Genomic DNA, 230,686 nt, shown 5'->3' with positions numbered 1-230,686 from the left:
TTTCTCCCTGGCTGCCGGATCGAGCACGCTCGTCTTTATCGGCTCCACCGCCCACCAGGGCCGCCCACCGTCCTGCCCCCGGGCGTGCGCCCCGCCCGGCACCGCCAGCTTGCCGCTCGCCAGGAGCCCGAGCGCGGTGCCGAGTCCAGCCAAGCGCCCGAGTACCCGCCGCCGGGTGAGCGCCGGACCCGCTCCGGCCGGCGGCGCGAGCGCCCGCAGTTCGCTCGCCAGCGCCAGCCCCCGCCGCACCCCGAGCAGCCGCACCAGCTGGAGCACGAGCCGCCGCCCGGTGTACGCCTGTAGGCGGTCACCAGCGACCGCGAGCAGCACCGGCTCCCAGGGCGCCTCCGGCCCCAGTGCCCGCTCGCGCCAGGCAGCGACCGCTGGGTCGCGCAGGCTCCGCGCTGCGAGCCGTCCACCGCCCAACGCCACGACCCGCTCGGCGATGGCGCGGCAGCGCCCGCAGGCTCCGTCGGAGGCCAGTATCCACTGCAGATGCACACCTCCTTCGCGGTGTCCGGTTCCCGCACCGGGAGTGTCGCCAGCGGTCGGGTGCAGCGACCAGTCTCCTTTGGACGACACTGCTGTCGTCCGGCGGCGCGTGCCGCGTCGGCCCGGCCCGCTCAGGGTGGGAGCAAGCCGCGCTGGCGGGCTGCCTCGACCACTGGACCCCGTCCCGCGGGGACACCGAGCTCGAGGGCGAGCCGCCGCACCCGCGCCTTGACCGTCGCCGGTGTCACTCCCATCCGGGCAGCGATCGCTGCGTAGGTGAGGTCCCACTCGGCCAGGAGCGGCAGGAGCCGCTGCTCCACCGGACTGAGCCGCGGACGCCCCACCTGCTCCCGCCACAGCGCGGCCAGCTGGGCAGCCGCTGTCGGCCCGGCGACCGGGAGCGGGCTCTGCGTCAGGAGCGCGGCCACCGCGGGCACCGCTGCCCGGTCGAGATCGACCCAGGTGAGGACGCCACGCAGGGGCAACCCCGCGTCGAGCAGCGCCGCGAGGAGCTGGGCGGGAAGTGCGTGGGCCAGGAGCACGCTCGGAGCCCGCTGGACCAGCCCTCTCAGCCCTGGGTCGAGCTGCTCGCGCAGGAGACCGGCCCCGAGGAGGACCAGGTCGGGCTGCCAGGTGACGCCGAGCTGCGCGGCGGTGGCAGGGTTGCCGGCCAGCTGGACGGCCGTGATTCCCGGGCAGCGGGCCAGCTGGGCAGCCAGGTCCTGCCAGCCGAGCGCGTCGTCCGGGACGAGCAGGATACGCGCCATGCGGCGTCCCTTCAGGACAGTCGGTCGGTCGACCGAAGGATAGCACCTGCACTGCCGATCCGGCAAACGGAATCGACCGTGTTCTGGCCGCCGATCGTTCCAGGGGCAGGAGCGGAGTGACCACGGATGGCCTGCCGCGCGGAGCGAGCGTATCGAGGAAGACGCGCAACGCGGCTCGCCAGCTCGGGGACGCCGGCGCTCGCCCCTCAGTCGCGGCCGGTCTCCAGCGCAGTCGCACGCTCGCCTGGTTCGACCGGCGGCAGTGCTCGGCTGACCCAGGCGACCGTCGCCGCCAGCGCCAGCCCGATCGCGAGGAACGGCGCGTGGAGCCCCAGCGCGGCCGCGAGCGCCGTGCCGACCAAGGGGCCCACGAAAGCTCCCAGCGACGAGGCGGTCGTCGTGAACCCGTAGACGGTCCCCCGCCGCTCTTCGGGTGTCAGGCGCGCGACCAGGGCGTTCGCGGTCGGTAGCATGCCGCCGGAAGCGATACCGAAGAGTGCCTGCAGCACGATGACCTGCCAGACCTGGGTCGTCAGGCCGAGCGGCAGGAACGTCGCCGCCGCCAGCGCGCCGCTCGCGACCAGCAACGGTCGCTGGCCGATCCGGTCGCTCAGCCGACCGAGCCCGACCGACGCGACCGCGCTGGTGACGCCGCTCACCCCCATCGCCAGCCCAGCCAGGGAGTTGACGGCTTGCGAACCGCGCGCCAGCTGCTCGACGAGGAGCGGGACGATCGGTTGCAGCGCCATGCTGGCTGCCCGCAAGGCGAACAGGCTGACGACGATCCCGAGCAGTGCTGGTGCCAGCAACAGCCGCCAGGTCTCGCTGCCCGCCGCGCGCTGGCCGGTGCGCCGGGGTGGCGGCTCGAACCGCTCTTCGACGAGGAAGAAGACGAGCAGTGCCGAGACGAGGAGGAGGCTCCCGGCCAGGGCGAAGGTCGCCCGGTAGCCGATCTGGTCGGCCAGCACCCCACCGATCAGTGGGCCGATCGCTGATCCCGAGAAGACGGCCATCTGCATCAGGCCCAGTCCGAAGCCGAGCCGCTCCTTCGGGACGGTCGAGGCGGCCAGCGTCGTCGACGCGGTGACCGTGCCGGTGAAGCCTCCCTCGATGAGCCGCAGGACGAAGAGCTGCCACGGGCTCGTGGCCAGTGCCATCAGGCCGATCGTGAGCGACCCAGCTGCCATCGCCCGCAGGACCATCAGCTTGCGGCCGTAGCGGTCGGCCAGCGCGCCCCACAGCGGCGCGGTGATCGCCATCACCGCGGCGCCCCCGGCATTGATCGCCCCGGCCCAGAGGACCTGCGATCGGAGATCGCGCGCACCGAGTTCGGCGATGAAGAACGGTAGGAAGGGTGTCCGCAGGCTGAACCCGATGATCGTCAGCGTTTGCGCGAGCCAGAGTGCCGCGAGTGTCCGCTGCCAGTTCGGGGCACCGCCTGATGCCGCGCTCCCTGCTGGCGCGCTCGTGCCTGGTCGCACTGTCTCCCGTACTCCCCTCAGCACACCCGGCAGGCTCGCTGCCGGGCTGGCCAGGGGTCAGTCTACGCCGCTTCAGTGGTGTCCGCTACCGTCCACCGGCGCCATCGCCGCGGGGTCGCTGGCTGGTGGCCGGTCGGGAAGCCTGCCGTACCGCCAGCGATAGTAGTGCTGTCCGACGTTGCCGAACTCGACGCGCCAGCCGGGTGGGTTGTCCGGCGTGTAGGTGAGGCAACGACGCTCGAAGCACTGCACGAGGACGTCTCGCTCGACTCCGCCGACCTTGGCGCGCGTCCAGTACGCCTCGGTGATCGGGAAGCCGGTGACGGCGAAGAGTGGCGAGAACAACTGGTCGGTCTGGAACGCTCCGTCCGCATAGACGGTGTCCCGGCGTTGGAGGAAGTCCCAGAACACCGAGGCGATCCGGTGCCCGGTTTCCGGTACGAGCGGACCGGCGCGCACGCCGTACTGGGCCAGGCGCTCCTCGCTCCCGATCCGTCCTGCCCGGTCGATCGTCTGCACGACTGGCTCGCCCTCGTCGAGCGGCGGTGCGGCCAGTACCGTCGCCAGGGTGGCGTAGGTCGGTCCCGTCGGGTCGTCGGGATCACCGGCGACCGGCACGGTCGCCGGCTGGAGGCGCACGAAGGTCGCGTCGCCGACCTGCATGAGGCCGGTGCTGAGTTCTTTCGCCAGGAGTCCCGACGTCACCGCCCAGGGATCGCTCGGCGGTCGGTCAGGGTCGGTGAGCTCGAGCCGCGCCTTGTCGAAGTAGGCGACCGCGCGCGTTCCGGCGCGCGTCTCCTGGTACGGCTCGCGGCCGAGCGCGAAGGCGCTGGGGCCCCACACCCACGAGCGGGTCGCCTGCCCGGCTGCCACTGGGAGGTCGGCCCGTTGCCAGGCCTGGGCGAAGCGGCGCACCACCGCGCGCTCGACCGCTCCGCTCGCCGAGAGCAGCCCGCTCCCAGCGCCCGGTTGACCGGGCGGGTCGAGCGGCTGGGCGGTTTCGCGCAGCGCCTGGCGCACCCACTCGACGCTGCTGTCCGGCGCGACCGAGCGGACCAGGGCTGCGGCCGCACTGACGATCGGTGCGGCGAACGAGGTGCCGGTGCGTGGCTGCCAGCCGGGTTCCTGGCCGTCCCAGCTGGTCGTCAGCACGTTCTCGGCCGGTGCGACGAGGTCCACGCGCGTCAAGCGCGACGTGAAGCTCGCCAGCCGCTTGCCGTCCGCCGTCGCGCCTCCGACCGCGATCACCTCCGGGTAGCTGGCCGGGAAGGTGACCGCGTCCGGCGAGTTGCCGGCTGCTGCGACCACGACGATCCCCTGCTCGTATGCTTGCTCGATCGCGTGCTCGAGCGCAGCGCTCGGTGTATCGGCACCGAGGCTCAGGTTGATGACCTGCGCTCCGCGTTCCATCGCACCGTACACGGCCTCGGCGATCAGGAAGGAGCTGGCGCCGATCTGGTCGCCGACCTTGAGCGGCAGGAGGCGCACGCCCGGTGCGCCACCGGCGATACCCTGACCGTTCACGGCCGCAGCGATGATCCCCGCCACCGCCGTCCCGTGCCCGGCCTCGTCGTCCGGATCATCGTCACGGTGCAGGTAGTCGTATCCCGGAAGCAGCTTCCCAGCCAGGTCGGGATGGGACGCTGCGACGCCGGAATCGATCACCGCCACCACGACGTCCGCGCGGCCGATCGTGTCGTCCCAGGCACGTGGGAAACCGCTGACCGTGAGCCAGCTCTGCTGCGCGACGAGCGGTTCGCTCGGCATCCACTGGTAGGTCAACTGGACAGCCGGCTCGAGGTACCGCACGCCGGGTGACTGGAGCAGCCGTGCCACCCACTCGGCCGCGCGAGCTCGGTCGGCAAAGCGCAGGCGCCACCACGTGCCGTCCGGTGCGATCGGCTCCTGGTCGGCCGGTACGCGCGCCAGGCACGCGGCATACAGTCCACTGGCGCGCTCGACCGGACATCGGAGCGGGTCGATCGCGACTGCCCAGTCGAGTGCGGACGGTGCGGCGCGTGCAGCGGGTTCTGCCCTGGTCGGCCCCGGGTTGCCGAGCGGGCTCGCTGCAACGAGGAGAAGCACGACCCACACCAGGAGCCTGGCCACCGGCGTTCGCCTGGCTCGTTCCCGCTGGCCGTTTCGTATCACGCGCTTCGTGCTCCCGAGCGAAGGCAACGCGTCGCCGCTCTCAGTGCGTACCGAAGAGCCGGTCGCCAGCATCACCCAGCCCCGGCACGATGAAGCCACGGTCGTCCAGCCGCTCGTCGAGCGCTGCCAGGTAGATGCGGACGTCCGGGTCGGCATCGAGCAAGTGCTGGACCCCGTACGGTGCACCGATGATGCCGAGGAACGAGATCGGCCCGTCGTAGGTCTGCCGCAGGAGTTGCACTGTCGCCACTGCCGAGCCGCCGGTCGCCAGCATCGGGTCGACGATCACCACGTGGCGCAGCACGTCGAAGCGGCCGGGGAGCTTCTTGTAGTAGATGGTCGAGCGCAGTGTCTCCTCGTCACGCCGCGCACCCACGAGATAGATCGGTGCTGCCGGGATGAGTTGCCGCACCGGTGCGAGCATCCCGAGCCCTGCCCGCAGGATCGCTAGTACCGCCAGCCCGGCGCGGATCGCGCCGCCATCCGCTTCCTCACCGGTCGGCGAGGGGACGCGGAACGTTTCCAGCGGTTCGGCACGCAGTGCTTCATAGAGCAAAAAGCGCGTCAGCTCGTGGAGGACGCGCTCGAACTCGGCCGGCGGCGTCCGCTCGTCCCGGGCGACCGTCAAGAGTGCCGTCACCACAGGATGGCCGAGAACGGTGAGGCGTGGTTGTCCGAGCACGTCCTCGCGCCTCGGCTGCGGCACGCCACGCATCGGTGTCGGGTGAACGAGCTGCTCAGCCATGCGATACCCCCTCGTGCCCGCTGCTCCCCATCCATCGCCAGCCTGCACCGGCTTCGTGCGCCTTGGCCCCGGCAAGTCGCCTCTTGGGGCTCGAGTATAACGCCAGCCACCGCCCGGGTGGCAGCCGGTCACTGTTCCCTGGGACGCCAGCGCCTCGACGCGCTGCCACAGCATGGGTCAGCCGTCGCTTGTCACTATCCCAGTCGCATCGTCTGCTCGGTCGCGCCGGACGCACTACGGTATCGCTCGGGCGACCACGCACTCGTTCCGCCTGGCCGGGCGGCTGGACAGCGCACCCTCCTCTCCGCTACGATCGCTGCCGAGGTTCGTGATACGAGCGAGGATCGAGGCGATGGCTGCCCGGCCGGTTGCACAGGTGCCGTCGACCGACAAGCCCGAACAGGTGGCTGATCGCGAGGAGACCGAACAGTTGCTCGCGGCCGTAGCCGAACGGGTCGACGAACTCCGCCAGCAGCGGTTCGCCGGTGAGGATCCCGTCGTTGTCCCCAAGCGCGTGCGGCGGGTGACCGATGCGCTGCGTGAGGGAGCGATCGCCGCCCTGGTCGCCGAACGGCTCGGCGCGCTCCTCCGGCTTGACCAGAAGCTGCTGGCACCGGCCGAGGATCTCGCGCGTGACGAACTGGCGAGCGCCTACCGCTTCCTCGCCGTCTGGGATCTTCGGGCGGCCGCGGATGCGCTCGAGCGGGCCGCTCGCCTGGCACGGTTCCCCGAAAACCAGCAGCGGGTAGCGCTCGGCTGGGCGCTCCACCGGCTCGTCAGCGACCTCCTTTCGCTCGTTCCCGGCGAGGACAGTGACAAGAAGAAGCAGCGGTCGCTTCCGGCTGTCCGGATCGTGCGCGACCTTCTCGTGACGCTCGACCAGATCCCGCCAGCCGAACGCGAGTTCTACGCTGCCGAAGCGGAACGGCTCGGGAATGCCTGGCGCGAGGCTGCCGAGGACGATCGTACCTGGTGCGTCTGGGCGCTCCTGCGGGCGCGTGTCGCCTTGATCCGGGGTGAAGGGACGGAGACGGTGCTCTCCTGGCTCCTCCGGCTGGCCAGCCGGGCCGGGCTCGACGCAGCGGACGACGATCCGGACGGGCTGGGTACGCTCGTGCGCCGGGCGCGGGCTGTCTTCGCGCTGCTCGCTGGTACTGTCGAGGACGAGGAGTTCCGGCAGCTGTCGAGTGCAGCCTCTCCGCGCGATCTCTTCCGCGCGCTCGTCGCTGCGCTCACGGCTGCGTGGGGCGAGGACGCGCTGGCCGCCACCCACCGCTTCGCGCTCGCGCTCTACGTGCCGGAAATGGCGCCGGCCAGGGAGGCCGCCGATGGCTGACGATACGATCCGCCCGGTGGACGACCGGACGCTCGCAGCCTGGCGTCGACTCCAGACCGCGCCCGGCCAACCCCAGTGGCTCGATGTCCCGCTTCTCGTCGAGCGGCTCGACGACGCCAGCGATCGCCGCGCGATCGTGCTGCGGGCGATGACCGAAGAGCAGCGCCCGCTCGGTCTCTGCGCTGTCTACACCAACGAGTGGTATCCCGGCTGCCCGGCGACCAACCCCTTCTCGCACTACTTCCCGGTGCTCTGGCATGTCCTCGAGGCGCGCCGGCTCCGCGGCATCACCGAACCGCTCCGTCTCCAGGTGCTCAAGGCGGTCTGGGCGGTGTTCCCGAGTGGGTTGCGGCGCGTGGTGTTGCTCAAGTTCATCGTCGCACCCGAGTACACCGTCACCGGCAGTCTCGTCGAGCAGCTCTACAACTGCCCTCTCCAGGTCTTTTTCCAGCGTTTCTTCGGGCTGCCGCGCGACTACCGTGAGCGCACCTCGCAGCCGAGCGATATCCGCGGCCGGGCGATCCATGCCGGCTACCGTCGCGCTCTCTCGACCTATCTCGTGACGGGTGACGCGCAGGGTGCAGCCGAAGCGTATCGCGATGGCGTCTGGAACGAGTGGACGCGGTCGATGCAGGTGCTGCTCTCCCTCAAGGAAACGCGGGATGGTGGCGTGCCGAAGGACGTGCGCACCTCGTTCGCTGCCGCTGGCACGATCTTGGAACAGATCACGAGCCTCGCCACGACCGGTGAGCCGGAGGTCGATCTCTACTTCGAGCGGCTCTTCTACTCCGCTACTCGGGGCCTCTCCGGTCGGGCTGATCGGGTCGAGGTGCCGCGCCAGCCGACCGCCCCAGTGCGTGTGGCCGAGGTCAAGACGCGTGCCGGGTTCGGCGAGCGTGACCCGTTCACCGGCTCGAGCTTCCCGGGAGGTCTGCAGGCGCTCGCTTACCGTGAACTCCTGCAGAGCATCGGCTTCGCTGCGGTGGATGCGGTGGTCGAGTTGGTGGAGAACGAGCGCATCAAACCCCTGCCGCTCGACCAGCACCCCATCGTCCAGCGGCTTCGCCTCGACCTCGCGCGCCGCGACGAGCGCGTCGTCGACCTCGTCGCTCAGGCCCGGAACGTCTTCTACTGCGTCGCCAGCGGCCTCTTCACTGGGTACGACCGCTACCGGCTCGATCAGACAACGGAGAACTGGCGACTCCCAGCTGTGGTCGGTCAGTTCGATCTCCTGAGCGAGTCTCCGCCCTGCACGCCTTGTCCAGCCCGAACCCGCCAGGTGTGCCGGCAGAGTCGGGACCGCCAGGGTCGCACACTCGACGGACTTTTCCGCTACGCACCGTCAGCGCTCTTCTCCTACTGGGTCTGGTTCCACCGCCAGCTCAAGGCCGAAGAGCACGCCGAGCGCGAGCGGCTCTTCCACCTCGTCCACACGTCACCGCTCGCGCTCGAGAACGAGGGGATCACGCTCGGTGACCTCCGCCTGGCCCACCAGGACGACCGCTTCGTCACGCTCGAACGTCCCGGGCGCCGGCTGGATACGCGGATCCGGGAGGAAGACACGGTGCTGGTGACTCCACAGTGGCCGGACGGTGTCCTCGCTCGGATCCCGCGCCCCGGCGAGCTCTTTTCGGTCGAAGGACGCGTGGTCGAGCTCGGCGAGTACCACATCGTGATCGAACTACGCGACCGCGTCCCGCTGGCTCCGGCCGGACACGACCCGCTCTATCGCGTCGACCAGCTCACTGGCTTCGACATGCGGGCCTGGCAGCTCGAGGGGCTGGCCGATTTCTACGTCTCCTCGCTGGCGGCAGCACCAGCGCGCGGCCGTGCGCTGCGCTGGCGAGAACTCCCCACCCTGACGCAGACGATCCTCGGCCTCCGCCCGCCCCCCGCGCCTCGTACCGATGGCCCGCTGCCCGCGTGGTTGGCCGAGGGGCTGAACGCTTCGCAGCGCTGGGCGCTCGCTGCCGCGCTCGCGCTCCAGCCCGGCGAGCTCCTACTCGTGCAGGGCCCGCCGGGCACTGGCAAGACGGCGCTCATTGCCGCCATGGTGCGTGGGCTGCTGGCTCAATCCCTCCTCGATCCGGTGCGGCCACCCGAACGGCGACCGGTGCTCGTGCTCACCAACACGCACCGGGCTGCGAACGAGGTAGTGCTCAAGATCGCCCAGTCGGCGCGCGAGGTACTCCCCTTCCTCGTCCGCGTCGGCAGCGAGCGCGAGGATATGGAAGAGACGGTCGCGCGCCAGACGCTCCCGGCGCTCGCTGGCCTCTCGGCGCGCCAGCGCCGCGACCTGCCACCGGACGACGAAGCGGCGATCGAGGAGTTGCTGGCCTGCAGCCGCCGGGCGCAGGTCGTCCGCGACCACGCGGCCGTGTTCGTCGCGACGCTCGGCTCGGCCGATGCTCCCGAACTCCGCGGCCTCACCTTCGAGACCGTCATCGTCGACGAGGCTGGCCAGGCGACCGAGCCGGCCTGTCTCCAGGCGCTGCGCCGCCTACCCTTCGGGTATCGCGGCCGTCTGGTTCTGGTCGGCGACGAGAACCAGCTGCCGCCCGTCGTGTCCACGCTCGATCCGCCCCCCTACTGGGACGATCTCCAGCGACTCGGGATCCGGCCCGGGGATACCCTGCGCACCTCGGCGTTCGAGCGCCTGCACCGGCTCTACCCGTCGGCCTGTGTCCGGCTGACCGAGCAGTACCGGATGAACGAGCCGATCTGTGCGCTGGTGAGCCGCGTCTTCTACGAAGGCGCCCTCCGTCCGGCCGACGAGCGGGTCGGCGAGCGGCGGCTCGCCCAGTGGCTGGCCGAACTCGGTGCTCCACCACCGTCCGGCCTTCTCGGCCAGAGCCCACCGGTGCTCTACCTCGACACCAGCGACGATCCGCTCGCGCGCGACAGCGGCCGGCTCTTCGCGGCCGAGGACGAGGGCCGCGCTAACGAGCGCGAGGCGGAACTCCTCGCTCAGCTCCTCGCCGAGTTTCTGCGGGGCCTTCCGGAGCACCTGCGCGGGAAGGTGGTCGAGCAGGTCGGCGTCATCTCGCCTTACCGGCGGCAGAACACCCTGCTCCGCCAGCGACTGGCTCGCGCGCACCCAGCCTTGGGCGCGGTGCGGGTCGATACCGTCGACCGCTTCCAGGGCGGCGAGCGCGAGATCGTTCTCGTGAGCCTCGTCAACAGCAACGAGGATGGCACGATCGGCTCGCTGCATGCCGACTGGCGGCGCCTCAACGTCGCGCTCAGCCGAGCCCGTTCGCTCCTCGTCCTCGTCGGGGATCGGCACACGTTCACGGCACCAGCCAAGAACGACAGCGAAAAGGAGGCCCGCGAGCGGTTCCAGCGTCTCTTCGCGGAGATCGAGGAGCTCGCGACCCAGGGGCAGGCCCGTATCGTGCCGACGCGTGACCTGTACCGCGTGGAGGCGAGCGATGGGCGCTGACGCGCTCGTCCTCGATCCGGAGGAACTGGCCCGGCGACTCGCCGCGCTCGGCCAGGGTGCAGTACTCTGCGTGCACCAGGCGGAGCTCGGGGAGCCCGCTGCGATCCCCGGTGGTGTCCTGCTCGTCCTCGGTGCGATCGGACTCCTCGCGCCCCTCGCCCAGCGTATCCCGTCCTGTGTCGAGCACGACTGCGCGCTCGTCGCGCGGTGCCAGTACGTCGCGGACTTCGCGCGTGAGGAGCGATCGCGGAGCGAGCGACCGAAAAGTGGTCGGAAATTCCGGGTCACCGAGGCGACGTTCGCCTTTGTGGAAGACCCGTCGCTCCTCGCTACCCTGCTAGTGCAGCATCCGGTCGCCCGCTGGCTGGCCGAGCGGTTCGCCGAACGCGCGGCATGGACGCCGTTCGCGTTGGCCGAGGCTTGGCTGGCTGCCGCCCAGGAGGCGGCCGCGCGGCCGCGGCGTTCGGCGGGCGGTGCTGCGGAGGCGACGCCGGACTTCGACGGGTCGCGGCGTGAGCTGGCTGGCTGCATCGCGCTCCTCGTCGGCCTCGGTCACCTCGCCTGGCAGCGCGAGGGGCTCCTGCTCCGCCTCGCCCGGCCGTGGTGGTGAACGGGCCTCGTCGCTATGGAATCGCGTCCGGTCGATCTAGGCGAGCCCACCTACTTGCCCCACCGATCGGTGTCCTGCTGACCAGATCGGCATGACTTTTCGGGATGGCTGACACCTTCGGTTGTCGATTCTCGATCGTTCGGTTATCCTCGGTTGCTTGGTGCGCGTTGTTGGGGAGGATGGGGAAAGGAAGCGCGGTGATGCAGAAGAAACAACGCGTGACACGGCGAGAGATGCTCCGTTTCGCCGCTGGTGGTGCCGTCGCGGTAGCGACGAGCGGGCTCCTTCTGGCTTGTGGCGGTGGCAGCCGGGAGACTCCTGTGCCGAGCGGTGCGACCCCGGCGAGTTCCCCGGTGGCGCAGGGCTCACCAGCGGGTGCCGGGAAGACGACCATCGTCGTCGGACTCCAGGCTGAGCCAGTGACCCTCGATCCGCACCAGGTGACCGACTACAACACGGGTCGTGCCGTCGATCCCATGTTCGAGCGTCTCGTGCGCTTCAAGGACGAGAGTACCGAACTGGAACCCGGACTCGCGGAGAGGTGGGATATCAGTGACGATGGCTTGACCTACCGGTTCTCGCTCCGCCAGGGTGTGACGTTCCACGACGGAACACCGTTCGATGCCGACGCGGTCGCCTTCAGCATCCTCCGGCAGATCGATCCGAACCACCCCTATCACGATACTGGCGAGTTCGCCTATGCAGAGTTCACTTTTGGGAAGGTGCAGTCGGTCAAAGCTGTCGACCCGCAGACGGTCGAGATCGTGTTGAAAGAGCCCTATGCGCCGTTCTTGTCCAATGTCGCGATCCACGCAGCGTCGATCGTCAGCCCGGCTGCCGTGCAGAAGTACGGTCGTGACTTCTCGAAGAACCCGGTCGGTACTGGCCCCTTCCGTTTCGTCGAGTGGAAGCCCGGAGTCGAGGTCATCCTGGAGCGTAACCCCAACTGGTGGGGTGGGCAACCGCAGGTCGAGCGCTTGATCTTCCGCCCGATCATCGAGGATCGGGCTCGTCTCACCGAGTTCGAGGCAGGTTCGATCGACTTCATCGTGAACATCCCACCTGATGACTTGCCGCGCCTCAAGCAGTCGCCGGACGTGACGGTACTCGAGCAGCCGGGCATGCACGTCTGGTACGTCGTCTTCAACTGCCGTCGCGAACCGTTCAACAAAAAGGAAGTGCGGCAGGCTGTCAACTATGCGATCAATAAAGAGGCAATCGTCAACGAACTCCTCAAGGGCACCGGTGTCCTGGCCAAGGGGCCACTTCCGCCGGTTGTCTGGGGTTACACCGATGACGTGCTCGAGTACCGCTACGATCCGGCCAAAGCGAAGGAACTCCTGGCCCAAGCGGGATACCCGAACGGATTCAAGGTGACCTTCTGGGTTCCAGAGTCCGGATCCGGGATGCAGCAACCCAAAGCGATGGGCGCTGCGATCCAAGCTGATCTCCGCGCAGTTGGTATCGAGGCGGAGATCCAGACGTTCGAGTGGGGGACGTATCTCGACAAGGTGCTGGGCAATCCGGACGAGCTTCCCGAGATGTTCGAGATGTCCTGGATCGGCGACAACGGCGATCCTGACAACTTCCTCTTTATTCTCTTGAGCGGTGATGCCTGGCCGCCGAACGGCTTCAACATGGGCTATTACAAGAACGAGCAGGTCGACGAGCTCCTGCGGCAGGCACAGCGTCTCAACGATCGCGCCGAGCGCGAGCAGTTGTATCAGCAAGCGCTCAAACTTCTGGTTGAGGATGCTCCGTGGGCGTGGATCGACCACGAGACGCAGATCGTGGCGATGAAGAAGTTCATCCAGGGCTTCAAACTGCATCCGACCGGCGTGTTCCGGTTCCAGAACGTGACTCTGGCCAGCAGCTGACGTGGGGATGACCGACGCTGTGCCGGTTCTGTGCAGGCTTCATCGAACAACTCGGAGTGGGGCGGGCCGGCGCTCAGCCGCGCTCACCCCGAGCCGATCCGCGTGAAAGGGCGAAGGCGGCATGGTCGCGTTTCTGATCCGTCGCATCCTCGGGCTCGTCCTGGTCTGGCTGGGTGTGACGATCTTGGTTTTCTCCATCATGCATCTCGCTCCGGGTGACCCCGCCCTGATCATTCTCGGGCCGAAGGCGACGGCGGAATCGCTGGCTCGCCTCCGTCATGAACTGGGACTCGACCGACCGCTGCCGGTCCAGTACCTGCGCTGGCTCGGAAACGTCCTGCAAGGCGACTTCGGACGATCCCTCCAGCTCAAGCGGGACGTCTCCGAGTTGCTCTGGACGCGTTTTCGGGCCACCGCTCTGCTCGCGACAGCAGCGACCGTGATCGCTGTCGCGATCGGCTTGACCGCTGGTGTCGTCTCGGCGACCCGGCAATACAGTGTCTGGGATCGCGCGGCGATGCTCTTGGCCTTGCTCGGTTTCTGCCTTCCCGTCTTCTGGCTCGGTTTGATCCTGCAGATTGGACTGGCCTATCGGCTGCCGCTCTTCCCGGTCTCTGGGATGAATGCGCCGGGCCAGTCCGGGTTCCTCGATACGCTCCATCATCTCGTCCTTCCGGCAGTCACGCTGGGTATCGGCCCCGCTGCCGTGATCGCCCGGATGACCCGCTCGAGCGTGCTCGAGGTCATCCGACAGGACTTCGTTCGGACGGCCCGCGCCAAGGGACTGGCCGAGCGTGTCGTGATCCTTCGGCATGTCCTCCGCAATGCGCTCATCCCGGTCCTGACCATCGTCGGCCTCCAGGTCGGCTACCTCTTCGGTGGCGCGGTGCTCGTCGAGATGGTCTTCTCGTGGCCCGGCCTCGGGCTTCTCATGGTCAACGGCATCCTGGCGCGCGACTTTCCGGTTGTCCAGGGTGCGGTGCTGGTCGTCGCGACGACGTACGTGCTCGTCAATCTTCTGGTCGACGTGCTGTACACGGTTGTGGATCCGCGTGTCCGGACCTGAAAGCGTGGAACGATGGAGGCAGTACGGCAGTTCCCACTCACGAGGAGTCGACGGTCTTCCCAGAGTGCGTGGCGACGGTTCCTCCAGGATCGCTGGGCAGTCGCAGCGCTTCTGTTCCTCGCGGTTCTCGCGATCATGACCGTTGTCGGCCCGACGCTTGCACCCTACGATCCACTCCAGACGAGCCTCGGTATGCGACTCAAGCCACCTGGTACCCCAGGCCATCCCCTCGGCACTGACGAGCTCGGTCGTGACGTGCTGAGCCGGCTCCTGTACGGCGCGCGCCCCTCCATCGGTGTCGGTTTCGCAGCTGTCGGTGTCGCTATGCTCATTGGTGTGCCGATCGGGTTGCTCGCTGGCTACTTCGGTGGGCTGTTCGATACGATCGTCTCCCGTATCGTCGACGTGCTGCTCGCTTTCCCCTACGTGCTCCTCGCCATTGCGGTCGTCGCTGCGCTCGGCCCAGGCCTCTTCAATGCGATGTTGGCGGTCGGGATCGCCGGCGTGCCCTACTATGTCCGCATCGTCCGAGCGAGTGCGCTCGCGCTCCGTGACCAGGAATTCATCCAGGCGAGTCGTGCGCTCGGTGCTGGCCACGGACGCATTCTGTTCCGCCACGTCTTGCCGAATGCCTTGTCACCGTTGATCGTGGCAGCGACACTCGACGTGGGCTGGATGATCACGGCGGCTGCCGGTCTGAGCTTCCTGGGGCTCGGTGCGCAGCCTCCGCAGCCGGAGTGGGGCGTCATGCTGAGCGACGGGCGACAATATGTCGGTGTCGCTCCCCATCTCGCGTTGGTGCCCGGTTTCGCTATCTTCAGCGTCGTCCTCGCCCTGAACCTGGTCGGCGATGGCTTGCGGGATGCGCTCGACCCGCGGCTACGCGGTGTGACGGCGCGGGAATGAGAAAGGAGCGGAGACGATGCAGCCCTCGACCTTTTCGATCGTCGCGGTCGATCTGGCGACCGGTGAACTGGGAGTCGCGGTCGCCTCCAAGTTCCTCGCCGTCGGTGCCGTCGTCCCCTGGGCGCGTGCCGGCGTCGGCGCCGTCGCCACCCAGTCCTATGCGAACGTCTCCTACGGGCCGACCGGCCTCGAGCTCATGGCAGCTGGCTATTCGGCTGGCGAGACGCTCGCTCGTCTTCTCGCCGACGACCCGGAACGCGAGTTGCGCCAGGTCGGCATCGTCGATGCGCGCGGTGGCACGGCGACCTTCACCGGGAGTGCCTGTCACGCGTGGGCTGGTGGCCGCACGGGGCCGGGATACGCTGTCCAGGGGAACATCCTCACTGGCCCGGAGGTCGTCGACGCGATGGTTCGTGCCTTCGAGATGACCGAGGGCCCACTGGCAGCGCGTCTTCTGGCAGCGCTGGCGGCTGGCGACGCAGCGGGCGGAGACCGGCGTGGGAAACAATCCGCTGCGCTCCTCGTCGTCAAGGAGCGCGGTGGCTACGGCGGCTACACCGATCGCTTCATCGACCTCCGGGTCGACGATCACCCCGAGCCGGTCGCTGAACTCCAGCGTCTGTACGGAATCTGGCGCCTCTATTTCGAGAAGCCGAAGCCAGAAGACCGCCTCCCGCTCGAAGGTGCCGTGCTCGTCGAGCTCCAGGAGCTCATGCGCACTCTCGGCTACTACCAGGGGCCAGCGCACGGCCAGTGGGACGAGGCGACGCGCCGCGCGTATACCACACTCATCGGCAACGAGAACTTCGAGGAGCGGATCCCGCTCGATGCCGACTGGATCGACCGGGCTGTCCTCGAGTACCTGCGCGACCTCGCTCGCCGGCGGCAGGGGTGAGCGGTTCGGGCTGACGGCCTGGTTGCCCCTTCGCCTCTCGTCTCCGCTGGGAGTACCGGTGTCTCACCACAGGCCGCGCCGCCGCACGTACCAGATGCCCAGCGCGAGCAGGGCCAAGAGCGCGCCGACGAAGACGAACCAGCCCCAGCGGCTCTCGGAACCGGGGTCCCGACGAAGTTGACCCCCCACAGCCCGATCACGATCGAGACGACGCCGAAGAGGCTGGCGAGCACGGTGAGGCGACGGATACCGATCTCGGTACGGGCCTCGCGCCGGAGCCGGTAGGCCTCGATCGCCCCGTCGATGGAGTCGCACACGGCCGTGGCCGTCTCGACCGCCTCTCGCTGGTTGGTGATCACGTCCTCGAGCATCGGTGCTTCGGCGGGAAAGTGACGTGCCAGGCGGCGGAGCACTTCCTGTTGGGCTACTCCCAGGCGCCGTACCGCCAGGAGATCGCGGCGCAGGATGATGAGGCGCTCCAGCGTGACCAGGCTCTGGAGCTCGTCGTCGGGGTCGAGCTGCTCCTCCAGCTCCTCGGCCAGCTCGGCGCTCCGCAGCGTCACGGCCAGGTGCTCGTCCACCAGTGCGTCGATCGCCAGCGCGGCCAGCCGCGGCCCGCTCGCTTCTGGGTCGTGCAGTGCGTCGCGGAGGCGGTTTTCGATGGAGTCGATCGGTGCGCGATGGGTCGTGAGGAGGTAACGCTCGCGGATCAGGAAGCCGACCGGACTCGCGTGGAGGCGTGGCTCGTCTCCTTCCTCGAGCCGGAGCGCGAAGAGGATGACGATGGCACCACCGTCCGGCAGCAGGTCGAGTTTCGGCATTCGCGCTGGCTGAAGGAGATGCTCGATGTTCAACGAGCCGAGCGAGAACTCATCGTGGAGGAGCGATACCGCCGTCGTGTCCGGCGAAGCGATATCGATCCACCGAATGGTCGTCTGCGCGAGATCCCGGGGAAGCTCGCTGACCGCTTGCCCACCCGCCGTCCAGGCCCGGACAGTGAGCCGGTGCGGCTCGAGGATGCGCGCTTCGTCCTCACCCGTCAGCCGCCACGTCCCAGGTGCCTGCCGCCGCTTCGTCAGCCGGAGCCGGGGCAGCCTCAGGAAGCTCCGTGCCGGTACGGAACGCGCTCGGTCTGCTGTCTCGACTGCTCCCATGACGCGCCCACTCCTCGGTACGTACCGAGCCCGTCCTCGCGCTCAGCATACGCCAGGTTCACGAGCGGGAGGACAGGCGGCGGTTCGGAGACGAGCCGCGATGGCTTCTCACCCGGGACGACGGTGGTGCTGGGGGCTTGACACCGGCAGGAAGTGGTTCTAACATCCTAACCATACAGGGTCGTAGGGATCGGACATCGACGAGCGAGGGTGCGCGTGGCCGGCTGGTTCGACCCGTCCAATGGGGTTCCCAAGTATCGCCAGCTCCAGCATGTGCTCGAGGAGATGATCGTGGGGCTGCGACCCGGCGAACCGATCCCGCCGGAGCGGGAACTGGAGCAGCGGTTCGGCGTAAGTCGCGTCACCGTGCGCCAAGCATTGCATCAGCTCGTCCTGGCCGGCCGCCTCGAGCGTGTGCAAGGAAAGGGTACCTTCGTCGCCCGGCCGAAACTCGAGCAGGTCCTCGCGTTGACGTCCTTTTCCGAGGAGATGATCCAGCGCGGGATGCGTCCGGGGAGTCGCATGCTCGGCGTGCGCACTGTCGCGGCTCCGGCGGACCTGGCCGGCCTCCTCGACTGTGCGGTCGGGCAACCGCTCATCGAGCTGCGCCGTCTGCGGCTCGCGGATGACGAGCCCATGGCCTTGGAGACGGTGTACCTGTCTGCTGAACGCTTTCCAGCGTTGCTCGAAGCCGATCTGACCGATCGGTCGCTCTATGCCTGGCTCGGCGAGCGATACGGAGTCGAGCTTGCGCACGCACGGCAGACGATCGAGGCGACGGTGCTGGGTCCGGAGGAAGCCCGCTTGCTGGAGGTTCCGGTAGGGACGCCAGCCTTTCGGCTCGAGCGCGTGACCTACGATCGCCGTGATCGACCCGTCGAGTTCGTCCGGAGCCTCTATCGCGGCGATCGGTACAAGTTGTACGCCCGCCTCGAACGACCCCGGTTCGGTGTCGAGAGGGTGGACCAGCGGTGATCGAGCGTCTCGAGTCTCCTGCATCGTGGGAGCAGCTCGTGCGGAGCTTGGTGCGCCGTTCTGTCGTGTCGCACGCGCTTCGAGTGATCCGCCGGATCGCGCGCGCCAATGTCCTGCGCCGCTCGCTCAAGGCCGTCCTGACCGTCTGGATCGTCGTGACGGCCACCTTCTTTCTCGTGCGTCTCATGCCCGGTAGCCCGGTCGAAGTCTATATCCATACGCTCATCTCGCAGTACGGCTTCACCTACGACGAGGCAGCCAACCAGGCGGCAGCTCTCTTCGCGTTCGATCCCGATCAGCCGCTGGTGCTCCAGTACCTGGACTACATGCGCTCACTCGTTCGCGGAGACCTCGGGTAGTCGCTCGTCTCTCCGGGGACACCAGTGTCCTCGATTCTCCTCCGGTACCTTCCCTGGACACTTTTCAGCGCTGGTCTCGGGCTGTTCTGCAGCTTTGTCCTGGGACTCTCGCTCGGTATGCTCATGGCCTACCGGCGTGGTGGCGTGATCGATCACCTGCTGACTGCTCTCGGCTCGTTCTTTCAAGCCGTGCCGAACTACCTGGTCGCCATCGTGTTGATCGTCTTCCTCGGGGTGCAGCTCGGGTGGCTGCCGGTGACCAAGATGCGCGGAGCGGTGTCCCCCGGTCTGCAACCGGGACTGACGGTGGCGTTCGTCACTGACGTGCTCTACCACGCGGCGCTGCCGGTCCTTACCTACGTCCTCACGACGATCGGCTCGTGGATGTTGCTGATGAAGTCGTCGACGCTCTCCACCCTCGAGGAAGACTACGTCACGGTCGCTCGGGCACGCGGACTCTCCGATGGGCGCATCATGCGCGCCTACGTCGGCCGCAATGCTGTCCTCCCACTGTTCGCGCAAGTAGCGATCGCTGCAGGATTCGTGGTCGGTGGCTCAGTCGTCATCGAGCGGATTTTCGTCTACGAAGGGATCGGTTTCGTGCTCCTCGACGCCATCAATCGCCGTGATTACCCCTTGATGCAGGCGATCTTTCTCGTGATCACGGTCTCCGTCATCGGTGCCAATCTCCTGGCTGATCTGCTGTACAGTCGGCTCGATCCACGGATCCGGCGGCAGACTGCGGAGGGCGACCGATGAGCGTCCACAACACGCTGCCGCGTCGTCAGCGATCGGTGCTGGAACTCCTTGTTGCCTGGCTCGCTGATCTCTTCCGGCACGACGAGGCTGGTTTCCTCGGTCTCGTGAGTGTGGTGTTCTTCGTCGGCCTCGCGGTGCTCGGACCCCTGGTCGTCCCCGAGCCGGGGAAACCGGACGTCACGAAGATCTACCAACCGCCGAGTCTCGAACACCCGCTCGGAACGGACTACGAGGGGCGTGATGTCCTGACCCAGGTCCTCCGCGGTGGTCGCTCGATCATCCTGGTCGCCGTCTTGGCAGCCCTGTTGTCGACCGCGATCGCCATCACGTTCGGTTCTCTGGCAGCCTACCTCGGTGGGGTCGTCGACTCGGTTACCGGGCTCGTGACCGATGTGGTCTTGACAGTCCCGCAGTTTCCCTTGCTCGTCGTCCTCTCCGCCTTCGTCAAGCTCGATCGCCCCTGGTTGCTCGCGCTCCTGATCGGTCTCCTCTCCTGGCCGACACTCCTCCGAGCAGTGCGTGCGCAGGTGCTCTCCCTCAAGGAACGGGAGTACGTCGAAGCGGCACGAGCGCTCGGCTTGAGTACCTTCCATATTTTGTTCCGCGAGATTCTGCCCAATATGGCCCCCTATATCGTCATGAGCTTCACCATCGGGGTCACCGCGGCGATGTATGCCCAGGTCGGTCTCTACTTCCTGGGGCTGGCACCGCTCGCTGGTGAAAACTGGGGAATCATGCTCAACCTCGCCTGATCCGTGGAGCGATCTTCTTCAAGAATTCCGTTCTGTACATCCTCGCACCGATCCTGGCTATCGCGCTCTTGCAACTCTCGCTCGTCACTGCTGCGCGTTCGCTCGAAGGGTTGTTCAACCCACGCCTGCGGGAGTCCTGAGGTGATCGAGAGGCGGCAATCGCTGAACGAACCGGTACTCTCGGTGCGTGACCTCGTGATCCAGTACGAGGGAGCGGGTGGGGTCGTCCAAGCGGTGCGCGGTGTGCGCTTCGACCTCGCGCCCGACGAGAGTCTCGCGGTGATCGGCGAGAGTGGCTGTGGGAAGACGACGCTCGGCCTCGCGCTCATGGGGTTGCTCCCGAAGAGTGCCCGGATCGCCGCTGGGCAGATCCTCTATCGCACGCGCGACGGTCGGGTCTCTGACGTCGTCCGCCTCTCTGGCAGGGAGCTCCGCGATTTTCGCTGGAAAGAATGCGCGATGGTGTTCCAAGGAGCCCTGAACGCCTTCAATCCCGTCCTCAAGATTTGGGACCAGGTGTTGGACACCGCGAGAGCACACGGCCTCCGCGACCGCACACGCGTCCGCGAGCAGTGCGAGCGGCTGCTCCGGCTCGTCCAGCTCGATCCCGATCGGGTCTTGCAGTCCTATCCGCACGAACTGAGCGGGGGCATGCGCCAGCGCGTCATGATCGCCTTGAGTCTGCTGCTGGAGCCACGCCTCGTCATTTACGACGAGCCGACGACTGCTCTCGACATCCTCACCCAGCGCGCGATCATCGAGGTCCTTCGCTCGCTCCGGCAGGAACTCGGCTTCGCGATGGTGTTCATCTCGCACGATCTCCCGCTCGCTGCCGAACTGGCTGATCGCGTCGCGACGATGTACGCGGGCCGCATCGTCGAGCTGGCTCCGGTCCGCGACCTGTTCTATCGACCACGGCATCCGTATACGCGGGGACTCCTCCTCGCGGTGCCGCCGGTGAGCGGCCCACTCACGACGGTTGCTTCTCTCCCCGGTTCACCACCGAGCCTCGCGGAGCTCCCCCCTGGCTGTAGCTTCGCACCGCGCTGCGAGCTGGCGACGGACCGCTGCCGAAGCGAAGATCCGCCTCTCTGCACGGTGGGTGCGGACCACTGGAGCGCATGTCACTACTGGTCAGCGGTGTCTCTCGATCGACGGACGGAGCGACTGGGAGGAGCCAGTCATGCCTGAGCCGCTCCTGGAGCTGCACGGCGTTTCCGTCCACTTCCGGCGCGGCCGGACGCTCCTCCGTGCGGTCGAGGAGGTCTCGTTCCATCTGGAACCAGGTGATGTGCTGTGTCTGGTCGGTGAGAGCGGTTCTGGAAAGACGACGCTCGGCAAGGTCGCTGCTGGTCTCCTCCGGCCGACATCCGGGAGCGTCCGGTATCGCGGACAGGATGTCTGGCGCCTCCCGGCGAACGCATTCCGCAGTTTCCGCCGCGCCGTGCAGATCGTCCACCAGGACCCGTACGCTTCCCTGAACCCGATCCGCACGGTCGCGGATACATTGGTTGCGCCGCTGCTCCATCATGGCATCGCTCGGAACCGGGCCGATGCCGTCGAGCGGGCTGCGCGCTTGCTCGAGCTCGTCGATCTCGTTCCCCCCGAACAGTTCCTCCCCAAGTACCCGCATCAGCTGAGCGGCGGACAGCGTCAGCGCGTCTCGATCGCCCGTGCACTGACCGTCGGGCCCGAGCTGATCGTCGCCGACGAAGCCACCTCGATGGTCGATGTCTCGATCCGGGTGAGTCTTCTCCATACGCTGCGCCGTCTCCGGGAGGAGCTGGGAGTTGCGTTCCTCTTCATTACGCACGACCTGGCGATGGCCAAGTACTTCGCCTGGCAGGGCCGGATCGCCGTCCTCTACCTTGGCCGAGTCGTCGAGCTCGGCCCGACGCCGAGCGTGATCGGTCATCCGCTCCACCCCTATACCCAGGCGCTCCTCGCGGCCCTTCCCGAACCGGATCCCGAGCTCACCCGCCAGAAGGCGAAGCTGCTCCTGCGGAGCCTGGATATTCCCAGCTTGGCCAACCTTCCTGCCGGATGCCCGTTTCACCCGCGTTGCCTCCACTTCGTCGCTGGGCTCTGCGACGTGGAGCGGCCCCTACTCGACGCAGTGGACGGACAGCGTGCGGTCGCCTGCCACATCGTCCGACAGGAGCGGACCGGGTCCGACGGGCTGCGGTCGAGCATGGAAGTGCCGACACCGGGCAACGACGAGCGTCTTTCGTTGGAGAGGGGGTGAGAATGGATCGGGAGTGTGCCGATGAGCCCGGAGGCCGGACGGGCAGCGCTCGCCAGCGCGTTGTTCGTCACCCTCCTCGCAGCTGGCCTCGTGTTGCTGCTGCCGAGGGACTCGCCGGAATTCGTCGTCGCGCTCCTGAGCCTTGGGGTCGGTCTCGCGTTCCTCGTTGTCGTTGTCGTCGTGATTCGTCGGTTCACCCGGTGACCGGGTCACCATGAACGTGAAGGAGGAGTCCGATGCGATCGTCCGATGCGTTGCGGTTCTCCCGTCGCCGTCTGCTGGCTCTGGCGAGTGGTGCGCTCGCCGGTGGTCTGCTCGCTGCCTGCCGCGGCGAGCAAGCGACGCCGACAGCTGCCCCCACTCAAGCCCCTGTTTCCGGACAAACCCCGGTTGCTGCTGCCTCGCCGACCGCACCGCAAACCGCTCCGGCACCCGGAGGCGGCAAGGCGTTCCACGGTGCCTGGCCGTACCAGATGCCACCGACCGGACACTTCAACCTGCTCGAGGGTGTGACGCAAGCGATCCTCGGTGCCGGGATCTACCACGACTTCATCTTGGCGCCGAGCGCGATGTACTACTGGGCCGACAAGAAGTGGTTACCGCTGCTCGCCGAAAGCTGGGAGTTCGATCGCACGGCCAACGAGTTCGTCCTCACGCTCAAACCCGGACTCAAGTGGAGTGACGGCTCTCCCTTGACCGCGCAGGACGTCCTGACGACGGTGTGGGCAGTGCGGGCCCTGCGGAACGTGATCTGGCGCTATATCGACCGCGTCCAGGCGGTGGATGACCGCACGGTCCGCTTCCATATGAGCACCCCCTCCACCGTCGTCGAGCGCTACGTGCTCAAGCTCCGCATCGTTTCGACGAAGCAATATGGCGAGTTCGCCAAGAAGGTGCAGGACCTGTTCGCTGCAGGCAAGGACATGGATTCTCCCGAGGGCACCGCGCTCCTCGACGAGATCAAGAACTTCCGGCCCCAGCAGATTTTGGCCAGTGGCCCCTTCCAGTTCGACTACAACAGCATCACCAATGCCCAGCTGACCCTCGTCAAGAATCCGAACGGTGTCGGGGCAGATCGGGTTCTCTTCGATCGCCTGGTGATCTACAACGGCGAGACGCCGGACGTGACCCCGCTCGTCCTCGCCGGCGACGTGGATTACGCGACGCATGGCTTCCCGCCGGCGACCGAGAAGGCGTTCCAGCAACAAGGGATACGGATCATCCGTCCGCCGGTCTACTCCGGACCAGCCCTGCTCTTCAATCTGGACAAGCTGCCGGAGTTCCGCGACAAGCGTGCTCGCCAGGCGCTTGCCTACGCGATCGATCGTGCCCAGAACGGCACGGTCGCGCTCGGTGACTCCGGTAAAGCGGTCAAGTACATGGCCGGCTTCTCCGATATCCTCGTGCCCGACTGGATTGCGCAATCGGAAATCGCGAAGCTCAACACGTATGACCATGACCCGGATCGTGCAGCCCAGCTCCTCACGCAGGCTGGCTGGCGCAAGAGCGGCGATACCTGGCAGACACCGGACGGCAAGAACGCGGAATACGAGCTGCTGTTCCCGGCCGAGTATGCCGACTGGTCAGCGAGTGCCCAGAACGTCGCTGACCAGTTGACCCGTTTCGGCATCAAGGTGGCACCCAGAAGCGTGACGTACTCCCAGCAACCGATCGAGGTCGACAAGGGGAATTTCCAACTCGCGATTCAGGCCTGGGGTTCGACGACCAACCCGCACCCGCACTTCGCCTTCGTCCAGGACCTCTTCACCCACAACATCCCGATCGCCGCGAACCAAGGTGGCCGCGGCATGGGCTTCGAGCTGAAGCAGCAGACCGACGTGCTCGGCGAAGTCGATCTCGAGCGCATGGTCGTCGATGCCGGGCTCGGGCTCGATGTCGAGGCACAACGGCAGAACGTGACCAAGCTCGCCCTGGCGTTCAACGAACTGTTACCCATGATCCCGCTGTTCGAGCGCTATGGCAACAACCCCGTGCGCGAGGGGGTGCGTGTCCAACCGTGGCCGCCCGACAGCGACCCGATCTACCGCAATGCTCCCTACGGGGATAACTTCGCGGTCATGATGATCTGGACCGGTCAGCTCAAGCCGGTGTGAGCCTGTTCCCGGCCCACCCCACTGGGCCCCCACCGGTGGGTCGGTGGGGTGGGCCGGGTCCGCTTCCCGTCCAGCGCATGCGGGAGCGAGCGATGCATCGGGAAAGGAAGACACAGGATGCAGCGACCCGTCGAAGCTGTCCTGGTCGGCGCTGGCAACCGGGGAACCTTAGCCTACGGTACCTTCGCGCTCCGCGCTCCCTGGGATCTGCGCTTCGTCGCGGTTGCCGAGCCGAACGACGAACGCCGCACGCGCTTCGCGCAGCAGCACGGCATCCCACCCGAGCGCCGGTTCCGCTCCTGGCAGGAACTCGCCGAACAACCGCAACTTGCGCCGGCCCTCATCAACGCGACGATGGACCGCGATCACTTCCCGAGTACCATCGCGTTCCTCGAGAAGGGCTACCATGTCCTCCTCGAAAAGCCGATGGCGACGACACCGGAAGAGTGCCTCACCCTCGCCGCGACCGCTGAGCGGACCGGACGCCTGCTCCAGGTGGCGCACGTGCTACGCTATGCACCCTTCTTCCGCACGATCTACGACCTGGTCCACAGCGGGCGTCTGGGTGAGATCGTGTCTGTCGACTGGCGCGAGAACCTGTCCTATTTCCACTTCGCACACAGCTTCATCCGCGGGAATTGGGCCAATACGGAGCGCTCGAGCCCGATGATCCTCACCAAGTGCTGCCACGACCTCGATCTTCTCGTCTGGATCCTCGACCGCTCGTGCCAGCGTGTCGCCTCCTTCGGATCCCTCACCCACTTCACCCCAGCGAAGGCGCCGCCAGGCGCCCCGGAGCGCTGTACCGACGGTTGCCCGATCGCCGACGAGTGCCCGTACTTCGCTCCGCGGATCTATCTGTTCACGGCTGCGGGCAGTGCCTTCCAGCACGCCGTCTCTCCAGATCCCGATCCGGAAGCGATCCTGCGGGCACTCGCGACTGGACCCTATGGCCGCTGTGTCTACCACTGCGACAATACAGCGGTCGATCACCAGGTGGTGTTGATGGAGTTCGCTGGCCAGCTCGCTGTCTCGCTCACGATGCAAGGTGCCTCCCACGTCGAAGGACGGACCGTCCGCATCGACGGCACGCGTGCGACGCTCCTCGCGAACGAATCGCGCCGCGAACTCGTCATAGCCGACCACCTCACGGGTACGATCGAGACGCTGCGTCTGGCGCCCCCGATCGGCGGGCATGGCGGTGGCGATGTCGGCCTCATCCGTGCGTTCGTCCAGGCTGTCCGCGGCGAACGGACCGGTGTGCTGACGAGCGCCCGTCAGGCGGTCGAAAGCCATCTTCTGGCCTTCGCGGCCGAGGACGCCCGGGTCTCCGGTCGTATCCTCGACATGGCTGCGTATCGTGCACAGTGGGAGCGCCAGCATGTCGATACTCGCAGGTGAGATCGCCGAACAGCCGGCTGTCCTCGAGCGCCTCCTCGCCGAGGGATTCCCACGCGTCGAGGAGGTGGCGAAGCGCATCCAGGCTGCTGCACCGCGCTACGTGGTGATCGCTGCGCGCGGCAGTTCCGACAATGCCGCGCGGTATGCCCAGTACCTCTTCGGGGCGGACAACCGGCTGCCGGTCGCCCTGGCGACCCCTTCCCTGTTCACGCTGTACCGGCGGCCCCCGTCGCTCGCCGGAAGCCTCGTTCTCGCGATCAGCCAGAGCGGCCGGTCGCCCGATATCGTCGCGGTCATCGAGGAAGGGCGTCGCCAGGGTGCACTCACCCTTGCCGTCACCAATGATCCCGCCTCGCCGCTCGCCCAGGCTGCCGAGCTCGTCCTTCCGCTCTTGGCCGGGGAGGAACGGGCCATCGCCGCGACCAAGACCTACACGGCACAGCTCTTCGTGCTCGCCCTCCTCAGCACCGCGCTCGCTGGCGACCGCACGCGCCTGAGCCAGCTCGCCGAGGTGCCTGCGGCGCTCCAGAGGACGCTCGAGCGCAACCGGGATCTCGCCCAGCAGCTCGGTCCCTTCCGGGACGCGCGCCTCCTCGCCGTCATCGGCCGCGGCTTCAACTACGCGACGGCGTTCGAGGTCGCGCTGAAACTCCAGGAGACGTGTCTCGTGCTGGCGCAGCCGTATTCCTCGGCCGACTTCCGCCACGGCCCGATCGCACTCGTCGAGCCCGGCTTCCCGATCGTCCTGGTCGCTCCTTCCGGTGCGGTCTTTCCCGACCTCGCAGCGCTCACCGAGGACTTGGCTACCCGTGCGGCAGCGCTGGCGATCGTGAGCGATGCTCCCACGCTCCTCGCCCGGGCTGATCTCCCCTTGCCTTTGCCGCCCGATGTCCCCGAGTGGCTCTCACCGCTCGTCGCTGTCGTACCGGGGCAACTCCTCGCACTCGCGCTGGCTCGCGCCCGTGGACTCGACCCGGATCGGCCACGTGGCCTCGCCAAGGTCACCCGGACGGTCTGAGGGGGTGGCGATGGAGCTGGCATTCGTCGGTGCCGAACTCGTCGATGCCGGCACCCGTCGGACGGGGTGGCGGCTCGCCATCGCTGGCTCGCGGATCCTCGCGGTCGACCACGAGCGCTCTCGTGCCGGTGCGGCTGTCGACCTCAGCGGTTTCCTCGTGGTACCCGGCTTCATCGACCTCCATACGCACGGTGGTGGTGGCGTCGCGCTCCACACGACCGAACCGGACGAGATCTGGGCCTACGCGCGCTGGGTCACGCGCACTGGCACGACGGCGTTCCTCGTGAACGTCGTCGGCGTTCCGGAAGGCCTCCCCGAGCGGCAGCTCGTCGCTGCCGTTCAGGCGGTCACAGCACACGACCAGGGTGCCCTGCCCCTCGGCATCTACCTGGAGGGGCCGTTCCTGAACCCGTCGCGGCGGGGTGCGCACCATCCGTCCTGGCTCCGCCTGCCCGATCGCGCGCTCGCCGAGCGGCTCCTCTCCCTCGCAGGTGGACACCTGCGTGTCGTCACGCTCGCTCCCGAACTCCCCGGCGCACTGGACGTCCTCGACCGCTTGGTCGCTGCCGGCGTGACCGTCGCGCTCGGTCACACCGACGCGACCTACGAGGTCGCACGCCAGGCCTTCGCGCGCGGCGCGCGGCTCCTCACCCACTGCTTCAACGCCATGCCGCCGCTGCTCCACCGCGCGCCTGGCCCGCTCGGTGCGCTCGTCGAGTGCCCGGAGGCCTGTGGTGAACTCGTCGCCGACGGTCACCATGTCCTGCCGCCGGTGATGCGTGTCCTCACCCGTGCGCTCGGCCCCGAGCGGACGGTCGTGGTCACCGATGCACAGCCGGGAGCCGGCTTGCCGACCGGCACGACCTTCGCCTTCGCGGGCCTGGCAGCCCGGGTCGACGGCGACCTGGCGCGCCTCGCCGACGGCACGATCGCCGGCAGCCTGCTCACGATGGATCGCGCGCTCCGGAACCTCGTCGAGCTCGTCGAGGTACCCGTCGAACAGGCGGTGCGCATGCTCAGCGAGGCGCCCGCCCGGGCACTCGGGCTGACCCACCGCAAGGGCAGGCTCGCACCCGGTTACGACGCCGATCTCGTCGTGCTCGATCCCTCCCTGCGTGTGCACGGGACGGTCTGCCGCGGCCGGGTCGCGTACGCCAGTCCGGCGTTCGCCGAACGGCTCGTTGCTGCCGGAGTCCCGCTCGAGCGAGACGTCGGGGAACCAGCCAACGCCCCTGGTTCGACTCCGTGATGGGAGCGAGACGATGCGGTATCCAGTCGAGAAACCGAGCGACCGAGCGAGCGAAGCGGAGGGTCCGGACCCGCGCGTGCGCGATCTCGACCGGCTCTCGAGCCAGGAACTCGTCGACCTCATGCTCGAGGAGGAGGCTCGCGTCGTCCCGGCGCTCCAGCGTGAGCGTGTACGGCTCGCTGCGCTCGTCGATGCGGCGGCCGAGCGGCTGGAGCGCGGAGGCCGACTCGTCTACGTCGGCGCGGGGACGTCCGGCCGGCTCGCCGTGCTCGATGCGCTCGAGTGTCGGCCGACCTTCGGCCTGGAGCCGGGGCGCGTCGTGGCGCTCCTGGCTGGTGGGATGCGCGCCCTGCACGAACCGGTCGAGGAAGCCGAGGACGACGAGGCCGCGGGTGCCCGCGACATCGCGGCCCTCGGTGTCGGCCCCGACGACGCGGTGCTCGGCATCAGCGCCAGTGGGCGTACCCCCTACGTGCTCGGTGCGCTCGCCCAGGCGCGCCAGCACGGCGCCTTCGTCGCGGCGCTCGTGTGCCAGTGTCCGTCGCCGCTCGAGCAGCTGGCCGACCTGGTCGTCGCGCCGCTCGTCGGTCCCGAAGTGCTCGCTGGCTCGACGCGTATGAAGGCTGGAACCGCGCAGAAGATCGCGCTCACGACCGTGAGCACCGCGGTCATGGTCCGGCTGGGCCGGACGTACGGCAACCTCATGGTCGACGTGCGACCGGTCAACCGCAAGCTGTGGTGGCGGGCCGTGCGCATCGTCGCAGAGGTGACTGGGCTCGAACCGGAAGACGCGGCCCGCTACCTGGAGCGAGCTGGGGGTGAGGCCAAGACGGCCATCCTGATGGCGCTCACCGGTGTCGATGCGGTGCAGGCGCGTGCCCGGCTCGCTGCGGCAGGCGGTCGCTTGCGCCCGGCACTCGCGCCGGATCTCCCCGCTGACCCCTCGTCCGAGCCGAGCCGGTCCGGCGAGTGACTGACCCAGAGGAGGTATCGAATGTCGGAGGAACTCCCGCTCCTGCCCCCACCACGCGAGGTCACACCTGGCTCTGCCGAGGATGCCTGGCTTCTCGACTGGGACAGCGAACTCGTCGTCCCGGCTTCGGAAGTCGCCTCGCTCGATTTCGCCGCTCGCCAGCTGCAAGCCACCGTTCGTGCGGTGACCGGCCTACCACTCCCGCTCCGGGCGGCGCTCGACCCGCTCGATGGCTCCAACCGCATCGTCCTGCTGCGGGGTGCACTGGCACCGGGTCTCGAGGTTCCCGGTGACGAGGGGTACGCGATCCAGTGCAGCGCTCGCCGGCTCGTCCTCGCGGCGACGACGCCGGCTGGCCTCTTCTACGGCATCCAGACCCTCCGCCAGCTCGTCCGTGCCTGCGGTCGGCACCTTCCCGCTCTCACCATGCGGGACTGGCCCGTGCTACCCAACCGTGGCGTCATGCTCGATGTCTCGCGCGGCAAAGTCCCGACGCGCGAGACGCTCTTCCAGCTCGTCGACCTGCTCTCCCACCTCAAGTACAACCACGTCCAGCTTTATGTCGAGCACACGTTCGCGTTCCCCCGTCATCCGGAGATCGGAGCGGGGTGCGACCCGTTGACGCCGGACGACATCCGCGCGTTCGATCGCTACTGCCGCGAGCGGCACGTCGAGCTCGTCCCCAACCTCCAATCGTTCGGCCACCAGCGCCGCTTGCTCTCCCTGCCCCGATATGCCCATCTCGACGAAGTCGGTTGGCGCTGGACGCTCACGCCAGCCCGCGAGGAGACGTACCGGCTGTTGGACGAACTCTATGCCGACTACCTGCCGAACTTCACCTCCACCTGGTTCAACGTCGACTGCGACGAAACCTGGGACCTCGGGACTGGCCAGTCGAAGGAACTCGCTCGCCAGCTCGGCAAGGGGCGGCTCTATCTCCGGCACCTCTTGCGCTTGCGTGACCTCGCGGCCCGCTACGGTCGGCGGATCATGGTCTGGGCCGACATCCTGCTCCACTATCCCGACCTCGTCCGCGAGCTGCCCGACGACGTGCTCGTGCTCGACTGGCACTACGAGGCGCAGGAACGGTACCCCTCGACCGAGCTCCTCGGCTCGCTCGGCCGTACCTTCTGGGTCTGTCCGGGGACATCGAGCTGGAACACCCTCTTTCCCCGCATCGAAAACGCGCTCGCCAACATCCGTGGCCTCGTCCGCGACGGGCTCGCCCACGGTGCCTCCGGCATGCTGCTGACCGATTGGGGCGACTACGGTCACTACCAGCCGCTCTCCCTCTCGCTCTTTCCGTACGCGGTAGGCGCTGCGGTCGCCTGGTCGGGGCCCGATGTCCCGCCGGAGTCGCTCGACCGAGCTTTCGCTGTCCAGGTCCTGCGCTCCGCACCGGACGATCCTGCCGTCGAGGCGATCCACCGGCTCGGACGCGCTGTCACCGCACCGACGCTCGGTGCGTTCAACCGCTCGAACAGTGCCCTCGCCCTCTTCGACGAACCGCTGGCTGGGCGGCTCATCGACACGGTCGACCTGGTGGCGCTCGAGGGACTTCGCAGGGCAGCGCTGGAGGCACTCGCGGCCTGGAGTCGCGTGCCGCGACCCGACGTCCGACACGACTACACCTTCGTGGCCCGGCTCGTCCTCTTCGCTGCCGAAAAGCTGCGTGCGAGCCAGCGGATCCGGCAAGACCTCCGCGAATGCGCTGGTCCGCGCGGTGCGGACCGCTCGGAGGTGCTCGCGACGCTCGACCGGGCGATCGCTGAGTTCAGCGACCAGCGGCGGCGCCTGGCGGCACTCGCCGCCGAGTTCGAGGCTGTCTGGCTCCGCCATGCCCGCCGCAGCGAGATCCGGCAGATGCTCGATCGCTTCGCGGCGCTCGACGCCCGGTACGCGGCCGCGCTCGCCTGGCTGGCCGAGCAGCGCCGGCGTGTCGAGTCCGGCCAGCCCCTCGATGCCGAGCTGCGGAGCTACGATGCTGCTGGCTACCGTGCCCTCTGGGAGGAGGGTCTGGCCGAGCTCCAGCGTCTCGCTGAGCTGGTCGGGACCGACGAACTGCCGCCGGACATCCGCGCTGTCCTGGCCCAAGCTGGACGGACACGCGACGACGCGCGTTGAACCGGCGGTGCCTGGTGCCCCGCGTTCCGTGCGGGAGCGGTGGCACCCGGTGCCCCACTTCACGCGGCAGCGCCTTTTTGCCATCATCCGGTCGAGGGAGAAAGCTGCTTGCGGAGCGCGTCGCGCGCTGCGATCGAACGGAAGGGGATCCGACCATGCCGACGACGATCACTCGACTCGAAGTCTTCGACGTCCGCTTCCCCACCTCGCTCACCCTGGCTGGTTCCGACGCCATGCATCCCGACCCCGACTACTCGGCGGCCTATGTGATCCTGTACACCGACACGCCGGGGCTCGAGGGACACGGCCTCACCTTCACCATCGGCCGTGGCAACGAGCTCTGCGTCGCTGCTGTCCACTCGCTCGCGCCCTTCGTCGTCGGCCAGCGGCTCGAGGAGATCGTCGCCGACTTCGGCCGCTACTGGGAGCGGCTGGCCAACGACGGCCAGCTCCGCTGGGTCGGGCCGGAAAAGGGTGTCCTGCATCTGTCCACTGCTGCGATCGTCAATGCCATCTGGGACCTGTGGGCGCGTGCGCTCGGGAAGCCGGTCTGGAAGCTCCTGGCCGACCTCTCGCCCGAGGAGATCGTCCGCCTCGTCCCCTTCCGCCACATCACCGATGCGCTCACCCCGGACGAAGCGCTGGCACTCCTCCGCCGGCAGGCCCCCACGCGCGCCGAGCGCGAGCAGCAGCTCCTGCGCGACGGTTATCCCTGCTACACCACCTCGGCGGGTTGGCTCGGCTACAGCGACGAGCAGGTCGCGGCGCTCGCCCGGCAAGCGATCGAGCAGGGGTTCACCGCCATCAAGATGAAGGTCGGCCAGGATCTCGTGCACGACCGGGCTCGGGCCAGGCTCTTGCGGGACGTCATCGGTCCCGACCGCAAGCTGATGATGGACGCGAACCAGCGCTGGGACGTCCCCCAGGCCATCGCCTGGATGCGGGAACTGGCCGAGTTCGACCCCTGGTGGATCGAGGAGCCGACGCACCCGGACGACGTCCTGGGGCACAAGGCGATCGCCGAGGCCATCGCACCGATCGGTGTGGCGACCGGCGAGCACGTGGCCAACCGGATCGTCTTCAAGCAGCTACTGGCCTCCGGTGCCATCCGGTTCTGCCAGATCGACGCCTGTCGGCTCGGCGGGGTGAACGAAGTCATCGCCGTGCTGCTCCTCGCCGCCAAGTTCGGGGTGCCGGTGTGCCCGCACGCGGGTGGCGTCGGGCTGTGCGAGTACGTGCAGCACCTCTCGATGTTCGACTTCATCGCCGTGAGCGGCAGCATGGAGGACCGGCTGATCGAGCACGTCGACCACCTGCACGAGCACTTCGTCGACCCGGTGCGGGTACGGCAGGCGCGTTACCTGCCGCCGGAGCGGCCCGGCTACTCGATCGAGATGAAGCGCGAGTCGCTGGAACAGTACCGGTACCCTGACGGGCCGGTCTGGCGGGACCTCCTCGCCCAGCACGGCGGGGTGTCACGCTGACGCGCGTGCCGCGTGGGGGGGGCGGTGGCGGCGTGCTGGCAGTGCGTCGTGCGTCCGAGGCGGTGACCGGCTGGAACTGGCCGGTGACGGTGCTGGAGCGGGGTGTGTTTGGGCAGGCTGGTGTGCTCTTGCCCGCTTACAGAGCGGTTTTTCGCGTCGCGACGGCGAAACGAGACTATCGGGGGTGTGCGAGCCAAAAATCGGCGTCGTATCAGAGTGTTGTCCCCACGCACCTGGGGGTGTACCGAACCGGCTGTGCCACGCCTCTGGATACCTGGAGGTCGTCCCCACGCACGTGGGGGTGTACGGGGATCTCGGGCGGTGTACGATCGGTATCGTTTGGAAAGCGGATGGTTGGGGAAACGATGTTGGTGGTTGAGCGGGAAATTTTCGAACAGCCGGTGGTGCTGGAGGCGTTGCTCGCACGCGCGTGACCACTCGTGGAGAAGGTGGCGGCGCGGATTCGCGCGGCGGCGCCGCGGTTTGTCGTGCTTGCTGCGCGGGGAGTTCGGAGAATGCGGCGCGGTACGGACAGTATCTGTTTGGGGCGCACAATCGCTTGCCCGTGGTGCGTACGACACCGTCGCTGTTCACGGTGTATGGGCGACCGCCGGAGCTGACAGGTGGGCTCGTGGTAGGGGTCAGCCAGAGTGGGCAGTCGCCGGACATCGTTGCGGTGCTGGCCGAGGGGCGCCGGCAGGGGGCGCTGACGGTGGCGATCACCAACGATCCGGAAGCGCCGCTTGGCCGGGTGGCTGAGATGGTGCTGCCGCTTGGCGTAGGGGAAGAGCGGGGAATTGCCGCGACCAAGACGTACACGGCGCAGCTCCTGATGCTGGCGATGCTGAGTACGGCGCTGGGGGGTGAGGTAGGGCGCTGGAGGGAGCTGGAGCGGGTTCCGACGGCAGTTGCGGAGGCGCTGGAGGGGAACGAGCGCGTAGGGGTGGTCGCGGAGGTGGTGCGTGCGGCGGGGCAGCTTGTCGTGGTGAGTCGGGGGCAACTATGCGACGGCGTGTGAGGTAGCGCTGAAGGTCAAAGAGCTGTGTCTGGTGGGTGCCGAAGCGTACTCGTCGGCGGCGCTTCGGCATGGGCCGATTGCGCTGATCGGGGAGGAGGTGGCGGTTCTGGTGATCGTGCCGACGGGCGCGGTGAGCGCGGATCTGGAGCGCTTGCTGGAGGAGTTGAGCGAGCGGCGGGCGGTGCTGCTGGTTGTCTCCGATCGTCCGGAGCTGCTCCAGCGGGGAGGGCGGCCCTACCGCTGCCGCGGGGCGTGCCGGAGTGGCTGTCGCCGGTGGTGGCGGTGGTGCCCGGGCAGCTGCTGGCGGTGGCGCTGGCCCGGGCGCGTGGTGTGGATCCCGATCGGCCGCGGGGACTAGAGAAAGTCATCCGGACGTTCTGAGGAGTGCTCGATGCCCCAACCGTCAGTTGACGGGTGAGGCCCCGCGGCGTGACGACTCTGCCGTGGTTTACCGCCCGGCAGGATGCTACTCAGCGCAGGAACGAGACCCTCCACCATGCTCGATCGAGAGCGCGAGCCGTCGCTGGATGGTCTCTCGTTCGCTAGTCCAACATCGGACTGCTCCGGTTCGTTCGCTTCGACCGATCTCCACCGCGGAGAGCGTCTGCTGCATCGTCTCGGAGATCGGGGAACCGTAACAGTATGGAGAGCGTCGAACGGCTCGAATCAGTGCCGACCGCTGTCATCTCCGCACGCTCGACTCCACGACGGACGTGTCGCGGATGGCAACAGCAGCATGCGGTCGAAGGTAGACGCGTCGCCCGTTACGACCGAGAAGAGTCAGCCGTTGCGGCCCACTCACGACCACACGGATCGGCACACCATGGACGTCGATGACAACGCGGACGGTTGGCCCCTCGAAAATGACCTGATCGATGAGGCCTTCCAGGAGTGTGTCAGGGCTCCCGATCGGGTCATCGCTGACGATCTCGATATTCTCCGGTCGAACGAAAACGACAGCAGGGTCGCCGATCTGTAATCCGTGCGGATCGACTGCGTGCAATTCGATGCCATTACTGCGGATGAGCACGCCGCGCTGCCCATCGTCGCGCAGCTCTGTTCGCACGACGAGACCGCGCAGAACGTTGTTATCCCCAACGAAGTTCGCCACGAACTCCGTCCGTGGCTGGAGGTACAGCTCGACCGGCGTGCCGACCTGTTCCACGCGGCCAGCATTCATGACACAGATGCGATCAGAAATCGCGAACGCTTCGGACTGGTCGTGGGTCACATAGATCGCCGTCTTCCGAGTTCGCCGCTGGAGTTCGAGAATGCTGTACTTCAACTGGTCGCGGAGATTGCGATCGAGTGCCGACAACGGCTCATCGAAGAGGAGAACCTGCGGATCGGTTGCCAGTACCCGTGCCAGGGCAACACGCTGCTGTTGTCCACCAGACAGTTGTGCGGGCAGACGTGTCCCGAAGCCTTGCAAATTCACTAACTCGAGCAGTTCCTCGACACGTTGGGCGATTTCCGCCTTGGGGCGTCCTCGAATCTTCAAGCCGAAAGCAATGTTATCCGCCACGGTCATGTGCGGAAAGAGGGCATGAAATTGAAAGACGAAACCGATATTCCGCTTGTGTGGCGGGATATGGTTCACGACACGACCGTCGAATCGAATTTCCCCGTCACTCGGTTCGATAAGCCCGGCTATCATGCGTAACGTCGTCGTCTTCCCGCACCCGGAGGGGCCGAGGAGAGTGACGAATTCTCCTTCGGCGATATCCAGACTGACACGATCGACTGCGATCGTCTGTCCGTAACGCTTCGTGACTTCGACCAACTCGACGCGTGCCATTGTGCCCCTCGGTTCCGTTCCCCGCGATCCCTAGATGAGATAAGTGCCCTTCAGATACCGTGACCCGAAGAAGCGGAAAAACGCGACCACCATGACGAAGGAGACGAGCTGCATCGTGGTTGCCAGCGCGGCTGTCGAAGGTTGAATGCCTGCCGTCCGGGTCAAGTTGAAGACCCGCAGTGCAGCGGTCGTGTTTCCAGGCCCTGCGACGAACAGGGTAACCAGGAATTCGTTGAAGACGATGACGAACGTCAGGAGAATTCCTGCGCTGATACCCGCGCCGAGTAATGGGATCTCCACGCGCAGGAGCGTCTGCAGCCGGTTGGCTCCGAGACACCGTGCTGCTTCTTCGTAGACGGTGGGTAAGTCGCGCAACGCCACCACGATCGGAATCAACATCAGCGGATACGTCCCAACGACATAGGCACCGATGAGGCCGAGCAAGGACTGCGCGATGTGGAACAAGAAATTGTAGACGATGACCAGGCTGATTCCCATCACGACCGCTGGCGTATAGAGGGCGAGATTGAGTACCGAAAGAATGAAACCCTTGCCGGGCACCGGGAATCGGACAATCGCATAGGCGGCTGGAAGCGAAAGCAAGAGGTTCACAACGATGCTGATGAGGGTCGTCTCGAAGGACAGGAGGAGGTTGTCCTTGAAGCTCCCGAATATCGCGGCATATGGCCGCAGTGACCATCCATCAGCGGTGCGCAACGAATAGACGAGTGTCGCCAGGAACGGGAGCACGAAGATCAGCATCCACAACCAAATATATCCGTGCTGGAGCAGCAGAATCAGATCTCGCCGATGGCGCACCACGATGGCCCACCACCGAGGCGCGAATCGGTGCTCGGATCGTCCCTTCCTCCACGGATAGGGAACGCTTGCTCGCCTGTTCATCGCTCATGCTCCCAGTGCACCACGCGAGAGACGCAAGGAGAGCCAGGTGACGCTGAATGCGAGAGCCATCAGCACGACTCCCATCGCTGCAGCTAAGCCGTAGTCGAACTGGATCATCCCTTTCTGATACAACGCGATGGCGAGCACACGCTGCTCGCGCAGCGTGCCGAGTACGAGTGGCTGCACGTACACACCGAGATTCCACCCGAAGCACATAAGTACCCCTGCCAGGATGCCACTCCGACTGAGAGGCAGAAGAATATGCACGAATGTCTGCCACGGCTGTGCACCGAGACAGGTCGCTGCTTCCTCGAGGGTTACATCGACGTTCGATAAGGCCGCCCCGATGTTCATCACCATGAAGGGGAGCGTGAAGATCGCCATAGCGAAGACGACCGATGCTTGGGAATAGAGAAGCTGTGTACCCTCTACACCGATGGCTCGGAGGAAGGGAGCAAGCGGCCCATTCGGCAGAAAGAGATAGTGCATGCCCAGAGATAGGTAGAGCGGACCGAACAACGGGAACATCATCGTCGCCCGCACGAGATCCCGATACCGCACCCGCCGCACGAGAATGTACGCAAAAGGATAGCCAACGACGAGGTCGAGTATCGAGGAGATGCCGGCCAAATAGATCGTCTCCCAGAGATTCGGCATATAACGAGTCACGATGATGCGGTAATTTTCGAGTGTGTACTCTGGGCTGAAAAAGAAGGTCGCTTCTCGTGTCAGGCTCAAGCGAACCAGATAGATGAGGGGGATGACCGACAGGAGCAGCGAGGTGACGAAGGCAGGAAGGAGCAACAGGATGCCGCTCAAGAACGCTCGCCGCTCGTGCAGCCATCCGGTACCCGGCAGGTGGCTTCCCAGAGCGAGAACGGGCTCGACGACGCGCGCCAACGCTCACTCCTCCGTTCTGTCCTGTCGCTGTCGCGCTCACCCGGATTCCCGAGCCAGCTGCTAGAGACCGAGGCGCTGTGAATAATAGTCGAACCATTCCTTGCTATGCTTGGCGTAGTAATCCCAATCCACAGTCTTGTACTTCGACTTCAACTGCTCGAGTGTGGGGAAATAATTGTAATATTCATTCTTGAACCAATCTGGAATATCCTTTTCATAGGAGGGTCCGAGTATTCCTTCCTGCAGTTCTGCCCACGCACCCTTTTCGATGCCCCAATCGTTGGGGAACTGTGCACTGTCACTCAAGCGCCAGTCGCAGAAGATCTGGGCCAGCACGGGATGTGGAGCATTCTTGGGAATCCACAGATACCCATTCACGAGATACTGTCCCGATTCCGCAATCAAGAAGACCGTATCCTGGTACCCGGAAAGGAACTCCAGACGCGCCAGGGAGTTCCAAAACCGACTGCCCATGCCGCTCCACTGCGGAGGAGCTGTTGCATCTCGGCGCTATCGGTAGTATATTTGAGAACATTCGGGCCGATCTTCTCGACAGTATAATCGATGACCTCTTTCATCTGGTCCGGATTCTTGTAGTCTTTACCCAGCGATGCTGCCAGGCCGAGCAGGAACCCCCGCAGGTGATATCACCCGGCAACGGCAGCGTCAATTTCCCTTCAAACGAGAATCGGCGAGATCCTTCCAGTCCTTCAGGAAGTCGACCTTCGCCTTGTTGTACACGATGCCCGGTGTCGCTGATGCCTGGAAAGCAACAGCCGTCGGAAAGCGCCGGAACATGGGGTCGACACGCTCCGCATTCGGCACGAGCGGAGAAGGCAGAAATTCCTCCAAGACCGGCGGCGTCTGCAGTTTCGCCTCTGCCCAATAGTTTTCCTCGATTGCCATCACGTCGTAAGGAGAAGGTTTGTTGGCTTTGAGTGCCGTATAGAGATTCGTGAGATACGTACTGGGAGCCTGCGTCCCTTCATAAATCAGCTTGATGTCGACTCCATACGTATCTTTGACATACTTTTGGAATTGTTCGACGATCTTGTCGTTTGCCGTGTAGGTCCAGTTCGCAACAACCAGGCTGCCCTCCTCTCGAATTGCAGCGATGAGTTCGTCGCGCGTCATCTCTCGGTTCACGATCGGAACGCGCACCCGCTCACCTGTCGCAGGCGGTGAACTCACCACCGTCGGCCCTGTTGCCGGTCGACTGGTTGGGGTTGCCGATTCCCCTCCGGCGCACGCTGGAAGGAGAGCAGACCCGACCAACACGCTGCTCGCGAGCACTGTTCGCAGAAATCGCCGGCGCGTGAGCGAAGGAGTCTGGCGCCACGTCCGTTGCGGATTCGCGCTGTCCTGCATCGCCCCGCTCCTCCGAACGGAAAAATCCCCTGGTCCTCAGTATGCTAGGGCATCACGCATCCCTGTGCAACATCGGGACCACCGCGCGTCGTTGCGCCTCGCGAAGCAACCGGTTTCGAAGCACCTGCCGCGAGTGTACCCCGCGATGCACGCTGCAGCAATCCAGGTATGGCAGTGCCTGCGAGTATAGGGTCGACCCCTCTCTCGCTTCTCGACGATCCAGCTCGCCTCGTTGTTCCCGAAGCTCGCGGACATGCTGTCGAACCAGGGCGCGGTGCAGGAGGCGAGAAGGGCTCACCCTGACAGTGCACGTCAGGGTGTTCTCCGGCTCGGCATCTCGGGGTTTCGAGAACGGGCGACCGAATCTGCTCGCCCGGCGAAGACGTGTGGTAGACCGCCAGGGAGGTGGCGTGCCGTGCGCGAAGCCCAGCGCTTTCGTCCTCTCGATCGGGATGTTCCCTGTGCGCTTGCTGTGCCGGCTAGCTGTAGCGCCTGGAGAGAACCGACTCCAGCGGTGCAGTTACACAGAAGCTCCGCACTCGGCGGCATCCGCAATCGTCGCATGCGATGACAGCAGGCCCTTCGCTGCTCCCTCTGCAAGCTGCCTTCTCGTTCTTTGCTGTACGCGAGTCTCTCCCGGCTTCGTGTCGCAGCTGAGCGAGCTTCCAGCCGATCGACTTTCCGATCCTGCCCGGGTCGAGAATTTCGATGACGATTCCGCACTTCCTTTCGCTAGCCGCGCAACAGCTGGACGGCTCATCGTCCGGCCTGTGCCTCGCCCGTTCCCTCAGCACGGTTCTGCAGCTGTTGCACCGACTCTCTCGGGTGTCTCGGCGGCGCAGGCCAGCCAGGATCGTTCAGGATCGTAGGCCGAGCCAACCGAAGGTGACCCCTGGAAACAGGAGGAGGGTCGGAATCCAGAAGACTGGCGGAAGGTCAGCGAACCGAATGGCGATGCCAGCGTTCCAGTAGGGCTTGAAAACGAGAAACCAGTAGGGGAGAACGATCAGCCCCGCCAGGACGAGGGTGACGAACGCCCACGCTTGGTGCTGGCGAAGGCCGAACCAGGCAAGAGAAACTATAAGGTTTCCGTGTTCAGGGCCGGCTCGAATGCCTGTCGGTACTCTGCGGGCTCGCTGCCTTCGACCCAGAAGTGGTGCGGCATACCCGGCGGGATGCTGATCTCTTCACCGGCGGCCACGACGCGCTCCAGGCCAGCAAGGCGGAAGGGAGTGCGCCGCGACGCACCGCGAACCGATTGGTCTGGAGCGGGTGCACATGCTCGGGTTCTCGTTCCGCACTGGGCGGACTCACGCACCCGAGAACGAGCCGCGAACCGGCGGACGCGCTTGCGGTTTCAACGAACCGCACGCATTGCCCGATGCGGGGGTTTACGATCTCCTGTCCGATCCGTGCCTTGTCGCAGCTCCCTCCTCAGAGTTGTGGCATCGGGTTTCCTCCTGAGGGTCTGGGTTTCAGCGGCGCGCGGGGATATTTCCCACCACCTCCCGCCGAGGCCGAAAAGCTGCGCCGATGAGCGACCGCGTGACCGAAGGGAGCGCGTCCGCCGCAACCCCTTGCTCGGCCTGTTGTTCGTGCTTGCTTGTCTAGCTTACACTCGCAGTGCCCCCACGCTGGCTACTACGCTGGTTGAGGGAGGAGGCCAAGTTGGATCATCTGGTGAAAGCGATCCGGCACCCCCAATGTTCAACGATCTTCCCGTTCTTCAAACGCAGTTCATCAAACACGGTAATCACGAGGATTTGCCCGTCGCCGGACGTCCCATCAACCCTTTGCTGTCCGTGCCACGCCCTGTCATCCGCGCCCAGACTTTATCCCCATCCGCCACCATCTCCTCGATGGTGAGGCTGAAGGGCGCGAAGGTGTCGCGCAGGAAGCGGATCGAATCCTTAAATTCCTCTAACGTGGACGGCAAACCGAATTGGTGTTCGATGTACTGTGGAGGAAAGCAATCGTCTAGCACGGCTAAATCACCCTTGTTGAGACCTTCCTCAATTACACGCCGAAAGACTGCTTTGTTCTCTTCCGCTGACATGTTACTGCTATTATGCTTAACTCGCAACATACGACAGACTAGCTATAACCCAGTGGCCGAACGATACTGCGGTTGAGCCGCTGCGAGCCACAGGCGAGCGGTCGGCTCCAACCGCGAGTTAGGTCGCACCATTACCATGCTTCGGGGCGAATGGGAGCTGGATGACACCCAGTTGGGACAGCAAGGCCGCGGAATCGACTGCCGACCAGTGTTCCGCGAGCTTTCCATTCTCGATCCGGTGAATGGCTATCGCCTTTACGTCGAGGTCATTACCCGATGGTGGGATCCCTGCCAACTCACCCTCATGCTTGCCCACCGCTCTCAGCCGGGTTACGACCTTGTCGCCTTCAGCGACCTGGTCTTCGATAATGTGGCGGCCCGGCGTAGCCTTCCAGAACATTTCGAATGCTTGCTTCAAACCGGCGCGGCCAGTGGCCAAGCCCGGAAACGGAGGCGGATCGTGGTTGATGTAGTCCTCGGCGACTAACTCGTCCATCGCGTCGATGTTCCCCTTGTCGATCCCCTCGTAGAACCGCCGTACCAACGCTTTGTTCTCTTCTAACGATGACACAAGGTCCTCCTTTCTCTGGCCCTAATCGACTGGCATGTCGGCCTAACTCTGGGATAGACGGTGCAGTCTATCCCGTTCCAGCTCGGGTCGGTTCCTCTCGTAAACACCAACCGTATCCACCCCTTGGGTCCTTCTGTCAAGGCCGTGATCGCCTGGATATCCTGCCGGGCCTGGCAGGATATCCAGATATCGGCCCGCAGTCTCTCCCGGGAGCGCTGCCCACGCTCTGCGTTCGCCAGGAAAGGAGTCACAGCCGACCGGTCGGACTCGCCACGCCCTGCCCACCTTTGTCCAAAACATGGGTATAGACTATGGTCGTGCTCACGTCCTTGTCCCCAAGAGCTCCTGGACGGTCCGAATGTCATAGCCGTCCTCCAGCAGGTGAGTCGCAAAGGAGTGCCGGAAGGTGTGGCAGCTGGCAGGCTTTGAGAACCCCGCTCGCCGGAAGGCCTCCTTGACCGCCTTTTGCAACACCGACTCATGAAGGTGGTACGGCCATCTGGTGCCGGAACGGGGGTCCACGGAGAGCCTCGAGGCCGGGAAGACTCAGTACCAGGCCCAGTCCTTCGCTGCGTTCGGGTACTTTCGGCGCAGAGCATCAGGTAAGGGAACACCGGAGGAGCCGTCCGTCAGATCGGCCTCGTCCTGCTGTTTCACCTGCTCCAAATGCTGCCGGAGCGGCTCCTTTACGGCCGCGGGCAGCATGGTCACCCGGTCCAGGTCCCCTTCCCGCTGCGAACCCGGATCTCGCTCTGCGAGAACTCGATCTCCTTCACCCTGAAGCGCAGGCATTCCATAAGGCGAAGCCCGGCCCCTAGAACAGCATGGCCATGAGCCAGTCGAGTCCCTGGAGTCGACCGAGGATGGACTGGACCTCCTGCCGGGTCGACAGCACCGGTAGCCGCTTCGGCCTTTTCGCCCGGCCGACCCCGTGCACGTACGCGATCTCTTGGTGTGAGACCTCCCGGTAGAGGAACAACAGCGCGTTCCGGGCCTGGTTCTGGGTAGAGGCGCTGACATGCCCATCGCTGGCAAGGCTGGAAAGGAACCGAGCGATCTCCCCCTATCTCGGCCGGGGGCGGTTGTTGTGGAAGACGAGAAACCGGCTGATCCACCCAACATAGGTTTGTTCCGTTCTCTGGCTAGAGTGTCGGGCGCGAACGGCCTAGCGCACCTGGTCAAGGAGCTTCGCGTCTTGAAGGACCGCCGGTTCAGACGATGGCCCCCGATGGGCCGGGACCCGCCCAGGACGAAGCCATGGATCGACCGCGACCGGCTCTCCGGCAAAGAAGGCCAACAGGTGGGCAAGAGCCTCATCGGTATGGGGCACCGTCCAAGACTTCTCCTGGGGATGCCACCGGCGGCCGACGACGGTCTTGAGCTTCGCCACCCGCTCAGGGGTATACGGCAAGCGCACGATGAGCCTGCCTGCCTCCCTGGCCAGCAACCAATCAGCGAACTCGTCTTCGGTGTTTTCGAAAGCGTGCACCAGCATCTGCCACACCGTATCCCACGCCATCGTATCGGCCTGCGCGCAACCGTCTGCTCCGCCTGCAGGTCCGGCCGCTGACACACACCTGCGTCCCGTATGCACCGCAAGGTACCCATGCGAGTCGAGGATGGGCGCTCGTCGGTTTGCCGTGCCTCGACCGTGGCTGAGCAGCTCTTCGCGGACGACTCCTGGTTCTGATCCCGGGCGCAGCAGCCTCAGGGTTTCCGCACCAGACAGCGGATGGGCGAACGATCGCGATGCGACCAGGCCGATACCCGCCCCGATCCAGCGTCTCGTCTTGCCGACTGCAGAGAAGCAGGACCGCAGTGCGATACCCGACTCGTCGGTTGCCAGACAAGAAAGACAGAGGTTGCAAAGCGAAATATTCACTGGCTTCTCCTATTCTTTCTCTTTCCATCATATCACGGAAGAGACAGAGAATACAGATACGTTTTCTATGTATGTATAGGAGCGTTGAAGAAAATTCTACAGTCGCTGCTCCTCCACAGCGAAGCTTCAGGCCTCGGGCTTTCTGGCCCTTTCTAGCCGCTTTTGCCACGCGGTTGACACCCGCGTACGCCGCGAAGCGTGAGCAACCGAACGCTCGTCGGCCTTCGAAAAGGGGCGATGATCTGCGTTTCTCGTGCGGAGAGAGGATTGGCAAGGGTTTCGACCCGAGCGGCTGTCCCCCTGCCGTGTGGTCGCCGACCGGGACCTGCACAGAGATCCAGGGAGGACATGCGGCGCTCCCGCCGTTCCAGCGCCATCACCGTGTCCAGAGGGAATCATGGCCCTCGTTACCGATGTTCGAGCCCCACTCCCCGTTCCCAATCGCCTCGCGAAAAACCGCTCGACCAGCTACTGATCGAGTCTGCTCCCCTCGTTTGTCATGCTGCTCCTCCAGGCAGGACCCGTGCGCATCCATCTCTGGGCACTGGCGCAGGACCCCCGTCGCTCCCCAGCTCTCCTGCACCCGGTCTGCGAGCCACGCCGGATCGCGCTGGCCGTCAGGCTGGACACGCAGTCGCTCCTCGCTCTCGTCCCACCGTGCCGACCCACAAACGCGCCCTCCCACGCTCGAGTCGTTCTGGCTCGTTTTGGGACTCGCCGATGCCCTGGGCTCCAGTGGCGATCTGCTCGATGTCACTCTCGTCCTGCCCACGGTCCTGCGCAGCGCGACTCCGCAACCACACCCGGTTCACCGACTGGAGACCGCCCGTGTGATGACCTGCGCCTGGCAGCCAGCACGCACGGCGAACTAGCCCTGTGCTGGCCCACCGGTTTCCATCGCGCTCCAGCGGCGCTCAGGCGTTCGGAGCCTGGCTCCGGCGCGTGTCTTGGTGCTGTGTCAGGTTAGCGGTGTCACCGGCGCACACCCGCTCGCCCCGGACCGGCGTTCCGTCCTCGACGAGTTCGAGCCTGCCGTCGCGTTCGCGCCAGTACCGGGTGAAGCGGACTGGTAAGGAGACGGCCTGCGTCGGATCGGGCCGGTCCATTAGCTGCCAGTGCAGGTGCGGCTCGGTCGAATGTCCCGAGTTGCCGCAGCGCCCGATCACGTCGCCAGCCCGCACGCGCTGGCCCGGTCGGACCGCGAGGCTCCCCCGCTGATGGTGGGCAGCCAGGCTGCACTCGCCCGGCGCGTGCTCGATCACCACGAAGTTCCCGAGCGGGCTCCAGGCGAAGGGGTCGATCACCCCGACCCACGGACAGTCACGGTGCCCGCCGCGCGCTGCCACCACCACACCGTCCGCTGGAGCCACGATCGGTCGGCCCCAGGCGTCGTACTGCTCGGGACGTCGGGCACCCTCCGGTGCGCTCCGGCCGTGGGCGTCGGTGACCACGAGGTCGTCGGCGTAGCGTTGCCCCCAGAGCGACCAGGAGTGCGACGTCTCCGGTGTCGGGCCACCGTTGTACACCGTCCAGCAACCGTCGACCGGCAAGCGGTAGCGGGCGCGCAACTGCCAGGTCGCGATCGTGGGTGGCCGCCAACGATACCGCCAGCGTCCCCGGAGTTCCCCGGCTACCTGTCGCAGGCTGAAGAGCCACACCGGCGGTGGAAGGAGCGTGACCAGCTGGCTGGCGACGAGGCGAGCGGCTCGCCTCGTGCCCGCTTCCCTCCACCAGCCAGCAACACGGGCCAGCCAGAGGACGGCGACGAGGACGAGCGCGAGCCGCAGCGGTGCGAGGACCGTGAGCGGCTCGAAGAGTGCCGGCAGGCCCCACCCAGCCAGGCCGATGCGGAACAGTTCCCTTTCTCAGCGCTCGAGCCGTGCCAGGAGCGCGCGCACGGTCGTCGCTCCCTTCAGCGTCCCGTCGGTACCCCGCGTGCCCGCTCCGGCCCACCGGCGACCTGGCGCGGGAAGCCGAGCGCCACCAGAACGACTGCCGCGATGACGACGAGCAAGACCGCTAGGTACACCGCACCCAGTGCCCCGGCCAGGGACCCGCGCAGCGCTGCCAGGGTTGCTGGATCGAGCGTCGACCGCAGCGCCGGATCGAGCAGCCTGTCGGGCGAGACGCCCGCGCTCGTCGTCGCCCGCAGCTGGGCGGCCAGGACCGCGCCGAGTGCCGCGACGCCCACGGCACCGCCGATCGAGCGCGAAAAGCCGACCAGCGCAGTCGCGATCCCCCGCTCGGCCCAACTGACCGCGTTCTGGACGGCGATCAAAAACGCCGTCGCGCTGAACCCCATGCCGGTCCCGAACAGGGCGGCTGCCGTCACCGCCCAGGCGAGACGCTCGAGGCGCGGGACGAGTTGCAGCGCGAGACCAGCTGCCAGCATCGCTGCCATCCCTGCCAGGACCGAGCTCCGGAAGCCGAAGCGCAGGATGACCCGACCGGAGACGGTCGACGCGACCGACCACGCGACGGCGAACGGCATGACCGTCATCCCGGCCGTGCTGGCTGTCCCACCGAGGACGCCCTGGACGTAGAGCGGTAAGTACGAGGTCACCCCGAACATCCCCGCCCCGATCAGGACGCTTCCCAGCGTCACCACGGCGACCAGCCGGCGCCGGACGAGGTCGAGCGGGATGACCGGTTCAGCAGCACGCCGTTCGATCCACCCGAAAAACGCCAGGATGCCGATACCGAGAGCGATCCCGCCGAGCGACCGCGGCGAGAGCACCGCGCTCCCCTCACCGGCTGCCAGGAGGCCGGTCAGGAGTACCGTCAGCCCGAGCGTCAGCGTCGCGGCACCAGCGTAGTCGATCGTCCGTCGCTTCGGTGCTAGCTGTTCCCGCAGCGCCAGCCCGATGAGGGCGATCGCGACCAGGCCGAAGGGCACGTTCACGGTGAAGACCCAGCGCCAGCTGAGCGTGTCGGTGAGAAAGCCACCCACCGTCGGCCCCGCGACGGCGGATGCGCCCCACACGGCACTGGTCAGTCCCTGCAGGCGTGCCCGCTGCTCGATCGGGAAGAGATCGCCGAGGATCGTCAGCGTTACCGGGAGGATGCCCCCCGCCCCGAGCCCCTGGAGAGCCCGGAAGAGGACGAGCTGCGGCATCGACTGCGCCAGCCCGCAGAGCAGCGAGCCAGCGAGGAAGAGCCCCATCGCGACCAGGAGGACACGCTTGCGGCCGTACAGGTCGGCCAGCCGCCCGTAGAGCGGGATGGTCGTAGTCGAAGTCAGGAGGTAGGCGGAGAAGACCCACGGGTAGAGCGCCAGTCCGCCGAGTTGCCCGACGATGGTCGGCATCGCCGTGCCGACGACGGTCGCGTCCAGGGCGGCCAGGAAGGTCGCTGCCAGCACCCCGCTCACGATCGCGATCGTCGTCCCACGCCCGAGCGGCGGGCGCTGTGCCTGCTCGCTACCGCGTTGCCTCGGTATCTCCCGTGTTCCGTCCACGTCGCTTCCGGCATCCGCTCTTTCCGGCGCGCGTGCAGTATAACCGCCCGCGGTGCCGTTCGGGCGGCTGGCGCCCCAGGAACGGCCCAGCAGCCCCTGCCCGGATCGCAGGGCGCTTCCTCGCGGCGCGGGAGGGCTCGGCGGCGCTCCACGCCGTCCCGCCCGCCTCCTCGCTGCGTACTGCTGTCAGGGCGGAATGGTTCGTCTGGCGCTGTCCAGCCGCTTCGCGTATACTGGCGGTGACGGAGCACGAGGCGAAGATCAGCACGGAGCCGGGTACCGTCCCCCGCGAGGAGCGAAGATGCCCGTCCGGACCGTTCCATGCCCACTACCGCGGTACCGCATCGTGTGCCGAGCAGTCGCGTGGTCGCTGATTGTCGCGCTCGTCCTGCTCGCTGCCGCGTTCCCGATCCCGGTATCCGCGCTCCCGACCGGGCACGACGCCTTCTTGGATACGTGGGCTCGGAGCGACCTGCCCGTCGCTGCAGGGCGCGTCAGCCGGACCTGGATGTGGGGGCCGGAACCGTTCACGAGGCCGCTCCGCGAACCCTATGCCGATGCTCCTGGCGGCACGCGCCTCGTCCAGTACTTCGACAAGTCGCGCATGGAGATCACCGATCCCGCTCTCGATCGCTCCTCGCCCTGGTACGTGACCAACGGCCTTCTCGCCAAGGAGCTCATCACTGGCCAGCTCCAGCTCGGCGATGCGACCTTCGAGCCACATCCCCCTGCCCAGGTCAACGTCGCTGGCGATCCCGATGACCCCGCTGCACCCACCTATGCCACGTTCGGCCCTCTGCTCGTGACGCCGCCGCTTCCGGTCGGTACGCTGGTGACACAGACGCTCGATCGCTCCGGTACGGTCGGCGAGGATCCGGCGCTCGCCCGCTATGGCGTGGTCGCGAGCGTGCATGTCCCGGAGACGAACCATACGATCGCCTCGGTCTTCTGGGCTTTCATGAACAGTCGTGGGCCGGTCTACACCAGCTGGCGGTTCCGGGAGGATGCGCTGTTCCCGAACCCCTTCTACGCCACAGGCTTCCCGATCACCGAGCCGTACTGGACGCGTGTCCGCGTCGGCGGGACCCCGCGCGACGTGCTCGTCCAGTGCTTCGAGCGGCGCTGTCTCACCTACACGCCGGACAACCCACCGGGCTGGCAGGTCGAGGCGGGGAACGTGGGGCAGCACTACTACCGCTGGCGCTACGAGCAGCTGGGACAGGTGCCGCAAGATGCAGCGGTCTACGAGCTGGCGACCGTCACCAACGTCGTCGACGGCGACACGATCGACGTCCAGTTCACCGACGGCCGGACGGCTCGTGTCCGGCTCATCGGCGTCGACACGCCCGAGGTCCACGGCGAGATCGAATGCTACGGCCCCACTGCCTCGCAGTTCACTGCCGACTGGCTGAACGGCAAGCAGGTAGCGCTCGAGCGCGACGTCTCGGAGACCGACCGCTACGGTCGCTTGCTTCGTTACGTGTGGGTCGGCCCCTATCTCTTCAACGAGCTCCTCGTGCGTCAGGGTTACGCGGGTGTCGCCACCTACCCGCCCGACGTGAAGTACACCTGGCGGTTCGTCGAAGCCGAGCGAGCCGCTCGCGAGGAGCAGGCGGGACTCTGGGGTGCCTGCCCGGTCTCGCCGGTGGGCGGTGGGCAGGAGCCCGCCCCAGCGCCGCAACCCACGCCGTCACCTCCGCCGGCAACCACCCCGACTCCCGCGCCGAACTGCGATCCGAGCTATCCGACGGTCTGCATCCCGCCGCCACCGCCTGATCTCGACTGCGCGGATATCCCCTACCGGCGCTTCCCGGTCCTGCCGCCCGACCCGCATCGGTTCGACCCGGACCGTGACGGCATCGGCTGCGAGAGCGGCTAGCCGGTGCCCCGGAATGCTGCCTGGCCTCCGGCCTCGCGGACACGAGTTGGTCAGGGCAGTTTGGCGCTATACTGTTCTCCCGCTGTTTCGATCTTGGGAAGGGAGAGCATCATGATCGGTGTGACGGGAGCGAGTGGTCGTCTGGGGAGACTGGTGATCACCGAGCTTCTCCAGCGCCTACCGACCGACCAGATCGTCGCGCTCGCCCGCACGCCGGACAAAATCGCTGATCTGGCAGTCCGTGGTGTCACGGTCCGGCGTGCCGAGTACGACGATCCGGCGACGCTCGCGCCTGCGCTCGCTGGTGTCGAGCGGCTGCTCCTCGTTTCCGGTTCCGAGGTCGGTCGCCGGATTGTCCAGCATCGCAATGTGATCGAGGCTGCGGTCCGTACCGGTGTCCGCTTCATCGCCTACACGAGTATCCTCCATGCCGATCGGACGCCCCTCCGTGCGCTGGCCGAAGAACATGTGGCCACCGAAGAAGCACTCCGAGCGAGCGGTCTCGCCTGGACTTTCCTCCGCCACAGCTGGTACACGGAGAATTACGAGGATCGGGTGCGTGCCGCGGCAGCGACCGGCGAGCTGGTCGGTGCGACCGGTGAGGCCCGGATCTCCTCGGCGACGCGTGCTGACTACGCCGCTGCTGCTGCCGTCGTGCTCACGACCGAGGGGCACGCTGGTCGGATCTACGAACTGGCTGGCGACGAAGCCTGGACGATGAACGATCTCGCTCGGATCGTCGGCGAGGTCACTGGACGACCCGTCACCTACCGGAACCTGACACCCGAGGACTACAAGGCGTATCTCGTACAGCAGGGCACGCCACCAGCGGTGGCCGAGGTGCTCGCCGTACTGGAAGCGGGTATTGCACAGGACGCGCTCTTCGACGACAGCCATCAGCTGAGCCAGCTCATCGGGCGGCCGACCACCCCGTTGCGCGAGGCAGTCCGGAGCTGGTTCGCGACCCGCTGACGGCCACCTCCGGCGGCTGCGCTGCTGACCCCTCTTCGCTCGCCTGCTCGGAGCCCTCGCCCCGAACGCGTCGCTGTGTGGTGCCGATTTGGGGCGAGTTTCCTCGTGGCGCTGAGAGAGTGCGTGTTCCACTGGACGGGCACCGAGAACAGTGCGAGCGTGACCTGTCGCATGTCCTCGCTCCTGTACCGATCAGGCGCCCAGCCAGTACACCGGTGTTCCCACCCGGTGCCGATGCGCGAGATGGGCAGGAGGGCTGTTGTCCCGCATCGAGGGAGGAACCACGCAGCGAGGTCGTCACCGGCCCCGCGAGCCGTGCCTGGATCTCGCACGATGGACCAGCACATGGCGCGTCGTGCGCCGGATGGGTGGCGAACCACTGATGAGGGGGACAGGATGGGTGCACAGAAGTCGTCAGGGAAAGGGCTGGTGGCACGAATCTCAAGGGCGCCAGTGATCATATGGGCTGTTGCCACGACGCTTCGCGACCTGATCGCGCTCTACAACGGATTCGGTGGTCTCGGTCTCGTGCTGGCGTTCGCTGTTCACACCGATCGTCGTTGCCCTCGCACCCTTCTGCGCCGCTGTTGCGCTCGACTGGTGGTGGCCGCTCATCGTGGAGTACGGTGGCATGCTCGTTGTCTTCCCGCTCGGCTGGCTGCTGGACCCGAACGAGGCGAGTGGCGCGTGAATCCCACCAGTGTGGGACGAACCGTCCCGGTCCATCACTCACTGGTGCGCTGCTCTCACGCTTTCCTGCGTCGTCAGCACGGCGTCTGGCCAGGAAGTCCTGGAAGATTCGAGACACCTTTCTCAGTGGCTTCCCCCTGCTCCCTGCCGATCCTTACTCATGAGCGAGGGAGCGAGCGGGGTGTTCATGCGCGAAGTCTTCCTGCGTCGCCAGCCGATCTTCACGCGGCGCCTCGAGGTCTGGGCATACGAGATCTCGGCTGGCCGCTTCGGGATGCTGGACCGTGAAGCCGCACCCGGCGCGCTCCCGCAGACCGGTCCGTCCTCTCCTCCCAGCATGCCGGTCGTCACGAGTGAAGCGCGCCTCCTCTTCGATGCGTTGGCCGAGGTCGGCCTTCCGGCGCTGGTCGGTGAGGCGCCAGCTGTCTTCCGCCTCGCGCCCGGAAGCGCACTCGCTCTCCACGAGGCGCTCTTCGCGCTCGCACCGCCGGATCGCATCGTCCCGCTCCTCGTCCTGGAACCCGAGAGCGAGCCTGGGCAGGTCGAAGCGGCATTCGCAGCGTTGCGCGGGCACGGCTTCCGGGTCGGCTTGTATGGGTGCCTCGAGTATCCGGGAGCGCTCGCACTGGCTCGCGCGGCTGACCTCGTCGCGGTCAGCCTGCGTGAGTACTCGCTTGATCGGCTCGCCGCGCTCACTACCGATTTGCGCGCTGGACGCGCACAGGTCCTGGTGACCGAAATCGAGAGCTACGAGGCGTTCGATGCTTGTCGTGAGCTCCGGGTCGCGTTCTTCGCTGGCCCCTTCCTCGCGGTGCCTCGCCCGGTCCGCGGGCCGCGGACACCGTCGAGCCGTGCGCTCCTCCTCTTGCTCGCGCGACTCCAGGACCCGGAGGTCGAATTCTCCGAACTGGAGGCACTCATTTCGCTCGACGTCGGTCTCACCTACCGTCTCTTGCGTCTCGTGAATTCGGTCTGGTACGGACGGCGCCGCATCGAGTCGGTCCGCCAGGCGCTGCTCCTGCTCGGGACGCGGCTGGTCTCGGCCTGGGTCACGCTCCTTCTCATGGCTGACGTGCCGGACAAGCCGCACGAGCTGCTGGTCACCGCCGCCGTCCGGGCGCGGATGGCCGAGCTGCTCGCTGCTGCGCGCGGTCGAGTTGCCCGCGAGTCGGCTTTTCTGGTCGGTCTCCTCTCGGTTCTCGATGCACTGCTCGACCAGCCGATGGAGGAGATCCTCGCCGCCTTGCCATTGGCCGAGGAACTCGAGCGAGCCCTGGTGAGTCGCGAGGGCGAGCTCGGCGTGATTCTCGACACCGTGCTCGCCTACGAGCGCGGTGACTGGCTCGCCGCCGCTCGCCTCGGTTTGCGCCCAGCGCTCCTCACCTCGTCGTACCTCGATGCGCTCGCGCTCGCTCGGGAAATCGATCTCGCGCTGGCAGCGTGAGGCCTCGATGCACGAGATCGCGATCGCTCGTCAGCCGATCTTCGATCGCCATCTGGAAACGGTCGCCTACGAGTTGCGGTATGGCCAGCTCGGTCAAGCAAGGGTCGACGCCGAGGAAGAGGCCGGACGCTTCCTCGCGACGCTCCTCGATACCGGTCTCGAGACGCTCGCCGGTTCGCGCCTCGCCGTCGTCACACTTCCCGCTTCCTTCGTGGTCGAGAAGCTGCCACAACTCGTCTCGACGTTGCCGACCGAGCAACTCGTCCTCGTGCTCGATCCAGCCGTCGCGCAGCATCCGGCCGGGTGCGAGGCAGTCAATCGACTCGTCGCCCGCGGTTGCCAGTTGCTCCTCGACCTCGATGAGGTACAGCCCGTCCCCGCGTGCGTCGCCGATGTCGACATCGTCCGCCTCCGCCTTCCCCGGCTGGGCCACGCCCCACGACGCAGCGGCGTGCTCGATCGCTGGCTGGCCGAGCGGATGGCTGACCTCGCGTCGTATCGCTCCGGAGGAGTGCGCGTGCTGGTCTCGGATATCCGCGATTTTCCCGCCTTCGCTCGATCCCGCGATATCGGCGCCGATCTCTTCCAGGGAGACTTCCTCTTCCGTCCCCTGCTCGTGCGAGGCAGGCGACAACCGGTGTCCACTGCCGCGCTCACTGTGCTGGCTCGCTTGCACGATCCGACAGTCGACTTCGACGAGGTCGAGCGGCTCATTGCCCAGGATGTCTCGCTCGCCTATAAGTTACTCAAGCTCGTCAACTCTGTCTGGTTCGCCCGGCGGACGCGGGTCGAGTCGCTCCGTCAGGCGTTGCTCGTCCTCGGCCTGCGGAACGTCGCGACGTGGGTGACGGTCCTCGTCCTCGCTGGTATCGAACGGAAGCCAGTCGAGCTGGTCCGCACGGGACTCGTGCGCGCCCGCATGTGCGAGTTGCTCGCTGGTGCGCTCGGTGTGTGGCCGCGCGAGTCCGCCTTTCTCGTCGGACTGCTCTCGGTCCTCGACGCTGCGCTCGACGTGCCACTGGCTGACGCGCTCGCGGCGCTCCCCCTGGCGCATGAGGTCGAAGCGGCACTGCTCGAACGCTCGGGCGAGCTGGGGCGTGTGCTGGATGTGGTCCTCGCCTACGAGGCAGGTGAGTGGGTGTCGATACCCAACCTCTCGCTGCCCCCGGCGCTGCTCATCGATGCCTACATCGACGCGCTCGCGTTCGCAGCGGATGCGCTCCAGGCGCTCGACCTCGCCCGCTAACGGGGAGCCGGGAGCGCTTCCGGCCGGGCGAGGAAGACCGCGATCGCCCGGCCGAGCGCTCGCGGGCGTTCCTCCGGGAGAAAATGGCCCGCGGTGGTGAAGGCGAGGAAGCGCGCGCCGTTGACTCCTCGTGCCAAGTGCTCAGCCTCGTCGATCCGAAACTGGGGGTCCTGTGCACCCCAGGCGATCAGGACAGGAATCTTGCCGGTACCGCACCGCGTGAGGACCACTGTTCGCCAGCGTTCCAGCTCCACGCTATCGAAGAGCGGCCGGCGCACCAGTTGCACCAGCATTCGCCGGAAGGATCGTTCGAACGGCTCCCAGTACCCACGGAGCGTCGCGGCATCGAGCACCGACGGGTCGGCGAGGAACGGACGCATCGCGAGACGGAGCATCCAGGGGCGGGCGAACTGAATGGCGAGATCCCCGAGGAGCGGTATCCGCAGGACGGAGAGCAGCGTCCAGCCTTCACCGCGCCAGCGTTCGAAACGGAAGCTCGTGTTCGTCAGGACGAGGTGGGTCACGCGCTCCGGCCAGTGTTCGAGGAATGCTGCGGCGACCAGACTCCCGAGATCATGGCCGACCAGTGCTGTTCGTTCGATCTCGAGCCGATCGAGCAAGCGAGCGAGTTCGGTCGCCAGCTCGCGAACGGGAGGGATACCAGCTGCCGGCTTGTCCGAAAATCCGAAACCGAGCAAGTCAGGCGCGATGGCACGCGCGTCGCGGGCGAGGACAGAGAGCACCTTCCGCCAGAGGAAACTCGAGGTCGGAATGCCATGCAGGAGGACGACCGGGTCACCCCTCCCCATATCGCGGACGAACCAGCGCCGCGCCGCGACGTAGACGAATGCACCCTGGGCGGTTTCGATACGTGTCATCGCGGACCTCCTTCGTCCCTCGTCGCCATTATCATGGCGGAAGCCTGCGCGGGAAGGTCTCGCCAGTCGGCTACCGCACCTGCCTGGCCCGAATGCGAGCACCGATGCCAGTACGGTACCCTCTATGATCGTCGAGGACTGCGACGCGACGGAGAGCGGAGGCTACTATGATCGATCCGGAACGGTTCCGTGACGTGATGGCGCGGCATGCCGCCGGGGTCACGGTCGTGACCACAGCCGGACCGTCCGGCTACCACGGCGTGACGGTGACCGCCTTCTGCCCGGTCTCGCTGGAGCCCCCGCTCGTGCTCGTCTGTCTCGCTCGGGAACAGCAGAGCCATCGACTCCTCGAGCAGGCAGCTGGCTGGGTGGTCAACCTGCTGGCACGCGACCAGGAATTTCTCGCCGAGCAGTTCGCTGGTCGCGCACCGCTCGCCGATCCGCGCTTCTCCCGGGTGCCGCACCGTCCCGGCATACTCGGTATCCCTCGCATCGAAGGCTGCCTGGCCTGGATCGAATGTCGTCCCTGGGCGCGCTACGATGGTGGCGATCACTCGATCTTCGTCGGTGAAGTGGTCGCCCTCGAGCTCGGCCCGGCCGATGACCCCCTGATCTACTACGAGCGCCAGTACCACGAACTCGCCTGGTAAACCCCTTCGGCCAGTGAGCGAGTGCTGTCGACCCCGGATTCCTGGTCTCGACGGATGATCCGTCACTGCGCCGGGGATACACTTTTTGCGGCGGATCGAAGGTCGTACCAGGAGGGCGGCCGAACGATGGACACCCAGAACTCGACCAGCGGGTCGAATGCTCCGGCCGAACGGCGCGAGCGACCGCTCTGGCTCCTGCTCGGGCTCAACCTGGCGCTCCTCGCCGTGCTCGTGAGCACCGTCTGGCTGGCCGCCTGGTACGTGCGACGCGACCAGGGCGAGCCGGCGGCTCCGTCTTCCGGAGATTTCCTGGCTGCTCAGGCGCTTACAGTCGGTACGCCTGCACCGGACTTCACCTTGCCCCGCCTCGACGGTGGGCAGATCCGCCTCAGTGACCTGCGCGGTCGCCCGGTCCTCGTCAATTTCTGGGCTTCCTGGTGTGCGCCCTGCCGCTCGGAAATGCCGGCCCTCGACCGGATCGCGCGCGAGTACCAGCAGCGTGGTCTCGTCGTGGTGGGCATCAACCAGCTGGAGGATCCGCAAACGGTCGAGCAGTTCGTCCAGGAATTCGGCCTTTCCTTCACCATTGCACTCGACCGAGACGGAGTGGCTAGCCGCGACTGGCGCGTCTACGGTATTCCGCAGACCTATCTGGTCGGCCCCGATGGGGTGATCCGCAAGGCCTGGGTCGGTCCACTGACCTACGACTCGGTCGTTCGCGCACTTCATGACCTCGGCCTCGCCTTGTCTGCGAGCTGAAGCAGCGGGACCCGCCGCAACCGCGCGCGAGTGTGAGCTCTGCCTCTTCTGGTGCTCGCTGCTACGTTCGATCCGTTTACCGTCTGTCGCCGTCTCAATCGCGGGCCGATCGCCATCGAACAGGGCTCGGCTGGGTAGGAGACGAACGCAGCGAGCGGGGAAGCCGGAAGAGCAGCCGTTTCGCCCGCTCAGGCTCGGCGGGATACCCTACCGATCGCTGAATCGCTTCAGCCGGAAGAGTGACGGCGGAGTACGGTGCGGATCGGTCGCCAGGTCGGCGAGGAGTTCTCCGATCGCTGGAGCGAACTTGAACCCGTGTCCGGAGCACGCGCTACACACGATCACGTTCGGGTTAGCTGGATGCCGGTCGATCACGAAGTGATGGTCCGGTGTCATCGTATAGAGGCAAGTCAGGTACCAGAGAACCGGCCCACCGGCGTCCGGCCAGTAGCGACGCAATGTCTCGCGGAGGATCGCGATCTCTCCTTCAGTCACCGTTCGTCGTGCGGTCTCTGGGGTGCACGGTTCTCCGCTGTCGTGTCGCCCGAACTTGACTCCCTGCCCGGGGAGTTCCGGAAACGCACTGTAGAGCCCTGACTCGTCTTCCCACAACGCGAACGGGAAACGACGGGCATCGTACCGGTCAGGGACGATCGGTGCGAAGTGCACGTGAAGAATCCGCCAGACGGTGAGCGATGGCGCGAGTTCCGGGACGAGCTGCCCCATCCATGCCCCAGCTGCGATGATCGCCCGCCCGGCGCGGAAGGTTCCGCTGGGTGTCTCGACCTGTACCTCGTCCCTGTCGAATGACCACGTTTCCACCGGGGTGGAGTGCCGGAGTTCAGCACCAGCTCCTCTCGCCAGATCCTGCAGCGCGGCGACCGCCGCCTCCGGATCGATCAGCCCGGCTTGCTCCTCGTACACTGCGACCTGATCCGGAGCGAGGCGCAATCCTGGAAAGCGGCGCATCGCCTCACCGGCATCGAGGAGTTCGTGCGCCAGCCCGTGTTGCCGTGCGCTGGCCAGTGTCCCGCGCACGAGTTCTGTCTCCGGTCGTCCGATGTACAGTCCGCCGGTCAGGCGAAGAAGCGGCCGTCCGCTCAGCGCTTCCAGCTCGCGCCAGAGCGTCCAGGCGCGCCGAATGAGCGGCACGTATTCCGGTGACTCGTAATACGCTGTGCGGATGATCCTCGTTTTTCCGTGCGATGACCCTCGATCGTGCCCAGGTGCGAACCGGTCGAGACCGAGCACCCGATAGCCACGCTGCGCGAGTGCAAAAGCCGCTGCACTCCCCATCGCGCCCAGTCCGACCACGATGACGTCCGCTGCCGGCATCGGCCCCCTCCATCCATCGAAGTGGTCGGCTCCATGGTAGCCGGTCGGCCGGAGCGACGAAAGCCCGCGCCGGCCCCGTGCACGCTGCTGCGCTTTGTGCCCTTTCGATCGGCTGCGAGCGGGTCGATGGTTGCGTCGAAGTTCGACGCGGCACGGTCGAGAGGGTCCTGCTGTCGTGCAAGCGCCGTTTCCGTCGGTTGGGTTCGCGCTGCGTCGAGAACGCCGAGATGGTGCGTCGAGCAGCGGAAGTCACACCACCAGACTCGCCGGTGCGACGTATTCGCCGCGGCGGCTGAGGATCCCGATCCCCAGTTCTCGTGCCCGCTCGAGAGCAGGTCGATAGACCCGCTGACCGTACACGTAGGCGAGGAACGGGGGCTCGATACCGGCCGCTGCCAAGCGCTCGCGGAACGACTGGGAGTGCAGCTTGCGGAGCCAGCTGCGGATATCGCGCGGATGGAGCTGCACCTTGACCTCGACCACGACCCAGTATCGCTGCCCATCCGGTGCGACGACCGGTGCCACGATGTCGAGCTCCCCGTTCACGGCGATACTCGCCGGAAGCTCTTCGGCCGTGAAGCCCTTCTGCTCCAGGACGGTGAGGAGCGCGTCCACGGCATCCGCCTCGACCATCGCTCCGACAGTGGTCGTGAGGGATGCTACCGTGCTGCGAAGCTGGCGGAGATCGTCGTCGTGCTTCTGGGCGAGCTCCCGGAGAGAGCGGAGATCGTCGTCGTGCTTCTGGGCCAACTCGCGGAGCGCCCGAAGCTCCTCCTCATGGCGCTCGGTAATAGTCACCAACCGCGCAAGCCGTTCATCGATGTCGGAGAGGCGCTGGTCGTGGCGTTCGGTGATGGCGACCAAGCGGTCGAGACGGGCGTCGATATCGGAGAGGCGCTGCTCGTGGCGTTCAGCGATCGCGCGCAGCGCGCGCAGTTCCTCCTCGTGGTGCTGGCTCGAGGAAACCAGGGCGCGGACGGCGTCGCGCAGCTCGGCCAGTTCCTCTTCGACCCGATCGAGTCGAGCGGTCTGACGGTACAGCTCCGCCGGCATAGCCAGCAGTTCCTGCGTCAGGACGTGCCGGCGCAGTTCTTCCCGGAGTTCCGGATGCTTTTCGACAGCAGAGAGAAACGCTCGCAGCTCTTCGATCGTCATCGTCGTGTCGCTCTCCCGCCAGGCGGAGCACGTACTCGACCCAGTATACCAGAAATCGCTCGAGCGGCTCTTCGGTCAGTGACGAATCGCCCAGTATTCTTCCGGCAGCCGGACTCGTCCGGCGGGCGGCCGGTGCATCGTACTCAGGGAACGGTCGGTTTCGGACTGCCCCTGGTTCGGTGTCTCATCGACTGTTCCAGTGAGCTGCCGTGCCAACCGCTTCACTGATCGGTGAACCATTCACCACGGCAATCACCAGCGCTTGACTGTCCACTCGAGCCCACGCTCGATGGCGAGCGTCACGGTGTAGACATCCGGTCGCGAGCGGACGAGTTCCTGATACTCCCGGCAGTCGTGCGAGACGACGTTGTCCGCGACGATGAGCCCGCCCGGAACGACCCGGTCGATACCGGCCAGGAACAGTCGCCCGTAATCGTCCTTCTCGGCGTCGAGGAAGAGGAAACCGATCCCATCGAACCGTTGGACGAGCTCAGCGGCATCCCCCTCCAGGACGGTCGCCACCTCGGCGAGACCAGCTTCGGCCAGATGCCCGTTCGCCAGTCTGACGCGCTCCGGGCGGATCTCGCTGCCGATAACGCGTCCGCCGTAGGTACGCGCTGCCAGAGCCAGCCAGATGGTCGAGTAGCCGACTGCCGACCCTGCCTCGAAGATGAGTTGCGGGCGCACGGCGAGGAGGACACCGTAGAGGAACGCCCCAGTCGGCGGGGTGAGGGCACGGATCCGCTGGTCTTGGGGGAGCCCTGCTGCTCGTTCGGCCGCATCTTGTGCGGCCAGCCGATCGAGCACCTGACGTGCGCGCGCGTCGGCGACCTGGTGTTCCGGATAACCGGTCATCGGGTTCCTCCGTTCTGCCCCACGTTCCTCGCTGTCCTGGCGCGAGCGAGTGTAGCACTGGGTGCGACGCAGCATACTTGCGACGCGAGCCAGCGTTGTGGCTGCACTACTGACTTTCCGCTTTTGCGGTCGCATCGCGGTTGCCTGTGTCACCCACTGCGTGGTAGGCTTCCGAGCCGTGTGTCGGAGGCGGACGATGCAGCTCGTCCTCGGGCTCGGAATCTTCGTCACGACGCTCGCTGCCATTCTCGCTCGGCCAGCACGCCTCTCGGAGGCACAGGCTGCTTTAGCCGGTGCTCTCGCGATGCTGCTCACCGGCATCGTCCCGCTCGATGCTGCGTTCCGTGCCCTGCTCCACGAGTGGAACGTTTACCTGTTCTTTCTCGGTCTGATGACGACGACGGTGTTGGCCGAGCAGGCTGGGGTCTTCGCCTTGCTCGCTCGCCTCGCTGCGGTCTGGGCAGGCGGGTCGAGCGTCCGGCTGTACGTCGCCCTCTTCGCGGTCGGTACGGTCGTTACCGCGGTGCTGTCGAACGATGCGACAGCCTTGCTCCTCACCCCGGTGGTCGCCACGCTCGTTCTCTCGCTCGGGCTCTCGCCGATGCCGTTTCTCTTCGCGACGACCTTCATCGCCGATACCGCCTCGTTCTCGCTACCGGTCAGTAATCCGGTCAACGTGCTCGTGCTGGGTGAGCGGATCGATCTCCCTACCTTCTTCCGCTTCCTCCTCGTTCCAGCGCTCGGGGGGATTCTGGTGAATCTCGTCGTCTTCTTGTGGTGGTTCCGCCGGGCACTACGCCAGCGCTACGACCCAGCTCGTGTTGCTGCACTGGAGAAGCACGTGTCCCCACTGGCCCGACCGATGCTGGTCGGCCTCGTCCTGCTCGCTCTGGCCGAGGTGGGAGCAGCCTGGTGGCAGCTCCCGCTCGGCCCGGTCGCCTGTTGCGGGGCGCTCGGGTTGGCCCTCGTGGCCTGGCGTGCTGGCCAGCTCGATCCGCGACGCCTCGCTCGCGGTATCTCCTGGTCACTTTTCGGATTTCTCACCGGCATGATCGTCGTCGTGCGCGGGCTCGAGGAACTCGGTCTCACCAGGCGCTTCGGGGCCTGGCTGCTCGCGCTCGGTGAGGGATCGTTCTTCCGCGCCGTGCTGGTCGTGACCTTCGGGACAGCGATCGGGGCCAACCTCGTCAACAACGTACCGATGGCGCTCATCATGCGCACGGCGCTCGCTCAGAGCGCGCCGTCGACATTCCCGCTCGAACCGCTTCGCTATGCCGTCCTGCTCGGTGCTGACCTCGGGCCCAATGTCACGACGGTCGGATCGCTCGCGACGGTCCTCTGGGTGTTCTTGCTGCGGCGCTACGGCATCACGGTCTCGCTCCGGCAATACATCGTCCTCGGTCTTCTGGTCGTACCGGCCGTGCTGACGCTCGGCTCGCTGTGGATCTGGCTCCTGCACTGATCCGGTCACCGGCGCCAGAGGAGGCAGGGGACCAGTTGTTCGGCCGATTCGAACCCGGCATGGGCGCCGAGGAACGGCCGGGGCTGTGCACCGGGCGGATCCCAGGGGAAGCTGGCACGTCCGACGGCAACGAGCACGAACTCGCCGACCCGGTGCCAGGCTTCCGGATGATGAGGCGGTGGGCCGAACAGCTCCTCCTGGAACAGTCGCGTCCGCTCGAAGAGGACACCATCCGAACCAGCGAGCGCCCGGACCCGTTCCGCGACCGCGCTGGCCTGCTCGGGAAGTGGGTGGAAATAGACAGCCCGCCGCTCGCCGGCCGGGGGCAGCGCAAGTCCGGCCAGCAAGGCCGGATCGTCCAGCCGGTACTGCCGCTCCGGATCGAGCGGGACCATGCCGTGGTCGGCCGTAATCACCACGAGTACGTCCCGCCGGGGCAGGCGGGCGAGCAGTTCCTCGACCAGCAAGCGGTCGAGCTGTCGGAACTCGACCTGCCAAGCCGGTGAATCGGGGCCAGCGAAGTGCCCGAGCGTGTCGAGCGTGTCCCAGTAGGCGGTGACGAGTTGTTTCCCGGGCTGGGCCAGTGCTGCGTGCACCTGCGCGACGAACTCGCCAGCGGTCCGGTAGCCGCGGAACGTCGCGCCGGCAGTCTGCATCTTGGTGAGCGGTGTGTCGCGGAATGCCTCCGGGCTGACGACCGTTGTCTGGATGCCGGCTTCTGTCGCCCGTTCGGCGACCGTCCGGACCGGCAAGAAGGAACGAGGGTCGAGCCCCGTAGTCGCGTAGCTCGGAAAGCGACCGAGCGGTGACCAGAACAAGAGGTTCGTGAGCATCCCGAACTCACGGAGGAAGGCCGTGAAGCCGAGTAACCCGTGCCGTGCTGGCGGCTCACCAGTGGCCAGCGCAGTGAGTGCAGCGACCGTCGTCGAGGGGAAAACCGAGGTGAGTGGGAACGACACGCCATCACCCACCAAGTGCTGGAGTCCGGGTGCGTCGCCTTCCGCGAGCGCGCGTTCCAGCTGTTCGTAACCGAGGCCGTCGATCACCACCAGCAGCACGGCGTCGAGAGCGTTGGCCAGCCCGGCGGGCCAGAGGATGTCGGCCACGGGCTGACCAGCAGGTTCGGCGCCCAACGCCGCGAGAATCGACCAGGGAAGATTGACGATTCCGTAGCCGTCGTAGCTCGGGCGTATCCAGTGCGGGCGGTCGCTGGAAAAGCGCGTTCGTTCGCGGATCAGTTCACTGGGGGTGAGTCGTCGTTCCACCGCCAGCTTCCCTTCGCTGACTGGTTTCGACAGAGTCAGTATAGCGAAGCATCACTTGACGACAGCCTCTCGTGCAGCCACAATGCTGCAGAAGTGAAGCGCACGCGACAGGGCTGATGGAAAGAGCCGAGTACGATGCGGCCCGCCTCGAAACCCTCTTCGTGCCGGTCCAGTCCGGTCGCCCCACCGTTCTCGGTCTTCCCTGCCTCGGCGCTGTACCGACGACACCGCACATCGCCTTTCTCGGCATTCCGTACGGTGTCCCCTACCGTGGGCTTGGTCCAGAGTTACCGTCGGCGAAGGCACCAGCCGCCATCCGGGAGGCTTCTCTCTCCTTCCAGCCTTACTACCGCAACTACGACTTCGACTTCGACGGCGATCTCTTCGCCGGGCGTGACCTGGTGCTCGTCGATGCCGGTGACGTCGCGCTCGTGCCCGGTGACCCGGTCGGGAATCTCGAGCGCACGCGTGCGGCTGTTCGTGTCCTCCTCGACCGCGGAGCCGTGCCGCTCGTGCTCGGTGGCGACCATGCGGTGACTGTTCCGGTCTTGCGGGCCTACGACCGCTTCGGCGGGTTGTGTGTGGTGCAGATCGACGCGCATCTCGATTGGCGGGACGAGATCGGAGGAATCCGCGAGGGATTCTCCAGCCCGATGCGCCGGGCGAGCGAGTTGCCATGGGTCGGGGCGATGCTGCAAGTCGGCCTGCGGGGAGCCGGTAGTGGCCGGGATGCGGAGTTCCGAGCGGCACAGGAGTGGGGCAGTGTCTTCGTCTCAGCTCGTACGGTGCACGAGCGTGGTGTAACCTGGGTCCTCGAGCAGTTGCCCGAGGCAGCCGGTTACTACGTTACTATCGATGCCGATGGCATCGAGCCGAGTCTCATGCCGGGAGTCAATGCGCCAGCACCCGGGGGATTGACGTACTGGCAGGTATTCGATCTCCTGCGTGGCATCGCGCACCGGGGGCCGATCGTCGGATTGGACCTCGTCGAGATCGCACCGGAGCGAGATCCGAGCGGGGTGACGCTCGCCCACGCGGTGCGGATCCTCCTCGTCGCAGTCGGTGCGATGGCCCACGCGGGGCAGTTCGGCTAGCGGAAGGGAGCGAAAGCGTGGGGAGATGGTCGCCCCGGCTGGATACTTCACCTGAGCGAGCGCTGTCCGGCACCTGGCTGGTTCTCGTCGGTGGTTTCATCGCACTCGGGTTCGTCTGGGCCTCGCTGGCCTATCGCTTCCAGGTCGCTGCCGCTCCGCGCGCGATGCTGGCCGCACTGTTCGTGGCGGGCGTGCACGTCCTGGCCGGGCTGGCGAATGTCCGCCGGGGGTCACTCGCTTTCCTGGCCAGCCTCGCAGCGGTCGCGCTCGGGGTCATCGTAGCGATCCTCGTGCGGGTGTACTTCCTGGTCGGTGTGGACGTTGTCGCCGGGATCCTGCTCGTTCTGGGAAGAGCGGCGCTGCTCTCCGGCCCTGAAAGGAGGTGAGAGGGATGGGAAGGGGGTATACTCGAGCGCGTGACTGATGGAACCGGCGCTCAGCCCTCCGTGTGTGAGAACCGGGAGGACGAGCAGGCGACGGTGCACTGCTGGACGTACGGCACGGTGCGAGTGCAGTTTGCGGTCGAGGAAGACCGGGAGAGGAGTGCGGTCACGATGGTACGACCGATCGATGAACTCGATCGCCAGATCATTCACCTCCTTCAAGAAGACAGCCGGATGCCGAGCGCGGAGATCGCGCGGCGGCTCGGTGTGGCTGAGCGGACGGTGCGCGCGCGGATCAACCGGCTGGTCCAGGACGGAGTGATCAAGCTCGTGGCGATCGTCAACCCCTCGGCGCTCGGCCACGATGTCACGGCTGATATCTTCCTCGAGGTCGAGCCGGGACGACTCGAGGAAGTGGCCCACAAGCTCGTCGAGATGGAGGAGGTCGCCTACGTCGGCCTCACGACGGGTGACCGGGATATCAGTATCCAGGTCTTCGTCCCCTCGGTGGATGCGCTCTACCGGTTCATCACCGAAAAACTGCAGCGCATCCCGGGCGTAGTCGGCACAACGACCTACGTCGTTCCGCGGGTGCTGAAGTGGCTCCACAACTGGTCGCTCCCCTCGGAGAGCGGGGCGGTAGTCGGCCGTCGCGTGGTGCGACGTCGGCGTCGCCGGACGTTGCGCAATCAGGCGGAAGCCCAGGTAACGTCGGTCAGTGGAACGGGAGCGGGCGGTGCCGAGGCGTAGCGTGGCGCATGACGAGTGGCTCCGGCGCGGCCGATCCGTGCTCGGTAGCTCGCTCACCAGTTTCGTCTTGCCCGATTCGCACGCGATCCTTCTCTCCCACGGGCTCGGCAGTCGGGTCGTCGATGTGGATGGGCGTGAGTACATCGATTACGTTCTCGGTTCCGGCCCGCTCATCCTCGGGCATGCTCATCCGGCAATCGTAGAAGCGGTCTCGCGGCAGGCAGCGCTCGGTTCGACCTTCTACACACTGACCCCGGCGGCGATCGAGCTGGCTGAAGAGATCGTCCGAGCAGTGCCCTGTGCCGAGGTCGTGAAGTTCGTTTCGTCGGGATCGGAAGCGACCTTTCACGCCTTGCGCATCGCGCGTACCTACACCGGTCGCACGAAGGTGCTGAAGTTCGAGGGCGGCTTCCACGGGACGCACGACTACGCGCTCATGAGCACCTTCCCGCCAGAGCCCTCCGACTATCCGGTACCACGCCCCGATTCGGCCGGCATTCCCGCTCAAGTCGCCGAGACAGTCCTGGTCTCGCGCTGGAACGATCTCGAGCTGACCCGCACGTTGATCGAGCAGCACGCCGACGAGCTCGCGGCGGTCATCTGCGAGCCGCTCCAGCGCGCGTTACCGCCAGCTCTCGGTTTCCTGAGCGGCTTGCGGGAACTCACCCAGCAACACGGCATCCTCCTCATCTTCGACGAAGTCGTGACGGGCTTTCGTCTCGCGTACGGTGGGGCACAGGAGCGATACGGCGTCGTCCCTGACCTGGCCACCTTCGGCAAGGCGCTCAGCGGCGGCTACCCGTTGGCAGCGGTCGCCGGTCGGCGAGAGATCATGAGTGTGACCGATTTCGGCCGCCGTGCGCGTGGCGAGCCGCTCGCCTACCTGAGCGGGACGCTCAACGGGAACCCGCTCGCGGCGGCCGCTGGCCTCGCGACCCTCGCCGTCCTGCGCCAGCCTGGCGTCTACGAGCAGCTCTATCGGATCACCGAGCGGCTGAAGGCGGGCTTGCGCGAGCTGGCTGCTGCGCGGGGTATCCCGCTGCAGGTCATCGGCGACGGGCCGCTGTTCCAGGTCGTCTTCGCCGAGGAGGAGCCGCGCGACTACAGTGAGTTGCTCCGTGCCGACCGCGACCGGGCAGTCCGCTTCGGCCTGGCCTGTCTCGAACGGGGGTTGTTCGTGAATCCGGGCGAAAAGTGCTACGTCTCGCTCGCGCACAGTGACGAGGATGTCGAGCGGACGCTCGAGGTCTTCGCAGCAGCACTCGATGCGATCCTCGCCGAGCCGTCACTTCTCAGGTGAGGCCCGCCAGGACTGCAGCCAGTGCTTGTTCTCGTCTACTTGCCTGGTATCGCCGGTGCTGTTCACCGGTTTATGGTTTCGTTATCTCTTCTGTCAAAGAGGCGTGTTGTCCAGCGATGGGTACGCTATACTCCTCCGCCGAGGCACGGTTCGTGGTACAGGGGAGGGGCTCGACGATGCGTGCAGCGCGCTACTTCGGCCCACGCGATTTCCGGTTGGTCGAGGTGGAGCGCCCGGTTCCGGCGCGCGGCGAGGTGCTGCTCCGCGTGCGAGCGGCCGGGCTCTGCCATTCTGACCTGCACATCATCTTCGACGAGCTCGGTGGTTTCCCGATCCCGGCACCCCTCACGCTCGGCCACGAGATCTGCGGCGAAGCGGTCGAGCTGGGCGAGGACGTGACCGGGATCGAGATCGGGCGGCGGTATGCGGTCTTCGGGCCGGTCGGTTGCGGCAACTGCGCCTACTGCCGCGCTGGCCGCGACAACCTGTGTACCGGGAGCCGCTGGATGGGCATCGCCCGCGACGGTGGGTATGCTGACTACGTCGCGGTGCCCGCCCAAGCGCTCGTCCCGGTTCCTGACGCTGTGCCCGATGCCGTGGCTGCGGTGGCGACCGATGCGGTGTTGACCTCCTACCATGCGCTCCTGACCGTCGGTCGCTTGCAACCCGGTGAGGGGGTCGCCATTCTCGGCGTCGGTGGACTCGGCCTCAACGCGGTGCAGATCGCGAGCGCGCTGGGCGCTGTCGTGCTCGCGGTCGATATCGACGAGCGCAAGCTCGAACTCGCCCGGCGACACGGCGCAGCCGTCGCGCTGGACAGCCGCCAGCTCGATCCGCAGCAGCCGCCCCTCGATCGGCCGATCACGCTCGTCGCTGACTTCGTCGGCAACGACCAGACGAAGCTCCTGGCCCAGCAGCTGGTGGCGCGCGGTGGTCGGGTGGTACTCGTCGGCCTGGCCAGCGTCGGTGGACCGTTGCTCGCGCTACGCGATATCTCTGAGGAGATCGCCGTGCTCGGTTCTTTCTGGGGTACGCGGGCGGAGCTGGCGACGGTGCTCGACGTGATCGCGCGCGGCCTGGTTCGCCCGCGGGTCGAGACGCACCCGCTCGAGGAGATCCTGACCTGGGTCGAACGGTTGCGGGCGGGTGAGGTCGAAAGCCGCGTGGCCCTGGTGCCGTAAGGAGCGTCTTCCGGCTGGCCCGAAGGGGGACGTCCGACCACCTTCGATCGTGCAGTGCCAGAGTGACCTGCTGGTGCGCTCGACCGCCGTCGAGCTGCGGGCTGACGCTGCGTCGCGCTCGCGTCGCTGCGTGTATCGGCAAGGGTCGATCGTTCGGTTCCTGCTCTGCCTACTCGGGCACCGCTACGCTGGTGCTTGCGATCGGTGAACGCTTCTGCCTGAACAGCAGCGCACAGCTGCTCTCGTGCTCTTTCGCTCTGCCGCATTTCCGGAAGGGCTCGCCGGTTCGGCTCGCCGCGCTGTGCATGGCGGTTCCGGCTACCCTGAGTGACGTGTTGACGACTCTCTCTGGTAGGCTATCGGTAGGGGTATCGCTCGACCAGTTCGTGAGTCCAGGAAAGGGGCACGGCATGCGGCGAGCACCGGGGTGCCGCGTGGGTGACCGATCGTCTGCCGCCCGACGGACGTTCCTCGCACGTTTGCTCGTCCTCGGGATCGGTCTCTTCCCGCCGCTCTCGGTCAGCGCTGGCTCGTGGGTCGTCGCCTCGGCCTACCGTGTGGACGAGGTGACGGGGTCGTTCTGCCCGTTCGCCGAATACGGTGCCTTCTTCCCCGGCCAGTATGGGCATGACCAGCACGACGTCGGGCCAGGAGGCGATGCAGCGACGTGCGGGAGTAACCATGGGTGTATCTCGCAGTGGAACTGGACGAACGCCGGCGGCGCGTAGCGCAACGTCCTGCTCCTGCCGAAGTCCTGGCTCTCCACCGTCCCGTGCCTCGCTCAGCGTTCCGGGGCGTGGACGCCGGCGAACGGTCGGGCCGCGATGTGGATCGGCTGAGCGGGGAGGAGCTGTGCCATGGGCGGGTCTACCAACGGACAGAGCCGGGGTGGGAGACTGGATCGTGTCGTGGCGGTCGCCGGTCTGCTGGTGCTGGCACTGGCGTTCGGCTGGTACTGGACAGCGGCGCGGGGTGGGACCAGCCGACCGCTCTCGGACCTGCTCGGCCCGCCGGTGTCCCCGGCTGGTTGGAGCATCGAAGCTGCTCCGGTCGAGCCGGTCGCTGCGTTCCCGCTCTCCGGCGTGGCTCCTGCCACTGCAAGCGCCTACCGCGAGGGAGCGCGGGTCGTCTGGCAGCTGGCCGGACAACGACAGCCCGAGGTCGAATGGCTGCACGTCGCGGTGACGCTCCACCGGTTCGCCGACGCCCAGCGTGCAGCGGCGGCTGCTGACGCGCTCGCCACCCAGAACGCTGCGGAACTCGCGCGTGCCGGTCTGACCGAGGGGACGGTCGTCGAGGTCGACGGCTGGCCGCTCTCGGTCCGTCGGGCGGTGACCGGTAAGGAGCCAGACCAGCTCCGGGGATGGAGCCTGGTGACGTACGAGCTGGCGGCGGAGGCGCTGCCAGCTGCCCTCCGGGCTGTCGCGGTTCCGGTTCAGTCGCTGCGGTCGCACGAACTCACGCTCGTGCTCGTCTTCGGCGAGACGGTCGCCTCGGTTTCGGTACAGGCCAGCGACCGGGCAGTTCCCGTGCTCCGCGACCTGCTCGGGCAGGTGTGCGACCGCCTCGCGCTCGAGCGGACAGTGCTCGACCGCGTCCCCCTATCGGCAAACTGAGCGGCCGGTCGACCGCGTCGACTCGCTGGAGCCATCGGTGCCGTCCGTCGCGCTGGGAACCGCAGCGCCTGTGTGGAACGGGTGGCGCCTATAGGGCCGTGCGCCTGCGGGAGGGGGTTGACATCTCTCTCTGATACTCCGTTGGTTGGGGTAACCCACCTGTGTCGACCGAGAGAACGGGGGGTGTGCGATGGATCGGTCATGGCGTCGGCTTGCCGCTGTGCTGACAGCGCTCGTCCTCTTCACCGTGCTCCCGCTCGGCGCCGGTGCGAAGGGAGACGAGGTCTCGCTCGCCGAGGCAGTCGCGCTCCGGCAGCAGCTCGTGACGGCACCGGATTTCGTCGCTGCCTGGCGCGCGTTGACGCCGGCTCAGCAGCGGGCAGTGATGGAACTGTATCGGCACGTCAACATCGAGACGAGCGTGGTCGAGGGCCGAAGTGAACTGGCTGCTCCGGTAACAGCGTCGTGCCGGACTGTTGGATATACGGTGACCGCGCGTTCGACATTCGTGGGTGCACTCTTGTGGAGGTATACGCACTGGCTTCGATATTGTTATAGCGGTACGGTTATCACGTATTTTTCCAGCTGGCCCGAGGTCTATCTGGATGATCCGTTTTGGCAGTATGCCGGCGAGGACCGGTTCGACGAGTTCGGGAATCGGCGACTTCGCTGTCGCTGCCTCCGGATGCTGGACGCGGATGCAGTACGTTAGATCCCGCTCTCCCTCGCTCGGCTATGTGCTGTGGAGCTACGAACATTATCTTTACTGGTGCGGAGACGGATCGAGCATTACCCGCTGGCAGAGTTGGGTGCAAGTGCGTGTCAACGACCCACTCTATCGCTACCTCGGTGAAAGCGGCTACGGTGTAGCCGGTGGTGTAGGCCAACCGTTCGTTCGTGTGTATCGGTCCGGCAAGATCTGCTTCTTGCCACAGCTGAACTGCCCCTCTGTACGGTGTGGTATCCCTATGTGACGCATGATGCCTTCGGGAACGGTGACTGGTCGTACGAGGTGGGTACGTGATGAGCAGTCAGTCTCCCCAGCCGATACCCTGGGAGGTCGTCTGGATCCGGCGGCTGGTGCTGGTGTTGCTCGTCGTGCTGATCCTCTTCCTCCTGGTGGCGCTGGCTGCCTTCGTGAACGCAGCGTTCGCGCACCTCGAGTGCGGCGGTGGTGCGCCGGCGGCTGCAGGCGGGTGAGCCGTCGTCCGCGTGTGGGCGCAGCAGACTGCACCCAGCCGGGCTCGCGGTGCGAGCGCAGTGCGGGCGCCTCAGCCTTACCGGGCCGGACAGGTCGGGCGTGCCTGACCCCTACGGGGATGGTAGTGGTCTCTTCCCCGTGGGTGATCGATCCATAGGCAAGCATCCCTTACCAGCCGCACCCTGGTCGGGGCGACGTGTGCGTCGCCCGGCCGCGCCGGAAGGTACGGGTACGTGGTTCGTTCCCGGGCCTGACGGCCCGGCTGGGTCACGCACGCCTGACCCCTACAGGGGTGACGGTGGTCGATGCGGGCCGGTGGGCGACCGGCAGGCGACCGTCGGTGTTGCGTGCCGGTACGACACCCCTCACCCCGGGCTCGCTGGCGCTCGCCGCTCCCTCTCCCGCACCGTCCGGGAGAGGGGGCTGGGGGTGAGGGTGGCCGCAAGCCTACCGCGCCGATCCACGCCGGAAGGTACGGGTACGTGGTTCGTTCCCGGGTCTGACGGCCCGGCTGGGTCACGCACGCGTGACCCCTACTGGAACCGCGGTGGTCAGTTCGGGCCGGTGGGCAACGCGTAGGGAACCGTTCTTGATCGGCCATGGCCCATTCCCGTGTAGAGGTGAAGCGTGCCTGGCCTGTCCGCGCAGCAGACGCGGGAACGGGGGCGGTTTCCGGCCCTGGCGGGCCGGACGGGTCAGGCACGCCTGACCCCTACAGGGATGGCGGTGGTCTCTCGGCCGCAGGTGGGCGGTGCGCAGGTGATCGTCCCTCATTGGCCACGCTCTGTAGGGGCGAGGCGTGCCTCGCCCAGCCGCGCCGACAGGCGCGGGAAAGGGAGCTTGCCCGTTCTCTCGGTCCAGGTGGGTGAGGCACGCGTCAGCCTGCCGCGGATCAGCGGTGGTCGTGCAGTTCGAGTGACCAGCATGCACCCGACCTTCGGCATCGGGACGCGCTCGTCGGGCAGCATCAGGTGCCGCTCGCTGGGCTCAGCGTGTCTCCGCTCTGGTTCAGCTTCGAGACAAATTCGGGGCGGTGGAGGTGCCGGAGGGGATGGGAACCGTCCTGCGCTCCTGGACACCGGCGCTGACCTCTGGTAGCCTTCCTCTGCGGGTGTCCGTACAGCGGGAGCGGGTCGTGACGCCAGTCATCGCGTTCTTCAACCAGAAGGGTGGGACTGCCAAGACGACCAGCACGCTCAACGTCGGAGCTGCACTCGCCGAGCGGGGACACCGTGTCCTCGCCCTCGACCTCGACCCGCAAGCCAGCCTCACGATGGCGCTCGGGATCGACATCGCGCGCCTGGCAGTCTCGGTCTACGACTTGCTCGTCGAAGATCCCCTTCCCCTCAGCGAGGTCATTGTGTCGACGCGGATCGACGGGTTCGACCTCGTCCCCAGCCATCCGGATCTGGCTGCCGCCGAGCTGGAACTCTTGAACGCACTCGAGCGCGAGCGGCGGTTGGCGCACGCGCTCGCTGCGGCTGAACCCCTGCCCTACGACTACGTCCTCATCGACAGCCCACCGGCGCTCAATATCCTGAGCGTCAACATCCTGGTCGCTGCCACGGCCCTCGTCATTCCGATCGAGCCGCACCCGCTCTCGCTCATGGTGCTGCGGCGTCTGTTCGAGACGGTTAACCGGGTGCGCCGGCTCAACCCGCGCCTCACCGTCCTCGGCTTCTTGCCGACCAAGGTGCACCATTCCTCGCGCCTCGTTGCTGACATGCTGGCGACGCTGCGCGAGCGCTTTCCCGATCTCCCGCTCTTGCCGAGTATCCCGCTTTCCGTCAAGGGGGCCGAGGCAGTAGCCGAACATACCTCGATCCTGCAGTACCAGCCGCGCTCGCCGTTGGCGGCGGCCTACCGTCAAGCTGCAGCAGCCATCGCCGAGATGGTCGGGAGCACGAGCCGTGTCTGAGGTGCCCATCTCCCGTACAACCACCCGTCGCCGTCGCTTCACGGTCGAAGACCTCCTCGCCGACACCTCGCCGCAGGCACGCGGCACGCGCGAGCTGACCGAAGCGCGCGAGATCGCGCTCGATCGGATCGAGCCGGATCCGGAGCAGCCCCGGCGTACTTTCGACCCGGAGCGGCTCGAGGAGCTCGCAGCCTCGATCCGTCTGCAGGGTGTCCTCCAGCCGATCGCGGTGCGCTACGACGCGACGCGCGACCGGTACGTCATCATCCACGGCGAGCGTCGTTGGCGGGCTGCGCAGCTGGCTGGCCTCACCAGCATCCCGGCCATCGTCCGGGAGGTAAGCGACGAGCAGCGGCTCGTCCAGCAGCTGATGGAGAACATCCTCCGCGAGGATCTGAACGCGCTCGACCGTGCCGCCGCGCTCCGTCGGCTCAAGCAGCAGCTCGGTGACGTGCCCTGGGAGCAGGTCGCCGAAGCGGTCGGGATCAAGCGCAGCCGGCTGTTCCAGCTCCTCGCCACGGAGAAGCTGCCGGAACCGGTGCAGGAAGCGATCCGGGCCGGTCGACTCTCGGAAAAGCAGACGCGACCGCTCCAGGGACTCCCCGAGCCGCTGCAGATCGCGGTGGCCCAGCTGATCGAGCAGGACGGCCTCGCGCAAGCGGAGATCGAGCGACTCGCCCGCGCACTCCGTACCCGGCCAGAGCTCGCGGCACTCCCGCCGGAGGAACTTATCGGGCAGCTGCGCTCGCTCGTGCGTTCCAGCCCACGCCCATCGCCGCGAACTCCTGCGGTGACCCGGCGTGCCTCACCGGTCAGCGAGCTCGTCGCCGCGCTCGAGCGCCTGCGCCAGTTACTGGATACGACCGATCCGGCGGCCCTGGACGAGGCCGAACGGCAGGTCATCGTCGAAGCGTTCCAGCGGCTCCGCCCGGCGCTGCTGCGCTGGCGCGCCCTGGCGAGTCGTTCCGCGCCGGATCCTGACCAGCTCCTGCGCTGACTCCTCCCGCACCGCCGAGCAGCACGAGGCGGACTCGTCCACCCGTCGCTGCGTCGCATGCGCTCCGGTGCCTGGACGCTGGAGCGGCTGGATCGGACACTCCGCTCTTGAGCGATTTCCCGCTCGTCCGCTACACTCACCCGAGAGGTGCAATGGTGTTGGAGAACCTGTGTGCGCTCATCGAGCGCTTGCGGCAGCGGATGCAGGAGTACCGAGGACTCCTGGAGACGAGCGAGGCACAGACGCGGGTCTCGCTGATCGATCCCTTGCTGCAGACGCTCGGTTGGGCGACCGACGATCCAGCGGCCGTTCAGGTCGAAGTGCGTGCGGGGAGCGGGGTCGCCGACTACGTCCTCCGGGTCGATGGGCAGCCAGTCTTGGTGCTGGAGGCGAAGCGGCTGGGCCAGAAGCTGGAGATCGGTCACTCGGCAGCGCTGAGCTATGCCTGGGAACTCCAGCGCCAGGGAGCCGCCCCGCGCGCCGTCGGTGTGACGGATGGGTGCCGCTGGCTCCTCTACGATCCGAGGGACTTGAAACAGCCCCGGTACGCTATCGACCTGGCCGACAGCAAGCGCACCGTCCCAGCGATCGCCGTCGCGCTGGCCGAGGCGCTCTGGCGGCCGCTGTTCCTGCGCGAGACGCCGTCGCCCCCTCCGCCGCCGCCCGATAGCTGGCGATCGCTGGCTGGGCTACGGCCGAAACTCGGTGATCCCCCACCGCGGTGCCTTCGCTTTCCGGACGGCAGCGAGCGCGACCTGAAGACGTGGAAGTCACTGCTCGTCGAAGTCGCCGAATGGCTGGTTACACGGGGGAAGTTGACGAGTGCAGTGTGCCCGATACTCCTCGGCCCGACGCGGTATCTCGTGCATACTGAGCCGAGGCACCCGAGTGGAAAGAACTTCCTTTCCGGACATGCGTTGCCCAATCAACTTTGGGTGGAAACGAGCCTCAGCTCCGAGGATATCGTACGGTATACGCAGAAGCTTCTCCGGCAGCTTGGTGAAGACCCCAGCCTCTTCAGCCTCCGCCTCTAGATGAATCGTTCCTGGCAGCGACTGCGGCGTTCCCGCTCCCTCGCTGCACGGTGAATGGTGGAGCCGCTCTGTGCATGGCATTGAGCGGACTGTGCCACATGTGTGCGAGGTTTCGTGGAAGCGAAACCGGGAGTACTCAAGGGAGCGTCCCGCGCGCTCGAGGCTCTCGGCAGCCGAACGAGACCGGGGCCGCCGGTGACTGCCGACGGCTCCCGATCGAGGTATTCCGCTCGCGCTGGTGCGCTACCGCTGTGCGGTGAGCCCAGCCATGCCGCTGCGCTGGACGATCCACCAGGCACCCGGCAGCGCGGCAGTGGCCAAGAGGATCTTCAGAAGGTCCCCTGGCAAGAAGGGGATCATACCGAGGAGCGGTGCCTTGCTGATGCCGACGAAAACAGCGAGCCAGGAGACCCCGAAGAGGTAGATCACGAGATTCCCGAGAACCATCGCCAAGGCCGTGGTCAGCGGCCGGCGGTCCCAGCCTCGCTCGGCCAGCCAGCCGGTGACGAACGCCGCCGCGATGAAGCCGATGAGGTATCCACCGGTCGGCCCGAGGAGGACGGCTAGACCAGCCTTCCCGCCCGCGAAGACCGGCAGTCCGGCCAGGCCCTCGGCCAGGTAGAGCGCCATGCTGGCTGCACCGCGCCGGCTGCCGAGAGCAGCACCGACCAGGAGCACCGCGAACGTCTGCCCCGTGATCGGAACCGGGGTGAACGGCAGCGGAATCGATACGTGCGCAGCCAGTGCCGTGAGGACGCTCCCGGCCACGACGAGCGCAGCGCTCGTCAACAGGCGCGCATTCGCGTTGGCCCGCCAGCTGCGCGGCATCGTCAGATCGGCGAGAACGACCGACTGCATGCGACCTCTCCCTCCTTACCCTTCTCGATATCCGGAAACTCCTACCGTCCCACTCAGGCTCTCGCCGTCATTCCGGTGCCGAGTGGCCGGACGATGACACCAGCTTCCTCCAACCGCTGGCGCACTCGCTGGGCGATCTCCGGCGCGTTCGGCGCGTCGCCGTGGATACAGATCGTCTCCACCTCGGCCTGGAGCGTCTCCCCCTCGATCGTCGGGATACGACCGTGCAGGACCAGCTCCACGGCGCGCCGGGCGACCTCCTCGGGATCCCAGGCCTGCTTGCGACGCTCGAGCACCAGTTGCCCCTGCCGGTTGTAGTTCAGATCGATGTAACCCTCGCGCGCCATCGGGATACCGACCGAGGCAGCGACCCGCGGAGCGATATCGCCCATCATCACGAGCGCGATCCCGTTGCCGAGTGCTTTGATCGCCCGGCAGAGCGCTTCACACAGTTCTTCGTTCTGCGAGCACATGACGTAGAACGCTCCGTGCGGCTTGACGTGCTGGAGCCGCGAGCCGGCTGCCTGCGCGAACGCTTGCAGGGCACCAGCTTGGTACAGCGTATAGTCATAGACCTCCTGCGGCGTGACGTCGATGCGGCGACGGCCGAAGCCGAGGAGGTCGGGAAAGCCGACATGAGCACCGATACCGACGCCGTGTGCGACGGCGAGTTCGACCGTCTGCCGCATAACGGCCGGATCGCCGGCGTGCCAGCCGCAGGCGATGTTCGCTGAGGTGATGGAGGGCATCAGTGCCGCATCGTTGCCGAGCGTCCAGCGACCGAAGCTTTCGCCCATGTCGCAGTTGATGTCGATGACGCGGGCCATGGATCAGCTCCTTTCGAGGTTGCTCTCGTGGATCGTCTCGTCTTGCTTCTTCACCAGTGCGATCGCTTCTTCGAGGGTGACTTCCTTGAAACGGATGTAACTCCAGCCAGGAACCATCTGTCCCAGTTTCCACATCGCTGCCTTGGCGACCACGGCGTTGCAGATGAAGCCGCCCAGCGTCGGCCCGTCGATGCAGAGGATGATCGGCTGGTCGCCGCAGACGTTCACCGCGCCGACCGGATAGCCGTTGTCGAGAATGTTGGATGGGTGACCGCCACCGGCACCACCGCTCGTGCGGGCCCACTGCCACTTGTGGATGTCCAGTCGGTAGCCGGTTCGGTTGGAAGCGGCATCGAGTTTCCAATGGTGCGAGAAGAAGAAAGCCATGTCGTCCGGAGTCATATAGTCCGGGTCGGCCTGCGGACCGCGCGTTGCTTCGACTTCCCACACCTCGTTGTAGCCGGGGTAGGTCGGCACGAGCGAGGCGGGAACTCGCCGACCGGCTGCTTGGGCTGGATCGGTCATGGGCTCACCGAGCGGCAAACGGTCGCCCTGTTGCAGCTTGCGCCCCTCGAGACCGCCGATCGCACCCGGCAGATAGGTCGCTCGGCTGCCGAGGACCGGTGGGACATCGATCCCCCCGCTCACAGCGAGGTAGGTGCGGAAGCCCGCGCCCTGGAGATAGTCGAACTCCAGGACGTCACCAGCGCGGACGAGGTAGCTACGCCAGAGTTCGATCGGCTGCCCGTTGAGTCGCGCGCCCATGTCGGCTCCGCAGACGGCGATAGCTCGTTCGTCGTGGAACGCGACCACGAGACCGCCCGCGGTGATCTCCAGGCCCGCGGCACCGGGGGGATTTCCGACCAGTACGTTGGCGAAACGGAACGCGTAGTCGTCCATCGGACCAGCTGGAGCGAACCCCAGCGACAACATCCCGATCCGGCCAGGATAGTCCTGTACCGTCGTTTCGAAGCCGCCGTTCCGTACCTCGAGCATGACCACACCAACCTTCCCCTACGTTCAGGCGAGCATCACGGAACCGGCACCCGAGCAGCTGCCTCGGCCTGACGGCGTCGGAACGCCTCCGCTTCCGGTTCGACCTCCTTGAGGAAGCGGAGATAGGCGCCGACATCGAAGGTCGCCGTCTCGTCGATTCGGTACTGGTACGTGCCGTCGTAGACCGCTTGGATCATGGCCTCCAGTTCGTCGTCGGTCACCCGTGGGCGGAAGCGCAGGCGGTCGCCTGGGCGTAGGAGGACGGGGCTCTCGCGGAAGGCTGGATTGCGCTGCTGCGGATCGTAGATCGGCACGGTGTGACCGAAGATCTGATATCCACCGGCCGACTCGACCGGGTAGATCGCGAGACAGGGCCCAGCGATGCCGACGGTTCCGGCTGGTGTCCAGTGTCGCGTCGGGTTGTACTTGGGCAACACGACCGCGTATCGCGGGTCGAGCGGATAGGCGAACGGCAACCCCGGGAAGAAGCCGAGTGCCGCGTTCCACCAGTCGGTCGCCATGATGTAGCTGAAGAACTCCTCCTCGTCGCGCAGCCCGTTGTACATGGCGGCGTACTTGGAGTTCGTGCCGTCGATGATGTTGGGTGCGTCGGCTCGCTGGTACTGGACATAGCGGGCGATCGCCTCGCGCGTCCACTTGTCGTCGAAGGCGATCGGGAGCTCGACGATCCGGCTCGGGACGACGAGGTTCTCGAAGGGGGGCAGATGCTCGTACTGCTCCTCGACGAAGTCGATGAGATCCCGGGCCGAGATCTGCCGGCAGTCGTAATTGATGAGGACGCTCCGTAAGGCCGGGATCGTCTCGATCAACCCGGCTGGTCGACTGCGCTTGATCGCATCGTCGAGCCCGAGGACGCGGAAGCTCATCGTCAGGTCGAACACCATCTCGCCGAACTCGACGAGGAGAAAACTGTCACCGGCGTTGCGGTAGACGACGCTCGGCCGCCCGTTCCGCTCGGGATAGCTGGCCAAGATGACCCCCGACGGTTGCGTTGCATGACCCGTCATGACTGCGCGCTCCTTCCCGCTTCTACGGAGCTCAAGCCTCGTCGCTGACGACAGCGATCGGCTGGCCGGGACGGATCGCCTCCTCGTTTTCGACGAGAAACCGGACGACTCTGCCCCCGACATCGGACGTGATCTGATGGAACGTCTTCATCACGCCGACCAAGCCGATCACAGTGCCCGGTGCGATCGTGTCGCCCTCCTTCACGAATGGCTCAGCATCCGGGCTGGGACGCCGGTAAAAGATACCCGGTAACGGTGATTTGATCGTGTGCTCAGCCATGAGATTCCCCCTTCCCTTCTTAGCGTTCGCGGTGCACCCAGTTATCGATGATCACGGCGATCACCAGTAGCCCGCCGGTGATGATCATTTGGGTGTAGGTGCTGATGCCCATGATGTCCATACCGTTGCGGAGCATGACCAGGAAGATGGCCCCGATCGCTGCGCCGAACAGGTTTCCCTCACCGCCGCGGATCGATACCCCACCGAGTACAGCCGCAGCGATCGATTCCAAGGGAAAGCTCGCTCCCAAAGTCGGTTCGCCCGAGCCAACCCGAGCGGTCAGGAGCAACCCGGTAATCCCGACCAGGACACCAGCAATCGTGTATGCCAGAAACAGGTAGAACCGCACCGTGATACCCGAGAGCCGGGCAGCCTCGGCGTTGCTCCCGATCGCATACCAGTAGCGACCGAAGCGAGTCCAGTGGAGGACCAGATACATGACCACCAGAACGAGTATGGTCACCAGCCACGGTACCGGCAGACCGATGACCTTGCCGGTGTAGAGCGTGTTCGAAAAGTATCCTGGCAGTCCGAATACCGGTACCCCTCGCGACACCTTGAGCGCGAGGCCCGATATCGCGGTCATCATCGCGAGCGTGACGATGAAGGGTGGCACGCGGAAGATCGCAACGAAGAGGCCATTGATTGCCCCGATACCAGTAGCGACAGCGATCGCAGCGACCATCGCGATGAGCAGTCCCGTCGCTGGTGCATCGGGATGGTCGAGCAGCTGGAGACCGGCGACGATGCTCACCAGGGCGATCGACGATCCCATCGAGAGATCGAAACCGCCTGTCAACAGGACGAGCGTCTGCGCAACCGAGACGATGATGAGGAAGAGTGCCTGCGTCAGAATCGTTGAAAGATTGCCTCGTGTAAAGAAGTTCGGCGAAGCGATCGAGAAGAAGATCAAGAGCAGGACGAGCAGGACCGGTAGGAGCCCGAGTTGCTCGATCGTACTTCGCACCCAGTGGAAGCGCCCGGCGGGCGCGAATCGCTTGGTCGCGACTTCACGCGGCGTCGACACCGGTTCGCCCGACCTCCTCTCGTAGATGCCCGAAGTAGTACTGCAAGAGGCGTTCTTCGGTTGCCTCCTCGTGCGGTACGATGGCGACTAGCTCACCTTGGAACATGACTGCTACCCGGTGACAGACATGGAGCAGTTCCAAGATGTCGGAAGTGATGAAGAGCACCGCCGCCCCCTGCCGTGCGAGTTCGTGGAGCAGCTCGTAGATCGCGATCTTCGCGCCGACGTCGATTCCCTGCGTCGGCTCATCGAGCACGAACACGCGGGTCTCGCGGATCAATCCACGGGCGAGCGCGACTTTCTGCTGGTTGCCACCGGAAAGATTGCGCACGCGCATGTCGGGATTCGGCGGGACGATCGCGAGTCGTCGGATGAAGTCCAGGACGGTTCGACGTTCGCGTCGCTTGTCCAGCAGTGCACCGAGGAGCTCGAACTGCTCGAGCGCTGCGATCGTCATGTTCTCGAGGACAGAGCGGTTGGTGAGCAGCCCCTCGTTGCGACGATCGGCGGGGAAGTACATGAGCCCGCGGTGGAGCATGACATACGGACTGATCTCGTCGAGGGGTACGCGCTGGCCGGCGAGCTCGATCTGGCCTGCAGTCGCCGGTTCGAGCCCGACTAAGGCGCGACCGATCAGTTGCTTTCCGGAGCCGATCAGTCCACCGACACCGAGGATTTCCCCAGCACGCAGCGTGAAATGCACGCCCCGCAAGCCGTGGACGGTATGCAATCCCTGAACCTCGAGCGCCACCGGGGCGTCCTCGGGAACGGGTTGGAGGACGGGGTAGATCTGCTCGTATTCGCGACCGGTCATGAGCGTGATCAGCCGGTCGGTCGTCGTGTCGCCCACCGCGAGCGTCGCCACGTGCCGACCGTCCCGCATCACGGTGACGCGGTCGGCGATCTCGCAGAGTTCCTCGAGTCGGTGCGTGATCCAGATGATGCCGACACCACGCTCGCGGAGTTCCCGGACGAGCCCGAACAGGACCTGCGTTTCTCGGTCGGTCAGTGAGGCGGTCGGCTCGTCGAGGATGAGCACCTTCGGCTGCTCGAGTGTGGCTTTGGCGATCTCGACGAGATAGCGCTGCGGTACCGTGAGGTCGCGCACCCGTGCCGTCGGTGCGATGCCAGCGTCGAAGAGCCCCAGGCGGGCGAGGCTCTGCGCTTGCATCGCGGGTTTGCGGAGTACCACTGGTGCGGTGAGTTCGCGCCCGAGAAAGATGTTCTCTGCCACCGTCAGGGCGGGGACGAGACTCAGTTGCTGGAAAACGGCCCGGATACCGAGCTGTTGGGCATGGTGGGGCGACCGGATCTGCACCGGTCGCCCCTCGAGTTCGATCGTGCCGCTGTCGGGTCGCAGAGAGCCAGCGAAGATATTGACCAGTGTGGATTTCCCGGCCCCGTTCTCACCGACCAGGGCATGCACTTCGCCAGCCTGGAGTTCGAACGAGACGCGATCGAGAGCGAGGACACCGGGAAACCGTTTGCTGATCTCGTGAGCCCGTAACAGCGCCGGCATACGCGTCGTCCATTACGGCTTCGGCTTGACAGAGAACACCGGGCGGAAGTCGCGCGGACCGAACATGTCCTCGTACTTGAAGTCCTTGTAGTTCTGCGGTGTGACGACCTTGATGATCGGCCCAGCTCGGAACGGGAAGTCGACACCTGGCTTCTCGCCGTTCAGAATCCGTACCATCATGTCGACAGCCATCCGACCCTGGAGCGCAGTGAAGTCGGTCGGTGCCGCAGCCACCTTTCCCTCGGCGATCTTGTCGTAGAGCGGCGGGATGATGTAGGTCGACACGATCTTCGGCTTCTTCGAGCGATTGGCGAGGATGTCCGGCGCTGCATCAGCCGCGACAGCATTCCCAACCAGGTACGTGACGTCGGGATACGCGTTGAGTGCATCCTCGATGAGCGAAACCTGGACATCCTTACCAGTGTCGCCCCACTTGACATCCAGGATCTGCACTTTACCGGGCACCTTCTCCTCGACGGCTGCCTTGAAGCCGTCGACCGTATCCGGTGCCCAGCCGGAACCAGCTGGACCGGGCAGGAAGACCACCGTTACATTCTGACCACCCGAATCCTTCGCAACGAACTCGCCCGCTGCGTAGCCCATGTCGTAGAACGACACCAGCGCCTTGGCCATGATGTCCGGCGCCTGGATGTCGTTGATCACCTCGATGACCGGCTTCTTCTTGTTCTTGACGATGTCGGTGACCAGCTGGTCCTGCGAGGCATAGCTGATCGCGGCCAGGATGATTCCCTCGATGTCGGCTCGGTTGGCCAGGTTCTCGACCTGGTTGATCTGCCCCGTGAGGTCATTGTAGCCCTGGGCAGCCACGAGCTCGATACCGACACCGAGAATCTGCGCCTCGTCCACGATCCCGTAGTCGACGGCGAGCCAGTACGGGTCCTTCAGGTGCGGGAACGAGACGCCGATCATGTACGGCTTGTTCGCCTTGGGCCGTGTCCACTTCTCGTATTTCGGTCCTTCGAGGCTCTTCGCTGGACGGCCAGGCTGCTTGGTCGAGACGTCGTACGTCCCATAGTAGGCGACGACCTCCCAGAGTTCCTCAGCTGCGGCCGGCGAAGCTGCGGCAGCTGCAGTCGGTGTAGTGGCTGCTGAGGTGCTGGTCGGTGTCGCCGCGGGCGCTGCCGTCGTGGGCTGAGCTCCGCTGGCTGCCGGAGTGGGGGTTGCACCACTGCCACCGCAGGCGGCGAGGAGACTGCCTGCCGCGGTGGCTGCGCCACCGAGGGCGAGCGCACGCAAGACCGTGCGTCGCGTCAGACGCGTGGACTGGTTCATCGAATATCCTCCTCGCTGCATCACATTCCCCTCCGATCCCGAGCACACCGTTCCTCACTATGGAGCCGAGGAACGGAACCGTCCCATTCATCCCATGCCGGTTGTCCGGCAACCTTTCGAATCGTCGAGCCTCCTCTCATCCTTCGTTCTCAGCCTGGAGTGCTTCCAGCACCCGCTCCGGTGTCAGCGGCAACTGCTCGATGGTGCGTCCCGCTGGCCAGATCGCATCGAGCACTGCCCCAGCGACGGACGCCGGCGTGGCCAACAAGCCACCCTCACCGATCCCCTTGATCCCGCCGATCGTCACCGGCGAGGGGGTCTCCAGGTGGTCGATGACGAGCTCGGGTACCTCCGTCGCCGTTGGTAGTGCGTACGTGAGGAAGGTGTCCGTCAGAAGCTGCCCGTTCTCATCGTAGACCATCGCCTCGTACAAGGCGCCGCCGATCCCTTGGGCGATCGCTCCCATCACCTGACCTTCGACGATCATGGGGTTCAACATCGTGCCGCAGTCCTCGACCGCGACGATCTTGTCGAGACGGGCCAGTCCAGTTTCCCCGTCCACCTCGCAGACGGTCACGATGCAGCCGTTCGAATACGTGGCGCGCGGATCGTAGAACTTGGTTGCCGAGAGGAGCGGTTCTTCCCCTTCCGCTCGGACACGGCCGTCGAGGTACGCGGCGAAGGCGACCTGGAACATGCTCAGCGAGCGGTCGGGCGCGCCCCGGACGAAGATCGTGCCGTCCTGGATCTCGAGATCTTCCGGTGCCACCTCGAGGAGGCGGCTGGCGACGCGCAGGACCTTCTGCCGGACTTCCTGCGCTGCAAGTGCCACCATGCCGCCACCGATCACCGCGCTCCGGCTGGCATAGGTACCCATGCCCCAGGGCGCCCGGTCGGTATCACCATGCTCGACGATGACGTCGTCGATAGAGACTCCCAGGATTTCGGCCGCGACCTGGGCCAGTGTCGTTTCGTGCCCTTGTCCGTGGCTATGCACGCTCACCGCGACGCGAACCTTGCCGGTCGGATCGATCGTGACCGTCGCGTTGTCGTGCGAGGGGAACGGGAAGCCGGCTTGCAGGGCGATCTCCGAGCCCCAAGCGGTCGGTTCGACGTAGAGGCTGATCCCGATGCCGAGGTACCGTCCCTGCTTGCGGAGCTCCTGCTGCCGCTTCCGGAGTTCCTCGTAGCCGACCAGCTCCAGTGCTCGCTCGAGCGATTCGCGATAGCTGCCGCTGTCGTAGACCATCCCGGTAACCGTCGTATGCGGGAACGAGGTGATCAGGTTGCGGCGCCGGAACTCGGCGGGATCGAGCCCGAGTTCGCGCGCGATCTCGTCGAAGAACAGCTCGCGAGCCGTTTGCGCAGCTGTCCAGCCGACAGCGCGGAAGGCACCGACCGGTGCCTTGTTCGTGCAGACGGCGATGACCTCGTGCTGGTAGGCTGGGATGTCGTAGACGCCGGGCACGATGCCAGCAGCTGCCAGGGGTTCGATCAGTGCACTCGCGGTGTTGAAGGAGTACGCCCCACCGTCACCGATCAGCCGCGCCTTCATCCCGAGCACCTTGCCGTCGGCTCGGACGGCTGCCTCGAGTTCGATAATCTGTTCCTTCGCGTGGGTCGCGGCAGCGAGGTTCTCGCGCCGGTCCTCGACCCACTTGACCGGTCGCCCGAGAACTTTGCCGAGATAGGCGATGACGACTTCCTCGGGGTAGATCGTCATCTTCTGCCCGAAACCGCCACCGACTTCCGGTGAGATGACACGCACCTTGTGCTCGGGAATGCCGAGGAAGAGCGACAGGAAGAGTCGCAGCATGTGCGGCATCTGCGTGGACGAGTAGAACGTCAGCTGTCCGCTCGCACGCTCGTAGATCGACAGACAACCTCGCGTTTCCATCGGCGAGGCGACGAAGCGATTGGTGTGGAAGCGGCGCCGGAAGATTCGATCAGCCTGCGCGAATACTCCCTCGACATCGCCGAGCGTGGTGACCTTCCGGTAGACGATATTCGTGCCGAGATCCTCGTGCAGGATCGGCGCATCTGGTGCCATCGCGCGCTCGGCGTGCGTGACGGCTGGGAGCGGCTCGTAGTCCACCTGCACGAGTTCGGCTGCGTCCTCGGCGACGTAGCGGTTTTCGGCGACCACCACGGCGACCGCCTCGCCGACGAAGCGCACCTTGTCTTTAGCCAGGACCGGTTGGGGTGTCGGTACCAGCCCTTCGATTGGGAGGCCACTCGCGAGTGGCGGGAGCGCGGCGACGTCCTCCGCAGTGAACACCGCGATGACACCGGGGTGCGCCTTGGCCGCGCTCGTCTCGATGCTCCGGATCCGGGCATGCCCGTAGGGCGAACGGACGAAGGCAGCATGCACCGTTCCCGGAATCTGGATATCGGCGAGATAGCGTGCTTCCCCGGTCAGGAAGCGTGGATCCTCGACTCGCTTGACGCGGGCTCCGACCCATTTGCCGCGCGGTATCAGCTGGAGCGTCATGGTCATTCTCCCCTCTTCAGGATCCCCGGTCACTCTGCATCCGTTCGGCAGCGATCTGAACGGCCCGCACGATGTTCTGGTATCCGGTGCACCGGCAGAGATTGCCGCTCAACGCCTCACGGATTTCCGCCTCGCTCGGCGCAGGGTTCTCCTGTAAGAGCGCGACGGCCGTCAGCACCATGCCCGGGGTGCAGAAGCCGCATTGGAGCGCATGCTCTTCCCAGAACGCCCGTTGGACCGGGTGCATGGTCGAGTCGGTGGCCAACCCCTCGATCGTCGTGATGGTCGCTCCGTCAGCTTGGGCAGCCAGGGCGAGGCAGGAGCGGACTGCCGCGCCGTCCCAGAGCACCGTGCAGCTTCCGCAGACGCCATGCTCGCAACCGAGCTTGGTGCCGGTGAGCCCCAGCTGGTCGCGCAGGAAATCGGCCAGCGTCATGCGGGCATCGACCTCGGCCGAGACTGGTTGCCCGTTCACCGTCAAGCTGATCGTAACGCGCTGCATCGCTCTTCTCACCCTCCCGCTCGCTCAGGCCTTGGCTCGCTGGGCTGCTGCCTCGAGCGCTCGTCGGACGACGACCGGAGTGACCTGACGTCGGTAGGCTGCTGAACCGTGGACATCGGAGAGGGGCTCGTCGATCGCCTCCACCGCTCGCGCAGCAGCCTCCCGTAGCACATCGCCACTCAGGGTGCTGCCGACCAGTACCTGCTCGGTCGCTGCGGCGCGTGTCGGCCGGGAATTCACACCGAAGAGCGCAACGGCTGCACGTGTGCAGGTGCCATCGCTCCCGCACTCGAGCACAGCGACTGCTCCGGCGAGCGCGAAGTCGCCGTGGCGGCGGGCGAGCTCAGCGATCCCCCAGCCGGTACCGGCCCGGGGTGTGGGAAAGCGAACAGCCACGACGAGTTCACTGTCTTGGAGCGCGGTCGTGAAGGGGCCGAGGAAGAAGTCACGTGCCGGGATGATTCGTGTGCCCTGGTTACCCCGAGCGACGATCTCCGCGTCGAGGGCCAGCGCGACTGCCGGGAGTTCGGCTGAGGGATCAGCGTGTGCCAGACTGCCACCGACAGTGCCGCGGTTGCGGATGGCAGGATGCCCGACGAGACGAAGCGCATCAGCCAGCAGCGGGACGTGTTCCCGGACGAGCGGATCCCGCTCGACGCGCCGCTACCTGGTCATTGCCCCGACTTCCAGTACACCGTCGTCCAGCTTCAATGCGTCAAGTTCGCTCAAGCGTCCCAGATCGACGAGCAAGCTCGGCCGAGCGATGCGCAAGGTCAGCATCGGGATCAAGCTCTGCCCGCCTGCCAAGGGGCGCGCCTCCGAACCATGCGCGCCGAGGACGGCGAGAGCCTCCTCGAGGCTCGACGGGCGTTCGTAGGCGAAGGGTGCCGGTTTCATTGCGGTCCTCCTCGCTCGCTCACCGAGAGACGAACCCCATCAGCCGTTCTCGCACTCGTTTTGGCCCTCGAGGCACGTGTCTGTTTTGGATTCGGCACGATGACAGCGACGAGCGACAAGGGTATGCTAAGGCCCAGAAGGTTCGCCTGTCAAGAGTTGAGCTTTTGTAATCGAGTACAAATCCGCTTGTCGGTCGACACAAATGCGAAGGGATGGGCTGATGTTCCGCAAGGTGCTCGTCGCCAACCGCGGTGAGATCGCGATCCGCGTGCTGCGGGCGTGCCGCGAGCTCGGTATCCGGACCGTCGCCGTCTATTCCGAAGCCGATGCCCAGGCGCGGCATGTCCGCTATGCCGACGAGGCTCGCTTGATGGGACCAGCGGCTGCCACCCGCAGTTACCTGAACAGCGAGGCGATCATCGCTGCTGCCCGCGAGACCGGTGCCGAAGCGATCCATCCCGGCTACGGCTTTCTCGCTGAGAACGCGGATTTCGCTCGCGCCTGCCGCGACGCTGGTCTTGTCTTCATCGGTCCGAGTCCCGAAGCGATCCAGCTCATGGGGGACAAAGCCGAAGCGCGCAAGCTAGCCGATGCCGCTGGCGTGCCGATCGTCCCCGGTACGCCCGACAAGGTGACGCCGGAGGAGGCACTCGCGTTCGCTGAGCGCATCGGCTTCCCCATCATGGTCAAAGCGGCAGCGGGTGGCGGCGGCCGCGGCATTCGGATCGTCCGTGACCGGGCGGAGTTCGAGCAGGCACTCCAGATCGCCGCGCAGGAGGCGCACGCTGCGTTCGGTGACGGGTCGCTCTACCTCGAGAAGTTCCTCGACCGCCCGCGTCACATCGAAGTCCAGGTGCTCGCTGACCACCACGGCAACGTCGTGCACCTCTTCGAGCGCGAGTGCTCGATCCAGCGGCGACGCCAGAAGCTGTGGGAGGAGGCACCCTCGCCGGCCCTCTCGCCTGGCCTCCGCGCGCAGATTTGCGAGGCGGCAGTCCGCCTGGCGCGGGCCGCTGGGTACACCAACGCCGGTACCATCGAGTTCCTGGTCGATTCCGGCGGTTCGTTCTATTTCCTGGAGATGAACACCCGTATCCAGGTCGAGCACCCTGTCACTGAACTGGTGACCGGTATCGACATCGTCAAGGAGCAGATCCGGATCGCGGCTGGCGAGCGGCTTCCGTGGTCGCAGGAGGAGGTCTCCCTGCGAGGCCACGCGATCGAATTCCGCATCAATGCCGAGGATCCGGCGATGCAGTTCTTCCCCTCACCCGGCGTCATCGAGCGGATGGAGCTGCCGGCTGGGCCGGGCGTCCGCTGCGACTTCGGCTTCGGCCCGGGCGACGAGGTGCCGCCGTTCTACGACTCGCTGATCGGCAAGCTCATCGTCTGGGGACGCGATCGCGCCGAGGCGCTCGCTCGCGGCCGGCGCGCGCTCGACGAGCTGGTGATCGAGGGGATCGCGACCACGGCCCCGTTCCATCAGCAGCTCGCCGACGACCCCGAGGTGATCGCTGCCGCCTACCACGTGCAGTTCCTGGACGAGCGGCTGGCGTCACCACAGTGATCTCGCTCCAGCGGACACAGGCGGCGCTCGCCGACCGGCGAGCGCCGCGCTTGCTCGCGCTGCGAAGCGGACGATCCCGCTCCGGTTCCCCGCTCAGTTCCGCGTGTTCCCGGCGGGGCGGACCAGCGTCTGGGCGATCGCCATGATCGGGTTGTTGATCGCCATCGTGACGGCTGGACGCTCTTTCTGGCTCCACACTGTCTCCGGCCGGCACTGGAGGAAGTAGATCGTTCCTTTCGCTGGCTCGTCGGTGATCGCCCACTCGACGTCGATCGGGTAACCGAAATGCTTCTCCAGCGCGCGGGCGCGCTGTGCCAGCTCGACGATTTCCGTGTCGTCGAGACACGGTGCGTTGGCCTGCTCTGGCGGGAGTTCCTCCCGGACGAGCGAGCCGTCTGGCCCACCGCGGCGATAGCGGAACGGTTTCGGGTTGACGTGCTTGCGCAGGACTTCGAGCGTGACTTTGCTGACGACGTATTCGTCCGGTGTCACCTCGCCAGCGACGACCGCTTGTCCTAGCCCCCAGCTGCCTTCGATGACGACTAGTGAGCGGTCACCGGTGCGTGGACTCAAGGTGAAGAGCACACCAGCTGCCCGCGGTTCGACGAGAACCTGCACGGCGACGCCGACAGCGGCGTCCTCGAGCGAAAGCCCACGGTGAATCCGGTAGGCGATCGCGCGCGGGGTGTAGGCGCTCGCCCAGCAGCGGCGCACAGCCCGGGCGAGCTGGTCGAAGCCCTGGATACCGAGATAGGTCTCGTGCTGGCCGGCGAAACTAGCAGTCTGGCTGTCCTCGTCGGCGGCGCTGGACCGTACGGCGACGGCCGGTGCCTCGCTGCCGACGAGCTGCCCGAGCCGCGCGTACGACTCGGCGAGTTGGTTCGCCAGGTCGTCCGGAAGCGAGGCCGCGAGGAATGTCTCCTCCACGCGCCGCGATAGCGCGGCGGCGGCCTCGTCGAGATTCGCTCCGTCGAAGTGGTCGAGACGGAAGAGGCCAGTCAGGCCGTTCGCCTCGAGAAAATACCGGTACGCTGCCGTGGTGAGGGCGAAGCCCGGCGGGACCGGGCACCCGGCAGCGAGGAGTGCGCCGAGACTCGCGGCTTTCCCACCGACGAGCGGGCGGTCGTGCTCGCTGAGTGCAGCGAAATCGAAGACGAATGGTGCGTCGCGCATCGTTCCCCGTACTCCTCTCCAGGGCGAGGTCGTCAGTCGAGAATCGTGACTACGCCGTTGTCACCGTCGACGCGCAGCATCTGCCCGGTGCGGATCCGTTTGGTGGCGACGCCGGTACCGAGGACAGCCGGGATCCGGTATTCGCGGGCAACGATCGCTGCGTGCGACATGACGCCGCCGATGTCGGAAACCATACCACGGACCCGGGCGAGAACGGGTGCCCAGCTCGGTTCGGTCACCGAGCAGACCAGGATTTCGCCGTCCTTGACCTCTTGCAGTTCCTCGATGCTGAGGACGACACGCGCGGGTCCTTCGACGACGCCGGGTGCGGCGGCGAAGCCGCGCAGGACGTTCCCCTCCTCGGGCGCAAGCCACGCCCGCAAGCGCTCCGGCGTGATTCCCCACAACATGATGATCGCTGGGTCGCCGATGACCTCCGGCACCACGCCGAGCGCGGGCGGCGGTGCCCAGGCGCGCAGGCGCTCCATGATCTGCTTGCGTCGGGCGATTTCCGGCGGCCAATACTTCGGCCCGCGCGCGACGGTTCCGATGCTCCAGCTGAGCAAGAGGTCCATGAGCGCTCGCTCGAGCTCGGTGTAGTGGAGGAGGAAGATGTCCTCGATGTCCTGGAAGAAGCCGCCGGCGACGAAGAGCTTGCCGAGTTCGCGTACCTTGTTCCAGAAGCGGCTCTGGTACCAGTGCTCGACGTAGAACTTGTGGTCCTCGATCGAGTAATAGACATCGCGGGTGAGTGCCAGGATCTGATCGAATGCCTGCTTCTCCTCCTCGGTCGCCAGGAGTTCGCGGTAGCCTTGTGTGATCCGGTCGCGTTCCTCGCGAAGCGAGGCGGTATCGCGGTCGAGGTTTTCGCCGCGCTGCAGCCGCTGGATAGAGTCGGCCAGCACGCTGACGACGGCGTGGGATCGTCGATCCAGGCCCGGTGGTGATGCTGGAAGCCGTCGCCGGTATTCATGTAGAACCACGGGTCGGCGCTCTTTTCCCACTCGGCCAGCCAGCGCTGTCCAGCGTCGCTCGCCCGTAGCCTGGCGAAGACCTGCTCGCCCGATCCATTGGCGAGGAAGACGTCGTGGACGCCGAGCTCGAGCGCGACTTTGGCCAGGCGCTTCAGCTCGTCGTTGGGGCGGAACATGCTGACGTCGATCGCGCCGACCATCCGCGTCACTTGCTGGTCGGAAATCTCCGGGAACGCCTTCTTGCAGAAGTCGTAGAACGTAAAGTAGGCGGCGAACCCGATCATCACGATGTCCATGTGGATCTGCCAGACGCGGAAGATGCTGTCGATGAGGTCATGGTAGGCGGCCAGGTTGTCCATCGAGGCGCCGTAACCGCGCCGCTGGAACACGTACTCGGCTGGTTCGACCTCGGGGAGCTCCGGGAAGCGGATCGCGACCAGGCGATCGACTTCAGCGCTGAGTTTCTGCTTCCACTCGTCGTAGAGCGTGCGCCAGTTGGCATAGTAATAGCCAGCGCGTTCCTGGAACCAGCCTGCTCGCTGCTCGATCTGCGCCGGATCGGTCACCGGTGTGGGGCTGATGTAGACGTAGCCGTTGAGGACGCGGAAGTCGATCCCCATCGCTGGCGGAATGCAGAACATGCGGCTGCTCATCTCGCCGATCGCCAGGTACCCGGCCTCGGCGGTGATGATGTCGAACGGTGTCATCGCCTCGGGGAAATGCATCCCGTTGAAGAACCACAGGCGGCGTTCCTCTTCCTCCCGCCGATCCTCGCTGAAGAGGAGATAGTACGGATAGAGCTGCTCCCACCCTTCCGCACCGGGTGGTGTGCCGACCTCGAACGGGCTCGGAAACCGCAATGCGCCGCTCATCCGCTCCCCCGATCTTCGTCTGATTCCACTGACTTCATTGCTAATGATGACGCGAATGGTGCGGAACGCAAGATACCCGATCGGCATTGCTGAACGGGCGCGCTGCCGGGGGCGTCGGATGCCATCGGTGTGCGAGCGGATCCGGTCAGCCGACGACGACGTGGGTGCTGGTTGCCGTCACGCCGGGCGTGCCGTGGATCCGCTCGAGAACGAGCCGGCCGAGTTCTTCGACCGTCGGCTGCTCGGCGACGACGATCAGGTCGTAGTCACCGGTGACGATATCAGCGTGCAAGACGCCAGGGACGTGCTCGAGCGCTTCCTTCACAGCTCGCGCTTTCCCGACATCGCAGTGGACGAGAACGTACGCACGGGCTGCCATGGCGGTCTCCCTCCGGTTGTCGGCGGCCGTCCTTCCGAGTGTGCCCGAAGGTTGGCTGTGTCGCAACCGGGCACGGCGGAGCGAGGCACAAACCTGGTATCTCGTCGGCCACGGGTATACTTAGCGTGTGTCGAGAAGCGGGAACGCGGTTCCCAATCGCTCGAGGGAAACCAGTTTGGAGAAGCGGCGCCCCTTACGCAAGCTCTCGATGCCTGGTCACGATGCGGGTGCAAGACAGGCGCGCCAGTGGTTTCGCTTCGGTCGTGCAGCCCCAGCAGCCCAGGATCGTTCGGGGCGTGTCCAGCTGTCCCTCCTCGGTGGAATCCTGATCCTGATCGGCCTGTTCCTGCTCGCGGTGGCGGCGATGGGAACGGCAGCGACCCGGCCGACTCCGGAACCCCCACCGAGCCAGGTCGCGACGCTGACCACCCCACCGCCGCCACTGCAAGCCGTGCCGACGACGATACCGACTCCAGCACCATCCCCCACGGCCACGCCTGGTCTGGGGGCCGCGGTACAACCGACGGTCGAGCCGACCGCCGTGCCGACTCCAACCCCGAAGCCGAAGCTGCCGCCGCCGACGCGGATTCAGATTCCATCGGTCGGCATCGACGCACCGGTCGTCGAGGTGGGATACAAGGTCGTCGAAATCGAGGGCGTGCAGGTGATCGAGTGGGAGGTTGCCGAGTACGCGGCTGGGCATCATAACACGTCGGCCAACCCCGGCGAGGGAGGGAACATCGTCATTACGGGGCATAACGACTGGAAGGGTGAAGTCTTCCGGACCCTCGAACATGTCAAGCTCGGCGACGAGGTCATCCTGACCAGTGACGCTGGCGTGTTCCGGTACCGCGTCACGGAGATCCACTACCGGAAGGAGGTCGGCGTTCCGCTCGAGGAGCGGATCGCGACCGGCCGGTTCCTCGACCCGATGCCGGAGGAGCGCGTGACGCTGGTGACCTGCTGGCCGTACGGGATCGATGACCACCGCATCATCGTCGTCGCCAAGCCGGTCGATTAGGCAGCCGGTGGCGCTGCTCGGGGCCGGTGGTGCCGCGACTGCGCTCGGTACCGCGCTCGCAGTCGCTGGGATCGTCGTAGCCGCTGTATGGAGCCGCCGGTTCGAGCGGGCACAGGCGTTGGCAGCCCAGCTGCCTCGTGCCGAGGCGGTCGCTGATCCGCAGGCTGCGGTCGATCGCGGCGCGCTCGTCGTCCTGGCGGTGCCGGACAGCGCGATCGCTCCGCTCTGCAGCCAGCTTCGCTGGCGAGCCGGTCAGGCAGTGATCCATCTGGCTGGTGCCTACGGTCGCGAGCTGCTCGAACCGGCCGCTCGCGCCGGCGCTGAGACGGGCGCGTTCCATCCGCTTCAGACCTTCGCCGGCCGGACCGATCCCTCAGCCTGGCGCGGCGTGGGCGTCGCCATCGATGCCGATCCACCGCTCGCCGCCGAACTGACCTGGTTGGCTCGACGGCTCGGTGCCGAGCCGTTCGCGCTCGACCCAGCCCAGCGACCGCTCTACCATGCCGCGGCGGCGATCGCCGCCAACGGGTTCGTCGCGCTGGTGGGGACGGCGGCCGAGCTCCTCGCCCGAGCAGCCGGCTTCGAACGAGCGCACGCGGTACGCCATCTCCTGCCACTCCTGCGTGGCGTGTTGGACAATCTGGAGTGGCTCGGCTTGCCGCAGGCGCTCACCGGGCCGGTGGCGCGGGCCGACCGGGCGACGCTCGAGCGACACCTGCAGGCGCTCGCACAGGCCGCCCCAGAACAGCTTGCCCTCTATCGGGCGCTCGCTCGGGCGATGCTCCCGCTCGCGCGCGAACGCGCAGCCGCTGACCCCGAGCGCCTGGCCGCGCTCGAGGCGCTCGCCCAGTGGTTGGCTGCGGGGCAGCATGGCGAGGAGGTGCCACGATGACGCAGCGGGTCACGGTCGCCGATCTGGTCGCGATGAAGCGGCGTGGCGAACGGATCGTGATGGTCACAGCCTACGACTATCCGACGGCACGGCTCGCCGACGAGGCCGGTATCCCGGTCATCCTGGTCGGTGACTCGCTCGGGAACACCGTTCTCGGCTACGAGACGACGATCCCGGTGACGCTCTCCGACATGCTCCACCACACGCGCGCGGTCACGCGTGCTGTTCGCCGGGCGCTCGTCGTGGCTGACATGCCGTTCCTCACCTTCCAGGTGACGCCGGAAGAGGCGCTGCGCAACGCTGGTCGCCTCGTCCAGGAGGGCGGTGCACAGGCCGTCAAGGTGGAGGGCGGTGGGCCGGTGGTCGAGACGGTGGCACGCCTGGTCCGTGCCGGTATTCCGGTGATGGGCCACCTCGGGCTCACGCCGCAATCGGTGCACGCGCTGGGGGGCTACCGGGTGCAGGCGCGCAGTGTCGCTGCCATACGCCAGCTCTTTGCGGACGCCCTCGCGCTCGAGGAAGCCGGCGCGTTCGCGATCGTGCTCGAGCTGATCCCGGCACCGGTCGCCCGCGCGGTCAGCGAGGTCGTGCAGGTCCCGACGATCGGGATCGGAGCTGGCCCGGGTTGCGACGGTCAGGTGCAGGTGCTGACCGACCTCCTGGGTCTCACTCCTGGCCCCCTCCCACGCCATGCTCGCGCCTACGCTGACCTGGCGGGCATCGTGAGCGAGGCGCTCCGGCGCTATGCCGAAGACGTGCGAAACGGTGCCTTCCCTGGCGAGGCGGAGAGTTTCGGGTTGCCGCGCGATCTCGATGCCGAGACCGTCGAGGCGATCGCGCAGGAGTACCGCGCTCGACGGGAGGGAGGCCGCGATGCACGTGGCTCGGACTGTGGCTGAGCTCCGTCGCTGGCGAGCCGAGCAGGCTGGTCGCTCGGTCGGTTTCGTCCCGACCATGGGGTATCTCCACGACGGGCATCTCGCGCTCGTCCGGCGGGCGCGTGTCGAGAACGAGCGGGTCGTCGTGAGCATCTTCGTCAATCCGCTCCAGTTCGGGCCAGAGGAAGACTACGAGCGGTACCCGCGCGACCTGGAACGCGACCTCGCCTTGCTGCGAGCGGAAGGGGTCGACCTCGTCTTCGCTCCAGCGGTCGCGGAGATGTACCCGCCCGGCTTCGCGACGACGGTCGTCGTGCGCGGGCCGGTCGCCGAGCGGCTCGAGGGGGCGGCGCGACCCGGCCACTTCCGCGGTGTCGCCACCGTGGTGGCGCGCCTCCTGAATCTCGTCCAGCCGCAGCGTGCCTACTTCGGCTGGAAGGATGCGCAGCAGGTGCTGGTCGTCCAGCGCCTGGTCAGCGATCTCGCGCTACCCGTCGCGATCGTCCCGGTACCGACCGTGCGCGAGCCCGACGGGCTGGCGATGAGCAGCCGTAACGTCTACCTCGATCCGGAGGAACGGCAAGCTGCTGCTGCGTTGCCGCGTGCCCTCTTCGCAGCGCTCGAGCAGTTCCAGGCTGGCGAGCGCGCGGCTGAAGCGCTCCGGCGCACGGTGCGCGAGAGGCTCGCTGGCACCCCGGTGCGCCTCGAATACGTCAGCGTGAGCGACCGGGAATCGTTCGAAGAAGTCGAGCGGGTCGAGCGACCAGCACTGCTGCTCGTCGCCGCCTGGGTCGGCACCACGCGCCTGATCGACAACGTCCCGCTCGATCCGGCGGCACCCTGAGGTCGTCATGCCGGACGTGCCCCGCGTACAATCGGCCCCGACGAGCGCGGTTCGGGAGTTCTGTCGTGTCGAGCTCGCCGCCGACGGTCATCGCTGGTCGCTATCGGGTCGAAGCCCCACTCGGCAGCGGTGGGATGGCGACGACCTATCTCGCCCGTGACCTGGTGCTCGATCGCCCAGTCGCAGTCAAGGTGCTGCGTCTCACTAGCTCCCAGGCGACCGATCTCGCACGCTTCGAGCGAGAAGCGCGGGCAGCCGCCGCCGTCTCCCACCCGAACGTGGTGCAGGTCTTCGACGCGGGACAGGATGGCGAACGCCGCTACATCGTCATGGAGTGGGTCGATGGCGGTGACCTGGCGCGCCTCATCCGCGAGCGCGCGCCGCTTCCCGTCAAGGAGGCGGTGCGGATCACGGTCGACATCCTCCAGGGACTCGCGGCGATCCACCGGGCCGGCATCGTCCACCGCGACGTCAAGCCGGCCAACGTGCTCCTCGATCGTCAGGGACGGGCCAAGCTGACCGATTTCGGGATCGCGCGGCGCAGCGATGATCCGACGCTCAGTGGCCCGGTCGAACTCGTGGGTACTGCAGCCTACGTTGCCCCGGAGCGCGTGCGCGGTGAGCCAGCTACCCCAGCGAGCGACCTCTATGCAGTCGGCGTCATCCTCTACGAGCTCTTGACGGGGCACCTCCCCTATCCCGGGCAAACGCCCGAAGAACTCCTCGCCCAGCATCTGCACGCCGTGCCGGTTCCTCCCCGGCGCTGGCGTCGCGATATCCCGCCAGCACTCGAGCAGGTCGTGCTCCGGGCGCTGACGAAGGATCCAGGAGCGCGCTACCGCTCGGCTGAGGCGATGCTCGCTGCGCTGCAGGCTGCCGCGCAGCAACCGGGACGCGCACCGGTGCTTGGACGCTCTGCCGCGGTGGCGATGAGGAGCGGTGTCGAGGTGGGACGTCCTCGCCTGCTCGCGCTCGCTGGTGGTGCGACAGCGCTCTCGCTGGCGGTGGTGGCGGTGCTCGCTGTCCTGACCTGGGCACAGCTGGGCGGAGGCGAGCCCGTACCCACGCCGGTTCCATCGCCGGTGGCCCAGGCGACGCGATCGACTGCCACTCCGACCGTCGCTCCGACCCCGACTGCGACAGCAACTCCGGTGCCGACTGCGACCCCTGAACCGACGCCGACGCCCGAGCCGACCCCTTCAGCAGTCGTTGTACTGTTCGGTTCTCTCGAGATCGTGCAGCCGACACCGCCGGAGTTGCGTCGGTTCGCAGAAGCGCCTGCGCTCGAGCTCGCCCCGGAGGAGGTCGAGGGGGCCTATCTCCCCTATCGGGACGGTGCGCTGCCGGGCTTCACCCGCGACCTGGCGAACGCAGCCCTGCTTTTCGGCCAGCAGAGTGGAACGGTGCGTTTCGTCGTGCCAGCGGGCAGCGAACGACTGCTCATCGAAATCGAGGGACGGCAGAGTCGGGGCAACCCGCCAGCCATTCTCGCGCTCGCGCTCGGTGACCGGATCCTCTGGCAGGGGAAAGACGCATTCCCAGGCCCGGACTGGGCACGGCGGTCAGTCATCGTCGCGTTCGACCGTCTGCCGGAGGATGTGCCGGTCACGGTGACCTTGTCGAATCTCGGTGAGTCCAGCGACCGTGATGATGAGCCCTGGCTCGCGATCCGTGCGGTGCGCGTCCGTGTCGCGCGGTGACCGTTATACCCGCCCGGGGTATCGGTGGTAGACTCGAGCTGGGTGGAGCAGCTGAGAGGAGTCGACGATGTTCACGGTCACGATCGGAATGGATCCGGATATCGCGCGGATCGGCCCCGTCCTCCTGACGTGGCACGGGCTCTTCACGGCGCTGGCGATTCTGGCAGCGGTATGGCTGGCCAGCCGGGAGCTCACCCGCAAAGGGATCACGCTCCCCAACTTCGACCTCGTCGCGATCGTGACGATTCTGGGTGGCATCGTCGGTGCCCGGCTGTTCTTCGTCCTCGACCATCTCGGCGAGTATCTCCGCCAACCCTGGCGGATCCTCGCTTTCACCGAAGGAGGGCTGGCCGTCTACGGAGCGATCATCGGTGGCACGGTGACAGCGATCGTGCTTCTCTGGCGCCACCGCGTGCCGATCGGGCCGGTCGCGGACGCGGTCGCACCGGGGCTTCTGCTCGCCCAAGGCATCGGGCGTTTCGGCTGCCTCATCAACGGCGACGCCTGGGGTGGCCCGTGCACCTGCTTGGCCTGCGCTGGTGTTGCCGCCGGGACGCCAGCCGACGGGCTCGGCTATTGCCCCTTCGCGCTCCGGTACACCAATCCGAAGGCGCTCCTCCCGGCCGATCTCCTCGGTGTCCCGACCCACCCCTATCCGCTCTACGATATGGCGGTCAACTTTCTGGTGCTGGCCATCCTCTGGCGTTTGCGCCGCCGGGGGCTTCCCGACGGTTCGCTCTTCGCGCTCTACTGGGTGCTCTACGGTATCGGTCGCTTCTGGATCAGCTTCGTCCGCCAGGAAGCCGTCTGGATCTGGGGGCTCCAGCAAGCACAAGTCATCGCGCTGGTCACCGCATTGGCTGGCGCGGTCGCGCTCGTCTGGCTGCTGCGCCGGCGGACACCGGCGGCTGCCGTGGCGCGCTCCTGAGTCCGCCTACCCCTCGGGCGCGGTGGGGGCGCTGCCCTGCCGCTTGGCCAGTTCCTCCTCCACCAGCTTGCGCCGGAGCACCTTGCCGATCAGGTTCTTCGGCAGTTCCGCCCGGAACTCGATCTCGCGCGGCACCCGATGCGGGGCCAGGCGCTCGCGGCAGAAGGCCAGGAGGTCTCGGGCATCCACTTGAGCCCCCTCGCGGAGGACGACGTACGCCTTGACCGTCTCGCCGCGGTAGGGATCGGGAATCCCGACCACGACCGCTTCCTTGACCGCTGGGTGCTGCAGGAGGACCGATTCCACCTCGCTCGGGAAGACCTTGAGGCCACCGACGATGATCATGTCCTTGCGACGGTCGACGATCTGGAAGTAACCGTCCTCGGTCATGCGTGCGATGTCGCCGGTCAGGAACCAGCTGCCGCGGAAGACGCGCTCCGTCTCGTCCAGCCGCTTCCAGTAACCCTGCATGACCTGAGGACCGCGCACGGCGAGTTCGCCGATCTCGCCCGGTGGGAGCATCTGCGTTCCGGTCTCGAGGTCGACGACGATCGCTTCGGTGCTCGGAAGCGGCAGGCCGATCGTCCCAGGACGCCGCTCGCCGAGGATCGGGTTACAGTGCGTCACCGGCGCTTCCGAAAGACCGTACCCCTCGACGAGCCGCGCGCCGGTGAGCTGCTCGAACTGTTCCTGGACAGCGACCGGGAGCGGCGCGGCGCCGGAAATGCAGGCCTTGAGCGAGCGCAGGTTGTACTTCTCGACCTTGGGGGCGTTCGCCAGGACAGCATACATGGTCGGCACGCCAGGAAAGAAAGTCGGGTGCTCGTGGTCGATCGCTTCGAGGACCTCTTTCAGGTTGAACCGCGGAATGAGCACCATGCAGCCGCCGCTGACGATCGGGAAGTTCATGACGACCGTCTGACCGTAGATGTGGAAAATCGGGATAACACCGAGGACGACGTCGGAACCGTCCGGCTCCTCGATATTGCGCGCCCACGCGTGCGTCTGCAAGGTGACCGCCACGAGGTTCCGGTGCGTCAACATCGCGCCCTTCGGTATGCCGGTCGTCCCAGCGGTGTACTGCAAGACAGCCAGGTCGTCTGGCTCCCTCGTGACGCCCGGTGGTGTGGCCGGAGCGTTCTGGAGGAGCGGCTGCAGCCAGTGCGTGCGACCGTCCTCCGGTAACGTCACCTCGTGTCCTTCTTTCCGCTCGCGGAAGAGCGTGAAGCCGACGCGGGCGAGCGGTGGCAGATACTCCTTGATATTCGTCACGATGACGTGCTCGAGCGTCGGAACCTGGTCGCGGATCGTCTGGACCTTGGGGAACATGAGCGAGAGGCAGAGGACGATCTTGACCTCGGCATCGCGCAGCTGGTACGCGAGTTCCGGCTCGGCGTAGAGCGGGTTGCAGGGTGCGACGACTGCGCCGGCGCGCAAGGCACCGTAGTAGCCGATGACGATCTGGGGGCAGTTGGGCAGGACGAGCGCGACCCGGTCACCTGGCTGGACGCCGAGCCGGACGAGCACGTTGGCGAACCGGTTGACGGCCTCGTCGAGCTCCCGATAGGTGATTGCCTTACCGAAGAAACGGATCGCCTCGCGGCGGGGATAGCGTCCCGCGTTGAGCGCCAGATATGCCGGCATCGTCGTTTCCGGGATCTCGAGCTGTGGGGGCACACCAGGCTCGTAATGGCGAAGCCACGGTCGAGCTTCGGTTGTCAGTGGTAGCGATTGTGGTAGCTGGCTCGTCGCACCCACTCGTCAGCTCCCTTCTCGCGGCGCGGCTGGCTCGACACACCCGCGGCGGACGTCTTGCCGTTTACTATAGCGAAGCGCGCCAGGCTACGCGGGAGCTTCCCCGTTGCGGCGCACACACCTGAAGAGTGCCAGGCTTTCCCCAGGCGGTCATCCGGTCGGAGAGACACTACTGCTCGGCCAGCCGGGTACCGAGCCACAGCGCGACGAGCGGCGGGAGCACCAGGACCGCGACGCTCACGATCGCTGCCCACTCCGGTGCTTCGGGCGACAAGGCCCAGCCGAGACTGACCACGAACGCGGTTGCGCCAGTAACGGCGAGGAGCAGCACCAGCGGGCGACGCCGGAGGAATGCGGCGAGCGACATCCGCGGTGATCGATCGCTGCCAGCCGCGAAGGCGCGGAGCGACACGCGCACGCGGTAGGCGAACCAGGCCGCGCTGATGATCGCCGCGCTCGAAAGAGCGGCGAGCAACCCAGCCGCGCCGACGAGTGCGCCGTCCATGGTCGGAAACAGTGGCAGCCCGAGAGCGACGACCAGACCCAGCGTCACGACAGCCACTCCCGCGAGCGTCATCAGGTCGGTGCCGCGGACAGCCAGGCGGTCCAGCTCCCAGGTGAGTCGGAGGCCCTCCTCGAGTGCTCGCTCGATCTTCGGAGCCAGGGACGGAGGCTCGGTCGGCTCAGCATGGGCGTTCCACCGCTCGGCGAGGAGGAGCGCCTGGCGGCGGACGGCACGCGACCAGAAGTCCCGGGCGAGGGGCCAGCGTGACGGGGGATACACGCGGTAGAGCGCGGTCATCGTCCTTCCGTCGTTGTCCGGCAGCAGCGCGAGTGCCCCGCGGACTACGAGCAACGAGGACCACATGCTCTGTTCGTCGACGACCGTCGGCTCGATGACGATCCAGCCACCGTCCACGGCTCGCACACCTCGCTGCTCGGCGAGCCACTGTTCCACCCGCCTGACCAGACTCTCGCTCCTGTCGTCGGAGCGAAAGTGCAGCGCGACTTGCCAGGGGCGTGGGGCGGCGCTCGTGCTGCCCCCAGCGATGAGCTGGCGGATCGCCAGCCCGAACGGGATCACGAGGGCGCTGACGACCCAGACGAACAGGAAGAGCATACCGAGGTCGGCGTACCGGTCACCCTCGTCGAGTCGTTGCGCGTTGACAGCGGCGAACCAGAGGAAGGCAGCGAGGGCGAGGACAGCGTGCCCCCAGGCCAGCAGCCCCCGCACCGCGATCGCTCGCCAGCGAGGTACCAAGAGCAGGACTGCAGCGAGTGGCGGGATGAGGATGATCAGGGCCGCCAAGATCCGTTCTCGGCGAGGCCGTCGCTCCACCGAGCCCTCTCCCGGTACCGGGGATCCGGTCACCCGGTCTCCTCTCGTTCACCAGAATCTATCGTAACTGAAGCGAAACCTGGCGTACCGGCCGGAAGCGGCGAGACGCTGCAGTCGGGTGACGTCCGGGCGGGCGTCGGTCTATCCACCGGGCCTGCCGACCGTGCAACGCGACCGTGTTAGACTCCACCGAGGGACGGTGGGGCCTAAAGATGGTTCGTACCCCGGCTGCTGAGCGATCGGCATCGCCATTGTCGCCCCGAACCCGTCTCGCCCCTCCACGCGGTGCAGTGTCCGGACGACGGGAGAGAGCCGAAGGGGGCTAGCATGCGTGTCGCAGACGCAGTTGCCGAGATCCTGAAGCGCGAGGGGGTCGACCTCATCATCGGGTACCCGGTCAACGATGTCCTGGAGGCGGCTGCCCGCGCCGATATCCGGACGGTGATCGTTCGGCAGGAGCGCGTCGGTATCCACATGGCCGATGCGATGAGCCGGGTGACCTCGGGGCAGCGGATCGGTGTCTTCGCGATGCAGCATGGCCCGGGCACGGAGAATGCCTTCGGTGCGGTGGCGCAGGCCTATGCCGACAGTGTTCCGGTTCTCGTTCTTCCCGAAGGGTACCCACGACCGATGCTGAACCTGCCACCGAACTTCAGCGCGCTCCTCAATTTCCGCGAAATCGCCAAGTGGGTTGAGCAGGTCGTGCTCCCCAGCGAGGTGCCGAACGTTTTGCGGCGGGCCTGGACACAGCTCAAGAACGGTCGGCCGCGCCCGGTCGTCATCGAGCTGCCGCGCGATCTCGTCCAGGAGGAGTTCACGGGTACGCTCGAGTATCGCCCGGCGCCACGGGTGCGGGTCGCGCCCGATCCGGTCGCAGTCGACGAGGTTGCGGCCGTGCTCGTCGCTGCCGAGCGCCCGGTCATCTATGCCGGGCAAGGGGTGCACTACGCGCAGGCCTGGGAAGAACTCAGGGCGCTGGCGGAACTCCTCGAGGCGCCGGTCTGCACGAGTCTACAGGGTAAGAGCGCCTTTCCGGAGGATCACCCACTCGCGCTCGGCTCGGGTGGTCGGGCCTATCCGGCGACGGTCTCGCATTTCCTGCGGGAAGCTGATGTCATCTTCGGTATCGGCTGCAGCTTCACCAAGACGAACTACGGCGTGCGTATCCCGTACGAGGGGAAGACGATCGTCCATGCCACGCTCGATCCGGCCGATCTCAACAAGGACGTTCCCGTGACGCACGCCTTGCTCGGGGACGCCAAGCTCACGCTGGCGGCGCTCTACGAAGCGGTCAGCGAACGACTCGGTGGTAGACCGCGCGGGCGCTTACCGGAGGTCGCCGCCGAAATCCGGCGCGTCCGTGAAGCGTGGCTCGCTCAGTGGCTGCCGAAACTCACCTCGGACGAAGTGCCGTTGACACCGTACCGAGTCATCTGGGAGCTGATGCACACGCTCGATGTCGAGCGGACGATCATCACCCACGATGCTGGAAGCCCGCGTGACCAACTCTCGCCGTTCTGGGTCGCCAAGCGGCCGCTCACCTACCTGGGCTGGGGGAAGTCGACCCAGCTCGGCTATGGTCTCGGCCTGGCGATGGGTGCCAAGCTCGCCCGGCCCGACATGCTCTGTGTCAACGTTTGGGGCGATGCGGCGATCGGCATGACCGGTATGGACTTCGAAACGGCAGTGCGCGAGCGGATCCCGATTCTCTCGATCCTCTTCAACAACTTCTCGATGGCGATCGAGATCCCGGTAATGCCGGTCGCGACCGAGAAGTACCGCGCGACCGATATCAGCGGCGACTACGCAGCCTTCGCCCGCGCGATGGGCGGCTACGGCGAGCGGGTCACCGAGCCGAGTCAGATCGTGCCGGCCATCCAGCGGGCCCTGCGTGCTGTCGAGGACGGGTCGCCAGCATTGCTGGAGTTCATTACCGGAAAAGAGCTCGCGATCTCGACACCGTGATGGTCGGCTGCAGCATCGAGGAATGGGCATTCAGGCTGTGTTCTTCAGTCCTGAACGATCTCCTTGCGCCGGCGGCCTGCGCCGCGCAGGATGAGGGCAGTCCTGCCATCATGCAGTCGTCTTTGCGCATGGATCAGTGTCTCGGAGGGGCAGCCGAGAGGGGGGGCAGTGGGCGAAGCAGGACCGGAACGGCGGTGCGCAGCACTGGCTGGTTTGTCGATCCCGGCACCGGCGATCGCGTTACCGACCCGTGGGGCGCGCGTGGAGCAAGCGGAGTTCGTTCCGTCCGACGGCCGGCTTCCGGCCTATTGTCGCGTCGAGGGAGTGATCGAGCCGGTCGATGCAACGGCGCCGCCTATCCGGTTCCGTGTCAACCTCCCAGCGAGGTGGAACGGGCGCGCTCTCCACTTTGGGGGAGGCGGATACAACGGGTTCGTGCCGACGGGAACCGATCCAGTGCCCGGATCGTTGCCGGATGTGCCGGTACCGCTGGCACGTGGCTACGCGACGTTCGCGAGCGACTCCGGTCACGTAGGGATGAACGCTGCGTTCGCGCTCAACGACGAGGCGCTGGAGAATTTCGGGTACGCTGCGCTCAAGAAGACCCACGACGTTGCGGTGACGCTGCTGTGCACCTTCTACGGTGCGGCACCGGAGCGGGTGTATTTCACCGGGCTCTCGCAAGGCGGGCGCGAGGCACTCACGGTCGCTCAGCGCTTTCCCGACGACTACGACGGTGTCTTGAGCATCGTACCGGTCGTCAACTTCACCCTGCTGCAGCTGGCTGGCAACCGCATGGGCCGCGCCTTGCGCGATGGCGGCTGGATGGATCGTGAGCGGATCCATCTGCTCGCGCAGGCGCAACGCGCGGCCTGTGGTGGGCCGGACGCGGTACTGGACGGCCTCCTCATCGACTACGCGGCGTGCACCTTCGACCCGGCCGCGCTCCGCTGCACCGGTGATCGTCGGGACGGGTGCCTCACCGATGCCCAGCTGGCAGCGGTGCGGCTCTTCCGTTCGCGGCTGGAGCTCGAGTATCCGCTGGCGAACGGTGTCCGGTCCTATCCGGGATGGCCAGTCGGCAACGAGGACCTGCCGGGTGGATGGGATATCTGGGTCATGGGGCCGGCGCCACCGCCGCCAGTACAGCCCGAAGGGGTGGATCCTGGTGGTTCGATCATCGTCAACTTCGGTGCACAGTTCGTGCGCTATGCCATCGTCCGCGATCCGACGTTTCAGACATACGAATTCGATCCCAACGATCTGCGCTGGCGCGAGCGGATCGTGGAGGTCTCCCACATCGTCGATTCGACCGACCCGGATCTCTCTCGCTTCGCCACGCGTGGTGGCAAGCTGATCCTCGTCGAATACATGGCGGATTACGCACAGAGCCCGTATGCGGGGATCGAGTATCTCCAGCGGGTCGTCGAAACGCTGGGGGCCGAGACGGTCGATGCGTTCGCACGGCTCTACGTCGTGCCGGGTGCCAATCACGGTGGCGGCAACGCGCCCAGCCGGGCCGACTGGTTGACGGTCCTCGCGCAGTGGGTCGAGCAGGGCATCCCGCCGGCGGAAGACCTCGTGCTCTCCCAGACGGAGCCGGTCGCTCGCACCCTCCCGGCCTGCCGGTATCCGAACTGGCCGGTCTACCAGGGCGGTGATCCCAATGATGCACGGAGCTACCTCTGCCGACCGGCGCGGGGCTTCCTCCGCGAACGATGACGGCTGACGCACCGATCGTCATCTTCGTCCCGGAGCAGCATGAGGAACGGGAATCGGGCCGGGAACCAGTCTCGCGGTGCCACAGGAGTCTCGTGTTCGGGATATCGGAACACTTGCCTTGACCGAACGGTGAATGGTCGATAACTTGAAGACTGAAGGACTCTGCGGGGCTCGTGGCTCGGTGTCCCCCGTGGATTCTGTGGGGGTTATCGAGTCGTGAAACGGAGAGAAGTCGATGACGCAGCAGGCCGTGTCGAGCCTCCAGGCATTGCTCAAGCGCGTGCCGAGCATCGTCGATCACCTCTATAACCAGCCGCTGACGCTGCTCGGAACGTTTCCGGATTTGCCGCCGGAATTCACCAACTGGCGGGACGAACAGCACAGCTGGCGCGAGACGGTTGCGCTGTTCGACCAGTCCTACCACATGACCAATCTCTACCTCAGCGGGCCGGATGCGATCGCCTTGCTCGAACGGGTCGGTGTTAACTCGTTCAAGAACTTCCAGCCGGGGCAGGCGAAGCAGCTGGTCGCTGTCAGCCCCGAAGGGTACGTTATCGGTGACGGTATTCTGTTCTATCTGCCGGACGGTCGGCTCAAGCTGGTGTCGCGGCCCGGCATCAACAACTGGGTGCAGTTCCATGCCGAGACGGGCGGCTACGACGTCACGGTCGAAAAGGACGCCTGGTCGGTCGTTGACCCCAACCGGCCGCGGACGGTCTACCGGTTCGAGGTGCAGGGGCCGCAGGCGCTCCCGCTCCTCGAGGAGCTCAACGGTGGGCCGCTGCCCGAGGTGAAGTACTTCCGCATCGGTGAGACGACGATCGCCGGGCGCCGGGTGTTCTTCCTGCGTCACGGGATGGCTGGGGTGCCGGGCGCCGAGCTTTTCGGGCCGTGGGAGGATCGCGAGGTGGTGCGCCAGGCGATCCCCGAGGCGGGGCAGAAGTATGGTCTGCGGCGGGTCGGCTCCAAGGCCTACATCACGAGCGGGATCGAGGGGGTCGGATGGATTCCCTCGCCGGTGCCGGCGATCTATACCAGCCCGGAACTCCGGGCCTACCGCGAGTGGCTGCCGGCGACGAGCGAGGAAGCGATCGGCTCGATCGGCGGGAGCTTCTACTCGCCGAACATCGAAGACTATTACTTCACGCCCTGGGATCTCGGGTACGGACATCTCGTCAAGTTCGACCATGATTTCATCGGGCGTGCGGCGCTCGAGCGGATGGCGAACGAGCCGCATCGCGTCAAAGTGACCCTCGTTTGGGACGGCGAGGATGTCACGCAGGCGATCCGGACCATGTTCACCGAGCCGCCGGGACGGCGTGCCAAGTTCATTGACTGGCCGCTCCCGCGCTATGCGCTCTGGCAATACGACACTGTCTTGAACGAGCACGGCGAGCGGATCGGTGTGTCGACGACGTGCGGCTACTCGGCCAATTTCGGCGCGATCCTCTCGCTCGCTGTCGTCGATCCTGCCTACAGCCAGCCGGGGACGCGTGTAACCTTGCTGTGGGGCGAGCCCAACGGAGGCTCGCAGAAGCCGCTCGTCGAGCGGCACGTTCAGGTGCCGATCCGGGCAACGGTCGCACCCGTGCCGTTCGCCGACCATGCCCGCCAGTATCTCCTGGCGGCTCGTGGACATTGACGGTGATTGGTGTCGGGGAGAGTCGAGTTCGAGCTACGTGAGGAGGGAGCGATGGAACGGATGCAGCGACGTGCGTTCTTGCGACGAACGCTCGGATTGCTCGGGGTCTCGGCGCTAATGGCTGCGTGCGGTGGCCAGGAGGCGACGCCGACCCCGACCCAGGCTCCTGCTGCGTCGCCGACCGCTGCAGCACCTGCGCCGACTCCGACGAGCGCAGCGACGCCTACAGCGGCAGCGGCTGCCTCACCGACTGCAGCCGCGACGGTCAGCAAGGAGCCGATGCGGATCGGTGTACTGCTCACGCTCTCTGGCCCGGCTAGTCCGAACGGTGAAGCGAACCGGCGCGGTATCGAGCTCGCGTTCGAAGAGGCTGGTCAGACGATCGGTGGGCGGCCGTTCGAGCTGATCGTCGAGGACTCGGGCGGCAACCCGGAGCAGGCACTGACCAAGATCCGGCAGCTGGTCGAGCAACAGCGGATTCATCTCCTGCTCGGGATCACGCTCAGTAACGAGGCGGCAGCATTGCGCGATTACATCCACCAGAACGCGGTGCCGACGATCGTCACCAACGCGGCGCTGCAAGCGCTGACGCGTGATCCCAACATGCGCAGCCCGTATATCTTCCGAGTCTCCTACGCCAACGGTCAATACGATTCGCCGGTTGCTGATTATGCCTATAACACGCTCGGCTACAAGCGGATGATGGGCTTCGCTGCCGACTACGCTGCTGGTAAGGAGGAGCTGGCCGCCTTCAAGGCGCGCTTCACCAAGGCTGGTGGAACCTGGGTCGATGAGATCTACTCGCCGATGGGGACGCAAGACTTCGGGCCGTACCTCCAGCGCATCCAGCAGCAGGCTGGCAACATCGATGCCGTGTTCCAGTTCCACGGACTCTCGAGCGATGCCATCCGGCTCGTCGTCCAGTACGAGGAGTTCGGGCTGAAGGACCAGATCCCGCTGGTCGCCTCGGGTGCGACGACCGACGACTCGATCCTCGCCGAGATGGGCGATGCGGCCGTCGGGCTGGTCAGCGGGACCGTGTACACCGCTTCGATCGATACGCCGGAGAACAAGGCGTTCGTGCAGAAGTTCCAGCAGAAGTACAACCGGCGCCCCGGGCAGGTCGACTACCTCGGCTATCTCGGTGGTCTGGTGGCGCGCGCGGCGATCGCGGCGGTGAAGGGGAACGTGGAGGACAAGCAGGCGTTCCTGCGGGCGATCAAGTCGGTGCGCGTCGAGGCGCCGGCTGGGTTGTTCACTTTCTATCCCGAGTCGCAGGGGCCGGTGCACACGGTCTACATCTGCCGTGTCGCGAAGGCCTCCGATGGGAGCTACTACAACGAGATCCTCCAGACGATCTCCAATGTCGACGATATAACGTTCATGTGAACCGAACGGTGTGCGAGCACCAGCGGGGCGGTGCGTGCCGGCTCACCGCCCCGCTTCGTGTGAGAGTGACCAGGCTCGTCTGAACGAGTTTTCCCATAACATGGTGCGCCTCCTCCACGCCGCTCTCCCATCCTGGCCGATCGGTGGGCTGCGGATGGGAGCGACTGCAGGAGGAGCGGCAGGGTGCTCCGGGGGCATGGACGGGCGCGTGCTGACTCCAGTCGAAGCGTGTCGTCGCTCACGATCGTCACGAGAGGCGGTCCGCCGAGGTGCGATCCGCGAACGCACCCGTCTCCGTGTGGTCTCCTCTTTGCCCTTTCCGTCCCGTCGCGCGAACCGGCGTGGCGCGTCGGCTCGGCGACACTGTCGGCCGTGGTGCGCGCTCTCGGTCTGGTCGCACTTGCCTTCCTCGGTTCCCTGCTGCTCCTGCAACATGACGCACCGGAGACGAGCTGCCGGAAACATCCCGTGCCACTTGTCGAACCCTTTTCGGCATGACCAGTGCGCATGACGGTCGAATCGACCCTCGTTCCGACCAGCCTTACCCCCTTGTACGCTGAGCACCCTCACGGTTTCCGGCTGTGCTGGGAGCGCGTCGCTCGTGACGCCGAAACGGTCCGGTCGGAGTCGGTCGGCGATACCGCTTGCAGTATCCGCGCGGACGAGTTACTCTGAAGACGGTCGACTGCATGCGCTACCGTGCTGGAACAGCGCAGAAAACATCAGGAAAGGGAGAGAACGGCAATGTCGGCTCGGCTCTTTGTCCGGCAGTCGTCTGGACTGGTCCGGAGCATCTCCGCAGTCGATGCCTTCATCGGCAATCTCTTGATCATCAATCTCGTCATCACGGCCACCCAGATCGTCCTCATGCCCTGGCTCTTCCCGGGCCTGAACCTCCCGCTCTCGGTCCTCATGACGGCTCCGCTCGTCCTCTTTCCCGGCACCGTCTACATGCTCTACGGTCTCGCCATGCCGCGGTCCGGTGGGGATTATGTCTACATCAGCCGCACGTTGCATCCAGCGCTCGGCTTCGCCGCGAACTGCTCCGTCGTGCTCTGGAACATGTCCTGGATGGGAGCCTACGCGAACTGGGTCACGACCCAGGGAATCGCGGCAAGCCTCTCGATCACCGGGACACTCTTCGGCAATACAGCCCTCACGCAGCTGGCCGACCGTTTGGCGACGCCGTGGAGCACGCTCCTGATCGGCACCGTGGTCAATGTCCTGCTCGCCGCCGTGCTGGTCAGTGGCTTGCGCCGTGCCCTGCTCGTCCAGCGCACGCTCTTCCTGGTCGCGTTCCTCTCGCTCGCCTTGGGAGTGCTCGTCGTCGCGCTCGCTTCCCACGCCGAATTCCTCGCGCACGCCCAGCGATTCTTCGATCCGGCTGCACTCCAGCAGTCGGCTCAGCAAGCGGGGCTGGAACTCCCGGCTTCCTGGAACGACCTCCGGCAGACGTTCTACGCGACCGGTCTCAATGCGCTGGCGCTGCTCTTCATGTGGTTCGTCCAATATGCTGGTGGCGAGATCCAGAATGTGCGGCGAACCCTGCCGCGGGCTGTCCTCGGTTCTCTGGCCGCCGGCACTGCCATGATCACGCTCATGGCCTGGGCAGCCGCCAAGACCTTCGGGCCCGATTTCCTCGCCGCCTTCAACCACGTCTTCGCGAACGCTCCGGATGCCTACCCCTTCACGGTACCACCCAGTTGGCAGTTGCTCCAGAGCCTCCTCACCGACAACCCGGTTCTCGTCTGGCTCATGGCCCTCGCCTTCATCGCCTGGCCGATGGCGGCGATCATCATGAACCATCTCGCCAACAGCCGCTGCATGTTCGCCTGGGCTTTCGACCGCTTGCTCCCGGAGAAGCTGGCTGAGGTGAACGAGCGGACGGGAAGCCCGGTGGTCGCGATCCTGTTGAGCGCGATCGGTGCGGAACTGTTCCTGATCGTCTTTACCTTCTGGGGCGATACGGCCACCTTCTTCGGCGGGAGCACGCTCGGGTATCTCCTCGCTTTCGGTACGACTGCGCTGGCTGGCCTGCTCTGGCCGCTGCTGCGGCCCGATTCGTTCCGCCGGTCGCCTGCGGCCGTCCAGCTCTTCGGGCTGCCGCTGATCCAGATCGCTGGAGCTGGGACACTCCTCTACTTCGCCTTCCTCTTCTGGGCCTTCCTGACCAACCCGGCTTTCGGATTGGCACGGCTCGGTCTGGTCGGATTCGCGCTCTACTGGTTCGTCGGACTCGTGATTTTCCTCGTCAGTTGGCAGGTCCGGCGTCGCCAGGGCATCGATCTCTCGCTCGTCTATCGTGAAGTCCCAGCGGAGTGAGGTCGGCGATGCGCTGGTTCCGCCGCACCGCCTCGCGTCCCACCCGCTCTCGCCTCCTCTTCGCGACCGACCTGCACGGAGCTGATCTCGTCTTTCGCAAGCTCCTGAACGCCGCGCTCGTCTACGAAGCGAACGCTGTCCTCATCGGTGGCGATCTGACCGGTAAGGTGCTCGTCCCACTCGTCCGCCAGCCCAATGGGAACTGGCTGGCCTCCGTCGATGGCGCGGTCGACCGCCTCATGAGCGATGCCGAGGCGGAGACCTACGCGAACGACCTCGCTGCGCGCGGTGCCTATGTCCTGCGCTGTGACCCGGATAGCTACGCCGCGCTCGAGCACGATCCGTCCCGTCGCGACGCGGCCTTTCTCGCACTGATGCGCGAGCGGCTCGAGCGATGGGCCGCACTCGTGCAGGAACGGCTGACGCCGCGCGGTATCCGCTTCCTCTGGAACTGCGGAAACGACGATCCCCTCGAACTCGACCCGTTCCTCAGCGAGCTTCCTGGGGCCGAGTTCCTCGAGGGTCGGGCCGTTCCGCTGTTCGGGCGAGTCTGGCTCGCCAGCGTGGGTGCGGCCAATCTGACCCCGTGGCACTGTCCCCGCGACGTGCCCGAAGAAGAGCTCGCTCGCCGTCTCGACGCGGTCGCTGCCCAGATCCCGCCGGAGGATCTTCCCACAGCGGTCTTCAATGTCCACTGCCCGCCGTACGGCAGCGGCCTCGACCTGGCGCCCCGTCTCGACGAGACGCTCAAGCCGGTCGTGGTCGGTGGGGTCGTCGAGACGGTACCGGTCGGCAGCACGGCGGTGCGGGAGGCGATCGAACGGTACCAGCCCCAGCTCGGCCTGCACGGCCACATCCACGAGTCACGCGGTGCGCAACGGCTCGGCCGGACCCTCTGTCTCAATCCCGGCAGCGAATACCAGGACGGTGCCTTGCGTGCCGCGGTCATCGACTTCGAGGGGGATACCGTGCGAAACTATCTCCTCGTGAGTGCCTGAGTGCGCGGAGGGAGCAGTCGTGCCACGCCGCTATCGCGTCGCGGCGATCCAGTTCGAGCCGGAGTTGGGAGCGAAGGAGCGCAACCGCGAACGGTTGCTCGCGCTCTGCACCGAGGCTGTGCGCGCCGGTGCGCGCCTCGTCGTGACGCCCGAGATGGCGACCACCGGCTATTGCTGGTACGACCGGGCGGAAATCGCTCCTTTCGTCGAGCCGGTCCCTGGACCGACGACCGAGCGCTTCGCGGCGCTGGCACGCGAGCACGCATGCTACCTCGTCGTCGGCCTGCCCGAAGTCGATCCCCGCACCGGCATCTTCTACAACAGCGCTGCCCTCATCGGTCCGGGCGGGGTCCTCGGTGTCTATCGCAAGACGCACAGTTTCATCAGCGAACCGAAGTGGGCGAAGGACGGTGATCATGGTCTGCCGGTCTGGGAGACCGAGCTCGGGCGGCTCGGCATCCTCATCTGCATGGACGCCGATTACTTCGAGCCAGCTCGTCTCCTCGCCCTGCAGGGCGCCGACGTGCTCTGTTTCCCGACCAACTGGTTGCTCGAAAAGGGGCCCGGTGCGAGCTGGATGGCTCGAGCGCTCGAGAATGGCTGCTACCTCATCGCTGCCGACCGCTACGGCTGCGAGCGGGGTGTCCAGTTCTCCGGCGGTTCGGCGATCATCGCGCCGGACGGTACGATCCAGTGCCGGCTCGATACCGGCGACGGGGTCGTGCTCGGGGAGGTCGATCTCGAGCCGGCTCGCGCTGATCGTTCCCGCCTGTTCGGAGCGCGCCGTCCCGAGTTCTACGACACCCTGACGCTCAACGCCTATCTCTGGAACCCGCTCGAGTTCCACGGACTCTATGGCCACCGGCCGCTCCCACCCGGACGCCGGAGCCGCGTGGCTGTGGTGCAACTGCAACCGCTACCCGGTTCCCTCGCGGACAACGTCGCTCGGATCGACGAGTCGCTCGCGACGCTCCCGCGTAGCGTGCGGCTGGTCGTCCTTCCGGAGTACGCGCTCACCGGAGTCCCCCACGATGCCTCCGCGGCCGAGCGGCTGGCCGTCCCGCTCACCGACGACCTCGTCGCCACGCTCCGTCGCCTGGCGCGACGGCACCGGACGCTGCTCGCGGTCGGGGTGCTCGAGCGACTGACCGCTGGGTGTGCCTCGACTGTGCTGCTCGTTGCGCCGGACGGTCTCCTCGCGCACTATCGCAAGGTGCACGTCATCGGCCACGAGCGAGCGTTTCTGCTCCCCGGTGACGCCGGCCCGCCGGTCGTCGATCTCCCGCTCGGCCGGGTGGGTGTGCTCGCCGGCACCGACCTGCTCTTCCCGGAGATCGTGCGGGTGCTCGCGCTGGCAGGCTGCGATCTCATCGTTGCGCCAGCTGGCCCGCTCCTACCACCGGTGCGCGGGCTCGGCCCCACGGCCGTACCGCTGCCGTCCCCAGCCGTGACCGGCGAGGATCCGACGCACTTCCACCTCGCCCGCGTCCGCGCTTTCGAGAACATGACGTACGTCGCCTACGCGGCGTTGCCGGAACCCGATGGAACCGGTTGGAGCGGCCTGTTCGGCCCGGTGCCGGAGACGCGGGCGAGCGAACAGCTGGTCGAACCGAGATCGACTGGTCTCGCCTGGGGGGTGGTCGATACGACGAACCTCGCCACGCGCTATCCGACCAATCCGGTGCGTGCGAAAGATCTCCTGCGGATGCGGCGGACTGACCTCTACGACCTGTTGCAGATCTCCCCTGCTGCTTCGCCGCTGACGATCACGGCAGGGGTAGTTGGCGGAGCTTCGGGTCGCGCAGAGTGACGCTCAGCCACAGCCGCAGGCGCTGGGCGATGGCGTCCCGAACCTGCCGGAACGCTTCCAGTCGCTCCTCCTCGCTGCCCTCGACCGCACTCGGATCGGGAAACGACCAGTGGATCTGCTCCCCGCCCGGAACGTACGGACAGCGCTCGCGAGCCTGATCGCACACAGTGATCACGTAATCGAACGCCTGCCCGCGGAACTTCTCGACCGATTTGGCCCGCAACCCGCTCGCGTCGACGCCGATCTCTTCGAGAACCCGAACGGTCAGCGGATGCACCTGCGTTGGTTCCGTACCAGACGAATGGACTTCGACGGCATCGCCACCCATCCAGCGCAGGAGTGCCTCGGCCATCTGGGATCGGGCAGCATTGTGTGTGCAGACGATCAAGACCCGGATCGGTCGTGCTCGCGCGCTCATCGTCCCACCTCGCGTCAGTCGAGTCCCTGCTCGGTAGCGTAACATGTGCAGCTGGTCGAGTCGTTGCGGAACGATGAACGATCGTCCCCGGGATATCGGGTATGCTCGGTCCGGGACAGGAGGCGTGAGGGGATGTCCTGGGGTGCCCGGATAGCCGACGAAACGGTCGAGGCGTGGCTCGCAGCTGCGGTCGAGCGTCTCGTGCGTGAGCTCGATCCGGAGCGCATCCTGCTCTTCGGTTCTCATGCCCGGGGGACCGCCGGCCGACGTTCCGATCTCGACCTCATCGTCGTCTGGGACACTCAGCTCGAGCCGCTCGAGCGTATCGGACGCGTCCTCGCGCTCCTCGCTGACGCGCCGCGGTCGGTCGATGTCCTGGTCTATACTCCAGCCGAGTTCGCCGAGCGGGCGGACCTCCCCTTCCTGCGAGGTGTTCTGCGGGAGGCTCGTGTGCTGTATGAGCGTGGAGAAGCGCCGGCGTGAGGCCAAACGCTGGCTCCGCCAGGCTGAGGACGATCTGGAGGCAGCGCACGCGCTCTTCGTGGCCGGCAAGTATGCCCAGGCCTGCTTCTTCGCCCAACAAGCTGCCGAGAAGGCGCTGAAGGCGCTCTGGTTCGCCGCTGATCTCGACCCCTGGGGACATTCGGTCTACCGGTTGATCGTCGAGCTTCCGCAACCGCTCCGCCACGAACTCGAACCCCTCCAGCAGGCAGCTCTGGCGCTCGACAAACTGTACGTACCGACCCGCTACCCGGATGCGCTCGGTGAGCTGACTCCTGCCGAGGCGTACACGCGCCCGGAGGCCGAACGAGCACTTGTCGAGGCGCATGCCATCCTGGATGCGGTCCGCAGTCAGCTCGACCGCTGACAGCCTGGTGGTGGATCGACAGCGACTGCGGAGGTTCTTTCGCTCGCCACTGGTTCGCCGGGACCGTATGCCCGTGGTAGGGTACCGAAAGTCGGAGCTCGACGAAGGAAATGGGTGCCATGTCGGAAGGCGCGAACGAGCAGGACAAGGGTAACCGCTCGCGTCCTCGGCGAGCCGCGCCCTCGGCTGTGAAGGCCGACGGTGCAGCGCTCGTCACCGAGAAGATCGCCGAGATGCCCGAGCCGTGGCGGGCGATCGCCCAGCGGCTGGACGCGTTGATCCGCTCGGCGGCTCCCGAACTCGTACCGCGTCTCTGGTACGGGATGCCGGCCTACGCGAAGGACGGCAAGGTGGTCTGTTTCTTCCGCAGTCCCGATCGCTTCGACGAGCGCTACCTCACGCTCGGTTTCAACGACGCCGCGCACCTCGACGACGGCAACATGTGGCCGATCGCCTTCGCTATCGTCGATCTGACACCGGCCGAGGAGGAACGGATCGTCGAACTCGTGCGGCGTGCTGTGCGGTGAATCGCACGCCTGCTGGTTGCCCGGGTCCCGCGACGCGACCGCACGGTGCGGAGCATGCACCGTTTTCGAGCGGCGAGCGCCGGTATCGCTTGGGCGCCCACCATGCAGCCCTGCACCAGTGAACGATTCGTCCGCTAGCGACGTGGACTGGGCATCAGGGGCCCCGCGGTGCTTCGAGGTGGACGCCGCGTTCTGGCCGCAAGGAATGCGGCTCGTCAGTCTCGCGCTCCTGTGCGATCATCCGCACGCGGAGGGGTACGGTGCTCCGTTTCGAGCGTGATCGCGGCTATGCCTGGGTGATCGTCGCGACGCTCGCGCTGACCGAAACGGTCTCCTGGGGCATCCTCTACTACGGTTTCGCGGTGTTTCTCGTCCCCATGGAACGTGAATTCGGCTGGTCACGCGCCTCCTTGACCGGCGCCTTCTCGCTGGCGCTGCTCGTCTCCGGGATCGCCGCGCCGCTGGTCGGCCGGCTGCTCGATCGGATCGGTCCGCGACTGCCGATGACCTTCGGTTCGTTCGCCGCGACCCTGCTGCTCCTGGCCTGGTCACGAGTCACGCACCTGCCAGCCTTCTACGCCGTCTGGGCTGGACTCGGCCTGGCGATGGCGCTCGTCCTCTACGAACCAGCGTTCACGACCCTCGCCAAGTGGTTCGCGCAGCGTCGTCGCCAGGCGATCACCGCGCTCACGCTCGTCGGTGGTCTGGCCAGTGTCATCTTCACGCCGCTCAACAGCTGGCTCATCGAGCGGTTCGGCTGGCGCTCAGCCTTGGTCATCCTGGCTGCCGCACTCGCGACCACCACTGTCCTCCCTCATGCCCTGCTGCTGCGTCCGCCGCCCACCGAACCGGCCCAGCGAGCACCAGCGGCTGCTGGGGAAGCGCGGGCTGCGCTCCGCACGCTCACGTTCTGGTCGCTCACGACCGCGCTCACGCTCGCAGCACTCGTGACCGTCACCGTCAATGTCCACCTCCTCCCCTACCTCCTCGGACACGGCTACAGCCCGGCGTTCGCCGCCACCGTTACCGGGCTGGTCGGGCTGATGCAGATTCCCGGGCGCGTACTGGTCGCTCCGCTTGGCCGCTGGGTGCCCGATCCGATCCTGACGACTGCCGTCTTCCTCGCGCAGGGTAGCGCGTTGCTCGTGCTGCTCTTCGCCGGGCAGCAACAGGCCGGCGTACTCGCCTTCGTGACGCTCTTCGGCATGGCCAACGGCATGATCACCATCGTCCGTGCTGCCCGTCCGGCCGAACTCTTCGGCAGCGCGGCCTACGGTGCGATCGCCGGGACGATGACCGTGCCGGTGACGCTGGCCCGCGCCGCTGCCCCGCTCGGTGCTGGCGCGCTCTATACCCTGCTCGGCCGGTACGAGCCGGTCTGGTGGGGGCTCCTCGCCCTCGGGGCGCTCTCCGCCGGAGCTGCGGCGGTCGCTGAAGCGAAGGCGCGTCACCCACTGCGTCTCGCGCGCTCAACCGAGCCGTAACAGCGCTTCGCGACGGAACAACCGGCGACTCGCCGACAAGAGAGCGAGTGCGAGCGCCCAGACGACGGCGCACGCGAGCAGCGCGAGCGGCCAGTCGAGCAGGACGAGGCCGCTCGACTGCGCGATGACGAGTCCGATGATCGGGATGACGACCAGGCCACTGACCTGCGAGACTTCTTGCATCCCGCGCACCCGCGAGGAAACGAGCGTGATCACTCCCAGACCCAGGAGCGTGACAGCCGGCCCGCCGAGGACAGCGAAGATGAGCCAGGACAGGCTGGGCAAGAGCGGTGGCCCGACGCCGCTGAGTATCGAAGCGAGCAGCGCCGAGACGAGCGCTCCGCCCCAGCTGATCAGGATCGCCGGGAGCGCTGCCGCGAGAAGTTTGCCGAGGAAGAGCTCGTCGTCGCGTATCGGTGTCACGAGCAGTGCCTCGAGCGTCCGCCGCTCGCGCTCGCCGGCGATCCCGTCCGCGGCGATCACCATCGTCGTCGCGAGCGGGACGATCAGGAGCAGCGGCGCGAACTGGTAGCTGAAGAGGAGTACCGCCAGCTGCTGGCTGGGCTCGAGTGCCTGGAAGCGCTCGCGCTCCGTCCCGGGCAATGCGCGGAGCAGGCGCTCGAGATCCTGTGCGTCCCCTCGATCGACCGGCACCAGGCGTGCGACGAGGCCGAGCGCGACCGGCATCGCGACGAAAAAGATGAACGGTACCAGCACGAGGGGGACCACCACGACCCGGCTGCGCCGGATCGCCGTGAGGTCTTTCCGCACGATGGCGCGGATGCGTGACCACCGCATCGTTCACCTCCGGGTAGCCCGCTGGTGGAGCGCCAGGTAGACGTCCTCCAGCGACGGTGCCTGCACCGTCACGCCGTACACGGGAACACCCGCCTCGACCAGGGCCGCGACGAGTTCCGGGACCTGCCGGCGCGTCACCCGGTCGACCGTGAGCCGCCCGGGTTGCGGTTCGACCTGGGCAACCACTCCACAGCCGCGGAGCACAGCCAGCGCCTGTTCGCTCGAGAGTGGCTCGACCTCCAGCGTGAGCCGGCTGGGAACGCCGAGCGCAGCGGCGAGTTCCCGCGGGTGGCCTTCCACCAGCACCCGGCCGCGCTCCAGGATGATCACCCGGTCGCAGAGACGCTCCGCCTCGTCGAGGTTGTGCGTCGCCAGGAGGATCGTCCGCCCCTCGCGTCGTCGCTCGGCGATCAGCTCGCGTACCTGATGTGCTGCCACCGGATCGAGCGCCGTCGTCGGCTCGTCGAGGAGCAGGAGTTCCGGGTCGTGCAGCAGGCAGCGGGCCAAAGCCAACCGCTGGCGCATCCCGGCGCTGAACGTTCCCACCCGGCGGTCGGCAGCCTCGGTCAGCCCGAACTGCTCCAGCAGTTCCGGGATGCGTGTCCGCTGGAGCGCGGGTGGAACGTCGTACAGATCGGCGAAGACCCGCAGCAGCTCGCGAGCGGTCAGCCGCTCGTCGAGCCCGGGCGATTCACCCACCACCCCGGTGCGAGCCCGGACACGCTCGCCGTCGACCGTCGGCTCCAGGCCGAAGACGCGGACCGTGCCACCGTGCGGCGCGAGCAGTCCCAGCAGCGAGCGGATGGTGGTCGTCTTCCCTGCCCCGTTGTGACCGAGGAGTCCCACGACTTCACCGGCCGCGACCGTGAAGCTGATCCCGGCGAGCGCGACCGTTTCCCCGAATCGCCGTTCGAGCCCGCTCACCACGATGACGGCGTGTGTCATCCCTACTCGCCCTTTCGTCTCTTTCCGCCGGAACGTAGGAGACCGCCTCCTCAGGCTCGTAATGTGCTCCGGGAGCGGGCTCGCCGTTCACGCACAACCATAGTTCGTCCGGTTGCGCGACGCCAGTCGGCCTGCAGGGATACGCTGGACTGGCAGGTTACCGATTACCGATTGGACGGTGCCAATTGGTCGTTGCCGAGCCGCTCGTTGCCCGGTAGGCTGCCTGTTGTGGAGAGGAGGCGGGTTCGCATGGTGCAACGACCGGATCGAGAGCGTCTCGTGCTCACCCCGCTCGCGATCGCACTGAGCGGCGTGATGATCGCTGTCGTCTTCGTCGCCACGCGCTTCATCCAGGTGCCGATTCCGAGCGGTTACATCCATCTCGGCGATATCGCCATTTACACCGGCGCGTTCCTCTTTGGCCCGATCGTCGGTGGTATCAGCGGCGCGCTCGGCCCGATGCTGGCCGATCTGACGAGCGGCTACGGGCAATACGCACCAGCCACGTTCGTCCTGCACGGCCTGCAGGGCTTCCTGGCCGGTTGGATCGGCTGGCGGGCTGGCGTCTGGCGGATGATCCTGGCGACAATCATCGGCGGCGTCATCATCGTCGTCGGCTACTTCCTCTGGGAAATCGCCGTGCTCCGGATCGGTCTCGCTACCGCGACGGCCAACGTTCCGTTCAACGTGTGGCAGGTCGTGTCGGGTGCCGTCGGCGGGATCGCCCTGACGGTCTTGCTCCGCGAGACGTTCGGCGTCGCGCTCGCTCGTCTGGTACCGTCCCGCTTCCGCCGTGAAGCGTGACGGTCTTCCGGGTGCATGCGACCAGCGCAGCCAGGACCGACCGCGCATGACTGCCCAGCAGCCGTGTCGCCCTGGAGCGGCCAGCCGGGGCGAAACACCGGTTCCGTACGCGATCCGCGCCGAGCGGTTCACCTACCGGTATCCGCCGCTCCTTCCGTCTGGTGAAGCGCCTGCCGCGCTCGAGGAGCTGGACTTCGTTGTCCCCACTGGGCAGGTCGTCGGCCTCGTCGGTGCGAGTGGCAGTGGCCTCACGACGTTGTGTCTCGCGCTGGCTGGCATCGTGCCGCACGAGACCGGTGGCACGGTCCGCGGCTGGCTGGAAGTTGCTGGCTGCGAGACGACGAGCGTCAGCCCTCTGGAGCTCGCTCACCGGGTCGGCATCGTCTTCGAGGACCCGGAAGCGAACCTCATCGGCCTGAGCGTCGCCGACGAGGTCGCCTTCGCGCTCGAGCTGGTCGGCCTTCCACCGGACGAGGTGAGCCGTCGTGTCACCCGTGCCCTCGAGCTGGTCGGTCTCCAGGAGTTCCGTGACCGCCCAGCGGGCCAGCTCTCCGGTGGGCAGAAGCAGCGTCTGGCGCTGGCCGTCGCGCTGGCACGCCGACCGGCGTTGCTCGTCCTCGACCAGCCGGCGACGCAGCTCGACCCGCGCGGCAAGCAGGAGCTGCTCCAAGCCCTCGCAACGCTCGTTGCATCCGACGGGTTGACCGTCGTGCTGGCCGAGCGGGACACGGATTTCCTCCTGCCGCTCGTCGAACGCGTCCTCGGTCTGGCTGCTGGTCGGCTCGTGCTCGATGCACCACCGGAGGTCGCCTTCACCGATCGGTCGACATTGGCGCAGCTCGGCACCGCGCCGCCCCAACTGGCCGAGCTGGCTCGCGCTCTCGAAGACGTACCCGGCTGTCAGCCTCCGCCGCTCTTCCGCGCTGTCGACGAGGCGGTCGCGGTGCTGCAGCGGTGCAGCGCTCGGGCAGCCGCCGGGGGAGCCATCCGGACAGCTGAACCGGACGCTCCCGCTCCGCCTGCGCCTCCGGGAGCTTCGCCGCTGCTTTGCGTCGAGCGCGTGCGGTTCCGCTACGACGGTGGGCCCGAGGTTCTCCGCGGCATCGACCTCGTGATCGCCCCAGGCGAGATCGTGGCACTGGTCGGACCGAACGGTTCAGGGAAGACGACCCTCGCTCGGCACGTCATCGGTGCCTTGCGGCCGACCGAAGGCCGCGTGCTCGTGGCTGGGCAGGATACCCGGAACCGGACGGTCGCTGAGCTGGCCCGGAGCGTCGGCTATGTGGCGCAGAACCCCGATCACCAGCTCGTCCGCGCGACTCCGCGGGCCGAGATCGCCTTCGCGCTCCAGCAGCTGGGACTCGATGCACCGACTGTCGCCCGCCGCACGGAGGAAACGCTCGTACGCTTCGGACTCCGGGCCGTCGCCGAATTGCCGCTTCCCCTCCTCAGCCGCGGTCAACGGCAGTTGGTCGCCATCGCCGCAACAGTTGCCCGCGAGCCGGAACTCCTCGTCCTCGACGAGCCGACCAGTGCGCTGGACGAGAACGGGCGAGTGCTTCTCGCCGCTCTCCTCGTCGAGCACGCGGCGGCTGGCGGCAGCGTGTTCCTCGTCAGTCACGACCTCCGCTTCGTCGCCCGCTGTGCACGGCGAGTCGTCCTGCTGCATGACGGCGTGATCCGCGCCGATGGCTCGCCCGCTGCCGTGCTCGGCGATGCTGAACTCTTGCGTTCCTGCGTCCTCGAGCCGCTGCCCGTTACCGCGGTTGCCCACGCGCTCGCACTCCCGCCAGCGCTCGAGCCGGCCGACCTCGTCGCCGCGCTGCGTGGCCCAGCCGTGCGTGGGACGCAGCAGCGTCAGGCTGTGCAGCCCCGATATCCGGATCCGTCGTCCCGACGAACCGCTGCCACCGTGCACGCGTCGGGGAGCACCGGAGCGCTGCCGTTCCTCGCTCGGCTGGATCCGCGCGTCAAGCTGGCGCTCGCGCTCGGGGCCGCCATACCGGTACTGCTCTGGGAAAGTCCACTCCCCTTGCTCGCCGGTACCCTACTCCTGCACCTGCTGCTCCGCTCCCTGGGCGGCTTTCCGTGGCGTCGCCTCGGCGAGCTCTGGCGGGCACTCGCCCCGCTGCTCCTACTCGTGCTCCTCCTGCGACCCCTCTTCGACCGGAGCGGTGAACCGGTGCTCGTGGCTATCGGCCCGGTCGTGCTCACCGTCCCGGCGGTGCTCGCGGCATTGTCTGCAGCGCTCCGTCTCGTGGCGCTGGCGTTGCTTGCGTTAAGCTGGTTCGCGACGACCAGCGAGCGTGCGCTCGTCCAGAGCCTGGTGCGCCTGGGCCTGCCGGCCGGTATCGGGCTTGCGCTGGCGATCGGGCTCCGCTTCGTGCCAGTGTTCGCCCAGACCTTCGCGACAGCGGCCGAGGCGCTGCAGACGCGCGGCTGGGTCATACCGGAGCGTGGAATGGCGCGGCTACGGGCCTTGCTGCCGGTCCTCTCGGTCGCGCTGGCCGCCACGTTCCGGCAAGCGCAGCAGCTTGCCTGGGTCCTCGCCGTGCGCGGTGTGGGCGCGCGAGGCACCCGCTTGCGGTTCGGCGATCTCCGATTGCGGCGACGCGACTGGGTCGTGTTGCTCGCGGGTTTGGCCGTGGAATTGGCCGTGCTGCTCCTCACGCTCGCTGGTCTGGGGCGTTCTCCGCTCTGGCCCCTCGGATGAGCAGCGGATCGCCCATCCCACGTCCGTATGGCGCGAAAAGGGGCCGAGAGACGAGCGTCTCCCGGCCCCGATCAGCCGTATCCGGTGTGCTCAGTAGATGCATCGGATGTAGCCGCCATCGACCTGGAGCGAGGCACCGGTGATGTAACTGGCGCGCTCGGAGGCCAGGAAGACGACCGCGTTCGCGAATTCCTCGGGATCGCCGTAGCGTCCCATCGGGATCTGGGCGATCGTCCGTTGCCGCATTTCCTCGACGCTCACCCCGGCTCGCTCGGCATTCACCTGGTCGAGATAAAGGAGCCGCTCTGTCGCGATGCGACCCGGCAGCACGTTGTTGACGCGGATGTTGTAGGGCGCCAGCTCCTCGGCGAGCGTCTTCGCGAGGGCCGCGACACCAGCCCGGAAGACGTTGGACAGGATCAGGTTCGGGATCGGTATCTTGATCGATGACGATGTCATCACGATGATCGCGCCTCCGCCGCGAGCACGCATCGAGGGGAGGACACCGCGGATCAAGCGTACGGCGCTCAGCAAGGTGAGTTCGAATGCCCCCTGCCACGGCGCATCGTCGGCGAAGTCCTGGAACGTACCGGCTGGCGGGCCACCGGCATTGGTCACCAGGATATCGATGCCGCCGAAGTGCGCGATGGATTTCTCGACGAATTTCGCGATATCCTCGGCCCGGGTCAGGTCTGCCGGAACTGCCAGCACGTCGACGCCGAAGCTGCGTGCCTCGGCGGCGACCGCCTCGAGCGCCGCCTGGTTGCGACTGCAGATCGCGAGATTGGCTCCCTCGCGGGCGAAACCGAGCGCGACCGCCTTGCCGAGTCCTTGACTTGCGGCCGCGACCATCGCGACCTTGCCCCGGAGACCGAGATCCATCGCTCCACCTCCTCGACGAACGCACGGCGCCGGACGGCCGTGGCCGGCGCCACTCCGCATCGCTTCAGAGGAGTATGGGCCGAGCGGTCGGCCATGACAAGGCGGTCAGGAGCTTCCGCTGCGAGCGCATCCGACCGGCCAGCCGGCGTGTCTCGTCGATGACCGTGCTCGTGTTTTCGCGCCGGGTGACGCGACTGATCTCTTTACTGGCACTTCACTGCACTGCGAATACCATGAACTCGAGCAGGTTGCCGAACGGATCGCGGCAGAAGAAGCGCGGGCGACCGGGAATCGGTGCTGCGTCGTAGGGCTGGTAGCCAGCTTCCGTCAACCGGGTGCGAATGGCTGTCAGGTCTTCGACCTCGAAGCAGACGTGCCGGCGCGAGCGCCCGCGCGTGTCGTCGTCCTCGGCGACGATGTGGAGCTCGGTTGACCCGACGTCGAACCACAGCAAGATGTTGAGCCCAGCGAGCGACTCCGGCACCGGCTTCTCGCGGAGACCGAGTACGCCGCCGTAGAAGGCGCGAGCTCGCTCTGTCCCATCGAGGGGTGCCGTGATCGAGACATGCTGGATCCGCTTGACTGCGACCATCATCACTCTCCCTTCGCGCTCGTTCAGTCACTGGTCTTAGGCATATCAGACTGCCGTGACGCACGATGCCGTGACAGGTCTGCCTCATCCACCACTCGCCAGTGAGCAGCTGTGTATCTGCCATCGTCCGCTTCGACGTGTCTCGCTGCCGGCATGCACGCAGGCCTCGACGCTCGCTCCGGTTTCCTGTTTCCTGCCCCGCTGACTCGTCTCTGCCGATACCGCCTGTGTCCGTACTCTTGACAGCCTCTCGTCCGACTCCTATGATAATCGATAATCGCAGATCTATGATCGCCACACAATGCGATCGCACGGCGGGGCATGCACGAAAGGAGCCCGGATGAGCTGGCCGCAATTCGTCACCGTCACCTTGAACGGCCTGACGCTGGCGGCTCTCTACTTCATCGTTGCGATCGGCTTCACGCTCATCTTCGGTGTGCTCCGTGTCGTCAACCTCGCCCACGGCTCGCTCTACCTCTTCGGCGGGTATGTGGGCTGGAGCGTCGCTGACCGTACCGGGAGCTGGCCGCTGGGGGCGCTGGCTGCTCTCCTAGCAGCCGCGCTGGCTGGGCTTGTCCTCGAGGTCGGCCTGCTCCGCCCCATCCACGGGCAGGACTTGCGTGAGGCGCTGGTGACGATCGGGGTCTCGATCATCGCGGCTGATCTCATGCTCGCGCGGTGGGGCGGCTTCACCTACGACTTTTCCCCACCCGAGGCGATCACTGGTGGCGTCCGGATTCCCCTGCTCGATATCGGCTATCCAAAGTACCGGCTCTTCGTCCTCGCCTTCGCCATCGTGCTCGGCCTCCTGCTCTGGTTCCTGCTTACCCGGACGCGGTTCGGTATGACCGTTCGCGCTGCCATCGATGACCGGGATATGGTCGCGGCAGTCGGGATCGATGTCCAGCGGCTCTTCGTGCTGATGTTCGCGCTCGGAGCTGGCCTAGCCGGACTGGCCGGTGTCGTTGGTGGGTCGGTGCTGTCCATCTCGTCCGGCGAAGACGCTCGCTACCTCCTCGCTTCGCTCATCGTGGTGATTGTCGGCGGGATGGGGAGCCTTCCGGGAACAGCCGTCGCAGCGCTCCTCGTCGCACTGGTCGAGCAGTACAGCTTGGCGCTCTTCCCGACCTATGCCGCAATCGTCAGCTTTCTCCTGATGGTCATCGTGCTGGCGGTTCGTCCGCAGGGGCTTTTCGGGAGGGCAGCATGAGACCGCGTGTGCTTGGTGGTGGACTCGTCCTCCTCGCGCTCCTCAGCTTTCCCACCTGGGGCAGTCCCTACTTCGTTGGACGTGTCTTCACTCCGGCGTTCATCTTCGGGATGATCGCGCTCAGCCTCTGCCTGCTTGCTGGCTATGGTGGGATGGTCTCGCTCGCCCAGATGACGCTGGCGGGGCTCGCTGGTTACGGATACGGTTACCTGACAGTGACCCTGGGCCAGCCCTGGTGGGTTGGCGTTTTCGGTGGGCTTCTCGTCGCCACGCTCGTTGCCTTCCTCTTCGGCGTGATCGCAGTCCGCTCCACTGGCATCTACTTCCTGATGATCACGCTCGCGTTGGGCATGGTGGTTTACGCACTGGCCAACCAAAATCGCTCCCTCTTCGGTGGTCATACCGGTATCCTCGGCATCCGCCCACCCGAGCTGTTCGGTCAGGGGCTCACGGAGCGTGTGCCGTTCTATTACGTTTCCCTCCTCGTTGGCCTCCTGGCGTATGCCTTCGTCCGCTACCTGTCGCGGACGCCGTTCGGACTGTCGTTGCAGGCGCTGCGTGATGACCCGCGCCGGCTCGCCGCGCTAGGGTTCCACAACGCGCTCCATCGGGTCGCCGCGTTCACGGTCGCCGGTTTTCTGGCTGGGCTCGGTGGGCTGCTGCTCGTTTGGTACAACGGCGCGATCTCTCCCACCACGATCGATCTCACGCGCCTCATCAACATCATGGTGATCGCGGTAATCGGTGGGCTGGCCTACGCCGAGGGTGCTTTTCTGGGGGCGCTCGTCTTCATCCTCGTCACCAACTTCGCGAGCTCCTTCACGCAACGGTTCAACACCGTGATCGGCCTCGTCTTTCTGCTGATCGTGCTCTTCTCACCCGAAGGGTTGAGCGGCATCGGGCTGCAGATCGTACGCGCGCTCCAGCGTCGGTTGCAGGTACGGCTCGCTCCGGTCGAACGAGCTGGGATGGAGTGAAAGGGGGTATGAGTGACTTCGCTCCGGTCAGTACCGGTCGTACGGGTGAGCAGATGAGGAGGGGAAACGATGACGAGAGAAGACCTGCGCTACAGTCGGCGTACGTTCCTCCGCCGAGCGAGCTTCGTCGGCCTGACGGTGACCGCATCGGCGCTGCTGGCCGCCTGCGCCGGGCAACAGGCGACTCCGACGCCCGCACCAGCGGCTGCGAGCCCCACGGCAGCACCTGCTCCGTCTCCGACCGCTGCAGCCGCGACCACGCCAGCACCGGCAGCCTCTCCGACGATCACCGTCGGAGCAGCTGGAGGCGAGATCGTGATCGGTATCCTCGCGACGCTCGAGGGAGCCTTCGCGCTCTACGGTGAGGAAGCTGTGCGCGGCGTCGAGCTGGCTGTCGCTGAATTCGGCGGCGCCATCGCCGGCAAGAAGATTCGACTGGTGAAGGAGAGCACGGATGCGACCCCGCAAGTCGCCCGCGAGAAGGCCCGCAAGCTGATCGAGCAGGACAAGGTCGACTGTATCGTCGGACCACTCTCGGGTGACGAAGGTCTGGCATTGCGTGACTATGCCAAGACGATCCCGGACAAGACGATCGTCAATGGGACCTCGGCTGCTCAGGATACGACGCTGCGTGACCCGGCGCCCAATTTCTTCCGGTTCTCCACGGATGGTGTCCAATGGATGGCCGGGCTCGGGACCTATTGCTACCAGGTGAAAGGCTATCGCCGCGTTGCCACGTTGGGCGAGGATTACTCGTATCCCTACAGTCAGGTCGCTGGCTTCCTGCTCGAATTCTGTCGTCTCGGTGGTGACTGCGTAGCCCAGTTCTGGGTGCCGATCGGGACCAAAGACTACAGCTCGGTCATCAGCTCGATGCCGAGCGATATCGATGCTATCTATGTCATCCTCGGCGGTTCCGATGCCGTCAATTTCCTCAAAGCCTATTCAGAATTCGGTGGCAAGGCTGCTCTCATCGGGGGGAGTTCGACGATCGACCAGAACGTGCTCGAGACCAAGGGAGCGCTGCGTTCCCGGGTCATCGGTATTCCCGGGGCAGGGCCAGTCGCGGCTGACAATCCTGACCCTGCCTGGAAAGCGTGGGTCGAGCAGTACCGCAAGCAGTTTCCACAGGGGCTCAGCACGCCTTCGCTCTTCTGTTGGGGATATTACGTCAATGCGAAGGGCTTGCTCCTCGGTCTCGAAGCGGTCAATGGTGATCTCAGCGACGGCCAGAAGAAACTCCAGGCAGCACTCGCCAAGGTCGAGTTCGATGGGCCGACTGGCCACATCAAGCTGGACAAGAACCGGCAAGCGATCGCCAACAACTTCGTGACCGAGGTCGCCGAGGGGCCCGACGGCAACTTGTACAATAAGCTCGTCAAGGTCGTCGAAGGAGTGAACCAAACGCTCGGTCTTCCCGAGGACAAGTACCTCTCGCTCGGTTCGTTCACTCGTGAGAATCCGACTTGTGAGAAGATCAAGCAGACGTTCGGATCCTGACTATGATCGCGGTGCAGTCTCCTCGCTTGCAGACGGCGACTCACGCCCTGGAACTCCAGGGCGTGAGTCGCCGCTTCGGCGGGCTCGTCGCCGTCCGCGAGGTCTCGCTCGCACTTCAGCCGGGTGAGCGCCGGGCGATCATCGGACCGAACGGAGCGGGCAAGACGACGCTCTTCAACGTCATCACTGGTGAACTCCGTCCGACCGCTGGGACGATCCGCTTCTTCGGCCGCGACGTTACGCATCTTCCGCCGTACCAGCGCATCCGGCTGGGTCTGGCGCGGACCTATCAGACGCCACTCGTGTTTCGTCGGCTCACCGTCGCTGAGAACCTGTACCTCGCCGTACGCGGCGTTCGCCCCTGGCGGCTCAGTCTGCGGCTCCCGCGCCGCAGCGATCCCGAATTTCGCGAAGTCGAGGAACTCGCGGAACGAGTCGGACTCGGTCATGCGTTGCGGGCACTGGCCGGCGCGCTTTCGCACGGGGAGCAGCGCCAGCTCGAGCTGGGCATGGCGCTCGCCAGCCGTCCGAAGCTCCTGCTTCTCGATGAGCCAGCGGCTGGTCTCTCTCCGGGTGAGCGCGAGCAGCTCACGGCGCTCCTCCAGGGACTCGACCCTCGGATGACAGTCCTCCTCATCGAGCACGACATGGATGTCGCCTTCCAGGTGGTGCAACGGGTCACTGTACTGCACGAAGGAAGCGTCATCGCCGAAGGAGCGCCGGACGAGATCGCTGCGAACCCGGTCGTCCAAGCCGTGTACCTCGGAGGCGGGTATGGCTGACGCGTCGCTCCTCGAGATCCGCGACCTGCATGCCTACTATGGCCAGAGTCATATCCTGCAGGGTATCGATCTCACGCTACGGCACGAGCCGCTCGCGCTCCTCGGCCGCAATGGGATGGGGAAGACGACCCTCTGTCTGGCGCTGACGGGACTCCTGCCGAGTGTTCGCGGTTCGATCCGTTTCGCCGGCCAGGAGCTCGTCGGGAAGCCACCGCATCGCATCGCTGCACTCGGTATCGGCTACGTGCCGCAGGGACGACGCATTTTTCCCTCACTCACGGTCGAGGAGCATCTGCGGCTCCTGCCCCGTCGGCGAGGCCTGTCCGGTGACGATGTCTGGACGATCGAGCGGGTGTACGACCTGTTCCCCCGGCTGGCCGAGCGGCGTCGGCAGGTGGCTGGAACGCTCTCGGGCGGCGAGCAGCAGATGCTCGCGATCGCGCGCGCCCTTCTCACCAATCCGCGGCTGCTCGTCATGGACGAGCCGTCGGAGGGGCTGGCGCCGGTCATCGTCGATCAGCTCGTCGCCACGCTGCGGCAGCTGGCGGCGAGTGGCCTGTCGATCTTGCTCGTCGAGCAACGTCTGGCTGTCGCTACCGCGATCGCCAGCCGCATCGCTATCATGCTCGCCGGTCGCATCGTCCTGGAGACGAGCGCCGAGGCACTGCTTGCCGATCCAGCGCTCCAGCAGCAGTACCTGGGAGTGAGCGCCCGGCGGGCAGCGTGAGGGGAAGGTGATACCGATGCCGACGGTGGTCTTGATCGGCACGCTCGACACCAAAGGGGTGGAGTACGAGTACTTGTGCCAGCGCCTGCGTGAACGTGGGTGCGACGTGGTGCTCGTCGATGCCGGTGTGCTCGGCGAACCACAGGCACAACCGGACATCACACGGGAGGAGGTCGCCCGCGCGGCAGGGGCCGACGTGGCGACGCTGGCAGCCCAGGGCGATCGTGGGGCGGCGATCGCCACGATGGCGCGCGGTGCGACGGCGATCGTGCTCGAGTTGTTCCGCCAAGGTCGCCTGCACGGCATCCTCGCCCTCGGTGGCTCCGGAGGCTCGTCGCTCGCCACGACTGCGATGCGGGCGTTGCCGATCGGTGTCCCGAAACTGATGGTTTCGACACTGGCATCGGGTGACACGCGCCCCTACGTCGGGGCGAGCGATATCGCCATGCTCTATCCCGTCGTCGATATCGCCGGCATCAACCGGATCAGCGAGCGGATTCTCACCAATGCCGCGGCTGCCATCGCCGGTATGGCGCAGGCGTATGAGACGTTCCAAACGAGTGCTCCCAGCAAACCATTGATCGGCGCGACGATGTTCGGGGTGACGACTCCGTGCGTCACCGAAGCGCGCAAAGAACTCGAGGCGCGTGGGTACGAGGTGCTCGTTTTCCATGCCACCGGAACCGGTGGTCAGGCGATGGAAAATCTCGTCAAGAGCGGGTATCTGGCTGGCGTGCTCGATATCACCACGACGGAACTGGCCGACGAGCTCGTCGGCGGTGTCCTCTCGGCTGGGCCGGAACGACTCGAGGCTGCCGGCGCTGTGGGGATCCCGCAGGTCGTCTCGCTCGGTGCGCTCGACATGGTCAATTTCGGCCCGCTGGACACGGTGCCGGAGCGGTTCCGGCACCGCCGTCTCTACCAACACAATCCGACGGTGACGCTGATGCGGACGACGAAGGAAGAATGTGCCGAACTCGGTCGGATCATCGCCCGCAAAGTGAATGCCGCCCGCGGGCCAGTCGCGGTGTTCATCCCGCTGCGCGGCTTTTCAGCGATCGATGTCGAAGGGAAGCCGTTCTACGATCCCGAGGCTGATCGAGCGCTGATCGAGGCGTTGAAGGCGAATCTCGCTCCGCACATCGAGGTGCACGAGTGGGAGACCGACATCAACGACCCAGCCTTCGCCCGAGCGATGGCAGCGCGCCTCGACGAGCTGATCCGCAGCCAGCAGCGAGACGAAGGCGGATCGACGAGTCAGGAGGGTGCACGATGAGCTGGCGACCGATGACGCGTACCGAAGCGCTCGCCAAGTTGCGGGCGACCCTAGCTGAAGGCAAGCCGATCATCGGCGCCGGAGCCGGTACCGGTCTCTCAGCGAAGTGCGCGGAAGCCGGGGGTGCCGACCTCATCATTATCTACAACTCCGGCCGCTATCGCATGGCGGGGAGAGGTTCCCTCGCTGGCCTCATGCCGTATGGGGACGCCAATGCCATCGTTGTCGAGATGGCGGCTGAAGTGCTCCCGGTCGTCCGGCACACTCCGGTGCTCGCGGGCGTGTGCGGCACCGATCCCTTCCGCCTGATGCCGGTCTTCCTGCGCCAGCTCAAGGAGATCGGTTTCGTCGGCGTGCAGAACTTCCCGACCGTCGGCCTTATCGACGGTGTCTTTCGCCAGAACCTCGAAGAAACCGGCATGGGGTTCGACCTCGAGATCGAAACGATCCGGATCGCTCACGAGCTGGACATGCTGACCGCTCCCTACGTCTTCGATCCCGATCAGGCACGAGCGATGGCGGAGGCCGGTGCGGACATCATCGTGCCGCACGTCGGCTTGACGACGAAGGGGATGATCGGCGCCAAGACGGCGCTCACTCTGGACGAAGCGGTCGAACGGGTGCAGGCGATGTGCGATGCTGCCAAGGCGGTCAATCCGGACGTCATCGTGCTCTGCCACGGTGGGCCGATCGCTGAACCCGAGGATGTCGCCTACGTGCTCGAGCGGACGCGCGGTGTCGTCGGCTTCTTCGGCGCTTCCAGCGTCGAGCGGTTGCCGACCGAGCGCGCCATGGTCGAGACGATGCAGCGCTTCAAAGCGCTGCAGCCCCGCTCGACTTGACACGATCGGCTGATGACGCTACCATGGAAAAGAATCGATTATCGATTCATGGAAGCAGAGCGAGGCGACCGATGCCGAAGTCGAACACAGCGTCGACCGATCGTTCGCTACCCCGCCCGATCGCGCGGCGAGTCCTCCGCGAGGAAATCAAGGAATACCTGATCGATGCCATCCTCCGCGGCACGCTCAAACCCGGTGACCGTATCGTCGAGACGCGGATCGCGCAGGAACTCGGCGTCAGCCAGACTCCGGTGCGGGAGGCTTTGCGTGACCTCGAACTCCTCGGCTTCGTGACGAGCGAACCGTTCCGGGGCACACGTGTCCGTGCCTTCACGCATGAGGAGCTCGTCCAGATCTATCCGATCCGTGCGGCGATCGAGGGGGTCGCTGCCCGTGCTGCCGCGACCCGTATCACGACCGAGCAACTGCTCGCGCTGGAGGAGCAGATCGACCGCATGCGCGAGGCGAGCGAGCTCGGCGACGAGGCGACAGCGATCGAAGCCGATATCGCCTTCCATCGCATCATCGTCGAGGCGTCCGGCAACCGGCTTCTCCAACAGTTCTGGACGAGCTTGAGTCTCGCGACAACGACGTTTCTGACCTTCTCGGTACACCGCCGGGCGATCGAAGGGCTGGCTGCCCGGCACGAGCCGATCCTGGAGGCGCTTCTGGCGCGCGATCCCGACCTGGCGGAGGCAGTGATGCGGCGCCATATCGAGGAGCCCGGCCGCTGGGTGTACGAGGCCCTGGCACAGGAGCGCGGTTCCGATCCGGGCGATCCGGCTGGCGGGGCACCGGAAGAAGGATGAAGGAAGGGAGTACTGCAGTGGGTGTTCGCCTGATCGATCTCTCCATGCCCGTGCACAACGATATGATCACCTTCCCGCGGGTTCCGCCTCCCAAGATCGAGATGCACGAGTCCTGGGAGGAATTCGCCGAGCGGATCGGTGCTGCGCAGTACGGCGCGACCTGGCTTACCGCCAGCTATCGACTCGAACTCAACGACCACGTCGGGACGCACATCGATGCCCGCAAGCACCTCGTCGCCGAGGCTCCCGGCCCGGAGGGGATTCCGCTCGAATACTGCTATTCCGACGGTGTGCTCCTCGATTTCCGTCATAAAGAGAAAGGTTCCGGGATCACGGCCGCGGAGATCCAGGAAGCGCTCGACAAGATCGGCTACCGCCTCAAGCCGCTCGATATCGTCCTCATCTGGACCGGTGCGGGTGCCTACCAGAACGAGCAGCGCTACCTCACTGATCACTGCGGTATGACCCGCGAGGCGACGCTCTGGCTCATCGACCAGGGGATCAAGGTGATGGGGATCGATGCCATCACCTTCGATCCACCGGTCTGGGCGATGTTCGAACGGAAGCAGTTCTGGGAGGCGCATCTCGTCATGCGGGAGCGCGAGTACTACCACATCGAGAACATGACGAACTTCGACCAGATCCCACGCCCCTTCGGCTTCAAGGTCGCTGCCTTCCCGATCAAGTGGGTGGGGACGACCGCGGCACCGGTACGCGCCGTCGCGATCGTCGAGGAGTGACGCCATGAGCCGCGCTGCGACCGTCGCGCTGGTCCGCTGGTTCCACGATCCGGCCTGTACCGACGTCGCACAGGCCGGCGGGAAGGGTGCGAGTCTCGCCCGGCTTGCGGCTGCCGGCCTTCCCGTGCCACCTGGCTTCGTGGTGACCAGCGCTGCCTTCGCGACCTTTCTCGCCGAGACAGGACTCGCTGCGACGATCCGTTCGCTGCTCCAGCAGGTCGACCCTAACGAGCGCCGGGTGTTGGAAGCTGCCGCCGCAGAACTCCGTCGAGCCATCCTGACAGCCCCGTTGCCCATCGAGCTCGACGCCGCCATTGCCGGTGCCTATGCGGAACTCGGTCACGGGGAACCGATCGCTGTCGCGGTCCGCTCGAGCGCGGTCGCCGAGGACTCCCAGCAGGCCTCTTTCGCTGGTCAGCAGGAGACGTTCCTCGATGTCCGCGGAGTCGATGCGGTGCTCGATCGGGTCCGGGCCTGCTGGGCGTCGTTCTTCAGTCCCCGCGCGCTCTTCTACCGGGCTCGCAAGGGGTCGCTCGACGATCTTGCCGTCGCGGTCGTCGTCCAAGAACTCGTCGAGCCCGAGAAGGCGGGCGTGCTCTTCACGGTCGATCCGGTGCAGCGACGTCGCGATGTGCTGGTGATCGAAGCGGTCTTCGGTTTCGGAGAAGCGCTGGTTTCGGGCGAGGTCACGCCTGACCACTACGAGATCGAGCGAACGAGTGGCCGGCTCCTCCGTGCTATCGTCCCGGTCAAGCGGTCGATGACCGTCCGTGCCGAGGACGGTGGGCTGACGGAACGAGCGGTGCCCGACGAGCTCCAGCGTGCCCGTGTCCTGGACGACCGCGAACTTGCTACACTCCGCGAACTCGCGGAGCAGGTCGAGGCGTTCTTCGGGTCGCCCCAAGACGTCGAGTGGGCGATCGCTCGAAGCGAGCTGTTCGTGCTCCAGAGTCGTCCGATCACGACGCTGGCCTGAGGACAGGAGCAGGCGATGCTGGGTGAGCGAGGACTGCTCGAGCGCGCACGCGAATGGGTCGCTCCCTACTGGAACGCGCGGCATCTCTACCGTACGCTCGACTGGCTCTTCGTGCTCGAGCCTGAGGCGGACATTGCCCTTCGCTTGGCCGCTCTCACCCACGACATGGAGCGGCATGTGCCGGGGCCCGACTCGCCGACGATGGACGCACAGCGAGGGATCCCGAACCGCGAGTACGAGCGGCAACACCAGGAACGCTCGGCGCGCATCGTCACGGGCTGGCTCACCGAGCAGGGCGCGGCACCGGAACTCGTCGAGGCTGTCCGTGCCCTCGTCGCGGTGCACGAATGGGGCGGCTGGCCGGAAGCTGATCTCCTCCAGGCTGCTGATTCGCTCTCCTTTCTCGAGGTCAACGTTGACCGCTTCGTCCGGCTCGGGCTCACCGGCGAGCGTGGCTATACTCCGGAACGCGTTGCTGAGCACTTCCGGTACATGGCCGAGCGGGTTCGCGTGCCCCGGGCGCGCCACCTCGCCGAACTTCTGCTCCGGGCAGCACTGGCTCGTCTCGAGGAGCAGAGCGGTCATGCCGGCGCGGAGTTGGCGCGCCTCGAGGAGGCGGTCGTCGATGGCTGACTGCACGGTCGTTGTTCCCACCACGCTCGCGGAAACACTCGCCGTGCTCGCGCAGGCGGGTGAGGATGCAGTGCCGGTCGCCGGTGGGGTGTGGGTGACGCTGACGCTCCGGAGTGGACTCGTCCGGCCACGCGTCCTGCTCAGCCTGCGCCGTCTGGCCGAGCTCGGGGACGTCGCCCTCGAACACGATGGAAGTCTCCGCCTCGGCGCGCTCCTGACCCACCGCGCAGTCGAACGGTCACCGCTCGTCCGGGCCCACTGGCCGGTGCTGGCCGAGACGCTCGCCGACGTCGCGAATGTGCGCGTCCGCGAGCAGGCAACCCTCGTCGGCAATCTCTGCGAGGCCGATCCGGCTTCCGATCCTCCCGCTGTCCTGGCGGCGCTGGGAGCGACGGTCGAGCTGGCTAGCTGGCGAGGCCAGCGTGTTATGCCGGTGGCCGAGTTCATCCGCGGTGCCTACGAGACAGCGCGGGATCCCGACGAACTCGTCACGTCCATCCGAATCCCACCGCTTCCCGCGGGTGCCGGTACAGCCTATTGCAAGTTCCGCACGCGCTCACACGAGGATCGCCCGGCGGTCGGCGTGGCTGCCGTCGTCGCGCTCGACTCCGCAGGACGCGTCACTCACCTCGAGGTCGTCGTCGGTGCTGCTGGCGACCGGCCCCAACGGGTGCCCGAGGCGCTCGCCGCCGTGCCTGGTGCGGAGTTCGACGACGAGCTCGTGACGGCCCTCGCTGACGCCTATGCTGGAGCCGTCGAGACTGTCTCGGATCTTCGCGCCAGTGCTTGGTATCGGCGCGAGATGGTTCGTGTCTTCGTCGCCCGCGCGTTGCGGCTCGCCGCACACCGTGCGGGCTGGTGCGTAGGAGAGGGACCACGCGTATGAAACTCGCGACTTTCGCCGTCTCGAGTCCAGCTGGCCCCGTGCGGCGCATCGGTGCGCTCGCCGACGGCTGGCTGGTCGATCTGCAGGCTGCCTACGCGGGCTACCTAGCCCGGACCGATCCCGGTTGCGACGCGGAACGGCTGGCTGCGCTGCTCCTCCCCGACGATATGGTGGCGTTCCTCGGGCATGGGGCACTCGGTTGGGACGCTGCCGCCCGTGCGCTCGAGGAGGGACTCCGCCGGGAGGAAGCATTCGGCCGCCGGACGCGCTACCGGCTGGACGAAGTGCGCCTGCTCGCACCCCTGCCCCGCCCACGGGTGATCCGCGATTTCCTTACCTTCGAGGGACACATGCGCAATGCCAGCCGGGCGCTCGGTCGCGGCGGCGAGATCCCGCCGGCCTGGTACGAGGTGCCTGCCTACTACAAGGGTGACCCGGATACGGTCGTCGGCCCGGACGCTGATGTCGTGATGCCACGGTACACGCAGCAGTTCGACTTCGAACTCGAGCTCGGGATGGTGATCGGCCGCCGGGGCAAGGATATTCCGGTCGAAGAAGCCGACCGGTATATCGCTGGGTTCACGATCTTCAACGACTTCAGCGCCCGCGACCAGCAGATGCGCGAGGCGCCGATCGGGATGGGGCCGAGCAAGGGGAAAGATTTCGATACCGGCAACGCGATCGGCCCGTACCTCGTGACACCGGACGAGCTCGATGTCTCGAACCTCCGCATGGTCGCGCGGGTCAACGGTGAGGTCTGGTCGGAAGGCTCGTCGAGGGGGATGCATTTTACCTTCGCACAGCTGATCGCGCATGTCTCACAGAGCGAGACGATCTACCCTGGTGAGCTGTGGGGATCCGGGACCGTCACCAACGGGTGCGGTCTCGAATTGGGGCGGTACCTCCAGCCGGGCGATCTGGTCGAGCTGGAGGTCGAGGGGATCGGTGTCCTGCGCAACCGTGTCGTCCGAGCTCCGGAAGGGTAAGGCCTTCGGAAAGGAAGGGAGGAAGGACTGATGCCGTTCGTCGTCGTCGCGCACTACTACGCTAAGGAAGGCAAGGCCGACGAAATCGCGGCGATCCTCAAGGAAATGGTGACGCTGTCCCGATCGGAGCCGGGGTGTCTTGTGTATTATGTCAATCGCTCGCAGGACGACCCCCGCAAGTTCCTGCTCTACGAGCAGTACCGCAGTCGGGAGGACTACGAGGCCCACAAGGCGACACCGTACTTCCAAGAGAAGATCCTCAATACGGTCGTCCCGATGTTGGAGAGCCGCGTGCCGGAGTTCTACGACCTGATCGAACCGGAGTGAGCGAACCGGATCGGAGAGATCGAGCGGAGAGGAGGGAGCCCATGGCCCAGGAACGACCGGATGTCCAGCTCCCGGTGACGTTCTTCGGTGACGAGTCCTTCCCGGTCGAGTGGGAGAGCGAGGAAGAGAAGCAGCTTTTCTGGTGGTGGGATGATCTCCACTGTCCCAACCCGCTCTCGCCGATGTTCTTCGAGCTCGGCGGCTGGTGGGCGACCTGCGCCTATCTCTATCGTCGCTTCGGTGCTCCCTTCGGCCGCGATTGGAAGGCCAAGCTGATCAACGGCTACCTGTTCACCGCGGTCGTGCCGCGGGACCCCAAGGAAGCGGAGGAACTCGCCCCGTACTACAGCATGGTCATGCCGGTCTACGCCGAGAAGGGGCTCGAGTGGTGGCAGAAGCGCCTGCGCCCCGAGATCGAGCGGAACTTCGAGTATCTGGATACCTATCCCTACGAGACCGCGACGCTTCCGGAACTCATGGTGCTCCTCGAAGACGCGATCGACATCCAGGAGCGGCACTGGCGGATCCACTGGATCCTCAATCTCTCGCAGTTCCAGGCTTCGCTCGACTTCCAGACGGCGGTGCGCGAGGTGATCGGCGAGGTCGATCCGACCTTGCTCGAGCGCATCATGGTCTCGGACAGTGACCGCAACTGGGACGCCGTGCACGGGCTCTGGGAGCTCAAGGAACGGGTCAAGCGCAACGCTGTGCTGATGGAGGCCTTCAGTAAGGAGACGCCGGCCGAGATCCTCGCCGAGCTGGAGAAGACGGCCGAAGGCCGCGAGTTCCTCCGCTGGCTCGACGAATACAAGCGTGAGTTCGGCCACAAAGCACTGTATAGCCACGAGTACGTCTATCCGACCTGGTACGAGAACCCCGCACCGATCATCGCGGCGATCCAGGGCTATCTCCAGACCGACTATTCCTATCCGGAGGCGATCCAGCGGCTGCGGCAGGATCGGGACGCGGCGATCCAGGAACTCTTGAGCAAGATCCCACCTGGTGACGTGCGCGGACGCGAGCGGGTCGAGGCAGCGCTCCACCGCGTGCTCCAGATGATGCCGCTGACACCTGACCACCACTTCTACATCGACCAGGGGACGTTCGCCCGGATGCGGTACGTCCTGCTCGCGATCGGCCGGCGCCTGGTCGAGTCGGGTCTGCTCGACCAACCGGACGACGTACTCTTCCTCCGCTACCACGAGCTGCGGGTGCTCGCTGCCGAGCCGTCCAACCTTCCCAACGCCAAGGAACTTGTCCGCCAGCGCCGAGAGGCGCGCGAGCGCGCCTTCGCGATCCGGCCGCGGGACTGGGTCGGAACGGCCAGCGAGTGGGCGCTGTTCCAGGAACCGTACAAGACGCTCTGGGGCTACCCGCAGCGCTTCTTCGATTCGCTCAAGCCGCGCGAAGTCAGCCAGCGGATCGAGGGGATACCGGCTTCGGCGGGCGTCATCGAGGGGACGGCGTTCGTCGCCAAGACGCTCGAAGACGTCGATGCGCTCAAGGGCGGTGAGATCCTGGTCTGCCGGATGACGAACCCAGCGTGGGTCATCGCCTTTACCAAGATCGCCGGCCTCGTCACGGATTCCGGCGGGCAGCTCTCCCACCCAGCGGTGGTCTCGCGCGAGTTCGGTATCCCGGCGGTCGTCGGCACTGGTGTGGCGACCCAGGTCATCAAGACGGGCCAGCGGATCCGCGTCAACGGCTCGGCTGGCGTGGTGGAGATCCTCGGTTGACGGGGCGGTATGAGACGACTGCTGTCCGAGTGGAGCACCGTTGTCCCGATACTGCCTTCTCCACTGTGCTGGTGGGCGAGCCAGCTCCGGCACTTCGAGGACGGTCCTCGATGTCCAGCGGACGGTCGCTGGTACCGGAGTACACGAGCCGGTCGAGCGGGGAGCAGTCGCGATGACGGTCGGTAGGGCGGTTCCGATGATCGATGCGCTGGAGCGCGTCACTGGCCGCATCCGCTTCAGCCAGGACGTCGCGGTGCCCGGGATGCTCCACGCTGCGGTCGTGCGCAGCACCCAGCCGCATGCGCGCATCCGGCGTATCGAGACGAGCGCAGCGCGCGCCGTTCCCGGCGTCGTTGCGGTCGTGACCGCGGCCGATCTCGCCCGGATCCCCGGGATCCGTCCCGTTTATGGGCCGCAGATCGAAGACCAGCCGATTCTGGCCGCCGACCGGGTGCGCTACGTCGGCGATATGGTGGCGCTCGTCGCTGCCGAGACGCCGCGGGCCGCACGGGAGGCCGCCGGCCAGGTGGTCGTCGACTACGAGCCCTTGCCAGCGGTCTTCGATCCGGTCGAGGCGATGCGGCCGGGTGCACCGCTCGTCCACGAGCTGCGGCCCGACGAGCCGCTCCGTGGGCATGCGGTCTACTTCGGTCTGCGGCCGCTCTTCGGCACCAACTGCTGCAATCATTTCCGGCTCTACACCGGGGATATCGAGCAGGGCTTCGCCGAGGCCGATCTCGTGCTCGAGGAGACGTTCCGCGTGCCAGCCGCCCAGCACGTGGCGATGGAGCCGCATGCCGCGCTCGCGTACTGGGACGACGGGCGCCTGGTCGTGATCAGCGGGACACAGACGCCGTTCAACACGCGCCAGATACTCGCCCAGATCTTCGGCCTACCAGCGGAGCGAGTCCGGATCGTCGTGCCGCCGATGGGCGGCTCCTTCGGCTGCAAGGTCTTCCCGCGCATCGAGCCGCAGGTCGCCGTGCTCTCCTACTTGACCGGTCGACCGGTCAAGCTCGTGCTCGACCGCTACGAGGAGTTCCTCACCCTTACCCGGCACGCGACGGTGGTCACGATCCGGCTCGGGCTGACTCGCGATGGGCGCATCACGGCCAAGCGGGTGGAAGCCTACTGGAGTACCGGTGCCTATGCCGACTGCGGGCCGGACGTCGCCCGCAAGGGCGGGTTCGGCAGCGTCGGACCCTACCGGATTCCACATGTCGCGGTCGACTCGTACTGCGTCTATACGAACCTGCCGCCGGCCGGCGCCTTCCGCGGCTATGCAGTCACCGAGATCGTCTGGGCCTCCGAGCGGATGATGGACATCGCGGCCGATGCGCTCGGCCTCGATCCGCTGGAGTTCCGTCTGCGCAACCTCCTCGCCGACGGTGACCAGTTCGCCACCGGCGAGACACTCCACGACGTCCATTTCCGCGAGTGTCTGGAGGCGGCAGCTCGAGCGATCGCGTGGAGCCCCGAGCGGACCGTGTTGCCTGGTGGTCGCGTGCGCGCGAAAGGCCTCGCCGTCGTGATCAAAGGCATGACCACGCCCAGCCGGTCGGAAGCAGCTGTCGCGGTCGATCGGGACGGGCGCGTGACGGTCTACTCCTCGACCGTCGAGCTTGGCCAGGGAGCGCGCACCGTACTCGCCCAACTGGCTGCTGAGCCGCTCGGCGTACCGTACACGTCCGTTCAGCTGGTCGATCCCGATACCGACCGGACGCCCTTCGACAACCGCACCACCTCGAGCCGCTCGACCTACATGATGGGGAACGCCGTGCGGCGAGCGGCATGGCAGCTCGCCGATCGCTTGCGTGCGCTCGCAGCCGAGCGGCTCGAGGCCGCGGCGGAGGATCTCGAGCTCGTGCCGGGTGCGGTCTGCGTGCGCGGTGCGCCCGAGCGTTGTATCGGCTGGGGCGAGCTCGTGGCTGGCCTCGGCCTGGAGGAACTCCGCGAGCATGCGGAGTTCCACAACGAGGGTGGTCTGGACGAGACGGGCCACGGGATCGCCTCGTCGCACTGGCACCAGGGAGCTGCCGGAGCGGAAGTCGAGGTCGACCTGGAGACCGGACAGGTCAAGGTCGTGCGGCTCCATGCCGCTGTCTACGCGGGCGAGGTCGTCAACGCGCTCACTGCAGCGCTGCAGAACGAAGGCAGCATGATCATGGGACTGGGCAGCGCGCTCTTCGAGGAACTCGTCTACGAGCACGGACAGCCGCTCACGACCAACCTGTCGGACTATCTCGTGCCCGCTTTCCTCGATCTGCCCGACCAGCTGTCCCATGACCTGCTCGAGTGCCCGGGAGCTGAGGTGCATGGTGTCGGTGAGACTGCCTTGCCGCCCGTCCCAGCAGCGATCGGGAACGCGGTCGCCCGTGCCACTGGTGCTCGCTTGACCGAACTCCCGCTTACACCGGAACGTGTGCTGCGTGCCCTGCGGGAGGCCCGTGAGGAGGGGCGGTGATGCAACAGACGGTCCGCCTGCGTGTCAATAATCAGGACCACGAGTTCGCCGTACCCTGTGACGAGACGCTCCTGGAGACCTTGCGCGAGCGGCTCGGCCTCACGAGCGTGCGTGAGACGTGCGGCATCGGGATCTGCGGCGCGTGCACCGTCTTGATCGAGGGTCGCCCGATCTCGAGCTGCCTCGCCCTGACCGTGTTGGCCGACGGTGCGTACGTCACGACGCTCGAAGGTATTGCGGGGCCCGATGGTTCCCTGCACCCGGTCCAGGAGGCTTTCGTCGAACACCAAGCTTTCCAGTGCAGCTACTGCACGCCGGCTATGATTCTGAGCACGATCGCGCTCTTGCGAGAACGTCCGAACCCGACCCGGCAGGAAATCGCGCAGTATCTCGCTGGCAACCTCTGCCGCTGCGGCTCGTACCTCCGCATCCTGGCGGCCGTCGAGGCGGCGGCTGCCAGGATGCAGACCGTACGCAACGGCTGAACCCGCCGGTCAGATCGCCTGGGCAGTCGCGCTGCCACCTCCGCGACGGAGAGAGAACGTACTGATACGCTTCCAGGAGGACGGAGACGCGCGCTCGCTCCGTGGACTGACTCGGCAGCGGACGCTCGCGTGGGAGCGGCGACGCGGTTCGCCTTCGTTCAGTGCTTCGACACCGATGGTGGGATGCCGATCCTCCGGTTGGTGATGCGGGTGACGGACTCGACATTCCTGTGCGACTGCTCCGCGATGCTGCGATGAGCCAGGAGACGCTGCACAAAGCGATGCTGACGATCGGTCATTCGAGTCGGCCCCTCGGGGTGTTTCTGGCGCTGCTCCGTGCGCATCGGGTGCGGACGGTCGTCGATGTGCGGCGGTTCCCCTTTTCCAGGCGGAATCCCCAGTACGATCGGGAACGTTTCGCCGAGGCGCTCGCTCGTTCCGGTATCGCCTATCACCACTGTCCAGCCCTCGGGGGTCGCCGGCAGCCGCGTCCCGATTCGGTGAACACCGCCTGGGAGAACGCTGGCTTTCGCGGCTTCGCCGATCACATGCAGACGGCCGAGTTCGCAGCGGCGATCCACCGGCTGATCGCGCTCGCCGAACGCGAGGGGCCGGTCGCACTTCTCTGCGCCGAAGCGGTCCCGTGGCGCTGTCATCGCAGCCTCATCGCCGATGTGCTGACCGTTCGCGGGATTCCGGTCTTCCACATCCTCTCCGAAACGCGTCTGCAGCCCCATCGGTTGCCCCTCTTCGCACGCGTGCGCGACGGGCTGGTGACCTACCCAGCGGCAGAACCGGATGCCGAGCGAACACTGCCCGAGAGTGCGATCTAACGAGCAGTACACGCGGCGCACCTGGACGCTTCCGGCGCAGCGAGCCAGCGCGGTTGAACTGTTCCCGTACCCTGCCGCCTGACTGGCGCAACAGGTCCCGATGAGCAGGTGCGCAGTACTGAAACACGAGGACACACCCGGAGCCCGTTCCCTGCACTTTCGCTCCTGAACGGACCACGCGTGCGTGCCCCGGCCCGGCAGGTGCAGGAACCACCTCATGTCCCCGCGCTTGCGGCGCGGACGGGCGCGACGCGCCTCGCCCCTACAGGGAGAACATGGACGGTTCGGGAGGGTCGCGTGGTGATCGGCCACCGGTCCCCATCGACCACCTCCGCCCCCTGTAGGGGTCACGCGTGCGTGACCCGTCCGGCCCGCCAGGGCCGGGGAACAGACCACGTACCCGCGTCTGGCGGCGTGGATCGGCGCGGTAGACCTGCGGCCCCCCTTACCCCCCGGCCCCCTCTCCCGCACGGCGCGGGAGAGGGGGTGCCGAGTGCCAGCGAGGCGGGGGGGTGAGGGGTGTTTTGCAGGCGATACGCGTTGCCGACGGTCGCCTGCCCATCGTTCACCGGTACCCGATCGATTCCGGTCGTCCCTGTAGGGGTCACGGACGCGTTACCCGTCCGGTCCGTCAGGGCCGGGAACCGGCCCAGGTCCCGCGCCTTTCGGCGCGGCCGGGCGACGCACGCGTCGCCCCTACGGGGAAAACGTGGATGGGATGCCGAGCGTCAGCGAGTCGGGGGTGTCGTGCCGGCACGCGACAGCGACGGTCGCCAGCCGGTCGCCCACCGGCCTCCATCGCTCACCGCCGTTCCCTGTAGGGGTCAGGCGTGCCTGACCCGGCCGGGCCGTCAGGCCCGGAAAACCGAACCCGTTCCCACCCAATCCTGCCTAGACTGGCGCGGCACGCCTCGCCCCTGCGGGGAAAACGCGAACGTGGCATGCCGCGTCCCGACGAGGCGTGGCCAGTTCGGGACAGTGGCCTGCAAACCGCCGACCCGCGTGCTGTCGACCACCGTCCATCCCTGTAGGGGTCAGGCGTGCCTGACCCGCCCGGCCCGAAGGGCCGGGAATCGGAACCCATTCCCGTGCCTTGGCGTGCCGCAGGGCGCGGCATGCGTCGAAGTCCCCCTCATCCCCCGGCCCCCTCTCCCACGATCCCGTGGGAGAGGGGGTGCCGAGCGGAGCGAGGCGGGGTGAGGGGTGTTTTCCGGGCGACACGCATTGCCGACGGTGATCTGCCTCATCGCCGACCGGCCCCCATTGCTCACCGTCGTCCCCTGTAGGGGTCACGCGTGCGTGACCCGTCGGGTCATGCGTGCCTGGCCCGCCCGGTCGGTGCGGGGCGGAACGAGACTACCTTCCCGCGCTCGCGGTGGGATCGGGTGGCCCATGTGTCGTCACACGAGCGGTGCCCTGATGCACGCGGCCTGACCGTGCGTACGACCGAGTATCGCGGCTGCCGAGCGTGCTCCTGCTCGCGGGCGTCACCCGAGCGCTCGTGACAACACCAGGACCTTCTGTCGGGCTGAGGGCCACGCTCGGTGGGTCTTCCCCCTGCGTCGCGCTTGACACCATTTTCCATACCGACTAGCATGCTGATAGCGGTTCGGTTCGAAAGTCGATCCGGTGCCGATGGACGACCGACGCGGGCAACGGTACAAGACACCGGGACGGGCCTGGCTCCTGGTTCAGGACGCCGGACCGAGCGTCCCGCGTGGTCCCTGATCCTCCTCTGGCGGCCGGTCCGGTCGCGTTTGACCTCTCCCACGGAAAACAGGTGCATCCTGCACGCGACCCGCGCGGTCGCGCGCCATGGGTCGTTCAGTTGTCTCGGGAGGAGGATTCCGATGGGCGGAACCCTATCCGGTCGGTCGATGCCTGCGGTGGAGCGTTCGGGTGCAGCCCTGCTGATCGCGCTGATCGCCTTTGTCGCGAGCGTCGTGGTCACGCTCGCGACCATCGTCGATATGCGGCGTGCCTTTCTCCTCGATGCCGCCAGCTACCAGAAGCTCGGCTCGCCCTCCGCGTTCCTCTCCTACACACCCTGGCACATCCTCGTGCTTGTCCTGGCGCTCGTCGGTGGCGTCGCCTCTTATCGCGTATTGCGTTCTGTCGAGTCAGTGTCCGCTCGGGATGACCTGAAGCGTGCCCGCACGGCTCTCGCCGCTATCTTGATGGCCGTGCTGATCGTCGACCTCTTCACGTACCGGATCGTCCAGGCCGAGCGCGTTGCGGCAGCTGGCAAGGCCGGCGTTGCCAAGACCTTCGCGGTCGATGCGCTGCCGGCCTGGCTCCGTCCCCTCGGTGAAGCGGTCAACTTCCTCCTCGTCGTCTGGCATGCCACGCTGCTCGGCATGCTCATCGGCGCGCTCTTCCTCGTCCTGTTGTGCTCGAGCCAGCGGTTGAAGCAGGTCTACCAGCTGCGTGGTCTCCGCGCGCACCTCCTGGGGAGTGCCAGTGCTGTCGCCTACCCCTTCTGTTCGTGCTGTGCCGGGCCGGTCGGTGCGAGCCTCTATCGTGGTGGCGCTTCGCTCGAGTCGACGCTCGCCTTCGTCGTGGCGGCACCTTTGCTCAACGTCACCACGCTCTTCCTCGCCACCGCTCTCCTTCCCGCTGACTTCGCGCTCTTGCGCATCGTGGGTGGTGCCGTCCTGGCGGTGTTCGGCACCTGGCTCGTCGCCCTGACGGTGCGGCGGCGCCCACCGGTCGTCGCCAGCGAGAGGAGTGGACGCGGTCTCCGCTGGTTGGAGCGCTCGCTGCGCGCGTTTGCCCTCGAAGACCATCTCCGCGGACGGCGTATCGAGTCTCCGGCCGATCTGGTCGCCGCCTGGCTCGCGACCGCCTGGCGGATCGCCCGAGTTGCCGTGCCGATGCTGCTCGTCGCAGCGACGGTCATCGGCTGGGTCGCCCCGGTCGTGACGGCGCTCAGCGGCGGGAACACGGCCGCGACCGTCCTCTTCGCGACGCTCATCGGGGTGCTCTTCATGATCCCGACCTGGACGGAGCTGGCGATTGCCGCAGCGCTCATCCAGCAAGGACTCACGGGCCCAGCAGCGGCCTTGCTCCTCGCCCTGCCGGCAGTGAGTCTGCCGAGCCTGGTGATCTACGGGGCAGCCCTGCGTGACTGGCGTGTGCCCGCCCTACTCGTCGTGGTCGTCGTCGCCCTGAGTGCTGCGGCAGGACTCGCCTTCCTCCGATAGCACGACCGGCGCGAGGATGGTCGAGCTGGGACGGTGCGTCACTGGTACCGTCCCAGCTTTCCGTCGGAGTGCACGTGTGAGGGCTACTCTAAGCCGTGCCAGCGACATTCCCTAGCGAGCCTCCAGGCGGCATGACCGAAAGGGAGACAGGTGATCGCGTTGGCGATGCAGAACGGCAGCCGGATTCAGCACCGCTTCGCTGGCTTGTCCGCACTCGGCGCCCCCAGCGCGAGCCACGTCCGAAAGTCCGGATCGTACTGGGCGAGCTGGTATTCCGAATAAACTTCCTGGCACATCGCCCGGAGGCCACCACTACCGGGGGTGCGGAGTACGAGTTCGAGCAGCCACTGCTCGAATTGCTCCGGTTCCGGATCGGCCGCGATGGCCTGCTCGAGGATCCAGCGCTTGAGCTCCTGGCCGAGCTGGTCGGGTGTTTGGTCGCGCTTGCGTCGCTTCCGGCGTTCCTCGCTCACCTGGAGCGCCTGCAAGAGAGCCTGGCAGAAAATTGCTGGGCGTACGAGCGTTGGGGGATCGAGTCTGTGTCCCATGGGGCGCTACCTCTTCGGCTTGTGCACCTCGCCGGCCTCGGACGGACCCAGTGTGCGAGTGGGGCGCCACAGTGCTGGCTCGGAACCGTGTCAGGCGACGAGCTCCCGTGCGACGACCGTGACGGCCAAGGGAAACCCGAGGCTCCCTGGCCGCTGGTAGCCGCGCTCCACCGCGACGAGGTCGAGTTCGATCGTCGTCAGGTCCTGCAAGAGCACCTCGCCGTGGCTCCAGGCGCCCAGGGTCGCGAATGTCTTCACGTACCCGTGACAGACCTCGCAGACCTCGACACGCTGAGCGTCCTGTTTCCCTTCTTCTGCCAGATAGCGCAGGCTCCGGTGGTCACTGTTCCCACAGAACGGACAGTGCTGGTGCGGGAAGCGCCAGCCGGCTCCGCACCGCGCGCACCGCAACCAGCGGTCACGTTCCAGCCCGCGGAACTCGGCGACTACGGGCCAGGCCGCGCAAAGGGGACAGTAGCCGGCGTGCCACGTGCTGGCGGGTTGCCCGCCGATCGCACGGGCGGCCGTGACCAGAAACGGTATCGCCACAGTCTGCGCTAGCGTGGCGACGACCCCCGGAGAAACGCCAGCTCGCTGTCCAAGCTCCTCGAGACGTTCCGGAGTGGTAACGATCCCTACCCGAACCAGGTCCAGCACAACCAACCGACCGGATCGTACGGCCAGAGCGAGGTCATCACCGGCTGCGATCCCGCTGCGGGTGAGGAGCTCGGCTGCCTCGGTGACGAGCTGCGTCGCCTGTCCGACGTCGACGACGAGCGTCCGCCCGTGCAGAGCCGGCGTCACACCATCCGTGACCGGCTGCGCGTCGAGAACGCTCGCCAACAGCTGGCTTCCCGGCGCAGCGGCGAACCGTAATGCCAGCGCATACAGACGGGCCAGCGGAGCCAGGACAGCGTCCTGCTCCGCCAACTGCTCGAACTTGTCGACGATCGTACTCATTCGACCGGCATCCCAGCGACCTGGCTGGCCTCGCCCTCCTTCGGAGTATTCGAGTAGATCACCTTTGGGCCGAAGGGATGGAGCTGGATTTCGCTCCCGCGATTACCGATATCCGCACCCGGACCGCCGCCGCGTGTGCGCGATGCCTCCGGCCCACAGGCGATGAGTGCACCCGAGAGCACCGTGATTGCCAGGATCCGGAGTGCCCAGCTGACCACTCGTCTTGCTCGCCCCACCTCACACAGCCTCCGACGAGAGCAACATCACGACACGGAGAATGAACCCTCCGACCAGGACCAGCACGGCCGCACTCGGCACCGTCAACCGCCCGAGCAGCGGCCGGAAGTGAAGAAGCAACGGGACCAGAATACCGACCAGGACGACACCGACGAGCAAGAGAACGCCCCAGGCGTTGAACAGAACCGGCCGGAGCACCGCCGTGCCGACCGATGCCAGTAGGACGATCAGGACGACGAGTTCCAGGATGAGTGTCCAGGAATCGAGTTCTTTCAGCCACCGGACCGCCGGCGAATCGCTCCGCCAGCTCAGCAGGATCAAGAGCGCTGCACCAGTCGAGAAGCCGGAGACGAGGAAGAGCAACCCGAGCCAAACCGTATCGCTCCAGAGTGGCCGATTGGTCGTCGACAGGAGCACCCCAGTATAGCCGGCTAAGAAGAACCCGGAGAGACCACCGAGGACATTGACGATGGCCCCGAGCGTCCCGGTGACAAATGCTGAGAGCCCACGTGGCAGGATACCGACTTCAGCGAGCGCACCCACGAACGCGAGGAAAGAGAAGAAGCCGAAGGCGAGCAGTCCCCACGATCCGACAGAGATCGGCGACCACCACTTGAACGCCGGTCGGAAGGTCTCCGATTGGATCAACATGTGCCAGAAGCGCTCCGGCCGCTTCAGGTCGAGGATCAGCAAGAGACCACTGATCAGGCTACCGGGAAACGCGATGTAGTACCCGAGACGTGAAACCGGACGGTCACCCGGTTGCCCGAAAAGGCGCAAGAGCGCAGCGAGTGCGAATGCGCCGCCGGAGATGCCGCCGATGAAGAAGTAGAAGACGATCCACCACCGCCATTCCGGCGAGTGCGTGAAAAAGCTATCCGGCATGGCTGCCCTCCCCTTCGCCACGTGCCTCCGCTGCGAGCCGATCCATCCGCTGCTTGCGCAGACCGACGAGCCCGAGAAGACCGAGCGCGACTGCGCCTGCTGCCGACAAGGCAGCCGAGGGAGCGACGTTCCGTGAAGGGAGCTGCGGATTGGAGGGCAAGCCGTAGACTTCCGGCTTGTCGAGCAAAAGATAGAACGCGTTCAAGCCGCCCAAGATCGACTCGTCGTGCCCGTAGAGACGAGCTTGTGTGACGCCTTGTTCGTGCAGCTGCTGCAAGCGTTCCTGGGCACGCTGCTTGAGTTCCGAGATCGGCCCGAACTGGATCGACTGTGTCGGGCAGGCCTGCGCACACGCCGGTACCATGCCGGCCTGCAGCCGGTCGTAGCAGAGGGTGCACTTCATCGCGGTGTTCGTCTCGGGATTGATCTCGATGACGCCGAACGGGCAGGCCGCGATGCAGGCCCGGCACCCGTTGCAGACGTCCTGCTGGATCACGACGGTGTCGAACTCCGTCCGGATGATGGCACCGGTTGGGCAGACCTCGAGGCACGCTGCCTGCACACAGTGCTTGCACACGTCGCTCATCATCAGCCAGCGGCCGGTCGACCGGTCGGGGCTGAACTGCTCGACGAACTTGACGTGCCGCCACTGGATGCCGCTCAGCGAGACCGTGTTGTCGTACGACTGCCCGCTCAGCTGGATCTTGCCGCCGTTCCGAGCTGGTAGCTGGTTCCACTCCTTGCAGGCCACCTCGCAGGCTTTACAGCCGATGCAGACGGACGTGTCGGTGAAGAAGCCCATCGGTTCGGCCATCGCTCATCTCCCCCAGGGCATGGCCGGTGCGGTGGTGTCCCGCCGCACCGGCTTCCCCCTCCGTTCTCCACCTACTTCGCCTTCTCGACGTTGACCGTGAGCGCCTTCATCTCGTGGATCTGCACGTTCGGATCGGCCACCCAGGCACCGAGATCGTTGACCACGTCGCCGACCACGATCCCCATGAAGCCCCAGTGCCACGGCATACCGATCTGGTGGATCGTCTTGCCGTTCACCGTGAGCGGCCGCAGCCGCGGCGTCACCAGGGCCTTGGCAACGATCGTGCCGCGCTTCGAGGTGATGCGCACCAAGTCGAGGTTCTTGATCCCCTTCTCCTGCGCCAGCTCCGGGCTGATCTCGACGAACAGCTCCGGCTGGAGCTCCGCCAGCCACGGCAGCCAGCGGCTCATCGCGCCGGAGAGGTGGTGTTCCGTCAGGCGGTAGGTCGTCAGCACGATCGGGAACTGCGGGTCGCTGACTGCAGCCAGCTGGTTCCGCTCGTGCTCGTAGTACTTGGCGATCGGGTTGTTCTGCTGCTTCGGATACAGCAAGTTCGGAACCGGCGACTCAATCGGCTCGTAGTGCGTCGGCAGCGGTCCGTCCTGCAACCCGGTCGGCACGAAGAGCCAGCCCTTGCCGTCGGCCATCATGATGAACGGGCTCTTGCCGTCGTGGGCATCGAGGCCAGTCGCACCCGGCTTGGCCGGCGTGTCCGGCGCTTTCGTCGCCGGGAAGTCCGGTACGTCGTTACCGACCCACTTCTTCTGTCCAGCGTCCCACCAGATGTACTTCTTCCGCTCCGACCAGGGATTGCCATTGGGGTCGGCCGAAGCCCGGTTGTAGAGGATGCGCCGGTTGGCTGGCCAGGCGTAGCCCCAACCGAGGTGGGTACCCGGCTTGTCGTCCGGATCCGGGTTGCGGCTCGCCGGCAGGAACTTCCCCTCCTCCGGATAGGCGCCGCAATAGATCCACGACGCGCAAGTCGTCGAACCGTCGTCCTTGAGGTCGCCGAACCCCTTGAGGAGTTCGCCCGTGTCGGTCTTGAACCCGTTGACCTCGCGCCAGATCTTCATGACGTCCGGCTCACCCTGGATGCGCGTGTTCGTCGGGTACTTGCCTGGCTCGTAGTCGTAGTCCCAGGTCAGGTTCTTGAACCCTTCGTCGCGCGGCAGGGTCGAGTCGGCATAGAGCTTCTTCAAGCGCAGTGCGAGCTGGTGCGTGAACCACGCATCCGAACGGCAGTCGCCGGGCGGGTCGGCTGCCTTCTCGTGGAACTGGATGAGTCGCTGCGTATTGGTATACGTCCCCTCGATTTCCGCCACCTGTGCGGAGGGGAACAGGAAGACCTCGGTCTTGATCTCCTCCGGCTTCATCTCGCCGCTCTGGACTTCCGGCGACTTGTACCAGAAGGCGGCCGTCTCGGTCTCGAAGTTGTCCTTGACGACCAGCCAGTCCAGATTCGCGAGGGCGCGGCGGATGAGCCCCGCGTTGATCGAGGTGGCGGGATTCTGACCGAAGAAGAACGCACCCTTGATCTCGCCCCGCGCCATGGCGTGGAAGCTGGCCATGAACGAGTAGTCGCCGTTGATCTTCGGGTGCCAGTCGTAGCCGAAGTCGTTCTCCGGCTTGGCGGCAGCGCCGTACATCGACTTGAGGTAGCTCACCATGAACTTGGGCAGGTTCGCCCAGTACCCGGTCGGCCGCGTCTCGGTGAGGATGTAGTCGCGCAACGTATCGTGATTGCGCCGTGCGTCCGGGTGCGCCATGTACCCTTGGATCGAATGGTAGAGCGTCGGAATATCGGTCGAGCCTTGGATCGTGGCGTGCCCGCGCAAGGCCAGGATGCCACCGCCTGGTCGGCCCATGTTCCCCATCAGGAGCTGCAGGAGCGCCGCGCAACCGATGTTCTGGACGCCGTAGGTGTGCTGCGTCCAGCCCATCGCGTAGACGAACGTCGTCGTGCGCTCCGGGCCGGAATTCTCGGCCAGCATCTCGGCCACCTTGAGGAACAGCTCTTTCGGCGTCCCACAGATCTGCTCGACCATCTCCGGCGTGTAGCGCGAGAAGTGACGCCGGACGATCTGGAACACCGTCCGTGGGTGTTGCAGGGTGGGATCCTTCTCGGCCGGTGGCGGCACCATCTTCTGGATCATCTCCGCGAAGGTCGCTGCCTTCTTCGCCTCCTCACGCGCCTTGGCCGCATCCCACGGCTGCGTGCGCTTGTATTGCCACGTCGCATTGTCGTAGACGTACTTCTGGAACGTCCCTTCGGGAGCTTCCTTCAGACCCGAGAAGACCCCCTCGAGATCCTCGGTGTCCTGGAAATCGTCGCGGATGATCGTCGCCGCGTTCGTGTAGTTGACGACGTAGTCCTTGAAATACTTCTCGTTCTCGATCATGTAGTGGATGAGTCCGCCGAGGAAGGCGATATCCGTCCCGGAGCGGAGCGGCACGTAGAGATCCGCCATCGCCGAGGTGCGCGTGAAGCGCGGGTCGACGTGGATCAGCTTCGCACCGCGTCGCTTCGCCTCCGCCACCCAGCGGAATGCCACCGGGTGGTTCTCGGCCATGTTGGAACCCATGATGATGATCAGGTCCGCGTTGACGAGGTCACCGGGGAAGGTGGTCGAACCACCGCGCCCGAGCCGAGTCCCCAGACCGGGGACGGTCGAGCTGTGTCATATCCGTGCCTGGTTCTCGATCCGGACGATCCCCAGGCCACGCATCAGTTTCTGGTGGATGTGGTTCCACTCGTTATCGATCGTCGCGCCACCCAGCGAGAAGATCGCCGTCGTGTGCATCACCCGCTTGCCGTTCGGTAGCGTCTCGACGAACGTCTCGTCGCGCGTCTTCTTCACCAGTTCCGCGACACGGTCCATCGCCCAGTCGAGGTCGACGACTTCCCACTGGGTGCCATAAGGCTTCCGGTAGAGGACCTTGGTCAGCCGGTTGGGATTCACGTGCAGCTGGAACTGCGCTGCTCCCTTCGGGCACAGGTTCCCCTTGTTGATCGGGCTCTTCGGGTTCCCCTCGATATTGACGATCTGCCCGTTGACCACGTGCACGAGGGTTCCACAGCCCACTGCACAGTAGGGGCACACGCTCGGGAACACCTGCGCGTTCGCGATCCGCAGCTGCTGTGCCCGCACCTGCTTGGGACGCAGATCCACGCCCAGGCCAGCTAAGGCACCCACTGCGGTTCCCGCTGCCGCGCCACCGAATTTCAGGAATGTGCGGCGCGACACCGTCACAGCCATCGAACGACCTCCTCGCTCTGCTCGACACTGCCGTACTCTGGATATCGGGGCATGACCAATGCTAGAGCCATTCTATGCTCATCGGTTGACTTTGTCAAGAGTGAGCGGCTATCGTTGGCTCTGCAGGAGAGCACCGGGAGGTCGCTCGATGCGTCGAGTTCTCGCTGCCTGGTTCTTTTTCACCCTGTCAAGCGTCTTCTTCCTCGCCTGCTCTCGCGCTGCGCCGGTTCCAACTCCCACCCCGTTCACCGACCCAGCAGACGAGGTCCGTGCCGTCGTCACGCGCTACTTGGACGCGATCTATCACGGTCGCGCTGGCGAGGCCTGGCTCATGCATTCCCGGGCGACCAATGACGGCGAGTCGTTCGACGAGTTCATGGCGGTCGTCCAGGCGGCAGCCGAGATCGGTTCGCGTATCGAGATCCTCGAGATCGACCAACCCGAAATCCGCGGCAACGAGGCCTCCGTCATCGTCGTCCAGCGTCTCGGCCCACGTGTCTCGACGTATATGTTCCATCTGGTTTACGAAGATGGCGTCTGGAAGATCCACAACCCGCGTGATCTCGTTCCTCAGCCATGACCGGCCTTCTCGCCCGGGTTCCCTTTCGAGTCGCTGTGGCCCATGCCCGCCAACCCGAGCCTGGACAGGACGGTCGGTCGGACGCACTCATCCCCCGCTCCTGCTCACTTTACTCGCCGACTGTGGCATCCATCGTCCATACTCTTCCAGAATGGCCTCGGAGGGAGTGAGCAGTGTCAGGGATAGTGGGACACGTCGTCGCTGTCGGTGGCATCGTCCAACGCGAGCGGGCGATCCTGCTCGTCCGACAGCGCTATGGGCCCTCCCGTGGTCTCTATCTCTTCCCCGGCGGACTCGTCGAGCCCGGTGAGACGCTCGACCAGGCAGTCGTGCGCGAGGTCGCCGAGGAAACTGGGATCACAGCGGCAGTGCACGGCATCGTCGGCTTGCGGACACGCTGCGATGGCGATCGCAATGATACCTACGTGATGTTCTTGCTCGATTGGCTCGCCGGTGAGCCGCAACCGGATGGTCACGAGATCGACGATGCGCGCTTCTTCACCCTGGAGGAACTCCGCGATCCAGCGGCGCCGATCACGGCGCTCTCCCGCTACGTCGCCGTGCGTGTCCTCGAGGGGCGCTGTACCGTCCAGCCGTTCGCCGCCGACTTCGACTACGCTGCTGCCGGTCGCGATCCCGCCACGTGGCGCCTCTTCTGTTGAGCGGTCGCGCTTTGCCACTGTTGCACGGGATGCGCTCGGACACGAGTCCGTGTCTGCGGCATCCTGCTCAACTCCGGTTGGACTGGCCGGCAACCCTGACCCAGGCGAGCAGCTGCTCGGCGTGCTCGCGCAGGTGCCCAGTGCGACGACGGAGCACCTTGGCAACCGTCCACTGTTCACCGTCGCGCTCGACGACCCGGTCTCTCCAGATCGCCCACCACGCTCGGATCCCGGAGACGAACGCCTGGTGGGCGCGGCGGACTGCCTCGCGCGGATCGTCCGGCAGTGCCAACGCGCCGATATCCGGCATGAGGCGTGCCGCATACCAGCGGTCCATTTCAGCGACGTGACGGAGAACGGTCGGGGGTGGCCAACCGGGCGGTCGCTGCGATTCCGGAAGCGTGTCCCAGTCGTGGGCGCGTACGGCGAGTGCCAGCAGTTCCTCGATAGCGGCCTCCCCGACACGGATCGCGACGTCGAGCTCGCCGGCCGAAATGTTCCGCCGGTCCGCGTCGAAGAGCGGTCCGCATTGACCCGGAAGCGCCTGAGCGCGCTCGGTCAGAAGAAAGACGTCGGAGGGCCGGTTCATCCCCTGCAAACCGTGTCCGCGCAACCACGCTACATGGCTGGAAATCGCCAGCGGTACCCGTTGCAGGAGTTCATCGAGCGTAGCCGCCGCGAACTGGCAGCCGGGGAGTTCGACGACGTAGCCGACCCAGTGAGTCTCCCACTGCTCGGCGAGTACTCGCCACGGCAGGTAGCCCGTCATACTCTCGCTCCCTGGTCAATCCTATCTGCCAGACAACCCCACCTGGTCGGTCGCGGTTCCTCGCCGAGCCAGACGCGGTGGCTCGTTCGGGGCGCCGCCGTGCGGCCTTCTCCTGTTTGGATACAACGAGCGAGCGCGTGGCCCGGTTGCAGGACGCTTCTTCTACTGGGGAACGAGTTGGGAACGCAACGTGGCGGCAGGTCGCCACCCGCAACGGTAGCGAGCCGGCCCGTGAGGGTTCCAGCTCGTCATGCAGTGGCGGATGCTGCGCGGCAGGACAGAAGGGCGAGGGACGCGGCCTCTCGGCGAATAGCAGGTAGGGGTCGTCAAGGTCGTTCGGTCGGCGAGCCAGCGAGCGCTCGCTGCAGCCGCTCCAGCACGCGCGCGGGTGCTCGTGCAGCCTGCAGGTTCGCCTCGCGGACGGCCTCCAGGAGCTCGGAACGGACGACCGTGACCTCCCGTGGTGCCTCGATGCCAAGCTTGACGCGTTCGCCTTCGACGCCGAGCACGACGAGCCGGATGTCCTGGCCGATCAGCAGGGCCTCGCCTGGTCGCCGGGTGAGCACGAGCATCGCACCATCCCCTTCATGCCGTCACGATCAGGTGGCGAGTGCCCCAACCCGAATCGGCGAGAACCACCTGGATCCCGCAGCCACGGGCGAAGTCCAGCACAAGCGGCCCCAGGAGGTTCGCGGTAACGGTTCCGTCCTCGTGGACACTCAAGGTCGCCCAGAGTTCGACCTCCGCTGCCGTTCCCACACCAAGCGCTGCCAGCGCTGCTCGGTCCACCTGCGCCAGTTGATCGAGGAAGTCCGGCACCAGCTCGGGGACTGGCGCGAGCACGAATTCGATCCCCGGTTCGTCGAGCGAGCGGAGCACGAGAAGGCCCGGGAGCTCGTCGGGAGCCTCGACAGCGAAGTGCCGCCATTCTGGGCAACCGATGAGGCCGTTGGGGAAGATGATCGTCCGCTCGGCGACTTCTGTGGCCACGTTCTGAATCGGTCGAGCCATCGCTCCTCCTCTCGGGCTTACCGCAGGAAGTCGAGGAGCGTCGGCTGGATCGCCCGGGCTCCCGCCTGCAGCGCCGCTCGGTAGGTGAGTTCCTCTTTCGAGAACCGGGTGACTGCTTCGGCCATGTCGGTGTCACCGGCTTCGCTCAGGAGCCGAAGCGTGCTCGTGTGCGCGTCGAGCAGACGGTCACGCTGGGCGTCCAGCCGGTTGACGCGCGCGCCCACCGAGGCCTGCGCTGCCAGAAGCTGTGTCTGGGCGGCATCGATCGTCGCGAGGGTGGCACGAATCGCGTTCGGGTCGTTCGACGCGACCGCATCGCGCGCTTGCTTCACCGCCTGGAGAACTGGCACGATCGCGACGCTGCCCGGGACGTTGATGTCCACCGTGACGCCGCGATCGATCAGGCGCAGTAGCTGGTCGTTGTTCCCTCGATAGGTCGGTGGATCGGTCGAGAGATCGAACGGCTCCGTCTGCGTCGTACTGCCGGCGAAGAGGTACTGTCCGGCGTGCGCGTAGTTGCCAGTGGTCGCGATCTGCTCCTGCAGCGCGGTCAGCTCGGCCCAGATAGCCTGCCGGTCGTCGGCCGAAAGCGTGTCGTTCGCAGCCTGCACGACCAGTTCGCGGACGCGCTGCAGCGACTGCCCGATCGTCGTCAGCGCCTGATCGGTGAGGTCGAGCCAGGTTCGGGCCTGTTCGACGTTCGCCAGGTACTGCTCGATCTCTTGTGCCGCTGAACCGAGACGGAGCACCGTTGCGGTTCCGACAGGATAGTCCGAGGGACGCGAAATGCGCCGGGCCGAGGTGATCTGCTGGTACACCCGTTCCATCCGTGCCAGGTTTCCGGAGAGGTTCTTCAGCAAGGTGTCGACCAGCATACCGTGTGTGACGCGCATCCCACACTATCCTTCCACCCTACTGCACCGTCGCTAGCGTCCCACCAGGCCCATACCGTTGATGATCCGGTCGAGCATCTCGTCGACCGCCGTGATCGCCCGCGCGGCCGCCCCGTATGCCTGCTGGTACTTGATGAGGTTGGCCATTTCTTCGTCGAGCGAGACTGACATGATCTCCTTGCGTTGCCGGTCGATCGCGTCGACGAGCGCTTGCTGGTTGTCACGGGTCACCTGCGCGGTCTGCGATGCGCCGCCGACCTCCGCAACGAGCGTGTTGTAGAAATCGTTGATCGTTGCGGTGTTGCCGTTGAGGACGAGCTTGGAGCGAAGCTCAGCGATCGCCCGGGCGATCGCGTTGTTCCCGGGTTCGGCGGCTGCATCGGCAGCCGCGACTAACTGAGGATCGGCGACGATCGTCGGTTCGACCTCGAGCGAGCCGTCCGGGTTGATCACAAAGAACGGGCGCGCTGGTGGTGGTCCCGCTGGATCGGTGAGCCCGTAGCCGGTCGTGTGCAGTGCGTTCACTTCGTTGGCGAGGGCGTCGCGGATCGCCTCCAGCTTGCCCACTAGGCCCGGCAGGGTCGAGTTGTGTATATCGAGAAGCGCTTGCAACGAGCCACGCTCCAATGCGACGGGACTGTTCGTCCCCTGCCAGGCGATGCTGGCGGTGCCTCCAGCGACCTGCACGGTCAGGGGGAACGACTGCTCTTGATCGACCAGCGGGTAGCCACCGAGGTAGATGTTGACGGCCCCATTCGGAAGGGTTCGGATCGTCGCACCGGTGAAGCTCGCGAGTTTGTCGAGGAGCAGGTCACGCTGGTCCAGGAGGTCGTTCGGCGTCTGCCCCGTCGCCAGCGCTGCGACGATCTGCTGGTTGAGCGCTGCAACGCGCTGTGCGATGCCGTTCACTTCGCTCACTTGGAGCGTCAGCTTGACCGCCGCGTCGCTCTGGAGCTGTTGCAACTGCGTCCGCATCCGGTTGAGGTTCGCCGCGAGCGTCGTAGCGTCCTGGACCAGGGCAGCCCGCGCTGCCAGGTCTTCCGGCTGGTTGCTCACCGCCTGCCAGGCCCGCCAGAAGCGGTCGAGCAGGGCACCCAGCCCCGATGCGGTCGGCTCGTTGAAGACGGCCTCGATCTGTGCGTACGCATCGACCAGCGTCGAGCTTTCCCCGAGCGCTTGCGACTGTACGCGGTACTGTTGGTCGAAGACCGACTCGCGGATGCGCGTGATGCTCGCCACCAGGACACCGGTTCCGATCTGCCCGGCCAAGCCGGAGCGGTTGAAGGCAGGCACCGTGTACGGTGCGCTCGGCACTAGAGCCACGCGTTGCCGTGCGAAGCCCGGCGTGTTCGCGTTGGCGATGTTGTGGTTCGTCGTATCGACGGCGCGTTGCTGGGCCATGAGGCCGCGGAACGCTGTCTCCAGTGCCCGAAAGACCATCGCCGCAATCCCTCCGCCGAGACCTCTTCTCGGAAAATGATCGGCAGTAGCCGCCTCGCGCTGAACCCCTATGCGCGCAGGTCTGACAGGCTGTTGCGGTAGTCGGCCAAGCTCGCGGCAGTGCCGTTCCCGATCGATGTGCCTGATGGTAGTGCACCCGGCCTCGGCCGGTAGCTCTGACCTCGGGCTTGCACTTCCATCGCCCGGGCGAGGAAGCGGTCGGTCGTGACGAAAAGAGTCTGCACGAGCGAAGCGGCACGCTCGCGTAGCGTCGCGATCGCTGCCAGGCGCGCTGCGTCCGCGGTGGTCGGTTGCAGCTCGTTCGCACGCTGCTCGAGGAGTCGCGCCAATGCGGTAATCTCCTCGGGCGTTCCCGCCACCAGTGCCTGTGCGAGCGCAGCCAAAAGCTCACCGATGGCAGCCAGCTCGTCGCTGCTGCCGCCTCCCTGCGGCGCTTTGCCCATGGTCTGGTCTCCTCCAGCGCCTACTCGCTCTCGAGCGTCGGCCGGAGTTCGTTCGCTACCCGATCAGCAACCGCCTCCAGTGGCACCTGGTAGCGTCCGGCCTCCAGGAGCTTCCGGATCGCCGCGACGCGCCCTTCGCGCACGTCCGGTGCCTGCCGCACCACCTCGATCGCCCGCTGCACCTCTTGGAGTTCCGGCGTCAACTCCGCTGCCTGCGACGGGCGATCCGGACGAGCCGGCGGGGCGACTGGCTGCCGTGCCTGCTGCTCGGGCGTCTCGATCCGCTGGATCGAGGGATCGTGCCCGATACTGCCGACCTGGTTGACCATCGTCCCTTCCCTCGGGTTCGCTCTCGCTGCGGCATCCGCTCGCCGCTCATCCTACTCTATCGGCAGAGCTCGGATGGCTCTGAAGGGGCCGTGCTGGATTTCCTACTACTGCCGCAAGCGCGTGGCGATCTCGATCAGTTCGTCGATCGTCTGGAGCGCGCGGAGGTTCGCGGTGTAGGCACGTTGCGCCATGATGAGCTGCGTCATCTGATCGACGAGGTCCACGTTGGAATGCTCGCGGACTCCGCTCAGCACCGGTGGCCAGGTCGCTTCCCCAGGAATGCCGGTTTCCGGTTGCCCGGCTGCCTCGGTCGCCAGCCAGCGACCCTGTCCGGCTGCGAGCAGTCCCTGTGGGTTGGGGAAGCGCACCAGCTGAATCTGTCCGATCGCTTGCGTTCCGGTGCCATCGGCTGTCCGCGCGTAGATGGTGCCGTCCGGTGCGATCCGGTCGAGTTGCGTCCCAGCTGGGAGTGTGACGGGTGGCTGGAGGAGGCTTCCGTCCTCGAAGATGAGTCGACCGGCTCCGTCGAGGCTGAGGCGGCCGCTGCGACGGTAGGCGATCGTACCGTCGGCGAGCTGCGTGGCGACGAAGGTGTCCGGTCCACTCAAGGTGAGGTCGAAGGGATCGCCGGTGACTTCGATCGGCCCGAGCGTGTATTGCCGGGTAGTGCCGATGACTTCCACACCGGCACCGACACGCACCGGGCCGAGGACAGCCTCGCCAGCTCGTGCGACCAGGTACTGCTGCGGTGGTACTGCGGCGAACTCGGCCCGCACGGCTTTGAATCCATCGGTCTCCAGGTTCGCCAGGTTGTGCGCGATGGTGTCGAGTCGTACTTGCTGGGCTCGCGCGCCACTGACTGCCGGAAAGTACAGCGCTTCCATCGTGCCTCACCTCATCCCTGGCTGATGCGGCCCACCGAGTTCACCGCTAGCCGGAGCGTCTCGTCGGCGAGTTGCAGCGTCCGAGCTGCCAGCTGGTAGCTGCGTGTCGCCGCTAGCATATCCGTCAGCGTCTGGGTCAGATCGACGTTGGAGGCCTCGATGAACCCCTGGCTGACACCGGCAGTCTGCGAGGGCACGCCTTGCGCGTCGGTCCGATAGCGGTTGCCAGCCACCAGTGTCAACTCGGCGTCGGGGGGAAACTCGAGCAGCAGGAGGCGACCGATGGCCTGATCGCCGGCGAGGATGGTGCCATCGGGCTCGACCCAGATGTCGCCTGGTGGAAGGACGAGTGGCCCCTGCTCACCCAACACTGGGTAACCGTCAGCAGTGACCAGCCTGCGCTGCGCATCGATCTGGAACCGACCGTCTCGGGTGTATTCGACCCCGTCTGGCGTCTGCACCGCGAAGAAGGCGTTCCCGGCGATGGCCAGATCGAGCGGACGGCCGGTCTCGACCAGTGCGCCCTGCCGAGTGTCGACCCGTGGCTGGTCCCAGCGCACGGCCGTCGAAAGCGTACCGACCGGGTTGGCCTGCCCATTGGCGAGACGGAGCAGGAACATCTGCTGGAAGTCGCGGATAGTGCTCTCCTGCTGCTTGTATCCAGGAGTGTCGATGTTGGCGAGGTTGGTGCTCAGCGTGAGCTGACGGGCGAACTGCGCCATCATGCCAGCAGCAGCTTCATAGATCGTCCGGATCATGGCGTACCCCTCGTTTCTGCTTCTCGATTCCGCCGAGCGCGTATCGCGCCGAGCGCAATGAGGAGCAGGCTGTTGACAGCGACGAGCCCCCAGGTATCAGTGCGAGCTGGCCCAGTTCCGGTCTGGGGTAGGGTCGGCGGTAGGAGGTCGAGTTCGACCGGCGTTCCCGGCAATGCGCCGACCAGCACGACCCGGCTGTCAGGCGCAGGGTCCGGATCCGGTTCGGGTTCGACCGTGACGAGGACCGTATCCCAGCCTGCTTCCGGGATCGGTTCCGGGAGAAGCAGGTCGACGTGCGTGACCGGAAGCGATGACGCATCGAACTTCCCGAGGAGGAGCGTTTCACCCGTATCCGAGCGCCGGAGCCACAACGCATAACGGTCGTTGCTGCCCAATACGGGGAGGTCGACGAGATCGGCCCGTACGTCACCCTCGCTGAACGTGATGAGTGCGACTCCGGTTGCCTGGGGTGGACCGAACGTGCTGACCGTCGGGACGTGCGAGAGGATCACGCGCACCGGATACGCTTCGGCACGCGAGTTCCCAGTTAGCCACAGCCAGAGCGCGATCGCGACAGTGATCGCGATGCCGAGCACGTGCCAGCGCGTGAACACCGGCTCGATCACCGGCGGGAGGCGCTCTTCGACGAGCGTTTCCGATCCATCGCGCGGTACCAGGTCGTCCACCCAGCGCACGGCTCACGCCTCCCGGGTCGCTCGCTCGTTGCGCTGCCTGAAACCGAAGTGAGGGCCGGTCGCAGGGACGTCGTCGACCTCGAATGCCGGTGTACGCGGCAAGTCGAACGGTGGGTGCAGCAGCGCGTCGAGTGCCGAGCGGTCCGCCGCCTTGAGCATCTCGACCAGTTGCGCGATTTGCGGTGCCGGTTCGTCGCTCTCGCGGTCACTCGCTATCGGAGGTTCAGCGTGCTCCCAGGCTGCGACGCGCTCTGCCAGGTCGGCGAGCGCCTCTTCGAGCGCGCGCTGGCGGCGCCAGAGGATCGCCGAGTTCCAGGCTGCCAGCGAGGCGATGCCGAGTAAGCCGATCAGAGCGATGAGCTGCATCTCTGGAAGTCCGAAATCCATCGTTCCCCCTATTCCACGTCGGCTTCGCCGACCCCGCGCTCGCGCAACAGCGCCCGTAACTGAAGTCGGATCCGGTTCAGGATCTGACTCACGCGTGACTCGGAGATCTGCAGGATCTGGCTGATCTCGCGCATCGTGAGCTCCTCGTAGTAGTAGAGCGAGACGATGAGGCGGTCGCGCTCGCTCAGGGTTGCCAATGCGGCAGTGATGCGCGCCTTGATATCCTGATCGGCCGCGACCTCGGCTGGCTCCAGGGCAGCCGGATCGGCGAGTTGTTCCTCCAGTGTCAGGTCATCGGGGTCATGGGCCGATTGCAGCGGGAGAAAGACGCAAGCAGCATCGCTGACTGCCTGCTGGAGTTCGCTCGTCGTCATGCCGAGGTGCTCGGCCAGCTCGTCCTCCGTCGGCATGCGTCCATACTCGGCGAAGAGTTCGCGCGTTGCCTGCTCGATCTGGCGTGCTCGACTCCGCGCACTACGCGGCACGATGTCCAGCGTGCGGAGCGCGTCCAGGATCGCCCCACGAATGCGCATGACCGCGTACGACTCGAACTTGACGCCGCGCGAACCGTCGAAGCGGTCCAGCGCCTCCAGTAACCCGATCGTCCCGTACCCGATGAGATCGTCGCGGTCGACACTGGCCGGCAGCGACAGGCGTAGCCGGTCGACGACGTACTTGACCAGTGGCGCATAGCGTTCCACCAACTCAGCCCGCTCGTCCTTGGACACATCGAGCCGGCGCAACCGTTGTCGGAGTCGCCCTTCTTGCCGAGCTGGTATCGCCATCACGGGTGCCTCTCAACTCGTCACACGAGTTGCCGCTCGTCGGTTCGATCTGGCGGACGAGTCGACGGTTCGTACGTGACCGCGGGCTCCTCGTTCGGACGAGACCCGTGATCGAGTAGGCTCTCGATCGCCAGTCCAGCGAGGAGCAGGAGGATCAACGTGACCGTGCTGCTGATGGTGACCCAGAGCAGTGGCTGGTCGCGTAGGACGCCGGTGACATAGACGAGAAGGAACCCTGTGAGGCTCACCAGCACGAACAGCGGTCGTATCGAGAGCTGATATCGAGGCTTCACATTCTGCATTCTGACCACGAACCTCCAATCCCACCCTGTACCTCCTACCCTATCGAAGGCGCTGTGGTGCTTCCCAGTCCTGCCCGACCCAAAAGCCGGAGTGCTCCGTTCCTAGAACGGGCTGGTCACCAGTCCTAGGACCGGTCGGTGACGCGCAGCCGGCGCTCCAGCCGCTCCAGCGTCCAGGCGGCCAGTTCGGCTAGTGCGGAAGTCGAGGCGCTCACGAAGTCCTGTGGGATGGATGGTCCCGTCGTCAGCGCCAAGAGTGGACGTCCGAGCCGCTCGGCGATGCCCAGCGCCATACCTGGGCGCCGTGTCTCGTCCAGCTTGGTCAGGATCAGTGCGCGTGGTCGGAGCGGTGCGTAGCGCCGTGCCGCCTCGAGCGTCTCGTCGAGATCACCGCTGACCGGCAGGGTGACGCACACGACGAGCGGAGCGGTCGTCAATGCTGCTTCGAGTGCCGCGATCGCGCGCGGGTCGTATGGATTGGTGCCGACCGTGTCGATGAGGGTGAACGGTGCAGTGCTGGAACGCAGTGCCCGTTGCAGTTCTGTGCCATTCGCGGCTCGAATGACTGGCACACCGAGTCCGCGGGCGAGTACCTCCAGACGCATATCGTGGCCGTCGTCACCAGCCAGGCTGATCACCTGCGCCGGGAAGCCGTCGGCGCGAGCCGTCGCGGCCAGTTTGAGCGCAGTCGTGGTCTTGCCGACGCCGGTCGGACCGACCAGAGCCAGAATCGCGCGTCCACCGACCGGGAGCCACGGCGCGACGGCAATGTAGTGGGCGATCCGCCCAGCAAGTGCTCGCCGCAGTGCTTCCCCCGTTCCTCGATACCGACGAAACGTGCGCACGAGATCTTCTGTAAAGCGTGGACCTAACCCGAGTGCGGTCATACTCAGGAAGAGCGGATCGCCCGTCGAGCCCGGGATCGTGACTGGCCGCCTCGTTTCGGCTGGTCGCACGACGGCCTGAGCCGGTGCAGCGATCAGCTCGACCACACCGTCCTCTCCGCGCAGGGTGCGTGGGCCGATGTGGCGCACATCGACGATCACCGCATCGGGACCGAGGTCGGCTTTGGCCAGTAACAACGCTGCCTGGATCGATTCAGCCCGGTAGGTCCGTGTCTCCAGCATCGTTTACCCCCTCACTGTCCCCAGTACCTGCACGCGAACGGATGGTGCGACTTCCTGATAGGCGAGTACCGCCAGGTTCGGGAGCGAGCGGCGCAGGCTCCGGCTCACCGCCGTGCGCAGTCCGGCGGGAACGAGCAGGACCGGCTGATAGCCGAGCGCGGCGAGGCGCTCCATCTCCTGCGCGACCGCTGTCAGAAGCGCTTGCAGCCGTTCCGGAGGCAGGGCCAGTTGTGGCCCCTCGTCGCTGTGGTGAATGCGTTCGCTGAGTTCACTCGCGAGTTCTGGGTGGAGGACCATCGCACCCAGCGTGCCGTCCGGGGCGACGTATTGCTGCGTGATCGTCGCCGCTAGTGCGTGGCGGACGTGCTCGACCAGGACGTGCACGTTGCGCACGGTGCGTGCATGGTTGCCGAGGACCTCGAGAATGGTCACCAGATCCCGGATCGGTACCTGTTCCTCGAGCAGGAGTTGCAGGACTTGATGCACCTCGCTCAAGGAGAGGAGGTGCGGCACGAGTTCATCGACGACAGCTGGATGCTCTCGCCGCACGATGTCGAGCAGGCGCTGGACGTCTTGGCGCCGCAGGAGTGCAGCGGCGTGGCGGCGAACGACTTCGCTGAGATGCGTCGTGATGACCGAAGCCGAGTCCACGACGGCGTAGCCCTGTGCCTCGGCCGCTGCACGTTGTCCCTCGGGGACCCAGACCGCCGGGAGGCCGAAAGCGGGTTCGCGCGCTGCGATGCCATCGAGTTGGGGTGCTTCGCCCGTCGTCGTCATCACCATGAGGCGATCCGGATAGACTTCACCTTCGCCGGCTTTAACACCCCGCACCAGGATGCGGTACTCGTTCGGACGCAGCGCCAGGTTGTCGCGGATGCGCACCGTCGGCATCACGAAGCCGAGCTCTTGGGCGATCTGCTTGCGCAGGAGCGTGATCCGGCGGAGGAGCTGCCCCCCAGCCGTCTGGTCGACGAGTGGGATCAAGCCATATCCGATTTCCAGTTCCAGCGGATCCACCGGTGTCACCTCGGGGAGGACTTCCTCGGCCTCCGGTGCCGGTTGTGGCGACTCGGTCGCGGCCGGTCGGCGCGGCTGGCGGAGGGCGAGTGCGGCCCCGAGCATGCCGACCGCACCGAGGAAGAAGGGCGGGGCTGGTAATCCGGGTGCCAGGCCGAGGACCGCGAGCAGGACGCCAGCGATCGCCAGCGCCCGTGGCGCACTGAAGATCTGGCGGGCGAGATCGAGCCCGAGGTTCGCGTCGGACGCGCTGCGCGTGACGATGATACCGGTCGCTGTCGAGATCAAGAGTGCCGGGATCTGGGAGACGAGCCCGTCGCCGACCGTGAGGAGCGCGTAGGTGCGCAGTGCCTCGCCGAGCGGCATGCCGCGCTGGAGTGCGCCGATCGCGATACCCCCCAGGATGTTGATCAGGATAATCACGATCCCAGCGATCGCGTCACCCTTGACGAACTTGCTCGCCCCGTCCATCGCGCCGTAGAAGTCCGCCTCGCGTGCGATCTCTTGCCGGCGCCGGCGCGCTTCTTCCTCGGTGATCAGCCCCGCATTGAGGTCGGCATCGATCGACATCTGCTTACCGGGCATGGCGTCGAGCGTAAAGCGCGCCGCGACCTCGGCGACTCGACCGGCGCCGTTGGTGATGACTACGAACTGGATGACCACGAGAATGACGAAGACGACGACGCCGACGATGTAGTTCCCACCGACGACGAAATGACCGAAGGCATTGATCACTTCGCCCGCGTTTCCCTGGAGGAGGATGAGCCGCGTCGAGGTGATGTTGAGCGCCAGACGGAACAGCGTTGCCAAGAGCAGCACAGTCGGGAAGGCTGAGAACTGGAGCGGCTCCTGGATATAGAGCGAGACCAGCAGGATCGTGAGGGCCAGCGCGATATTCGTGGTGATGAGGATGTCCAGGACGTGCGCTGGGATAGGCAGGATCATCAGGGCGACGATCGCTACCACACCAGCAGCGAGTGCGACATCGCTATAGCGGACGAGTCGGCGAAGTCCGCTCCCTGGTTCAGCCTGCGTGCGGTTCGATACCGGTGCGCTCGCCATCCTCGTCCCCTCTCAGGTCATCCGGTCGGTTCCGGTGCGCTGCCTGGTGGCGGGACCGGAAAGTGCGCGCGGCGAAGGCGGTACACGTAGGCGATGATGTCGGCGACCGCCTCGTAGAGCGTGACGGGAATCTCCTGACCGACCTCGACCGTGCGGTAGAGTGCCCGCGCGAGTGGCTGGTTGCGCAGGACAGGTATGGCGTGCTGGCGCGCGAGCGCCGTGATCCGCTCGGCGACCGCTCCTGCTCCCTTCGCGACGACGACCGGCGCGCGCATGCTGAGCGGGTCGTACTGGAGGGCGATCGCCAGGTGCGTCGGGTTGGTCACGACGACGGTCGCTTTGGGCACCTGGGCCATCATCCGCTGCATGGCGTACTGGCGCTGGAGTCGTCTGATGCGTGCTTTGATCTCCGGATCGCCTTCCGTCTGCCGGAGTTCCTCCTTGAGCTCGTGGCGCGTCATGCGGAGACGTTGCTCCAGGTCCCAGCGCTGGAAGCCGTAGTCGAGGATGGCCAGTGCCAGGTAGGCCGCGCCGATCCGCAGGGCCAGGTCGTGGATGCTGGTGCCGATCGCCCGCGCGATCAGCGCGGGTTCAGCACCGGTGAGGTCGGCATACCGGGAGAGGTCGCGCTGGACGATCGGATACGTCACCGCGAGGACGATCGCAATCTTCAGCAACGCCTTGCCCGCCTCGAACAGGCCACGGCGGGAGAAGAGCCGCTGGAAGCCAGCCATCGGATCGATTCGGCGGAGGTCGGGCTTGAGGACCGCCGGAGCGAAGACGAAGCCGGTCTGGATCAGCGTACTTCCGACGCCGACCAGCAGAAAGAGTCCGAGAACCGGGAGGGTCAATCGGAGGAACATCGTCCCGCTCGTCCAGGCATAGTCGAGGAGGTCTGGAGCCACCAGGTCGGCCGGGAGCGGGCCAGCGAAGCTTCGCTGCAGGTAGGTCCAGAGCGATCCAGCTGCTGACGCTGCGTACCAGGGGAGGAAGAATGCTCCTGTGAGCAACGCCAGTGCCGACGTGAGGTCGCTGCTCCGTGGCACTTGCCCGCGCTTGCGGGCTTCCTGTCGTCGGCGCGGTGTGGCTCGTTCGGTCCGCTCGCTCGCCACCGCTCACCTCGCAGCCAGGAGCACGCGCGTCACGGCGCCGATGAGACCGTCAGTCGTCACGCCGGCCAGGAGTTGGAGCAGGAACGGGATCGAGAGCAGCAGGACGAAAAAGCCCAGGAGGATCTTGGCCGGCAGCCCGACGAAAAAGACGCTCATCTGCGGAACCATCCGGTTCAGGAGTCCGAGTCCGATATCGGCGACGAGGAGCGATCCCGCGATCGGAAGACCGATCCGGAGTGCATCGGCGAACATCGCTCCGGTGAGACCGATGAGCGCGAGCGGCGTGTCTGCGTCGGGCATCCTGGTCCCCGGGGGGAGGAGCGCGAAGGTCCGGGCCAAGGCTCCGATGAGAAGATGGTGTCCGTTGGTCCCGAACAACACCAGGGCCGCGAGCGTGAGATAGAGCGTGTTCAGTGCCGTGCCGTGTGTACCGAAGGCTGGGTTGAACGTTGCAGCGAGCCCGAACCCGAGCTGGTAGCCGATCAGTGACGCCGCCATCTCGATGGCAGCGAAGACGGCCGCGACGGCGAGTCCCAGGGCGAGACCGATCACGATCTCGCGCGCGAGCGCGACGGCGAAAACGAACGGCAGGCTCAACGCGTTATCTCCCGCCGGCGCGAACGGGGACAAGACCAACGCCAGGACGACGGCCAGCGGGACGCGTGCGGGCAGCGGAACTGCCTGGCTACCGAACCCCGGTAGGAGGGTCAGGACGAGCCCGATCCTCGTCACGATGAGGACAAAGAGGGCGATCGAACTCGGAATCAGTGGCGTACTGACCTCCATCGTGACTCCTTCAGCGGCGCAACACCGGTAGGAGCAGGAAGAGTTCGGTTGCCAGACTGGCGAGCTGGCGTCCCATCCACGAACCGGCGAAGAGCAGGATCAGGAAAGTGATGACGATCTTCGGGATGAAGACGAGCGTCTGCTCGTTGACCTGCGTCACCGCCTGCAGGACGCTCACCAGGAGTCCCACGACCAGGATAGTGAGCAGGATCGGCGCCGAGACGAGCAGCGTCGTCGTGATCGCTGCGCGGGCGAGTTCCAACAAGAGCGCTTCGTTCACGGTTCCCCCTCTAGCCGGTACCGAAGCTCGTGACGAGCGAGCGGACGAGAAGGTCCCAACCGTCAACCATCACGAAGAGCAAGAGTTTGAACGGCAAAGAGATCACGACCGGCGGGACCATGATCATCCCCATGGCCATCAAGGTACTCGAGACGATGAGGTCGATGACCAGGAACGGGATGAAGAGCACGAACCCCATCGTAAAGGCCGTCTTGAGCTCGCTCAGGATGAATGCGGGGACCAGGACCCAGGTCGGGACGTCATCGGGGTTGCGTGGTCGCGGCAACTTGCCGAGATCCATGAAGAGGGCGATGTCGCGCTCGCGCGTTTGCCGGAACATGAAGTCGCGGAGTGGCTGGAGTCCTCGCTCGAACGCGGTACGTTGGTCGATTTCTCCGCGTAGGTACGGTTGCAAGGCATCGCGGTTGATCGCCTGCCAGGTCGGTGCCATGACGAAGACGGTCAGGAACAGCGAGAGGCCGATCAGGACTTGGTTGGGGGGCAATTGCGGAACGCCGATCGCCGAGCGGACAAAGGAGAGCACGATGACGATCCGGGTGAAGGAGGTCATCACGATCAGGATAGTCGGAAGGAGGCTGACCAGCGTCAGGAGGAACACCAGTTCGAGCCCGGCGGCGACCGGGTTGTTACTCCCGTTCGCTGGCTGGCTCTGCACCTGGATCTGCGTGGAGCCCATGTTCGCGGTCATCGCACAGGCGCTCGTCAGGAGCCCAACGATACCTGCAGCCAGGAGCAGCTTGGCGCGTCGCCGAACCTGTTCTCTTGCCCGCTCCGGTCTGTTGCCCATCGCGCTCGGCACCACCCCACCCGCTCAAGCAGCGTCTGCTGCCGCAGCCTAACCCGAGTACGAGCAGGACAGCATCGATCACCTGTCAGGATTCGCGCCGAGACCGGTGTCCCGAAACACTAGTGCGGCCGCATCGCTGTTCGGACAGTTCGTTCGGGCTCCTGCCCTAGGACTATTTGGCCAGACAGCGATGGAGGGAGACCTGCCGAAATCCTCGATACGGCGGTCGGATTCGCCGCCACCTGAGGGAGCGGGATGATGATCGATGTGACGCGCCTCGACGGAATGCGCGTCGTCGTCAATGCCGAGCTGATCGAGACTGTCGAGTCCGTACCGGAGACTGTCATCGTTCTGGTGACTCGCCGTCGCTTGATGGTTCGTGAGTCGGTCGATGAGGTCATCGAGCGCGTGCTGGCCTATCGACGGAGCATCGGCACGCTAAGCGACAGCGTGCGCTCCGCGGTGCCCGACCTGCACCGCGAGAGCTAGGCGGGAGGGAGCGAGCCCATGGATCTTGCTACCATTCTCGGCATTGTGCTGGGATTCGGAGCGCTGATCGCAGCCTTCGTCCTCGAAGGTGGGCATCTCTCTTCGCTGATCGGGATCACTGCCTACATGATCATCTTCGGTGGAACGTTCGGTGCGACGATGACGAGCTACGGGCTCAAGGACATGCTCGGGTTGCCGAAACTGATCATGAAAGCGATCAAGACACCACCGGATCGCCGAGCACTTCTCGTGGAGGAAATCGTCAAGCTGGCCGAGATCGCGCGCCGTGACGGGCTGCTCGCTCTCGAGAACCACCCGATCGAGGATCCCTTTCTCAAGAAGGGGATCATGCTCGTCGTGGATGGCACAGATGCCGAACTGACCGAGCAGATCCTATACGCCGACGTCGAGGCGATGGAACAGCGTCATGCCCGCGGCTACGGCATTTTCCAGACCATGGGCGGTTTCGCCCCGACCATGGGGATCATCGGCACGGTTATGGGACTGGTGCACGTGTTGAGTTCGCTCAAGGATCCCGAGTCGCTCGGGCCAGCCATCGCTGTCGCCTTCCTGGCAACGCTGTACGGTGTGGCGACGGCGAATCTCCTGTGGCTCCCGCTCCACAACAAGCTCAAGCTGCGCAGCAAGGAGGAGGTGGCGGAAAAGCAGCTCATCATCGAGGGCGTGCTCGGTATCCAGGCGGGCGAGAATCCGCGCATGCTGCGCGAGAAGCTGCTCGTGCACCTGCCGCCGCAGGCCCGTGCAACCGAGCAGAAGGCTGCGGCCGTCGGCGCGCGGGCCATGGCTCCCGGAGGGGAGTGATCGATGGCGCGCCGGCGCGGCAAGCACCACGAGGGCGAGCACGAGAACCTCGAGCGCTGGCTCATCACCTACGCCGACCTGATCACGCTCTTGCTCATCTTCTTCGTGGTCATGTATTCGATCTCGCAGGCAGACCTCAAAAAGTTCCAGCAGGTCGCTTCGTCCTTGCGCGCAGCGTTCAATCTCGATGTCCTGTCGGCGCCGCCACCTGGTCAGTCGCTCGTGACGCCGCTCGAGCAGGATCCGCGCTTCAACGCGTACCTGAGTGTGCGCGCGCAGGTCGCCTCGCTCTTTACGCGCCTCGGCCTCGACCGCCAGGACGCCGAGGTCGAGCTGACTGCGGAAGGCATCGTCATCCACCTGTCCGACGCTGTCCTGTTCCCACCCGGCCAGGCCGAGTTACGACCCGAGGCGCAGCGCGTGCTCGACGGTATCGCGGCGATCGTCGAGCCGCTGCCGAATGCGATCCGGGTCGAAGGCCATACCGACAACACGCCGCCACCCTCCGCTGCGTACCCGGACAATTGGGAGCTTTCGGCCATGCGCGCGGTGAACACGGTGCGCTATCTCACTGATGTCGCCGGCCTGCCTCCGGAGCGACTCAGCGCTGCCGGCTACGGTGAGTTCCGACCGCGCGCGCCCAACGATACACTCGAGGGGCGGCGCAAGAATCGGCGAGTCGATATCGTGATCCTGCAGGCGGCTTTCGGTGCGGTGCCGTGAGCAGAGGGGTAGCGGATGTTCAAGCGATTGCTGTCGAAACGGATCCTGTTCGTGCTCGTCCCGCTCGTCTTGATTCTCGCCGGCGCCGGCTTTTTCCTGCTCGGTGGTGCTGGTGCAGCACCGTTCGTCCTCAACATCACGATCAATCAGCCGTCCGATAGCGGTTCCGCAGCGCAACCTGAACAGCACCTGACAGTGTCGCTGGGTGAGCGGATCGTCAACTTGGCCGATCCGGGTGGCTACCGATATCTCAAAACCGAGGTGGTGGTCGAGGTCGCGGTCGACCAGAAGACCTACGAGAAGCTGACTGCCGGAAGCGGTGGAGGTGGTCATGGAGGCAGCGGCAGCGCGACCGATCCCCTGCGGACGGAGCTGGAGCACGTGTGGCCAAAAATCCAGGACACCCTGACGATGGTACTGAGCTCGAAGACTGCGGAGGAACTCTCCACGCCAGAAGGAAAGGAACAGCTCAAGGCAGAGCTGGCCGAGAAGCTCCAGCCAGCCTTCGGGGACTATCACATCACGGAGGTCTATCTCACCCAGTTCGTCATCCAGTGAGGGAGACGCCCATGTCTGCGAGTCGCGTCCGAACGGCGACGCCCCGTGCTACCCGACGCGAGCGCGGGAAGCCGATACCGTACGATTTCCGGCGCCCCGATAAGTTCTCGAAAGACCACATCCGCTCGATCCAGAGTATCCACGAAGCGTTCGACCGCTTCGCGTCGAATTACCTTTCCGGGCAGGTGCGCTCAGCTGTCCACAGCGAGCTCGGCCCGGTCGAGCAAATGACGCTCGGGGATTACGTCGATAACTTGCCGCCGCAGGTCGTGCTCTTCCTGGCGGAGCTCGAGCCACTGGTCGGTCGGGCCATCCTGGAAATCGACTTCGCGACTGCCTCGCGGCTGGTCGATCGTCTGCTCGGTGGCGCTGGCGAGGAACGTCCTCCCTTCACCGCAACCACGATCACCGAGATCGAGCTCCTGCTCCTCCGCGAACTCGGCAACGGCCTCTTCCAGGAACTGGCCAATGCCTGGGAACAGGTCATCCGCTTGTACCCGCAGCCGTGTGAGGTCGTCCTTTCCGGCCAGCAGATTCAGGGGTTGATGCCGAGCGAGATCGTGCTGATCGTCCGCCACGAACTCCGTCTCTTCGACAGCGAAGGTCAGTGCCAGGTGGTCTTGCCGTCGTCGACGCTGGAGCCGATCTTGCCGCGCCTCAATGCCCGCGTCCTCTTCGCCAATCCGAGACGCGGGACGAGTGCCCAGGTGATCGCCGACCTGACGGCGCAGCTGGAAGAGGTACCGCTCCAAATGCGGGTCGAGCTTGGCCGTGCTCGCCTGACGGTCGAGGAGCTGATGCAACTCGAAGCCGGTGACGTCCTCGTCCTCGACCAGGACATCTCGTTCCCATTGCTTGTCTATGTCGAGAACGAACCCTGCTTTTACGCGTTCCCCGGACAACGCGGTCGCTCGCTCGCGGTGCGGATCGCTGGTACGGTCACGGAGGAGTGGCCACGCCCTGACGCGCTCGATCGGGAAGGAGGCACAGCACTATGGCCGACCATGACGACACCCTGAGGCCCCCTGGAGAGTCCGGTGCGGTTCGACCATCGGAAACGCCGGTACAGGAGGCCCGCTTCGCTGACTTGCGCGATCAGCCGATCGGTGACGGACACCGCAGTCTCGAATTCTTGCGCGATGTCGAGGTCGAACTGACGGCCGAATTGGGGTCGGCGAGAATGCGGATTAAGCACATCCTTGGCCTCCGGCCCGGTTCGGTCGTCGAGCTCGATCGGCTGGCTGGCGAACCGGTCGAGCTGACGATCAACAAGACGTTGATCGCACGCGGGGAGGTCGTCGTCGTCGATGAGAAGTTCGCCGTGCGGATCACCGAGATCGTCTCGCCGGAGAAGCGGCTCGGTGGAGGCGGAAACCCGTGAGCGTCGTGCGCTCGGTTCTGCACCGTCGCTGGGTACCCCCGCTCCTGGTGTTCGGCGCTGCGCTCCTCGTCGGGCTGGTCTGGGCGGGTCGTTCCGGGCAGCCCGCTGGGCCAGCGCCTCCCACACCAGCGAGCGACGGTTTTCTCGCTCGCGGCTATGCGGAACTCGAGTCGGAACGAGTGACGGTCGGCACGCCGGATGTCTCCTCGTGGGATCTCCTCGGTGCCATGCTGGTGCCGACCCTGATCGTCCTGATCGCTGCCTACGCGACGATCCGTCTCCTGCGGACGCTCAATCGCCGGGTAGCAGCCGGTAGCTCCCGGACCCAGCTCCTCGAATTAGTCGATACGCTCTCGCTGGCCGGAAGCGGTGTCGTGCATATCGTCCGGCTCGGTGAGCGCTATCTTCTTGTCGGAGTGGGAACCGGTGGGCTCTCCTTGTTGACCGAGCTGCGACCGGAGGAAATCGAAATCCTGAAGACCCAGGGAAGCAGCACCCTGCTCGGGCAAGCAACTCTTCCACCGTTCCGCGAGGTGCTCCAGGCGCGCCTCCTGCGCCCCTGGCGGATCCTCGAAACGCCAACCGGAACGGAGACGATCACGCAGCCGGCGCAAGGAGCGCAACGGTTCGGTCACATTCCCGAGGCTCCATCAGCACGCCATCAGGAAATGCCGTGAGGGCCCTGGTCGTGAACGCCGGGCCCGTACTGGTGGAGAGGAGAGCCGGTCTGCATCTAGGCTGATAGCTGGTCGTGTACCCTCGTCCTGTCAGCTCTCGCGCTGGTAGGCAACGCCCAGCGCTTCCGGTTTGGTCGCGCCCCAGCGGAGGCGGAACCAGCGAGTGGAAAGCAGGACGAAGACGACGATGGTGATCAGGAACGGCATAGCGCGCCAGATGTAGCGCGAGAAGACGTTCGGGAACAGGAGTTCTGGGTAGAGTGACAATTGCCAGAGTACGCCGAAGAAGACTGCACCAGCGATGACGAAGAACGGGTTCCAGAGCGAGAAGAAGACGAGGGCGAGCGCGATGAAGCCCCAACCCTGCAGGTAGTTGTAACTCCACACCGGGTTGTAGACGAGCGAGTAGACGGCGCCAGCCAGACCGACGAGCATACCAGCCAGGAGGACCGCAAGATAGCGCATCGCAGTGACCGAGATACCCGAGGCCTCGGCGACCGAGGGGTCTTCGCCCACGGAGCGCAACTTGAGACCGAGGTGCGTTTTGTAGAGCAAGAACCAGAGCGCCACGGCCAGCACCAGCGCGACGAAGAAGAAGACAGGGAGTCCACCCATCGTCGGGAACGGGGTCAGTCCGAGCGGCCCGGTGTAGGGGTAGCCGATGTAGGTCGTGAGCCCGAAGCCGAGGATCCAGATCGCCATACCATTGACGACCTGGTTGCTCCCGAGCGTGATGGAGAAAAACCCGTGGAGCAATCCGACCGCTGCTCCGGTGAGGATCGCCACGAGAAACCCCTCGAGGTAACTTCCACTCGTCTTCGCCACGATGAACCCGAAGGTTCCGCTGAGGAGCATCACTCCTTCCAGTCCGACGTTGAGGATTCCAGCTCGCTGTTCGAGCAGTTCGCCGAGCGCAGCGATGGCGAAGACTGCTGCAGCCGCCAGACTAATGATGAGGAGATTCGACACGGCTTTCGCCCCTCTCTAGCTGAGCAGCTGGTGCCGGAACGATTCGTTCGATGCGGAGTGAGAACTGCGCCAGGGCCTGGAAGGCGACCATCATGATCATCAAGACACCGAGCAACGCGTAGTCGATCCCGAAGGCGAGGCGCAACTTTCCCTGCATGAAGCGCGCGCCACCGGAAACGCCGCCGAACAGGATAGCGACCGGTATGGCTGCGATCGGGTTGTTCCGCGCGATGAGACCGGTGATCAGACCGTAGAAGCTGAAATCACCGAAGTCCGCGTAATTCTTCGGGATCTTGTACACACCCGGAACCCCGAGGAAATAGTGAAAGCCTGCCAGCCCGGCGAAGGCGCCACCGATCGCAAAGACGAGCGTACTGATCCGGGTCGCGTCGATACCGGCATACTCGGCAGCCCGCGGGCTTTCGCCGAACGTTCGGATACGGTACCCGAGCGTCGTCTTGGTAAGGAACACGGTGAGGAGTACCGAGAGGACGACAGCAGCGTAGACCGTCACTGGGAGGTCGAAGACCTGGGGTACCCGCAGGGCGGTCGGCAGCGTGAAGCCCTCGCCCTCGGCTGTCCGGCCCATGAAGGGCCCACCTTCGCGGATCATATGGGCGACGATCCATACCATTGCCCAGTTCAGCATCATCGTCGTGACGATCTCGTTGACCTGGAGACGACCACGGAGAAAACCCGGGATCGCACCGTAGACCGCACTCGCGGCGAGAGCAGCCAGGAGCATCAACGGGATAACGAGGACTCCAGAGATCTGTGCGTTCACCGATGTCTTCGCACCGAACGCATAGGCGACCCCGAACGCTGCCAACGTCGCCGCGAAGATCTGTCCCGGCATACCGATATTCCAGAGACCCGCCCGTAGCGGGACGATCAAGGAGAAGGCTGCCAGAAGCACGAAGGTTGCCCGGTTGATCGTCTGGGGCAGACCGAACTCGCTGAGGAACGCATACTTGATGATTTCGCTGTACACCTCGAGCGGATCAGCACCTACCCGGACGAAAGCGATACCGACCAAGAACAAGGAGACCAGGATCGCGAGAACGGATGCTAGTGCAGTATGCCACCAGCGCACATCGGCCCGGCGCTCGATGCGGATGGCGTAACCGCCGATGACTGCCCTCATACGCGCTCCCGTCGCAATCCAGCCATCAGCTCGCCGATCAGTTCTTTCGTCGCATCTCGGGCAGGTACGACACCCGTGAACTGCCCCTCGTAGATCGCCGCGATACGATCGCTCAGTGCCAGGATTTCATCGAGATCTTCCGATATGAGGAGCACCGCTGTACCAGTCCTCTTGGCCTCCAGGATCTTCCGCTGCACGAACTCGGCTGCACCGACGTCCAGTCCGTGCGTCGGGTGGCACGCGATGAGGAAGCGCGGGCGACGAGAGAGCACGCGCCCCAGAATGACCTTCTGCAGGTTCCCACCAGACAGCGACTTGGCCGGTGCATCCGGGCCACTCGCGACGACACTGTATTCGTCGAGGATCCGCTCGGTCAGCTCACGCGCTCGTGCCATCGCGAGCACGCCCCAGCGGGAGAACGCTGGCTCGAAGTGATAGTTGAGGAGGACGTTCTCGACCAGCGAGAACGTCGGAATCGATCCGACCGTGCGGCGCTCCGTCGGTACGTACCCGAGACCACGCTTCCAGCGGTCAAGCGCTGGAGCCCGCGTGATATCGTTGCCCTCGAGCGTGATCGTGCCGCGCTCGACCGCCCGGAGTCCCGCCAATGCCTCGGCGAGCGGCTCCTGCCCGTTACCGGCAACGCCAGCGATCCCCAGGATCTCGCCCGCGCGTACCTCGAACGAGAGGCCCTGCACGGCAAAGAGCCCGCGGTCGTCGCGCACCCAGAGGTCACGGACTGCTAGGACCGGCTCACCGAGCGGTACCTCGACACGCTCGAGTTGGAGAAGCACCTCACGACCGACCATCGCAGCAGCCAGCGTCCGCTCGGTCGCCTGCTGCGTCTCCATCTCGCCGACGACGCGCCCGCGCCGGAGGATCGTCACGCGATCGCAATACTCGAGCACCACGGGAAGCTTGTGCGTGATGAACGGAATGACCGCGAGATCTTCCTTGGCCAACCGGGTGAGCGATTCGAGCAGCTTGACGATCTCAGGTGGCGTGAGGACCGAAGTCGGCTCGTCGAGGATGAGGATGCGCGCCCCGTGGTAGAGCTCCTTGAGAATCTCGACGATCTGCTTCTCGCCTTCGGAGAGCTGCCAGACCTTGGCGTGCAAGGGGATCCGGAAGCCATAGCGCTCGCAGAGTGCGCTGACTTCCCGCTCTGCTTCGCGCAAATTGAGGATCGCACCGGTCTTCGGGTGGCCGAGAATGATGTTTTCCAGTGCAGTGTGCGCGGGAATCAGTTTCCGTTCCTGGTGCACCATCCCGATGCCGTGGCGGAGCGCGTCGCGTGGACTCCGGAAGTGAACGCGCTGGCCGTTGAGGTAGATCTCTCCTTCGTCCGGCTGCAATTCGCCGAACAGGATGCGCATCAACGTGGTCTTGCCAGCACCGTTCTCGCCGAGGATCGCGTGCAGCTCCCCAGCGCGAATCGTGAGGTCGATGTGGTCGTTGGCGACGACCGAACCGAAGCGCTTGGTGATCCCGCGTATTTCGAGGACGACCCGTCCTGCTCGGGGCTCGGATAGTGGTTTCGTCACGACTCCCTGCCTCGTCACTCTGCGAAGAGGGCGAGCAGCGGGACCGTCCAACGCCCGTCAGTCCTCGCTGCCCGCCCGCGCTTCCCTAATGTCCTCCGTCCTTACGGCAAGATATTGACGCCGTCCAGGTCGAAATTGATCTTCTGCAAGAGGAACTCGTCGGTCGGCTTCTCGCCAGCCGCCTTGACCACTGTCCCCTTGGGCGGAATCGGGAGACCCTCTACCTCGAGCCCTGTTCCGTTGCTGACCAGCGCGTGCTCGGTGAAGGGATCCCACTCGCCTTTGCGCATTCCCTCACGCCGCTCAGCAACCAGATCGACGATCTCCTGCGGGAGCAGTGCCTTGGCCTTCGGGCTGATCGCCTCAATCCCGACTTTGCAGTCGTTCATGATGTCGGTCGTCGTCACCTCCGTCCCGTCGGCGAGCGTGATCTTCGACTCCATGCCCGGGAAGATGATCTCCGACGGCTTCTCGCCCTTCATGTAGGCCTGGATGATCTTGTCGTAGACCACTTCCCAGCGCGTATCGAACGAGATGGCGACCGTATCGGTCGTCGCCCACTTGTAGAAGCAGACAGTGTCCATGTCTTTCCCGACGAACCAGAGGCCGCGAGCCTTGCAGACGTCCAGGGTCGACCCGGAGTCCGTCTGCTGCGTCAGCACGTCACAGTTGTACTGTGTCGCAAGCGTCTCGGCGACCGCGCGTTCCTCGGCTGGGAGGTACCAGTCGCCGACGTACTTGATGTGGATCTGAACCTGCTTGTTCAGCCGCTTGGCAGCCTCCTGGACTCCGAGGATGAAGCCTGCCTGCCGTCGTAGGACCTGCAGGTTCGGGTAGGCGGAGACAATACCGACGTTACCGGTCTGGGTGAGGGCGCCGGCGATCAGCCCTTCGAGATAGAGCGACTGATACTGGCGCGGGAAGATGCGGATGAAGTTCGGCCGGGTGGTGAGATCGCTGGTCGTCACCGCGACGAAGATCTTGTCCGGGTATTTATCGACAATATCGAGAAGCGGCATGCCGATGAACTCGGCATTCCCGACGATGATGTTGGCGCCTTCCTTGGCGATCATCTCCTCTGCGAACGGGACGGTTTGATCCGGGCTGACCTGCTCGCGATAGATGTACTTCACGTTCGGGTACTTCTCGGCCAGCCGCTTGCCTGCCCGGTTGTGCGCACCGGACCACGTCGTCCCTTCGATGACACTGAAGTGGAGGATTGCGAACACCACCGGTTTCTCGGTCGGCGACTGGGCGGCTGCTGGCGTCTGCGCCGCCGCTGGAGTCTTGTCAGCGGCCGGTGTCTGTCCACTGGCTGGCGTCTGCCCCGCCGGTGCCGTAGTCGGCGTCGGTGTCGCTCCACCGCCGCAGGCCGCGAGGAGCGCGCTCACTGCAGGCAGGGCTGCACCGAGCAGTCCGCCACGGAGCATCGACCGGCGCGACAGTTTGCGTTCGAACAGGCCGAAGTTCTCTGCCATCGTCGTCTCCTCCTCAGAGCCTTCCTCCAATGCGCCGATTCAGCGAGGCGAGATCATCGGTGCTTCCCTCAGGGACACCTCCCTTCCACAAGACAGAATCGCTACCTGCAAACGCACGCGCGGGAACACTGACCGAAGTCGGCGGTTCTCTCATCAGCACCCCCACGTTTCGGAAAAAGAAAATACTAACCGCCGCGCCACCTCCTGCGTCGCGCATCAAAAACGTTCGACCCGATTCGCTACGGTAGAGCGGCTCCCTGCCTCCAGTGCTCGACACTACCGCATGAAGCCACGCCACTAGAGTACGTCGGAAGTGTCTGAGCCGTCAAGAGCCTTCGATCGTGCAGCGAGTGCAGGTTTCGGTCAACGGTTTCGTGCGCTACGCTGAAGGACAGCCAGGCGATCGAGGGCAAACACCACTCGACTGGCACAAAAGCCGGAGGCTGTGGCAAGTGCTCGCCCCCTCACCGAATGCGAAACGAGCGACCCCGGGCCATCGACCCGGGGTCGGCGCTGCTGATCGATCCGTCACGGCACCTGGACACGGATCAGGTTCGTCACCTTGGTCACACCGGGTGCGCGCCAGGCTGCTTCCTCGGCCTCCTTCCGCTCGGCCCAGGAGCGGACTGTGCCCGAGAGGATGACGTGGCCGCCTTCTTCCACCCGCACCTGGATGTTCTCCGCGTCGATTTCAGCGTGCCGGACGAAGGCCTGCTCGATCTGTCGTTTGATGTCGTCCGGCGCGACCGTCGGTTGCCGCACGGTGATGAGGTTGATGACCGACTTGACGCCGCTGATACGGCGCGCAGTCTCTTCCGCCTCGCGTCGCTGGTAGTGCCAGTCGACCTCGCCTTCGAGCGTCACCCGGCCTTCTTCGACCCGGATCTTGATCCGGTCATGCGGAATGGCAGGATTCTCCTCCAGCGCGGTCGCCACCGCACGCGCGATGTCCTCGTCCGTCCGCACGCCGAGTCCACGCGGCACGACCTCGATGTGGTTGACGACCGCCCGGACACCCTCGACGCGGAGCGCAGCCCGTTCGGCCGCCCACTTCTTCAGGAAGCTGTCGACCGTTCCGGTCAGCGTGACCACACCGTCATGGACGGTGACACCGACGTCCGTCACCTCGACTTCGGGGTCCCAGTCAAGTTCGTCCAGGACGTCCTGCTGGATCTCCTCGTCCGTTCGCACGCGCGGCATACGACTCCCTCCCTTCCTGTCATTCCCCAGGGCCTCAACTACCGGAAATCTGGACCGGGATCCGCTTCACGCGAGCCTCTTCGGCCTTCGGGAACGTCAGCGTGACGATACCGTTCTCGACGGTCGCCTTGGCACCTTCCAGATTGACCGGTACCGGCAAGGTAATGCTCTCGGCGAACTCACCGGTCGTGATCTCGCGCCGGTACCACGTCGCCTGCTTGGCCTCGTCTTCGCTGAGGCGGTAGCCGTACTTCCCGCGGACGGTCACGACGTTCTGCTCGACCGTCACCTCGAGGTCCTCGGGCTTCGCCCCCGGTACGGCGAGCCGTACGACCAGTGCGTCCCCGGTCTCGTAGACATCGGTCGCTGGCCTCCAGGCCAGTACCCGTGCCCGCACGAGCGGTCGTTCGAACACCTCCGACATGAGGCGATTCATCTCGGTCAGCATCCGTTCAGCCTCGGCCACCGGATTCCAACGCTCCAGCATGGTTCCCCTCCTTCCTGTACTCAGCGAGCCGTTCTCCGTGCTCGCCGCTCTCTACGGTCGTATATACCATGCTGATACGACCCGTGTCAAGGAGTCGCATACGCTTTGTAACGCATTTGTAACGGCAACCGTGCCACCCGAACGGTGAGGCGTGACCTCGCTTGGATCGCTTCGGCAGCGACCGATGTTGGCAGTATACCGCTCGGCTCGAGGTATCCATTCGCGCGCTCGGAGCGAAGCACCGGGACGAAACAGCGCACTGCACGGGTGCTGGGCTTCCCATCTGGTATCCTCAGCCTCGTGGAGGCACTGGATGGAACGCAGTCGAGACTGGCTCGAGCAAGCAGAGGGCGACCTCGCGCTGGCGCGGCATGCCTGTTCCGGTGGCTTCTACGATTGGACCGTCTTCGCCGCCCAGCAAGCCGCCGAAAAGGCGGTCAAGGGTGCTCTCCAGCGCAAGGGCGCGGAAGCCTGGGGGAACTCCGTCGCGGCGTTGCTCCGGTCCCTCGCCGCGCAAGTTCCAGTGCCCGAAGATCTCATCGAGGCTGCACTCGAGCTGGACAAGGGATACATCGCGGCGCGATATCCGGATGTGCATCCGAGCGGTGCACCGCGGGAACTGTATACGCGGAGCGAAGCGGAGCGGGCTCTCGCCCATGCACAACGAGTCGTGGAATTCTGTGCGCGTATCGTGGCCGGAACTGACGCGTGAGGAACTACTCGCGCGCCTCCAGAAGGCGGTCGCTGCGCTGGCGGAGTGTTTGCCGCTGGAACGTGTCGTCCTCTTCGGCTCCTGGGTGAGCGGGCGAGCGACGGTCGCGAGCGACGTCGATGCGCTCGTCGTCTATGCCGATCCGCCGCGGGAGGACGCGTTCCGTATCGTCTGGCAGGCGCTCGTCGCTGCGGGTGTGCCCCGCCCCGAACCGCATGTGTACGCTGCCTCCGAGGCGGCCCGGCTGGCTCCCACCCTGGCGGCGATGACGCGGTGCGGGATCGTTCTCTTTCCCGCCGAGGGTACCGGACAATCCGACTCGCCGGTAGAATGAAGCGCGGGTGTCGCTGCAGCGGGAGAGAGGGTGGAGCGTGCTCGCGCGGGTCCGGAGCTGCGCAGTGGTGGGGCTCGATGGCGTGCTCGTCGAGGTCGAGGTCTTCATCGGTCCCGGCAATCCCGGTCTGACGATCGTCGGCCTCCCCGACACCGCTGTCCAGGAATCGCGGGAACGAGTCCGCGCAGCCATCCGGAACTCCGGCGCGCGGATACCGTTGAGCGGCCGCATCACGGTCAATCTTGCCCCGGCCGATATCCGGAAGGAAGGCCCTGCCTACGATCTGCCCATCGCGCTCGGTATCCTCCTGGCTTCCGGGCATGTCGCGGCCGACCTCGACGACACCGTCGTGCTCGGCGAACTCTCCCTCGACGGGACGGTACGCCACACGCACGGCGTTCTGCCGATGGTCGGCGTTGCCCGCGAGCACGGTCTACGCCGGGCGATCGTACCAGCCGAGGACGCGGCCGAAGCGGCACTGGTCGAGGGGATCGAGGTCATCCCGGTTCGGCATCTCGGCGAGCTGATCGCGCACCTGGCCGGTAGTCGACCGATCGCGCCGGTGGGTCCGACGCCGGTCGAGCTGGACGGAGACCCAGCGTCGGGCATCGACTTCGCCGAGATCAAGGGCCAGGAGCATGTCAAGCGAGGGCTCGAGCTCGCAGCTGCTGGCGGCCACAACGTGCTCGCCGTCGGCCCACCGGGCGCCGGCAAGACGCTGCTCGCCCGGGCACTTCCCACCATCCTACCGCCGCTCACGCGCGAGGAGGCACTCGAGGTCACCCGGATCTACTCGGTGGCTGGTCTCCTCCCCAGCGGATCGCCGTTGGTCCGGCACCGTCCCTTCCGTGCGCCGCACCACACCGTGAGCTACGCTGGGATGATCGGCGGCGGCGCCTGGCCGCGCCCGGGCGAAGTGACGCTCGCCCATCGCGGGGTGCTCTTCCTCGACGAATTACCGGAATTCAGCCCACGGGTCCTCGAGGTGTTGCGCCAGCCGCTCGAGGACCGTATCGTCACCATCTCGCGGGCCAGCGGCGCTGTTACGTACCCTGCCTCCTTCTTGTTAGTTGCTGCCATGAATCCTTGCCCTTGTGGCTATCATGGCGATCCGCTCCGTCCCTGCACCTGCAGCGCGCACGAGGTCAACCGATACCGGAAACGGATCTCCGGACCGCTCCTCGACCGGATCGACATTCATCTGCATGTCCCGCGCGTCGAGTACGAGAAGCTCGCTGACCACCGTACCGGTGAGCCCTCGGCAGCGGTGCGAGCCCGAGTCGAGGCAGCACGCGCGGTGCAGCGTCGCCGCTTCGGCGACCCCCGACGCTTGAACAGCGACATGACACCGCCCGAGATCCGCCGCTATTGCCAGCTCGACGACGCTGGCGAGCGGATGCTCCGCGCCGCGATCGAGCGGCTCGGTCTTTCGGCCCGCGCCTATCACCGGGTACTCAAACTGGCGCGCACGATCGCCGATCTGGCTGGCTCGGAGCGTATCGCCGCGGTACACGTCGCCGAGGCGCTCCAGTATCGACCGCAGGATCTCGGTTGAGCCTGGTGTACCCGCTCACCCAGGCTGACTCGTCAGCGCTGTCGTGCTTCGACCAGCAGCATTGATCGCTGTTCGTGCGCGCAGCCGAGCGAGCACGAGCCCGAAGCTAGCTCCATGCGTCGAGCCGCTCACCATTTCCTGCTTGACCGCGGTCCGCCGAGCGGCTAGGCTCGAACCCGAGTGTATTGCTCGGAATTTTCGGGAAGGCAGTCACCGTGAGCGAATGTATGACCAGCGAGGCACGAGCTATCCTCACCGCCATCCGCGAGCGACGCAGTGTCAAAAGGGTGCGGCCGGATCCGGTGCCGCGCGAGCTGATCGAACGAGTACTCGAAGCAGCCGTCTGGGCTCCGAACCACCACCTCACCCAGCCGTGGCGGTTCTTCGTCCTGACCGGTGCGGCGCGCCTCGCGCTCGGCGACGTGCTGGCGCGTGATCCCGCACTCTCTCCCGACAAGCGCGAGGTGATCCGGCAGAAGCCGCTCCGCGCGCCAGTCGTCGTCGCCGTCGCGGTCGAACCTGATCCGAACCGGCCGCTCCTCGACGAGATCGCCGCGGGTGCGGCAGCTATCCAGAACATGCTGCTGGCCGCTCACGCGCTCGGTCTCGGCGCGATCTGGCGCACCGGTCGCGCGATCGACGATCCGGCCGTGAAAGCGTTCTTCGGCCTCTCCGACCGTGCAGTTCTCCTCGGTTTCGTCTATCTCGGTTTTCCAGCTACCGTTCCAGAGCCACCAGCGCGTCGCCCGGCCAGCGACTGTACCGTCTGGTTCGACACCGCGCTGGCGCAGGATGCCCTCGCGCGTGTTCTTCGAGGCTCGCATCGCTGACGGCCGGAGCCAGCTCTCGCTGGCTGCGTTCGCCTCGTTGCCCTCCGCTCTGTGGATGTGCGGTACGCTTCGCACAGTCGGCTCGCGCATCGGACCGCGATCGGGAAGGGAGGCCAGGCGATGGACATCGGTTTCGTCGGGCTGGGGAACATGGGGCGCGGGATGGTGCAGGCTCTGCTCCGCGCCGGACATCGCGTGGTGGTCTGGAACCGAACCCCGGAACGGGCGGACGAACTCGTCGCGCTGGGCGCGGTCCGCGCGGCGACACCGTTCGAGGCTGCCGAGGTCGGTGTCGTCTTCACGATGCTGGCTGACGATGCCGCGACCGAGGCGGTCGTCGCTGGACCGCACGGAATCCTGGCCGGACTCCCGCGCGACGGTATCCATGTCGCCTCGAGCACCCTCAGCGTCCGCTACTCGGCCGAACTGGCCGAGCGTCACCGGACGCGCCACCAGCACTACGTGGCAGCACCCGTCTTCGGGCGACCCGACGCTGCTGCACAGGGTGCATTGCGGCTCGTCGTCGCCGGGCCTTCGTCCGCGATCGAGCGACTCCAGCCAGCGCTCACCGCGCTGGGGCCGCAACAGTTCGTCATCGGCGAGCGCCCCGAGCAGGCGCATGCCGTCAAGCTCGCTGGGAACTTCCTCATCCTGTCGCTGGTCGAGCTCCTCAGCGAAGCGTTCGTCCTCGTCGAGAAGGCGGGCGTCCCGCGCCAGCGCTTTTTCGAGGTCGCTGCCGCTGTCTATTCCTCGCCCCTGGTCGAGCGCTATGGCCGCACGCTCCTCGAGCGTCGCTTCGATCCGCCTGGCTTCCGCCTCGCGTTGGGGCTGAAGGACATACGCCTCGCCCTCGACCTCGCTGAAGCGACTGCGACACCGCTCCCGATTGCCGATCTCGTCCGCCAGCATGCCCTCGAGGCGATCGCGACGGGCAAGGCCGACCGGGACTTCGCCTCGCTGCTCGAGGTGATCGAAGCGCACGCCGGCATCGGTCACGCCTGACGCGGATGGGTCGGCCGGTCGGCGGCACCGGCGCGCGTCCGCACTGGACGTTCGCCCCTGCGAGACGAAGTCCGATCGGCACGGCCGGCTGGAACTGTTGACAGAGTTGGTGTCGCTGTCCCAGCAGTGACGGAAAGCAAGTAACGACGGAATCCCGGCTGCACGAGAGCAGTTCGCGCACAGCAGGCTCAACGCAGTGTGTGGCCGAACACAAAACGACCCCGACGATCCTCAGTTCGGGCTTCCTACTCCCCTTTCGGGTGTCGGATTCCCGGCCTCGAATCGTCGGGGCCTAGCTTCAGTATACGACTCCGCTGTCACCGTAGCGTGACAAAAACGCAACAGATTGCACGATCACCCGAACCCTGTTCAGGGCACGCAGCCGATCTGTTCCCTCTTGCACCGTTTCGGCCGTTTTCCGAAACTGCCTTCAGGCACGGAAAGAATGGAGGCGGGACATGATCGAGGATCGTACATTGCTGGACTGGCGGCTCGACGGCAAGGTCGCACTCGTCACCGGTGCCTCGTCTGGCCTGGGGTATGCGAGTGCGCTCGCTCTCGCCGAAGCGGGCGCCGATGTCGCGGTCGCTGGCCGCTCGCTGGACCGGCTTGCCGCGGTTTGCCAGGCGATCGAAGCGCGCGGCCGACAGGCCTATCCAGTCGCGGTCGACGTTCGCGACGTCGTGCAGATCCGGCGGATGGCCGACGAAGTCTACGATCGATTCGGTCACATCGACATCCTCGTCAACAGCGCTGGACTGAACATTCCTCAGCCCGCGCTCGAGGTAACCGAGGACGCCTGGGATACGATCATGGAGACGAACGCCAAGGGACTCTTCTTCTGCTGCCAGGCGGTCGGACGGTACATGGTCGCCCAGCGCGCCGGTCGGATCGTCAACATCGGCTCGACGATGGGGCTCGTCGGCATGGCCGACCGTGCTGCCTACTGTGCGAGCAAGGGGGCGGTCTCACAACTGACCAAGGTGCTGGCGATCGAATGGGCTCCCTACAACGTCACCGTAAACGCCGTCGCACCGACCTTCGTCGAGACGCCGTTGACCCGCCCCTACTTCGAACGGATCCCTGGGTTTCGCGAGGAAGTCTTGCGCCGCATCCCGTTCGGCCGCCTCGCGACGCCGGAGGAGGTCGCCGCAGCGGTCGTCTTTCTCGCTTCCGATGCCGCCAGCATGATCACCGGCGTGACCTTGCCGGTCGACGGCGGCTGGACCGCTTGGTGAGGCAGCGCACTGGAAGGCTCAGTCGCTCGTCCGCTCGGCCAGCCGGCCGAAGGCGCGGATCCACCGCGGGTGCGTCGCGTCGTTCTCGAACACGAAGTCGACCCGGTTGGGCACGGCACGCGGTGGCCCGCTCGTGAAGACCGTCCGGCCGATCGGTCGCAGGAACAGCGGTGGCAGCGGCCGTTCCTGCTGCTGCCGGCTCAGCCCACCCGTCTGCACCGCCTCCAGCCAGAGCCCGCCAGCCGCTGCCCGCACGCTGATCCGCGCCAGCGGATACACGTAGGTGCCGGCCAGACGAGCGAGCTCCGGTTCCGGTAGCGTGACCAGCCGTGGTGACGCCGGGCGAAGACCGAACCGCTCGGCCAGGAGCCAGGTCTCGATCTCGACGTAGGCTGCACTCCCTCGCTCGTGGTTCGTCAGGATCGCCACCGCCGCGCGCTGCTCCGGCAGGAGCGTGAGGTGCGCCTGGAACCCGTTGGTCGAACCACCGTGCCCGATCGCCCGTGTCGTTCCGATCGACCAGATAGCCCAGCCGAGTCCGTAGGCGTCTGCCCAGTTCGCGGCCGTCACCTGCGGCGTCTGGAGTTGCGCGCGACCCTCGGACGAAAGCAGCCGCGCGCCTGCCGGCTGCATCCCCAGGTGTGACGCGGCGAAGGTCAAGAGGTCGTCGATCGTCGCCCAGATACCACCAGCCGGATGCACGCTCCGCGGCAAGACGAAGTCACGCACCACCTCGGGGCGGCCCCGGGCGTCTGTCCGGTGACCGGAGGCGAAGGGATAGCCGAGGACTTCTTGAGCGAAGAGGAATGTGCGCTCCAACCCGAGTGGTCTGAAGACGCGCTCCCGCATCGCCTCCTCGAAGGACTGTCCGGTCACTACCTCGATCACGCGTCCAGCGAGCGAGAAACCACTATTGCAGTAGCTCCAGTAGCGGCCGGGTGGATGGATCTGCCGCGCTGCGCGCAGCCCCGCAACGTACCGTGCCAGCGCGTCGTCGCCGTAGCCGTAGTCGTCGAACCGATCGCCTTCCAGTCCGCTCGTGTGCGTCAAGAGGTGACGCAGCGTGATGGTCTCGCGCGCTGCCGGATCAGCCAGCTGGAGGTCCGGAAGGTACGAGACCACCGGCGTGTCCAAGGCGAGCTTTCCTTCCTCGACCAGCTGCATGGCCAGTGTCGCGAGATAGACCTTGGTGATCGAGCCGATCTGGAAGAGCGTGTCGCGACGGACCGGACACCCGGTGTCGACGCTCGCCACGCCGTAGACGAACGTTTCGCGACCACTCTCGGTCATGATTCCCACCGCCATGCCCGGAACACTGCATGCCCGGCACGTTTCGGCGATGACGTCCGGGAGTCTCGCGGTTGCACACATGCCCTACCCCCCATCCCGTGGCGTACCACACTATCGCGTGCCGCGGGCCACTGCGCAACTGTGTCCAGGGTTCTGCCTCGTCAAGGTGCCGTTGGCTTTCGCCTGCGCGGGAGCGGCTGTCCAGCTCGGCCTCAGTCACCGCCGACTGCACCGGCCAGCCGTGCGATCGTATCGCGGACCGGTGCTCGAATGCCGAACTGCCGCCGCAACCGATCGGCCGCCCGGAGTGCCAGCGCTGCGACCGTCAGCGCCGGATTGACCGCTCCCGAGGACGGGAACACTGACGCGTCGACTACGCAGAGATTCTCGATCTCCCACGCCTGGCAGGTGGGATCGAGGGCGGATGTCGCGGGATCGTCTCCGAAGCGCACCGTTCCGCAGAAGTGCGCGACGCCGTCGATCTCGATCGGTTGCACGAGGAACTCGCGATATCCGCACGCCTCCAATACCGCACGCGCGGTGCGCAGGAGCGCCGCGTGCGCCGCCCAGTTCGTCGGTCGCCAGTCGAGCCGAATTTGCCCGCCACGCGAGACCGTCACCCGGTTGTCCGGATGGGGCAGGTCCTCGGAGAGCAGCCACCAGTCCACGCTGTGAGCGGCCAGTTCACGAGCGTCCTCCGCTGCGATACCGGGGAACGAGAGCGTGATCGTCTCTGGCGATCGTTTGCCGATCAGCTGCATCGAGCCAGCTGGATACGGAAAGTCCGGCGTCCGCCAGTAGAAGTCGAAGACCGCGAGTGTCTTTTGGAACGTCGTCGGATTGGGACGCCCCCGGTCGATCGCCATGAGCAACGTGTTGTGGTGTGTCATGAGGTTCCGCCCGACGACACCCGATCGGTTCGCGAGTCCCTGTGGGTGCTTGTCGTTTGCCGAACGGAGCAGGAGCGCTGCCGAGTGGACTGCCCCGCAGGCCACCACGAACTGCTCGGCCACGATCTCGGAGACCTGCCCGCCAGTTTCCACCTCGACGGCACGGATCCGCCGGCCGGTCGTATCGGTGAGGAGGCGGCGTGCGACGGTCCGTGTCAGCAGCTGCACGGTCGGATACCGGAGCGCAGGCCGGACCGCCCGGATGTCGGCATCCGCCTTGGCATGGATCTGGCAAGGAAACCCGTCACAGGTCTGGCAGGTGACGCACCTGCCCTGCGGGCCGAAGTCGACCCCGAGCGGGAGCGCGGAGGGATGGAGGCCTACCTGACGCAACCCTTCGGCCAGTTCCGCGACCAATGGTTCGTGCGGGACGGGTGGGTACGGGTAGGGGCAAGAGCGTGGCGGTTCAGTCGGGTCGTCGCCGGTGCAGCCGTGCACGCCATACAGCTGCTCAGCCAGGTAGTAATACGGTTCGAGGTCCTGGTAGGTGATCGGCCAGCCTGGCGAGATTCCCTCGACATGCTCGACCGGTACAAGATCCTCGCGCCGCAGGCGTACCAGCGCGGCGCCGTAGACCTTCGTGTTCCCGCCGACCCAGGGATGCAGGTTCGGGACGAACGGCCGCCCCTCGCCGTCGAGCCAGGTCTCGCGGGTACGGTACCGGCGTGCGCCGAAGACTGCATCGACCTGCCAGTTCTCTGCCTCCACTGGCAGGAAGTCGCCGCGTTCCACGAGAAGCACGCGCAGCCCGGTGTCGCAGAGCCCGGCTGCGAGCGTCCCACCGCCCATTCCTGTTCCGATGATGACGACGTCGTAGCGTACTCGCTGCGAGCGCATCCCTCTCACTGCTGTGCCGCGGTCGGCCTAATCCGGTTTCGACCGATGCTGGCGACCCTTTCCACAGTGTCCGCTGCGGAAAGGCCGTGCGCCGATGCGTCGCGACTCAACCGACAAGCGTCTGGCGTGCTGCCCATTCGCGCGCGAGTTCCTCGCTCGTCGTGATGCGCGCACCGTACACGCGGTGCAGGTACGCGATCCCCTCGCGGTGCTCCTCTTCCGTGAAGGCGTTGACGCAGTCCTCAGGAACCACGATCGCGTAGGCCCGCGCGAACGCATCGGCAGCCGTATGCCGACAGCAGATATTCGTATGCAGACCGGTGATCACGACGGTATCGACACCGAGCGACCGGAGCAGCAGGTCGAGCCCCGTCTCGTAGAAGGCGCTGTATGTCCGCTTCTCTAACACGATGTCGCTCGACTGCGGTGCGAGTTCCGGAATCGTCTCTGCCTCCTTCGTCCCCTTCATCGCATGCGGACCCCACACAGCCATTTCCGGATCGCTCGGCAGATGGGCGTCCCCGACGTACACCACCGGTATCCCTGCAGCCCGCGCCCGCTCGAGGAGTCCTTGCAGAGGCACAACGACGCTCCGGACACGCTCGTTGCCGAGCCGACCGGTCACGAAATCGTTCAGCATGTCGATGACCAGAACTGCCGGCTTCATACTGCTACCCCCTTCGGCTGGGTCGCTGAGATGCCAGAGTCCGTTCTTTCTGTCCAGTGTAGCGGAAGCATGCCTCCGTGTCCCGGTCGGTGGGACACCTGCGCTGCCTCACGCCTGCGCGAGCGCGAGACGGATCCGTTCCGCGACCTCCTGCATCGCCTCGCTGGACGCGTACCGCTGTCGCGGCCAGAAAAAGCCGCGCAGGCCGTCACCGCGTCGTCGCGGGACGACATGCACGTGGAGGTGCGGTACGCTCTGGCTCACCCGGTTGTTGATCCCGACGAACGTCCCGTGCGCCTCGAGCGCGAGGGGGATCGCCCGCGTCAATCGCTGGACCAGCCCGAACAAGGGTAACAGGAGGTCCTCCGGGAGTTCGGCCAGTGTCGGCACATGGGCGCGAGGAATGACGAGGGTATGACCGGGGAAGAGCGGCCGGTGGTCGAGGAAGGCCAGCAATCGATCGTCGTCGTACACCAGCACAGCGGGAAGTTCGCCTCCGGCGATGCTGCAAAAGGTGCACGCTGTCATCCGGCCTCCTACGGTTGCAGCCGGACGATCACCCAGCTGCCGTCAGGTTGCCGCTCGTAGCGGAACCGGTCGTGCAAGCGATCGGGGCGTCCCTGCCAGAACTCGTAGCGCTCCGGTATCACCCGGTATCCACCCCAATAGGGTGGCCGCGGCACGTTTCCCTCGGGGAAGCGCGCGGCGAACTCGCGATGCAGCCGGTCGAGTTCTTCTCGCGAGGCGATCGGCTCACTCTGTCGCGATGCCCAGGCGCTGATCTGGCTACCGTACGGGCGTGTCGCGAAGTATTCGTCGGCTTCCTCCGGCGCGACCAACTCCACGTATCCCTCGACCCGCACTTGCCGCTCCAGCGGTTCCCAGTAGAAGAGCAGTGCGGCATGCGGATTCTCGGCGATCTCGCGTCCTTTGCGGCTCTCCAAGTTCGTGTAGAAAACGAAACCCCGCTCGTCCACTTGCCGGAGCAGTACCATGCGAACCGATGGCTTGCCGTCCGCCGTCGCGGTCGCCACCGCCATCGCGTTCGGATACCGCAGGTCCGCTGCTTCCGCTTCGCGGTACCAGCGGAGAAACTGCTCCAACGGGTCTTCCGCCAGATCCCACCTTCGCAGCGGGTGATCCTGATGTTCCCAGCGGTGCAGCGGTCGCAGCACGGGTGCTCCTTCCCATGCCGTATCACCACGCTTCATCGATTATTCCAGCTCGTCGGCGCTCCTGCTCGGTGCGCCAGGGGTGTGACGGTCGGCAGCGCCTCCCCACGCACGGCGCGCGGCTCCTCGGCCGTTTTCTACTCGCCTGGTCTCCGGTTCTGGGCTACGATGGTGCTGTGCTCAGCTGGCGGCAGCGCGCTGGGACGAGAGGGAGCATGTCCGATACTCCGCCGCTTGCCCGACCTGCAGCAGCGGAGGACGTGAGAGCTCGGAGCCCGGTTCGCTCCGAGCGCCAACGCGTCCGACAGAGCTTCCTCTTCGGTGTCGCCAACGGTGGTCTCCTTCTGCTCGGCGATGCACTCATTCACCCGGTCCTCGTCCTGGCTGTCTTCGTCGATCGGCTCAGCGAGAGCCAGGTGCTGGTTGGACTCGTGCCAGCGCTCAGCGTCAGTCTGTGGTTCCTGCCGCAAGCAGTCGCCGCCGCACTGGTCGAAGGACGTCGCTCGCAGCTCCCCTGGGCTGCCTGGGGCGGCGTGGTGCGTGCGCTCGCGATCGGTCTGCTCGCGGCCATCCTCCTCGCTGGCAGTCTCGGTTCCGATCGGCAGCTCCTGATCGCTTTTTTTCTGTGCTATGCGGTATACAACCTCGCCGCTGGTTTCGCCTTCGTGCCGCTCGTCGAACTGAGTGCCCGTGCCATCCCGGCCGATCGACGCGGTTTCTTCTTCAGCCAGCGCAACTTTTGGGGCGCGCTCCTGGCACTTTTAGCTGGTCTGGTCGTCCAGCGGGCACTCGCGAGTGGCGATGCTGGGTTCACCGTCTTGTTCGCCACTTCCTTCGCGGCTCTCGCCCTGGCTGCGTACACGACGCTGTGGATCGCGGAGCGCCCTGCCCCTGCCCAGCCGCGCTCCCTCCGTGCCTGGTTTCACAATGTGCCGGCGGTGCTCGCTCGCCGGTCGGTCCGGCGATTCCTCGTTTTCCGTTCTTTCCTCGCTCTTTCGACGATCGCGGATCCCTTCTTCATCGTGTATGCCCAGCATCGACTCGGCTTGCCCGCCGAGACGGCTGGAACCTACCTCGCTCTTTCGGCCATCGCACGGGTGGCGACGAATCCGCTGTGGGGCTGGGTCGTTTCCCGTTGGGGGAATCGACAGTTGCTGCAGGTCACTGCCATGCTGCGTCTCCTTATGCCGCTCCTGGCAGTGACGCTCGGCGTTCTCGTGCGCTGGGATCGTTTCTTGAGCCTCATCGGCGACGTGGAGCGGTTCGTCTTCATCGCCTTCTCGCTCGTTTTCTTGACTTACGGTGCCGCGCTCTCTGCGCAGATGCTGGCCAACTTCACTGCTGTTCTCGATCTGGCACGCCCGCATGAACGTCCGACCCTCGTCGGCGTGACGAACTCGGTGTTGGGAGTCGTGGCGCTCGTGCCGATGCTCGGTGGACTGGTGGTCGATCGTTTCGGTTTCGACGCCGTTTTCGTGCTGGCGCTCATGCTCGCGCTCCTCGCGCTGGTGACGAGCGGGCTGCTCGCTGGGCCGCGTCGTGCTGTCCGCTGAACAGTCGAGCAGCTGGTTCGTGCCCTGCCGACAATGCCCGGAGCAGCGAGCGACGAAGGCAGTGTCGTCCCGTTGTAGAATGCTCAGCGGGTAACTTCTCCGCTTTTTGCCACGGATCGAAAGGATCGAGGCGAGCGGAATGCAGGTCATCGATCGGATCCGCCAATCGCGCGAGCTGCTCGTCATCACCGCGCTGCTTGCGCTCGTCCTCGGTTATCTGCTGCTCCATCTCGCCCATATCCTGACACCCTTCATCGTGGCAGCGGTGTTCGCCTACCTCGTCCATCCGCTGGTCGATTGGGTCGAGCGTCGGAGTCGCCTGCCACGCGCGTTCGTGATCGTCATCCTGTACGTCGTCCTGTTCGGTGCACTCGTGTTCGCGGGTGTCCTCGTTGCGCCCTCGCTCGGCCAGCAGGTGCAGTCCTTGGCGCACCTGGTCCCCGATATCGTCGAGACGATCGAGCAACGGCTGGCACGAAGTCCGGAGATCCGCATCGGTGAGATCGTCATCGACACGTCTGCCGTCCTCGATCGCCTTGATGCCGCTGCTCAGGCGCTTGCCGAGCGCTTCAGCCGGGCGGCTGTCCCGTTGGTCCTCGCCACCGTCGAGGCGCTCATCAAGTCGTTCGTCTTCTTCCTCGTCAGCTTCTACGGTCTCCTCCAGGGCCGATCGCTGGTCGCGCGTCTACGCGCCCTCGCCCCGCGCCGACACCAGCGGACGGTCGGTCGGATCCTCAGTCAGGTCGACGCAACCTTCCGTGCCTATGTCCGCGCCCAACTCGTCCTCTTCGCGATCGTGGCGACGGCGACCTACGTCGCGCTCACGATCTTGCAGATCAAGTACCGGCTCGCGCTCGCGGTCGCGACTGGTCTCCTCGAGCTCATCCCCTTCGTCGGCCCCTGGACCGCTGGCGCGATCGCCGTCAGCGTCGCTCTGACCCAGGGAACCGCGCCGTTCGGATGGTCCGCGCTTCAGCTGGCGTTGGTCGTCGCCGCCGTCTACCTGGTGCTCCGCATTCTGGAGGATCACTTCGTCATCCCGCAGCTGGTCGGACACTTCGTTCGCCTGCATCCCGTGGTTGTCCTCTTCGGTGTGCTCGCCGGTGCGAGCGTTGCGGGGATCCTCGGGCTCCTCCTCGCTGTGCCCACCCTCGCCGCGCTCAAGATCGTCGTGCTCTCGGTCCTGGAGGAACTCCGCCATCCGCCACCCCGGCAGATCCTCGCACTGGAGAATCGCTCCCACTTGTGCGATCTCCCAGTCTGGATCGCGTCGCCTGCACGGCGCGACGTGGTTCTGATCGTTCCACCTGGTATCGTCGAATGGAGCGACCTCCCACTGTTCCAGGACATCAGCCGCAACGCCCTCGAGCACGATGTGGAGGTCGCTGTCGTAACGCCTGACCCAGTGGCGCGGAGCCTCGCCACAGCCGTCGGCCTTCCTGTGGTGAGCCGTCTGCCCTCCGGCTGGGGGGCTGAAGCGGAAGTCGTCAATGCTCTCGGGACTACCCATCGTGCTCCTCGAGAAGCGATGCAGGACTCAGCAGCACGCTGAACCACCTGCCTGCTGCCGTCGCCGCGATTTCCCTGGATGAAAGTCTGTCCCCCTCAGTGGACGGTTCTCCCACCCGGACGCACGGTCGCCGCCTCGGCGAGCAGTACCCTCCTGCTCCCCTGTCAGACCGGTTCCGTCCCGCTGGGCTCGACCTCGCCATCCCGTCGCTGCCACTGTACGCCCGCTCTGCCGCAGCGGACAGCCTCGGTCGTGGACGAAACGGATCACGCCGGACAGTTGACAAAGCACGTTCGTATCGAGAAACTGACCGGTGATGCACGCAGTGCGCAACCGACCCCCGGAGGCGTCGCATGTGCGAACAGTACCGCCTCGCCATGACCGAGTCGTTCGGGCGTTCGCTCGTCGGTCTTCCCCGGAAAATTCAGGAGCTCATCTGGCGGCGGTTGCCCGAACTCCGTGCCGATCCGCATCCCGACGGCACGAACAACAAAGTGCGGCTGGAGCAGTATCCCGATGTCTATCGCTGGCGGGTGAACGACTACCGGGTCTTCTACCGGATCGATCCGGAGTGTCTCGTCATCTTGCTCGGCATCGAGCACCGGAAGGACGCCTACCGTCAGGATGCGTTGCCGCTCGGCAAGGGGCACATCCTGGTGACAGAGCCGCACGATGAGGACCTCGCGTTGCAGCAGGCTGCTCCAGCCCCCGAGAACGAGAGCCCGGCCGAGCCACCGGCGCGTCCCTTGCAGCGTCCCTTCACGAAACCCGAGCTGGAACGGCTCGGCGTGCCGCCCGAGTTCCACGACGCCTTGCTCGCGTGCCGCACGGAGGACGAGTTGCTCGAGATCGCGGAGCGCCTCCCGAACGAACGACTCACCCGCCGTGTGCTCGACCTGGCGTGCGGGGTCGAACTCGATGAGGTGCTCGACGAGGCGACCTACCTCTTCGATGCATCGTGCTCGGTTCAGGATCTTCTCGCTGGACGCACACGGCTCGAACTGGTACTGGACGATTCCCAGTGCGAGGTGCTCCAGGCGATCGCGACACGGGAGGGACCGTTCGTCGTGACCGGTGGCGCTGGTACCGGAAAGACACTGGTCGCCATCCGCGCACTCGAGGAGTTCGCTCGCAAGCTCGGCGATGCCGAGGGGCGGTTTCTTTTCGTCACGTTCACGCGCACCCTTGCCGAGTTCGCCAGGCACGTGATCCTCTCGAGCCTCTCGCCAGGGACGCGGTTCCGCACCGACGTCAAGACACTCGATGCCCTCGTCACCGAGCTGTGCCCTGATATCCCCCAGGCGAACGTGCTGCGTGACCTGCAAGCCCGTCCGTGGGTGCAGTCGGCGCGCGTCCAGGCGTTCGAGCGCCCGCTGAGTCCTGACCCGCAGCGCGACCGGCGTCTTGCTGCTAGCCTCCGGGGCATAACCGCCGAGTACCTCTTGAGCGAGATCACGGAAGTGATCGTCGGGCGCGGTCTGACGCGCCTGGAAGAGTATCTCGATGCCGACCGCACCGGTCGGCGCCGGCCACTCCAGCGTGCCCAGCGTGAGGCGATCTGGGTGTTGTACGAGACCTTGACCGATCTACTGCGCGCTGAAAATCTGTTCCTGCATGAAGAACTCCGCCAGCTCGCGCTCGACCGTGCCCGGAGCGATCCGGAGGTGCGGCGCTATCACGCGGTCGTGGTCGACGAAGTGCAGGATCTCAGCCCCGTCGCCATCCGATTCCTCCAGGCCTTGTGTCTCGATCCCCGCCGCTTCTTGCTCGTCGGGGACGAGGAACAGTCGATCTACTCGCGGTGCTTCGGCTGGCAACTCATCGTGCAGGAACTCGAGCGTGGCGACGCTGCGAACGGCAACGCGCGGTACGAGGTCGCGCGACTCACCTTACGCACCGGTCACCGCTGCCCGCCGGAAATCGCGGTTGCTGTCCGCGCCTACCGGCACGCCTTGCCGGAGAGCAGCACCCGAACCGAACCGCCGCTCGACCGGAAGCGGAGCGGTCGCGGCCGACCGCTCGTCCTCTCGCTGGCCCGCTGGGAAACGTGGAAGACGCTCCTACCCCAGGAACTCCGTCGTCTCCGACAGGAACAGCGCCTCCCGTGGGATTCCTGCGCGGTGCTGGTGCCGCGTAACCAGGACGCGAGCGAGGTCGAGACGGCCCTCCGGGACGCGCAGATCCCGAGTGAGCGCGTCGGGCACGGCCAACAGCTCTCCGCTCATGCCGCTGTCAAGATCCTCACCTGGCACAATGCCAAGGGACTGGAGTTCCCAGCAGTATTCCTCCTCGTTCCCGATTGGGAGCCTCCGCCGGCCAGCTTCTCCGATCCACCGATCGAGGAGGTCGAGGAATCGGTCCGCCTCTGGCGGCGAGCTGCAGCCGTCGCGATGAGCCGCGCGACGCACGCGCTCGTCGTCCTCCGGCCCGCGTTCGGGCGGAGTGCGCTCCTGGCTGGGCTCGAATCGGACGTCTGGGACATTCGCTTCGTCGAGCTGCCCGAAGCTGGTGAGTCCGACTCGGCGGTTCCTGACTTGCCTTTCTAGCTGGTTACCCTCGTTGCGCGTTCTGCCTCGAGGTCCTTGCGGAAGAATCGCGCGACCTTGTCGAGCGAGTCGCGTGCCTGCGGCAGCTCCCGGTTCAGTTGCCAGACATGCCACATTCGTGGGTAGATCGCGAGTTCGACCTCGACGCCAGCCTGCTGTGCTGTCTGGGCCAGTCGCTCGGCATCCTCGCGCAGGAGTTCGTCCTCGCCCGCATGGATCAACAGCGGTGGCAGACCATGCCAGTCGCCATACACCGGCGAGATGAGCGGCTGGCGTGCGTCGTGCTCATCGAGAGACGCGCGATCGAACCGCCGGATCGCCTGCGGATGCAAGACCGGGTCGACGAAGGCCAGCCCGCGCTCCTCGGTACTGGAAAGGTCCCCGACCGGCGACGAGCACGCGCGTGCTGCCGGAAGCGGGTCTCCTGCATCGCGCAGCGCCATCGCCAGTGCGATCGCCAGATTGCCCCCAGCCGAATCCCCGGCGACCACGATCCGGTGCGCCGGAGAACCCTGGCACAGCAGCCACCGGTAGGCGAGCAGGCAGCCCTCCGAGGCTGCCGGCCAGGGATGGCGCGGCGCCAGCCGGTACTCCGGGAGCAGCGCTCGGATTCCCAGGTGCAGGGCCAGTTCGCTCACCATCGCGAGATGCTGTGCGCTCAGCCTGAAGACCAACCCCCCACCGTGCAGGTACAAGAGTGCGCGATCGGCAGGAGCGTCCGTGGGGATCAGCCACTCGCAGGGGACGCTGTCAGCTCGTACCGTGCTGCGCTGGATATCCGCTGGCAGCTTGGCCCGGCGCGCCTCCCAGCCGGATGAGCCAGTTCGCGAGTCCGAGCGGTAGATATGCCGATACGAGACGGGCGAAGCGGAGCGGTGCTCGCACTCGGTGTTCCCAGTCCACGGTCATGGTCGGAATGCCTCCCGTCACCGGACGGTACCCAGCGAGGCGATCTCCGGCGCTCCTCGCTCGACTCGGGATGTACCGTTCCGGTTCTGACCGGATCTCGAGGAGGTGTCACCGTCTCAGCCGACTCCATCGCCGCACCAGAGGGTGTCGACCCCTCGCTGATGCTCCTCCCCACCGTGCGCAGAGACCGAGCCGAGCACGGATCGCTCCTACCCGGCAGGCGCGCCGTTCCGGTCGCCAGACTCGGTTGAAGCGGCGTTACGGCCGGACGACCGGTGCTACCATCCCCGGCGGCACGCGCTCCCCTTTGAGCAAGCGCAGGTCGGCATCGACCATCAGCTCGATCATCTCTTCGAAGCTCACCGTCGGTCGCCAGCCGAGGACCGTCCGTGCCTTGGTTGCGTCAGCGACCAGGAGATCGACGTCCGCCGGCCGGAACAGCGACGGATCGACGACGACGTAGTCTTCCCAGTTCAGCCCCACGCAGCGGAAAGCGATCTCGCAGAGCTGTCGTACCGAGTACGTCTTCCCGGTACCGACCACGAAGTCGTCCGGCTGGTCTTGTTGCAGCATCAGCCACATCGCACGCACGTAGTCCGGCGCGTAGCCCCAGTCGCGGCGCGCGTCCAGGTTGCCCAGGCGGAGTTCCTTGGCCAGGCCGAGCTTGATCTTGGCCACCCCGTGCGTCACCTTGCGCGTGACGAACTCCAGGCCTCGTCGTGGGCTCTCATGGTTGAACAGGATCCCAGAAACAGCGAACAGCCCATAACTCTCCCGATAGTTGATCGTGATGTAATGCCCATAGACTTTGCTCACTCCGTACGGTGACCGCGGATAGAAGGGCGTCCGCTCGTTCTGGGGAACCTCGACTGCCTTGCCGAACATCTCGGACGAGCTGGCCTGGTAGAACTTCGTGTCCGGCTTGACCAACCGGATCGCCTCGAGCAGGCGCGTCACGCCGAGCGCAGTGAATTCCCCGGTGAGCACTGGCTGCTGCCAGGAGGTCGGGACGAACGACTGTGCCGCCAGGTTGTAGACCTCGTCCGGCTGGTACTCCCGGACGATCTCGATCAGTGAAAGCTGATCGAGAAGATCCCCCTGCACGAGTTCGATCTTGTCCAAAAGATGCGCGATTCGCCAGAGGGTCTCCGTGCTGGAGCGGCGCTGCATCCCGACGACCCGGTAGCCCTGCTCCAGGAGAAACTCAGCGAGGTACGAACCGTCCTGGCCGGTGATCCCCGTGATGAGCGCTGTCTTCCGCTTCCCCATCGTGCGTTTTGTCCCCCATTGTCGCGCTTGGGCCTCCGCTCCGAGGCCCGGAGTCGTCGCTTCAGTGTACCGGATCGGTCAATCCTGGCCGCTTCGCCGGGCTGCTAATGCGGTACCGGTCAGCACGAGCGCACCGGCTACGAGCGTGGTGAGCGATGGACGTTCACCCAGCACCGGTATCGCCAGCACCAGTACGGTGACCGGCTGCAGGTACATGTACGCGCTCGCTGCCGCTGCAGGGACCAGTCGCAACCCACTGTTCCAGAAGGCGTAACCGATGCCGGTGCAGACGATCCCGAGGTAGAGCGTGAGCAGGATCGCCCGCCCGGTCCAGACAGGGTGTGCGCCGCTCAGGTACTCCAGTCCAGCGCCGAGACCGAGCAGCAGCGTGCCCGCCAGCATCACGTGGAACGTCGCCGCCAGCGGCGACCATCTCGGCAGGATGCGCCGCCCGAGGAGCGTATAGACCGTCCAGGCGACCGTGATCGAGAGGGCCAGGAGGTTGCCGAGCCAAGCGCCACCCACCGTGTCCTGGGCTGACTCGAGCGTCAGCCAGGTCGCGCCGGCACCGGCGAGCGCGATACCCGCCACCTGGAGGAAATCCAGCGGTTCGCGCAGGAACAGCCAGGCGGCGAGCGCGGTCAAGGCTGGATACGGAAGGCTCAGGAGCGATGCGGTCACTGCCGTCGTCCACTGGAGGGCGAGGTTGAGTCCCAGGTAGAAATACCCGACCCCGAGCGCACCGAGCCCGGCGAGCGGGAGCCAGTCGTACCACCGCATGCGCAGCGGCACCCCGCTCCATCGCGCCATCAGACCGAGGACGAGAACGGCGAGCAGCCCACGCAGGAAGCCGAGGAGGAGCGGTGGTACCTCACCGACGATGAGCCGCGTGCTGATGTACGAGGAACCCCACAAGACGGCTGTCGTCGCCAGCAGGACGTGGCCTACCACAGCTCCACGCTTAGCCTTCGCTTCTCGCATGGTCGAGAGTCGTGCCACCGAATTCCCCCGAGCGCCGCGACGCCCGCTCGATGATAAACTCACTGCCCGGCCGGGCGGCACCGGCGAGCGTTCTCGTTCTTTCGCGCGCAGGTTCTGTCATCACGACGCAGGCCAGCCGCCTGGCAGCTCGGGGGAGCCCGATCATGGAACGGCGGAACCGGCGCTACTTCACGGTCGCAGAAGCCCGTGCCCTCGTCCCACGGTTGCGCGGCATCCTCGTCGCGCTGCAGACCGAGAAGCGCGAACTCGATCGCGAGCTGAACGAGTTGCGGCGGATCGCTCCCCTCGCCTTTCTCAATGGCAGCGCGCAAAAGCTCCAGGCGCACGAGGAGCGCATCGCCGCGCTCGTGCGCTCGATTCGCGAAAAGGTCCGGGCCGTGCACGAGCTCGGTGTGGAAGTCAAGGACCTGGACATGGGATTGGTCGACTTCCCGAGCCTGCGTGACGGGCGTGAAGTCTACCTGTGCTGGAAGGTCGACGAGCCGACGGTCGCCTTCTGGCATGAACTCGATGCCGGGTTTCGCGGTCGTCAGCCGCTGGAGGAGTAAGGGCACGTCATGTCGTCCGTGCACGTTACCCCTTCAGGGGCACGACACCGGCCGTGCCTGGCGCCGTCGGATCGGCATCGTAAGGACCCCTCGGCCCGCCACGGCGAGCCTTGGCGCTCCACTCCTCGATCGCGACCTCGACGAGCAGCGTTGCCGCGAGTTGCTGTGCCGTCGCTGGCTGATAGTCGACCCCAACGCGGCGCCCGGGAAAGTACCGTTCCGTCATCGCCTCGAAGATCGTCCGCTGGTCAGCTTCGTTCTCGATGACCTTGGCCCGACCGAAGCACACGACGCTGCGGTAGTTCATCGAGTGGTTGAAGGCACTCCGCGAGTAAACCAGTCCATCGACCAGGGTCACCGCGATGCACACCGGTGCACCAGCGGCGAGCAGCTGCAACAAGCGGCCCTCCCGCGCGCCGTGGAGATACAACCGGTCCGGTCGCCGCGGGTCATAGTGGTACGACATCGGAATGACGAACGGTTGCCCGTCCCCGCAGAAGCCGACATGCGCGACCATCCCCGCGGCGAGAATCTCCGCCGCTTCGTCCGGCACCGCGCGCTCCGGATGCCGGTGAATCACGCTCCGTGATTGCTGCTGGGCTTCCATCGCTCCTCCTCGGGGTAACCCGACTGCCGGAGTGTACTCTCGGAGTCTACTGTGGCTCGGTCGCCGGAATCCACTGCTGTGCGGAGTTCGTTCAGGTGCCTCAGCTGCGTAGCCCGCCGGGGACGAACGCTGTCGTTCTTCGGCCCGTGCAGTACCCTCAAAAGTGGTACGCCCGTCGGATGTGTCCACCCGGATGAGCCATGGAACGTCGTTTCCCTCGCACCCGCTTCCGTCGGTATTCGCAGTGGTTCCGAATGTTGCTTGCGAGTGCGCTGATCGGTGCGACGCTTGGGTTCGGCTGTACCGTCACCGAGGCGAGCCCGACGACCTCGTTGCCAGCGGCCAGGATGCGTCTGAGCAGTTCGGCGTTCGTGTCAGGCGGTACCATCCCTGCCGAATACACGTGCGATGGTGCCGATGGATCTCCTCCCCTGAGCTGGTCCGATCCACCGGTCGGAACTACTGCCTTCGTCCTGGTCGTCGAGGATCCCGATGCTCCCGGTGGGATCTTCACCCACTGGCTCCTCTACGACCTCCCCGCGGCAACACGCTCTCTCCCGCCGGCTGTGCCGCCTGACGGAACACTGAACAGCGGAGCGCGACAGGGCCGGAATGACTTCGGAACGCTCGGCTACCGCGGACCGTGTCCACCGCCTGGTCGACCGCACCGGTACGTGTTCCGGCTGTACGCGCTCGATCGTCCGACCGGTCTCCCGCCCGGAGCATGGCGGAACGACGTCCTGCGTGCCCTCGAAGGGCATGTTCTGGCCATCGGTGAACTCGTCGGCACTTACAGTCGCGATCCGCTACGCTAGCATTGCCCCCAGGGGAAAGGAGACGGCATGGCTCCCCGTGGCGCGTTGCAACCGCCGGCTGAAGTCCGGCGTATGTTCGACCGGATCGCCCCGCGCTACGACGTGATGAACCGGCTCATGACGCTCGGCCGCGACGTGACCTGGCGCCGGGCAGCCGCCCGTGCCGCCCTCGCCCACCAGCCAGCAGTCGTGCTCGATGTCGCGACGGGTACCGGGGACCTTGCCTTCGAGCTCGCTGCGCAGGGTGCTGGGCGCGTCGTCGCGCTCGACTTCAGTCGGACGATGCTCCGGCATGCCGCTCGCAAGCGCTCCGCGTCTGGTATCGATCGGGTCACGCTCCTCTGCGGGGACGCGATGCGCCTCCCGTTCCGCGATGCCTCGGTCGATGCCTGTACGATCGGCTTCGGGTTGCGCAATCTCCCTGATTACGAGGCAGCGATCCACGAACTCGCCCGCGTCGTACGCCCCGGCGGGGTACTGGTGATTCTGGAGACGACGCCCTTCCAGGGACCGCTCGCGCCCCTGCTTCGACTCTATTTCGACCGCTTCGTCCCCTGGCTCGGTGGCCTGGTCAGTGGTGACCGGGCGGCGTACAGCTATCTCCCACGCTCGACAGCAGCCTTCCCCACGGCGTGGGAGCTTGCGGCGCTCCTGCGAGCAGCCGGTTTCGCTTCCGTGCAGGTCCGGAAACTCATGGCCGGTACCGTGGCGCTCCATATCGCGGTGCGCGCCGAGAGTAGCCAGCCCGCGAGTGATGCGGTGCGAGCTGCACCGGGGTCGACGGGAGTCGCGTGCCACTGAACGACCCAGCGACTCGGCGTGCGCTGCTAGCACAAGCGGTCGGCGAACTGCACTCCTTCCTGACGGGTCGCACGACCCTCCTCAGGCTGGCTGCAGCATCCCGAGTCGCCTCAGCGCCTCTTCGAGGGTGGCGAGATCCTGCTCCATCGTCGCGAAAGCAGCCAGATACGGCTCCGGCGTCGTCAGATCGACACCGGCGTCGCGCAACAGGTCGAGCGAGTCCTTCGATGATCCTGCGGCCAGGAACCGGAGGTAGCGTTGCCGCGCGTCCTCGTCTCCGCTCAGGACCCTCCGTGCGAGCGCAGTCGCTGCCACCAGGCCGGTCGCGTACTGATAGACGTAAAACGCCCGGTAGAAATGCGGCACGCGACTCCACTCGTGCCGCACCTCGTTGTCCAGTTCCAGGTCCGGCCCATAATAGTCGGCGATCAGGCTGCCGTAGAGGTCGCAGAGACCGTCCGCGCTCAGCCCGGCACCACGCTCGACGGCACGATGCGTCTCCAGTTCGAACTCAGCGAACAGCGTTTGCCGGAACAGAGCGGTGCGGAACGTATCCAGCGCATCGTTGACCAGCGCAGCTCGCTCGCGTGGATCGGTCGCGCGTTGGAGCAAGGAGCGCATGAGCAGCCGCTCGTTGAAGGTAGAGGCGACTTCAGCGACGAAGATCGTGTATTCAGCCGTCGGGTGCGGTTGTTCCCGGGAGCTGAAGTACGAGTGCATCGCATGCCCGACTTCGTGTGCCAGCGTGAAGACCTCGCGCAAAGTTCCGTTCCAGTTCAGCAGAATATACGGGTGCACCCCGTAGACACCGAGACTGTACCCACCGGAGCGCTTCCCGACGGTTTCGTGCACGTCGACCCAGCGGCTCGCCAGACCCTGCCGGAGCGGCTCGACGTAGTCAGGACCGAGTGGCTGCAAGGCGGCGACGACGAGATCGCGCGCTTCCTGGTAGCTGTACGATCGCTCCGGTCGTTCGACCAGTGGAACGTACAGGTCGAACGTGCGCAGGCGCTCCAGCCCGAGTACGCGCTTCCGCAGTGCGAGGTAGCGCTGCAGGAGAGACGCATGCTGCCGAACCAGCTGGATCAGTGTCGTGTAGACCTCGATCGGAATGTTGTCCGGGTGTAGTGCTGCATGGAGTGCCGACTCGTAGCGCCGTGCTCGGGCATAGAAGACATCGCGCTGGTTCGCTGCGCTGAGCAACGCTGCGAGCGTGTGCCGGTGAGCAAGATACGGTGCGTTGAAGACCTCATACGCCTGTTGGCGGACGCGCCGGTCACGACGCTCGAGCAGCACGAGATAGCGACCCTTCGTCAGCTCGACGGTGCTGCCATCGACGTCGGTCACGGTCCCGTAACGAATATCAGCGTTGTCGAGCAAGGTAAAAGCGGTGCTCGGTGCTTGAGCGAGCGGCGTGGTCTCGGCGAGGAGTTCCTCGACTTCGGCTGATCGGATGTGCGGCCGCTCCCGGACCAAGCGCTCGAACAGCCGTCGGAAGGGGACGAGGCCGGGTTCTTCCTCGGGTAGACGGAGGAGCCGGTCGTCGTCGTACGTTGCCAGGAGTTCGGGCGCGATCCAGGCCGATGCTCGTCCCACCAGCGTGCCCAGGTGCACCGCTCGTTCGTAGCGCTCGGCGGCGACCGTATCGCGTGTGTCCTGGTCGCGCGCCAGCAAGGCATACGCGTACAGTTTGCTGACTCGTTGGTCCAGTTCGTCGGCGAGCGTCAGGACCCTGAGGACCTGGCTCGGGCCAGCACCGAGCGTACCGCGCAGCTCTTCGAGTTGCGCGAGGTCACGCAACAAAGCCTCGCGTTCGCGTTCCCAGTCGTCCGGTGTCGCGAACAGGTCGGCCAGGTTCCATGTCTCCTCGACCGGTACCTCATCGCGTGTCCGCTGCTGCACCACCCCTCGACCTCCCTCCCGTGGCTGGCCCGCTTGCGTTCCATCCTACCCGCCAGGATACGTCCGGTGAACGAGGCTGTGCTTTGGGAGCGTTGACGCCGGATGCTAGGATGTGAGCGTCGGTGCGTTCGCTGAATGATGGAGGAGCTGGTACCCGATGGAACTCGATTGGAGCGTGTTGCAGCGCCTGTGCGAGACACCGGGCATTGCCGGTCACGAGACCCGCGTCGCGGAGGTCGTCCGGGCTGCTCTGGAACCTGTTGTCGACGAGCTGCGCGTCGATGCCATGGGAAACCTGATCGGGATCCGTCGTGGCCGGCTCGCCCGGCGTGTCCTCCTCGCCGCGCATATGGACGAGATCGGTTTCCTCGTTCGCCATATCGACGACAACGGCTTCCTGCGGCTGCAGCCGGTCGGTGGATTCGATGCCCGTGTCCTCGTCGCCCAACGCGTCCACGTCTGGACACGCTCCGGCGAGCCGCTCCTCGGCGCGCTCCAGCTCGCGACGAAGCCCATCCACCTGTTGACGACGGAGGAGCGCAAGGCGCCAGCCTTGGAAGACCTCTATGTCGATCTCGGTCTCCCCGCCGAGGAAGTCCGCTCGCGTGTCGAAATCGGCGACATGGTCACGCTGGCTCGCGACTTCGTGCGGTTGGGGCCGACTGTGCTGAGCAAGGCGTTGGATGATCGCGTCGGCGTCTTCGTCATGCTCGAGGCCCTTCGTCATCTCGAGCGACACGAAGCGGAAATCGTGGCTGTGGCGACGGTCCAGGAGGAGGTCGGGCTGCGTGGTGCGCAGACAGCCGGCTTCGGCCTCGAGCCGGATGTGGCGATCGCCCTGGATGTCACCATTGCTGGCGACGTTCCAGGTATCGAGGCGCACGATCGGATCACCCGGCTCGGCGCAGGCGTCGCGATCAAAGTGTTCGATTCGTCGCATATCCCGAGTCGTCCGCTGATCGAGCATGTCCGAGAGATCGCTGCTCGCCACGGCATTCGGTACCAGCTGGAAGTATTGCCGCGTGGCGGAACCGATGCGGGAGCTCTCCAGCGTGCGCGCGCCGGTGTGCCAGCGGTGACGCTTTCCATCCCCACGCGCCACGTCCATACGGTGAACGAGATGGCGCATGTCGAGGATATCGCTGCCGCGGTCGATCTTCTCCGTCGCTATCTGGCTGAAGCGCATGAGCGGACATACCAACCATATAGCTGGTGAGAGTCAGTGCTCCGTTCTCTTCGCATGGGCTGAACGACGATGCGACCATCGGCTCGGTGGCTGGTGCTTCTTTCCCTGACGATCCTCGCGATCGGATCGCCGGTACCGCTCATGGCCCAACCAGCATCGTTGCGGGTGACATCGCTCGTCGTTCGTCCCGCGGCACTGGCTGCTGGTGATGTCGCGACGGTAGAAGTGAGCGTCGTCGATGCATGGGGAAACCCCGTGAGCGGTCTGCGGCTGCAGGCGAGTGTCCAGTCGGCGGGAAACGCGCGTGCTGGCGCTGCGGGCGCGATCGCTGAGGTGCGCACCGCGACCGAAGAAGAAGCTGGACGGTACGTCATCGCGGTACCCTTCAACGAGGCGGGAACCTGGTGGCTCGCTGTGCAAGCCAGTAACGGGGTCGAGGTGTCCCGTGCTGAAACCGAAGTCTTCGTCGCGCCACGCCTGAGTGCCCCGCCGGTGAGCGAGGATGCAGCGCTCCTCCGTGGCAGCTCCTGGATTACGGTGCTTCGGTTCGATCCTGATACAGGAAGTGTCGTGCGCTTCTTCGGTGAGACGGTCGTGCGGGTGGGGGAGCGCTCCTATCTCGTGCGCCGGTCAGCCGTGCCGATCGATACCGTGAGTCGGACGTACGGGGGCCGATGGCAGGTCAGTCTCGCGCTCACCGACGTCCTGACGGGCCAGGAACAGCGGTACGACCTGAAACCGGTCCGTGCTTCGCTCCAGGCTGGCTCGACGACGACCCCTGCTGTGGTCTTCGCCTTCGCCGGCTTCCCGTGGCGACCGTATCTCGCGGTCTACCGCGCCGCTCGACTCGGTGAGAGCTGGCAAGCGGATCTGCTGGTGCTCGACGTTCAGTCGGGGACGATTGTGGCTCAGCGACCGCTACCGGGGGCGATGCGCGGTACGCAAGTCGTACCGCGCCTCGCGGTCACCCGGAGCGACCGTGTGATCGTGCTCGAGCGCGGTCTTTCACTGGATGGTTCCGGTGAAGCTCGGCTGTCCTCCTTCATGGGGCAGCAAGTGGAGCTCGAAGCCGTGCGCCGCTGGTCGTTCGCATCGATCGCGTCAGGCGATGTCGATTGTCTGGCCAATCCGGATCTCGATGGCGGGGTACTCGGAATCGAAGAACTGCGGTGGTATGCCTGGTGCCGCGACAGCACTGGTTCCTGGATCGGACTCTGGGACGTGACGAGCGGCGTGTTGATCGCCAGGTTCGCGGCGGATCCCGCCACCACGCTTGTGCTTCCCTCCACGAACAGCGACGCGCTCTACCTCGTCGATCTCCAGCTACGACGCATCGCTGCGGTCGATGCGGTGACCGGACTGCCGCGGCAACGCGACACGGTACCGGCACCTGCGACCGATCGAACTTGGTGGCGGCAGATTCTCGAGTACCTCGCACCCGCAGCACGAGCCGAGAGCGGCAACGCTCTGCGTGTGGCTCTGTCTCCGGACGGCACACGCCTCTACGTCGTGTATCCGCTGTCCGGAGAACTCGGCGACGGTGTGTGGGTCTACGATACAGCAACGCTCGAACCGGTCGCGCATCTTCTACCAGGATGGCTGCTGCGTGGGGTGGTCGTCACGCATGGCGGCGCGATCGTGGCGATTGCTGAGCGGGCTCGCGGCGATCTCTTGATCGTGCTCCGGAGCGAGGAACCCACTCTCCTCGTGACGCTGCCCGAGCACGTGAGCGAACGGTTGGATTGATGGAAAGGACGGATACGCGTGGCCACGATGACGAAGCGAGAACGCGTCCAGGCGGCGCTCGCAGGCCAGGCTGTCGATCGCCCGCCGGTCTGCTTTTGGCATCACTTCCGTCCGCGCGGTTCCGGACGCCGCCTGGCTGAGTTGACGTACGAGTTCTTCGTCCGCCGTTTCGACCTGGATATCGCGAAGCTGATGCCGGATCTCCGTTATCCATTCCCGCGCCGCTGTGTCACCGACGTGGAGGACTGGTATCTCGTCGATGCCATCGACTTCACGCGGAGTCGCTATGGTGACGAATGGGTGCGAGCGGTTCGCTGGCTCCGCCACCTCGCTGGCCCCGACGTGCCGATCGTCGTGACGGTCTTCAGCCCACTCACGCAGGCGCTCTACTTCGCTGCACAGCCGGAGCTCGTCCTGCAGCACGCGGCGCAGCACCCGGCCGTCGTGCACGGAGCGCTCGCCGTCCTCGCTGAGAACGTTCGCCAGCATCTCGAACGAGTGATCGAGGCTGGCGCCGATGGGATCTTCTTCGCGCTCCAGGGCTGCACGGCGGTCGCGATGTCTCGCGAGCAGTACCGCGAGCTCGGCCGCCCCTACGATCTGCTCGCGCTCCGCGGTGCCGCCGACGGTTGGCTGAACATCGTCCATGTCCACGGTGATCGTGACCTCTTTTTCGACGATGTTCTGGACTATCCTGTCGGCGTGCTGAGCTGGAGCGACCGGCGCGCTGGCCCCTCGCTGCGTGAGGCTCGCCAGCGCACGCAGAAGTGCCTCATGGGTGGCTGGGACGAGTTCGGCCCCTTGGTCCGCGGCCCGCTCGAGGCGATTCGTGCCGAAGCGCTCGATGCGCTCCAGCAGACCGGCGGGCGCGGGCTGATCCTCGCCAACGGGTGCTCGGTACCGGACGACACCGACGAACGCTGGCTCGTCGCTGCGCGCCGGGTCGTTGAGGAACTCGTGGCGCAGGAGTGACGTTCCGTCCAGTTCCACGGTAGCTGAATCGTCGAGCGCCACGGTGGCGGGATGAGTTCACGGATGGACGACGAGTGAACGCTGGGCGACCGTCTCGCCGTTCAACACCACTATCACGCTGTACGGTACCGGTTCCGGCCCCGTCTCAGCTGGCAGCTCGACGGGAAGAGCGATCCAGTTGGATGAGAGCGCCAGACCACGCAGCGGTTGGCGACTGATTTCCACCCCAGCGCGCTGCCAGATGACCTCCAGAACATCGCTGGGCTGGAGGTTGTGGACGAGGATAGCGATGTAGATGCGCGCTGGTGCCTGGACCTCTCGCAGTGCCGCCCCGACCGGAACGCCGGTACCCGGCTCGACTGCCCGCACCAGGCGGACGTCCTCGACGCTCGCCTGGATTTCCGCTGGGCTCGGTGTCGGATTCGCTCCGGCGATTCGGAACGTGCCGCGCGCGATCGACTGCTGGTCAGCGAAGATTTCGACTGTGTAGGTCCCAGCCGGAAGCGGTTCCTCGCGCTCGAGTGTGAAGGTGCGCACGAAGGGGAAACGCAGCTCATCGGCACCGCTTTCGGTCAGAATCTGGCCGTCGATCGTCCAACGACTCCACAGGTCAGCCTGAAGGTCAGGCGGTACATCCACGAGAACAGCGATGACTCGCGTGGTTCCTTCAGGAAAGACATCGAGCGCGTGGACCTGGCTCCCGTCCGCCGGTAGCGCATCGGTGAAGACGAGTGTCGCCTGCTGTCCTCCGGTCGTTCCGCTTCCTCCACCCACTGAGAACACGAGGGAATCGATGAAGCGATCATCGAGATAGAGGCGAACAGCGTATTCTCCCCCGCTCAACGACCCGGCTTGCGGGAAGGTAAGGGCGACCCAGCGGCTGCCACGAATCGCCTCGTCGACCTTCCGTTCGCTCCGACCGATCTCGTTCGTACCGCGAGTCCACACCGCCACGAGTGTCGAGCCCGCTGGAAAATCGCTCACACGCACGACGAGATAGAGCCGTTCGGTGCCGACTGGCACGGAAGCTCGCTCGTCGCGCGGCGCCTCGTCCTCGCCGATTTGAGTCGCCAGGACGAGTTGCCCGATGATCGGTTCGGGGCGAAACCGGATCTCGTTGGTGTCGGGTGTCAGCACGCTCGCTGGCGGCGAGGTCGGGGTAGGCTTCGGGTGGTCGAGAGCAGGCTGCGCCGTGCTGCAGCCGATCGGGAGGGCAACGAGGAGAAGCAGCCGAATGAAGAACGAAAGAGCGTCTTGCACTCTCATGCACCACCAGCCTGTCGCTGCGTGCCGGGGCGCTGGTATGCCCCGAAAGCCGCATGGTACTCGTCGGCTGCATCTTGAGCAGTGAGGTGGACGTAGATCCGTGTCGTCACTGGGGAGGCGTGCCCGAGAATCGCCTGCACGGTCGATTCCCGTACTCGGCGCCGTACCAGTTCGGTTGCGAGGCCATGCCGGAACGAGTGTGGAGTCACTGGAAACTCGACACCCGCTTCTTCGCACAGACGACTCACTAGTGCTTGAACGGTTCGCGGGGCGATCGGTCGGCCGGGCTGACCGGGTCTGTCACGGCCGCTGAAGGCGGGGTACGACCCGCTCCCGCGTCCACTGTCTCCGCGAGCGCGCCAGTACGCGATGAGCGCGTCAGCTGTCTCGCTGTCGAAGTGAACAGTTCGGCTCTTGCCGCCCTTCGCGCGGTAGATACGTGCTGTCCCCGTTTCCAGATCGATGTCTTGCTTGCGGAGTGCGCAGAGTTCCGAGACTCGGACTCCCGTTCGAAAGAGGAAAAGTATCAGTGCGCGAACCTTGAGTCGGCGGAGCTCGCGTGTACGGTCTTCGTGCGGAGGTAAGCGGCGCACGTACTCGACGATTCGCTCCAGCTGATCGGTGCGGACGTCAGGTGGAGGCGGCGTAAACCGCGGCAAGAGCGCAGCCGCGCGTACCTTGAGCTTTTCGGTCGACAGTGTCGGGTGAAGGTCGAACGAGACGAGATAGGCGTAGAACTTCCGAACCGCTGCGAACGTGGTCTGGGCCGTCCGCATACGCGAAACCTGCTCGGGAGTCTTGATGTCCTCCGGGACGAGATCCCGGAGGAAGGCGAGTGCATGATCCTCACGTAGGACTTCCAGTGGAGACTGGGGATCGAGCCCCTGGATGTCGGTGAGATGCTGGAGGAACTTCTTGAGCGCGATGCTGTAGGTGGATCGAGTCCGCGGGGACAAGCGAAGATCGGCGATGAACCGGTCGACTGCCTCTGCGATGGTAGGTTGCACAGTCTCGCCCCCTCCGTTCCGCTCCTGCAGTATAGCGTACGAACGCTGTCTCATTGCGCCCACTGGGGCGCTGCGGTGGACGCAACGACGACAGCGATGGTAAGACTACCGGGGAGAGAGGTAGCTGTCGAGCATGTGTGCCGAGCGGTGACCCGCGTACTGCAGGAGTCTCGATGGTTGGTGTGAAACGTGTCATTACCCACGATGGTTCGCTCTCCCGTTCCCGCGCGGCGATCCTCGAGTTCAGCCTGATGGCATCGCTGTTCGTGCTTTATTATGTCACGCGTGGTGTCGCTGCCGGTCGGGCGTACGACGCCTTTCAGAATGCATTCCTCGTCATGCGCATCGAACAGGCCCTGGGTCTCGCAGCCGAGCGTGCGGTGCAGAATCTCGTACTAGCGTATCCGCTTTTGCTGACGCTCCTGAATGGCGTGTATACCTACACGCATCTCGCGGCCGTACTGCTGTTCGGTATTTGGGCGTTTTTCCGCGTCCCCGATCGATACGGTGAAGTGCGCGCGACGTTTCTCGCTATCCTCGCTGTCGGGTTGACCTGTTATGCCCTGTTCCCGCTGGCACCACCCCGTTTTTTCCCGTGGCGCGGCTTCGTCGATACGCTCGCGATCTCACGCGGTGTCAATTACGATCACCCAGGGATTGCGAGCCTCTACAACCCGTTCGCCGCTATGCCGAGTTTGCATGTCGCGTTCGCTGTGTTCGTCTGTATCGGCCTCCTGCGGCTCTCCAAACAGCGTGTCCTGCACCTCATCGGTATCGTCTATGCAGCGCTGATGACGATTGCGGTCATCGGTACCGGTAACCATTACGTCCTCGATTGCATTGCAGGTACGACACTCGCTATCGTGGCATGGTCACTCGTGCCGCGTCTCTTGCCTCGCCTGACCGAATGGTCGCTGCCACCCGTGCCCGTGCGTGTAGTCGTGCGGCACCGCTGAGCCGTCGACTAACGTGCGGCCTCGCTGGAGAAAAGAGATGCTCTGGACGGTTGAGCGGATGCGTGGTTGCGTCCTTCCGATGGCGGCTCGATCGGCCGTGTTTCGAAGGGTGCTGTCGGGGCTGTAAGAACCCCACCAGAATGCGACTGCGAGAGCGTCGTCGTAATAGCTTGGGCCAGGGAGCGCGCCGGAGAGTTGCGATCCAACAAGGCTACCGTGCGCAAGGTTGGTTGGAGTGAGGTGGCGAAGCGCCCTGGGAGGCAACAGAATACCCGAAGGTTCTTGCGAGCCATGCATGTGGCCAGGAGTTCGAGGCCATCGCCGGCACGCATTGCCGGGTCGAGTACGACAGCGTGAGGACGCCACGTATCGAGCAACCGGTATGCTGCATCGACTGTATCGACGGTTCGTACCGTTGCTCGGAGTTCGAGCGCCGAGACCAGGGTCAACCGAAACTGACGATCGTCGTCGATCACGAGAATGCGCCAGGTGTCTCCCACGGTTCACTCCGCTCCGACCCTCGGTCGTTCCATCGTGACACTTCGGCACGACCGCGCTGGCACCGCGAGTGCCTTTCGTCCCAGTTCTAGTGCGAGTTCCTGCCCAGGAGAGGGTAGCCTGGGGGACTAGCCGTTAGCTAAGATATGGGGCCCGAATCAGGAGACGGACGTCGTCCTGGGACCAGTTTGCACGGGGGTTCCCACTACTATGGGCAGCCACCTGACGGCCAAGGGAACGAGGGCAACCGGTAGGACGGGTGGTGATCGGGGGGCTGGTGACCCGAACCGGAAAGGAACACCGGGAGCGGAGGCTCCCGGTGGAGGGAGTAACCGTGCGATTGGAAGACCCCTCAGCCCGCGATCGTGTAACCAGCCTCCTCAATTCCGCTCCTGATGCGTTCGTCGGGTACGGTCTCCTCGCTGACGACACGGACGGTCTTGCTCGTGAGGTCGACCTCGATATCCTGAATCCCCTCGATCTTGCGAAGCTCCTCGGTAATGGCCCGTATGCAGTGCTGGCAGCTGACATCTGGCACTCGGTACACCCGCGTTACCATCGTCACCCTCCCACTTTCGAGTCCAGAACGGTCATACCCCATAGGGGTATCTCGATGGAAGGATACGTCCGCATCGGGCAAGCGTCAACCCTCTCCGTGCCGACGGGAGCTTTCCGCCTGCTGGATGAGCTTGACAGCGAGTAGGTGTATCTTTAAAGTGTTGGTATGAGGCTTGTCGTCACTTTGTGGGAGAGTAGCTGCAGCAGCCAGCGTCGAAAGAATCCTAGAGACGTAACGCGATCGAGCGGCGTGGTGAGAGGAGGGTACGGCCTGGAGTACTGCTGGGTGCCAGAGACCGCACCGATTATCCCTGTCGTTCCGTGCGGCTGAATGAGAAATGAGGAGGAGACAAATGAATCGACGCCGTTTCTTGGTTGTCTCGACGTCGGTTGTTGCGAGTGCATTGCTGGCAGCCTGCCGAGGCGAGGCAACCCCGACTCCGACGACGGCGCCTGCAGCGACACCGACGCAAGCTCCTACCGCGTCGCCCCCGGCGGCCTCGCCGACTGCTCGGGCGGTAGCGAGCCCGACTCTGGCTGCCAGTCCGACCGTTGCGGCCAGCGCTCAGCCGTTCAAGATCGGCGTGGTCGTCGCGCAGACGGGCAATCTGGCCGCTTCCGGACGTCGGCACATCCAGGGTATGCAGCTGGCTCTGGATGAGCTCGGGAATACTGCTGGCGGACGTCGGTTGGAACTCGTCCCGGCCGATTCGGCTGGCAACCCCGAGCAGGCAGCCACGCATGTCCGCCGCTTGGTCGAGAGCGAGAAGGTCGATGTTATCACTGGTTTCACCATCACGCCCGAGCTCACCGCAGTGCGCGACTACCTCCATCAGCAGCAGCAGTTGACGATCGTTTCCATTGCGGGATGGCCTGCGATCACGCGTGACCCGAACGTGCGGAGCCCCTACATCTTCCGCTCTTCCTTCTGCCAAGGACAGTACGAGTTCATCCAGGCGCGCTGGGCCTACGAGAAGGGCGGCTACCGTAACGTCGTGATGATGGCACCCGATTATCAGACGGGGCATACCGTCGCACAGGTCTTTGGTGACTTTTTCAAGAAGTCCGGTGGACAAATCGCGGCTGAGATCTACCCGCCGCTCAATACAACTGATTTCGGCCCTTACTTGCAGCGTGTCCTCCAAGAGGCATCGAATGCTGACGCTGTCTGGGCCTGGTTCATCGGTGCGGACGCGATCCGCTTCATGACGCAATACCAGGAATTCGGCCTGAAGGATCAGTATCCACTCCTGGGTGGTGCCGAAGTCGGCGACGATCCCTACTTGCCGGAGGTCGGCGAGGCGGCCCTCGGGATTGTGAGTGCTATCAACTACGCGGCTCGGTACGAGCGGCCGCAAAATCAGGAGTTCGTCCAGAAGTTCCAACAGAAGTTCAACGCGCTACCGGGTCACCTGGAGTATTGGGGCTACATTACGATCATGATCCTCGCTCATGCGCTCGAAGCGGTGAAGGGCGATACCAGTGACAAGCAGGCTTTCCTCGATGCTATCAAGAATGTGAGCTTCGAAGGACCGATGAACCGTGTGCGCTTCCATCCAGAGACCAAGGGTGTGATCACGACGGTGATCGTTCGGCGTGTCGATCGGCTGCCCGATGGCACGCTCGGCAATGTCGTCATCGACGAGTATCAGGATATTCACGATCTGTCGTTCTGAAGCGAGGACTCGTGCCGAGATTCGGCTGCCGGGGAATTCTTCCCCGGCAGCCTTTGTGTTTCCCTTGCATGGTTCGCTGCAGTGTGGAATGGTGGGAGCCCGCACTGCGCCCGAGCGGGGTCGTCGGGTTGCGCAGGGACCCATTGCGGCTGCTGGGGGGTGTGACGAGACGAGCGAATCGGTTGTGCCTCGAGCGGATCGGGACCCGCGATGGTGGCGGCTGAAAGGGAGCGGCAGTGGACCTCTTGATCGTGGCCGATCTCGAAGGAATTTCGTGCGTTGAACGGCGGTCCGTCTGTGACTCCACGCACCCGAGCTACTCGAGTGCGCTCGGGAACTACGCTGCGGAAGTCAATGCTGTCGCGGTTGCTGCACGGCGAATAGGAATCGAACGCGTCATGCTGTTGGACTGGCATGGTCGGCTGCTTCCGCCGGGCCTGTTGGAAGCCGGAATCGAGGCTGCTTCGCTGCCGCTACCAACAGGACGGTGGGTCGCAGTACTCCTCGGTTTCCATGCACGCACCGGGCAGAGCGATGCCTTCGCTCCGCAGACCCTGTGCCCTGGGTGGCGCATCGTCTGGAATGGCAGGGAAGCTGGCGAACTCGCCTTAGCTAGTCGATGGCTCGGCGAGCTCGGCATACCGCTGGTGCTGGTCACGGGTGATCGTGGGTTGACGCGGGAAGCTGAGGGATGGGTCGAGCAGACGGCTGCCGTCGCTGTGAAACGAGCGCTCTCGGCCGAGGAGGCAGAGTGCCTGCCCGTCGAGCGTACTCGCGCAGCGCTCGCTGATGCACTCGCGTGGGTCTTGATGCGTCGCTCCTGGTGGTGGGTCTATCGTCCTGAGTTACCGGTTCGTTGGGACATCGTGTCGCCTGATGGGCAGCACCAGGCCCTCGAGTCATCCTCAGTCGCCGAGGCGCTTTGCCGCGTGCAGGAAGTGATTCCAGGTGCCGCACTGGCGGTACGCTGTCACTCGGAGACATCGGAGTGATCATCCAGCGATCCGAACTGCTCCAGCTCGGCGAGGAGTTCCAGCACGTATGGCGGGAGTGAGAAACGAGCTTCGTTCGGTAAGCCCTGCCCGTGGCTGCGCCGGTCGATGGCCAGGATCTCTTCGAGAGCCATGACTGGCACCACACCGGTTTCGCTGGCGAGCAGGAGTCCGTCGCTACCAGGTATGTCGAAGCGGTGTACACCGCGTGGCGAGGCGATTCGGAGCACTGCTCGGAGCACCCTCTGTTCTCCCTGGTGAAGCTCGATGTCGATGATCGATGCACCCAACGTGCGAAGCAGATCCACGAGAAGGCGTGCCAGATGTCGCCTGGTGCGGTCGGGCATGCAGGAACAGGTCGAGAGGGCGCGCGCCTCGTCGGCGTCAGCGACGACAGCGAAACAAATGTCGACTTCGAGGGCCCGCAGGAGAAGCAGCGGGTGACCGTGGTCGCGTGACCAGCTGATACCCTGCAGGACGACCGGAACACGATCGATCATGATACCCCCTTACTGGATTTCGTTTCGTCGGGCGGGCGTTGTTCGGAAGCGGAGGGCGACGAGTGTGCCGACGCTGGTGCAGAGCTGGGTGCCAGCCTCGGTGCGGGCAGAGCTGGTATGTGATTGGGTGCCCGTCCTGTGCGGAGCTGTCGAGTCGACTCCAGTAGGGACAGCTGCTCGATCGGCATCGACCGAGCGGCGTCGTGGAACGCGGCCTCGGTGATTTCCTCGGCGTGTCTGCTCGCCTTCTTGCGATCGGTCCGGAACGTTGGCCGGCAGTACCTGCCTTTGCAGCGATTCCCCACCGTGGCTCTGGATGGCTCGTTGAAAAGAGGCCTATGGGCTGCACCGGGCTTTGTCGGTTGGCGAAGCCCCAGCTGTGTCCGGTGGCGAACGGCTCGAACCTGGGTTTCGAAGTGGACAAGCCCGAAGGGCACGTGCTGACCGCGGTGAGACTGGCAGCCAACGGAGCGGTCTGCACACCCGGTCGACAGTGCGTCGGTCGCTTGGGAGGATCCCGATGTCGCCTGCTGGACTGAATAACACCAGTGTACGGAACGACTCGTGGAAACGGACATCCTTGCTCCCATCGCCAATCCCGACTAACCTAGTCGGGATTTCAGCGGTGAGGCGGATCGCTGTCAACCGGCGGTCCGCGAGCGGCGTTCCGCGAGTGGTGGTCGGTCGGACAAGCAGTGCTGGAGGGATACCCTGCTCGTTGTGACACTCAGGCGATGTGACCGCGCTGGAGGACGAGGTGAGCGATCGGACACTCGTGACACCGGCGTGGTCGGCAGCCAGTGTGGTAGAGGTGGAGCAGTCCCTGTTCGGCCCGCGCGGTACGGATCTTGAGAGGATGGGGCCCGCAGATCTGCTCGAGGGTGAGACGGGTGAGAGCGTTTCCGCGTCCAGCTGGCAAGGCATACCAGAGACGGATGCCGATCTCGTGCAATGTCTCGTCTTCCATTGCCTCACCGTACGCGAGAACGAATGGGATAATGACGTTGACCAGGATGTCGTGCAGCCGGTCCCGGCCGAGCGGAATGGGGTGGCTCTGGAACCACCGGGACAGTGCCGTTCGCGGGTGGTCAGTGCGGATGCGGTCGATGAGTTCGGTCAGGATCCCGCGATCGCTTGAAGCGATGAGCGAGGCGAGCGCAAGGAGGCGGCGCAGAGGATGATTGGCGGGGCGGATGCCGGCGAGGTTCCAGCGCGGCGGAGGTGTGGCGCTATGCCTGCAATTCTCCCAAATGGTCTCGATCGCCTGCCAAGTGGATTGATCGAGTGGTGCCAAGTGGCGCTCTCGATTCGAGACTGGTAGGAAGCCGCCCGTGCCGAGGAGAAAAGCGGCAGCAGTCGCAAAACGCTGGTCACCTCGAGTAGCGAAGAGGGCTGTCTCGATGCGCTCGAGTGGCAGGTTCTCTGCCACCGCGCGCATGCCGTCGCGATTTCGGTGGTAGCCGAGAGCATCAGCGAGGAGCCAGTACAGCGTTTGGCCCGGAGTCTGGGCCCCCAGACGAGCATGCAGGCGCGCGACCTTGTCGCGGAGGCGTCGATCGCCGGCCTCTTCGAGGAGCCTGTGGAGCACGTCCGGTTCGTGCGCGGCGAGCGATGGGGCGCAATACTGGAAACCGAGCGTGCCGAGTGGGCGGGCGTGCGAGCTGTGACTCTCGTCGGCGGGGAGAGCGAGGAAGCGCGAGAGTTCGAGTGTCGCTATCCGGTGCCCGTCGCGGCGTGTGACCGGTCGACCCAGATCGTCCTGCCATACGACGTGCAGGATCACAGTATCATACTCCGGATCGTCATGGTGGCCGTGGGTGAACCAGTCCGATGCTTTGACGTGGAGTTCGATGTCGCCGGAGCGTAGAGTGCCAGCGAGATCGACGAGGGCGTCCGCGAAATCCGGACCGCGACGATGCGTCCAGACGCCGCGATAAACGATCCGGAGTGGCCTGCCGTCCGTGGTCAGGAGATCACCATGGAGCCACTGCGCTTGCCAGACCTGTGCCAGCCACTGCTCGCTGGGCTTCATACTGCCTCCCGCATCGTGAAGTCAGTATAACGAAACGTAGGATTGCGATGACCCTGCACTCCTTGGTGAGCCGGCATCGAGTCGGCCATACTGACAGGTGCTCGGGAGGTGCAGAAGGGAGGGGCCTTCCGGTGACCCTGGAGATCATCAGTCTGAGACCTGTCGATAGCGGTCTCGAGCGAGCCCTGGCCAGTGCAGTCGATGCCGGGTCACTCGACCCCGCTGCCGCCTATCAGCTCATTGAAGCGGATATCGACTCGTTGCCGCTCCTGCTCGAGGCAGCACGTGCGGTACGCGCCCGCCGCTCCGGCCGTGTGGTCACCTACTCGCGGAAAGTGTTCCTGCCGTTGACGAATTTATGTCGAGATCAGTGTGCCTATTGTACGTTCGTTCGTCGGGCGAGTGATCCGCGAGCGCACACGATGACGCCGGAGGAAGTACTCGTTGGGGCGGAGGCGGGTCGTGCCGCCGGATGCAAGGAAGCGCTGTTCAGCCTGGGGGATAAGCCGGAACTGCGGTATGCGTCTTACCGCCAGTGGTTAGCAGCGCGTGGTTACGCGCGGACGATCGAGTATCTGCACGATATGTGCGCGTTGGTGCTCGAGCGCACCGGACTGCTGCCGCATGCCAACCCGGGTGTCATGACGGAAGACGATATCGCTTTGCTGCGCCCGGTCACTGCGAGCATGGGGCTGATGCTGGAGACGATCAGCGAGCGCTTGCTGGAGCGCGGTGGCGCGCATCGGGGGTGCCCTGACAAGGTTCCAGCTGTGCGATTGGAGACGATCGAGGCTGCTGGTCGACGTCGGGTACCGTTCACGACCGGCATTCTGATCGGGATCGGCGAGACGCCGCGCGAGCGGGTCGATGCGCTCTACTCGATCCGGTCGCTCCAAGATCGCTACGGTCATATCCAGGAAGTGATCGTGCAGAACTTCCGTCGCAAGCCGGACATCCGGATGCGTGATTGGCCAGAGCCGACGCTGCTCGACATGCTGCGGACGCTGGCTGTGGCCCGGTTGATTCTCGGCACGACGACAGCGCTGCAGGCGCCTCCGAACCTGATGCCGGACGGCTACGACCTGTATTTGCTCGCTGGACTCGACGATTGGGGTGGTGTCTCGCCGGTGACGCGAGACTATATCAACCCGGAACGAGCCTGGCCGCATCTCCGCGAACTGAAAGAGCGGACAGAGCGGCTCGGCTTTGTCTTACGGGAACGGCTCGCGGTGTATCCGGAGTACATCCGGCGTGGAGAGGAGTTCCTCGATCCGGTGGTCCGTGAGCGCGTCGCCGTCCTGGTCGACCCGGGTGGATTGGTTCCGCCGGAGAAGGAGTTGTGGTGATGCTGGGAGGCAGTGCTCTGCGCGATATGGTGGATCGGCTGCTCGCGTCGGCGTCACTCGACGTCGCTCGCATTCTCGACCGAGCGCTGGCTGGTCACGAGCTCACCGTCGAGGAAGGCGCGCGGTTGTTCGACACGCACGGCCCCGATCTTCTCCTATTGATGGCGGTTGCTGACGAGTTGCGGCGTCGCGCGGTCGGCGATGTCGTGACCTATGTCGTCAACCGGAACATCAACTTCACCAACGTCTGTATCAAGCGCTGTGGCTTTTGTGCCTTTTCTCGTGGGCACCGAGAGGAGCAAGGGTACTTCTTGCCTCTCGAGGAGGTGGTCCGTCGGGCAAAGGAGGCATGGGAACTCGGTGCGACCGAGGTATGCATACAGGCAGGCCTGCCACCGAAGATGGACCCGGATCTCTATCCGACCATTTGTCGCGCGATCAAGGCTGAGCTGCCGGAGGTGCATATCCATGGCTTCTCGCCGGAGGAAGTCGTCTACGGCGCGCTACGGGCACGCTGCTCGATCGAGGAGTACTTGCTCCGTTTGAAGGACGCGGGCGTCGGGTCGTTGCCAGGCACCTCGGCCGAAATTCTCGACGACGAAGTGCGGCGGCTCATCTCCCCAGGTCGGATCACGACTGCACAGTGGGTCGAGGTGATCACGACTGCGCATCGGCTCGGCATCCCGACCACGGCGACTATCATGTATGGCCATGTCGAAACCAACCGGCATCGGGCCGCTCATCTTGCGTTGATTCGGGATATTCAGAAGGAGACGGGCGGTTTCACCGAGTTCGTACCCTTGAGCCTGGTCCACAGCGAGGCGCCGATGTATCGGAAGCGCTTGATTCCTGGTTTGCGACCCGGTGCGACCGGGGAGGAAGTGGTCAAGATGCACGCGGTCGCCCGGATCATGCTCTATCCTCACGTGCGCAACATCCAGGTGTCGTGGGTGAAGGAAGGGCCGAAATTGGCCCAGTGGTGTCTGAACGCTGGGGCCAACGATCTCGGTGGAACGCTGATCAACGAGAGTATCTCGACGGCAGCTGGTGCCACGTACGGCCAGCTCGTGCCGCCGCGCGAACTCCGACGTTGGATCCGCGATGCCGGTCGGATTCCAGCGGAACGGACGACACTCTACCAGCTTCGGTCACCGTTGACCGATGAAGATCCACCGCACCCGCTGGACGAGGCGGCCGAGCATCCGGAGCGCTTTGGCTCATACTTCGAACTTATCCGCGACGAGCGCTTTGCGTTCCGGAAGCACTACCGGATCGTGCTGCAACAGGTTGGGAGCACGCCGGCTGCCTGAGCCGGCGCAGCATCGCTCAGCGGTGCGTGAGTGGGTCGTAGACCAGCCCTTGCCGCCACTCCTGCGGGTTGCGGGCGAGATGGTCCGCCCAATATGCTGCCACTTGTTGCCCCGTCGCGATCCACACGCGTGGGTAGGACAGGATGTGCTCGATCAGCCGCTCGAGCATGAGGATGCGACCCGGGCGACCGATCAGCTGGGGATGCAGCGTCAGGTTGAAGAGCCCACCGAAGCGGTAGATGCCCTGGAACTCTTCGACCCAGGCCTGGAACGCCTGCTGGGCCGTCTGGATCGGTCGTGAGCCGGTACCAGGGCGGAAGAGGAAGAACGGCGCATCGTCGAGCAGCCACTGGACGGGTAGCTCGATAAGTTGCGTGTCCGGGTGCTGCCAGGGGAGAAAGTGGCTCATGAGGTTCGACGAGTAGCGGAAACCATACTCGGCGAGCAAACGGAGCGTCCGCGTGGTCACCTCCCAAGCGGGCGAACGGTAACCGACCGGTACCTGACCGGTGACCCGGCGGAGCGCCTCGATTCCGCGTTCGAGGACGTGTCGCTCGGCTGCCTCGTCGAGCTCGGTGACCGTCTCGTGCAAGTAACCGTGATGGGCGATCTCGTGCCCCTGATCAGCGATCGCGGCGACGATGTCGGGATGGTGTTCGGCCACCCAGCCAGGAATGAAAAAGGTTGCCTTGATGTCGTAGCGGCGCAGTGCGTGGAGCACCAAGGGCACGCCGACCCGTGCCCCGTAGGTACCTTGTGTGAGAAGTCCCAGGCGATCGCTCTGCTCGAGGCTGCCCGAGAGCCAGAGTGTCTCTGCGTCGACGTCGAACGTGAACAGGACAGCGCACTGCGTCCCATCGTGCCAGCGTCCCATCGTTCCTCCCTCCCTTCGTGTGGATGGTTTCGACGAATCCTATCCTAGCAGCTGCAGGCAGACGCTTCAGTCCACCCGGGTGGAACAGGCGATCGTCCGGCGAGCTCGGGGCATCGAGGAGAGCTGTTGCATCTCGACTTCTCGGATACTTGCGACAACTGTAGCTGCCCGCTAGGGTTGTGCGGGAGGTCGGGATGACGAGAGCCCGACAACCGGAGAGGTCCGCTGCTGCCGTGACGTGGTCCTCCGACCGAGGCGTCGGCAGCCTTCTTGCGGCGCTGATCGACTACCGTGCCTATCGATTTCTGTGGCTGTCGAGCGTTCTCACCCAGATCGGCCAGTGGATGCTCCAAGTCGCTACCGCCTGGTTGATGCTGCAGCTGACCGATTCGGCATTCTGGGTCGGGCTGCTCGGTTTTGCCGGTGGTATCCCGTTCCTGTTCGTCGCAGCTCCAGCGGGCACGCTCAGCGAGCGTGTGGATCGGCGCACGATGCTGCTCGTCTGCCAGGGAGGAGCTCTCGCACTGAGTGTCGGTCTGGCCGCTCTCGTCCTGGCACAGCGCGTGTCCCCCTGGCTGCTGCTCGGTGCCACGCTCCTCAATGGGATGTTGCTCGCTGCGAACAACGCAACGCGGCAGGCGGTGATACCCAGCTACGTGCCGCGAGAGGCAGTGCCGAATGCGGTCAGTCTTCTCTCGGCGGGCATGAACATGACGCGCATCGTCGGCCCCTCGCTCGCCGGCCCGATGGTCGCAACCCTCGGTGTCAGCGGAACGCTGCTCCTCCAGGCAGGCTGTCTCGCGCTTGCACTCCTGAATACCGGTCGCCTTCCGCGAACTCCCCAGGCGAGCCGGGCTCCTGAGTCGTTCCTGGAAAGTCTCGTTGGCGGCATCCGGTATGTTCGGCGGATGCCGGTCGTTCTCGCACTCCTGCTGCTCGCGAGCGTGCCGACCCTACTCGTATTCCCGTATCTCCAGCTCTTACCAGTCTTGGCGCGCGACGTCTTACATCTTGGACCGAGTGGACTCGGCTTGCTCTATGCCGTTGGCGGGACCGGTGCGCTGGCCGGTTCCCTATTTGTCGCTGGTTTCCAGCGAATACGCCGCCGTGGCGCAGCGATGGTAACGGTCATCGTCCTCTATGGGTTCGTCGTTTCGCTGTTCACATTGGTGCATTGGCTTCCGGTCGTATCACTCTGTCTGTTCGCCGCCGGATTTTTGGGGGCGAGTTACATGGCCTTGAACAACGCGCTCCTGCACCTCGCGGTCGATGACGAGGTGCGTGGGCGCGTCATGGGGCTGTATATGGTGACCTGGGGCTTTATGCCGTTGGGTGCGTTGCCATTAGGAGCGCTGGGCGACGTGATCGGGATCGACCATGCTCTCTTGATTGGAGCTCTTGCTACCTCAGCTCTCTCCCTGTTCGTCGCTTGGCGCGTTCCCGCCGTGTTCCGGCTTACCTAGCCCAACAGCGACGACCGGCTGTCCTGGCCGACCGAGAGCCAGCCGCTCTTCCAGATAGCTGCGGAGGGTCGACTCCTCCTCCGACGGTGCCTCCTCGGTGCGCCAGATACCTGGTTCGACCTCGAACGTGGCGAGCCGTCCGTCGATTCCGAGAAAGACGATACGGTCGCCGGCCAGGTACTGGATGTAGTCGTACGTCCAACCCGTCAGTCGGGCACCCGATGCAGTGTAGAGCGGGTGATAGGCGCCGTCGATCGGTTGGTCGTCGACGTAGATCTCTCGAGCTGCGATCAGAGCAGGATAGTCGGCGATCAGTTCTGCCGTCACACGGTAGATCATCGGGTATTTCTCCGCGCGCACGTGCGGGCATGTCGAGTGATCTCCTTGCCGTAGGCGCGGGGCGGGAACCGCGAACAAGAGACGACGGAGCGCTTCACCAGGATCGTGTTGGGTGAGCTTCCCGAGGGTCAAACGGACGCTCTGACCGATGGTGAAGACGGGTGCATCGTCTTCGCCGACCCAGAGGGTGCCGAGACTGTCAGCCGGCTCCGTCGCGTAGAGTCGGCAAGAAACGCGACGCGTCACCAGGAACCGGTCCCAACCATGCTCAGGATGGTAGACAGGGAGCACGTCGATACCTGCCGTGCGGTAACGGCTCCCGACGATCGCTGCAGCGAGGATCCACCCGAGCGCATAGGCCAATCGGTTGGGAGTAGCGAGTTCCGGTACCTCGGGATGGCCGACCGGGATCGACTGCGGCTCGAGATCTCGATAGTGTGCGACAGCGCGGTGGACCGCCATCACGAGCTGTGGATCAGCGATCACGCTCATCGTGCACTCCTCCCCCCGTCCATTCCAAGACTCACGATCACTCGATCGCCGTCCGGTTTATACTGAGACGGCGGCCTGTCGCCGCGCAGCATACCACGCCCGAGGAAGGAGCCGTTGCAATGGACGAGCGTTGGCATGCGAGGTGGTCGAGGCGAGGGCGCATCGCAGCTGCTGCCGAGCGCCCACCGCGTGTCCCACCGGAGGGTATGATTTCGTTCGTGTATGGAGATCCGGATTGGGAGAGCTTACCGCTGGAAGACATGGCACTGGCTGCTGAGTTCCTGGCGGAGAACCAGCGCCGGGATGCGCTCGGATACCAGAACCTTATCCGCCCTGACGAGCTCAACGAGGCGCTTGCTCAGAAGTTGGCTCGCGATCAAGGTATGCAGGTTGCGCCCGAGCAGATCCTCGTCACGCTCGGCTCCAGCAACGGACTGGGCATCATCTGCGATGCGCTCCTCGACCCTGGTGACGTGGTGCTGATCGATGCACCGGCCTGGATGGGTGCGACGAGTATGTTCAAGCTCGCCGGAGCAGAGCTCGTCGGTATCCCGGTCGACGAGCATGGGATCGATCCGGCTGCCGTGGCGGAGGCACTCGATCGTCTGGAGCGGCAGGGTCGTCGCCCGAAGTTCCTCTACACGCTGCCGACGTTCCAGAATCCGGCCGGAGTGGAGCTTTCTCTCGAACGCCGGCGTGCTCTAGCGCAGCTGGCTGACGAACGAGGGCTTCTCATCATCGAGGATGACGCCTATTACGAGCTGCGATTCCACGGTGACTATCCACCGACACTCTACAGCCTGGCCGAGCCCGGCAATGTACTCTATTGCGGCACGCTTTCGAAGACGATCGCAGCTGGCTTACGGCTCGGGTACGTAGTGGGGCCAGCGCCGATCGTGGCGACGCTCGCTCGCGCGCGGATCGATGCCCTGCGGAACAGTTTCACAGCGGCGCTGGCTGACTGGTACATCCGCACGGGGCGCTATCACGCACATCTGGTGCAACTCCGCGAGATCTATCGGCGAAAGTGCGAGCGGATGCTGGCTGCCCTGGAATGGGAGATGCCGGACGGTGTGACGTGGACTCGGCCGAATGGCGGATTCTTCATCTGGGTGACGCTCCCGGAGGGCGTGAGTGCCACGCAACTCCTTGCTGCCTGCCGTGAGCAGCGAGTCGACTTCATACCTGGACCAGCGTTCTACGGGGACGGGAGTGGGGACCGTCACTTCCGTTTGTCGTATAGCGCTGTAACACTGGAGCAGATCGACGAAGGGATCGCGCGACTGGCTGAGGTCGTCCGGGAAGCCATCGCCGGGGGACTTGCGGCCGCTGGCTCCCGCGATGCCTGAGACGTTCACGCGGTCGAGGCGAGGCGCTACCGGCGAGGCTTTCGAGGAGGCTTCTTCGTCCCAACACCGTCCAGTGGTGCGACCGCTTCGATCGCTTCTCGCAGATAGGGTTCAACCGTTTCCGCTGTGAGTACTGGGCCGAGGCGGCTCTCGAGCCAGCGGATCGCGTCCGCGATCGTTCGTGCCTCGATCGGATAGCCGGCAGCGCCGAGCGCAACCGCGACAGCAAGCAACACGCGATCGGGGTGTCGCTCGCCGAGGATGCGGCGCACTCGTCCGATGAGGGCTCGCTGGGCCTCAGGATGAGGCGGTTTACCCTCGAGAGCCAGATACGTACCCAGTTGCCTCCACAAATCAGCGTTCCGGCGCTGACGAGCAGAGCGTTCCCCTCGCTCAATCATCGTGACGATTTGAGCGACGTTCTCGGGGGTGATCGCCTGACCGCGGGTTTCGAGCGCGCTCAGCACTGGCGCGATCTGGCGCGGTGCAACACGGAAACCTGCCACTCGCCGCACTGCCTTTAGGAACTCCCGGTCGATGGTGTGATCGCCTTTCTGGTCGGTCATCTGCCTCACTCCAGGCTGACACCGCATTCACTCGCGAGTGTACGAGATCTGCCTGTGCCGTGCGAGCTGGGGCAGCACGGTGGGCCAACCCGGTGCGGAGCGGATGTGACTGGTCGTCATGGTTCCCTCGTAGGGAACGGCAGTCCACAGCGTACCGATTGCAACTTCCGGGTATACTGCGCCGAGAGGAGGGCCGGTGATGACGCAGGTCAATATGGCAACGACCTATGCGCAGTACAGTTTCTGGCTCGAGACGAGCGGTGACGATCTTACACCGCGTCCAGCTCTCGAGGGAGTAGTCGAGGCTGACGTCGCCATCCTCGGGGCCGGATTCACCGGGCTGTGGACCGCATATTACCTGTTGGAACGAGAGCCGAGCCTCCGTGTCGTGGTACTGGAGAAACATATTGCTGGGTTCGGCGCGTCAGGTCGTAACGGGGGGTGGCTCTATCCAGGTTTTCCGTTGTCGCTCGCCGAACTTGCCCGTCGCTACGGAACCGAGACGGCGCGCGCCGTCCACTTCGCCATGCGCGAAACGGTCGACGAGGTGGAGCGGGTCCTGTGCCGCGAAGGTATCGACGCACAGCTTCATCGGGGTGGCGTACTGCGTTTGGCCCGCGGCTGGCACCAGTTGCCGGCTCTCGAGGAAACAGCGCGGACGCTCGAACGGCTCGGGCTGACCGATTATGCCGAGTGGCTATCTGCCGAGCAGGTTCGGGAGCGGGTTCGCGTGACCGAGGCGCTGGCTGGCCTGTATTCTCCGCAGGGTGCGGTGATCCACCCGGGACGACTGGTCCGAGGGCTCGCGCGAGCAGTCGAACGCCGGGGTGCGACGATTTTCGAAGAGAGCCCGGTGATCGACTTCCGTGGTGGCAGCCAGCCGTCGTTTCGTACGCCAGCTGGAGAGGTGCGAGCGCGGGTACTGGTACTGGCTGGTGAGGCCTACCTCTCGCAGCTTCGTCAGTTGCATCGCGCACTGATCCCGATTTATTCCCTCATCGTCCTCACCGAACCGCTACCCCAGGAGGTCTGGCAAGAGATCGGCTGGGAGCATCGGGAACTCCTCTCGTCGCAGCGCTTGACGGTCGATTATCTACAGCGGACAGCTGATGGTCGCATCATGTTCGGCGGTCGGGGTGCCCCGTACCGGTTCGGTTCGCGGATCGCTGACGCGTTCGATCGGCATGATCCGACGCACGAGATGTTGCGGCGGATGTGCTACGAATGGTTCCCGGTGCTCCGGCTCCACGGGATCCGATTCACCCATGCCTGGGGTGGGCCACTGGGCGTTCCGCGGGATTGGATGCCGACCATGAGCTACGATCCTCGCACAGGGATCGCGATCGCCTGCGGGTACACCGGGCAGGGTGTGGCGACCGCGAACCTTGCGGGGCGAATCCTCGCCGATCTCATCACCGGACGGCCGAGCCAGCTCACCGAGCTCCCGATGACTCGACATCGGCTCCGGCAGTGGGAACCGGAACCCTTGCGGTGGCTCGGCGTGCGTTTCGTGCAGCGTGGCTTGGAGCGACTGGACCGGATCGCGGAAACCTCCGGGAAGCCACCGAGCGGGCAGAGCCTCGTCGAGCGACTGGCCGCGCATTAGGTCCGACTGCGAAGTGGCCGGCAACCGCACGCTCCGCTATCTGTGCCCACACGATGGCAGCGTTACGCCATGCTCCGCTGGACAGCCGAATGTCAAGCTGATCGAACTGCTGCGTTGTTTCCCGTGGCCATCAGCGTGCTACACTGGGGGACAGGCGACTGCTCAGGCAGAACCGGATGTTCCGAGGAAACGAACGAACGCTATGACTGTGACGGCACCGGTCTCTCCAGTCCCTGAGCTTCCGGGACCAGCACGACGGCGCGTACTCCGTGCGGCCATCCGGCCGATACTTTTCCTGCTCCAGACGATTCGCGTCCTCTTGCGGAAAGTGCTCTGGTTCGTCATCCGGGCTGTACGGCTGGCCTGGCGGCACCTTCTGGTGACCTTGCTCGTCGCACTGGGTGCCTTCTACGCTTACCGGGCGCTGTTTCCGCCTCCAGAGGGACAGGTCAACGAAGCACCGGTGCGTACCGCACCGATGATTTCACCACCGCCGAGTGTTCGAGCCTATCTGGAAGCCCAGCGAGATTTCGACGCCGAACGGATGTGGCAAACGTTCAGTCCGGATGCGAAGGCCAGGAGGCTCGCGGCTGGTGAGACGCTCGCGGCCTTCCGCCAGTCGGTCGACTTGCTTCAGCGACAAGGGTTCCGGTTCGGCGAGAGTATTTACATCGGCGGTTATCGCCTGCCGGATGGGCAAGCATACTATTTCTACGTCACCGAGGTCCGTAATGCGAGCGATCAGAGCGGCCTGGTGTACCAGATTTTCTGGGTCGGCAGCGACGGACTCATCTTCGTCGTCGATACGCCGCAGCTTCAATGAGGGTGGCGAGCCATGAGTGGGCAGATACAAACGGTACCGAAAGCGCGCGAGCGCCGTCGTTACTGGGACGATCTCGAACAACAAATCGACGATGTTATCGTCGGCCTGGCTGACCTCATCCGCACGCACTTTCGTGGACTGATGACGCTCGCCGCGTTGGCCTACGCATTCTACACGTGGGCATGGCCAGCGCGTGCCAGCTGGGGACCGATCGTTCTCACGGTCCTGTTCGCGCTGCTGCAGATTGCGTTCGCGATCGTCTTCGTGATTGTCCAGTTCGCAGCGATCTTCTGGTTCCTGGGCCGGGGGCGCACCTACTGGATAAAACCCGGCGAGACGGGCGTCAGTTTTGCTGACTACAAGGGAAACCCCGAGGTTCTGGAGAGCGCTCGCCGTATCGTCACATTGCTTCGGGGAATCAAAGAGTTCAAGGAAATGGGTGGCGAAGCGATACGCGGCCTCCTGCTGGTCGGTCCACCTGGAACTGGGAAGTCGTATCTTGCCCAGTGCATTTCGACGGAAGCGAATGTTCCTTTCGGGTACGCGAGTGCACCGTCGTTCCAGAACATGTTCTTCGGAGTCAGCAACCTGCGCATCATGATGCTCTACCGGAAGGCACGAAAGCTCGCGAAGAAATACGGGGCCTGCATACTTTTCATCGACGAGATCGATGCCATCGGTCAGGCGCGCGGCGGCCGCTATGCCGGCGGTGGTTTCATGGGGCCGCTCTTCGGCTGGGGCGGTAGCGCGATGTTGAACGAGCTCTTGCTCCAGCTCGATCCCCCACCGCAGGAGGTGACACTGATCGGGCGGATTCTCCGGCTTCTCGGTCTCCGCAAGGGACGAGCCGAATTGCCACCAGTTCTCACGATCGCCGCAACGAACATGCCGGATGCGTTGGATCCGGCTCTGCTCCGTCCCGGCCGGTTCGATCGGAAGATCGTCGTGGACGTGCCGAATGCCGAAGGACGACGCGAGATCATCGAGTATTACCTCAGCAAGGTCAAGCACGATCCGAATATTCCGATCGATTACATGGTATACGACACGATCGGCTACACACCGGCGGCCATCCGCTACGTCATCAACGAGGCGGTCATCCATGCCCACTTCGAGGGGCGGAATTACATCACCTACGAGGATTTCACGGCAGCGCGCGAAACCCATGAGCTCGGTTTGCGACAGCCGATCCGCACGATGTCGCTCGACGAGCGGCGGCGCATTGCCTACCACGAGGCAGGGCATGCGCTCGCGCAGTACTTGCTGCAGCCGAGGGAGCGCGTGGTCAAGGTCTCGATCATTCGCCGGGGCGAGGCGCTCGGTTTTTCGGCAACGAAGCCGACCGAGGAGCGTTTCACGAAGACGCGCGAGGAGCTCCTGGCCGACATCCAGGTCGCTCTGGCGGCTCGGGCTGCCGAAGAACTCTTCCTCGGCACCCAGATGACCGGAGCGACGAGCGACCTTGCCCAGGCGACGCATCTCGCTAACCTGATGGTCTCAGCCTGGGGCATGGATGGCTCGCTGTACAGTGGGCTCACCTACAACCAGATGGTTCCCGATCTCTATCGGAAGCAGCGGATCGAGCGGCTCCTCCAACGGCAGTTCCAGAACGTCAAGCGTCTGCTCGAGGCGAACCGCGAGGCCGTCGTCGCAATCGCTGAGGAACTGTTGAAGCACGATGAGCTGAACGAGCAACAGCTGCGCGAGATCCTCTCGCAGTTCCAGCTGGTCGTCCCACCGCCGTTACCCGAAGCGGAGGAACCACTCGAGGCGCGCCAAGCTGAGGAACGTGCGATCCTCGCGCAGCTCGATGGCGTACAAGAACCATCGAGCGCGGTTGCTGTCGTCGGCGATGGTGAAGAGTCCCGAGAGGGGCGTCCGGACACTGGCGTCTGGGTACCTCGTGCGAATTCGGGAGAAGGCCGCCTTCTCGAGTACTAGCAGGTGAGTACCGCAGCGAGCCACGTCGCGACGGCACTCGTCCACTGCTCGAGGTGCGTGAAGGCGACGTGATTCGCCTTTCGGAGGAATAGCAAGCGCTTGGGTCCGCCTGCGGATCGGAAGAGCCGTATCGATTCCTGCGGCGGAACGACCAGGTCACGCCCGGCACCGACGACGAAGAGCGGTGTACGGAGTCGGGGCGCGATGTCGGTGAGCGCGAGTGCGGGAGCAAGTTGAGCCAGCTCGGCCGGGGTGACACCAGCGGCGAAGGCGACATCGTGCCGCACGAGGTCGCCCAGAGCGTCGACGTATAGGCGGGGGTCGAAGGGGGCGGTCACCGAGACAACGGCGGAAAACTCGGGTACAGCATGGGCCACTTGCACAGCGTAGGCACCACGGAGGCTCACTCCGAGCAGGGCGACCTTTCGACCGTCCACACCGGGCAGTTGGTGTGCGGTCTCGAGAATCGCCCAGCCGATATCTTCCTGTCCTGGCGCGGCTGGAATGTGACTGGCGACTTCCCCGCTCCCCGGCGTATCGAGTGCCAGCACGCCGATTCCGCGCTGGAGGAACGGTCGCGCCCAGCTGACGGTCTCCTCCTTGCTCGTGCTGGCTCCGTTCAAGAAGACGACGAGCGGCGCCGGCGAGCTACCCGGTGTGACCAGGTAACCAGGCAGAACAATATCGCGCCAGGGCACTTCAACTGGTCGGATCGGCGGATCGAGCTGTGGTGCCGCAGCCCGGTAGAGTCGTGTAGCGACAGCGTAGAGCGCGCGACGCCGAAGGAGATCATCGAGTACAAGGACATGTCCGAAGTGATAGCAGAGTGCGGCGGCGCGTTGGAGTTCCGCAGCAGCGCGGTGTTCACCGGCCAGTGCACGCTCGTGGGCAGCCAAAAGGTACTGGTGTGCCGTTCGTACCCAGGCGCGTGGCCAGTCGTGCAGGCGACGGATTCGCCGGAGGGTTGCGCTCAGGACCCGGGGGTGAATACCGGCGAGCAGGAACCGATAGCGCCCGGATGGCGATAACACGGCAGCACTGGCCAGACGCAAGGCGAAATCGAGCGCGGCCAGTGGGAAGCGATTCACGATGAGGAACCGAAGGCCGACAGCACGTACGACGGTCAACACACGCATCCCTTGCTGCTAAGCATACCGTCAGGTGCGTGAACGGGAAGATCCGACTTTCAACGCGACACACGACGTCTAATGCATGGAGTCGTGCGTGGTGCTCAGGCGCCGTCCATTTGCACCGGCTACGATCCGTCATTGTCCGTCGAGAACCGGGGACGGCGCTGACGGGCTGGGAGGCGAGTTCGCATTGCGGTGAGATTCCAGTCGCGAAGGGGTACCCGGGTGGTGCGATCCGATCCTCTGGAGTATGGCGTGCATGACGATTCCCTCACCGCTCATGGCGTCTCGCTGCACTGGCACTGGCGGTGCACGATGACCGGTACCGTTCTCCCGCATGGTCCAGGACGCGACTCGACGAAACCGCGGGGCCGTTCCCGTCGTTTACAATAGTGCAAGGAGTTTCGCACGTTCGACAGGAGACCCTCCGGTAACTCGCCTGGGCAATACCCGGACGTCGGTCTCCTGTCGAACGTTTTTGCTGGGTGAGCGAGGCCAGCCGTCACTGGGCCGTACCGCACCCGGTGACGTCCGTTTTCCACCTTTCCAAGAAGGATTTCTAGGTATCCACTCCGCGGATCGCGGTGAGGGGAGATGTTCTTCGGAAAGGGGGCTTCGAGGGACGATGGAGTTGGAACACCGGCGAGTTGAACATGACAGGAAGGAGCGGAACGCTGTCATGAACCTTCTCGAGCGCTTGGAGCGTTATCGGACGGAAGAGGCACAGCTGCGCTGGGAGGGGACGTTCGCTGATTACTTCGAACTGGTCCTGAAGAACCCACAGATCGCCCAGCTGGCGCACGCGCGCATCTACAACATGATCATGGACGCTGGGGTGGAGCAGCTGCCCGATGGGCGTATCCGCTACAACTTCTTCGCTGACGAGATTTTTGGCTTGGAAAAACCACTGGAACAGATCGTCGAGTACTTCCGGTCGGCTGCCCAGCGACTCGAAGTGCGCAAGCGGATCCTCCTGTTGATGGGACCGGTCGGCGGTGGCAAATCGACGATCGTCGCCAAACTGAAGCGCGGGTTGGAGCGCTACACGCGTACGGAGCGAGGAGCCGTCTACGCCATCAAGGGGTGCCCGATGCACGAAGAGCCTCTGCATCTCGTGCCGGAGTCACTGCGAGACGAGTTCGAGCGCGAGTACGGCATCTATATCGAAGGGGAACTGTGCCCGTGGTGCCGGTACCAGCTCGAGGATGCTCCGCGCGACGAGTCGCACCCCTGGAGCCTGCCCGGGCAGCCGTTCAGCGGTCGGCACGAGGACGTTCCGGTTGTCCGGATCGTCTTCTCGGAAAAGCACCGTATCGGGATCGGGACGTTCACTCCCTCGGATCCGAAGAGCCAGGACATCGCGGAACTCGTCGGCAGTATCGACCTCTCGACGATCGGCGAGGTCGGGTCGGAGTCGGATCCACGGGCCTATCGCTTCGACGGTGAGTTGAACATCGCGAACCGGGGCTTGGTCGAATTCATCGAGATGCTGAAGGTCGACGAGCGGTTCCTGTACGTGCTCCTCACGCTCTCGCAAGAACAGAGTATCAAGACTGGACGCTTCCCGATGATCTACGCCGACGAGGTCGTCATCAGCCACACGAACGAGCACGAGTACAACGCGTTCGTCGGCAACAAGCGGAGCGAAGCACTCCAGGACCGTATCATCCTCGTCAAAGTTCCCTATAACTTGCGCGTCTCGGACGAGGTCAAGATCTACCAGAAGCTGCTCAAGCAGAGCGGTATCCGCGATGTCCATATCGCTCCCGGCACGCTCGAGACGGCAGCGACGTTCGCGGTGCTCTCGCGACTCGAGGAGAGCAAACGGGCCGGGATGACGCTGATGAAGAAGCTCAAGCTCTACGATGGCCAGGTCGTCGAGGGGTATACCCTACAGGACGTGAAGGAGTTGCAGGAGGAAGCGACACGCGAGGGAATGGACGGAGTGTCGCCGCGATACGTCATCAACCGTATCTCCGCGGCGATCGTGCGCGAAGGAACCCGCTGCATCAACGCGATCGACGTGCTGCGGAGCCTCCGCGATGGCCTGGAGCAACACACGAGCATCACGCCGAAGGAGCGCGAGCGTCTCTTGAACCTCATCGCGGAAGCGCGCAAAGAGTACGACGAGTGGGCGAAACGCGAGGTACAGCGTGCCTTCGTGTACTCGTTCGAGGAACAGGCCCGGACACTCTTCAACAACTACCTGGACAATGTGGAAGCGTACGTCAACCGGACGAAGGTGATCGACCCGATCACGGAAGAGGAGCTCGATCCCGACGAGCGCCTGATGCGTTCGATCGAGGAGCAGATCGGTATTCCGGAGAGCCAGAAGCGGCAGTTCCGAGAAGAGCTGCTAATCAAGCTCTCGGCGATGGCACGTCGCGGGCAACCCTTTGACTATACCTCGCACGACCGGTTGCGCGAAGCGATCGAACGGAAGTTGTTCGCGGATCTCCGTGACGTCGTCAAGATCACCACGTCGACGAAGACGCCGGATCCCGAACAGCTACGCCGGATCAACGAGGTGGTGGATCGGTTGGTGCAGCACCATGGCTACTGTCCGGTCTGCGCCAACGAACTGCTGAAGTACGTCGGAGCGCTGTTGAGCCGCTGACGAGAGCCCGCGCTGCGGAGGTGAGACGATGTTCACGCTCGCGATCAGGCGTGACGATTGGTCGTTGCACCGGAAAGGGGCGATCGACCAGGCGCGCCACATGGAGAAGGTGAAAGAGGCGATCAAGCGGAACCTCGCGGATATCGTGAGCGAGCAGTCGATCATCACCTCCGATGGGAAACGCATCGTGCGGGTGCCGATCCGGGTGCTCGAGGAGTACCGGTTCCGGTTCGATCCGGAAGCGGGGAGGCAGGTCGGACAGGGCTCCGGCGGCACCAAGGTGGGTGACGTCATCGGGCGAACGGGTGGGAGCAGTGGCCCGGGTGCCGGACCACAAGCTGGCGACGAACCCGGCATCGACTACTACGAGGCCGAACTGACGATCGACGAACTGGGCGAGCTGATCTTCGAGGACCTGGAGTTACCGAACCTGGAGGAAAAGCGGCTCCGCGAGCTGGAGTCAGAAACGGTTCGCTTTACCGATATCCGGAAGCACGGACCGTTGGCGAATTTGGACAAGCGCCGGACGTTGCGCGAAAACCTGCGGCGAAACGCCTGGCGTGGCCAGCCGCGGATCGGTGACTTCGCGAACGAGGACCTCCGTTTCAAGACGTGGGAACGCGATATCAAGCGCGAATCGAACGCCGTCGTGATCGCGATGATGGACGTTTCTGGATCGATGGGAACGTTCGAGAAGTACGTGTCGCGGGCGTTCTACTACTGGATGGTGCGTTTCCTGCGCACGAAGTACGACCATGTGGATATCCGCTTCATCGCGCATCACGCGGAAGCGAAGGAAGTGAGCGAAGAAGAGTTCTTCACTCGGGGGGAGAGCGGTGGCACGCGGGCGAGTACGGCGTACGAACTCGCGCTCCAGCTCATCCGCGAGCACTATCCGCCGGACTCGTGGAACATCTATCCGTTCCACTTTTCGGACGGTGACAACTGGCCGTCGGACAACGACCGGTGTCGCGAACTCGCCGAAGAGTTGCTGCGTTGCGTCAACCTATTCGGCTACGGTGAGATCCGGCAAGGGCGGTACACCTACCACAGCACGCTCATGCATACCTTGCAGCGGATCGGGAGTCCGAAGCTCGTCACGGTGACGATCAGCGACAAGGCCGACGTCTACCAGGCGCTCCGTCGTTTCTTCGGTCCCGAGGTCGGGCAGGAGGTGGCTCGTGCCTGAGATGACGGCTGGCGCTCTCCGCGAGCTGGAGCGGCGGATCGAGCAGGTCTGGACGATCGGGGAGCGGCTCGGCCTCCGTCCGCTGCCGGTCCATTTCGAGATCGTTCCTGCGACTGTCCTGTACGAGATCGGTGCTTATGGTTTGCCAGGCCGTTTTTCGCACTGGACCCACGGG

At 65.7% G+C, this 230,686-nt stretch carries 211 protein-coding genes and 4 pseudogenes (2 of these 215 cut by a window edge); 120 read left to right on the top strand and 95 right to left on the bottom strand.

From position 1 onward, the window contains the following. The 5 genes from OO015_RS11420 to upp form a co-directional block, all read right to left on the bottom strand. On the bottom strand, positions 1–501 hold the beginning of the coding sequence (locus OO015_RS11420) for a Tat (twin-arginine translocation) pathway signal sequence domain-containing protein (RefSeq protein WP_265941392.1). It extends 516 nt beyond the left edge of the window; 501 of the gene's 1,017 nt are visible here — the first part of the coding sequence; it begins with the start codon at positions 499–501; its stop codon lies beyond the left edge, outside the window. Positions 502–623: 122 nt separating this feature from the next. Continuing rightward, entirely contained in the window at positions 624–1,259 is a 636-nt protein-coding gene (locus OO015_RS11415; protein ID WP_265941391.1) for a DNA-binding response regulator, read from the bottom strand. A gap of 206 nt (positions 1,260–1,465) precedes the next feature. Continuing rightward, positions 1,466–2,740, bottom strand: a complete 1,275-nt coding sequence (locus tag OO015_RS11410) for an MFS transporter (RefSeq protein WP_265941390.1) — start codon at positions 2,738–2,740, stop codon at positions 1,466–1,468. A 72-nt stretch (positions 2,741–2,812) separates the two neighbouring features. Beyond that, the gene (locus OO015_RS11405) at positions 2,813–4,891 is read right to left on the bottom strand and encodes a S8 family peptidase (protein WP_265941389.1); all 2,079 of its coding nucleotides are present in this window, start codon (positions 4,889–4,891) and stop codon (positions 2,813–2,815) included. A gap of 40 nt (positions 4,892–4,931) precedes the next feature. Next, positions 4,932–5,636, bottom strand: coding sequence for a uracil phosphoribosyltransferase (upp, locus tag OO015_RS11400; RefSeq protein ID WP_265941388.1), 705 nt, complete (start codon positions 5,634–5,636; stop codon positions 4,932–4,934). Between the two features lie 352 nt (positions 5,637–5,988). Here upp and OO015_RS11395 point away from each other — a divergent pair, with 352 nt between their 5' ends. From OO015_RS11395 to OO015_RS11365, 7 genes are all read left to right on the top strand, one after another. Continuing rightward, complete coding sequence (locus tag OO015_RS11395; RefSeq protein ID WP_265941387.1) at positions 5,989–6,972, top strand: hypothetical protein; 984 nt, start codon at positions 5,989–5,991, stop codon at positions 6,970–6,972. Next, positions 6,965–10,414, top strand: coding sequence for an AAA domain-containing protein (locus OO015_RS11390; RefSeq protein WP_265941386.1), 3,450 nt, complete (start codon positions 6,965–6,967; stop codon positions 10,412–10,414). Before OO015_RS11395 ends, OO015_RS11390 begins: the two co-directional genes overlap by 8 nt. Then, positions 10,404–11,024 (top strand): hypothetical protein, encoded by a 621-nt coding sequence (locus OO015_RS11385; RefSeq protein WP_265941385.1) that lies wholly within the window; start codon positions 10,404–10,406, stop codon positions 11,022–11,024. Before OO015_RS11390 ends, OO015_RS11385 begins: the two co-directional genes overlap by 11 nt. 200 nt (positions 11,025–11,224) lie before the next feature. Next, on the top strand, positions 11,225–12,901 hold the full coding sequence (locus tag OO015_RS11380; protein ID WP_265941384.1) for an ABC transporter substrate-binding protein: 1,677 nt from the start codon (positions 11,225–11,227) through the stop codon (positions 12,899–12,901). Positions 12,902–13,022: 121 nt separating this feature from the next. Further along, a complete protein-coding gene (locus OO015_RS11375) occupies positions 13,023–13,967 on the top strand; it encodes an ABC transporter permease (protein ID WP_265941383.1) in 945 nt (314 codons plus the stop codon). 12 nt (positions 13,968–13,979) lie between these two features. Further along, positions 13,980–14,873: an ABC transporter permease gene (locus OO015_RS11370; RefSeq protein ID WP_265941382.1), complete on the top strand. Its 894-nt coding sequence runs from the start codon at positions 13,980–13,982 to the stop codon at positions 14,871–14,873. Between the two features lie 16 nt (positions 14,874–14,889). Then, entirely contained in the window at positions 14,890–15,768 is an 879-nt protein-coding gene (locus OO015_RS11365) for a DUF1028 domain-containing protein (protein WP_265941381.1), read from the top strand. A gap of 173 nt (positions 15,769–15,941) precedes the next feature. On the opposite strand, the pseudogene OO015_RS11360 reads toward OO015_RS11365, so the two are convergent. Beyond that, a pseudogene (locus tag OO015_RS11360) lies at positions 15,942–16,922 on the bottom strand (magnesium transporter CorA family protein); the annotation flags it as partial. A 216-nt stretch (positions 16,923–17,138) separates the two neighbouring features. Between OO015_RS11360 and OO015_RS11355 the strand changes: the two are divergent. The 16 genes from OO015_RS11355 to OO015_RS11280 all read left to right on the top strand — a co-directional run bounded on the left by OO015_RS11355 (position 17,139) and on the right by OO015_RS11280 (position 33,751). After that, a complete protein-coding gene (locus tag OO015_RS11355) occupies positions 17,139–17,897 on the top strand; it encodes a GntR family transcriptional regulator (RefSeq protein ID WP_265941380.1) in 759 nt (252 codons plus the stop codon). Then, complete coding sequence (locus tag OO015_RS11350; RefSeq protein ID WP_265941379.1) at positions 17,894–18,256, top strand: hypothetical protein; 363 nt, start codon at positions 17,894–17,896, stop codon at positions 18,254–18,256. The genes OO015_RS11355 and OO015_RS11350 overlap by 4 nt, the downstream gene beginning before the upstream one ends. A 24-nt stretch (positions 18,257–18,280) precedes the next feature. Then, entirely contained in the window at positions 18,281–19,015 is a 735-nt protein-coding gene (locus OO015_RS11345) for an ABC transporter permease (protein WP_265941378.1), read from the top strand. Continuing rightward, complete coding sequence (locus OO015_RS11340; protein WP_265941377.1) at positions 19,012–19,767, top strand: ABC transporter permease; 756 nt, start codon at positions 19,012–19,014, stop codon at positions 19,765–19,767. The genes OO015_RS11345 and OO015_RS11340 overlap by 4 nt, the downstream gene beginning before the upstream one ends. 141 nt (positions 19,768–19,908) lie before the next feature. After that, positions 19,909–20,958, top strand: coding sequence for an ABC transporter ATP-binding protein (locus OO015_RS11335; RefSeq protein ID WP_265941376.1), 1,050 nt, complete (start codon positions 19,909–19,911; stop codon positions 20,956–20,958). Continuing rightward, complete coding sequence (locus tag OO015_RS11330; RefSeq protein WP_265941375.1) at positions 20,951–22,012, top strand: ABC transporter ATP-binding protein; 1,062 nt, start codon at positions 20,951–20,953, stop codon at positions 22,010–22,012. Before OO015_RS11335 ends, OO015_RS11330 begins: the two co-directional genes overlap by 8 nt. Positions 22,013–22,033: 21 nt before the next feature. Then, complete coding sequence (locus tag OO015_RS11325) at positions 22,034–22,216, top strand: hypothetical protein (protein WP_265941374.1); 183 nt, start codon at positions 22,034–22,036, stop codon at positions 22,214–22,216. Positions 22,217–22,248: 32 nt separating this feature from the next. Continuing rightward, positions 22,249–24,126, top strand: a complete 1,878-nt coding sequence (locus OO015_RS11320; protein WP_265941373.1) for an ABC transporter substrate-binding protein — start codon at positions 22,249–22,251, stop codon at positions 24,124–24,126. A gap of 117 nt (positions 24,127–24,243) precedes the next feature. Continuing rightward, positions 24,244–25,527: a Gfo/Idh/MocA family protein gene (locus OO015_RS11315; protein ID WP_265941372.1), complete on the top strand. Its 1,284-nt coding sequence runs from the start codon at positions 24,244–24,246 to the stop codon at positions 25,525–25,527. Further along, positions 25,508–26,545, top strand: a complete 1,038-nt coding sequence (locus OO015_RS11310) for an SIS domain-containing protein (RefSeq protein WP_265941371.1) — start codon at positions 25,508–25,510, stop codon at positions 26,543–26,545. The genes OO015_RS11315 and OO015_RS11310 overlap by 20 nt, the downstream gene beginning before the upstream one ends. 10 nt (positions 26,546–26,555) lie before the next feature. Then, entirely contained in the window at positions 26,556–27,794 is a 1,239-nt protein-coding gene (gene nagA, locus OO015_RS11305) for an N-acetylglucosamine-6-phosphate deacetylase (RefSeq protein WP_265941370.1), read from the top strand. Positions 27,795–27,807: 13 nt separating this feature from the next. After that, positions 27,808–28,767, top strand: coding sequence for an N-acetylmuramic acid 6-phosphate etherase (gene murQ, locus OO015_RS11300; RefSeq protein ID WP_265941369.1), 960 nt, complete (start codon positions 27,808–27,810; stop codon positions 28,765–28,767). 21 nt (positions 28,768–28,788) lie between these two features. Then, positions 28,789–30,891 carry a glycoside hydrolase family 20 zincin-like fold domain-containing protein gene (locus tag OO015_RS11295; protein WP_265941368.1) on the top strand — a complete coding sequence of 701 codons (2,103 nt, stop codon included), beginning with the start codon at positions 28,789–28,791 and terminating at the stop codon, positions 30,889–30,891. A 155-nt stretch (positions 30,892–31,046) separates the two neighbouring features. Continuing rightward, the gene (locus OO015_RS11290) at positions 31,047–32,375 is read left to right on the top strand and encodes an L-fuconate dehydratase (RefSeq protein ID WP_265941367.1); all 1,329 of its coding nucleotides are present in this window, start codon (positions 31,047–31,049) and stop codon (positions 32,373–32,375) included. Between the two features lie 430 nt (positions 32,376–32,805). Beyond that, positions 32,806–33,393: an SIS domain-containing protein gene (locus OO015_RS11285; RefSeq protein WP_265941366.1), complete on the top strand. Its 588-nt coding sequence runs from the start codon at positions 32,806–32,808 to the stop codon at positions 33,391–33,393. Positions 33,394–33,424: 31 nt separating this feature from the next. Next, positions 33,425–33,751: a hypothetical protein gene (locus OO015_RS11280; protein ID WP_265941365.1), complete on the top strand. Its 327-nt coding sequence runs from the start codon at positions 33,425–33,427 to the stop codon at positions 33,749–33,751. Positions 33,752–34,075: 324 nt separating this feature from the next. Here OO015_RS11280 and OO015_RS11275 read toward each other — a convergent pair whose 3' ends face one another. The 11 genes and pseudogenes from OO015_RS11275 to OO015_RS11220 form a co-directional block, all read right to left on the bottom strand. Further along, positions 34,076–35,191 (bottom strand): ABC transporter ATP-binding protein, encoded by a 1,116-nt coding sequence (locus OO015_RS11275; RefSeq protein ID WP_265941364.1) that lies wholly within the window; start codon positions 35,189–35,191, stop codon positions 34,076–34,078. Between the two features lie 30 nt (positions 35,192–35,221). Further along, the gene (locus OO015_RS11270) at positions 35,222–36,010 is read right to left on the bottom strand and encodes an ABC transporter permease (protein WP_265941363.1); all 789 of its coding nucleotides are present in this window, start codon (positions 36,008–36,010) and stop codon (positions 35,222–35,224) included. Positions 36,011–36,097: 87 nt separating this feature from the next. Continuing rightward, positions 36,098–36,994 (bottom strand): ABC transporter permease, encoded by an 897-nt coding sequence (locus OO015_RS11265; protein ID WP_265941362.1) that lies wholly within the window; start codon positions 36,992–36,994, stop codon positions 36,098–36,100. Between the two features lie 60 nt (positions 36,995–37,054). Then, complete coding sequence (locus tag OO015_RS11260; protein WP_265941361.1) at positions 37,055–37,468, bottom strand: hypothetical protein; 414 nt, start codon at positions 37,466–37,468, stop codon at positions 37,055–37,057. Between the two features lie 192 nt (positions 37,469–37,660). Further along, complete coding sequence (locus OO015_RS11255; protein WP_265941360.1) at positions 37,661–38,155, bottom strand: hypothetical protein; 495 nt, start codon at positions 38,153–38,155, stop codon at positions 37,661–37,663. 1,960 nt (positions 38,156–40,115) lie between these two features. Continuing rightward, positions 40,116–40,418, bottom strand: coding sequence for an ester cyclase (locus OO015_RS11250; RefSeq protein WP_265941359.1), 303 nt, complete (start codon positions 40,416–40,418; stop codon positions 40,116–40,118). Positions 40,419–40,536: 118 nt separating this feature from the next. Then, positions 40,537–40,989 carry an ester cyclase gene (locus OO015_RS11245; protein WP_265941358.1) on the bottom strand — a complete coding sequence of 151 codons (453 nt, stop codon included), beginning with the start codon at positions 40,987–40,989 and terminating at the stop codon, positions 40,537–40,539. Between the two features lie 247 nt (positions 40,990–41,236). Then, positions 41,237–42,163: pseudogene (locus OO015_RS14250) on the bottom strand (integron integrase). Between the two features lie 276 nt (positions 42,164–42,439). After that, positions 42,440–42,871 (bottom strand): annotated as a pseudogene (locus OO015_RS14245) (DUF1028 domain-containing protein); the annotation flags it as partial. 914 nt (positions 42,872–43,785) lie between these two features. Continuing rightward, positions 43,786–44,529: a M23 family metallopeptidase gene (locus OO015_RS11225; RefSeq protein ID WP_265941355.1), complete on the bottom strand. Its 744-nt coding sequence runs from the start codon at positions 44,527–44,529 to the stop codon at positions 43,786–43,788. Positions 44,530–44,783: 254 nt separating this feature from the next. After that, positions 44,784–46,328, bottom strand: coding sequence for an MDR family MFS transporter (locus tag OO015_RS11220; RefSeq protein ID WP_265941354.1), 1,545 nt, complete (start codon positions 46,326–46,328; stop codon positions 44,784–44,786). 301 nt (positions 46,329–46,629) lie between these two features. On the opposite strand from OO015_RS11220, the gene OO015_RS11215 reads away from it, so the two are divergent. The 5 genes from OO015_RS11215 (at position 46,630) to OO015_RS11195 (ending at position 52,559) form a co-directional block, all read left to right on the top strand. Beyond that, positions 46,630–48,207 (top strand): thermonuclease family protein, encoded by a 1,578-nt coding sequence (locus OO015_RS11215; RefSeq protein ID WP_265941353.1) that lies wholly within the window; start codon positions 46,630–46,632, stop codon positions 48,205–48,207. 111 nt (positions 48,208–48,318) lie between these two features. Then, positions 48,319–49,179: an SDR family oxidoreductase gene (locus OO015_RS11210; RefSeq protein WP_265941352.1), complete on the top strand. Its 861-nt coding sequence runs from the start codon at positions 48,319–48,321 to the stop codon at positions 49,177–49,179. Between the two features lie 514 nt (positions 49,180–49,693). Next, complete coding sequence (locus OO015_RS11205) at positions 49,694–49,870, top strand: hypothetical protein (protein WP_265941351.1); 177 nt, start codon at positions 49,694–49,696, stop codon at positions 49,868–49,870. Positions 49,871–50,056: 186 nt separating this feature from the next. Then, positions 50,057–51,313 carry an EAL and HDOD domain-containing protein gene (locus tag OO015_RS11200; protein ID WP_265942078.1) on the top strand — a complete coding sequence of 419 codons (1,257 nt, stop codon included), beginning with the start codon at positions 50,057–50,059 and terminating at the stop codon, positions 51,311–51,313. A 7-nt stretch (positions 51,314–51,320) separates the two neighbouring features. After that, a complete protein-coding gene (locus tag OO015_RS11195) occupies positions 51,321–52,559 on the top strand; it encodes an EAL and HDOD domain-containing protein (RefSeq protein ID WP_265941350.1) in 1,239 nt (412 codons plus the stop codon). Here the strand turns inward: OO015_RS11195 and OO015_RS11190 are convergent. Further along, positions 52,556–53,437, bottom strand: a complete 882-nt coding sequence (locus OO015_RS11190; RefSeq protein ID WP_265941349.1) for an alpha/beta fold hydrolase — start codon at positions 53,435–53,437, stop codon at positions 52,556–52,558. The genes OO015_RS11195 and OO015_RS11190 overlap by 4 nt on opposite strands. 167 nt (positions 53,438–53,604) lie before the next feature. On the opposite strand from OO015_RS11190, the gene OO015_RS11185 reads away from it, so the two are divergent. Then, on the top strand, positions 53,605–54,087 hold the full coding sequence (locus OO015_RS11185; protein ID WP_265941348.1) for a flavin reductase family protein: 483 nt from the start codon (positions 53,605–53,607) through the stop codon (positions 54,085–54,087). Positions 54,088–54,213: 126 nt separating this feature from the next. Next, positions 54,214–54,846, top strand: a complete 633-nt coding sequence (locus OO015_RS11180) for a TlpA family protein disulfide reductase (protein ID WP_265941347.1) — start codon at positions 54,214–54,216, stop codon at positions 54,844–54,846. Between the two features lie 207 nt (positions 54,847–55,053). Here OO015_RS11180 and solA read toward each other — a convergent pair whose 3' ends face one another. From solA to OO015_RS11165, 3 genes are all read right to left on the bottom strand, one after another. Further along, positions 55,054–56,181 (bottom strand): N-methyl-L-tryptophan oxidase, encoded by a 1,128-nt coding sequence (gene solA / locus OO015_RS11175; protein WP_265941346.1) that lies wholly within the window; start codon positions 56,179–56,181, stop codon positions 55,054–55,056. Between the two features lie 249 nt (positions 56,182–56,430). Further along, positions 56,431–57,336: a hypothetical protein gene (locus OO015_RS11170; protein ID WP_265941345.1), complete on the bottom strand. Its 906-nt coding sequence runs from the start codon at positions 57,334–57,336 to the stop codon at positions 56,431–56,433. Positions 57,337–57,588: 252 nt separating this feature from the next. Beyond that, positions 57,589–58,191 (bottom strand): O-methyltransferase, encoded by a 603-nt coding sequence (locus tag OO015_RS11165; protein ID WP_265941344.1) that lies wholly within the window; start codon positions 58,189–58,191, stop codon positions 57,589–57,591. Positions 58,192–58,387: 196 nt separating this feature from the next. Between OO015_RS11165 and OO015_RS11160 the strand changes: the two genes are divergently transcribed. Continuing rightward, the gene (locus tag OO015_RS11160; protein ID WP_265941343.1) at positions 58,388–59,653 is read left to right on the top strand and encodes an ArsB/NhaD family transporter; all 1,266 of its coding nucleotides are present in this window, start codon (positions 58,388–58,390) and stop codon (positions 59,651–59,653) included. Between the two features lie 5 nt (positions 59,654–59,658). Here the strand turns inward: OO015_RS11160 and OO015_RS11155 are convergent, their stop codons facing one another. After that, positions 59,659–60,918 (bottom strand): alkaline phosphatase family protein, encoded by a 1,260-nt coding sequence (locus OO015_RS11155; protein ID WP_265941342.1) that lies wholly within the window; start codon positions 60,916–60,918, stop codon positions 59,659–59,661. A 116-nt stretch (positions 60,919–61,034) separates the two neighbouring features. Here OO015_RS11155 and OO015_RS11150 point away from each other — a divergent pair, with 116 nt between their 5' ends. From OO015_RS11150 to OO015_RS11095, 12 genes are all read left to right on the top strand, one after another. Then, on the top strand, positions 61,035–62,012 hold the full coding sequence (locus tag OO015_RS11150; RefSeq protein WP_265941341.1) for an agmatinase: 978 nt from the start codon (positions 61,035–61,037) through the stop codon (positions 62,010–62,012). A gap of 17 nt (positions 62,013–62,029) precedes the next feature. After that, positions 62,030–62,398: a hypothetical protein gene (locus OO015_RS11145; RefSeq protein WP_265941340.1), complete on the top strand. Its 369-nt coding sequence runs from the start codon at positions 62,030–62,032 to the stop codon at positions 62,396–62,398. Between the two features lie 168 nt (positions 62,399–62,566). Then, positions 62,567–63,145 (top strand): Lrp/AsnC family transcriptional regulator, encoded by a 579-nt coding sequence (locus tag OO015_RS11140; protein WP_265941339.1) that lies wholly within the window; start codon positions 62,567–62,569, stop codon positions 63,143–63,145. Continuing rightward, positions 63,132–64,445, top strand: coding sequence for an aspartate aminotransferase family protein (locus tag OO015_RS11135; RefSeq protein WP_265941338.1), 1,314 nt, complete (start codon positions 63,132–63,134; stop codon positions 64,443–64,445). Before OO015_RS11140 ends, OO015_RS11135 begins: the two co-directional genes overlap by 14 nt. Positions 64,446–64,621: 176 nt before the next feature. Next, positions 64,622–65,626, top strand: a complete 1,005-nt coding sequence (locus OO015_RS11130; RefSeq protein ID WP_265941337.1) for a zinc-binding dehydrogenase — start codon at positions 64,622–64,624, stop codon at positions 65,624–65,626. Positions 65,627–66,036: 410 nt separating this feature from the next. Further along, positions 66,037–66,354 (top strand): hypothetical protein, encoded by a 318-nt coding sequence (locus OO015_RS11125; RefSeq protein ID WP_265941336.1) that lies wholly within the window; start codon positions 66,037–66,039, stop codon positions 66,352–66,354. Between the two features lie 129 nt (positions 66,355–66,483). Beyond that, on the top strand, positions 66,484–67,242 hold the full coding sequence (locus OO015_RS11120) for a hypothetical protein (protein ID WP_265941335.1): 759 nt from the start codon (positions 66,484–66,486) through the stop codon (positions 67,240–67,242). A gap of 190 nt (positions 67,243–67,432) precedes the next feature. After that, positions 67,433–67,954 (top strand): hypothetical protein, encoded by a 522-nt coding sequence (locus OO015_RS11115; protein ID WP_265941334.1) that lies wholly within the window; start codon positions 67,433–67,435, stop codon positions 67,952–67,954. A 311-nt stretch (positions 67,955–68,265) separates the two neighbouring features. Then, positions 68,266–68,442, top strand: a complete 177-nt coding sequence (locus tag OO015_RS11110) for a hypothetical protein (protein ID WP_265941333.1) — start codon at positions 68,266–68,268, stop codon at positions 68,440–68,442. Between the two features lie 1,052 nt (positions 68,443–69,494). Further along, positions 69,495–70,361 (top strand): ParA family protein, encoded by an 867-nt coding sequence (locus OO015_RS11105; protein ID WP_265941332.1) that lies wholly within the window; start codon positions 69,495–69,497, stop codon positions 70,359–70,361. Then, the gene (locus tag OO015_RS11100; RefSeq protein ID WP_265941331.1) at positions 70,354–71,358 is read left to right on the top strand and encodes a ParB/RepB/Spo0J family partition protein; all 1,005 of its coding nucleotides are present in this window, start codon (positions 70,354–70,356) and stop codon (positions 71,356–71,358) included. The genes OO015_RS11105 and OO015_RS11100 overlap by 8 nt, the downstream gene beginning before the upstream one ends. Positions 71,359–71,510: 152 nt before the next feature. Then, positions 71,511–72,392 carry a type I restriction endonuclease subunit R gene (locus OO015_RS11095; RefSeq protein WP_265941330.1) on the top strand — a complete coding sequence of 294 codons (882 nt, stop codon included), beginning with the start codon at positions 71,511–71,513 and terminating at the stop codon, positions 72,390–72,392. A 243-nt stretch (positions 72,393–72,635) separates the two neighbouring features. Here the strand turns inward: OO015_RS11095 and OO015_RS11090 are convergent, their stop codons facing one another. The 12 genes and pseudogenes from OO015_RS11090 to OO015_RS11035 all read right to left on the bottom strand — a co-directional run. Continuing rightward, positions 72,636–73,250 carry a biotin transporter BioY gene (locus OO015_RS11090; RefSeq protein WP_265941329.1) on the bottom strand — a complete coding sequence of 205 codons (615 nt, stop codon included), beginning with the start codon at positions 73,248–73,250 and terminating at the stop codon, positions 72,636–72,638. 53 nt (positions 73,251–73,303) lie between these two features. After that, on the bottom strand, positions 73,304–74,077 hold the full coding sequence (locus OO015_RS11085) for a LamB/YcsF family protein (RefSeq protein ID WP_265941328.1): 774 nt from the start codon (positions 74,075–74,077) through the stop codon (positions 73,304–73,306). Between the two features lie 3 nt (positions 74,078–74,080). Further along, positions 74,081–75,073, bottom strand: a complete 993-nt coding sequence (locus OO015_RS11080; protein WP_265941327.1) for a biotin-dependent carboxyltransferase family protein — start codon at positions 75,071–75,073, stop codon at positions 74,081–74,083. A 35-nt stretch (positions 75,074–75,108) separates the two neighbouring features. Then, on the bottom strand, positions 75,109–76,101 hold the full coding sequence (locus OO015_RS11075; protein WP_265941326.1) for a 5-oxoprolinase subunit B family protein: 993 nt from the start codon (positions 76,099–76,101) through the stop codon (positions 75,109–75,111). Between the two features lie 31 nt (positions 76,102–76,132). Beyond that, complete coding sequence (locus tag OO015_RS11070; protein WP_265941325.1) at positions 76,133–76,381, bottom strand: acetyl-CoA carboxylase; 249 nt, start codon at positions 76,379–76,381, stop codon at positions 76,133–76,135. 19 nt (positions 76,382–76,400) lie between these two features. Beyond that, the gene (locus tag OO015_RS11065) at positions 76,401–77,408 is read right to left on the bottom strand and encodes an ABC transporter permease (RefSeq protein WP_265941324.1); all 1,008 of its coding nucleotides are present in this window, start codon (positions 77,406–77,408) and stop codon (positions 76,401–76,403) included. After that, entirely contained in the window at positions 77,392–78,927 is a 1,536-nt protein-coding gene (locus OO015_RS11060; RefSeq protein WP_265941323.1) for a sugar ABC transporter ATP-binding protein, read from the bottom strand. Before OO015_RS11060 ends, OO015_RS11065 begins: the two co-directional genes overlap by 17 nt. A 12-nt stretch (positions 78,928–78,939) precedes the next feature. Continuing rightward, entirely contained in the window at positions 78,940–80,220 is a 1,281-nt protein-coding gene (torT, locus tag OO015_RS11055) for a TMAO reductase system periplasmic protein TorT (RefSeq protein WP_265941322.1), read from the bottom strand. A gap of 136 nt (positions 80,221–80,356) precedes the next feature. Further along, on the bottom strand, positions 80,357–82,711 hold the full coding sequence (locus tag OO015_RS11050) for a xanthine dehydrogenase family protein molybdopterin-binding subunit (RefSeq protein ID WP_265941321.1): 2,355 nt from the start codon (positions 82,709–82,711) through the stop codon (positions 80,357–80,359). Between the two features lie 16 nt (positions 82,712–82,727). After that, the gene (locus OO015_RS11045; RefSeq protein WP_265941320.1) at positions 82,728–83,213 is read right to left on the bottom strand and encodes a (2Fe-2S)-binding protein; all 486 of its coding nucleotides are present in this window, start codon (positions 83,211–83,213) and stop codon (positions 82,728–82,730) included. A gap of 24 nt (positions 83,214–83,237) precedes the next feature. Continuing rightward, complete coding sequence (locus tag OO015_RS11040; RefSeq protein ID WP_265942076.1) at positions 83,238–83,609, bottom strand: FAD binding domain-containing protein; 372 nt, start codon at positions 83,607–83,609, stop codon at positions 83,238–83,240. After that, positions 83,601–84,110: pseudogene (locus OO015_RS11035) on the bottom strand (FAD binding domain-containing protein); the annotation flags it as partial. The pseudogene OO015_RS11035 and the gene OO015_RS11040, both read right to left, overlap by 9 nt. Before the next feature lie 220 nt (positions 84,111–84,330). Here OO015_RS11035 and accC point away from each other — a divergent pair. After that, entirely contained in the window at positions 84,331–85,677 is a 1,347-nt protein-coding gene (accC, locus tag OO015_RS11030; protein ID WP_265941319.1) for an acetyl-CoA carboxylase biotin carboxylase subunit, read from the top strand. Between the two features lie 93 nt (positions 85,678–85,770). On the opposite strand, the gene OO015_RS11025 is transcribed toward accC, so the two are convergent. Next, on the bottom strand, positions 85,771–86,850 hold the full coding sequence (locus OO015_RS11025; RefSeq protein WP_265941318.1) for a PEP/pyruvate-binding domain-containing protein: 1,080 nt from the start codon (positions 86,848–86,850) through the stop codon (positions 85,771–85,773). 32 nt (positions 86,851–86,882) lie between these two features. After that, complete coding sequence (locus tag OO015_RS11020) at positions 86,883–87,833, bottom strand: PEP-utilizing enzyme (RefSeq protein ID WP_265941317.1); 951 nt, start codon at positions 87,831–87,833, stop codon at positions 86,883–86,885. A 104-nt stretch (positions 87,834–87,937) separates the two neighbouring features. Here OO015_RS11020 and OO015_RS11015 point away from each other — a divergent pair, with 104 nt between their 5' ends. Next, the gene (locus OO015_RS11015) at positions 87,938–88,789 is read left to right on the top strand and encodes a hypothetical protein (protein WP_265941316.1); all 852 of its coding nucleotides are present in this window, start codon (positions 87,938–87,940) and stop codon (positions 88,787–88,789) included. 52 nt (positions 88,790–88,841) lie between these two features. On the opposite strand, the gene OO015_RS11010 is transcribed toward OO015_RS11015, so the two are convergent. Next, positions 88,842–89,075 carry an Lrp/AsnC family transcriptional regulator gene (locus OO015_RS11010; protein ID WP_265941315.1) on the bottom strand — a complete coding sequence of 78 codons (234 nt, stop codon included), beginning with the start codon at positions 89,073–89,075 and terminating at the stop codon, positions 88,842–88,844. Between the two features lie 175 nt (positions 89,076–89,250). On the opposite strand from OO015_RS11010, the gene OO015_RS11005 reads away from it, so the two are divergent. The 6 genes from OO015_RS11005 to lgt all read left to right on the top strand — a co-directional run bounded on the left by OO015_RS11005 (position 89,251) and on the right by lgt (position 95,338). Then, positions 89,251–90,096: a sortase gene (locus OO015_RS11005; RefSeq protein WP_265941314.1), complete on the top strand. Its 846-nt coding sequence runs from the start codon at positions 89,251–89,253 to the stop codon at positions 90,094–90,096. A 7-nt stretch (positions 90,097–90,103) separates the two neighbouring features. Further along, on the top strand, positions 90,104–90,988 hold the full coding sequence (locus tag OO015_RS11000) for a Rossmann-like and DUF2520 domain-containing protein (RefSeq protein WP_265941313.1): 885 nt from the start codon (positions 90,104–90,106) through the stop codon (positions 90,986–90,988). Then, complete coding sequence (gene panB, locus OO015_RS10995) at positions 90,985–91,887, top strand: 3-methyl-2-oxobutanoate hydroxymethyltransferase (protein ID WP_265941312.1); 903 nt, start codon at positions 90,985–90,987, stop codon at positions 91,885–91,887. The genes OO015_RS11000 and panB overlap by 4 nt, the downstream gene beginning before the upstream one ends. After that, on the top strand, positions 91,862–92,710 hold the full coding sequence (gene panC / locus OO015_RS10990) for a pantoate--beta-alanine ligase (protein ID WP_265941311.1): 849 nt from the start codon (positions 91,862–91,864) through the stop codon (positions 92,708–92,710). Before panB ends, panC begins: the two co-directional genes overlap by 26 nt. Positions 92,711–92,775: 65 nt before the next feature. Then, positions 92,776–94,410, top strand: coding sequence for a serine/threonine-protein kinase (locus OO015_RS10985; RefSeq protein WP_265941310.1), 1,635 nt, complete (start codon positions 92,776–92,778; stop codon positions 94,408–94,410). A gap of 67 nt (positions 94,411–94,477) precedes the next feature. After that, a complete protein-coding gene (gene lgt, locus OO015_RS10980) occupies positions 94,478–95,338 on the top strand; it encodes a prolipoprotein diacylglyceryl transferase (protein ID WP_265941309.1) in 861 nt (286 codons plus the stop codon). A 6-nt stretch (positions 95,339–95,344) separates the two neighbouring features. On the opposite strand, the gene OO015_RS10975 is transcribed toward lgt, so the two are convergent. Together OO015_RS10975 and OO015_RS10970 are read right to left on the bottom strand one after the other, a co-directional pair. Continuing rightward, entirely contained in the window at positions 95,345–97,096 is a 1,752-nt protein-coding gene (locus OO015_RS10975; protein WP_265941308.1) for a long-chain-fatty-acid--CoA ligase, read from the bottom strand. A 166-nt stretch (positions 97,097–97,262) separates the two neighbouring features. Then, on the bottom strand, positions 97,263–98,432 hold the full coding sequence (locus OO015_RS10970) for a hypothetical protein (RefSeq protein WP_265941307.1): 1,170 nt from the start codon (positions 98,430–98,432) through the stop codon (positions 97,263–97,265). A gap of 327 nt (positions 98,433–98,759) precedes the next feature. Here OO015_RS10970 and OO015_RS10965 point away from each other — a divergent pair, with 327 nt between their 5' ends. The 7 genes from OO015_RS10965 to OO015_RS10935 all read left to right on the top strand — a co-directional run bounded on the left by OO015_RS10965 (position 98,760) and on the right by OO015_RS10935 (position 110,280). Continuing rightward, positions 98,760–100,397 carry a thiamine pyrophosphate-requiring protein gene (locus OO015_RS10965; RefSeq protein ID WP_265941306.1) on the top strand — a complete coding sequence of 546 codons (1,638 nt, stop codon included), beginning with the start codon at positions 98,760–98,762 and terminating at the stop codon, positions 100,395–100,397. Between the two features lie 168 nt (positions 100,398–100,565). Further along, positions 100,566–102,119 carry a tannase/feruloyl esterase family alpha/beta hydrolase gene (locus tag OO015_RS10960; RefSeq protein ID WP_265941305.1) on the top strand — a complete coding sequence of 518 codons (1,554 nt, stop codon included), beginning with the start codon at positions 100,566–100,568 and terminating at the stop codon, positions 102,117–102,119. A gap of 235 nt (positions 102,120–102,354) precedes the next feature. After that, on the top strand, positions 102,355–103,761 hold the full coding sequence (locus OO015_RS10955) for an aminomethyl transferase family protein (protein ID WP_265941304.1): 1,407 nt from the start codon (positions 102,355–102,357) through the stop codon (positions 103,759–103,761). Positions 103,762–103,812: 51 nt separating this feature from the next. Then, complete coding sequence (locus OO015_RS10950; RefSeq protein ID WP_265941303.1) at positions 103,813–105,150, top strand: ABC transporter substrate-binding protein; 1,338 nt, start codon at positions 103,813–103,815, stop codon at positions 105,148–105,150. A gap of 744 nt (positions 105,151–105,894) precedes the next feature. Then, entirely contained in the window at positions 105,895–107,472 is a 1,578-nt protein-coding gene (locus tag OO015_RS10945) for an APC family permease (protein ID WP_265941302.1), read from the top strand. A gap of 8 nt (positions 107,473–107,480) precedes the next feature. Then, on the top strand, positions 107,481–108,470 hold the full coding sequence (locus tag OO015_RS10940; protein ID WP_265941301.1) for a metallophosphoesterase family protein: 990 nt from the start codon (positions 107,481–107,483) through the stop codon (positions 108,468–108,470). Positions 108,471–108,489: 19 nt separating this feature from the next. Continuing rightward, entirely contained in the window at positions 108,490–110,280 is a 1,791-nt protein-coding gene (locus tag OO015_RS10935; RefSeq protein WP_265941300.1) for a nitrilase-related carbon-nitrogen hydrolase, read from the top strand. Here OO015_RS10935 and OO015_RS10930 read toward each other — a convergent pair. Next, positions 110,237–110,698, bottom strand: a complete 462-nt coding sequence (locus OO015_RS10930) for an arsenate reductase ArsC (RefSeq protein WP_265941299.1) — start codon at positions 110,696–110,698, stop codon at positions 110,237–110,239. The two genes, OO015_RS10935 and OO015_RS10930, sit on opposite strands and share 44 nt — an antisense overlap. Before the next feature lie 132 nt (positions 110,699–110,830). On the opposite strand from OO015_RS10930, the gene OO015_RS10925 reads away from it, so the two are divergent. The 4 genes from OO015_RS10925 to OO015_RS10910 all read left to right on the top strand — a co-directional run bounded on the left by OO015_RS10925 (position 110,831) and on the right by OO015_RS10910 (position 113,577). Further along, a complete protein-coding gene (locus tag OO015_RS10925) occupies positions 110,831–111,181 on the top strand; it encodes a nucleotidyltransferase domain-containing protein (protein WP_265941298.1) in 351 nt (116 codons plus the stop codon). Next, complete coding sequence (locus tag OO015_RS10920) at positions 111,156–111,566, top strand: HEPN domain-containing protein (protein WP_265941297.1); 411 nt, start codon at positions 111,156–111,158, stop codon at positions 111,564–111,566. Before OO015_RS10925 ends, OO015_RS10920 begins: the two co-directional genes overlap by 26 nt. A gap of 119 nt (positions 111,567–111,685) precedes the next feature. Beyond that, a complete protein-coding gene (locus OO015_RS10915) occupies positions 111,686–112,093 on the top strand; it encodes an iron chaperone (RefSeq protein ID WP_265941296.1) in 408 nt (135 codons plus the stop codon). Positions 112,094–112,353: 260 nt separating this feature from the next. Beyond that, positions 112,354–113,577: an MFS transporter gene (locus tag OO015_RS10910; RefSeq protein ID WP_265941295.1), complete on the top strand. Its 1,224-nt coding sequence runs from the start codon at positions 112,354–112,356 to the stop codon at positions 113,575–113,577. On the opposite strand, the gene OO015_RS10905 is transcribed toward OO015_RS10910, so the two are convergent. Next, positions 113,563–114,375, bottom strand: a complete 813-nt coding sequence (locus tag OO015_RS10905) for an ABC transporter permease subunit (protein WP_265941294.1) — start codon at positions 114,373–114,375, stop codon at positions 113,563–113,565. The genes OO015_RS10910 and OO015_RS10905 overlap by 15 nt on opposite strands. A gap of 3 nt (positions 114,376–114,378) precedes the next feature. Continuing rightward, entirely contained in the window at positions 114,379–115,320 is a 942-nt protein-coding gene (locus OO015_RS10900; RefSeq protein WP_265941293.1) for an ABC transporter ATP-binding protein, read from the bottom strand. 249 nt (positions 115,321–115,569) lie between these two features. Between OO015_RS10900 and OO015_RS10895 the strand changes: the two genes are divergently transcribed. Both OO015_RS10895 and OO015_RS10890 read left to right on the top strand, forming a co-directional pair. Beyond that, positions 115,570–116,124 (top strand): ECF transporter S component, encoded by a 555-nt coding sequence (locus OO015_RS10895; protein WP_265941292.1) that lies wholly within the window; start codon positions 115,570–115,572, stop codon positions 116,122–116,124. 46 nt (positions 116,125–116,170) lie between these two features. After that, on the top strand, positions 116,171–118,837 hold the full coding sequence (locus OO015_RS10890) for an ATP-binding cassette domain-containing protein (RefSeq protein ID WP_265941291.1): 2,667 nt from the start codon (positions 116,171–116,173) through the stop codon (positions 118,835–118,837). A gap of 90 nt (positions 118,838–118,927) precedes the next feature. Here the strand turns inward: OO015_RS10890 and OO015_RS10885 are convergent, their stop codons facing one another. Together OO015_RS10885 and OO015_RS10880 are read right to left on the bottom strand one after the other, a co-directional pair. Continuing rightward, positions 118,928–119,719, bottom strand: coding sequence for an SDR family oxidoreductase (locus tag OO015_RS10885; RefSeq protein WP_265941290.1), 792 nt, complete (start codon positions 119,717–119,719; stop codon positions 118,928–118,930). A 214-nt stretch (positions 119,720–119,933) separates the two neighbouring features. Next, complete coding sequence (locus tag OO015_RS10880; protein WP_265941289.1) at positions 119,934–120,314, bottom strand: VOC family protein; 381 nt, start codon at positions 120,312–120,314, stop codon at positions 119,934–119,936. A gap of 337 nt (positions 120,315–120,651) precedes the next feature. Here OO015_RS10880 and OO015_RS10875 point away from each other — a divergent pair, with 337 nt between their 5' ends. From OO015_RS10875 to OO015_RS10785, 19 genes are all read left to right on the top strand, one after another. Beyond that, positions 120,652–121,521 (top strand): branched-chain amino acid ABC transporter permease, encoded by an 870-nt coding sequence (locus OO015_RS10875; RefSeq protein ID WP_265941288.1) that lies wholly within the window; start codon positions 120,652–120,654, stop codon positions 121,519–121,521. Next, positions 121,518–122,498, top strand: coding sequence for a branched-chain amino acid ABC transporter permease (locus OO015_RS10870; RefSeq protein ID WP_265941287.1), 981 nt, complete (start codon positions 121,518–121,520; stop codon positions 122,496–122,498). The genes OO015_RS10875 and OO015_RS10870 overlap by 4 nt, the downstream gene beginning before the upstream one ends. Before the next feature lie 69 nt (positions 122,499–122,567). Then, the gene (locus OO015_RS10865; protein ID WP_265941286.1) at positions 122,568–123,998 is read left to right on the top strand and encodes an ABC transporter substrate-binding protein; all 1,431 of its coding nucleotides are present in this window, start codon (positions 122,568–122,570) and stop codon (positions 123,996–123,998) included. A 2-nt stretch (positions 123,999–124,000) separates the two neighbouring features. Beyond that, positions 124,001–124,780 carry an ABC transporter ATP-binding protein gene (locus OO015_RS10860; protein WP_265941285.1) on the top strand — a complete coding sequence of 260 codons (780 nt, stop codon included), beginning with the start codon at positions 124,001–124,003 and terminating at the stop codon, positions 124,778–124,780. Then, positions 124,773–125,507, top strand: a complete 735-nt coding sequence (locus tag OO015_RS10855; RefSeq protein WP_265941284.1) for an ABC transporter ATP-binding protein — start codon at positions 124,773–124,775, stop codon at positions 125,505–125,507. Before OO015_RS10860 ends, OO015_RS10855 begins: the two co-directional genes overlap by 8 nt. A gap of 16 nt (positions 125,508–125,523) precedes the next feature. After that, positions 125,524–126,783, top strand: coding sequence for a Tm-1-like ATP-binding domain-containing protein (locus OO015_RS10850; protein WP_265941283.1), 1,260 nt, complete (start codon positions 125,524–125,526; stop codon positions 126,781–126,783). Continuing rightward, complete coding sequence (locus OO015_RS10845; RefSeq protein WP_265941282.1) at positions 126,780–127,625, top strand: phosphoenolpyruvate hydrolase family protein; 846 nt, start codon at positions 126,780–126,782, stop codon at positions 127,623–127,625. Before OO015_RS10850 ends, OO015_RS10845 begins: the two co-directional genes overlap by 4 nt. 71 nt (positions 127,626–127,696) lie before the next feature. Beyond that, complete coding sequence (locus OO015_RS10840; protein ID WP_265941281.1) at positions 127,697–128,434, top strand: GntR family transcriptional regulator; 738 nt, start codon at positions 127,697–127,699, stop codon at positions 128,432–128,434. 17 nt (positions 128,435–128,451) lie between these two features. After that, positions 128,452–129,174, top strand: coding sequence for a cyclase family protein (locus tag OO015_RS10835; RefSeq protein ID WP_265941280.1), 723 nt, complete (start codon positions 128,452–128,454; stop codon positions 129,172–129,174). A 4-nt stretch (positions 129,175–129,178) separates the two neighbouring features. Then, positions 129,179–130,150: a PEP/pyruvate-binding domain-containing protein gene (locus OO015_RS10830; RefSeq protein ID WP_265941279.1), complete on the top strand. Its 972-nt coding sequence runs from the start codon at positions 129,179–129,181 to the stop codon at positions 130,148–130,150. Between the two features lie 15 nt (positions 130,151–130,165). Continuing rightward, a complete protein-coding gene (locus tag OO015_RS10825; protein ID WP_265941278.1) occupies positions 130,166–130,783 on the top strand; it encodes a DUF4202 family protein in 618 nt (205 codons plus the stop codon). Continuing rightward, on the top strand, positions 130,776–131,669 hold the full coding sequence (locus OO015_RS10820; RefSeq protein ID WP_265941277.1) for an FAD binding domain-containing protein: 894 nt from the start codon (positions 130,776–130,778) through the stop codon (positions 131,667–131,669). The genes OO015_RS10825 and OO015_RS10820 overlap by 8 nt, the downstream gene beginning before the upstream one ends. Then, complete coding sequence (locus tag OO015_RS10815; RefSeq protein WP_265941276.1) at positions 131,666–132,655, top strand: fumarylacetoacetate hydrolase family protein; 990 nt, start codon at positions 131,666–131,668, stop codon at positions 132,653–132,655. Before OO015_RS10820 ends, OO015_RS10815 begins: the two co-directional genes overlap by 4 nt. 30 nt (positions 132,656–132,685) lie before the next feature. Next, positions 132,686–132,982 (top strand): putative quinol monooxygenase, encoded by a 297-nt coding sequence (locus OO015_RS10810; RefSeq protein ID WP_265941275.1) that lies wholly within the window; start codon positions 132,686–132,688, stop codon positions 132,980–132,982. Positions 132,983–133,023: 41 nt separating this feature from the next. Next, positions 133,024–134,718: a PEP-utilizing enzyme gene (locus OO015_RS10805; protein ID WP_265941274.1), complete on the top strand. Its 1,695-nt coding sequence runs from the start codon at positions 133,024–133,026 to the stop codon at positions 134,716–134,718. A 172-nt stretch (positions 134,719–134,890) separates the two neighbouring features. Then, on the top strand, positions 134,891–137,182 hold the full coding sequence (locus tag OO015_RS10800; protein ID WP_265941273.1) for a xanthine dehydrogenase family protein molybdopterin-binding subunit: 2,292 nt from the start codon (positions 134,891–134,893) through the stop codon (positions 137,180–137,182). Further along, entirely contained in the window at positions 137,182–137,667 is a 486-nt protein-coding gene (locus OO015_RS10795) for a (2Fe-2S)-binding protein (protein ID WP_265941272.1), read from the top strand. Before OO015_RS10800 ends, OO015_RS10795 begins: the two co-directional genes overlap by 1 nt. Before the next feature lie 254 nt (positions 137,668–137,921). Beyond that, positions 137,922–138,500: a DUF488 family protein gene (locus OO015_RS10790; protein WP_265941271.1), complete on the top strand. Its 579-nt coding sequence runs from the start codon at positions 137,922–137,924 to the stop codon at positions 138,498–138,500. 1,850 nt (positions 138,501–140,350) lie between these two features. Continuing rightward, positions 140,351–141,703 carry a permease gene (locus OO015_RS10785; protein ID WP_265941270.1) on the top strand — a complete coding sequence of 451 codons (1,353 nt, stop codon included), beginning with the start codon at positions 140,351–140,353 and terminating at the stop codon, positions 141,701–141,703. Positions 141,704–141,888: 185 nt separating this feature from the next. Here OO015_RS10785 and OO015_RS10780 read toward each other — a convergent pair whose 3' ends face one another. The 6 genes from OO015_RS10780 to fdh form a co-directional block, all read right to left on the bottom strand. Further along, entirely contained in the window at positions 141,889–142,251 is a 363-nt protein-coding gene (locus OO015_RS10780) for a type III secretion fhipep protein (protein ID WP_265941269.1), read from the bottom strand. A 90-nt stretch (positions 142,252–142,341) separates the two neighbouring features. Next, positions 142,342–143,211 (bottom strand): formate dehydrogenase accessory protein FdhE, encoded by an 870-nt coding sequence (locus tag OO015_RS10775; protein ID WP_265941268.1) that lies wholly within the window; start codon positions 143,209–143,211, stop codon positions 142,342–142,344. Further along, positions 143,208–143,429: a hypothetical protein gene (locus OO015_RS10770; RefSeq protein ID WP_265941267.1), complete on the bottom strand. Its 222-nt coding sequence runs from the start codon at positions 143,427–143,429 to the stop codon at positions 143,208–143,210. The genes OO015_RS10775 and OO015_RS10770 overlap by 4 nt, the downstream gene beginning before the upstream one ends. Before the next feature lie 19 nt (positions 143,430–143,448). Further along, complete coding sequence (gene nrfD, locus OO015_RS10765; protein ID WP_265941266.1) at positions 143,449–144,333, bottom strand: NrfD/PsrC family molybdoenzyme membrane anchor subunit; 885 nt, start codon at positions 144,331–144,333, stop codon at positions 143,449–143,451. Then, complete coding sequence (locus OO015_RS10760) at positions 144,323–145,147, bottom strand: 4Fe-4S dicluster domain-containing protein (RefSeq protein WP_265941265.1); 825 nt, start codon at positions 145,145–145,147, stop codon at positions 144,323–144,325. The genes nrfD and OO015_RS10760 overlap by 11 nt, the downstream gene beginning before the upstream one ends. Positions 145,148–145,218: 71 nt before the next feature. Beyond that, complete coding sequence (gene fdh / locus OO015_RS10755; protein ID WP_265941264.1) at positions 145,219–148,404, bottom strand: formate dehydrogenase; 3,186 nt, start codon at positions 148,402–148,404, stop codon at positions 145,219–145,221. A gap of 148 nt (positions 148,405–148,552) precedes the next feature. Here fdh and OO015_RS10750 point away from each other — a divergent pair, with 148 nt between their 5' ends. Beyond that, positions 148,553–148,984: a nuclear transport factor 2 family protein gene (locus tag OO015_RS10750; protein WP_265941263.1), complete on the top strand. Its 432-nt coding sequence runs from the start codon at positions 148,553–148,555 to the stop codon at positions 148,982–148,984. A 173-nt stretch (positions 148,985–149,157) separates the two neighbouring features. Then, entirely contained in the window at positions 149,158–149,646 is a 489-nt protein-coding gene (locus tag OO015_RS10745; RefSeq protein WP_265941262.1) for an NUDIX domain-containing protein, read from the top strand. Between the two features lie 67 nt (positions 149,647–149,713). Here the strand turns inward: OO015_RS10745 and OO015_RS10740 are convergent, their stop codons facing one another. From OO015_RS10740 to fliP, 19 genes are all read right to left on the bottom strand, one after another. After that, positions 149,714–150,415 (bottom strand): type II toxin-antitoxin system HicB family antitoxin, encoded by a 702-nt coding sequence (locus OO015_RS10740; protein WP_265941261.1) that lies wholly within the window; start codon positions 150,413–150,415, stop codon positions 149,714–149,716. Between the two features lie 326 nt (positions 150,416–150,741). Continuing rightward, positions 150,742–150,987, bottom strand: coding sequence for a carbon storage regulator CsrA (csrA, locus tag OO015_RS10735; protein ID WP_265941260.1), 246 nt, complete (start codon positions 150,985–150,987; stop codon positions 150,742–150,744). A 13-nt stretch (positions 150,988–151,000) separates the two neighbouring features. After that, entirely contained in the window at positions 151,001–151,426 is a 426-nt protein-coding gene (fliW, locus tag OO015_RS10730; protein WP_265941259.1) for a flagellar assembly protein FliW, read from the bottom strand. A 17-nt stretch (positions 151,427–151,443) separates the two neighbouring features. Beyond that, positions 151,444–152,319, bottom strand: coding sequence for a flagellar hook-associated protein FlgL (flgL, locus tag OO015_RS10725; protein ID WP_265941258.1), 876 nt, complete (start codon positions 152,317–152,319; stop codon positions 151,444–151,446). A gap of 33 nt (positions 152,320–152,352) precedes the next feature. After that, positions 152,353–153,759 carry a flagellar hook-associated protein FlgK gene (gene flgK / locus OO015_RS10720; protein WP_265941257.1) on the bottom strand — a complete coding sequence of 469 codons (1,407 nt, stop codon included), beginning with the start codon at positions 153,757–153,759 and terminating at the stop codon, positions 152,353–152,355. A 68-nt stretch (positions 153,760–153,827) separates the two neighbouring features. Next, positions 153,828–154,223 (bottom strand): hypothetical protein, encoded by a 396-nt coding sequence (locus tag OO015_RS10715; protein WP_265941256.1) that lies wholly within the window; start codon positions 154,221–154,223, stop codon positions 153,828–153,830. Between the two features lie 20 nt (positions 154,224–154,243). Continuing rightward, positions 154,244–154,552: a flagellar biosynthesis anti-sigma factor FlgM gene (gene flgM, locus OO015_RS10710; RefSeq protein WP_265941255.1), complete on the bottom strand. Its 309-nt coding sequence runs from the start codon at positions 154,550–154,552 to the stop codon at positions 154,244–154,246. Between the two features lie 105 nt (positions 154,553–154,657). Next, on the bottom strand, positions 154,658–155,437 hold the full coding sequence (locus OO015_RS10705) for a flagellar hook-basal body protein (RefSeq protein ID WP_265941254.1): 780 nt from the start codon (positions 155,435–155,437) through the stop codon (positions 154,658–154,660). 11 nt (positions 155,438–155,448) lie between these two features. Continuing rightward, the gene (gene flgF / locus OO015_RS10700; protein ID WP_265941253.1) at positions 155,449–156,195 is read right to left on the bottom strand and encodes a flagellar basal-body rod protein FlgF; all 747 of its coding nucleotides are present in this window, start codon (positions 156,193–156,195) and stop codon (positions 155,449–155,451) included. Beyond that, positions 156,192–156,890, bottom strand: coding sequence for a hypothetical protein (locus OO015_RS10695; RefSeq protein WP_265941252.1), 699 nt, complete (start codon positions 156,888–156,890; stop codon positions 156,192–156,194). The genes flgF and OO015_RS10695 overlap by 4 nt, the downstream gene beginning before the upstream one ends. A gap of 3 nt (positions 156,891–156,893) precedes the next feature. Then, the gene (locus OO015_RS10690; RefSeq protein WP_265941251.1) at positions 156,894–157,277 is read right to left on the bottom strand and encodes a transmembrane sensory transduction histidine kinase for metal resistance; all 384 of its coding nucleotides are present in this window, start codon (positions 157,275–157,277) and stop codon (positions 156,894–156,896) included. Between the two features lie 8 nt (positions 157,278–157,285). Next, the gene (locus OO015_RS10685) at positions 157,286–158,062 is read right to left on the bottom strand and encodes a FliA/WhiG family RNA polymerase sigma factor (RefSeq protein ID WP_265941250.1); all 777 of its coding nucleotides are present in this window, start codon (positions 158,060–158,062) and stop codon (positions 157,286–157,288) included. A gap of 20 nt (positions 158,063–158,082) precedes the next feature. Beyond that, positions 158,083–158,364, bottom strand: coding sequence for a hypothetical protein (locus tag OO015_RS10680; RefSeq protein WP_265941249.1), 282 nt, complete (start codon positions 158,362–158,364; stop codon positions 158,083–158,085). 125 nt (positions 158,365–158,489) lie between these two features. Next, positions 158,490–159,491 (bottom strand): GTP-binding protein, encoded by a 1,002-nt coding sequence (locus OO015_RS10675; RefSeq protein WP_265941248.1) that lies wholly within the window; start codon positions 159,489–159,491, stop codon positions 158,490–158,492. 3 nt (positions 159,492–159,494) lie between these two features. Continuing rightward, the gene (gene flhA, locus OO015_RS10670; RefSeq protein WP_265941247.1) at positions 159,495–161,570 is read right to left on the bottom strand and encodes a flagellar biosynthesis protein FlhA; all 2,076 of its coding nucleotides are present in this window, start codon (positions 161,568–161,570) and stop codon (positions 159,495–159,497) included. Positions 161,571–161,587: 17 nt separating this feature from the next. After that, on the bottom strand, positions 161,588–162,682 hold the full coding sequence (gene flhB, locus OO015_RS10665; protein ID WP_265941246.1) for a flagellar biosynthesis protein FlhB: 1,095 nt from the start codon (positions 162,680–162,682) through the stop codon (positions 161,588–161,590). Between the two features lie 3 nt (positions 162,683–162,685). Beyond that, positions 162,686–163,468, bottom strand: a complete 783-nt coding sequence (locus OO015_RS10660) for a flagellar biosynthetic protein FliR (RefSeq protein WP_265941245.1) — start codon at positions 163,466–163,468, stop codon at positions 162,686–162,688. A gap of 10 nt (positions 163,469–163,478) precedes the next feature. Continuing rightward, positions 163,479–163,748, bottom strand: coding sequence for a flagellar biosynthesis protein FliQ (gene fliQ, locus OO015_RS10655; RefSeq protein WP_265941244.1), 270 nt, complete (start codon positions 163,746–163,748; stop codon positions 163,479–163,481). 10 nt (positions 163,749–163,758) lie between these two features. Continuing rightward, positions 163,759–164,556, bottom strand: coding sequence for a flagellar type III secretion system pore protein FliP (gene fliP, locus OO015_RS10650; RefSeq protein ID WP_265941243.1), 798 nt, complete (start codon positions 164,554–164,556; stop codon positions 163,759–163,761). 258 nt (positions 164,557–164,814) lie between these two features. Between fliP and OO015_RS10645 the strand changes: the two genes are divergently transcribed. Genes OO015_RS10645 through OO015_RS10615 form a run of 7 tightly spaced genes read left to right on the top strand, consistent with a single transcriptional unit; the run spans position 164,815 to position 169,206 of the window. Next, a complete protein-coding gene (locus OO015_RS10645) occupies positions 164,815–165,045 on the top strand; it encodes a flagellar FlbD family protein (RefSeq protein WP_265941242.1) in 231 nt (76 codons plus the stop codon). 18 nt (positions 165,046–165,063) lie between these two features. Continuing rightward, positions 165,064–165,867 carry a flagellar motor protein gene (locus tag OO015_RS10640; protein WP_265941241.1) on the top strand — a complete coding sequence of 268 codons (804 nt, stop codon included), beginning with the start codon at positions 165,064–165,066 and terminating at the stop codon, positions 165,865–165,867. A gap of 3 nt (positions 165,868–165,870) precedes the next feature. Then, positions 165,871–166,590 carry a flagellar motor protein MotB gene (locus tag OO015_RS10635; RefSeq protein WP_265941240.1) on the top strand — a complete coding sequence of 240 codons (720 nt, stop codon included), beginning with the start codon at positions 165,871–165,873 and terminating at the stop codon, positions 166,588–166,590. A gap of 15 nt (positions 166,591–166,605) precedes the next feature. After that, on the top strand, positions 166,606–167,148 hold the full coding sequence (locus OO015_RS10630; protein ID WP_265941239.1) for a flagellar basal body-associated FliL family protein: 543 nt from the start codon (positions 166,606–166,608) through the stop codon (positions 167,146–167,148). A gap of 11 nt (positions 167,149–167,159) precedes the next feature. Then, positions 167,160–168,167: a flagellar motor switch protein FliM gene (locus OO015_RS10625; RefSeq protein WP_265941238.1), complete on the top strand. Its 1,008-nt coding sequence runs from the start codon at positions 167,160–167,162 to the stop codon at positions 168,165–168,167. After that, positions 168,143–168,529 carry a flagellar motor switch protein FliN gene (gene fliN, locus OO015_RS10620; RefSeq protein ID WP_265941237.1) on the top strand — a complete coding sequence of 129 codons (387 nt, stop codon included), beginning with the start codon at positions 168,143–168,145 and terminating at the stop codon, positions 168,527–168,529. The genes OO015_RS10625 and fliN overlap by 25 nt, the downstream gene beginning before the upstream one ends. Beyond that, a complete protein-coding gene (locus OO015_RS10615; protein ID WP_265941236.1) occupies positions 168,526–169,206 on the top strand; it encodes a FliO/MopB family protein in 681 nt (226 codons plus the stop codon). Before fliN ends, OO015_RS10615 begins: the two co-directional genes overlap by 4 nt. A 90-nt stretch (positions 169,207–169,296) precedes the next feature. Here OO015_RS10615 and OO015_RS10610 read toward each other — a convergent pair whose 3' ends face one another. From OO015_RS10610 to OO015_RS10585, 6 genes are all read right to left on the bottom strand, one after another. Further along, positions 169,297–170,175 carry an ABC transporter permease gene (locus OO015_RS10610; RefSeq protein ID WP_265941235.1) on the bottom strand — a complete coding sequence of 293 codons (879 nt, stop codon included), beginning with the start codon at positions 170,173–170,175 and terminating at the stop codon, positions 169,297–169,299. Next, positions 170,153–171,319, bottom strand: a complete 1,167-nt coding sequence (locus OO015_RS10605) for an ABC transporter permease (protein WP_265941234.1) — start codon at positions 171,317–171,319, stop codon at positions 170,153–170,155. The genes OO015_RS10610 and OO015_RS10605 overlap by 23 nt, the downstream gene beginning before the upstream one ends. Continuing rightward, entirely contained in the window at positions 171,316–172,863 is a 1,548-nt protein-coding gene (locus OO015_RS10600; RefSeq protein ID WP_265941233.1) for an ABC transporter ATP-binding protein, read from the bottom strand. Before OO015_RS10600 ends, OO015_RS10605 begins: the two co-directional genes overlap by 4 nt. A gap of 101 nt (positions 172,864–172,964) precedes the next feature. Next, positions 172,965–174,341, bottom strand: a complete 1,377-nt coding sequence (locus tag OO015_RS10595) for a BMP family ABC transporter substrate-binding protein (RefSeq protein ID WP_265941232.1) — start codon at positions 174,339–174,341, stop codon at positions 172,965–172,967. Positions 174,342–174,869: 528 nt separating this feature from the next. After that, positions 174,870–175,541, bottom strand: coding sequence for a BON domain-containing protein (locus tag OO015_RS10590; RefSeq protein ID WP_265941231.1), 672 nt, complete (start codon positions 175,539–175,541; stop codon positions 174,870–174,872). 34 nt (positions 175,542–175,575) lie between these two features. Further along, positions 175,576–176,028 carry an Hsp20/alpha crystallin family protein gene (locus OO015_RS10585; RefSeq protein WP_265941230.1) on the bottom strand — a complete coding sequence of 151 codons (453 nt, stop codon included), beginning with the start codon at positions 176,026–176,028 and terminating at the stop codon, positions 175,576–175,578. A 313-nt stretch (positions 176,029–176,341) separates the two neighbouring features. Here OO015_RS10585 and OO015_RS10580 point away from each other — a divergent pair, with 313 nt between their 5' ends. The 6 genes from OO015_RS10580 (at position 176,342) to OO015_RS10555 (ending at position 181,699) form a co-directional block, all read left to right on the top strand. Then, positions 176,342–176,740, top strand: a complete 399-nt coding sequence (locus OO015_RS10580; RefSeq protein WP_265941229.1) for a HEPN domain-containing protein — start codon at positions 176,342–176,344, stop codon at positions 176,738–176,740. Then, the gene (locus tag OO015_RS10575; RefSeq protein ID WP_265941228.1) at positions 176,709–177,074 is read left to right on the top strand and encodes a nucleotidyltransferase domain-containing protein; all 366 of its coding nucleotides are present in this window, start codon (positions 176,709–176,711) and stop codon (positions 177,072–177,074) included. Before OO015_RS10580 ends, OO015_RS10575 begins: the two co-directional genes overlap by 32 nt. Before the next feature lie 37 nt (positions 177,075–177,111). Further along, on the top strand, positions 177,112–178,629 hold the full coding sequence (locus tag OO015_RS10570) for a YifB family Mg chelatase-like AAA ATPase (protein WP_265941227.1): 1,518 nt from the start codon (positions 177,112–177,114) through the stop codon (positions 178,627–178,629). A 215-nt stretch (positions 178,630–178,844) separates the two neighbouring features. Next, entirely contained in the window at positions 178,845–179,459 is a 615-nt protein-coding gene (locus tag OO015_RS10565) for a nitroreductase (RefSeq protein WP_265941226.1), read from the top strand. A gap of 120 nt (positions 179,460–179,579) precedes the next feature. Then, positions 179,580–180,461 carry an NAD(P)-dependent oxidoreductase gene (locus tag OO015_RS10560; RefSeq protein WP_265941225.1) on the top strand — a complete coding sequence of 294 codons (882 nt, stop codon included), beginning with the start codon at positions 179,580–179,582 and terminating at the stop codon, positions 180,459–180,461. 458 nt (positions 180,462–180,919) lie between these two features. After that, positions 180,920–181,699 carry an SDR family NAD(P)-dependent oxidoreductase gene (locus tag OO015_RS10555; RefSeq protein WP_265941224.1) on the top strand — a complete coding sequence of 260 codons (780 nt, stop codon included), beginning with the start codon at positions 180,920–180,922 and terminating at the stop codon, positions 181,697–181,699. Between the two features lie 18 nt (positions 181,700–181,717). Here OO015_RS10555 and OO015_RS10550 read toward each other — a convergent pair whose 3' ends face one another. The 5 genes from OO015_RS10550 to pdxH all read right to left on the bottom strand — a co-directional run bounded on the left by OO015_RS10550 (position 181,718) and on the right by pdxH (position 186,618). Further along, positions 181,718–183,070 (bottom strand): serine hydrolase domain-containing protein, encoded by a 1,353-nt coding sequence (locus OO015_RS10550; protein WP_265941223.1) that lies wholly within the window; start codon positions 183,068–183,070, stop codon positions 181,718–181,720. A 131-nt stretch (positions 183,071–183,201) separates the two neighbouring features. Continuing rightward, a complete protein-coding gene (locus OO015_RS10545) occupies positions 183,202–184,776 on the bottom strand; it encodes a GMC oxidoreductase (RefSeq protein ID WP_265941222.1) in 1,575 nt (524 codons plus the stop codon). 106 nt (positions 184,777–184,882) lie between these two features. Then, positions 184,883–185,443: a cysteine hydrolase family protein gene (locus OO015_RS10540; protein WP_265941221.1), complete on the bottom strand. Its 561-nt coding sequence runs from the start codon at positions 185,441–185,443 to the stop codon at positions 184,883–184,885. Between the two features lie 108 nt (positions 185,444–185,551). Beyond that, on the bottom strand, positions 185,552–185,971 hold the full coding sequence (locus tag OO015_RS10535) for an HIT family protein (RefSeq protein WP_265941220.1): 420 nt from the start codon (positions 185,969–185,971) through the stop codon (positions 185,552–185,554). Between the two features lie 8 nt (positions 185,972–185,979). Next, complete coding sequence (gene pdxH / locus OO015_RS10530; protein ID WP_265941219.1) at positions 185,980–186,618, bottom strand: pyridoxamine 5'-phosphate oxidase; 639 nt, start codon at positions 186,616–186,618, stop codon at positions 185,980–185,982. Positions 186,619–186,830: 212 nt separating this feature from the next. Here pdxH and OO015_RS10525 point away from each other — a divergent pair, with 212 nt between their 5' ends. From OO015_RS10525 to OO015_RS10515, 3 genes are all read left to right on the top strand, one after another. Beyond that, the gene (locus OO015_RS10525; RefSeq protein ID WP_265941218.1) at positions 186,831–188,168 is read left to right on the top strand and encodes an MFS transporter; all 1,338 of its coding nucleotides are present in this window, start codon (positions 186,831–186,833) and stop codon (positions 188,166–188,168) included. 139 nt (positions 188,169–188,307) lie between these two features. Next, positions 188,308–189,720 carry an AI-2E family transporter gene (locus OO015_RS10520; protein ID WP_265941217.1) on the top strand — a complete coding sequence of 471 codons (1,413 nt, stop codon included), beginning with the start codon at positions 188,308–188,310 and terminating at the stop codon, positions 189,718–189,720. A 311-nt stretch (positions 189,721–190,031) separates the two neighbouring features. Beyond that, a complete protein-coding gene (locus OO015_RS10515) occupies positions 190,032–192,224 on the top strand; it encodes a UvrD-helicase domain-containing protein (RefSeq protein WP_265941216.1) in 2,193 nt (730 codons plus the stop codon). Here OO015_RS10515 and OO015_RS10510 read toward each other — a convergent pair. The 3 genes from OO015_RS10510 to OO015_RS10500 form a co-directional block, all read right to left on the bottom strand. After that, positions 192,221–192,952, bottom strand: coding sequence for an alpha/beta hydrolase (locus tag OO015_RS10510; RefSeq protein ID WP_265942074.1), 732 nt, complete (start codon positions 192,950–192,952; stop codon positions 192,221–192,223). The two genes, OO015_RS10515 and OO015_RS10510, sit on opposite strands and share 4 nt — an antisense overlap. Positions 192,953–193,391: 439 nt before the next feature. Continuing rightward, positions 193,392–194,402 (bottom strand): GDP-mannose 4,6-dehydratase, encoded by a 1,011-nt coding sequence (gene gmd / locus OO015_RS10505; protein WP_265941215.1) that lies wholly within the window; start codon positions 194,400–194,402, stop codon positions 193,392–193,394. A gap of 78 nt (positions 194,403–194,480) precedes the next feature. Beyond that, complete coding sequence (locus OO015_RS10500) at positions 194,481–195,401, bottom strand: DMT family transporter (RefSeq protein WP_265941214.1); 921 nt, start codon at positions 195,399–195,401, stop codon at positions 194,481–194,483. A 146-nt stretch (positions 195,402–195,547) separates the two neighbouring features. On the opposite strand from OO015_RS10500, the gene OO015_RS10495 reads away from it, so the two are divergent. Next, entirely contained in the window at positions 195,548–195,952 is a 405-nt protein-coding gene (locus OO015_RS10495; protein WP_265941213.1) for a DUF2203 domain-containing protein, read from the top strand. 25 nt (positions 195,953–195,977) lie between these two features. On the opposite strand, the gene OO015_RS10490 is transcribed toward OO015_RS10495, so the two are convergent. Beyond that, positions 195,978–196,559 carry a pyridoxamine 5'-phosphate oxidase family protein gene (locus OO015_RS10490; RefSeq protein ID WP_265941212.1) on the bottom strand — a complete coding sequence of 194 codons (582 nt, stop codon included), beginning with the start codon at positions 196,557–196,559 and terminating at the stop codon, positions 195,978–195,980. Between the two features lie 371 nt (positions 196,560–196,930). Between OO015_RS10490 and OO015_RS10485 the strand changes: the two genes are divergently transcribed. Together OO015_RS10485 and ubiE are read left to right on the top strand one after the other, a co-directional pair. After that, positions 196,931–197,374 carry a YbhB/YbcL family Raf kinase inhibitor-like protein gene (locus tag OO015_RS10485; RefSeq protein WP_265941211.1) on the top strand — a complete coding sequence of 148 codons (444 nt, stop codon included), beginning with the start codon at positions 196,931–196,933 and terminating at the stop codon, positions 197,372–197,374. Between the two features lie 27 nt (positions 197,375–197,401). After that, positions 197,402–198,175, top strand: coding sequence for a bifunctional demethylmenaquinone methyltransferase/2-methoxy-6-polyprenyl-1,4-benzoquinol methylase UbiE (gene ubiE, locus OO015_RS10480; protein WP_265941210.1), 774 nt, complete (start codon positions 197,402–197,404; stop codon positions 198,173–198,175). Between the two features lie 81 nt (positions 198,176–198,256). Here the strand turns inward: ubiE and pepF are convergent, their stop codons facing one another. Continuing rightward, positions 198,257–200,080 (bottom strand): oligoendopeptidase F, encoded by a 1,824-nt coding sequence (gene pepF / locus OO015_RS10475; RefSeq protein WP_265941209.1) that lies wholly within the window; start codon positions 200,078–200,080, stop codon positions 198,257–198,259. A gap of 154 nt (positions 200,081–200,234) precedes the next feature. On the opposite strand from pepF, the gene OO015_RS10470 reads away from it, so the two are divergent. Genes OO015_RS10470 through OO015_RS10460 form a run of 3 tightly spaced genes read left to right on the top strand, consistent with a single transcriptional unit; the run spans position 200,235 to position 203,981 of the window. Beyond that, positions 200,235–201,293 (top strand): M42 family metallopeptidase, encoded by a 1,059-nt coding sequence (locus OO015_RS10470; RefSeq protein WP_265941208.1) that lies wholly within the window; start codon positions 200,235–200,237, stop codon positions 201,291–201,293. Positions 201,294–201,332: 39 nt separating this feature from the next. Continuing rightward, entirely contained in the window at positions 201,333–203,009 is a 1,677-nt protein-coding gene (locus OO015_RS10465) for a hypothetical protein (RefSeq protein ID WP_265941207.1), read from the top strand. Between the two features lie 27 nt (positions 203,010–203,036). Then, entirely contained in the window at positions 203,037–203,981 is a 945-nt protein-coding gene (locus OO015_RS10460; RefSeq protein ID WP_265942072.1) for a uroporphyrinogen decarboxylase family protein, read from the top strand. Positions 203,982–204,038: 57 nt separating this feature from the next. On the opposite strand, the gene OO015_RS10455 is transcribed toward OO015_RS10460, so the two are convergent. Both OO015_RS10455 and OO015_RS10450 read right to left on the bottom strand, forming a co-directional pair. Next, entirely contained in the window at positions 204,039–205,241 is a 1,203-nt protein-coding gene (locus tag OO015_RS10455; RefSeq protein ID WP_265941206.1) for a hypothetical protein, read from the bottom strand. Positions 205,242–205,243: 2 nt separating this feature from the next. Further along, complete coding sequence (locus tag OO015_RS10450) at positions 205,244–206,254, bottom strand: tyrosine-type recombinase/integrase (RefSeq protein ID WP_265941205.1); 1,011 nt, start codon at positions 206,252–206,254, stop codon at positions 205,244–205,246. Positions 206,255–206,427: 173 nt separating this feature from the next. Here OO015_RS10450 and OO015_RS10445 point away from each other — a divergent pair, with 173 nt between their 5' ends. Then, the gene (locus OO015_RS10445; RefSeq protein ID WP_265941204.1) at positions 206,428–207,210 is read left to right on the top strand and encodes a phosphatase PAP2 family protein; all 783 of its coding nucleotides are present in this window, start codon (positions 206,428–206,430) and stop codon (positions 207,208–207,210) included. Positions 207,211–207,218: 8 nt separating this feature from the next. Here OO015_RS10445 and OO015_RS14240 read toward each other — a convergent pair whose 3' ends face one another. Both OO015_RS14240 and OO015_RS10440 read right to left on the bottom strand, forming a co-directional pair. Further along, a complete protein-coding gene (locus tag OO015_RS14240) occupies positions 207,219–207,686 on the bottom strand; it encodes a hypothetical protein (RefSeq protein ID WP_416236604.1) in 468 nt (155 codons plus the stop codon). A 374-nt stretch (positions 207,687–208,060) separates the two neighbouring features. Further along, positions 208,061–208,267, bottom strand: a complete 207-nt coding sequence (locus OO015_RS10440) for a heavy-metal-associated domain-containing protein (protein ID WP_265941203.1) — start codon at positions 208,265–208,267, stop codon at positions 208,061–208,063. 352 nt (positions 208,268–208,619) lie between these two features. On the opposite strand from OO015_RS10440, the gene OO015_RS10435 reads away from it, so the two are divergent. Both OO015_RS10435 and OO015_RS10430 read left to right on the top strand, forming a co-directional pair. Next, positions 208,620–209,942 carry an ABC transporter substrate-binding protein gene (locus tag OO015_RS10435; RefSeq protein ID WP_265941202.1) on the top strand — a complete coding sequence of 441 codons (1,323 nt, stop codon included), beginning with the start codon at positions 208,620–208,622 and terminating at the stop codon, positions 209,940–209,942. Positions 209,943–210,178: 236 nt separating this feature from the next. Continuing rightward, positions 210,179–210,934: a M55 family metallopeptidase gene (locus OO015_RS10430; protein ID WP_265941201.1), complete on the top strand. Its 756-nt coding sequence runs from the start codon at positions 210,179–210,181 to the stop codon at positions 210,932–210,934. Here OO015_RS10430 and OO015_RS10425 read toward each other — a convergent pair. Beyond that, positions 210,913–211,434 (bottom strand): bifunctional nuclease domain-containing protein, encoded by a 522-nt coding sequence (locus OO015_RS10425; RefSeq protein ID WP_265941200.1) that lies wholly within the window; start codon positions 211,432–211,434, stop codon positions 210,913–210,915. The genes OO015_RS10430 and OO015_RS10425 overlap by 22 nt on opposite strands. A 727-nt stretch (positions 211,435–212,161) precedes the next feature. Beyond that, a complete protein-coding gene (locus OO015_RS10420; protein ID WP_265941199.1) occupies positions 212,162–213,466 on the bottom strand; it encodes a DUF2851 family protein in 1,305 nt (434 codons plus the stop codon). Positions 213,467–213,597: 131 nt separating this feature from the next. Between OO015_RS10420 and cofG the strand changes: the two genes are divergently transcribed. Together cofG and cofH are read left to right on the top strand one after the other, a co-directional pair. Further along, positions 213,598–214,812, top strand: coding sequence for a 7,8-didemethyl-8-hydroxy-5-deazariboflavin synthase CofG (cofG, locus tag OO015_RS10415; RefSeq protein ID WP_265941198.1), 1,215 nt, complete (start codon positions 213,598–213,600; stop codon positions 214,810–214,812). Next, on the top strand, positions 214,812–216,122 hold the full coding sequence (gene cofH, locus OO015_RS10410) for a 5-amino-6-(D-ribitylamino)uracil--L-tyrosine 4-hydroxyphenyl transferase CofH (RefSeq protein WP_265941197.1): 1,311 nt from the start codon (positions 214,812–214,814) through the stop codon (positions 216,120–216,122). Before cofG ends, cofH begins: the two co-directional genes overlap by 1 nt. Positions 216,123–216,138: 16 nt before the next feature. Here cofH and OO015_RS10405 read toward each other — a convergent pair whose 3' ends face one another. Further along, positions 216,139–216,996 carry a polysaccharide deacetylase family protein gene (locus OO015_RS10405; protein WP_265941196.1) on the bottom strand — a complete coding sequence of 286 codons (858 nt, stop codon included), beginning with the start codon at positions 216,994–216,996 and terminating at the stop codon, positions 216,139–216,141. Positions 216,997–217,190: 194 nt separating this feature from the next. Between OO015_RS10405 and OO015_RS10400 the strand changes: the two genes are divergently transcribed. Then, positions 217,191–218,459 (top strand): MFS transporter, encoded by a 1,269-nt coding sequence (locus OO015_RS10400; protein WP_265941195.1) that lies wholly within the window; start codon positions 217,191–217,193, stop codon positions 218,457–218,459. Here OO015_RS10400 and OO015_RS10395 read toward each other — a convergent pair. After that, positions 218,403–219,290: a hypothetical protein gene (locus OO015_RS10395; protein ID WP_265941194.1), complete on the bottom strand. Its 888-nt coding sequence runs from the start codon at positions 219,288–219,290 to the stop codon at positions 218,403–218,405. The two genes, OO015_RS10400 and OO015_RS10395, sit on opposite strands and share 57 nt — an antisense overlap. Before the next feature lie 119 nt (positions 219,291–219,409). Between OO015_RS10395 and OO015_RS10390 the strand changes: the two genes are divergently transcribed. After that, on the top strand, positions 219,410–220,639 hold the full coding sequence (locus OO015_RS10390; protein WP_265941193.1) for a PLP-dependent aminotransferase family protein: 1,230 nt from the start codon (positions 219,410–219,412) through the stop codon (positions 220,637–220,639). A 26-nt stretch (positions 220,640–220,665) separates the two neighbouring features. Here the strand turns inward: OO015_RS10390 and OO015_RS10385 are convergent, their stop codons facing one another. Beyond that, on the bottom strand, positions 220,666–221,205 hold the full coding sequence (locus OO015_RS10385) for a hypothetical protein (protein ID WP_265941192.1): 540 nt from the start codon (positions 221,203–221,205) through the stop codon (positions 220,666–220,668). Positions 221,206–221,404: 199 nt separating this feature from the next. Between OO015_RS10385 and OO015_RS10380 the strand changes: the two genes are divergently transcribed. The 3 genes from OO015_RS10380 to OO015_RS10370 all read left to right on the top strand — a co-directional run bounded on the left by OO015_RS10380 (position 221,405) and on the right by OO015_RS10370 (position 225,575). Then, entirely contained in the window at positions 221,405–222,811 is a 1,407-nt protein-coding gene (locus tag OO015_RS10380) for an NAD(P)/FAD-dependent oxidoreductase (RefSeq protein ID WP_265941191.1), read from the top strand. Between the two features lie 202 nt (positions 222,812–223,013). Beyond that, positions 223,014–223,634 (top strand): hypothetical protein, encoded by a 621-nt coding sequence (locus OO015_RS10375; protein ID WP_265941190.1) that lies wholly within the window; start codon positions 223,014–223,016, stop codon positions 223,632–223,634. Between the two features lie 12 nt (positions 223,635–223,646). Further along, a complete protein-coding gene (locus tag OO015_RS10370; RefSeq protein WP_265941189.1) occupies positions 223,647–225,575 on the top strand; it encodes an AAA family ATPase in 1,929 nt (642 codons plus the stop codon). Here the strand turns inward: OO015_RS10370 and OO015_RS10365 are convergent. Beyond that, the gene (locus OO015_RS10365; RefSeq protein ID WP_265941188.1) at positions 225,572–226,711 is read right to left on the bottom strand and encodes an alpha/beta hydrolase; all 1,140 of its coding nucleotides are present in this window, start codon (positions 226,709–226,711) and stop codon (positions 225,572–225,574) included. The two genes, OO015_RS10370 and OO015_RS10365, sit on opposite strands and share 4 nt — an antisense overlap. A 673-nt stretch (positions 226,712–227,384) precedes the next feature. On the opposite strand from OO015_RS10365, the gene OO015_RS10360 reads away from it, so the two are divergent. The 3 genes in view from OO015_RS10360 to OO015_RS10350 are tightly spaced (at most 28 nt apart) and all read left to right on the top strand, a layout consistent with a single transcriptional unit that may run on beyond the window. Next, positions 227,385–229,322 carry a PrkA family serine protein kinase gene (locus OO015_RS10360; protein WP_265941187.1) on the top strand — a complete coding sequence of 646 codons (1,938 nt, stop codon included), beginning with the start codon at positions 227,385–227,387 and terminating at the stop codon, positions 229,320–229,322. A 28-nt stretch (positions 229,323–229,350) separates the two neighbouring features. Next, positions 229,351–230,511, top strand: a complete 1,161-nt coding sequence (yhbH, locus tag OO015_RS10355) for a sporulation protein YhbH (protein ID WP_265941186.1) — start codon at positions 229,351–229,353, stop codon at positions 230,509–230,511. Between the two features lies 1 nt (position 230,512). Further along, positions 230,513–230,686: the start of a SpoVR family protein gene (locus OO015_RS10350; protein WP_265942070.1), read on the top strand. The gene runs 1,194 nt beyond the window's last position; the window shows 174 of its 1,368 coding nt (coding positions 1–174); it begins with the start codon at positions 230,513–230,515; its stop codon lies off the right edge, out of view.

Source organism: Thermomicrobium sp. 4228-Ro (assembly GCF_026241205.1).
GTDB lineage: Bacteria > Chloroflexota > Chloroflexia > Thermomicrobiales > Thermomicrobiaceae > Thermomicrobium.
Note: the sequence above shows the minus strand (reverse complement) of the source record. Positions and strands in the feature narration are given on the sequence as shown.

Excerpts from the sequence above, each read along its gene's own strand:
- OO015_RS11415 (WP_265941391.1), bottom strand. The coding sequence starts at position 1,259 with ATGGCGCGTATCCTGCTCGTCCCGGACGACGCGCTCGGCTGGCAGGAC.
- upp (WP_265941388.1), bottom strand. The coding sequence starts at position 5,636 with ATGGCTGAGCAGCTCGTTCACCCGACACCGATGCGTGGCGTGCCGCAG.
- OO015_RS11395 (WP_265941387.1), top strand. The coding sequence starts at position 5,989 with ATGGCTGCCCGGCCGGTTGCACAGGTGCCGTCGACCGACAAGCCCGAA.
- OO015_RS11390 (WP_265941386.1), top strand. The coding sequence starts at position 6,965 with ATGGCTGACGATACGATCCGCCCGGTGGACGACCGGACGCTCGCAGCC.
- OO015_RS11385 (WP_265941385.1), top strand. The coding sequence starts at position 10,404 with ATGGGCGCTGACGCGCTCGTCCTCGATCCGGAGGAACTGGCCCGGCGA.
- OO015_RS11380 (WP_265941384.1), top strand. The coding sequence starts at position 11,225 with ATGCAGAAGAAACAACGCGTGACACGGCGAGAGATGCTCCGTTTCGCC.
- OO015_RS11375 (WP_265941383.1), top strand. The coding sequence starts at position 13,023 with ATGGTCGCGTTTCTGATCCGTCGCATCCTCGGGCTCGTCCTGGTCTGG.
- OO015_RS11370 (WP_265941382.1), top strand. The coding sequence starts at position 13,980 with ATGGAGGCAGTACGGCAGTTCCCACTCACGAGGAGTCGACGGTCTTCC.
- OO015_RS11365 (WP_265941381.1), top strand. The coding sequence starts at position 14,890 with ATGCAGCCCTCGACCTTTTCGATCGTCGCGGTCGATCTGGCGACCGGT.
- OO015_RS11340 (WP_265941377.1), top strand. The coding sequence starts at position 19,012 with ATGAGCGTCCACAACACGCTGCCGCGTCGTCAGCGATCGGTGCTGGAA.
- OO015_RS11330 (WP_265941375.1), top strand. The coding sequence starts at position 20,951 with ATGCCTGAGCCGCTCCTGGAGCTGCACGGCGTTTCCGTCCACTTCCGG.
- OO015_RS11325 (WP_265941374.1), top strand. The coding sequence starts at position 22,034 with ATGAGCCCGGAGGCCGGACGGGCAGCGCTCGCCAGCGCGTTGTTCGTC.
- OO015_RS11320 (WP_265941373.1), top strand. The coding sequence starts at position 22,249 with ATGCGATCGTCCGATGCGTTGCGGTTCTCCCGTCGCCGTCTGCTGGCT.
- OO015_RS11315 (WP_265941372.1), top strand. The coding sequence starts at position 24,244 with ATGCAGCGACCCGTCGAAGCTGTCCTGGTCGGCGCTGGCAACCGGGGA.
- OO015_RS11310 (WP_265941371.1), top strand. The coding sequence starts at position 25,508 with ATGTCGATACTCGCAGGTGAGATCGCCGAACAGCCGGCTGTCCTCGAG.
- nagA (WP_265941370.1), top strand. The coding sequence starts at position 26,556 with ATGGAGCTGGCATTCGTCGGTGCCGAACTCGTCGATGCCGGCACCCGT.
- murQ (WP_265941369.1), top strand. The coding sequence starts at position 27,808 with ATGCGGTATCCAGTCGAGAAACCGAGCGACCGAGCGAGCGAAGCGGAG.
- OO015_RS11295 (WP_265941368.1), top strand. The coding sequence starts at position 28,789 with ATGTCGGAGGAACTCCCGCTCCTGCCCCCACCACGCGAGGTCACACCT.
- OO015_RS11290 (WP_265941367.1), top strand. The coding sequence starts at position 31,047 with ATGCCGACGACGATCACTCGACTCGAAGTCTTCGACGTCCGCTTCCCC.
- OO015_RS11275 (WP_265941364.1), bottom strand. The coding sequence starts at position 35,191 with ATGGCACGCGTCGAGTTGGTCGAAGTCACGAAGCGTTACGGACAGACG.
- OO015_RS11260 (WP_265941361.1), bottom strand. The coding sequence starts at position 37,468 with ATGGGCAGTCGGTTTTGGAACTCCCTGGCGCGTCTGGAGTTCCTTTCC.
- OO015_RS11250 (WP_265941359.1), bottom strand. The coding sequence starts at position 40,418 with ATGTCAGCGGAAGAGAACAAAGCAGTCTTTCGGCGTGTAATTGAGGAA.
- OO015_RS11215 (WP_265941353.1), top strand. The coding sequence starts at position 46,630 with ATGCCCGTCCGGACCGTTCCATGCCCACTACCGCGGTACCGCATCGTG.
- OO015_RS11210 (WP_265941352.1), top strand. The coding sequence starts at position 48,319 with ATGATCGGTGTGACGGGAGCGAGTGGTCGTCTGGGGAGACTGGTGATC.
- OO015_RS11200 (WP_265942078.1), top strand. The coding sequence starts at position 50,057 with ATGCGCGAAGTCTTCCTGCGTCGCCAGCCGATCTTCACGCGGCGCCTC.
- OO015_RS11195 (WP_265941350.1), top strand. The coding sequence starts at position 51,321 with ATGCACGAGATCGCGATCGCTCGTCAGCCGATCTTCGATCGCCATCTG.
- OO015_RS11190 (WP_265941349.1), bottom strand. The coding sequence starts at position 53,437 with ATGACACGTATCGAAACCGCCCAGGGTGCATTCGTCTACGTCGCGGCG.
- OO015_RS11185 (WP_265941348.1), top strand. The coding sequence starts at position 53,605 with ATGATCGATCCGGAACGGTTCCGTGACGTGATGGCGCGGCATGCCGCC.
- OO015_RS11180 (WP_265941347.1), top strand. The coding sequence starts at position 54,214 with ATGGACACCCAGAACTCGACCAGCGGGTCGAATGCTCCGGCCGAACGG.
- solA (WP_265941346.1), bottom strand. The coding sequence starts at position 56,181 with ATGCCGGCAGCGGACGTCATCGTGGTCGGACTGGGCGCGATGGGGAGT.
- OO015_RS11170 (WP_265941345.1), bottom strand. The coding sequence starts at position 57,336 with ATGACGATCGAAGAGCTGCGAGCGTTTCTCTCTGCTGTCGAAAAGCAT.
- OO015_RS11165 (WP_265941344.1), bottom strand. The coding sequence starts at position 58,191 with ATGACCGGTTATCCGGAACACCAGGTCGCCGACGCGCGCGCACGTCAG.
- OO015_RS11160 (WP_265941343.1), top strand. The coding sequence starts at position 58,388 with ATGCAGCTCGTCCTCGGGCTCGGAATCTTCGTCACGACGCTCGCTGCC.
- OO015_RS11150 (WP_265941341.1), top strand. The coding sequence starts at position 61,035 with ATGGAAAGAGCCGAGTACGATGCGGCCCGCCTCGAAACCCTCTTCGTG.
- OO015_RS11140 (WP_265941339.1), top strand. The coding sequence starts at position 62,567 with ATGGTACGACCGATCGATGAACTCGATCGCCAGATCATTCACCTCCTT.
- OO015_RS11130 (WP_265941337.1), top strand. The coding sequence starts at position 64,622 with ATGCGTGCAGCGCGCTACTTCGGCCCACGCGATTTCCGGTTGGTCGAG.
- OO015_RS11125 (WP_265941336.1), top strand. The coding sequence starts at position 66,037 with ATGCGGCGAGCACCGGGGTGCCGCGTGGGTGACCGATCGTCTGCCGCC.
- OO015_RS11120 (WP_265941335.1), top strand. The coding sequence starts at position 66,484 with ATGGGCGGGTCTACCAACGGACAGAGCCGGGGTGGGAGACTGGATCGT.
- OO015_RS11115 (WP_265941334.1), top strand. The coding sequence starts at position 67,433 with ATGGATCGGTCATGGCGTCGGCTTGCCGCTGTGCTGACAGCGCTCGTC.
- OO015_RS11110 (WP_265941333.1), top strand. The coding sequence starts at position 68,266 with ATGAGCAGTCAGTCTCCCCAGCCGATACCCTGGGAGGTCGTCTGGATC.
- OO015_RS11105 (WP_265941332.1), top strand. The coding sequence starts at position 69,495 with ATGGGAACCGTCCTGCGCTCCTGGACACCGGCGCTGACCTCTGGTAGC.
- OO015_RS11095 (WP_265941330.1), top strand. The coding sequence starts at position 71,511 with ATGGTGTTGGAGAACCTGTGTGCGCTCATCGAGCGCTTGCGGCAGCGG.
- OO015_RS11090 (WP_265941329.1), bottom strand. The coding sequence starts at position 73,250 with ATGCAGTCGGTCGTTCTCGCCGATCTGACGATGCCGCGCAGCTGGCGG.
- OO015_RS11085 (WP_265941328.1), bottom strand. The coding sequence starts at position 74,077 with ATGGCCCGCGTCATCGACATCAACTGCGACATGGGCGAAAGCTTCGGT.
- OO015_RS11080 (WP_265941327.1), bottom strand. The coding sequence starts at position 75,073 with ATGCTCGAGGTACGGAACGGCGGCTTCGAAACGACGGTACAGGACTAT.
- OO015_RS11075 (WP_265941326.1), bottom strand. The coding sequence starts at position 76,101 with ATGACGGGTCATGCAACGCAACCGTCGGGGGTCATCTTGGCCAGCTAT.
- OO015_RS11070 (WP_265941325.1), bottom strand. The coding sequence starts at position 76,381 with ATGGCTGAGCACACGATCAAATCACCGTTACCGGGTATCTTTTACCGG.
- OO015_RS11060 (WP_265941323.1), bottom strand. The coding sequence starts at position 78,927 with ATGCCGGCGCTGTTACGGGCTCACGAGATCAGCAAACGGTTTCCCGGT.
- torT (WP_265941322.1), bottom strand. The coding sequence starts at position 80,220 with ATGAACCAGTCCACGCGTCTGACGCGACGCACGGTCTTGCGTGCGCTC.
- OO015_RS11050 (WP_265941321.1), bottom strand. The coding sequence starts at position 82,711 with ATGACGCTCCAGCTGATACCGCGCGGCAAATGGGTCGGAGCCCGCGTC.
- OO015_RS11045 (WP_265941320.1), bottom strand. The coding sequence starts at position 83,213 with ATGCAGCGCGTTACGATCAGCTTGACGGTGAACGGGCAACCAGTCTCG.
- accC (WP_265941319.1), top strand. The coding sequence starts at position 84,331 with ATGTTCCGCAAGGTGCTCGTCGCCAACCGCGGTGAGATCGCGATCCGC.
- OO015_RS11025 (WP_265941318.1), bottom strand. The coding sequence starts at position 86,850 with ATGCGCGACGCACCATTCGTCTTCGATTTCGCTGCACTCAGCGAGCAC.
- OO015_RS11010 (WP_265941315.1), bottom strand. The coding sequence starts at position 89,075 with ATGGCAGCCCGTGCGTACGTTCTCGTCCACTGCGATGTCGGGAAAGCG.
- panB (WP_265941312.1), top strand. The coding sequence starts at position 90,985 with ATGACGCAGCGGGTCACGGTCGCCGATCTGGTCGCGATGAAGCGGCGT.
- panC (WP_265941311.1), top strand. The coding sequence starts at position 91,862 with ATGCACGTGGCTCGGACTGTGGCTGAGCTCCGTCGCTGGCGAGCCGAG.
- lgt (WP_265941309.1), top strand. The coding sequence starts at position 94,478 with ATGTTCACGGTCACGATCGGAATGGATCCGGATATCGCGCGGATCGGC.
- OO015_RS10965 (WP_265941306.1), top strand. The coding sequence starts at position 98,760 with ATGCGTGTCGCAGACGCAGTTGCCGAGATCCTGAAGCGCGAGGGGGTC.
- OO015_RS10955 (WP_265941304.1), top strand. The coding sequence starts at position 102,355 with ATGACGCAGCAGGCCGTGTCGAGCCTCCAGGCATTGCTCAAGCGCGTG.
- OO015_RS10950 (WP_265941303.1), top strand. The coding sequence starts at position 103,813 with ATGGAACGGATGCAGCGACGTGCGTTCTTGCGACGAACGCTCGGATTG.
- OO015_RS10945 (WP_265941302.1), top strand. The coding sequence starts at position 105,895 with ATGTCGGCTCGGCTCTTTGTCCGGCAGTCGTCTGGACTGGTCCGGAGC.
- OO015_RS10940 (WP_265941301.1), top strand. The coding sequence starts at position 107,481 with ATGCGCTGGTTCCGCCGCACCGCCTCGCGTCCCACCCGCTCTCGCCTC.
- OO015_RS10930 (WP_265941299.1), bottom strand. The coding sequence starts at position 110,698 with ATGAGCGCGCGAGCACGACCGATCCGGGTCTTGATCGTCTGCACACAC.
- OO015_RS10925 (WP_265941298.1), top strand. The coding sequence starts at position 110,831 with ATGTCCTGGGGTGCCCGGATAGCCGACGAAACGGTCGAGGCGTGGCTC.
- OO015_RS10920 (WP_265941297.1), top strand. The coding sequence starts at position 111,156 with ATGAGCGTGGAGAAGCGCCGGCGTGAGGCCAAACGCTGGCTCCGCCAG.
- OO015_RS10915 (WP_265941296.1), top strand. The coding sequence starts at position 111,686 with ATGTCGGAAGGCGCGAACGAGCAGGACAAGGGTAACCGCTCGCGTCCT.
- OO015_RS10905 (WP_265941294.1), bottom strand. The coding sequence starts at position 114,375 with ATGCGGTGGTCACGCATCCGCGCCATCGTGCGGAAAGACCTCACGGCG.
- OO015_RS10900 (WP_265941293.1), bottom strand. The coding sequence starts at position 115,320 with ATGACACACGCCGTCATCGTGGTGAGCGGGCTCGAACGGCGATTCGGG.
- OO015_RS10895 (WP_265941292.1), top strand. The coding sequence starts at position 115,570 with ATGGTGCAACGACCGGATCGAGAGCGTCTCGTGCTCACCCCGCTCGCG.
- OO015_RS10890 (WP_265941291.1), top strand. The coding sequence starts at position 116,171 with ATGACTGCCCAGCAGCCGTGTCGCCCTGGAGCGGCCAGCCGGGGCGAA.
- OO015_RS10885 (WP_265941290.1), bottom strand. The coding sequence starts at position 119,719 with ATGGATCTCGGTCTCCGGGGCAAGGTCGCGATGGTCGCGGCCGCAAGT.
- OO015_RS10880 (WP_265941289.1), bottom strand. The coding sequence starts at position 120,314 with ATGATGGTCGCAGTCAAGCGGATCCAGCATGTCTCGATCACGGCACCC.
- OO015_RS10875 (WP_265941288.1), top strand. The coding sequence starts at position 120,652 with ATGAGCTGGCCGCAATTCGTCACCGTCACCTTGAACGGCCTGACGCTG.
- OO015_RS10870 (WP_265941287.1), top strand. The coding sequence starts at position 121,518 with ATGAGACCGCGTGTGCTTGGTGGTGGACTCGTCCTCCTCGCGCTCCTC.
- OO015_RS10865 (WP_265941286.1), top strand. The coding sequence starts at position 122,568 with ATGACGAGAGAAGACCTGCGCTACAGTCGGCGTACGTTCCTCCGCCGA.
- OO015_RS10860 (WP_265941285.1), top strand. The coding sequence starts at position 124,001 with ATGATCGCGGTGCAGTCTCCTCGCTTGCAGACGGCGACTCACGCCCTG.
- OO015_RS10855 (WP_265941284.1), top strand. The coding sequence starts at position 124,773 with ATGGCTGACGCGTCGCTCCTCGAGATCCGCGACCTGCATGCCTACTAT.
- OO015_RS10850 (WP_265941283.1), top strand. The coding sequence starts at position 125,524 with ATGCCGACGGTGGTCTTGATCGGCACGCTCGACACCAAAGGGGTGGAG.
- OO015_RS10845 (WP_265941282.1), top strand. The coding sequence starts at position 126,780 with ATGAGCTGGCGACCGATGACGCGTACCGAAGCGCTCGCCAAGTTGCGG.
- OO015_RS10840 (WP_265941281.1), top strand. The coding sequence starts at position 127,697 with ATGCCGAAGTCGAACACAGCGTCGACCGATCGTTCGCTACCCCGCCCG.
- OO015_RS10830 (WP_265941279.1), top strand. The coding sequence starts at position 129,179 with ATGAGCCGCGCTGCGACCGTCGCGCTGGTCCGCTGGTTCCACGATCCG.
- OO015_RS10825 (WP_265941278.1), top strand. The coding sequence starts at position 130,166 with ATGCTGGGTGAGCGAGGACTGCTCGAGCGCGCACGCGAATGGGTCGCT.
- OO015_RS10820 (WP_265941277.1), top strand. The coding sequence starts at position 130,776 with ATGGCTGACTGCACGGTCGTTGTTCCCACCACGCTCGCGGAAACACTC.
- OO015_RS10815 (WP_265941276.1), top strand. The coding sequence starts at position 131,666 with ATGAAACTCGCGACTTTCGCCGTCTCGAGTCCAGCTGGCCCCGTGCGG.
- OO015_RS10810 (WP_265941275.1), top strand. The coding sequence starts at position 132,686 with ATGCCGTTCGTCGTCGTCGCGCACTACTACGCTAAGGAAGGCAAGGCC.
- OO015_RS10805 (WP_265941274.1), top strand. The coding sequence starts at position 133,024 with ATGGCCCAGGAACGACCGGATGTCCAGCTCCCGGTGACGTTCTTCGGT.
- OO015_RS10800 (WP_265941273.1), top strand. The coding sequence starts at position 134,891 with ATGACGGTCGGTAGGGCGGTTCCGATGATCGATGCGCTGGAGCGCGTC.
- OO015_RS10795 (WP_265941272.1), top strand. The coding sequence starts at position 137,182 with ATGCAACAGACGGTCCGCCTGCGTGTCAATAATCAGGACCACGAGTTC.
- OO015_RS10790 (WP_265941271.1), top strand. The coding sequence starts at position 137,922 with ATGAGCCAGGAGACGCTGCACAAAGCGATGCTGACGATCGGTCATTCG.
- OO015_RS10785 (WP_265941270.1), top strand. The coding sequence starts at position 140,351 with ATGGGCGGAACCCTATCCGGTCGGTCGATGCCTGCGGTGGAGCGTTCG.
- OO015_RS10780 (WP_265941269.1), bottom strand. The coding sequence starts at position 142,251 with ATGGGACACAGACTCGATCCCCCAACGCTCGTACGCCCAGCAATTTTC.
- OO015_RS10775 (WP_265941268.1), bottom strand. The coding sequence starts at position 143,211 with ATGAGTACGATCGTCGACAAGTTCGAGCAGTTGGCGGAGCAGGACGCT.
- nrfD (WP_265941266.1), bottom strand. The coding sequence starts at position 144,333 with ATGCCGGATAGCTTTTTCACGCACTCGCCGGAATGGCGGTGGTGGATC.
- OO015_RS10760 (WP_265941265.1), bottom strand. The coding sequence starts at position 145,147 with ATGGCCGAACCGATGGGCTTCTTCACCGACACGTCCGTCTGCATCGGC.
- OO015_RS10750 (WP_265941263.1), top strand. The coding sequence starts at position 148,553 with ATGCGTCGAGTTCTCGCTGCCTGGTTCTTTTTCACCCTGTCAAGCGTC.
- OO015_RS10740 (WP_265941261.1), bottom strand. The coding sequence starts at position 150,415 with ATGACGGGCTACCTGCCGTGGCGAGTACTCGCCGAGCAGTGGGAGACT.
- csrA (WP_265941260.1), bottom strand. The coding sequence starts at position 150,987 with ATGCTCGTGCTCACCCGGCGACCAGGCGAGGCCCTGCTGATCGGCCAG.
- fliW (WP_265941259.1), bottom strand. The coding sequence starts at position 151,426 with ATGGCTCGACCGATTCAGAACGTGGCCACAGAAGTCGCCGAGCGGACG.
- flgL (WP_265941258.1), bottom strand. The coding sequence starts at position 152,319 with ATGCGCGTCACACACGGTATGCTGGTCGACACCTTGCTGAAGAACCTC.
- flgK (WP_265941257.1), bottom strand. The coding sequence starts at position 153,759 with ATGGTCTTTCGGGCACTGGAGACAGCGTTCCGCGGCCTCATGGCCCAG.
- OO015_RS10715 (WP_265941256.1), bottom strand. The coding sequence starts at position 154,223 with ATGGGCAAAGCGCCGCAGGGAGGCGGCAGCAGCGACGAGCTGGCTGCC.
- flgM (WP_265941255.1), bottom strand. The coding sequence starts at position 154,552 with ATGGTCAACCAGGTCGGCAGTATCGGGCACGATCCCTCGATCCAGCGG.
- OO015_RS10705 (WP_265941254.1), bottom strand. The coding sequence starts at position 155,437 with ATGGAAGCGCTGTACTTTCCGGCAGTCAGTGGCGCGCGAGCCCAGCAA.
- flgF (WP_265941253.1), bottom strand. The coding sequence starts at position 156,195 with ATGATCCGGACGATCTATGAAGCTGCTGCTGGCATGATGGCGCAGTTC.
- OO015_RS10690 (WP_265941251.1), bottom strand. The coding sequence starts at position 157,277 with ATGGATTTCGGACTTCCAGAGATGCAGCTCATCGCTCTGATCGGCTTA.
- OO015_RS10685 (WP_265941250.1), bottom strand. The coding sequence starts at position 158,062 with ATGGCGATACCAGCTCGGCAAGAAGGGCGACTCCGACAACGGTTGCGC.
- OO015_RS10680 (WP_265941249.1), bottom strand. The coding sequence starts at position 158,364 with ATGCAGAATGTGAAGCCTCGATATCAGCTCTCGATACGACCGCTGTTC.
- OO015_RS10675 (WP_265941248.1), bottom strand. The coding sequence starts at position 159,491 with ATGCTGGAGACACGGACCTACCGGGCTGAATCGATCCAGGCAGCGTTG.
- flhA (WP_265941247.1), bottom strand. The coding sequence starts at position 161,570 with ATGGCGAGCGCACCGGTATCGAACCGCACGCAGGCTGAACCAGGGAGC.
- OO015_RS10660 (WP_265941245.1), bottom strand. The coding sequence starts at position 163,468 with ATGGAGGTCAGTACGCCACTGATTCCGAGTTCGATCGCCCTCTTTGTC.
- fliP (WP_265941243.1), bottom strand. The coding sequence starts at position 164,556 with ATGGGCAACAGACCGGAGCGGGCAAGAGAACAGGTTCGGCGACGCGCC.
- OO015_RS10645 (WP_265941242.1), top strand. The coding sequence starts at position 164,815 with ATGATCGATGTGACGCGCCTCGACGGAATGCGCGTCGTCGTCAATGCC.
- OO015_RS10640 (WP_265941241.1), top strand. The coding sequence starts at position 165,064 with ATGGATCTTGCTACCATTCTCGGCATTGTGCTGGGATTCGGAGCGCTG.
- OO015_RS10635 (WP_265941240.1), top strand. The coding sequence starts at position 165,871 with ATGGCGCGCCGGCGCGGCAAGCACCACGAGGGCGAGCACGAGAACCTC.
- OO015_RS10630 (WP_265941239.1), top strand. The coding sequence starts at position 166,606 with ATGTTCAAGCGATTGCTGTCGAAACGGATCCTGTTCGTGCTCGTCCCG.
- OO015_RS10625 (WP_265941238.1), top strand. The coding sequence starts at position 167,160 with ATGTCTGCGAGTCGCGTCCGAACGGCGACGCCCCGTGCTACCCGACGC.
- fliN (WP_265941237.1), top strand. The coding sequence starts at position 168,143 with ATGGCCGACCATGACGACACCCTGAGGCCCCCTGGAGAGTCCGGTGCG.
- OO015_RS10605 (WP_265941234.1), bottom strand. The coding sequence starts at position 171,319 with ATGAGGGCAGTCATCGGCGGTTACGCCATCCGCATCGAGCGCCGGGCC.
- OO015_RS10595 (WP_265941232.1), bottom strand. The coding sequence starts at position 174,341 with ATGGCAGAGAACTTCGGCCTGTTCGAACGCAAACTGTCGCGCCGGTCG.
- OO015_RS10590 (WP_265941231.1), bottom strand. The coding sequence starts at position 175,541 with ATGCCGCGCGTGCGAACGGACGAGGAGATCCAGCAGGACGTCCTGGAC.
- OO015_RS10585 (WP_265941230.1), bottom strand. The coding sequence starts at position 176,028 with ATGCTGGAGCGTTGGAATCCGGTGGCCGAGGCTGAACGGATGCTGACC.
- OO015_RS10580 (WP_265941229.1), top strand. The coding sequence starts at position 176,342 with ATGGAACGCAGTCGAGACTGGCTCGAGCAAGCAGAGGGCGACCTCGCG.
- OO015_RS10560 (WP_265941225.1), top strand. The coding sequence starts at position 179,580 with ATGGACATCGGTTTCGTCGGGCTGGGGAACATGGGGCGCGGGATGGTG.
- OO015_RS10555 (WP_265941224.1), top strand. The coding sequence starts at position 180,920 with ATGATCGAGGATCGTACATTGCTGGACTGGCGGCTCGACGGCAAGGTC.
- OO015_RS10550 (WP_265941223.1), bottom strand. The coding sequence starts at position 183,070 with ATGTGTGCAACCGCGAGACTCCCGGACGTCATCGCCGAAACGTGCCGG.
- OO015_RS10545 (WP_265941222.1), bottom strand. The coding sequence starts at position 184,776 with ATGCGCTCGCAGCGAGTACGCTACGACGTCGTCATCATCGGAACAGGA.
- OO015_RS10540 (WP_265941221.1), bottom strand. The coding sequence starts at position 185,443 with ATGAAGCCGGCAGTTCTGGTCATCGACATGCTGAACGATTTCGTGACC.
- OO015_RS10535 (WP_265941220.1), bottom strand. The coding sequence starts at position 185,971 with ATGACAGCGTGCACCTTTTGCAGCATCGCCGGAGGCGAACTTCCCGCT.
- OO015_RS10525 (WP_265941218.1), top strand. The coding sequence starts at position 186,831 with ATGTCCGATACTCCGCCGCTTGCCCGACCTGCAGCAGCGGAGGACGTG.
- OO015_RS10520 (WP_265941217.1), top strand. The coding sequence starts at position 188,308 with ATGCAGGTCATCGATCGGATCCGCCAATCGCGCGAGCTGCTCGTCATC.
- OO015_RS10515 (WP_265941216.1), top strand. The coding sequence starts at position 190,032 with ATGTGCGAACAGTACCGCCTCGCCATGACCGAGTCGTTCGGGCGTTCG.
- gmd (WP_265941215.1), bottom strand. The coding sequence starts at position 194,402 with ATGGGGAAGCGGAAGACAGCGCTCATCACGGGGATCACCGGCCAGGAC.
- OO015_RS10495 (WP_265941213.1), top strand. The coding sequence starts at position 195,548 with ATGGAACGGCGGAACCGGCGCTACTTCACGGTCGCAGAAGCCCGTGCC.
- OO015_RS10490 (WP_265941212.1), bottom strand. The coding sequence starts at position 196,559 with ATGGAAGCCCAGCAGCAATCACGGAGCGTGATTCACCGGCATCCGGAG.
- ubiE (WP_265941210.1), top strand. The coding sequence starts at position 197,402 with ATGGCTCCCCGTGGCGCGTTGCAACCGCCGGCTGAAGTCCGGCGTATG.
- OO015_RS10470 (WP_265941208.1), top strand. The coding sequence starts at position 200,235 with ATGGAACTCGATTGGAGCGTGTTGCAGCGCCTGTGCGAGACACCGGGC.
- OO015_RS10465 (WP_265941207.1), top strand. The coding sequence starts at position 201,333 with ATGCGACCATCGGCTCGGTGGCTGGTGCTTCTTTCCCTGACGATCCTC.
- OO015_RS10460 (WP_265942072.1), top strand. The coding sequence starts at position 203,037 with ATGACGAAGCGAGAACGCGTCCAGGCGGCGCTCGCAGGCCAGGCTGTC.
- OO015_RS10445 (WP_265941204.1), top strand. The coding sequence starts at position 206,428 with ATGGTTGGTGTGAAACGTGTCATTACCCACGATGGTTCGCTCTCCCGT.
- OO015_RS10440 (WP_265941203.1), bottom strand. The coding sequence starts at position 208,267 with ATGGTAACGCGGGTGTACCGAGTGCCAGATGTCAGCTGCCAGCACTGC.
- OO015_RS10435 (WP_265941202.1), top strand. The coding sequence starts at position 208,620 with ATGAATCGACGCCGTTTCTTGGTTGTCTCGACGTCGGTTGTTGCGAGT.
- OO015_RS10425 (WP_265941200.1), bottom strand. The coding sequence starts at position 211,434 with ATGATCGATCGTGTTCCGGTCGTCCTGCAGGGTATCAGCTGGTCACGC.
- OO015_RS10420 (WP_265941199.1), bottom strand. The coding sequence starts at position 213,466 with ATGAAGCCCAGCGAGCAGTGGCTGGCACAGGTCTGGCAAGCGCAGTGG.
- cofH (WP_265941197.1), top strand. The coding sequence starts at position 214,812 with ATGCTGGGAGGCAGTGCTCTGCGCGATATGGTGGATCGGCTGCTCGCG.
- OO015_RS10405 (WP_265941196.1), bottom strand. The coding sequence starts at position 216,996 with ATGGGACGCTGGCACGATGGGACGCAGTGCGCTGTCCTGTTCACGTTC.
- OO015_RS10400 (WP_265941195.1), top strand. The coding sequence starts at position 217,191 with ATGACGAGAGCCCGACAACCGGAGAGGTCCGCTGCTGCCGTGACGTGG.
- OO015_RS10395 (WP_265941194.1), bottom strand. The coding sequence starts at position 219,290 with ATGAGCGTGATCGCTGATCCACAGCTCGTGATGGCGGTCCACCGCGCT.
- OO015_RS10390 (WP_265941193.1), top strand. The coding sequence starts at position 219,410 with ATGGACGAGCGTTGGCATGCGAGGTGGTCGAGGCGAGGGCGCATCGCA.
- OO015_RS10385 (WP_265941192.1), bottom strand. The coding sequence starts at position 221,205 with ATGACCGACCAGAAAGGCGATCACACCATCGACCGGGAGTTCCTAAAG.
- OO015_RS10380 (WP_265941191.1), top strand. The coding sequence starts at position 221,405 with ATGACGCAGGTCAATATGGCAACGACCTATGCGCAGTACAGTTTCTGG.
- OO015_RS10375 (WP_265941190.1), top strand. The coding sequence starts at position 223,014 with ATGACTGTGACGGCACCGGTCTCTCCAGTCCCTGAGCTTCCGGGACCA.
- OO015_RS10370 (WP_265941189.1), top strand. The coding sequence starts at position 223,647 with ATGAGTGGGCAGATACAAACGGTACCGAAAGCGCGCGAGCGCCGTCGT.
- OO015_RS10365 (WP_265941188.1), bottom strand. The coding sequence starts at position 226,711 with ATGCGTGTGTTGACCGTCGTACGTGCTGTCGGCCTTCGGTTCCTCATC.
- OO015_RS10360 (WP_265941187.1), top strand. The coding sequence starts at position 227,385 with ATGAACCTTCTCGAGCGCTTGGAGCGTTATCGGACGGAAGAGGCACAG.
- yhbH (WP_265941186.1), top strand. The coding sequence starts at position 229,351 with ATGTTCACGCTCGCGATCAGGCGTGACGATTGGTCGTTGCACCGGAAA.